At 39.5% G+C, this 230,686-nt stretch carries 231 protein-coding genes, 1 other RNA gene, 1 pseudogene and 3 riboswitches (1 of these 236 cut by a window edge); of the genes and pseudogenes, 56 read left to right on the forward strand and 177 right to left on the reverse strand.

Annotated elements, in window-relative coordinates; genetic code table 11:
* Window positions 1-275: 275 nt before the first annotated feature.
* From J2X07_RS09120 to J2X07_RS09135, 4 genes are all read right to left on the reverse strand, one after another.
* Window positions 276-425, reverse strand: coding sequence for a hypothetical protein (locus J2X07_RS09120; RefSeq protein WP_310258207.1), 150 nt, complete (start codon window positions 423-425; stop codon window positions 276-278).
* 565 nt (window positions 426-990) lie between these two features.
* Window positions 991-2,310, reverse strand: a complete 1,320-nt coding sequence (locus J2X07_RS09125; protein ID WP_310258208.1) for a Na+/H+ antiporter family protein — start codon at window positions 2,308-2,310, stop codon at window positions 991-993.
* Between the two features lie 281 nt (window positions 2,311-2,591).
* On the reverse strand, window positions 2,592-4,082 hold the full coding sequence (locus J2X07_RS09130; protein WP_310258210.1) for a leucyl aminopeptidase: 1,491 nt from the start codon (window positions 4,080-4,082) through the stop codon (window positions 2,592-2,594).
* 71 nt (window positions 4,083-4,153) lie between these two features.
* Window positions 4,154-4,531, reverse strand: a complete 378-nt coding sequence (locus J2X07_RS09135) for a DUF309 domain-containing protein (protein WP_310258212.1) — start codon at window positions 4,529-4,531, stop codon at window positions 4,154-4,156.
* Between the two features lie 114 nt (window positions 4,532-4,645).
* On the opposite strand from J2X07_RS09135, the gene J2X07_RS09140 reads away from it, so the two are divergent.
* Together J2X07_RS09140 and J2X07_RS09145 are read left to right on the forward strand one after the other, a co-directional pair.
* Window positions 4,646-5,128, forward strand: coding sequence for a divergent PAP2 family protein (locus tag J2X07_RS09140; RefSeq protein ID WP_310258214.1), 483 nt, complete (start codon window positions 4,646-4,648; stop codon window positions 5,126-5,128).
* A 12-nt stretch (window positions 5,129-5,140) separates the two neighbouring features.
* Window positions 5,141-5,971, forward strand: coding sequence for a cobalamin-binding protein (locus J2X07_RS09145; RefSeq protein WP_310258215.1), 831 nt, complete (start codon window positions 5,141-5,143; stop codon window positions 5,969-5,971).
* Window positions 5,972-6,009: 38 nt separating this feature from the next.
* Here the strand turns inward: J2X07_RS09145 and J2X07_RS09150 are convergent, their stop codons facing one another.
* The 5 genes from J2X07_RS09150 to J2X07_RS09170 form a co-directional block, all read right to left on the reverse strand.
* A complete protein-coding gene (locus J2X07_RS09150; protein WP_396194117.1) occupies window positions 6,010-6,672 on the reverse strand; it encodes a 3D domain-containing protein in 663 nt (220 codons plus the stop codon).
* Window positions 6,673-6,920: 248 nt separating this feature from the next.
* A complete protein-coding gene (locus tag J2X07_RS09155) occupies window positions 6,921-7,244 on the reverse strand; it encodes a YuiB family protein (RefSeq protein WP_310258217.1) in 324 nt (107 codons plus the stop codon).
* 84 nt (window positions 7,245-7,328) lie between these two features.
* Entirely contained in the window at window positions 7,329-7,460 is a 132-nt protein-coding gene (locus J2X07_RS09160) for a YuiA family protein (RefSeq protein WP_310258219.1), read from the reverse strand.
* A gap of 149 nt (window positions 7,461-7,609) precedes the next feature.
* The gene (locus J2X07_RS09165; protein ID WP_310258221.1) at window positions 7,610-8,092 is read right to left on the reverse strand and encodes an NUDIX hydrolase; all 483 of its coding nucleotides are present in this window, start codon (window positions 8,090-8,092) and stop codon (window positions 7,610-7,612) included.
* Window positions 8,093-8,387: 295 nt separating this feature from the next.
* Window positions 8,388-9,587 (reverse strand): NAD(P)/FAD-dependent oxidoreductase, encoded by a 1,200-nt coding sequence (locus tag J2X07_RS09170; protein ID WP_310258224.1) that lies wholly within the window; start codon window positions 9,585-9,587, stop codon window positions 8,388-8,390.
* 416 nt (window positions 9,588-10,003) lie between these two features.
* Here J2X07_RS09170 and J2X07_RS09175 point away from each other — a divergent pair, with 416 nt between their 5' ends.
* The 3 genes from J2X07_RS09175 to J2X07_RS09185 all read left to right on the forward strand — a co-directional run bounded on the left by J2X07_RS09175 (window position 10,004) and on the right by J2X07_RS09185 (window position 11,502).
* Window positions 10,004-10,981 (forward strand): NAD(P)/FAD-dependent oxidoreductase, encoded by a 978-nt coding sequence (locus J2X07_RS09175; RefSeq protein WP_310258225.1) that lies wholly within the window; start codon window positions 10,004-10,006, stop codon window positions 10,979-10,981.
* Window positions 10,982-11,038: 57 nt separating this feature from the next.
* Window positions 11,039-11,212: a hypothetical protein gene (locus J2X07_RS09180; protein ID WP_310258226.1), complete on the forward strand. Its 174-nt coding sequence runs from the start codon at window positions 11,039-11,041 to the stop codon at window positions 11,210-11,212.
* A 137-nt stretch (window positions 11,213-11,349) separates the two neighbouring features.
* Entirely contained in the window at window positions 11,350-11,502 is a 153-nt protein-coding gene (locus tag J2X07_RS09185; RefSeq protein ID WP_310258227.1) for a hypothetical protein, read from the forward strand.
* Window positions 11,503-11,733: 231 nt separating this feature from the next.
* Here the strand turns inward: J2X07_RS09185 and J2X07_RS09190 are convergent, their stop codons facing one another.
* Both J2X07_RS09190 and J2X07_RS09195 read right to left on the reverse strand, forming a co-directional pair.
* Window positions 11,734-12,090 carry a HesB/IscA family protein gene (locus J2X07_RS09190; protein ID WP_310258229.1) on the reverse strand — a complete coding sequence of 119 codons (357 nt, stop codon included), beginning with the start codon at window positions 12,088-12,090 and terminating at the stop codon, window positions 11,734-11,736.
* 82 nt (window positions 12,091-12,172) lie between these two features.
* Complete coding sequence (locus J2X07_RS09195) at window positions 12,173-12,352, reverse strand: aspartyl-phosphate phosphatase Spo0E family protein (RefSeq protein ID WP_310258230.1); 180 nt, start codon at window positions 12,350-12,352, stop codon at window positions 12,173-12,175.
* Between the two features lie 296 nt (window positions 12,353-12,648).
* On the opposite strand from J2X07_RS09195, the gene mqnE reads away from it, so the two are divergent.
* Window positions 12,649-13,746: an aminofutalosine synthase MqnE gene (mqnE, locus tag J2X07_RS09200; RefSeq protein WP_310258231.1), complete on the forward strand. Its 1,098-nt coding sequence runs from the start codon at window positions 12,649-12,651 to the stop codon at window positions 13,744-13,746.
* Between the two features lie 204 nt (window positions 13,747-13,950).
* Here mqnE and dapF read toward each other — a convergent pair whose 3' ends face one another.
* Both dapF and J2X07_RS09210 read right to left on the reverse strand, forming a co-directional pair.
* On the reverse strand, window positions 13,951-14,814 hold the full coding sequence (gene dapF / locus J2X07_RS09205) for a diaminopimelate epimerase (RefSeq protein ID WP_310258233.1): 864 nt from the start codon (window positions 14,812-14,814) through the stop codon (window positions 13,951-13,953).
* A gap of 16 nt (window positions 14,815-14,830) precedes the next feature.
* Window positions 14,831-15,073, reverse strand: a complete 243-nt coding sequence (locus J2X07_RS09210; protein WP_310258234.1) for a hypothetical protein — start codon at window positions 15,071-15,073, stop codon at window positions 14,831-14,833.
* A 98-nt stretch (window positions 15,074-15,171) separates the two neighbouring features.
* A riboswitch (FMN riboswitch) is annotated at window positions 15,172-15,357 on the forward strand.
* A gap of 190 nt (window positions 15,358-15,547) precedes the next feature.
* On the opposite strand from J2X07_RS09210, the gene J2X07_RS09215 reads away from it, so the two are divergent.
* Window positions 15,548-16,129, forward strand: a complete 582-nt coding sequence (locus J2X07_RS09215) for an ECF transporter S component (RefSeq protein WP_310258235.1) — start codon at window positions 15,548-15,550, stop codon at window positions 16,127-16,129.
* A gap of 64 nt (window positions 16,130-16,193) precedes the next feature.
* Here J2X07_RS09215 and J2X07_RS09220 read toward each other — a convergent pair whose 3' ends face one another.
* From J2X07_RS09220 to J2X07_RS09230, 3 genes are all read right to left on the reverse strand, one after another.
* The gene (locus J2X07_RS09220; RefSeq protein WP_310258236.1) at window positions 16,194-16,403 is read right to left on the reverse strand and encodes a hypothetical protein; all 210 of its coding nucleotides are present in this window, start codon (window positions 16,401-16,403) and stop codon (window positions 16,194-16,196) included.
* Between the two features lie 155 nt (window positions 16,404-16,558).
* Complete coding sequence (locus J2X07_RS09225) at window positions 16,559-17,734, reverse strand: NupC/NupG family nucleoside CNT transporter (protein ID WP_310258237.1); 1,176 nt, start codon at window positions 17,732-17,734, stop codon at window positions 16,559-16,561.
* A gap of 298 nt (window positions 17,735-18,032) precedes the next feature.
* Entirely contained in the window at window positions 18,033-18,269 is a 237-nt protein-coding gene (locus J2X07_RS09230; RefSeq protein ID WP_310258238.1) for a YuzB family protein, read from the reverse strand.
* 217 nt (window positions 18,270-18,486) lie between these two features.
* Here J2X07_RS09230 and J2X07_RS09235 point away from each other — a divergent pair, with 217 nt between their 5' ends.
* Window positions 18,487-19,551 (forward strand): NAD(P)/FAD-dependent oxidoreductase, encoded by a 1,065-nt coding sequence (locus tag J2X07_RS09235; protein ID WP_310258239.1) that lies wholly within the window; start codon window positions 18,487-18,489, stop codon window positions 19,549-19,551.
* Window positions 19,552-19,878: 327 nt separating this feature from the next.
* On the opposite strand, the gene J2X07_RS09240 is transcribed toward J2X07_RS09235, so the two are convergent.
* A complete protein-coding gene (locus tag J2X07_RS09240) occupies window positions 19,879-20,193 on the reverse strand; it encodes an LSM domain-containing protein (RefSeq protein WP_310258241.1) in 315 nt (104 codons plus the stop codon).
* An 89-nt stretch (window positions 20,194-20,282) separates the two neighbouring features.
* The gene (locus J2X07_RS09245; protein ID WP_310258242.1) at window positions 20,283-20,606 is read right to left on the reverse strand and encodes a YuzD family protein; all 324 of its coding nucleotides are present in this window, start codon (window positions 20,604-20,606) and stop codon (window positions 20,283-20,285) included.
* A gap of 157 nt (window positions 20,607-20,763) precedes the next feature.
* Between J2X07_RS09245 and J2X07_RS09250 the strand changes: the two genes are divergently transcribed.
* Window positions 20,764-21,009, forward strand: a complete 246-nt coding sequence (locus tag J2X07_RS09250) for a NifU family protein (protein ID WP_066238880.1) — start codon at window positions 20,764-20,766, stop codon at window positions 21,007-21,009.
* Between the two features lie 328 nt (window positions 21,010-21,337).
* Here J2X07_RS09250 and argF read toward each other — a convergent pair whose 3' ends face one another.
* From argF to yutH, 10 genes are all read right to left on the reverse strand, one after another.
* Window positions 21,338-22,285: an ornithine carbamoyltransferase gene (argF, locus tag J2X07_RS09255; protein ID WP_310258244.1), complete on the reverse strand. Its 948-nt coding sequence runs from the start codon at window positions 22,283-22,285 to the stop codon at window positions 21,338-21,340.
* Window positions 22,285-25,377 (reverse strand): carbamoyl phosphate synthase large subunit, encoded by a 3,093-nt coding sequence (locus J2X07_RS09260; protein WP_310258246.1) that lies wholly within the window; start codon window positions 25,375-25,377, stop codon window positions 22,285-22,287. The genes argF and J2X07_RS09260 overlap by 1 nt, the downstream gene beginning before the upstream one ends.
* Complete coding sequence (locus tag J2X07_RS09265) at window positions 25,370-26,422, reverse strand: carbamoyl phosphate synthase small subunit (RefSeq protein ID WP_310258248.1); 1,053 nt, start codon at window positions 26,420-26,422, stop codon at window positions 25,370-25,372. The genes J2X07_RS09260 and J2X07_RS09265 overlap by 8 nt, the downstream gene beginning before the upstream one ends.
* A 90-nt stretch (window positions 26,423-26,512) precedes the next feature.
* On the reverse strand, window positions 26,513-27,667 hold the full coding sequence (locus J2X07_RS09270) for an acetylornithine transaminase (RefSeq protein WP_310258250.1): 1,155 nt from the start codon (window positions 27,665-27,667) through the stop codon (window positions 26,513-26,515).
* Window positions 27,664-28,398, reverse strand: a complete 735-nt coding sequence (gene argB / locus J2X07_RS09275; protein WP_310259021.1) for an acetylglutamate kinase — start codon at window positions 28,396-28,398, stop codon at window positions 27,664-27,666. Before argB ends, J2X07_RS09270 begins: the two co-directional genes overlap by 4 nt.
* Before the next feature lie 24 nt (window positions 28,399-28,422).
* Window positions 28,423-29,649 carry a bifunctional ornithine acetyltransferase/N-acetylglutamate synthase gene (gene argJ, locus J2X07_RS09280; RefSeq protein WP_310258252.1) on the reverse strand — a complete coding sequence of 409 codons (1,227 nt, stop codon included), beginning with the start codon at window positions 29,647-29,649 and terminating at the stop codon, window positions 28,423-28,425.
* Window positions 29,650-29,668: 19 nt separating this feature from the next.
* A complete protein-coding gene (gene argC / locus J2X07_RS09285; protein WP_310258254.1) occupies window positions 29,669-30,700 on the reverse strand; it encodes an N-acetyl-gamma-glutamyl-phosphate reductase in 1,032 nt (343 codons plus the stop codon).
* Between the two features lie 394 nt (window positions 30,701-31,094).
* Window positions 31,095-31,874: an SDR family oxidoreductase gene (locus J2X07_RS09290; RefSeq protein ID WP_310258255.1), complete on the reverse strand. Its 780-nt coding sequence runs from the start codon at window positions 31,872-31,874 to the stop codon at window positions 31,095-31,097.
* 131 nt (window positions 31,875-32,005) lie between these two features.
* Window positions 32,006-32,971, reverse strand: coding sequence for a 2-hydroxyacid dehydrogenase (locus J2X07_RS09295; protein ID WP_310258256.1), 966 nt, complete (start codon window positions 32,969-32,971; stop codon window positions 32,006-32,008).
* 284 nt (window positions 32,972-33,255) lie between these two features.
* On the reverse strand, window positions 33,256-34,278 hold the full coding sequence (yutH, locus tag J2X07_RS09300) for a spore coat putative kinase YutH (RefSeq protein ID WP_310258257.1): 1,023 nt from the start codon (window positions 34,276-34,278) through the stop codon (window positions 33,256-33,258).
* Between the two features lie 193 nt (window positions 34,279-34,471).
* Here yutH and J2X07_RS09305 point away from each other — a divergent pair, with 193 nt between their 5' ends.
* Window positions 34,472-34,969, forward strand: coding sequence for a phosphatidylglycerophosphatase A family protein (locus tag J2X07_RS09305; RefSeq protein ID WP_310258258.1), 498 nt, complete (start codon window positions 34,472-34,474; stop codon window positions 34,967-34,969).
* Between the two features lie 299 nt (window positions 34,970-35,268).
* On the opposite strand, the gene J2X07_RS09310 is transcribed toward J2X07_RS09305, so the two are convergent.
* The 3 genes from J2X07_RS09310 to J2X07_RS09320 form a co-directional block, all read right to left on the reverse strand.
* On the reverse strand, window positions 35,269-36,036 hold the full coding sequence (locus J2X07_RS09310; RefSeq protein ID WP_310258259.1) for a TIGR01457 family HAD-type hydrolase: 768 nt from the start codon (window positions 36,034-36,036) through the stop codon (window positions 35,269-35,271).
* Between the two features lie 66 nt (window positions 36,037-36,102).
* On the reverse strand, window positions 36,103-36,759 hold the full coding sequence (locus J2X07_RS09315; protein ID WP_310258260.1) for a helix-turn-helix transcriptional regulator: 657 nt from the start codon (window positions 36,757-36,759) through the stop codon (window positions 36,103-36,105).
* Between the two features lie 75 nt (window positions 36,760-36,834).
* The gene (locus J2X07_RS09320; protein ID WP_310258262.1) at window positions 36,835-37,275 is read right to left on the reverse strand and encodes a DUF86 domain-containing protein; all 441 of its coding nucleotides are present in this window, start codon (window positions 37,273-37,275) and stop codon (window positions 36,835-36,837) included.
* Window positions 37,276-37,382: 107 nt separating this feature from the next.
* Here J2X07_RS09320 and J2X07_RS09325 point away from each other — a divergent pair, with 107 nt between their 5' ends.
* A complete protein-coding gene (locus J2X07_RS09325) occupies window positions 37,383-37,652 on the forward strand; it encodes a DUF3055 domain-containing protein (protein ID WP_310258263.1) in 270 nt (89 codons plus the stop codon).
* A gap of 102 nt (window positions 37,653-37,754) precedes the next feature.
* Window positions 37,755-38,042 (forward strand): hypothetical protein, encoded by a 288-nt coding sequence (locus J2X07_RS09330; protein WP_310258265.1) that lies wholly within the window; start codon window positions 37,755-37,757, stop codon window positions 38,040-38,042.
* A gap of 20 nt (window positions 38,043-38,062) precedes the next feature.
* On the opposite strand, the gene J2X07_RS09335 is transcribed toward J2X07_RS09330, so the two are convergent.
* Window positions 38,063-38,338 carry a YutD family protein gene (locus J2X07_RS09335; protein ID WP_310258267.1) on the reverse strand — a complete coding sequence of 92 codons (276 nt, stop codon included), beginning with the start codon at window positions 38,336-38,338 and terminating at the stop codon, window positions 38,063-38,065.
* 123 nt (window positions 38,339-38,461) lie between these two features.
* Here J2X07_RS09335 and J2X07_RS09340 point away from each other — a divergent pair, with 123 nt between their 5' ends.
* Window positions 38,462-39,073: a YhcN/YlaJ family sporulation lipoprotein gene (locus J2X07_RS09340; RefSeq protein ID WP_310258269.1), complete on the forward strand. Its 612-nt coding sequence runs from the start codon at window positions 38,462-38,464 to the stop codon at window positions 39,071-39,073.
* A 53-nt stretch (window positions 39,074-39,126) separates the two neighbouring features.
* Here J2X07_RS09340 and lipA read toward each other — a convergent pair whose 3' ends face one another.
* Window positions 39,127-40,011, reverse strand: coding sequence for a lipoyl synthase (gene lipA / locus J2X07_RS09345; RefSeq protein WP_310258271.1), 885 nt, complete (start codon window positions 40,009-40,011; stop codon window positions 39,127-39,129).
* A 202-nt stretch (window positions 40,012-40,213) separates the two neighbouring features.
* Between lipA and J2X07_RS09350 the strand changes: the two genes are divergently transcribed.
* Complete coding sequence (locus J2X07_RS09350; RefSeq protein ID WP_310258273.1) at window positions 40,214-41,215, forward strand: M23 family metallopeptidase; 1,002 nt, start codon at window positions 40,214-40,216, stop codon at window positions 41,213-41,215.
* Window positions 41,216-41,464: 249 nt separating this feature from the next.
* On the opposite strand, the gene J2X07_RS09355 is transcribed toward J2X07_RS09350, so the two are convergent.
* From J2X07_RS09355 to J2X07_RS09375, 5 genes are all read right to left on the reverse strand, one after another.
* Window positions 41,465-41,569, reverse strand: coding sequence for a methionine/alanine import family NSS transporter small subunit (locus J2X07_RS09355; RefSeq protein ID WP_310258275.1), 105 nt, complete (start codon window positions 41,567-41,569; stop codon window positions 41,465-41,467).
* 1 nt (window position 41,570) lies between these two features.
* Complete coding sequence (locus J2X07_RS09360; protein WP_310258277.1) at window positions 41,571-43,076, reverse strand: sodium-dependent transporter; 1,506 nt, start codon at window positions 43,074-43,076, stop codon at window positions 41,571-41,573.
* Between the two features lie 223 nt (window positions 43,077-43,299).
* Window positions 43,300-44,151, reverse strand: coding sequence for a sporulation protein YunB (gene yunB / locus J2X07_RS09365; RefSeq protein WP_310258279.1), 852 nt, complete (start codon window positions 44,149-44,151; stop codon window positions 43,300-43,302).
* A gap of 57 nt (window positions 44,152-44,208) precedes the next feature.
* On the reverse strand, window positions 44,209-44,691 hold the full coding sequence (locus J2X07_RS09370; RefSeq protein WP_310258281.1) for a dihydrofolate reductase: 483 nt from the start codon (window positions 44,689-44,691) through the stop codon (window positions 44,209-44,211).
* A complete protein-coding gene (locus J2X07_RS09375) occupies window positions 44,688-45,482 on the reverse strand; it encodes a thymidylate synthase (protein ID WP_310258282.1) in 795 nt (264 codons plus the stop codon). Before J2X07_RS09375 ends, J2X07_RS09370 begins: the two co-directional genes overlap by 4 nt.
* Before the next feature lie 346 nt (window positions 45,483-45,828).
* On the opposite strand from J2X07_RS09375, the gene J2X07_RS09380 reads away from it, so the two are divergent.
* On the forward strand, window positions 45,829-46,131 hold the full coding sequence (locus J2X07_RS09380) for a YunC family protein (protein ID WP_310258283.1): 303 nt from the start codon (window positions 45,829-45,831) through the stop codon (window positions 46,129-46,131).
* 586 nt (window positions 46,132-46,717) lie between these two features.
* Here the strand turns inward: J2X07_RS09380 and J2X07_RS09385 are convergent.
* From J2X07_RS09385 to J2X07_RS09480, 20 genes are all read right to left on the reverse strand, one after another.
* Window positions 46,718-47,560 carry a DUF72 domain-containing protein gene (locus J2X07_RS09385; RefSeq protein WP_310258284.1) on the reverse strand — a complete coding sequence of 281 codons (843 nt, stop codon included), beginning with the start codon at window positions 47,558-47,560 and terminating at the stop codon, window positions 46,718-46,720.
* Between the two features lie 25 nt (window positions 47,561-47,585).
* Window positions 47,586-48,332: an oxygen-insensitive NADPH nitroreductase gene (nfsA, locus tag J2X07_RS09390; RefSeq protein ID WP_310258286.1), complete on the reverse strand. Its 747-nt coding sequence runs from the start codon at window positions 48,330-48,332 to the stop codon at window positions 47,586-47,588.
* Between the two features lie 121 nt (window positions 48,333-48,453).
* Complete coding sequence (locus tag J2X07_RS09395) at window positions 48,454-49,269, reverse strand: alpha/beta hydrolase (protein WP_310258288.1); 816 nt, start codon at window positions 49,267-49,269, stop codon at window positions 48,454-48,456.
* A gap of 84 nt (window positions 49,270-49,353) precedes the next feature.
* A riboswitch (SAM riboswitch) is annotated at window positions 49,354-49,468 on the reverse strand.
* A gap of 278 nt (window positions 49,469-49,746) precedes the next feature.
* Window positions 49,747-51,201 carry a phospholipase D-like domain-containing protein gene (locus tag J2X07_RS09400; protein ID WP_310258290.1) on the reverse strand — a complete coding sequence of 485 codons (1,455 nt, stop codon included), beginning with the start codon at window positions 51,199-51,201 and terminating at the stop codon, window positions 49,747-49,749.
* A 315-nt stretch (window positions 51,202-51,516) separates the two neighbouring features.
* Window positions 51,517-52,503, reverse strand: a complete 987-nt coding sequence (locus J2X07_RS09405) for an aldo/keto reductase (RefSeq protein ID WP_310258292.1) — start codon at window positions 52,501-52,503, stop codon at window positions 51,517-51,519.
* 736 nt (window positions 52,504-53,239) lie between these two features.
* Window positions 53,240-54,637: a Fe-S cluster assembly protein SufB gene (sufB, locus tag J2X07_RS09410; protein ID WP_310258294.1), complete on the reverse strand. Its 1,398-nt coding sequence runs from the start codon at window positions 54,635-54,637 to the stop codon at window positions 53,240-53,242.
* 53 nt (window positions 54,638-54,690) lie between these two features.
* Window positions 54,691-55,131 (reverse strand): Fe-S cluster assembly sulfur transfer protein SufU, encoded by a 441-nt coding sequence (gene sufU / locus J2X07_RS09415; RefSeq protein ID WP_310258295.1) that lies wholly within the window; start codon window positions 55,129-55,131, stop codon window positions 54,691-54,693.
* Entirely contained in the window at window positions 55,121-56,341 is a 1,221-nt protein-coding gene (locus tag J2X07_RS09420) for a cysteine desulfurase (protein WP_310258297.1), read from the reverse strand. The genes sufU and J2X07_RS09420 overlap by 11 nt, the downstream gene beginning before the upstream one ends.
* A 1-nt stretch (window position 56,342) precedes the next feature.
* Window positions 56,343-57,641 (reverse strand): Fe-S cluster assembly protein SufD, encoded by a 1,299-nt coding sequence (gene sufD / locus J2X07_RS09425; protein WP_310258299.1) that lies wholly within the window; start codon window positions 57,639-57,641, stop codon window positions 56,343-56,345.
* 19 nt (window positions 57,642-57,660) lie between these two features.
* Window positions 57,661-58,446 (reverse strand): Fe-S cluster assembly ATPase SufC, encoded by a 786-nt coding sequence (sufC, locus tag J2X07_RS09430; protein WP_310258301.1) that lies wholly within the window; start codon window positions 58,444-58,446, stop codon window positions 57,661-57,663.
* A gap of 563 nt (window positions 58,447-59,009) precedes the next feature.
* Window positions 59,010-59,141 carry a hypothetical protein gene (locus J2X07_RS09435; RefSeq protein ID WP_310258303.1) on the reverse strand — a complete coding sequence of 44 codons (132 nt, stop codon included), beginning with the start codon at window positions 59,139-59,141 and terminating at the stop codon, window positions 59,010-59,012.
* 228 nt (window positions 59,142-59,369) lie between these two features.
* Window positions 59,370-59,750 (reverse strand): carboxymuconolactone decarboxylase family protein, encoded by a 381-nt coding sequence (locus J2X07_RS09440; protein WP_310258305.1) that lies wholly within the window; start codon window positions 59,748-59,750, stop codon window positions 59,370-59,372.
* A 358-nt stretch (window positions 59,751-60,108) separates the two neighbouring features.
* The gene (locus J2X07_RS09445; RefSeq protein WP_310258307.1) at window positions 60,109-60,927 is read right to left on the reverse strand and encodes a MetQ/NlpA family ABC transporter substrate-binding protein; all 819 of its coding nucleotides are present in this window, start codon (window positions 60,925-60,927) and stop codon (window positions 60,109-60,111) included.
* Between the two features lie 24 nt (window positions 60,928-60,951).
* Window positions 60,952-61,620, reverse strand: coding sequence for a methionine ABC transporter permease (locus J2X07_RS09450; protein ID WP_310258309.1), 669 nt, complete (start codon window positions 61,618-61,620; stop codon window positions 60,952-60,954).
* The gene (locus tag J2X07_RS09455) at window positions 61,613-62,638 is read right to left on the reverse strand and encodes a methionine ABC transporter ATP-binding protein (protein ID WP_310258310.1); all 1,026 of its coding nucleotides are present in this window, start codon (window positions 62,636-62,638) and stop codon (window positions 61,613-61,615) included. Before J2X07_RS09455 ends, J2X07_RS09450 begins: the two co-directional genes overlap by 8 nt.
* A gap of 312 nt (window positions 62,639-62,950) precedes the next feature.
* Window positions 62,951-63,070: riboswitch (SAM riboswitch) on the reverse strand.
* A gap of 77 nt (window positions 63,071-63,147) precedes the next feature.
* Window positions 63,148-63,492, reverse strand: coding sequence for a hypothetical protein (locus tag J2X07_RS09460; RefSeq protein WP_310258312.1), 345 nt, complete (start codon window positions 63,490-63,492; stop codon window positions 63,148-63,150).
* A gap of 120 nt (window positions 63,493-63,612) precedes the next feature.
* Window positions 63,613-64,785 (reverse strand): anti-sigma-I factor RsgI family protein, encoded by a 1,173-nt coding sequence (locus tag J2X07_RS09465; protein WP_310258313.1) that lies wholly within the window; start codon window positions 64,783-64,785, stop codon window positions 63,613-63,615.
* 84 nt (window positions 64,786-64,869) lie between these two features.
* Window positions 64,870-65,625 (reverse strand): RNA polymerase sigma-I factor, encoded by a 756-nt coding sequence (sigI, locus tag J2X07_RS09470; RefSeq protein WP_310258314.1) that lies wholly within the window; start codon window positions 65,623-65,625, stop codon window positions 64,870-64,872.
* A 462-nt stretch (window positions 65,626-66,087) separates the two neighbouring features.
* The gene (locus J2X07_RS09475; protein ID WP_310258316.1) at window positions 66,088-66,429 is read right to left on the reverse strand and encodes a thioredoxin family protein; all 342 of its coding nucleotides are present in this window, start codon (window positions 66,427-66,429) and stop codon (window positions 66,088-66,090) included.
* A gap of 218 nt (window positions 66,430-66,647) precedes the next feature.
* Complete coding sequence (locus J2X07_RS09480) at window positions 66,648-66,995, reverse strand: toprim domain-containing protein (RefSeq protein ID WP_310258318.1); 348 nt, start codon at window positions 66,993-66,995, stop codon at window positions 66,648-66,650.
* 378 nt (window positions 66,996-67,373) lie between these two features.
* Between J2X07_RS09480 and J2X07_RS09485 the strand changes: the two genes are divergently transcribed.
* A complete protein-coding gene (locus J2X07_RS09485) occupies window positions 67,374-67,631 on the forward strand; it encodes a general stress protein (protein WP_310258319.1) in 258 nt (85 codons plus the stop codon).
* A gap of 225 nt (window positions 67,632-67,856) precedes the next feature.
* Here the strand turns inward: J2X07_RS09485 and J2X07_RS09490 are convergent, their stop codons facing one another.
* The 13 genes from J2X07_RS09490 to pyrH form a co-directional block, all read right to left on the reverse strand.
* Complete coding sequence (locus J2X07_RS09490) at window positions 67,857-68,096, reverse strand: YusG family protein (RefSeq protein ID WP_310258321.1); 240 nt, start codon at window positions 68,094-68,096, stop codon at window positions 67,857-67,859.
* 66 nt (window positions 68,097-68,162) lie between these two features.
* Complete coding sequence (gene gcvH / locus J2X07_RS09495) at window positions 68,163-68,549, reverse strand: glycine cleavage system protein GcvH (protein WP_310258323.1); 387 nt, start codon at window positions 68,547-68,549, stop codon at window positions 68,163-68,165.
* 71 nt (window positions 68,550-68,620) lie between these two features.
* Entirely contained in the window at window positions 68,621-68,980 is a 360-nt protein-coding gene (locus tag J2X07_RS09500) for an arsenate reductase family protein (protein WP_310258325.1), read from the reverse strand.
* Window positions 68,981-69,414: 434 nt separating this feature from the next.
* Window positions 69,415-71,199: an acyl-CoA dehydrogenase family protein gene (locus J2X07_RS09505; RefSeq protein ID WP_310258330.1), complete on the reverse strand. Its 1,785-nt coding sequence runs from the start codon at window positions 71,197-71,199 to the stop codon at window positions 69,415-69,417.
* A gap of 19 nt (window positions 71,200-71,218) precedes the next feature.
* Window positions 71,219-72,397, reverse strand: coding sequence for an acetyl-CoA C-acetyltransferase (locus tag J2X07_RS09510; protein ID WP_310259022.1), 1,179 nt, complete (start codon window positions 72,395-72,397; stop codon window positions 71,219-71,221).
* Between the two features lie 19 nt (window positions 72,398-72,416).
* The gene (locus J2X07_RS09515) at window positions 72,417-74,813 is read right to left on the reverse strand and encodes a 3-hydroxyacyl-CoA dehydrogenase/enoyl-CoA hydratase family protein (protein WP_310258331.1); all 2,397 of its coding nucleotides are present in this window, start codon (window positions 74,811-74,813) and stop codon (window positions 72,417-72,419) included.
* Window positions 74,814-75,248: 435 nt separating this feature from the next.
* Window positions 75,249-76,166, reverse strand: coding sequence for a proline dehydrogenase (locus J2X07_RS09520; protein WP_310258332.1), 918 nt, complete (start codon window positions 76,164-76,166; stop codon window positions 75,249-75,251).
* A gap of 180 nt (window positions 76,167-76,346) precedes the next feature.
* Window positions 76,347-76,598, reverse strand: coding sequence for a DUF2573 family protein (locus J2X07_RS09525; protein ID WP_310258333.1), 252 nt, complete (start codon window positions 76,596-76,598; stop codon window positions 76,347-76,349).
* Window positions 76,599-76,856: 258 nt separating this feature from the next.
* Entirely contained in the window at window positions 76,857-77,942 is a 1,086-nt protein-coding gene (locus tag J2X07_RS09530) for a copper resistance D family protein (RefSeq protein WP_310258334.1), read from the reverse strand.
* Window positions 77,943-78,145: 203 nt separating this feature from the next.
* Window positions 78,146-79,024, reverse strand: a complete 879-nt coding sequence (locus tag J2X07_RS09535) for a hypothetical protein (protein WP_310258335.1) — start codon at window positions 79,022-79,024, stop codon at window positions 78,146-78,148.
* 150 nt (window positions 79,025-79,174) lie between these two features.
* Window positions 79,175-80,275, reverse strand: a complete 1,101-nt coding sequence (locus J2X07_RS09540) for a Ger(x)C family spore germination protein (RefSeq protein ID WP_310258337.1) — start codon at window positions 80,273-80,275, stop codon at window positions 79,175-79,177.
* Window positions 80,272-81,795, reverse strand: coding sequence for a spore germination protein (locus tag J2X07_RS09545; protein ID WP_310258339.1), 1,524 nt, complete (start codon window positions 81,793-81,795; stop codon window positions 80,272-80,274). The genes J2X07_RS09540 and J2X07_RS09545 overlap by 4 nt, the downstream gene beginning before the upstream one ends.
* A 93-nt stretch (window positions 81,796-81,888) precedes the next feature.
* On the reverse strand, window positions 81,889-82,626 hold the full coding sequence (gene pyrH, locus J2X07_RS09550) for a UMP kinase (protein WP_310258341.1): 738 nt from the start codon (window positions 82,624-82,626) through the stop codon (window positions 81,889-81,891).
* A 366-nt stretch (window positions 82,627-82,992) separates the two neighbouring features.
* Here pyrH and J2X07_RS09555 point away from each other — a divergent pair, with 366 nt between their 5' ends.
* The 4 genes from J2X07_RS09555 to J2X07_RS09570 all read left to right on the forward strand — a co-directional run bounded on the left by J2X07_RS09555 (window position 82,993) and on the right by J2X07_RS09570 (window position 85,979).
* Entirely contained in the window at window positions 82,993-83,616 is a 624-nt protein-coding gene (locus J2X07_RS09555; protein ID WP_310258342.1) for a DUF6897 domain-containing protein, read from the forward strand.
* Window positions 83,617-83,782: 166 nt separating this feature from the next.
* Window positions 83,783-83,941, forward strand: a complete 159-nt coding sequence (locus J2X07_RS09560; protein WP_310258344.1) for a hypothetical protein — start codon at window positions 83,783-83,785, stop codon at window positions 83,939-83,941.
* On the forward strand, window positions 83,934-85,292 hold the full coding sequence (locus J2X07_RS09565) for an arsenic transporter (protein ID WP_310258346.1): 1,359 nt from the start codon (window positions 83,934-83,936) through the stop codon (window positions 85,290-85,292). The genes J2X07_RS09560 and J2X07_RS09565 overlap by 8 nt, the downstream gene beginning before the upstream one ends.
* Window positions 85,293-85,304: 12 nt before the next feature.
* Window positions 85,305-85,979, forward strand: a complete 675-nt coding sequence (locus tag J2X07_RS09570; RefSeq protein WP_310258349.1) for a DUF2642 domain-containing protein — start codon at window positions 85,305-85,307, stop codon at window positions 85,977-85,979.
* Between the two features lie 188 nt (window positions 85,980-86,167).
* Here the strand turns inward: J2X07_RS09570 and J2X07_RS09575 are convergent, their stop codons facing one another.
* The gene (locus tag J2X07_RS09575) at window positions 86,168-86,896 is read right to left on the reverse strand and encodes a ZIP family metal transporter (RefSeq protein ID WP_310258350.1); all 729 of its coding nucleotides are present in this window, start codon (window positions 86,894-86,896) and stop codon (window positions 86,168-86,170) included.
* A 321-nt stretch (window positions 86,897-87,217) separates the two neighbouring features.
* Complete coding sequence (locus J2X07_RS09580) at window positions 87,218-88,972, reverse strand: mechanosensitive ion channel (protein WP_310258351.1); 1,755 nt, start codon at window positions 88,970-88,972, stop codon at window positions 87,218-87,220.
* 321 nt (window positions 88,973-89,293) lie between these two features.
* Here J2X07_RS09580 and J2X07_RS09585 point away from each other — a divergent pair, with 321 nt between their 5' ends.
* Genes J2X07_RS09585 through J2X07_RS09595 form a run of 3 tightly spaced genes read left to right on the forward strand, consistent with a single transcriptional unit; the run spans window position 89,294 to window position 91,894 of the window.
* A complete protein-coding gene (locus J2X07_RS09585; RefSeq protein WP_310258352.1) occupies window positions 89,294-90,319 on the forward strand; it encodes an ABC transporter ATP-binding protein in 1,026 nt (341 codons plus the stop codon).
* Entirely contained in the window at window positions 90,303-91,091 is a 789-nt protein-coding gene (locus J2X07_RS09590) for an ABC transporter permease (RefSeq protein ID WP_310258354.1), read from the forward strand. The genes J2X07_RS09585 and J2X07_RS09590 overlap by 17 nt, the downstream gene beginning before the upstream one ends.
* A gap of 11 nt (window positions 91,092-91,102) precedes the next feature.
* Window positions 91,103-91,894 carry an ABC transporter permease gene (locus J2X07_RS09595; RefSeq protein WP_310258355.1) on the forward strand — a complete coding sequence of 264 codons (792 nt, stop codon included), beginning with the start codon at window positions 91,103-91,105 and terminating at the stop codon, window positions 91,892-91,894.
* Window positions 91,895-91,946: 52 nt separating this feature from the next.
* On the opposite strand, the gene J2X07_RS09600 is transcribed toward J2X07_RS09595, so the two are convergent.
* The 4 genes from J2X07_RS09600 to J2X07_RS09615 all read right to left on the reverse strand — a co-directional run bounded on the left by J2X07_RS09600 (window position 91,947) and on the right by J2X07_RS09615 (window position 95,577).
* On the reverse strand, window positions 91,947-92,525 hold the full coding sequence (locus J2X07_RS09600) for a superoxide dismutase family protein (protein WP_310258356.1): 579 nt from the start codon (window positions 92,523-92,525) through the stop codon (window positions 91,947-91,949).
* Window positions 92,526-92,642: 117 nt separating this feature from the next.
* Window positions 92,643-93,338, reverse strand: a complete 696-nt coding sequence (locus J2X07_RS09605) for a peptidase E (RefSeq protein WP_310258357.1) — start codon at window positions 93,336-93,338, stop codon at window positions 92,643-92,645.
* Window positions 93,339-93,569: 231 nt separating this feature from the next.
* Window positions 93,570-94,889: an ABC transporter permease gene (locus tag J2X07_RS09610; protein WP_310258358.1), complete on the reverse strand. Its 1,320-nt coding sequence runs from the start codon at window positions 94,887-94,889 to the stop codon at window positions 93,570-93,572.
* A complete protein-coding gene (locus tag J2X07_RS09615; RefSeq protein ID WP_310258359.1) occupies window positions 94,873-95,577 on the reverse strand; it encodes an ABC transporter ATP-binding protein in 705 nt (234 codons plus the stop codon). Before J2X07_RS09615 ends, J2X07_RS09610 begins: the two co-directional genes overlap by 17 nt.
* A gap of 282 nt (window positions 95,578-95,859) precedes the next feature.
* Between J2X07_RS09615 and J2X07_RS09620 the strand changes: the two genes are divergently transcribed.
* Window positions 95,860-97,503: a M20/M25/M40 family metallo-hydrolase gene (locus tag J2X07_RS09620; RefSeq protein WP_310258360.1), complete on the forward strand. Its 1,644-nt coding sequence runs from the start codon at window positions 95,860-95,862 to the stop codon at window positions 97,501-97,503.
* 17 nt (window positions 97,504-97,520) lie between these two features.
* Here the strand turns inward: J2X07_RS09620 and J2X07_RS09625 are convergent, their stop codons facing one another.
* From J2X07_RS09625 to J2X07_RS09635, 3 genes are read right to left on the reverse strand one after another with little or no spacing between them, the layout of a single operon-like run.
* Window positions 97,521-98,282 (reverse strand): DUF4931 domain-containing protein, encoded by a 762-nt coding sequence (locus tag J2X07_RS09625; protein ID WP_310258361.1) that lies wholly within the window; start codon window positions 98,280-98,282, stop codon window positions 97,521-97,523.
* A gap of 51 nt (window positions 98,283-98,333) precedes the next feature.
* Window positions 98,334-99,020, reverse strand: a complete 687-nt coding sequence (locus tag J2X07_RS09630; RefSeq protein WP_310258362.1) for a hypothetical protein — start codon at window positions 99,018-99,020, stop codon at window positions 98,334-98,336.
* Between the two features lie 6 nt (window positions 99,021-99,026).
* Window positions 99,027-99,578 (reverse strand): sigma-70 family RNA polymerase sigma factor, encoded by a 552-nt coding sequence (locus J2X07_RS09635; RefSeq protein WP_310258363.1) that lies wholly within the window; start codon window positions 99,576-99,578, stop codon window positions 99,027-99,029.
* Between the two features lie 315 nt (window positions 99,579-99,893).
* Here J2X07_RS09635 and J2X07_RS09640 point away from each other — a divergent pair, with 315 nt between their 5' ends.
* Window positions 99,894-101,207 carry a murein hydrolase activator EnvC family protein gene (locus J2X07_RS09640; RefSeq protein ID WP_310258364.1) on the forward strand — a complete coding sequence of 438 codons (1,314 nt, stop codon included), beginning with the start codon at window positions 99,894-99,896 and terminating at the stop codon, window positions 101,205-101,207.
* Between the two features lie 40 nt (window positions 101,208-101,247).
* Here J2X07_RS09640 and J2X07_RS09645 read toward each other — a convergent pair whose 3' ends face one another.
* From J2X07_RS09645 to J2X07_RS09655, 3 genes are all read right to left on the reverse strand, one after another.
* Window positions 101,248-102,024, reverse strand: coding sequence for a protein-glutamine gamma-glutamyltransferase (locus tag J2X07_RS09645; protein WP_310258365.1), 777 nt, complete (start codon window positions 102,022-102,024; stop codon window positions 101,248-101,250).
* Window positions 102,025-102,087: 63 nt separating this feature from the next.
* Window positions 102,088-103,122, reverse strand: a complete 1,035-nt coding sequence (locus tag J2X07_RS09650) for an ABC transporter permease (RefSeq protein ID WP_310258366.1) — start codon at window positions 103,120-103,122, stop codon at window positions 102,088-102,090.
* A complete protein-coding gene (locus J2X07_RS09655; protein ID WP_310258368.1) occupies window positions 103,119-103,973 on the reverse strand; it encodes an ABC transporter permease subunit in 855 nt (284 codons plus the stop codon). Before J2X07_RS09655 ends, J2X07_RS09650 begins: the two co-directional genes overlap by 4 nt.
* Window positions 103,974-104,109: 136 nt before the next feature.
* Between J2X07_RS09655 and J2X07_RS09660 the strand changes: the two genes are divergently transcribed.
* Window positions 104,110-104,937, forward strand: a complete 828-nt coding sequence (locus tag J2X07_RS09660) for a hypothetical protein (RefSeq protein ID WP_310258370.1) — start codon at window positions 104,110-104,112, stop codon at window positions 104,935-104,937.
* Window positions 104,938-105,117: 180 nt separating this feature from the next.
* Window positions 105,118-106,575 carry an NAD(P)/FAD-dependent oxidoreductase gene (locus tag J2X07_RS09665; RefSeq protein WP_310258371.1) on the forward strand — a complete coding sequence of 486 codons (1,458 nt, stop codon included), beginning with the start codon at window positions 105,118-105,120 and terminating at the stop codon, window positions 106,573-106,575.
* 535 nt (window positions 106,576-107,110) lie between these two features.
* Here J2X07_RS09665 and brnQ read toward each other — a convergent pair.
* The 6 genes from brnQ to J2X07_RS09695 all read right to left on the reverse strand — a co-directional run bounded on the left by brnQ (window position 107,111) and on the right by J2X07_RS09695 (window position 112,006).
* Window positions 107,111-108,421 (reverse strand): branched-chain amino acid transport system II carrier protein, encoded by a 1,311-nt coding sequence (brnQ, locus tag J2X07_RS09670; protein WP_310258373.1) that lies wholly within the window; start codon window positions 108,419-108,421, stop codon window positions 107,111-107,113.
* Window positions 108,422-108,616: 195 nt separating this feature from the next.
* On the reverse strand, window positions 108,617-109,144 hold the full coding sequence (locus J2X07_RS09675) for a YhcN/YlaJ family sporulation lipoprotein (protein ID WP_310258375.1): 528 nt from the start codon (window positions 109,142-109,144) through the stop codon (window positions 108,617-108,619).
* Between the two features lie 140 nt (window positions 109,145-109,284).
* Window positions 109,285-109,899: a DedA family protein gene (locus J2X07_RS09680; protein WP_310258377.1), complete on the reverse strand. Its 615-nt coding sequence runs from the start codon at window positions 109,897-109,899 to the stop codon at window positions 109,285-109,287.
* Between the two features lie 138 nt (window positions 109,900-110,037).
* Window positions 110,038-110,544: a GNAT family N-acetyltransferase gene (locus J2X07_RS09685; RefSeq protein ID WP_310258379.1), complete on the reverse strand. Its 507-nt coding sequence runs from the start codon at window positions 110,542-110,544 to the stop codon at window positions 110,038-110,040.
* Between the two features lie 118 nt (window positions 110,545-110,662).
* The gene (locus tag J2X07_RS09690; protein WP_310258381.1) at window positions 110,663-111,577 is read right to left on the reverse strand and encodes a Nif3-like dinuclear metal center hexameric protein; all 915 of its coding nucleotides are present in this window, start codon (window positions 111,575-111,577) and stop codon (window positions 110,663-110,665) included.
* Between the two features lie 12 nt (window positions 111,578-111,589).
* Window positions 111,590-112,006, reverse strand: a complete 417-nt coding sequence (locus tag J2X07_RS09695; RefSeq protein ID WP_310258383.1) for a GNAT family N-acetyltransferase — start codon at window positions 112,004-112,006, stop codon at window positions 111,590-111,592.
* Window positions 112,007-112,081: 75 nt separating this feature from the next.
* Between J2X07_RS09695 and J2X07_RS09700 the strand changes: the two genes are divergently transcribed.
* Complete coding sequence (locus J2X07_RS09700) at window positions 112,082-112,393, forward strand: MTH1187 family thiamine-binding protein (RefSeq protein ID WP_310258385.1); 312 nt, start codon at window positions 112,082-112,084, stop codon at window positions 112,391-112,393.
* Between the two features lie 304 nt (window positions 112,394-112,697).
* On the opposite strand, the gene J2X07_RS09705 is transcribed toward J2X07_RS09700, so the two are convergent.
* Both J2X07_RS09705 and J2X07_RS09710 read right to left on the reverse strand, forming a co-directional pair.
* On the reverse strand, window positions 112,698-114,266 hold the full coding sequence (locus J2X07_RS09705; protein WP_310258387.1) for a flotillin family protein: 1,569 nt from the start codon (window positions 114,264-114,266) through the stop codon (window positions 112,698-112,700).
* Window positions 114,267-114,281: 15 nt separating this feature from the next.
* Window positions 114,282-114,818: an NfeD family protein gene (locus J2X07_RS09710; protein ID WP_310258389.1), complete on the reverse strand. Its 537-nt coding sequence runs from the start codon at window positions 114,816-114,818 to the stop codon at window positions 114,282-114,284.
* 236 nt (window positions 114,819-115,054) lie between these two features.
* Here J2X07_RS09710 and J2X07_RS09715 point away from each other — a divergent pair, with 236 nt between their 5' ends.
* Window positions 115,055-115,735, forward strand: a complete 681-nt coding sequence (locus J2X07_RS09715) for a DNA alkylation repair protein (protein ID WP_310258391.1) — start codon at window positions 115,055-115,057, stop codon at window positions 115,733-115,735.
* Window positions 115,736-115,751: 16 nt separating this feature from the next.
* Here the strand turns inward: J2X07_RS09715 and J2X07_RS09720 are convergent, their stop codons facing one another.
* The gene (locus tag J2X07_RS09720; protein WP_310258393.1) at window positions 115,752-116,525 is read right to left on the reverse strand and encodes an STAS domain-containing protein; all 774 of its coding nucleotides are present in this window, start codon (window positions 116,523-116,525) and stop codon (window positions 115,752-115,754) included.
* A gap of 232 nt (window positions 116,526-116,757) precedes the next feature.
* On the opposite strand from J2X07_RS09720, the gene J2X07_RS09725 reads away from it, so the two are divergent.
* Genes J2X07_RS09725 through thrB form a run of 3 tightly spaced genes read left to right on the forward strand, consistent with a single transcriptional unit; the run spans window position 116,758 to window position 120,027 of the window.
* The gene (locus J2X07_RS09725) at window positions 116,758-118,050 is read left to right on the forward strand and encodes a homoserine dehydrogenase (protein WP_310258395.1); all 1,293 of its coding nucleotides are present in this window, start codon (window positions 116,758-116,760) and stop codon (window positions 118,048-118,050) included.
* A gap of 1 nt (window position 118,051) precedes the next feature.
* On the forward strand, window positions 118,052-119,110 hold the full coding sequence (gene thrC / locus J2X07_RS09730; RefSeq protein ID WP_310258397.1) for a threonine synthase: 1,059 nt from the start codon (window positions 118,052-118,054) through the stop codon (window positions 119,108-119,110).
* Window positions 119,110-120,027: a homoserine kinase gene (gene thrB, locus J2X07_RS09735; RefSeq protein WP_310258399.1), complete on the forward strand. Its 918-nt coding sequence runs from the start codon at window positions 119,110-119,112 to the stop codon at window positions 120,025-120,027. The genes thrC and thrB overlap by 1 nt, the downstream gene beginning before the upstream one ends.
* 513 nt (window positions 120,028-120,540) lie before the next feature.
* Here the strand turns inward: thrB and J2X07_RS09740 are convergent.
* From J2X07_RS09740 to J2X07_RS09750, 3 genes are all read right to left on the reverse strand, one after another.
* The gene (locus J2X07_RS09740; RefSeq protein WP_310258400.1) at window positions 120,541-121,716 is read right to left on the reverse strand and encodes a glycosyl hydrolase family 18 protein; all 1,176 of its coding nucleotides are present in this window, start codon (window positions 121,714-121,716) and stop codon (window positions 120,541-120,543) included.
* 57 nt (window positions 121,717-121,773) lie between these two features.
* A complete protein-coding gene (locus tag J2X07_RS09745) occupies window positions 121,774-122,544 on the reverse strand; it encodes a 2-phosphosulfolactate phosphatase (protein ID WP_310258402.1) in 771 nt (256 codons plus the stop codon).
* A gap of 215 nt (window positions 122,545-122,759) precedes the next feature.
* Window positions 122,760-123,995 carry an aminopeptidase gene (locus J2X07_RS09750; protein ID WP_310258404.1) on the reverse strand — a complete coding sequence of 412 codons (1,236 nt, stop codon included), beginning with the start codon at window positions 123,993-123,995 and terminating at the stop codon, window positions 122,760-122,762.
* Between the two features lie 404 nt (window positions 123,996-124,399).
* Between J2X07_RS09750 and J2X07_RS09755 the strand changes: the two genes are divergently transcribed.
* The gene (locus tag J2X07_RS09755) at window positions 124,400-126,790 is read left to right on the forward strand and encodes an immune inhibitor A domain-containing protein (protein ID WP_310258406.1); all 2,391 of its coding nucleotides are present in this window, start codon (window positions 124,400-124,402) and stop codon (window positions 126,788-126,790) included.
* Between the two features lie 84 nt (window positions 126,791-126,874).
* Complete coding sequence (locus J2X07_RS09760) at window positions 126,875-127,234, forward strand: hypothetical protein (RefSeq protein ID WP_310258408.1); 360 nt, start codon at window positions 126,875-126,877, stop codon at window positions 127,232-127,234.
* Window positions 127,235-127,291: 57 nt separating this feature from the next.
* Here J2X07_RS09760 and J2X07_RS09765 read toward each other — a convergent pair whose 3' ends face one another.
* Together J2X07_RS09765 and J2X07_RS09770 are read right to left on the reverse strand one after the other, a co-directional pair.
* On the reverse strand, window positions 127,292-128,128 hold the full coding sequence (locus tag J2X07_RS09765; protein ID WP_310258410.1) for an undecaprenyl-diphosphate phosphatase: 837 nt from the start codon (window positions 128,126-128,128) through the stop codon (window positions 127,292-127,294).
* Between the two features lie 230 nt (window positions 128,129-128,358).
* Entirely contained in the window at window positions 128,359-128,868 is a 510-nt protein-coding gene (locus J2X07_RS09770) for a DinB family protein (RefSeq protein ID WP_310258413.1), read from the reverse strand.
* Between the two features lie 364 nt (window positions 128,869-129,232).
* Between J2X07_RS09770 and J2X07_RS09775 the strand changes: the two genes are divergently transcribed.
* Window positions 129,233-129,640: a VOC family protein gene (locus J2X07_RS09775; RefSeq protein WP_310258415.1), complete on the forward strand. Its 408-nt coding sequence runs from the start codon at window positions 129,233-129,235 to the stop codon at window positions 129,638-129,640.
* 56 nt (window positions 129,641-129,696) lie between these two features.
* Here the strand turns inward: J2X07_RS09775 and J2X07_RS09780 are convergent, their stop codons facing one another.
* Window positions 129,697-130,716 (reverse strand): LLM class flavin-dependent oxidoreductase, encoded by a 1,020-nt coding sequence (locus tag J2X07_RS09780; protein ID WP_310258417.1) that lies wholly within the window; start codon window positions 130,714-130,716, stop codon window positions 129,697-129,699.
* 108 nt (window positions 130,717-130,824) lie between these two features.
* Window positions 130,825-131,829, reverse strand: a complete 1,005-nt coding sequence (locus J2X07_RS09785) for an LLM class flavin-dependent oxidoreductase (RefSeq protein ID WP_310258419.1) — start codon at window positions 131,827-131,829, stop codon at window positions 130,825-130,827.
* 225 nt (window positions 131,830-132,054) lie between these two features.
* Here J2X07_RS09785 and J2X07_RS09790 point away from each other — a divergent pair, with 225 nt between their 5' ends.
* A complete protein-coding gene (locus J2X07_RS09790; RefSeq protein ID WP_310258421.1) occupies window positions 132,055-132,924 on the forward strand; it encodes an esterase/lipase family protein in 870 nt (289 codons plus the stop codon).
* Window positions 132,925-132,964: 40 nt separating this feature from the next.
* On the opposite strand, the gene J2X07_RS09795 is transcribed toward J2X07_RS09790, so the two are convergent.
* The gene (locus tag J2X07_RS09795) at window positions 132,965-134,194 is read right to left on the reverse strand and encodes an EAL and HDOD domain-containing protein (RefSeq protein ID WP_310258423.1); all 1,230 of its coding nucleotides are present in this window, start codon (window positions 134,192-134,194) and stop codon (window positions 132,965-132,967) included.
* A gap of 259 nt (window positions 134,195-134,453) precedes the next feature.
* Between J2X07_RS09795 and J2X07_RS09800 the strand changes: the two genes are divergently transcribed.
* Window positions 134,454-134,984, forward strand: coding sequence for a general stress protein (locus J2X07_RS09800; protein WP_310258425.1), 531 nt, complete (start codon window positions 134,454-134,456; stop codon window positions 134,982-134,984).
* 19 nt (window positions 134,985-135,003) lie between these two features.
* The gene (locus J2X07_RS09805; protein ID WP_310258427.1) at window positions 135,004-135,210 is read left to right on the forward strand and encodes a CsbD family protein; all 207 of its coding nucleotides are present in this window, start codon (window positions 135,004-135,006) and stop codon (window positions 135,208-135,210) included.
* A gap of 61 nt (window positions 135,211-135,271) precedes the next feature.
* Here J2X07_RS09805 and J2X07_RS09810 read toward each other — a convergent pair whose 3' ends face one another.
* The 11 genes from J2X07_RS09810 to J2X07_RS09860 form a co-directional block, all read right to left on the reverse strand.
* The gene (locus tag J2X07_RS09810; protein ID WP_310258429.1) at window positions 135,272-136,786 is read right to left on the reverse strand and encodes a glycine betaine uptake BCCT transporter; all 1,515 of its coding nucleotides are present in this window, start codon (window positions 136,784-136,786) and stop codon (window positions 135,272-135,274) included.
* 434 nt (window positions 136,787-137,220) lie between these two features.
* Complete coding sequence (locus J2X07_RS09815) at window positions 137,221-138,123, reverse strand: hypothetical protein (RefSeq protein ID WP_310258431.1); 903 nt, start codon at window positions 138,121-138,123, stop codon at window positions 137,221-137,223.
* A 1,040-nt stretch (window positions 138,124-139,163) separates the two neighbouring features.
* Window positions 139,164-139,501, reverse strand: a transfer-messenger RNA (tmRNA) gene (ssrA, locus tag J2X07_RS09820).
* 146 nt (window positions 139,502-139,647) lie between these two features.
* Window positions 139,648-140,115 (reverse strand): SsrA-binding protein SmpB, encoded by a 468-nt coding sequence (smpB, locus tag J2X07_RS09825; RefSeq protein WP_066292503.1) that lies wholly within the window; start codon window positions 140,113-140,115, stop codon window positions 139,648-139,650.
* Window positions 140,116-140,216: 101 nt separating this feature from the next.
* On the reverse strand, window positions 140,217-142,535 hold the full coding sequence (gene rnr / locus J2X07_RS09830) for a ribonuclease R (RefSeq protein ID WP_310258438.1): 2,319 nt from the start codon (window positions 142,533-142,535) through the stop codon (window positions 140,217-140,219).
* A 30-nt stretch (window positions 142,536-142,565) separates the two neighbouring features.
* Entirely contained in the window at window positions 142,566-143,312 is a 747-nt protein-coding gene (locus tag J2X07_RS09835) for an alpha/beta hydrolase (RefSeq protein WP_310258440.1), read from the reverse strand.
* 13 nt (window positions 143,313-143,325) lie between these two features.
* Window positions 143,326-144,015 carry an alpha/beta hydrolase gene (locus J2X07_RS09840; protein WP_310258442.1) on the reverse strand — a complete coding sequence of 230 codons (690 nt, stop codon included), beginning with the start codon at window positions 144,013-144,015 and terminating at the stop codon, window positions 143,326-143,328.
* A 149-nt stretch (window positions 144,016-144,164) separates the two neighbouring features.
* Window positions 144,165-144,395 (reverse strand): preprotein translocase subunit SecG, encoded by a 231-nt coding sequence (secG, locus tag J2X07_RS09845; protein ID WP_310258445.1) that lies wholly within the window; start codon window positions 144,393-144,395, stop codon window positions 144,165-144,167.
* A gap of 186 nt (window positions 144,396-144,581) precedes the next feature.
* Entirely contained in the window at window positions 144,582-144,914 is a 333-nt protein-coding gene (locus tag J2X07_RS09850) for a hypothetical protein (RefSeq protein WP_310258448.1), read from the reverse strand.
* 48 nt (window positions 144,915-144,962) lie between these two features.
* A complete protein-coding gene (locus tag J2X07_RS09855; RefSeq protein ID WP_310258450.1) occupies window positions 144,963-145,220 on the reverse strand; it encodes a hypothetical protein in 258 nt (85 codons plus the stop codon).
* Between the two features lie 450 nt (window positions 145,221-145,670).
* Window positions 145,671-146,369 carry an FHA domain-containing protein gene (locus J2X07_RS09860; RefSeq protein WP_310258452.1) on the reverse strand — a complete coding sequence of 233 codons (699 nt, stop codon included), beginning with the start codon at window positions 146,367-146,369 and terminating at the stop codon, window positions 145,671-145,673.
* Window positions 146,370-146,559: 190 nt separating this feature from the next.
* Here J2X07_RS09860 and J2X07_RS09865 point away from each other — a divergent pair, with 190 nt between their 5' ends.
* Together J2X07_RS09865 and J2X07_RS19980 are read left to right on the forward strand one after the other, a co-directional pair.
* Window positions 146,560-146,733, forward strand: coding sequence for an asparagine synthase (locus J2X07_RS09865; RefSeq protein WP_310258454.1), 174 nt, complete (start codon window positions 146,560-146,562; stop codon window positions 146,731-146,733).
* Between the two features lie 339 nt (window positions 146,734-147,072).
* Complete coding sequence (locus tag J2X07_RS19980; protein ID WP_396194120.1) at window positions 147,073-147,159, forward strand: putative holin-like toxin; 87 nt, start codon at window positions 147,073-147,075, stop codon at window positions 147,157-147,159.
* 165 nt (window positions 147,160-147,324) lie between these two features.
* On the opposite strand, the gene eno is transcribed toward J2X07_RS19980, so the two are convergent.
* The 9 genes from eno to cspD form a co-directional block, all read right to left on the reverse strand.
* Complete coding sequence (gene eno, locus J2X07_RS09870; RefSeq protein WP_310258456.1) at window positions 147,325-148,617, reverse strand: phosphopyruvate hydratase; 1,293 nt, start codon at window positions 148,615-148,617, stop codon at window positions 147,325-147,327.
* Window positions 148,618-148,901: 284 nt separating this feature from the next.
* Window positions 148,902-150,434 (reverse strand): 2,3-bisphosphoglycerate-independent phosphoglycerate mutase, encoded by a 1,533-nt coding sequence (gpmI, locus tag J2X07_RS09875; RefSeq protein WP_310258458.1) that lies wholly within the window; start codon window positions 150,432-150,434, stop codon window positions 148,902-148,904.
* Entirely contained in the window at window positions 150,431-151,189 is a 759-nt protein-coding gene (tpiA, locus tag J2X07_RS09880; RefSeq protein ID WP_310258460.1) for a triose-phosphate isomerase, read from the reverse strand. The genes gpmI and tpiA overlap by 4 nt, the downstream gene beginning before the upstream one ends.
* A 378-nt stretch (window positions 151,190-151,567) precedes the next feature.
* A complete protein-coding gene (locus tag J2X07_RS09885; protein ID WP_310258462.1) occupies window positions 151,568-152,752 on the reverse strand; it encodes a phosphoglycerate kinase in 1,185 nt (394 codons plus the stop codon).
* Window positions 152,753-152,869: 117 nt separating this feature from the next.
* Window positions 152,870-153,877 (reverse strand): type I glyceraldehyde-3-phosphate dehydrogenase, encoded by a 1,008-nt coding sequence (gene gap, locus J2X07_RS09890; RefSeq protein WP_310258464.1) that lies wholly within the window; start codon window positions 153,875-153,877, stop codon window positions 152,870-152,872.
* A 91-nt stretch (window positions 153,878-153,968) separates the two neighbouring features.
* Window positions 153,969-154,988, reverse strand: a complete 1,020-nt coding sequence (locus J2X07_RS09895; protein WP_310258466.1) for a sugar-binding transcriptional regulator — start codon at window positions 154,986-154,988, stop codon at window positions 153,969-153,971.
* A 262-nt stretch (window positions 154,989-155,250) separates the two neighbouring features.
* Complete coding sequence (locus J2X07_RS09900) at window positions 155,251-155,496, reverse strand: glutaredoxin family protein (protein ID WP_310258468.1); 246 nt, start codon at window positions 155,494-155,496, stop codon at window positions 155,251-155,253.
* Window positions 155,497-155,555: 59 nt separating this feature from the next.
* Window positions 155,556-156,881, reverse strand: a complete 1,326-nt coding sequence (rpoN, locus tag J2X07_RS09905; RefSeq protein WP_310258470.1) for an RNA polymerase factor sigma-54 — start codon at window positions 156,879-156,881, stop codon at window positions 155,556-155,558.
* 170 nt (window positions 156,882-157,051) lie between these two features.
* On the reverse strand, window positions 157,052-157,252 hold the full coding sequence (cspD, locus tag J2X07_RS09910; RefSeq protein WP_310258473.1) for a cold-shock protein CspD: 201 nt from the start codon (window positions 157,250-157,252) through the stop codon (window positions 157,052-157,054).
* 483 nt (window positions 157,253-157,735) lie between these two features.
* On the opposite strand from cspD, the gene yvfG reads away from it, so the two are divergent.
* Together yvfG and clpP are read left to right on the forward strand one after the other, a co-directional pair.
* Window positions 157,736-157,951: a protein YvfG gene (gene yvfG / locus J2X07_RS09915; RefSeq protein WP_310258475.1), complete on the forward strand. Its 216-nt coding sequence runs from the start codon at window positions 157,736-157,738 to the stop codon at window positions 157,949-157,951.
* 221 nt (window positions 157,952-158,172) lie between these two features.
* Window positions 158,173-158,763, forward strand: a complete 591-nt coding sequence (gene clpP, locus J2X07_RS09920; protein WP_310258477.1) for an ATP-dependent Clp endopeptidase proteolytic subunit ClpP — start codon at window positions 158,173-158,175, stop codon at window positions 158,761-158,763.
* Between the two features lie 48 nt (window positions 158,764-158,811).
* Here the strand turns inward: clpP and J2X07_RS09925 are convergent, their stop codons facing one another.
* The 17 genes from J2X07_RS09925 to J2X07_RS10005 form a co-directional block, all read right to left on the reverse strand.
* Window positions 158,812-159,792 carry a zinc-binding dehydrogenase gene (locus tag J2X07_RS09925; protein WP_310258480.1) on the reverse strand — a complete coding sequence of 327 codons (981 nt, stop codon included), beginning with the start codon at window positions 159,790-159,792 and terminating at the stop codon, window positions 158,812-158,814.
* A gap of 113 nt (window positions 159,793-159,905) precedes the next feature.
* Entirely contained in the window at window positions 159,906-161,438 is a 1,533-nt protein-coding gene (gene trpE, locus J2X07_RS09930; protein WP_310258481.1) for an anthranilate synthase component I, read from the reverse strand.
* A 668-nt stretch (window positions 161,439-162,106) separates the two neighbouring features.
* Window positions 162,107-162,364, reverse strand: coding sequence for an HPr family phosphocarrier protein (locus J2X07_RS09935; protein ID WP_310258483.1), 258 nt, complete (start codon window positions 162,362-162,364; stop codon window positions 162,107-162,109).
* A 41-nt stretch (window positions 162,365-162,405) separates the two neighbouring features.
* Window positions 162,406-163,347, reverse strand: a complete 942-nt coding sequence (whiA, locus tag J2X07_RS09940; protein WP_310258485.1) for a DNA-binding protein WhiA — start codon at window positions 163,345-163,347, stop codon at window positions 162,406-162,408.
* Between the two features lie 34 nt (window positions 163,348-163,381).
* Window positions 163,382-164,332, reverse strand: coding sequence for a gluconeogenesis factor YvcK family protein (locus J2X07_RS09945; RefSeq protein ID WP_310258487.1), 951 nt, complete (start codon window positions 164,330-164,332; stop codon window positions 163,382-163,384).
* The gene (rapZ, locus tag J2X07_RS09950) at window positions 164,333-165,208 is read right to left on the reverse strand and encodes an RNase adapter RapZ (RefSeq protein WP_310258489.1); all 876 of its coding nucleotides are present in this window, start codon (window positions 165,206-165,208) and stop codon (window positions 164,333-164,335) included.
* A 49-nt stretch (window positions 165,209-165,257) separates the two neighbouring features.
* The gene (locus tag J2X07_RS09955) at window positions 165,258-165,716 is read right to left on the reverse strand and encodes an NUDIX hydrolase (protein ID WP_310258491.1); all 459 of its coding nucleotides are present in this window, start codon (window positions 165,714-165,716) and stop codon (window positions 165,258-165,260) included.
* 464 nt (window positions 165,717-166,180) lie between these two features.
* Entirely contained in the window at window positions 166,181-167,137 is a 957-nt protein-coding gene (trxB, locus tag J2X07_RS09960; protein WP_310258492.1) for a thioredoxin-disulfide reductase, read from the reverse strand.
* A gap of 89 nt (window positions 167,138-167,226) precedes the next feature.
* Window positions 167,227-168,855: a tetratricopeptide repeat protein gene (locus J2X07_RS09965; protein ID WP_310258494.1), complete on the reverse strand. Its 1,629-nt coding sequence runs from the start codon at window positions 168,853-168,855 to the stop codon at window positions 167,227-167,229.
* Window positions 168,856-169,312: 457 nt separating this feature from the next.
* Entirely contained in the window at window positions 169,313-169,960 is a 648-nt protein-coding gene (gene hisIE / locus J2X07_RS09970; RefSeq protein ID WP_310258495.1) for a bifunctional phosphoribosyl-AMP cyclohydrolase/phosphoribosyl-ATP diphosphatase HisIE, read from the reverse strand.
* The gene (gene hisF / locus J2X07_RS09975; RefSeq protein WP_310258497.1) at window positions 169,957-170,715 is read right to left on the reverse strand and encodes an imidazole glycerol phosphate synthase subunit HisF; all 759 of its coding nucleotides are present in this window, start codon (window positions 170,713-170,715) and stop codon (window positions 169,957-169,959) included. Before hisF ends, hisIE begins: the two co-directional genes overlap by 4 nt.
* Window positions 170,709-171,443, reverse strand: a complete 735-nt coding sequence (gene hisA, locus J2X07_RS09980) for a 1-(5-phosphoribosyl)-5-[(5-phosphoribosylamino)methylideneamino]imidazole-4-carboxamide isomerase (protein ID WP_310258500.1) — start codon at window positions 171,441-171,443, stop codon at window positions 170,709-170,711. Before hisA ends, hisF begins: the two co-directional genes overlap by 7 nt.
* The gene (gene hisH, locus J2X07_RS09985; protein ID WP_310258503.1) at window positions 171,440-172,081 is read right to left on the reverse strand and encodes an imidazole glycerol phosphate synthase subunit HisH; all 642 of its coding nucleotides are present in this window, start codon (window positions 172,079-172,081) and stop codon (window positions 171,440-171,442) included. The genes hisA and hisH overlap by 4 nt, the downstream gene beginning before the upstream one ends.
* Window positions 172,082-172,675 carry an imidazoleglycerol-phosphate dehydratase HisB gene (gene hisB, locus J2X07_RS09990; RefSeq protein WP_310258505.1) on the reverse strand — a complete coding sequence of 198 codons (594 nt, stop codon included), beginning with the start codon at window positions 172,673-172,675 and terminating at the stop codon, window positions 172,082-172,084. It lies immediately after the preceding gene.
* Entirely contained in the window at window positions 172,676-173,947 is a 1,272-nt protein-coding gene (gene hisD / locus J2X07_RS09995) for a histidinol dehydrogenase (protein ID WP_310258507.1), read from the reverse strand.
* Entirely contained in the window at window positions 173,944-174,588 is a 645-nt protein-coding gene (hisG, locus tag J2X07_RS10000) for an ATP phosphoribosyltransferase (protein WP_310258509.1), read from the reverse strand. The genes hisD and hisG overlap by 4 nt, the downstream gene beginning before the upstream one ends.
* Entirely contained in the window at window positions 174,585-175,769 is a 1,185-nt protein-coding gene (locus tag J2X07_RS10005; RefSeq protein WP_310258512.1) for an ATP phosphoribosyltransferase regulatory subunit, read from the reverse strand. Before J2X07_RS10005 ends, hisG begins: the two co-directional genes overlap by 4 nt.
* 568 nt (window positions 175,770-176,337) lie before the next feature.
* Here J2X07_RS10005 and cax point away from each other — a divergent pair.
* Window positions 176,338-177,405: pseudogene (cax, locus tag J2X07_RS10010) on the forward strand (calcium/proton exchanger); the annotation flags it as partial.
* Between the two features lie 141 nt (window positions 177,406-177,546).
* Entirely contained in the window at window positions 177,547-178,554 is a 1,008-nt protein-coding gene (locus J2X07_RS10015) for a TlpA disulfide reductase family protein (protein WP_310258515.1), read from the forward strand.
* 537 nt (window positions 178,555-179,091) lie between these two features.
* Here J2X07_RS10015 and J2X07_RS10020 read toward each other — a convergent pair.
* Window positions 179,092-180,567: a protein adenylyltransferase SelO gene (locus J2X07_RS10020; protein ID WP_310258517.1), complete on the reverse strand. Its 1,476-nt coding sequence runs from the start codon at window positions 180,565-180,567 to the stop codon at window positions 179,092-179,094.
* Between the two features lie 235 nt (window positions 180,568-180,802).
* Here J2X07_RS10020 and J2X07_RS10025 point away from each other — a divergent pair, with 235 nt between their 5' ends.
* The 3 genes from J2X07_RS10025 to J2X07_RS10035 are packed head-to-tail and all read left to right on the forward strand — an operon-like array spanning window position 180,803 to window position 184,485.
* The gene (locus J2X07_RS10025; protein ID WP_310258520.1) at window positions 180,803-181,534 is read left to right on the forward strand and encodes a GntR family transcriptional regulator; all 732 of its coding nucleotides are present in this window, start codon (window positions 180,803-180,805) and stop codon (window positions 181,532-181,534) included.
* Window positions 181,535-181,583: 49 nt separating this feature from the next.
* Window positions 181,584-183,119 carry a gluconokinase gene (gene gntK, locus J2X07_RS10030; protein ID WP_310259023.1) on the forward strand — a complete coding sequence of 512 codons (1,536 nt, stop codon included), beginning with the start codon at window positions 181,584-181,586 and terminating at the stop codon, window positions 183,117-183,119.
* A gap of 19 nt (window positions 183,120-183,138) precedes the next feature.
* Window positions 183,139-184,485, forward strand: coding sequence for a GntP family permease (locus J2X07_RS10035; protein ID WP_310258523.1), 1,347 nt, complete (start codon window positions 183,139-183,141; stop codon window positions 184,483-184,485).
* A 63-nt stretch (window positions 184,486-184,548) separates the two neighbouring features.
* Here the strand turns inward: J2X07_RS10035 and J2X07_RS10040 are convergent, their stop codons facing one another.
* From J2X07_RS10040 to J2X07_RS10125, 18 genes are all read right to left on the reverse strand, one after another.
* Window positions 184,549-184,926: a VOC family protein gene (locus J2X07_RS10040; protein WP_310258525.1), complete on the reverse strand. Its 378-nt coding sequence runs from the start codon at window positions 184,924-184,926 to the stop codon at window positions 184,549-184,551.
* Entirely contained in the window at window positions 184,910-185,476 is a 567-nt protein-coding gene (locus J2X07_RS10045) for a histidine phosphatase family protein (RefSeq protein ID WP_310258527.1), read from the reverse strand. Before J2X07_RS10045 ends, J2X07_RS10040 begins: the two co-directional genes overlap by 17 nt.
* Entirely contained in the window at window positions 185,476-185,967 is a 492-nt protein-coding gene (locus J2X07_RS10050) for an SRPBCC family protein (RefSeq protein ID WP_310258528.1), read from the reverse strand. Before J2X07_RS10050 ends, J2X07_RS10045 begins: the two co-directional genes overlap by 1 nt.
* A gap of 738 nt (window positions 185,968-186,705) precedes the next feature.
* Window positions 186,706-187,005 carry a hypothetical protein gene (locus J2X07_RS10055; protein WP_310258529.1) on the reverse strand — a complete coding sequence of 100 codons (300 nt, stop codon included), beginning with the start codon at window positions 187,003-187,005 and terminating at the stop codon, window positions 186,706-186,708.
* Window positions 187,006-187,050: 45 nt separating this feature from the next.
* On the reverse strand, window positions 187,051-187,485 hold the full coding sequence (locus J2X07_RS10060; protein ID WP_310258531.1) for a GNAT family N-acetyltransferase: 435 nt from the start codon (window positions 187,483-187,485) through the stop codon (window positions 187,051-187,053).
* A gap of 149 nt (window positions 187,486-187,634) precedes the next feature.
* Entirely contained in the window at window positions 187,635-188,222 is a 588-nt protein-coding gene (locus J2X07_RS10065) for a hypothetical protein (protein WP_310258532.1), read from the reverse strand.
* 90 nt (window positions 188,223-188,312) lie between these two features.
* The gene (locus J2X07_RS10070) at window positions 188,313-188,828 is read right to left on the reverse strand and encodes an acyltransferase (RefSeq protein ID WP_310258533.1); all 516 of its coding nucleotides are present in this window, start codon (window positions 188,826-188,828) and stop codon (window positions 188,313-188,315) included.
* Window positions 188,829-189,470 (reverse strand): pyrophosphatase PpaX, encoded by a 642-nt coding sequence (gene ppaX, locus J2X07_RS10075; RefSeq protein ID WP_310258535.1) that lies wholly within the window; start codon window positions 189,468-189,470, stop codon window positions 188,829-188,831.
* Entirely contained in the window at window positions 189,445-190,413 is a 969-nt protein-coding gene (locus J2X07_RS10080) for a nucleoside recognition domain-containing protein (protein WP_310258536.1), read from the reverse strand. Before J2X07_RS10080 ends, ppaX begins: the two co-directional genes overlap by 26 nt.
* 16 nt (window positions 190,414-190,429) lie before the next feature.
* The gene (lgt, locus tag J2X07_RS10085) at window positions 190,430-191,245 is read right to left on the reverse strand and encodes a prolipoprotein diacylglyceryl transferase (RefSeq protein ID WP_310258537.1); all 816 of its coding nucleotides are present in this window, start codon (window positions 191,243-191,245) and stop codon (window positions 190,430-190,432) included.
* 22 nt (window positions 191,246-191,267) lie between these two features.
* On the reverse strand, window positions 191,268-192,203 hold the full coding sequence (gene hprK, locus J2X07_RS10090) for an HPr(Ser) kinase/phosphatase (protein WP_310258538.1): 936 nt from the start codon (window positions 192,201-192,203) through the stop codon (window positions 191,268-191,270).
* Between the two features lie 77 nt (window positions 192,204-192,280).
* Window positions 192,281-192,784 carry a GNAT family N-acetyltransferase gene (locus tag J2X07_RS10095; protein ID WP_310258539.1) on the reverse strand — a complete coding sequence of 168 codons (504 nt, stop codon included), beginning with the start codon at window positions 192,782-192,784 and terminating at the stop codon, window positions 192,281-192,283.
* Window positions 192,785-192,844: 60 nt separating this feature from the next.
* On the reverse strand, window positions 192,845-193,351 hold the full coding sequence (locus J2X07_RS10100; RefSeq protein WP_310258540.1) for a cytoplasmic protein: 507 nt from the start codon (window positions 193,349-193,351) through the stop codon (window positions 192,845-192,847).
* Window positions 193,352-193,912: 561 nt separating this feature from the next.
* Window positions 193,913-196,318, reverse strand: coding sequence for an immune inhibitor A domain-containing protein (locus J2X07_RS10105; RefSeq protein ID WP_310258541.1), 2,406 nt, complete (start codon window positions 196,316-196,318; stop codon window positions 193,913-193,915).
* Between the two features lie 197 nt (window positions 196,319-196,515).
* Window positions 196,516-196,887, reverse strand: coding sequence for a phage holin family protein (locus J2X07_RS10110; RefSeq protein ID WP_310258543.1), 372 nt, complete (start codon window positions 196,885-196,887; stop codon window positions 196,516-196,518).
* On the reverse strand, window positions 196,887-197,078 hold the full coding sequence (locus J2X07_RS10115; protein ID WP_310258544.1) for a PspC domain-containing protein: 192 nt from the start codon (window positions 197,076-197,078) through the stop codon (window positions 196,887-196,889). The genes J2X07_RS10110 and J2X07_RS10115 overlap by 1 nt, the downstream gene beginning before the upstream one ends.
* A gap of 15 nt (window positions 197,079-197,093) precedes the next feature.
* Window positions 197,094-198,164, reverse strand: a complete 1,071-nt coding sequence (locus J2X07_RS10120; protein ID WP_310258545.1) for a DUF4097 domain-containing protein — start codon at window positions 198,162-198,164, stop codon at window positions 197,094-197,096.
* Between the two features lie 90 nt (window positions 198,165-198,254).
* Entirely contained in the window at window positions 198,255-198,557 is a 303-nt protein-coding gene (locus J2X07_RS10125; protein WP_310258546.1) for a hypothetical protein, read from the reverse strand.
* Window positions 198,558-198,722: 165 nt separating this feature from the next.
* Between J2X07_RS10125 and J2X07_RS10130 the strand changes: the two genes are divergently transcribed.
* Window positions 198,723-198,923, forward strand: coding sequence for a hypothetical protein (locus J2X07_RS10130; protein WP_310258547.1), 201 nt, complete (start codon window positions 198,723-198,725; stop codon window positions 198,921-198,923).
* Window positions 198,924-199,031: 108 nt separating this feature from the next.
* Window positions 199,032-199,235 (forward strand): hypothetical protein, encoded by a 204-nt coding sequence (locus J2X07_RS10135; RefSeq protein ID WP_310258548.1) that lies wholly within the window; start codon window positions 199,032-199,034, stop codon window positions 199,233-199,235.
* Window positions 199,236-199,297: 62 nt separating this feature from the next.
* Here the strand turns inward: J2X07_RS10135 and J2X07_RS10140 are convergent, their stop codons facing one another.
* The 3 genes from J2X07_RS10140 to uvrB all read right to left on the reverse strand — a co-directional run bounded on the left by J2X07_RS10140 (window position 199,298) and on the right by uvrB (window position 204,625).
* A complete protein-coding gene (locus J2X07_RS10140) occupies window positions 199,298-199,675 on the reverse strand; it encodes a hypothetical protein (RefSeq protein WP_310258550.1) in 378 nt (125 codons plus the stop codon).
* Window positions 199,676-199,750: 75 nt separating this feature from the next.
* A complete protein-coding gene (uvrA, locus tag J2X07_RS10145) occupies window positions 199,751-202,627 on the reverse strand; it encodes an excinuclease ABC subunit UvrA (protein ID WP_310258551.1) in 2,877 nt (958 codons plus the stop codon).
* Window positions 202,628-202,633: 6 nt separating this feature from the next.
* Complete coding sequence (gene uvrB, locus J2X07_RS10150; RefSeq protein ID WP_310258552.1) at window positions 202,634-204,625, reverse strand: excinuclease ABC subunit UvrB; 1,992 nt, start codon at window positions 204,623-204,625, stop codon at window positions 202,634-202,636.
* A gap of 241 nt (window positions 204,626-204,866) precedes the next feature.
* Here uvrB and J2X07_RS10155 point away from each other — a divergent pair, with 241 nt between their 5' ends.
* Complete coding sequence (locus tag J2X07_RS10155; protein ID WP_310258553.1) at window positions 204,867-205,736, forward strand: sulfite exporter TauE/SafE family protein; 870 nt, start codon at window positions 204,867-204,869, stop codon at window positions 205,734-205,736.
* A gap of 21 nt (window positions 205,737-205,757) precedes the next feature.
* On the opposite strand, the gene J2X07_RS10160 is transcribed toward J2X07_RS10155, so the two are convergent.
* Window positions 205,758-205,988 carry a DUF2198 family protein gene (locus J2X07_RS10160; RefSeq protein WP_310258554.1) on the reverse strand — a complete coding sequence of 77 codons (231 nt, stop codon included), beginning with the start codon at window positions 205,986-205,988 and terminating at the stop codon, window positions 205,758-205,760.
* 239 nt (window positions 205,989-206,227) lie between these two features.
* Between J2X07_RS10160 and J2X07_RS10165 the strand changes: the two genes are divergently transcribed.
* Both J2X07_RS10165 and J2X07_RS10170 read left to right on the forward strand, forming a co-directional pair.
* On the forward strand, window positions 206,228-206,413 hold the full coding sequence (locus J2X07_RS10165; RefSeq protein ID WP_310258555.1) for a hypothetical protein: 186 nt from the start codon (window positions 206,228-206,230) through the stop codon (window positions 206,411-206,413).
* A gap of 19 nt (window positions 206,414-206,432) precedes the next feature.
* Window positions 206,433-207,227, forward strand: a complete 795-nt coding sequence (locus J2X07_RS10170; RefSeq protein WP_310259024.1) for a serine/threonine protein kinase — start codon at window positions 206,433-206,435, stop codon at window positions 207,225-207,227.
* Window positions 207,228-207,257: 30 nt separating this feature from the next.
* Here J2X07_RS10170 and J2X07_RS10175 read toward each other — a convergent pair whose 3' ends face one another.
* From J2X07_RS10175 to J2X07_RS10205, 7 genes are all read right to left on the reverse strand, one after another.
* On the reverse strand, window positions 207,258-208,634 hold the full coding sequence (locus J2X07_RS10175; RefSeq protein ID WP_310258556.1) for a DUF2254 domain-containing protein: 1,377 nt from the start codon (window positions 208,632-208,634) through the stop codon (window positions 207,258-207,260).
* A 176-nt stretch (window positions 208,635-208,810) separates the two neighbouring features.
* The gene (locus J2X07_RS10180) at window positions 208,811-209,305 is read right to left on the reverse strand and encodes a GNAT family N-acetyltransferase (protein ID WP_310258557.1); all 495 of its coding nucleotides are present in this window, start codon (window positions 209,303-209,305) and stop codon (window positions 208,811-208,813) included.
* Between the two features lie 29 nt (window positions 209,306-209,334).
* Window positions 209,335-209,676, reverse strand: coding sequence for an MGMT family protein (locus J2X07_RS10185; protein ID WP_310258558.1), 342 nt, complete (start codon window positions 209,674-209,676; stop codon window positions 209,335-209,337).
* 99 nt (window positions 209,677-209,775) lie between these two features.
* Complete coding sequence (locus J2X07_RS10190) at window positions 209,776-211,395, reverse strand: ABC-F family ATP-binding cassette domain-containing protein (RefSeq protein ID WP_310258559.1); 1,620 nt, start codon at window positions 211,393-211,395, stop codon at window positions 209,776-209,778.
* A gap of 579 nt (window positions 211,396-211,974) precedes the next feature.
* Window positions 211,975-213,900, reverse strand: a complete 1,926-nt coding sequence (locus J2X07_RS10195) for a TRAP transporter permease (protein WP_310259025.1) — start codon at window positions 213,898-213,900, stop codon at window positions 211,975-211,977.
* A 52-nt stretch (window positions 213,901-213,952) separates the two neighbouring features.
* Window positions 213,953-214,465: a DUF1850 domain-containing protein gene (locus tag J2X07_RS10200; protein ID WP_310258560.1), complete on the reverse strand. Its 513-nt coding sequence runs from the start codon at window positions 214,463-214,465 to the stop codon at window positions 213,953-213,955.
* Window positions 214,466-214,513: 48 nt separating this feature from the next.
* Window positions 214,514-215,503, reverse strand: coding sequence for a TAXI family TRAP transporter solute-binding subunit (locus J2X07_RS10205; RefSeq protein WP_310258561.1), 990 nt, complete (start codon window positions 215,501-215,503; stop codon window positions 214,514-214,516).
* A 226-nt stretch (window positions 215,504-215,729) separates the two neighbouring features.
* Here J2X07_RS10205 and crcB (J2X07_RS10210) point away from each other — a divergent pair, with 226 nt between their 5' ends.
* Together crcB (J2X07_RS10210) and crcB (J2X07_RS10215) are read left to right on the forward strand one after the other, a co-directional pair.
* Window positions 215,730-216,137 carry a fluoride efflux transporter CrcB gene (crcB, locus tag J2X07_RS10210; protein ID WP_310258562.1) on the forward strand — a complete coding sequence of 136 codons (408 nt, stop codon included), beginning with the start codon at window positions 215,730-215,732 and terminating at the stop codon, window positions 216,135-216,137.
* Window positions 216,137-216,499 (forward strand): fluoride efflux transporter CrcB, encoded by a 363-nt coding sequence (gene crcB / locus J2X07_RS10215; RefSeq protein ID WP_310259026.1) that lies wholly within the window; start codon window positions 216,137-216,139, stop codon window positions 216,497-216,499. Before crcB (J2X07_RS10210) ends, crcB (J2X07_RS10215) begins: the two co-directional genes overlap by 1 nt.
* Window positions 216,500-216,667: 168 nt before the next feature.
* On the opposite strand, the gene J2X07_RS10220 is transcribed toward crcB (J2X07_RS10215), so the two are convergent.
* From J2X07_RS10220 to moaA, 7 genes are all read right to left on the reverse strand, one after another.
* Entirely contained in the window at window positions 216,668-217,102 is a 435-nt protein-coding gene (locus tag J2X07_RS10220) for a Dps family protein (RefSeq protein ID WP_310258564.1), read from the reverse strand.
* A 3-nt stretch (window positions 217,103-217,105) separates the two neighbouring features.
* Window positions 217,106-217,564 carry a TlpA family protein disulfide reductase gene (locus tag J2X07_RS10225; protein WP_310258565.1) on the reverse strand — a complete coding sequence of 153 codons (459 nt, stop codon included), beginning with the start codon at window positions 217,562-217,564 and terminating at the stop codon, window positions 217,106-217,108.
* Window positions 217,565-217,612: 48 nt separating this feature from the next.
* Window positions 217,613-218,155 (reverse strand): peroxiredoxin, encoded by a 543-nt coding sequence (locus J2X07_RS10230; RefSeq protein ID WP_310258567.1) that lies wholly within the window; start codon window positions 218,153-218,155, stop codon window positions 217,613-217,615.
* Between the two features lie 179 nt (window positions 218,156-218,334).
* Entirely contained in the window at window positions 218,335-219,003 is a 669-nt protein-coding gene (locus tag J2X07_RS10235; protein ID WP_310258569.1) for a TVP38/TMEM64 family protein, read from the reverse strand.
* Window positions 219,004-219,078: 75 nt separating this feature from the next.
* Entirely contained in the window at window positions 219,079-219,939 is an 861-nt protein-coding gene (locus J2X07_RS10240; protein WP_310258570.1) for a VOC family protein, read from the reverse strand.
* Window positions 219,940-220,017: 78 nt separating this feature from the next.
* Complete coding sequence (locus J2X07_RS10245; RefSeq protein WP_310258573.1) at window positions 220,018-220,254, reverse strand: hypothetical protein; 237 nt, start codon at window positions 220,252-220,254, stop codon at window positions 220,018-220,020.
* A 327-nt stretch (window positions 220,255-220,581) separates the two neighbouring features.
* A complete protein-coding gene (moaA, locus tag J2X07_RS10250; protein ID WP_310258575.1) occupies window positions 220,582-221,601 on the reverse strand; it encodes a GTP 3',8-cyclase MoaA in 1,020 nt (339 codons plus the stop codon).
* Window positions 221,602-221,850: 249 nt separating this feature from the next.
* Between moaA and J2X07_RS10255 the strand changes: the two genes are divergently transcribed.
* A complete protein-coding gene (locus J2X07_RS10255) occupies window positions 221,851-222,051 on the forward strand; it encodes a cold-shock protein (protein WP_310258577.1) in 201 nt (66 codons plus the stop codon).
* A 97-nt stretch (window positions 222,052-222,148) separates the two neighbouring features.
* Here J2X07_RS10255 and J2X07_RS10260 read toward each other — a convergent pair whose 3' ends face one another.
* Both J2X07_RS10260 and J2X07_RS10265 read right to left on the reverse strand, forming a co-directional pair.
* Complete coding sequence (locus tag J2X07_RS10260) at window positions 222,149-222,769, reverse strand: methanogen output domain 1-containing protein (RefSeq protein ID WP_310258578.1); 621 nt, start codon at window positions 222,767-222,769, stop codon at window positions 222,149-222,151.
* Between the two features lie 325 nt (window positions 222,770-223,094).
* Window positions 223,095-224,507: an amino acid transporter gene (locus J2X07_RS10265; protein ID WP_310258579.1), complete on the reverse strand. Its 1,413-nt coding sequence runs from the start codon at window positions 224,505-224,507 to the stop codon at window positions 223,095-223,097.
* 330 nt (window positions 224,508-224,837) lie between these two features.
* Between J2X07_RS10265 and J2X07_RS10270 the strand changes: the two genes are divergently transcribed.
* A complete protein-coding gene (locus J2X07_RS10270; protein ID WP_310258580.1) occupies window positions 224,838-227,303 on the forward strand; it encodes a bifunctional YncE family protein/alkaline phosphatase family protein in 2,466 nt (821 codons plus the stop codon).
* Window positions 227,304-228,017: 714 nt separating this feature from the next.
* Here J2X07_RS10270 and J2X07_RS10275 read toward each other — a convergent pair.
* Window positions 228,018-230,686: the 3' portion of an efflux RND transporter permease subunit gene (locus J2X07_RS10275; RefSeq protein WP_310258581.1), read on the reverse strand. 448 nt of this gene lie beyond the right edge of the window; the window shows 2,669 of its 3,117 coding nt (coding positions 449-3,117); the start codon falls outside the window, past its right edge; the stop codon is at window positions 228,018-228,020.

Consider the following 230,686-nt stretch of genomic DNA (forward strand, 5'->3'; position numbering starts at 1 on the left):
TTGTATGGCGCGCGTATTTTTTGTATGGCGCGCGTATTTTTTGTATGGCGCGCGTATTTTTTGTATGGCGCGCGTATTTTTTGTATGGCGCGCGTATTTTTTGTATGGCGCGCGTTCAGCAGGCATAAATGCCGCTGAACGCGCTTCAAAAACGATTCTTGTTTAACTTTAGAGCAAATAATTGGGCTTCTCAGGAATTTTCATCTCTAAAAAGACCAATTTTTAATCTAGCCTTTGTTATACCCAACAACAATCATATACTTTACAAGCTTTTATTACTTCCCTTTAGAACGCGGGCTTTGCGTATCTCTTTTTGGTATTTCATCTGCAAAAGTTTCAGTAGAAAACTCAACGTTTGCCATGCTTTCAGTCGGTGTTTGATTATTTCTTTTTGCTGCATCTACAGCATGTTTTCTTTTAGCCATTACAAATCCCTCCTTACCATTAGGATGTGTAATTTCTAAAAAATTAGGCTCCGTTTTACCGTGTTTATTTTAGTGATAGGAGTTTACCGGTGTTAACAAATTGAACCTTGAGCCCATTTAATTTTGCCACTCTTATCGTCTACGTAGTCTGTGCCGCTCTCACAATTTTCTTTGTTATCCCATTTAATTTTGTACTCATTATATTTGTGATTTACTGATCGTATTTTAATCTTACCTATATTGCCAGAGTGTTGTTTGATTACAACTGATTTTGCCTGTTCTTCGGATATTTTTGGTTTTGAAAATCCACAGCCGCTTATTGCAACAATCAGTATTAAAAAAGGAATATTTTCTTCATCTCATCCCTCCTCAACTACTTTGACGCTAATGAATTAATGAAAGTTTCAAGTCATTCCATTTAAATGAACGGCTCAAAACAAAAAGCCGCTCCATCAGCTTAGCTGTTGAAACGGCTATTTTAATATCTTTATTTACGCTTTTTTCGCAATCCTTGTTGTTTTGAGAGCAGTTGATCTTTGTTTTAGTATGCTTGCTTTCTGTTGCCTTATATAATCATCGCTGCGATAAAGCCAAAAACAATCAAAGGGATGTTGTAATGCAGAAACGTTGGAACACACGTATCCCAAATATGATTGTGCTGGTTGTCCACATTCAGTCCGGATGTTGGACCAAGCGTTGAATCTGACGCTGGTGAACCGGCATCCCCTAGCGCTGCAGCTGTTCCGATTACGGCAATTGTCGCCATGGCACTTAAGCCAAGTTCAGCGGATAAAGGAACAAAGATGGTCGTGATAATTGGAATCGTAGAAAACGAAGATCCGATTCCCATCGTAACAAGCAACCCGATCACTAGCATTAAGAGAACTCCAAGTGCCGGTGAATTCCCGATAAATGCTGCACTGTTTTCTACTAATGATTTTACATCACCTGTTTTGCGCATAACGGCAGCAAAACCTGCTGCAGAAATCATCACAAAACCAATAAACGACATCATCTTCATCCCTTCAGTTAAGATTTGATCAGATGAAGAGAGTTTTAAAGTTCCGCTAAAATAAAGAACGATAATGCCTGAAAGTGCTCCGAAGATCATAGAGTCTGTTTGAAGCTGAACAATAAGTGTTGCGGCGATCCCCAAAATAGCTACGATGATTGACCGCTTCGTATAAGTTGCTTTTGGTGTATTTGTTGTACCAATGGATTGATTTTTATACGTTCTCGGTTTTCGATAAGAAATAAAGATAGCAAACAATAGCCCGACAATCATTCCCATAGACGGGATCGTCATGGCTGATGGAATCTGATCCAATTTTACGGTCATTCCACTATCTTTCATATTGGTTTGTAAAATTTCGTGAAAGATGCTCCCGAATCCAACTGGAAACCACATGTAAGGTGTAATTAATCCGAATGTAATAACCGTAGCAACTAGACGTCTATCTATTTCCAGCTCATTTAAAACGGTTATTAGCGGTGGAATAAAAATAGGAATAATGGCAATGTGAACCGGAATTAAATTTTGTGAGAAACTTGAAATCATTAAAATAACAAATAAGATCAAAACTTTCGATAAGGATTTCTTTCTCGTTTCTCCTTCTTTTCCAACGAGCAGGATGGCTTTACTAACCATTAACTCTGGAAGTCCTGTACGTGATAATGCTACTGCAAAACTTCCTAATAAAGCGTAACTTAACGCAATTACTGCATTTGAACCTAATCCTTCTGTAAATACTTCAATCGTTTCAGTTAATCCCATGCCTGCAACTAAACCACCCGTTACAGATCCTATAAGAAGAGCGATAACGACATGTATACGTAAAAGGCTAAGTACTAGCATTACAGCAACCGCTAATACTACAGCATTCATTCTATTTCCCCCTCAAAATCTCTTTAACACTTCATTTCGGTAAATCACTAATTAGTTAAACCTTTAACAAATTACCATGGAACAAAATGTGTGTCAAGCATGCCATTTGGACAATGATGAGGGGAAAACGCCTTCATAATGGATTTTTGGGGATGTGATATAAATGATAGCCGTGAATGAGGAAGCCTTAATACTGCCGTTTCTTCAATCAACACTTTTGAGGATGAGTTCATAATAAAAAAGGATGATCCAAAACATCGGATCACCCATCATGGTACAATCTATTCTGCTTTAAAGTTTCTGACAAAGTTTGTTAACGTCCGCACCATCACACCAGTTGCTCCTCTTGGTCCTAGTTCAGAGCTTCTGGAGCTATAAGCTGTGCCTGCGATATCTAAGTGGACCCATGGTGTTTTTTCAGCAAATTCACCAACGAATAATCCTCCGGTAATGGCATGACCAAGTCTTCCAGTAGAGTTGTTTAAATCGGCAACATCACTTGACTTGAGCATATCTTTGTACGGTTGAAAACTTGGCAGCAGCCATAACAGTTCTGCTTCTTCTTCAGCAGATTGCTTCATCTTTCCATAAAAAACTTCGTCGTTTGTCAGTGCGCCTGTTGTACAATCTCCAAGTGCAACGAGCACTCCGCCTGTTAATGTTGCAACATCTACGATAAATTCTGCGCCTTGCTCTTTGGCATAAGTTATCGCATCTGCTAAAATCAGACGGCCTTCTGCATCTGTATTTCTTACTTCAATCGTTTTACCGCTTAATGACGTGATCACATCTCCTGGCTTCATCGCAGCCCCGTTAATCAAGTTTTCGGAAGAAGGAATCACAAACAATATATTCACTTCTGGCTTTAGACGGCCAACTGCTTCCATCGCACCTAAAACAGCTGCACTGCCGCCCATATCACTTTTCATTTCATGCATGTTTGCCGCAGGCTTGATTGAATAGCCACCCGCATCAAATGTTAAGCCTTTTCCAACTAAAGCAACAACGGAGTCACACGTTTTTCTCCCTTGGTATTTAACCGTAATCATTTTAGGAGGCTGGTCAGATCCTTGACTTACAGCAAGAATGGCTCCCATGCCGAGTCTTTCCATGTCTTCCTTTTCAAGAATCTCGTATTCCATCCCATACTCAAGCGCAGTATCAATCGCTTCTGCAGCAAGGTCGACAGGTGTTAAAAGATTACCTGGCGTATTTACAAGATCACGCGCAAAATTGATGCCCTTCGCATAAGCATAGCCGCTAGTTAATCCAGCTTCAGCTTCATTTTTTTCAGTATAAACCGTCACTTGCTCTAGCTTTTTATCAGGTTCATTTGATTTCTTTTTATAGTTTTCGAATTGATAGACAGCCGTGCCTGCCGCTTCACTAAAAGCATGTGCTGTCTTTTCAACAGAAAGTTGATCAGTCAGGAATGTATCCAATAAAACAGCGAAATGCGTTTTCTTTTCTTTGGAAATTTCCTGGACGGCTCTGCCGAACGTATTTCGAATTTTTTCGTAAGTTACGTCTTCACGTTTGCCTAAACCCGCAAAATAAATTCGTTTGGTTCCTATTTTGTTTAACGTATTCAGCTTTTTTATGCTTTTAGGTTTGTTTGAAATATCTCCATCTTTAATAAGTTCAAGTAAGTTTCCTTGCAAACCTTGATCTATATCAGTCATTACACCTGAAAATTTAGGTTCTTGAAATAAACCGACCAGTAGGACTTCTTGTTGCTCTTTTGTATCCCAATGTTGTTTAATCGTAAACATGAAAGTTCCCCCTTTTATTTTCCTATAATGATTATACTCTTTCTATTAGAATATTTCGAATTCATATCTATTTATTCCATTAAATTGATAAAGAGTCTAGGTAAGGTGAGTAATTTATGAGCTTCAGAAAAATCTACTTTATCGATATGCAGTGGCATTAAAGATAAGCAGTGCTCAATAAAATGAAGAACGGGTATAAGATCCAGCTGCCAATGACTGGGCTGGTACGGAGTTAAATACTGTTTAGCTACTCTCATCATTTCACGAGCTCCTTTTACATTTCCATACTCGTAGTGATACAAAGCGACTGTCATCTGAAGTAAGCCTTTTATAAACAAGTTGCTGCGATCGGTAAGCCAAACCGCTTCTAACAAGTCGTGACCCGTATAATAATCACCATCATTAAACACCACAAAGAACTCATAATAATCTTGAGGAAAAAATTCCATATCGATAATCCCCCTCCTCTTTTCATGTTACCAAAGATTGAAGCTCTTTCAAATCGGGTAACAACTAGTTAAAACAGCCATACTAAAAACCACCACAATGAGAGGAATTCATTCATGTCTAATCTTATATTCAACTTCCCATTAATCGCTGCATTATTAGGCGTATTCACAGCACAGTTTATAAAAATCCCCATCCATTACATTCAAACTAAAAAAGTAAAATGGGAATTATTTTTCAGTACAGGCGGAATGCCCAGCTCCCACTCTGCTTCCGTTACATCATTAGCTACAGCTGTAGGTGCTGAACACGGAATAAACTCTACTTTATTTGCGATTGCCACGATGTTTGCTATTATCGTTATGTATGATGCGAAAGGGATTCGCTGGCATGCAGGAGAACAAGCTGCTGTATTGAATGACTTAGTAGAAGAATTTAGAGATCACGTTAGAGAGACCGATCAATTTAAGCAAAAAAAGGTTGAAGAGCAAAGAAAAGAATTGAAAGAACTTCTTGGACACCGGCCAAGTGAAGTCTTCTTTGGAGGATTGCTTGGCATACTTCAAACCTTGCTTCTTTCGTGGTTGTTGTTAGCATAGGAGGATCTATTATTGAAACTCATCTCAATCTGTCCGAGCAATACAGAACTTATACATTTTTTAGGTTTAACTCATTCATTAATAGGCGTAGATGATTTTTCTGATTGGCCGCATGAAATTCAGCACCTTACAAGGCTTGGTCCTGATTTATCGATTGATATGGATAAGGTAGAAGCACTGAAGCCGGATTTAGTTATAGCGTCACTAAGTGTTCCTGGCATGGAGAAAAACATTGATGGACTGGAGTCTCGCAACATTCCGCACGTCGTTTACAATCCTCAGTCATTAACAGATATTCAGAAGGATTTACTGGACCTTGGAAAGAGAACAAATGCAATGCCTCAAGCGGAGCATGCTGTTCGGTGGATGAATGATGAAATCAATTACTATCGAACCGTCAGCCAATCCTTACACCGTCAGAAAAAAATTTATTTTGAATGGTGGCCAAAACCTATTTTCACACCTGGCAAAACAAATTGGCTAACTGAAATAGCAGAACTCGCCGGCTGCAGAAACATATTTTGGGATGTTGAACTCGCAAGTGTGCAAACAACATGGGAAGATGTTGTAAGCCGCCAGCCGGATATAATCGGAATGGTTTGGGTTGGTGTGAAAACTGCAAAAATGCAGCCTGAACATATAAGAAAACGGGCTGGTTGGGGCGTACTTGAAAAAGAAATGAATACCGAGATCGTAAAGCTGGAAGAAGCGCTCTTTTGCAGACCTTCCCCTCGGCTGATCTTTGGTTTAAAAAGACTAGCTTCTCTTGTTCATCCAGATCGATACCCTGAATTTAAATCAAGTGATGAAGAGAAATACATAAAAAAGCTTCAGGAATTGTAACCTGAAGCTTTTTCTTATTTATGTAGCTTTTATTTTTATTATAAAAGCTGCTGTCTGAACACTTGCAATGATTTCGTGTCATTGAGCTGTTTAAGCTTAGACTCTGTAAACTTACCATCACCGCGTTCTATTATATAAACCTTTAAGGTTTTCTTGCCCCATTTTTCATAAACTTCTTCTACCGTATTGTAATAAAGATCGATTCGATTTCCCTTGATTGCAGAACCCGTATCAGCTACTACCCCATATCCGTAATCTGGAATAAAAAGAACGGTACCGATTGGAAACACCGTTGTGTCCGCAGCAATTGTAGAATAAATATCCCTCTTTACTTTCACACCTGATTTTGTTATTCCGTAAGCTGGATGCGTTTTTACCTTTCCCGTACTCTCCTTGCCAGCGGTGTAGCCAGTAGCTGTTACCATGATGGAAGGATATCGATTTTTATCAATCGTATCTTCAAGCTTTTTAGGCTGTTCGATTTCGGCTGTTTCCAAATTGATGTTTTCCAGGGATGGCAGTGACTTCAATGTTTCTGAGATCGTCTTTAATGCATGATCTATCAAATTGTTTTGGGGCTGTTTCTGATCAATCCAATTTGCAATATCCTCTGCTTCGACTCCAGATATGGAACGAAATGTTGTAAAGACAGCACAAACAAATAGCAGTGTGAAAACGGCTCTTTTTGCAAAGGTTCTAATTTTTAGCAAAAAATGTGCACTCCTCTCCTCTCTATTCCTTCCCAGAGAGGAAAACAAGTATACATTTTTTATGGAAGTTGAATGGACACACACGATAAAGAAAACTTGACTAACGGAAGCCAAGACATATTCGTCAGTCTTAGTTGCACTTATATTATCGACCTTAACTTGTTACTGCGTCGATAATCCCCCTGCTATCAAGTTATACTTTATCTGATAGTAAAAAAAGCCCTTATTAGAGGGCTTTTCTAGAACATTTGATAACCGCGGACACGAAGCATTTTAATAGCAGCCCCTGCAAGAAGAGCTCCAATAAATCCGCAAGTTAATATTGTGATATCCGATGGTGACAAGTTCATTAAGTCGTGGCCAAGTAATCGAAAGCTTGAACCCGGTTTTGTAAAATACTCAAAAAACCTGATTTTATCCACAATTAATACGACAACTACCGGATATAAAATAGCCATAAACCATGTGGCGCGAAGAAGCATGTTAAACAAGAATCCGATTCCAAAAAACAGAACCATAAAAAGCAACATAGAAATAATTACTTGTGGTAAAAGTAAATCCATGATGTTGACCCCCCCATTTATCTTTCGTTAGTGTACTAAACGGGGGGATTTCCGTCAATTCCTGTGAGAGCGTTATTACATGTTTTAAGCTCTTTTTTTACCGCTTCCTGAGCACTCCACACACGTTTCAGATCCTCCAAGCAAGAGTTGAAAATACCCTTTACCATCACAATATGGACATTGATCATGCTTTTTCTGAATCGCATGTTTTCTCATGTTGTAACACTCCCTTGTTTTTTATTTAAATTTTCAGATAATAATAACAAGGATTACACGTATTGAAAAACCGATTTTGAAGCTAAATAAGCTCATGTAAGCGTAAACATCAGTCACATTCTTAAATTATCAGAATATTTCGTACATTTTCATCTCATATCAAATATTTTATACGAAGTGTATCCAAAAATGTCTCCAGGGTTAATTCCATCATTCATGACTTTGTCTTTTTGATTCATAAAGAAGTGAACCATTAATGAGGTTTCAGGATCTTTCTTTAGCTCTTCAGGAGTTAAGAAAGAAGCATTTTCGATTTCTCCTTCAGCCGGCATTAACGCGCCGCTCTTCTTTTTCAATAAAAATACAATCATATTGTCGCTGGTTGTTTCTTTGATTACGCCTGTCCGAATACCTAAAACAGATACAACTTCACCTAAAATTCCTGTCTCTTCAAAAACTTCCCTGACCGCTGCCTCATCGACGGTTTCGCCTGCCTCAACAAAACCTGCAGGAATCGACCACTTTCCTTTTAACCCGCCGTATTTCTTTTTAACAACAAGCCACTTTCCGTCTTCATCTATTAAAAGACCAGCAGCAGCCAGCCAAACTGTTCCTCTGTCTTTTTTTGTCATGGTTCTGCTCGCTCCTTCTATTTAAATAAAGTTCTGTTTTCACAATCTTTGTAGCTCTTGAAGGTGGTTGATTTACACTACAGGATGCTCGCTTTCCGCGGGGCGGGCGGTGAGCCACCTTGGCACTTTGCGCCTGAAGGGTGTCTCACCTGTCCCGCTAATCCCGCAGGAGTCTCGCACCTTGCGCTCCAATCAACGTGTCAATGAAGAAAATAAATCAATATGAGCAAATGAAACTGTCAAAAAAAATAAGGACAGAAGCTCTACGCCTCTGTCCTTAGTGTATCATTTTTGATTAAAATAGTTTTAATTTACCTTTTTTAATAACCATTGGCACGCCGCCGATTAAGAAAAGGTAACGGTTATCGATTACTTTTTTCATAGCTGATGCCGTTGCACCAAATAGCTTTTTGTTACCAACTTTACCGATTGCTTCACCTTTACCTAGTGATGCAACAGTACCTTTAATGTCCGGCTTGAACTCTTCCATTTTCCCGCCGTTCATTAATGCTTTAATGTTGCGTCCGATTGTGTAAGCTTGTTGGATCGCAATTTGTGCTGTTGGAGGATATGGTCTGTTAGCCGCTTCGTCAATGATCAGTGCACAGTCACCTGCAACAAAAATATAATCATATCCTGGCATACGAAGATCTTTATCCACTTTAACACGTCCACGCATTGTTTCGAATCCAGCTTCTTCCACTAAGTGGTTTCCGCGAACTCCACCAGTCCAAACGATTGTTGATGCTTTAATCTCATCACCATTCGCTAAAACTACTCCGTCAGGATGACACTCTTTAATTGGCGTGTTTACAAGGAACTCGATTCCACGACGCTCAAGGTTGTTAATTGCATATTCCACTAATTCTTCATCAAAACCAGGAAGAACGGTTGGTGCTGCTTCAATATTTACAACACGTACTTTTTCACGAGGAATATCATATTCACGGCAAAGTTCAGGAACACGGTCAGCTAGTTCACCTACGAATTCGATTCCTGTAAATCCTGCTCCACCTACGATAATCGTAATAAGCTCATCTTTTTGACCTTCGTTATTGTAACGAGCGAAAGAATAATCGATGTGCTCACGGATTTTTCGTACAGAGTTAATGCTTCGGATGCTGAACGCATTTTCTTTAAGGCCTTGAATTCCGAAAGTTTCAGGATCAGATCCTAATGCGATAATTAAGTAGTCATAAGTTAATTCAGCATTTTCTAAAATAACACGCTTTTCGTCTTTCTTAATTTCAACAACAGAATCTTGAACAAAATTAACTTTGTTCATATCGATGATGTTATCAATCATGATACGTGTTTTATCATGGTGAAGCGTACCTGCTGCATTTTCATGAAGCCATGTTGTTTGGTAGTGGTAATTATGTTTGTTTACCAATGTAATTTCTGCTTCGTCAGATCCTAGTTCCTTCTGTAAACGAACAGCTGACATGATACCACCGTATCCGCCGCCTAATATAAGAATTTTTGGCTTGCTCATCTAATTTCACTTCCAGTTCTAATTTTTTTTAGTTTGACCTTTTCTTTTATTAAATATGAAGAAAAGGAAAAGATTGTGATGTATTTCACGTAAAAAGACATAAAATGAGAACAAAAATGTTCGAAATATCGACATTTTTTTATCATACACAATCATCTTATTCCTTTTTTCTTGTTTTTTCAACCCTTTTTTCGTTATGATTAGTATTCCTTTTCATAATGAATTCACTGCCTTTTATCAATGCTTTCTATTGATATCTAGCTGCCGTTGCGAAGCCTTTCTTCCTGCCAAATTATACTAATCAAAAGAAGGACTTTTTATCTTTATCAAGAATCTAAAATGAGAGATGCAAGGTGTTCGTAGTCTGAGCATATATATGTTTATCAGCCACAGAAAACAGAAGAGGTGAGAATTTTATGTCAAAAGAAATTTATGATATTACAATTATCGGGGGCGGCCCTTCAGGTTTATTCGCAGCTTTTTACGGCGGAATGCGACAAATGAAAGTAAAGATTATTGAAAGTATGCCGCAGCTTGGCGGTCAGCTCTCTGCTTTATATCCAGAAAAATACATATATGATGTAGCGGGTTTTCCGAAAGTACTTGCTCAAGATCTTGTAAATAATTTAAAAGAACAAGCGATGCAGTTTAATCCTGCCATCGTATTAGAAGAATCCGTTCAAAACGTAGCAAAGGCAGAAGACATTTTTGAATTAACAACCGATAAAACAGTTCATTATAGTAAAGCTGTTTTAATAACTGCTGGAGTTGGTGCATTCCAGCCTCGCCGTTTAGAACTAGATTCCGCCAAACAATATGAAGGAAAAAATCTGCATTATTTTGTAGATGATCTTAATTCTTTTGCCGGGAAAAGAGTATTGGTTTGCGGCGGCGGAGATTCAGCACTCGATTGGTCTCTTATGTTAGAACCGATTGCACCTGAAGTAACGCTAACACACCGCCGAGACAAATTCCGTGCTCATGAGCATAGTGTTGAACAATTAATGAACTCGAAAGTGGCTGTCAAAACTCCTTATCAAATCACTGAACTGATTGGTGACGGGGAAAATATTTCAGCAGTCGTTTTAGAAAACGGAGATTTGAAAGAAACGATTGAAGTAGATGCTGTTATTGTAAATTATGGTTTCGTCTCTTCTCTCGGACCTATTAAAACATGGGGCTTAGATATCGAGAAAAATTCAATCGTTGTCAACTCGAGAATGGAAACGAACATTAAAGGAATCTACGCGGCTGGTGATGTTTGCTCATATGATGGCAAAGTGAAGCTTATCGCATCTGGATTTGGAGAAGCACCAACTGCTGTAAACAACGCCAAAACCTACATTGATCCAAAAGCAAAAACACAGCCTATGCATAGTACGAGTATGTTTTAAAAGTGAAGCCGGATGACTCCGGCTTTTTTAATTGCACAGATGAGAGGAGAATGAACGTTGAACAGACAGTTTACCGAAGAGGAAATGCATGCAGCAGATTGCTTGCATGAAATCAGCCAAATTGTTGGACAGCTGCATATAACAGATGAGTCTTTTTTAGAAGATACAAAAAAGAAGCTGCCGCGACTTAAGGAACTTTTGGCTGAATTGGAAAAAAACACATTGGAATAATTTCCATATGGATTATCATTTCGATGTTTGTTACAATCATTTGTGAGGCGGACAAGTGCCGCTGAAACCTTAAGCATTTACCCGGTGTTGGCGCATCGGGTTTTATTTTTGTCATTTATAAAGGAGAACAAACCATTATGGAATGGAACTTAGTTTTAGGCATCGTGTTCTTTATCTTGGGAACCTTTTTAATGCCAGTAGGATTAAAGCAAACAGGAAAACTAAAATACATACTTATAGGAGCATCCATACTTGCGGATTTAATCGGAGTATATGTGCTGTTTAAATAATAACGTTTACGAAGGGGCTGATCCAATTTTAGATCAGCCTTTCTTTATTAGAAAAGTTGTCGTTTTTTGTCAACTCGGGAGTATGTGAATAAAATTCGGTGGAATAGTGGTAAATTTCGGTGGATTAAAGCGAGGACCCGGTGGATTATGCTCCAAACTCGTTGAATTTAACAAAAGAATGGCCCAAAAAGTCCGCTAGCTAGCGCCTTTCTGGGCCATTCTTTTTTAAAATTAGCACTCTTCCGGCGCGCCGGCGTTTGTTGCTGTTCGGAAAGAAGATCCGCAGCCGCATGATGCGATGGCATTTGGATTCGTAATGGTGAATCCTCCGCCCATCATGTTTTGTTTGAAATCGACTATAGTGCCTTTGAGTACTTTAGCACTTTCTTCATCCACAACTACTTGAATGCCTTCTATTGTAAATTCTTGGTCTTTTTCATTTTTATCACTGTCAAAACCTAGTCCATAAGATAAACCGCTGCAGCCTCCGCCTTTTACAGCGACTCGCAGAAATTGGTTTTGGTCTTCTTCAGCTGCAAGCATCTCTTTGATTTTACTAGCCGCTGATTCTGTAATTTCAACGATCATTTTGTTCACTCCTTTTTATAAGGATTATAATATTAGTATATCTCGTACCAAGTTTCTTCTCAAGAAATCGGCTTTACATCTCTCATTTCTCCGTCTGCTGGAGTTTCATAATCTTATTATGTGTTTCATCAATTTTTCTGCTGTAACTCAGTACCATTGGATGATGAATCCCGAACGTATTGGCTGTTTGTATCATTTTTTTGCGTAATGATTCCAGTTGTTCGATATTTTGAATTTTCTTTGCTTCTGATGTGGCTTTCATATCATGTCACTCCACTCTGCATTATAAAACCCCATATATATCTATTTTACATTTATTTCAATTGGTAAACAATAAACCATTTAGTATTTGGATAATATTATCAAAAAGGCGACTTTCCTTGTCCTTATTATCTAATAGGATTATAATGATATAGGCGCTTAGGTGCTTAACGAAATGTAATACTTTTATGAAAAGCAACTTCCCTATTTTACATAGTATTCGTGTAAAAATGGTAAAAGGAGAGCGTGAACTACGCTTTACATTTAAAATGACCACTTAAGATTAGGGGGATTAGAATGGCAAACATTTTAACTTTAGATACGAGAATGGAAGCAATCGCTGAAAAACTTAAACACGGTGAGCGTTTAACGATTGAAGATGGATTGTTCCTATATGAAACGGACGATTTACTAAGTGTGGCCCGTCTTGCAAATGAAGTAAATAAACAAAAAAACGGCGATCACGTCTATTTTATCGAAAACCTGTACATCAATCCTACAAATGTATGTGAAGCAACTTGCAGCTTCTGCGGATTTAAGCGTAAGCCTGGTGAAGATGGCGCATATACAATGAATGATGAGCAGCTTTTGGATTATGTACAAAAAAGATGGAATGACAACATCCGTGAATTCCATATTGTTGGCGGCCATAATAACGAAGTGCCTTTTGATTATTATTTAAATACGATTAAAACGCTTAAAAAACATTTCCCGCAAGTAACGGTAAAAGCCTATACTGGAGCTGAAATTGAATTCTTTTCTAGAATCGCTGGTATTTCAATGAAAGAGGTTTTACAAGAACTGATCAAAGCTGGATTAGATACACTTCCTGGCGGCGGTGCAGAAATCTTAACAGAGCGTTATCGTGCTAAAATGAGTCCTGATAAAGCTTCAACTGATGAATGGCTTGAAGCACACGAAATCGCTCATGGTCTTGGACTTAAAACGCATGCTACAATGCTTTATGGTTCAATTGATACGAAAGAAGAGCGTCTAATCCATATGGATCGATTGCGTCAGCTTCAAGATTCAACAAATGGATTTATGGTATTTATCCCGCTTGCCATGCAGCCTAAATCTCAGTCGATGGGGATCATGAGAAGAACTTCTGCTTTTGACGACATGAGAACGATTGCGATCAGCCGTCTAATGCTGGATAACTTCGACCATATTAAAGCTTATTGGATCAATATTGGTGTTCAGTTAACACAAATGGCCTTAACTTTCGGTTCAGATGACATTCATGGAACATTGATAGAAGAACGTATTTCTCATGCTGTAGGTGCACTTACATCTGCTGGTATTACAAGAAAAGAACTAGTACATTTAATTAAAACAGCAAATAAAGTACCCGTTGAACGCGATACGTTTTATAATATCATTCAAAAATATTAAAGAAAAAAGTGCAGGCACATCAGCCTGCACTTTTTTATCTTATGCTGTTTTTGTTGCTTTTGAAAGAGATTAATTTCCTCTACAGTGGCTCGCTTTCCAAGGGTGTGCGGTGAGCCAGCAGGAGTCTCGCACCTTGCACTACAATCAACCTAACAATGATGAAAATAATCAATACGAACCAAATGTAACAATCTTTTAAAAACCTTATCTTATGACATATTCTCCTGTACAAATGACTTCGGCTGGTCCTGTCATGTAAACATCCCCACTTGAATGCCAATTGATAATCAAGTCTCCACCTGCTAAATGTACTGTGATATCTGTATCCCGTTCTGCTTTTTTGTTTAAAATGGCTGCGACTGCCGCTGCACATGCTCCCGTTCCACAGGCTTGCGTAATTCCTGAACCTCTTTCCCATACTTGGAAATGCATTTCCTTGTCTGAAACCATCTCAACAAACTCTGCATTAACCCAATCCGGAAACATAGGGTCTTTTTCAATAATGGGTCCTAAAGAGTGTAATGGTGCCTCTTCAATATTATCGACAAAAAAGACCGCATGTGGGTTTCCCATGGAAACAGCTGTCATTTTAAGCTCATTTTCTGCGAATGAAACAGACTCATCAATGATTGTATCTTTATGTGAAAAGCCTTTTACCGGAATTTGATCCGGTACGAGGATGGGATTCCCCATATTTACTGTTACTGAATTTACCTTGTTCTCTTCATCAAGGCTTAGTTTAGCGGTTACTAATCCCCCGAGTGTCTCAATCTTGAATTCAGTTTCATTGACGATGCTGTTTTCGTAAGCATATTTGGCTACACTACGGAGACCGTTTCCGCAATTTTTAGCTTCAGAACCATCATTATTAAAAATCCTCATCTTAACGGGTGCCATTTCAGAAGGACAAATCAAAATTAACCCGTCTGATCCAATACCCGTATATGGATTCGAAACTGCCACAGCCAGACTCGCTAGATCTCCTTCTAGGATCGTTTCTTGAAACATGTTCACGTAAATGTAATTGTTTCCAAGTCCATGCATTTTCGTAAATCTCAAAGTTTTCATATTGGGTCTTTACTCCTTAAGGTCGGGCTCTTAGTTTTTCATCTGTATAAAAATAATCATCATCAGCATTTAAAATCGTCATTTTGCCATGACAGCAAGGCATGATCAACCGTTGTTTCACTCCCTCTTTGGCAAGGGCTAATTGTTCTTCCTTAAAACTAGTCAATACATTTGAAGCCTTGCAAAACGGGCATTCAGAAACATAAAGATCATTCATCATTCTTTCATATGGCCATGTATATTCAAAGGTTAGTTTCATGTGTTTCATCCTCTATTTGGAAGGGTATACTGTTGCTCTTTTATTCACATTCTGTATTTTTTAAAGTATAATAGGTGATGTAATAAAATACAATAGCGATCCATCTTCGGGGCAGGGTGAAATTCCCGACCGGCGGTAATTGAAGATTCCCTCTTCATCAGCCCGTGAGCTTTGAGAAATGCCGAAACAATTTGTTGAGGCTGGACATCACTTCGATGTTATCTCTTTGCTGATCTGGTGTAACTCCAGAGCCGACAGTACAGTCTGGATGGGAGAAGATGTTGGTACAGCGGTTCATGCTTTTTGCAGAGCCTATGTTTAAGTTTGCATTTTTCAATGAAAAAATGCTTCTTTCATATGCTGTTTTTCAACAAACTCCCTTAGTCCTATTCGAGACTAAGGTTTTTTTGTGTGAAATAGCCTGTACCGCATTTGAAATCATAGATGGCGCAAGACAAAAGAGGAGAGATTTCAATGCAAAAGGGAAAAGTAAAACAAATGGTAGCCGTATCGATGCTGAGCACGATTGCTTATGTGCTCATGATGCTCGATTTTCCGTTTCCAGGACTGCCGGCATTTTTAAAAATTGATTTTAGTGAAGTTCCAGCCTTGCTGGCAGCAATCATTTTCGGGCCAGCTGCAGGCATAATGGTCGAAGCGATCAAAAATATGCTTCATTACGGAATCGTAGGAAGCTTTACTGGTGTACCTGTCGGAGAATTAGCTAATTTTATCGCAGGGACCCTATTTATCCTTCCCGTATCTTATATGTTCCGAAACAAAAATACAGTTAAACAGCTTTCTATCGGATTAATAGCTGGAACAGTTCTTATGACATTGATGATGGGACTGTTAAATTACCTCATTATTTTGCCTGCCTACACTTGGTTCCTTGGGGCAGAACAAATGTCCAGCCAGATGATGCTTGATTTTATCTTGAAAGGTATCACCCCGTTTAATTTAATAAAAGGAACGATTATTACTTTGTTGTTCGTATCATTGTTTACCCGTTTACAGCCCTGGGTACTCAAACAAATCAGCAGTCAACAAGCTTAATATAGAAATGAAACCGCCGGGATGCATGTTCATTCCAGCGGTTTTTTATTTGATTGTTTTCTGCTTATAGCTCGTATTCATCTTTCTCATCACCGACAAGTTGATTGAAGTGCAAGGTGCGAGACTCCTCGAAAATAAAAGTTACATTTTCTTCGTGTGCTATATTGCGGCCTTTGCTTTCCTTGTCCTGCGGAATCAGTGTGCCAGCCACCTGAATATTCGGCAGGATTTTTTTGCAGACGCAGGAGCAGGACTTCACATTTTCTTCTTCCAAGCCTCACCCCCGCGGAAAGCGAGCATCCTGAAACGGAAATCTATACTTACACTTACAAAATCTACCTGGAGAGGCTTTCATGATGTGTAAAGCATAAAAAAGCCCTATCTCGTTAGTTTAACGAAACAGGGCTGATCCACAGTATATATCATTTTTTATAAGAATAGTCCTACGATTGTTCCAGTTAATACAGAACCCATTGTTGCTACAAGTAATACTTTTAAGCCCATCTTTGCAAGCAAAGAAGCTTTTTCACCGTTGATTGCTTTTACAGTTCCTAAGATAATCCCGATTGATGAGAAGTTAGCAAATGAAATTAAGAAAGAAGATACAATACCAACTGTCTTATGGTCCATTTTCGGAATCATTTTCATAAAGTCAAGCATCGCTACGAACTCATTAGCCGCAACTTTCGTACCCATTACAGAACCTGCTCGTACGATTTCATTAGAAGGAATACCCATAATGAAAGCGATCGGCGCAAATACATACCCTAATACTCTTTGGAACGTCATACCAAATGCTGCATCAAAAGCAAAGTTAACCATTGAAAGTAATCCGATGTAAGTAATAAGCATAGCACCAACGATTAAGGCAACTTTACCTCCGTCTAGTGCACCATTACCAATTGCTTCGAATAATGATTTTTCCGGGATCATTTCTTTAACATCAATTTCTTCGTCTTCTTCCGTCGTTACTGGAGTTACAATAGATGAAAGAATAAGACCAGAGAATACGTTGATCGGAAGTGCCACTAATACGAACTCAGCAGGTACCATTTGCATGTAAGCACCTAAGATTGAGCAGCTTACTGCTACAAGTGAAGATGTTACAACTACGAACAAACGGTTAGCTGATAGTTTGTGTATTTGAGATTTAACTGAGATAATTGCTGTTGTATCCCCGAATACCATTGAGTTTACTGCTACGAATGATTCAATCTTTGGAAGGCCTGTTACTTTTGCAACAGCTCCACCAATATATTTGATAGCTAAAGGTAAAATTCTTGTATACGTTAAAATGGAGAGCAATGCTGAAACGAAAACAATCATCATTAGAACGTTAATAAAGAAATAGTTTTTGTCACTTAAATCACCGAAAACGAAGGCGATCCCATCATGACCAAAAGATAGAACTTTATTAAATCCGTTTACTATTTTATTTAAAACCGTTTTACCGATAGAAGTATTCAGCATGAAATAAGCTATTCCAATCTGTACTGCCATCATAATTACAACCGCTTTAAAATTAATGTTCTTTTTGTCATTAGACATAATAAAAGCGATTGCAAGAAGCAATAGAATGCCTAAAATTCCAAATAGAATTGTCATGTTACTTTCCCCCTATTATCCTGAAAAAATTTATTTTAAAAATTTCTCCGTAAAGTGAAACTTGATTGCGCTTTCAAGTAAGACGTCAGACATCGAATGACTGACCCTCTAATAATGTAACAAATTTCGACAAAAATGCAATCCTTTTTCAAGATTTTCATTCTAGTTATTTTTTACAATTACTTTCTCTCTATACACTGTAATATAATTTTGCACATCAAATTGCAAGACAATCGCGATTCACCTTTTTATATTAATGCACAAAAAAGCAGCTCCCCTGTTTATAAGGAAAGCCGCTTTAGAACATAAAATTTTCTTCTATATGAGTGTAAATGTTTTTAACGAGTTCGTCTGAAGTATCTCCATGTACGATATCCCCATTAACTAAAGCAAATAAAGATTTGGCACACTGTCCACAATAACCAAGACAGCCATATTCGATTACATCAAGATCATAATCTTTTTCCAGCTCTTCAAGTGCTTTTTGGGCACCGCTCGCCAAGTTGCTTACACAAAATTCAATAATTGGTCTCATCTTTTCACCTCTTGATGAATACATCCTAACTTTTTATAAAACGCTAGTCAATGTAAACGCGCTTTTTCAATTGGTTTTTTCCACAAAAGAGTTGTGAATTTATTGCAAAGTGCTATACTTAAACATGTTAAAAACGTGAAATCGTTTACTTCGTGCCATGAAAAATTTTCAACAATTATAGATAAGAATTGTCTTGAAAGAAAAGGGGAAATGACAAATGAAGCACCTCGTTTTACTTGGCGGAGGATATGGAAATATGCGTGTGTTAAAGAGGCTTCTAAATTCCTCAGACCTCCCAGAAGATATTCAGCTTACACTGATTGACCGTGTACCATATCATTGTTTAAAAACAGAATACTATGCATTAGCTGCAGGTACTATTTCTGACCATCATGTACGTGTATCTTTTCCTGATCACCCACGCTTGTCCATTAAGTATGGTGAAGTTACAGGCATTGATGTAAATGAAAAGAAAGTTCTATTAAAAGATCAAGATTCTGTTCACTATGATGATCTTGTTATCGGCTTAGGCTGTGAAGATAAATATCATAATGTTCCAGGCGCTGATCAATTTACATTGAGTATCCAAACCATTGATAAATCTAGACAGACGTATCAAATTCTGAATAACTTGCATGCAAATGCAGTAGTAGCAGTTGTTGGTGCAGGACTTTCTGGAGTTGAGCTTGCTTCTGAGCTCCGTGAGAGCCGTCCGGATTTATGTATTAAATTATTTGACCGCGGAGATATGATTCTCTCTGCTTACAAGAAAAGATTGAGCAACTATGTCCAAAACTGGTTTGAAGAGCATGGTGTTGAAGTCATCAACAACTCCAACGTAACAAAAGTTGAAGAAGGCGCTCTTTACAACCATGATGAAAAAGTGGCATGCGATGCGATTGTTTGGACTGCCGGCATCCAGCCTAGTCATATTGTTCGAGCTATTGATACTGAAAAAGACAGCCAGGGCCGAGTTGTGCTTAGCGAGCATCATCACCTTCCATCAAATGAACATGTTTATGTTGTTGGAGATTGTGCAAGTCTCCCTTATGCTCCAAGCGCACAGCTTGCTGAGGAGCAGGCAGAGCAGATTTCACAAGTTTTGTTAGCACGCTGGAATGAACAGCCGCTTCCTGAAATGCATGAAATTAAGCTAAAAGGCGTTATGGGATCATTAGGAAAGAAAAGCGGATTCGGTACAATGGGCAGCACTGCACTAATCGGCCGTGTACCAAGATTATTGAAATCAGGAATCTTATGGCTCTATAAATATCAAGTGTAATGTGAAAGGTGATTCGGCTTATAGCTGGGTCACCTTTTACGAGTTTAGTTAGAAGCGAACGGTTCGTGGTTATTTTTACAAAAGTCTTGGAATATTACGAAAAAGTGTGGGATTGTGCTAAGAAATTCTAGGAATTACAAAAAAAGTCTGGCTATCCGTTCAATAATTCTGGAAATAGCATTTTCAACACTGAAATAACGCAGTTCGCATCAACAAAAATACGTTTTCCATAAAAAAGAGCCTTGCGCGCTGCAAGGCTTTCAGATGAAACCGAACCGTCCATTTAAGTTGACCTATATGAAACTGGAGAATCAGATATCGATATGATTACCACCAAGGGCGGTATGGACGAAAACGTCGGATTCGGAAAAATGGAAAACCGAAAACGCCAAAGCCAGGAACAAATGGTGCTACAAAAATAATTCGGCTGCTGCGTTCTTCCATTTCACCGGCCATGATTAAATACATATTGTTGTTATCATAGCTGTGAAGCTGCCCATGATACTCGTTGCCATCATTCAGCTCGATCGTTACGTTCTGTCCCATGTACATTTCGCAAAGATCATGATAATGCTTATGATGACATCCACAATGGGATGAAGATTCCTCTTTAGACATTTTACCTTTCAAAGGGTTGAACAATTTTATTTGCCTCCTTTTAATTCCATACATCATATTCCGGTATGAATATGGAGGCATGTGTACAAACCCAAAACAAAAAAAATAGGCGCTTAACTTACAGCGCCATATCCGTTCTGTTCAATTATGCTATAGATGGTTTTTAAATTCGGGTTACCTTCTGCTGCAATCTCCCCATTAATAACAACTACAGGGTAAAAAAGGTCTTCTTCCATGATTCTTGCTGAAAATAATTGATCTTCTTCATGATCAGGCTTTTCCATATCTATATAAAGTACTTGAAACAGACGATCCGGATACTTTCTGGATATTGCTGCTTCCAGCCATTCAGCTGTTTCTTTGGCAGATGGCAAATGCACACAGCTTGCACACTTTTGCTCTGCTCCGTATACTTTGATAATAAGAGAATTTTGCACAAGAAATCACCTCTATCGATGCGTTTATTTGCTTACATCATACCTTATTTCTCTGAAAAGAAAAAGAAGAAAATATCATGATGCTTGCTCATGGATTTTTTATTCCATATCCCGTATACTAAAGATAAGTTCTTTTTATGAAAGGAGCCTGATAGTTATGGCTGAAACTCAAAACTTAGAGATGCGTGAACAAGTAGAAGAAGTTCTAGATAAATTACGCCCGTTCCTACTACGTGATGGTGGAGACGTGGAATTAGTGGATATTGAAGAAGGCGTTGTAAAAGTACGTCTAATGGGAGCTTGCGGAAGCTGCCCTAGTTCTACAATTACACTAAAAGCTGGTATTGAACGTGCACTTCTTGAAGAAGTACCTGGCGTTGTTGAATTAGAACAAGTATTTTAAAGAAAGAAAAGCTGACTCCTCGGAGCCGGCTTTTTTTTTTGCATTTTTTTACGCTCGATTTTACGGTACGTGGTCTTTTATTTTTACAGTTTTACTCATAGAAAATCGATTTTTGCTCATAGAAATGAGTTTTTACTCTTAGAATTTCACTTTTTGCTCATAGAACCCTTCGTTTTACACATAGCACTAACATTTTTGCTCATAGAGGCAATGACAGCACCTGATTTCATCCATATCTTGTCTCGCAAGTAAGGATTTTTTATAAAATGATTAAAAGCTGCCTCATTATAGTGGATTCCACCTTGAGACAGCTTAACTTTGCATTCTTTTATGACATCAAGTGAACGAGCAAGGCTTTTTGTGCATGCAGTCTGTTTTCTGCCTCTGGGAAAACAACGGAATGAGTCCCATCGATGATTTCTGCAGTAACTTCTTCCCCTCGGTGTGCCGGCAGACAGTGCATGAAGATGAAATCCTTTTTCGCATGAGAAACAAGCTCCTCGTTCACTTGGAACGATTCAAAATGAGACATTCTTTCCTCTGCCTCACTCTCCTGCCCCATGCTCGCCCATACATCGGTGTAGATGACGTCACTTCCTTTAATACCTTCGACTGGATCATTCGTGACAGTAATGACGGCACCTGTCTGTTTCGCAATTTGCTGTGCGTATGAAACAATTGATTCCTTTGGCTCGTACTTCTCTGGAGCAATGATTGTGCAGTCCATTCCAACTTTTGCAGCACCAATCATCAATGAATGAGCCATATTGTTTCCGTCTCCGATATACGTGAGCTTTTTACCTTTAAAAGAGCTTTTATATTCTAAAATCGTTAATAAGTCGGCAAGAATTTGACAAGGGTGATACTCGTCTGTCAGCCCATTAATGACTGGGATGGAACTGTTTGATGCCAGCTCTTCTACGGTTGACTGGTGGAACGTGCGGATCATGATGCCATCCAAATAGCCTGATAAAACTTTTGCCGTATCTGAAATGGATTCCCCTCTGCCCATCTGAATGTCTCGCGTACTTAAATGGATTGCATGACCGCCTAGTTGGAGCATTGCTGCCTCAAATGACACTCGCGTACGGGTTGAAGATTTTTCAAAAATCATCCCTAATATCTTTCCTTTTAATAACGGCGGCGTGGCTGGTCCTTGCTTCTTTAATTCTTTCGCTAAATTTAATAAATCGATAATCTCATTCGTTGAGTAATCCATTAACGTGAGAAGATCTTTTTTAGTTTTCGTTGTGAGTAAGGGGTGTGCAATTGACATCAGATCAACACTTCCTTTCTTTTATTTTTTATGTGCAGAGCGGCTTGTAAAAAGCTTTGTGCCGTTTCTTGTCTGCTCCAAACATGAATTCTTTCAAGGACTACATGTTTAGCCTTTGAACTGTCGGTTTCTGCTTCAAAATTCATATAAGCGATTTTTTCATCTGACTTTAACCATACTTCAAAAGGCATATCTTCTTTCGTTACGATGCTGTATCCTAATTGGCTCCAGTTTTTCGCTTCTGTTTTTGCCGCTTCTCCTTCAGCAAAAATAGTTCCTTTGAATTTCCAAAGATTATTCAGCTGCAATGTTGATCCTTTTAAAGCCTTAACAAGTGCTTCTGTATAATCTATATCTGTACCAATCGCTTCACCCGTTGAAGTCATCATCGGACATAATACAGGCGAGACCCCAGGCAGCTTAATCGTAGAATAAACAGGCGCTTTTACGGTAATGAACGGCTGTCCGTTATGCTCTTGTTCCAGCTTCAATTGGCTTAATGGTGTTCCGAGCAGTAATTCAGTTGCTTTTTGGACAAGATTGACATTCGTGATTTTGCTCATGATCGGAGCTGTACGAGAAGCTCGCGGATTCACTTCGATCACATACACATCTTCATCTTTTATTGCAAATTGGATGTTGAATAACCCTTTGTATTTCATGTTCACGGCGATTTTTTTAGATAGAGCTATTAATTGATCCTGAATACGATTTGAAAGAGTCTGAGGAGGCGTGACGGTTAAGCTGTCTCCTGAATGGACTCCTGTGCCTTCGATATGTTCAAAGATTCCAGGGATGAAGATCTCTTCTCCATCTGTCAGAACATCTACTTCTGCTTCTATGCCTTGTAAAAATGTATCAATTAAAATCGGATAGCTCACTAGCTCGTTTTGTAAAAAGGCAGCTAATTCTCGGTAAGAATTAAATACTTTCATCCCGCTTCCGCCGATTACGTAAGACGGGCGAACGAGTACAGGTAATCCTAGCTTTTCTGCAAACTTTTTTGTTTCCTCTTCATTATGAGCAGTGAAGCCTGCCAGTTTAGGGATGCTGATTTTATCTAAAAATTGATAAAAACGATCTCTGTCCTCCATTTGGTCGACTGTATCGGCAGGGCTTCCTAAAACTTGTATACCTGCCTCTTCTAATTCTTTTGCTAAGTTGATGGAAGTCTGTCCGCCAAACTGAAGAATCACTTCAGAGATGCCTTCGAATTGCAAAACATGATATATGTCCTCAAACGTTAACGGTTCAAAGTATAAGGAATCCGAAACTTCATAATCGGTACTTACTGTTTCTGGGTTGTTGTTGATGAGTATGGCTTCACGGCCCATTTTGTTTAAAGCTAATGCACTATGAACACAGCAGTAATCAAATTCGACTCCCTGCCCAATACGGATTGGTCCTGAGCCAACGACTGCAACTTTTTTCTTTTCTGCTGGTTTCTTATCGCTTTCTCCTGTCCAGCTGGAATAAAAATAGGTTGTTTTTGCTTCAAATTCTGCTGCACACGTGTCGACCATTTTATAGGATGGGACGATATTCAGTTCTTCTCTTTTGCTGCGGACTTGCTGTTTCGAAACCGACCATATTCCTGAAAGATACTGATCGGAAAAGCCGAATTTCTTGGCAAGCTGCAGCTGCGGCTCTTCTATTGTTTCTAAACTTAATTTTGTCAGTGTCTGATCGAGCTGTACCATTTGGTTAAACACAGATAAAAAGTATGGTGTGATTTTGGTAATCTCATGAATTTTATCTGTGGAAACACCGCGTCTCAAAAGTTCGAGCACAACAAAAAAACGGCGGTCATCTGCTTCAGCAGCTAATTCGTATAAAACATCTTCCTCAACGGATGTCAGCTCTTTTAAGTACATTCCGTTCGTTTTCAGTTCGAGTGACCGGATTGCCTTTTGGAACGCAGATGCCATGTTTCGCTCTAGCGCCATGACTTCTCCTGTTGCTTTCATCTGTGTGCCTAGCTTTCGGTCTGCTTGATGAAATTTATCAAACGGCCAGCGCGGCATTTTGACAGCAACATAATCCAAAGCAGGTTCAAAGCTCGCAAATGTAGTTCCAGTCACGGGATTTTTCAGTTCGTGCAGATTGTATCCAAGTGCCAGCTTTGCTGCAATTTTAGCGATTGGATATCCCGTTGCTTTAGAAGCCAGTGCTGATGAACGGCTGACACGCGGATTCACTTCAATCAAATAATATTCGGAATTATGAGGATGAAGAGCAAACTGGATGTTGCATCCTCCTACAATTTCGAGTGCATTAATAATCGTTAGTGATGCTTTTCTTAAAGATTGGTATTCATCATCTGTAAGCGTCTGGCTCGGAGCAACAACGACGGAATCCCCAGTATGGACTCCGACCGGATCCACGTTCTCCATATTACAAACCGTAATACATGTTCCGTTCTCATCACGCATGACTTCATATTCAATTTCCTTATAGCCTGCAATGCTTTTTTCAATTAAGCACTGCTTGATCGGACTAGCTGATAGTCCTTGTTTTACAAGAGTTGAAAGGTCCTGCTTCGTTTTTGCAATACCGCCTCCAAAACCACCGAGCGTAAAGGCTGGACGGACGATTACGGGATAGCCTGTTTCTTCAGCAAAAACAAGTGCATCATGAACAGAGAAAACAATTTCACTCTCTGGAACAGGTTCGTTTAATTCGTGCATCAGTGAACGGAATGCATCACGATCTTCTGCTTTTTGGATGGAATGTATATCTGTTCCGAGCAGTCTCACGTTATATTTTTTCAATATGTCTGCTTCATCCAGGTCCATTGCTAAGTTCAGTCCTGTTTGACCGCCAACCGTTGCTAGAAGTCCGTCTGGCTTTTCTTGTTTGATGATTTGTTCGGCATATTCAACCGTTAATGGTTCAAAGTAAATTTCATCAGCAAACGTTTTGTCTGTCATGATCGTCGCTGGGTTGTTGTTGATTAATACAACTTCCATTCCTTCTTCTTTTAATGCTTTGCATGCCTGGGTTCCTGAATAATCAAACTCAGCTGCCTGCCCGATTACGATAGGACCAGAACCGATTACGAGTACTTTTTTTATATCTTGTTGTTTAGGCATAACTTCTCACCTTCTCTTTATGCTGTACGGTTTTAATGAAATCTTGGAAAATTTGAGCGTGTTCTTGCGGCCCAGGCGCTGCCTCCGGGTGGAATTGCACGCTGGAAATCTCGTATTGGCTGTGTACTAGACCCTCGACACTTTTGTCATTCACGTTTTCAAACCAAATGTTAAAGCCTGTAGATTTTAAACTTTCTTTTTTTACGACATAGCTATGATTTTGCGAGCTCATGGATACTTTGCCTGTTTTCACATTCATGACGGGGTGATTCGCTCCTCGATGACCGAATTTGAGTTTCATCGTTTCACCGCCAAAAGCCAATGCCAATATTTGATGGCCAAGACAAATGCCGAGAACCGGATAGCGTGTCGCAATGTTTTTATAACGATGAAAATAACTCGAGAATCTCATCGGATCACCCGCACCATTTGAAAAAACAAAACCATCTGGATTCAGCTTTTCAATGTCAGACATCTCTGTATCAAATGGAACAACTGTGACTGAACATCCTTCGTTTACAAGTGAATTAACGATTGATTTTTTATAGCCGAAATCGATGAGCACGATATGCATGTCTCCAGTTCCTGCTTTTTTGACAGCAGTTCTTGGCCAGCACTCTTCTAGCTGGAAGGAATCTGCAGTAATGCTTTCTGTATGCATAACGGCAGGTACTGAGCCTTCTTTTCGAATCTGCTGAATAAGTGCTCGTGTATCCACATTCGTTAGAGCAGGAATCTGTTTTTCATTTAAATACGCTACGAGTGAATGTCGATCCCCTTCTAATTGAAAAGGAAAGCACTCTGCCATGATGACGCCAGAAACTTGAATCTTGGCAGATTCCATACTTTCCGGCTGAAAACCATAATTCCCGATAAACGGATATGAAAACACAACGATTTGACCTTGGTAGGAAGGGTCTGTCAATACCTGCTCATACCCAGTCATACCTGTATAAAACACAACTTCTCCTGCACTATATTGATTGTCTCCTAGCCATTCTCCCGCAAAGGAATTTCCGTTCGTTAAGGTAATACAGCCTTTCATATCTGATTCCTCTCCTTGTATAAAACATTAATCCGTTTGTATTTTTATTCATTTATACGTATAAAAAATAAGGATTATTCGTCCTTTGTTTTAAGAACTCGTATGAAATTGTTCAAACATTTGTTTAAGAATTTCTGCTGCCATTTGTAACTCTTCTTCTGAAACCGTTAATGGCGGCAGCAAACGTATGACGTTCTCTCCTGCTGGAACCGTTAGCAACCCATGCTCCTCCAGCCACTCTACGTAACTGACAACAGGCGTTTCGCACTCGATTCCAATCAGTAATCCTTTTCCTCTGATTTCTTTTACGAGGGGATGATTTTGCAGTGAATCAGCTAATGTCTCCATAAATTGTTTTCCTTTTTCTTCGACTTCACTTAAAAATGCATCTTGGAAAATAACATCGAGAACGGACTGGCTTACCGCACATGCTAACGGACTTCCTCCGAATGTAGTGCCATGACTTCCTGGTCCAAAAGCATCTTTGCATTTAGCCTTCCCTAACATAGCCCCGATCGGAAAACCGTTTCCCAACCCTTTAGCAAGTGTAATAATGTCAGGATTCAGATTAAAATGCTCAAAAGCATATCTCTTTCCGGTTCTGCCGATGCCTGTTTGAACTTCATCAATGATGAGTAGAATATCTTGTTCATCACAAATTTTCTTAACGGCTTCATAGAAAGGAGCATCTGCTATTCGCAGACCGCCTTCGCCTTGGAAGACTTCCATCATGATCGCTGCTGTTTGTTCATCGATTGCTTTCATTAGCTCTTCTACGTCATTCCATGGAACATGGACGAATTCTGACACAAGAGGACCGTAGCCTTCTTTGATCTTTTGCTGGCCAGTCGCTGACATTCCGCCAAATGTTCGGCCATGAAAGGAATTCTCAAAGGTGATGATTTTGTTTTTTCCTGTATACTTTTTAGCTAGTTTAATAGCGGCTTCATTCGCTTCAGCACCACTGCTGCAAAAAAACGCAAGGTCTAGCGGACTGTCTTTCACGAGTGTTTCGGCTAGTTTCTCTTGTTGTTCAATTTGAAACAAGTTAGAAGTATGCCATATTTTTTCGCTCTGTTCCTTTATCGCTGAAACCACCTCTGGATGACAATGACCTAGGTTCGTAACTGCGATTCCGCTCGTAAAGTCCAAATAACGTTGGTTGTTTTCATCAAATACAACGGTTCCGTTTCCTTTTACAAGCTGAAACTTCTTTCTTTTATAGGTTGGGAATAACGCACTCATGCTGTTAATACCTCCTTCAACACTCGTGTACCTGTAAGGGTCTGATCTGTAATGACCACTTCCTCAATATTGAGATCAAGGCATTTCATGGCTGCTTCTACTTTCGGCACCATTCCGCCATAAATTTGTCCATCATTCATGCCATCTTTAATTTCAGATATGCTCAATTGATTCGCCCGCTGTCCTTTTATTTGAATCCCGGTTGTGTCAGTAACAAAACAAACAGAAACAGCGGAAAGTGCTGATGCTACTTCAGCTGCAGCTGTATCAGCATTAATGTTTACTTCATCACCATCCACAGTGATCCCTAATGAAGCGATAACAGGTACTTTTCCATTTTCTAAATCGTTCTTGATTATGGCAGTGTCCACTTTTTTAACTTTGCCGACAAAACCGTATTTCTTTTTATCTAAGTATTCACATTGAATCAATTGATTTTCTGATCCGCATAAACCTACTGATTGAATGTCTGATTTTCTAAGCCGTTCTACGAGATTTGCATTTGTTGTCGTTTTAAGAGCTGCCTTTACACATTTCAGCGTCTCTTGTGTCGTAACGCGAATTCCATCTTTCATTTCAACTGGAAGACCTTTTTCCTGAAGTTTCTTATTGATTTCAGGGCCTCCGCCATGAACGATCACCATTTTTTCTCCGTTTTGCAGGCGTGTTTGTAAACTCTTAAAAAAAGTATCTTGCAAGTTTGCTAATGTGCTTCCTCCGATTTTAATCACATGAACCAATTTCCCCACATCCTTTTACGTCCGGTAGCTGGCATTAATCTGAACATAATCATACGTTAAGTCACAGCCCCAAGCTCTTCCGCTTCCAATGCCTTCCGATAATAAAACGGTGATATGAATTTCCTGTCCTTTTAAATAATTCCGAACCTCTTCTTCAGAAAAAGGAACTGGCTCTCCATCAACAACGACTTCACTATCACCAATCAAAATTCTCATTTGATCCGGATCGAATGATACTCCGCTATAACCAGCAGCACATAAAATTCTTCCCCAGTTTGCGTCACAGCCGAACACAGCCGTTTTTACAAGAGGTGATCCGACAACCGTTTTTGCTATCACTCTAGCATCTTTATCTGTCAGTGCTCCTTCAACGTTTACCTCGATAAGCTTGCTTGCTCCTTCACCATCCTTGGCGATGAGTTTGCCTAAATCCTCACAAACCATGACAAGCGCGTCTAAAAAAAGTTCCCATTCGGGATGATTTTTGTTCAGTTCTTCATTTTCAGCCATTCCATTTGCAAGCATGAGCACCATATCATTTGTAGAGGTATCACCATCAACAGTAATGCAGTTGAACGTTCGGTCTACGGCATAGGAAAGTGCTGAGTGGAGGTCGCTTTGATTGATATTTGCGTCTGATGTAATAAATCCGAGCATCGTCGCCATGTTTGGATGAATCATGCCAGACCCTTTTGCAGTACCTGCAATCGTGATGTCTTTATCCTTAATTTTCAGTGTGTATGCTGTATTTTTGGATACCGTATCCGTCGTTAAAATCGATTGTGAAAAATCAATAGAACCTTTTATTTCGTCATCAAGAACAAGGTCTTTGATGCCTGCTGATATTTTTTCAATCGGAAGGTGTTCTCCGATGACACCTGTTGATGCAACGCCAACAAAATGAGAAGGGATGCCAAGTTTTTGAGCCGTTTCGAGCTGCATTTGTTTCGCGTCTTGCAGACCTTTTTTACCCGTACACGCATTGGCATTTCCAGAATTGACGATTATCGCCTGCAGTTTTCCTTCTTGTTTAATGTTTTCTTGTGTAACTTTTAAAGGTGCAGCTTGCACTCTGTTCGTCGTGTAAACACCAGCGGCATCCGCGGGTACTAAACTGTATAACAAACCTAAATCGAGTTTCTTATGCTTAATTCCGCAATGCAGTCCGCTCGCATAATAGCCTTTTGGTGTGGCAATGTTTATTCCTGTTATCTTGTGTATAGATGGTTTTACTGCTTGCATGCATCTTGCCTCCTTGTTTTTAAGGGAACAATGGTGATTGGCTGAGTCCCTCTGTTTCATCAAAATCAAATATGACATTCATATTCTGCACTGCTTGACCTGCAGCTCCTTTTACTAAATTGTCGATCACAGATACGACAGTGATTCGTTTTGTCCGTTCATCAATACCAAATGTAAGATCACAATAGTTTGATCCGTATACTTGTTTGGTGAATAAGTCTGCCTTTTCTTTGAATATACGAATAAATGGCTTGTTCCCGTAACATTCATGAAGGACTTCGCTTACGTCGGACGATTGAATATCTTTTGATAAATCTGCATATATCGTTGCCATAATGCCTCTAGTCATCGGAATAAGGTGTGTATTGAAGGTGATGTTCGTTTCAACATTCGCAAGCGTTTGTATAGTCTGCTCGATTTCTGGAATATGCTGATGTTTGTTCATTTTGTAAATACTCATACTATCGTTTGCTTTTGCGAAATGAGAAGCTTTCTGCGGTGTTGCTCCAGCTCCTGACATTCCGCTTTTTGCATCTATGATCAGTGAATCAGCATGTATAAGACCCTCTTTTAATAACGGCAATACTGCAAGCAAAGTAGCTGTCGGATAACATCCGGGATTCGCTATAAATCCAGCTTGTTGAATCTCGTGTTTGTTCCATTCTGTTAAACCGTACACGGCTTCATTAACGAGTAAAGAATTTGGAGCTTCTTTTCCGTACCATTTTTGATAGGCGTCAGCATTCTTTAATCGGTAATCTCCAGCTAGATCGATCACTTTCATTTTCCGTTCAATATAGGGTGGAAGCAGTTTTGTGGATACTCCGCTTGGAGCTGAGCTAAACAAGATATCCAGTTTATCTGATTCAAGCTGCTCTAAAGAACGAAGCTGATCTGTATAACCGTATATATGCTGTGCGTCTTCAGAAAGTAAAGTTCCTTCTTTGGAGGATGAATAGAGAAACACTTGCTTAATCTCCGGATGCCCAGATAATAACCGGAATAACTCCAATCCACCATATCCGGTTACTCCAATAATTCCTGCTCTCAATTCCTATCACTCCTTTAATAAGTTATGGTTCATTATAGGACTGTATAAAAATTAATTCAATAGTATATTTATAAAATTTTATTATTTTTTGAAAATTGTCTAGAATGAAGGTTATCGTAAATAGAAGGAGAATGCGGGAGTGTCGAATTTTGAAGACCCGTGGTTATGTGAGAGAAAAGTGTGGGATTATGAATGAAATGTGTGGGAATCCCACTAAAAAGTCTGGAGATGTTAAAGAAAACTCTGGGATTTTAGTATGTAAGTGTGGGAATCACTTTTTTACACAAGAAAAAATCCTTGCCGTATTAAGCAGACAAGGATTTCACCGTATGTAGCTGGCTAATTTAAACCAGTCTCTAGTATTTTTTCGTTGTTTATTCAAAATTAATACAAATTACTGCCTTAAAAAACCACCTTCAGAATGAATGACTTGTCCGGTGATCCATTCTGCTTCAGGACTTGCCAAAAAGGCGATTAACTTTGCTGCGTCTTCTGGTTTTCCAATTCTTCCTAAAGGAAATTTAGGCAGCAAGACTCTTTGCAGATCTTCCGTCATCCAGCCAGTATCAGTCGGTCCAGGGTTCACAGCATTTACGGTAATCCCTTTGTTTCCAAGTTCTGCAGCCATCGTCACTGTCAGTGCTTCAATGGCTCCTTTTGTAGCAGCATAAGCAAGCTCCCCTACCATTGGTCCTTTTGACTGGCCGGATGTTAAATGAATGATACTGCCTTTTTTCCCCGCAAAACATTTGGCGAATTCAATGCTCAAAAGCGTTGTAGCACGAAGGTTGATTTCATAATGGCGATCGAGTACATCAGCAGTTAATTCTTCCCATGAATGATTTTGCGAATAACAGGCATTGTTGACTAGAATAGAAGGTTGTCCTGCTTTCTCTATAACCTTAGTAAAAAGTCGAGGAAATTCTGCTGTCTTTGTAAGATCAATCTCTTCATAAGATGCTTTCACACCATATTCGCGCAATTTTGCAAGCAATTTTTCTGCATCACTTTCATGGTTGCCTTCGTGAAATTCTTTATCATACACACCCCATGTTGTAAAAAATACATGTGCACCTTTTTCGGCGAGCTGTATACATGTGGCTGCACCGATCCCGTTTAATCTGCCCGCACCTGTAACGATTGCTGTCTTCCCTATCAATGAACGATCCGTCACTTTTTCCCCTCCTTTATTGTCATGGCTTTTTTCGTAACCAACGTTGCTCTAAGAAGTAGTTGATTACCGTTCCAGGTTACTCGCTTTCCGCGGAGGGCAAGGTGAGCTTACTGGGCTATCTGCACTGTGTTTTATTTCACAGGTGTTTCTGCTTCTTTTCCTTCTAGAATTCTGGCAATATTCCTGCACGCAAGCTCAGACATTTTTAATCTTGTTTCCACACTCGCACTCCCGATATGCGGTAAAGCAACGACTTGTTTCATGGCTAACAACGGATGATTAGGATCGATTGGTTCTTTTACAAAAACATCTAATCCGGCTCCATCGATCTCTCCTGTTTGCAGAGCTTCTACTAATGCATCTTCATCCACAGATGCCCCTCTTCCAGCGTTAATAAAAATAGCGCTTTTTTTCATGAACTGAAACGCTTCTCTATTAAACATTCCTTTTGTTTCAGAAGTTAAGGGTGCTAAACAAACGACAAAATCAGATTCCTTTAATAGATCGTGAAATTCTTTATATGCAGCTCCTAGTTCTTGTTCAGTGCTGGGCTTGCGGTTGCGGTTATGATACAGAATGTTCATATCGAATCCTTTGGCTCGTCTTGCAACGGCTTCTCCTATTCTTCCCATCCCAACAATACCTATTGTTTTATGGTGAACATCTGCTCCAGCTAATAAAAGTGGTCCCCAGCTGTTCCATTTTCCTTCTTGTACATAATTTGCTGATTCAACAATCCGGCGGGCAGCAGCTAATAGTAGCGAGAAAGCTAAGTCTGCTGTGGAGTCTGTTAAAACATCAGGTGTATTGCAAACAGTAATGTTGTTCTTTTTAGCAGCTTCTAGATCAATGTTGTCATAACCGACGGCTAGGTTTGCTATTACTTTTAATGATTTTGCGTGATCAAGCAGCTTCTCATCAATCTTATCGGATAACATCGTTAACAGACCCTCTGCCTTCTCTGCTTCAGCATATAAAACATCATTAGGAACTGCTTTCTCCTCATGTGGCCACATTCCTACTTCAGCAACTTGCTTTAAAGCAGTCAGAGTTTCTTCCGGTAATTTTCTTGTTACAAATACATATGGCTTTTCCATCTGCTTCCACCCCTTTTTCTCTATTTTCTCACTTCATGTATAAGAAAACAAAAAATTAGAGCTGTTGCGAAGGCTAGGTTAGTGCGGCTGCAGGAAATGCAAAAAGAGCTGAACCCTATTTAATGAGTCAGCTCTTATTGGAAATAACCTCTACTAGAACACACTGGAATTTTAAAACACTTCATATCAACCCTCGTTTTCGATCATTTATACAGGACAGCATTCTGAAATAACGATGGGAAATAAATTGTTGGGGGACTGTCCCCAACAATTTATTTATTTCTTTAGAGGGTTGGAACGAGCCAGTCGACGACCGGAATGTTCAATTCATATGCAGGAAGCCCGATCGACCTGAAAAAGCTTTTAAGAAAATATTCATTTTGTCTTTCATACGAGATTAAGTCAGTAAAGCGGCTTGAATAGAGCTCCATTCCAATTTCCCTCTCATTTTGATAATGGCCTTCAACCGTGTCGAAGTATTGAGTAGGAAATAGGAGTCTTCCATATAGCAACCTCCATGCACCTTTAGACAATGGTTTTACTTTTTCGTAATCGTCGATCAGATTCACGATTTCATCATTTCGAAACTGAGGCTGATAGATCTTTTCACGGATACATTCAGCAACATCCCGCATAGGACTGTCGATCAGCCATCCTACAGGCATTTTAATAAACCCGTTATCCGTTTCTATCCAAGACCGTTCACTGAAACGGTCATAACAAATAGAAGCCGATCCAATTCCCCTTGGTCCTCTTTCCAGCTGATAATCCGTGATGTACTGAATCGCATTTTCTGCGAGCCCTTCATAATACGGAAATGTCGTTAAAAACAATATATCGAAGTCATTTTTTTGTTTTCTAGCTGATATCTCATTGTATCGGTTGTGCATTTCATCCACACGCGCAATCCATAGCTGCGGCCATTGACCATAGGCAATCTGCTGAACCGGATAATACTGTTCAACACCTTTGCCCCGCTTGTGAAATTCTGCAAGCTCCATACCTAATGAAGCAACTTTTCTTTCATGTTTCTTATGTTCCATTTTAAAAATAATGACCGACTCGCCATCAACATAGGCACTCGGCATACCCGTGATGGTCGGCTGCAGTACGGGCAGTTCTTTTTCTCCTCTTTGCTGCAGGATGTCACATAGAAATGTCATTTCCTGCAGGAGTTCATATGACATTTGTTGTTGAGGAATTACAATATACCGGTCCCCTCTACAAGTGAACATACGGTAACCTGACTCGGATTTCCTTTCGTCACATACCAATTGATAATAATGAAAAATATCTCTTTCAAACAAAGGCGATCCCCCCACCTGTTCAGCTTTTTCTGCGGCTGTTTTATGACATTTTTCAAACTTCCGCAAATCTGGATACAACATTGTATGCCCAACTAGGCAAAGTGGTTAGCGTTTTTTGATAAATTCATAACTTTAGCATGGAAACATATACTATACAAAGCTATGGAGACTACTTAAGAAAAGGAGTACAGGGATGCCAAACAAAAAAGTGGAAAACGTCGAAGAAACTGCTCGCAAACTGTTGAATGAACGGGGCGTTACGGTAAACGATATAGCGGAACTCGTTTATTTTCTCCAAGTTCCCTATCATCCTGATTTAAAAATGGACGTTTGCAGAGAAAACGTGGACAGAGTCATCGCAAAACGAGAAGTTCAAAATGCCATCCTTACAGGCATTGGACTGGATGTATTAGCTGAAGAGAAAAAATTGAATCAGCCACTTCAAGAAATATTAGCAAGAGATGAAAGCCTTTATGGCATTGACGAAGTAATTGCCCTATCTATTGTAAATATATATGGTTCGATTGGATTTACGAACTACGGTTTCATTGATAAACAAAAGCCGGGTATCCTTGAAAAGTTAAACGACAAATCTACTGGAAAAGTGCACACTTTCTTAGATGATATCGTTGGAGCTATTGCTGCTGCCGCTTCCAGCCGATTAGCTCACCGCGCAGCAAATGAAGAATAATAAAAGGGCTCAAGACAAGAGATTCATTCTTTTGCCTTAAGCCCTTTTTTATTTACTTTGTGTTGTTGATCTCCGTTTCAGGATACTCGTTTTCCGCGGGGTGTGCGGTGAGCCTCCTGGCGCTTTGCATCTTTTGGGTCTCACCTGTCCCGCTGATCCCGCAGGACAAGGAAGGCTTCGGCAGCGTAACATCGCACGAAGAAAATTGATTTTCATTTTCGAGGAGCAATCAACCTTTCGTATGAAGCAGTTACAAAAATTTCCCTGAGCACAATCTTAGAATAAAGAGCTTTTACTTTTTACTTAATTTCCCACTCATCCAATCCATCAACTGCATATGTTGGATGAACTTCAATGTCTTCTAAATGTTTTTTTGTGGTGACTCCTGTGTGAACTAAAAGGGTGTCCAGTCCTGTTCGAATGCCAGCTAATATATCGGTTTGGTAGTTATCCCCAATCATAAGCGTCTCTTCCTTTTTCGTTCCCAATGTTTCTAATGCCATCTCCATAATGATCGGTTCTGGTTTTCCAATAAAAATCGGATCTGTTTGAGTGGAAACTGTAATGACAGACGTTAATGAACCATTACCAGGAAGCAGCCCTCGTTCTGTCGGCAATGCAATGTCTCCGTTTGTTGAAATAAACGTTGCTCCGTTTCTCACAGCTAAACACGCTTTCGCCAGCTTTTCATACGTAATGGATCTGTCAATTCCGATCACGACATAATCTGGATTTTCATCGACGAGCTTCAATCCCTTTTCAGTGAGAGCTTCTCTAATGCCATCTTCTCCAATACAATACACAGTCGCATCTTTTTTCAAACTTGAGATATAGCTGGCAGTTGCCATACTTGTAGTAAATACATGCTCAGAACTTGCTGGAATTTCAAATCCTTTTAATACCTCGGCTACTTGCTGTTTCGTTTTGGATGAGTTATTCGTAACAAAAAGATAGGGCAGTTTAAGTTCGTTTAATTTTTTTACAAACATTACAGCTTCTTCTATTCGTTCCGTTCCTCGGTACATCGTTCCATCTAAATCAATTAAAAATCCTTTATATGATTTCATACAATATCTCTCCTTCTCTCTTACCATTCTTCCCAAGCGCAAAAAAAAAACACACCTGAAGCCTTTTTACACTTCAGATGTTTCTTTACTATCTTTAATGACATAACAGCAATAATCGCCGCCTTTTGCCATACATGTCTTTCGTTCAATATCATCTGTATGAAGCATTCGTTTGAACAGCGACAATTCACAAGAACAAGCTTGCTGATATTCGTTTGCGACCTTAGCAATTGGACAATTATATTCGGTTAACACGTAAGTTCCCGCTTCTTCGTCTTTTTTCCAATCAACCATATAGCCAGCTTCATTTTGAATATTTGCCAATTCATTTACTTTAGCTTCAAAATCATTAAGGCTGTCCATTCGATCTTTGTATTTATCCTGCAAACGATCTTCACGTTTCTGAAATAATCCCTCAACCATATTGGTTCCGCTCATATCTTCCAAGTCTTTTAACAACTCAACGGTTAATCCTGAGTAATTACGAGGAAATTGCTCATCGCCTGTTGCTGATAAATGATAAAAATGAATAGGTCTTCCCATCGCTTGGCGTACTAATGTTGTTTCTACAACGTGATCCCGTTCTAATGTATTCAAATGGCGTCTAACAGCCATTTCTGTAATTCCTAATGATTTAGCCATTTCTGTTACGGTCATCCGTTTATGTCTTTTTAAAAGATAGATGATCTCATCACGGGTAGAGGTGTGATTCTTCATGGTCATCACCATCCTTTTTTACCATTTTACCGTAAATGAAAGAATTCGTACACTTTTTAAACTAAAATGTATAAAATCTATTTATTCAGGTAAAAAGGCTGAGACAGGACCAAGTTCTTCTTCTAAATAGCGAATGACATGAGTAGGAAAAGCCGATAGCTCAGGCAAGTATTTCGTTATCGTTTCAAAGGTTTTTTTCACATCTGCACTCGGATATTCTTGCACGAGCGATTTCCGAAGATTGACCACATTTTTTAATGAGGTGCCTTCTTCATGAGGCAGTACCTTCTCATCGATTAAAATATCTAAAATATCCTCAAAGCTTCCCGGATCACGCATGATAAAACCATCAATAATCATGTTGCCGATATCCATCATGGATTCAATTAGCATATGACCGATCCGTTCGACGGCAAGCTTTTGAATTCGATCTTCTTTATACGTTATGGTTTGAAACGTTTTAATCAATTCATTCATGTACACAGCATGTTCATTTATTTTTTTACGGTCAACAAAATACATAGTCATCACCTTTTGTAAGTTTCTCTACTAAAGTGTAACATAAAAGAAGGAAATGCTTTATGACTTGATATAAAATGAGAGCAGATAATCTTAAGGGGGAAACAAAAGTGTCAGAGGAAACCTTTTTCTTATATGATGATACAGAAAAAACAGAAACGCGCTTCGTAAGTTTTATGGGAAGAAATACACGATTTGATCTAGCGATTGTAAAGTCCAATCGTCACTATGGAAAATCACTCGTCTTAAATATGCTTGGCAGCCATTTTGCCATTATTGGACAAGATGATTTGGAAGAGGAAGGCTATTTGGAGCATGCTTTTAACTTGACGGAAGAAGATGCAATGGAGCTTCGTGAATTTTTAGCGGAAGTTGTATAATCATCACCTCAAAATGTACCAAGCAACGAATCATTCTCTCTAGGACAGAATACCGATTAAGGATAATTCTTATCCTTAATAAGCCTAGAGAGGGTGGTTTTTTTGTTCGAAAAAGAAAAAAAGCAGCAGTACACAGATTTTTCGAATGTAGAGACCGGACGAAATAACGTATTACCAGAGGATTTGCCTGAAGGTCCGTATGGTTCTCCCATTAACCGAGCATTAGGCAAAACAACACCTTGGAGAGAAAGTCAAAGGTATTACAGTGCTTTCAACTACGAAAACAAATCCCTTCATGAAGGATTAGAGAGACAATATCCTGGGGCTCATCCGACACACGATGATCCCGAACGTCATACGGAAGAGCCTTATGATGATTCTCGCGGCTAAAAGAAAAACCCCTGAATAACTCAGGGGTTTACTTTTTTTACAACAAAATAAGGACAGCCGAAATTACAATATTCATATATGTATTCCGGTAAAGTACTGATTTTCGTGTCAAACGTTGCCTTTTCGTGATGATCTTCAAAAAATCCACGCAAACGAAGCTGTTCGTAACCAAGGTCACCTACGATATAATCGTATTTATGTAAGATCTCACTGTATCGCGCTTTAAATTGTTCCTCATTAAAGGCTTCCTTTACATCTTCAATCACTTCATAGGAAAAATTACCAACTGTAATCAAAAATGCTTCACCTCATTTCCTGATACTTATTTTACCATGCTTTCTCCTTTTTCAGCCAACAATTTCTTTGTAAAAAGAATGCGATTTAAGGTCATTCTAATGAATAAGGAGGTGAACACACCAGTGAAAAAATTAGGTATGCTTTTGTTCCTTTCCATCATGCTCACAGGCTGCGGTGGTGATGACCAAAAGAAAATGGGGCAGGAATACAAATTTTCAAAAGTAAATGTAAAAGATGAGAACCGGCTTGGCAGCAACCAAAACACTGGAGATTTCGGATATATGCGCCATGAATCTGGCGATAACGTAAAAAACGGTAATAAAGTACCTTATCTGAATCGGCAAAAGTTAGCAGATATGATTTCAGACATGGTTCTTCAATTGCCTAACATAAAAGACGTAGGAACACTTGTAACAGATGAAGAAGTGTTAATCGGTTATAAGACAACAAGTAAGGATCGAAATGCAGCGGCAGATCAAGTAAAAATGACAGCATTCTCAGTTGTTCCTCGATATTATCATGTTTATGTATCGGATGAAAAAGGCATGATTAATAAAATTGAGCAATATCAGGCAATGAACAAGGATACAGAAAACATCGAAGGCGTCATTGGCCGCTTAATTCAGCAAATGAAAAAAGCACCACAAGGGAAAAAGTGGAACTATGGTGAAAACCCCAATGGTGAAATGAACGGTGAAACAAATCAAATGCGCGATGAAATGACCGGAAAATAATAAAGGCCTGGCTCAAAAGTATGTTCAGCTTTTGGTCCAGACCTTTTTGTATTTTAGCTATTTTGTGCGGCTGCGTTTACTTGTTCATCCGCATGATACGAAGAACGAACGAGCGGACCTGATTCACAATGCTTAAAGCCCTTGCTGAAGGCGATATCGCGTAATTCTTTAAATTCTTCAGGTGTATAGTATTTTTGTACTTTCAAGTGTTTTTTTGTAGGCTGTAAATATTGGCCGATTGTCATGATGTCAACGTTGTTAGCACGGAGGTCATCCATTGTTTCAATAATTTCTTCCCATGTTTCGCCAAGCCCGATCATCAGACTGGATTTTGTAGGGATATTCGCGTTCATTTCTTTTGCACGGCGTAAGAACTCCATTGTTCTGTCATACGTCGCACGAGCACGAACTCTTGGAGATAATCTTTTTACTGTCTCAATATTATGGTTCATGATGTCTGGTTTTGCATCCATCAGCGTTTTCAAAGCATCGAAGTCACCTAACATGTCTGAAGGCAGAACTTCGATGGAGCAGAAAGGATTACGAGCTCTAACTTGTTTTACCGTTTCAGCAAAAACATGAGCTCCCCCGTCTTTAAGATCATCACGTGCAACCGCTGTAATTACAACGTGTTTTAATCCCATTTGTTCAACAGATTCGGCAACACGTTCTGGTTCTTGAAGATCTAGCTCAGTTGGCAATCCCGTTTTAACGGCACAAAAACGGCAGGCACGGGTACAAATATCCCCTAAAATCATAAATGTAGCTGTTTTACGGACAGCCCAGCACTCATGGATGTTTGGACATTTTGCTTCTTCACATACAGTATGTAGCTTCTTTTCGCGCATCATTTTTTTTAATTCTTTATAGTTGTCGTTCGTATTTAATTTTATTTTTAACCATTCCGGTTTACGTAAATATTCTTCCTTCTTAGCCAAAATAATCACCCCAAATTTTATGCTGAATAAATTCGTTGTTTTAATCAAGTTGGTTTAGATATAAACATTCTTCACCACTCAATACTCTACCATACCGCCGCTAAAACTCCAAACAGAGTTTTTTTCCAACATTTTTCCTTCATGTTTTCTGTAAAGTTTAACAAACTAAAGATAAATGATAGAAAGGAGTGGATTGGAACGTATGAGGAAATTTTCAATCCTGTTCCTCACTCTGGCCGCCTTTCTTATTACCTCTTTTCCTGAAAGAAATACTGAGGCAGCCGAGCGATATACAAAAGAAGACGTTGGAAGGCTAAGCCTTTATAAAAAAATGGAGTCTGTAACCCTTATTCCCTGGTATTACTTTGCCGGCGTTGACCAATACGAAAGAAGTGTCAGAAAAGCGCGCAGAGATCTACCAGCCAGAAAAGGCTTAGTCGGTATATATTTTTCTCCGATCCAATGGTCGGGTCCCCTAAACCCAAAGATGGATGATACGAATCCGGAAAGAATATCAATGTTTGGGGGCATCGGTAAAGATGGAAATAATGACGGCATCGCTGATCGTAATAATGATGAAGACATGCTGTTTACTTTTGCTGATATTGTCCAAAAACATGGACACGATATCGAGAATTTTCGAATTGGGTTGTGGAGCTATTACCAAAGAGATAAAGCGGTAGACATCATTATGGAAAATGCGAAAATTTACAAAACATATGGAACCGTTTCACTTGATAAACACAGTTTTGTTGTCCCGCTTCGATCGAATTACAGCTATCGAAACACATGGGGTGACCGCCGCGGATATGGCGGACTGCGCATTCATGAAGGTACTGACATTTTTGCTGATTATGGTGTCCCTGTAAAAGCAGTATCCTTTGGTATTGTGGAAATAAAGGGCTGGAACCGTTTCGGCGGATGGCGAATTGGAGTACGCGATATTAATAACGTTTATCATTATTACGCTCATCTGAGCAGTTTTAATAAGAGCATTGAAAAAGGATCGATCGTTGAACCAGGTATGGTCCTCGGATATGTAGGAAGTTCAGGATATGGTCCTCCTGGCACATCAGGGAAATTCCCGCCTCACCTTCATTTTGGCATGTATCGGGACAATGGGATTACCGAATGGGCATTCGATCCTTACCCTTATTTAAAAGCTTGGGAACGCCAAGACAGAATAAGTGCAAGAAAAAGATAAATGAAGGAAGCAAGCAGCTGGATTGGCTGCTTGTTTTTGATTTGGCGCGCTTAATTTTCGTATAGCGCTCATATTTTTTCGTATGGCGAGCTTATTTTTCGTATAACGCGTATTTTTTCGTATGACGCGCATATTTCTCGTATGGCGCGCTTATTTTCCTTATGGCGCGCTTATTTTCCGCATGCGCCGTAAAATCGTTAAAAAACATAAAAAAGCTGGCTCGTTTTTTGCTGAGCCAGCTTTCAAACTTTATTTTTTTCTAGAAACGACTACGACGTTGGCAATACTTGCGAGCAAACCGCCCCAAAGAATAACCATTCCGATAACCATCATTGTAATTGCACTGGCTGACATATCAGCTGGCCTCCTTTTTAGCTGTTTCTAAATGATTTTTCTTCCCTTTAACAAAACTAAGGGCAAATCCGAGTATAATCACACCAACCGCTACAGCTAATCCATAAGTAATAATCAATTCCGTCGGATAATCACCGTAATTTTTGGCAATGTTTTGCTTAATCGCATCAAACATCATATAACCAAGCAGGAGTGGTGTCACAATACCAAGACACGCTTTCCACCATAGACCTGTTCTTAGATCGGAAATCGCATTTGCATGGTTTTGTAAGCCTCTCAGCTGTTTAAATACCCATGCTACTAATACAACTTCTACAAGTCCTGCAAGTGTAATTCCAAAATTATTAATGAAGTAATCCGTAATATCTAAAATATACAACCCGCCTTCTGTTGCAAACAGTAAGGAGATAACAGAAGCAACTCCTCCGCCAAACAGAACAGCCTTTGTACGAGAAATTCCAAACTTGTCTTGTAATGCAGCCACATACGTTTCAACAATTGAAATAAGTGACGTCATCCCTGCAAATACAAGTGTTAAGAAGAATAAAGTTCCGAAGAATCCATTAAATCCTGGGAATTCATTAATAATAGCTGGGAAGACCTCAAAAGCCAGCCCAATCCCACCCTTAACTACTTTATCTACTGGAACACCTTGTTGAGCAGCCATGAATCCTAATGCTGCAAATACTCCGATTCCTGCTAGCAATTCGAATCCTGAGTTTGCAAAGCCTGTAATGAATGCATTGTTGTTAATGTCAGATTTCTTTGGCAGATAGCTTGAATAGGTAACCATGATTGCAAAGGCGATCGACAGCGAGAAGAAAATCTGGCCATATGCTGCTACCCAAACCTTTCCATCCCCTATTGCATCCCAGTTCGGTTTAAAGAACGTATTCAAACCGTCCGCTGCTCCATCCAGTGTCAAAGCACGAAGAACGATCACTAAAAACATAACGACAAGCGCAGGGATAAAAATTTTGTTAAACTTCTCAATTCCCTTTGATACGCCTTTATAAAGTACTGATAATGTCACAACCCAAACTAATAAAAGAGCAATAACAACTCCATGAACTAAGCCGCCTACATCTCCAGGTTTTGCGCTTAACTTTAAAACTTCGCCATAAAAGAAGTCAGAAGGCTTGTCCCCCCATGTTAAGTTCAAACCATAAATGGAGTATTTGAGTGCCCAAGCGATGATTACGGCATAATAGGTAGAAATGACAAAGGCTACAAACACTTGCCACCAGCCGAGCCATTCTGCATTTTTGTGTAGCCGGAAATAAGATAAAGGAGCTGATCCCCGATACTTATGACCAATTGTGAATTCCAGAATCAATAAAGGAATTCCTGCTGTTAATAAAGCTATAAGGTAAGGAATAAAAAATGCTCCGCCTCCGTTTTCATAAGCGACAGCTGGGAATCTCCAGATGTTGCCCAAACCGATTGCAGAACCTACCGCCGCTAATATAAATCCATAACGGCTTCCCCATTGTTGCCGATCTTCCATAGATGTTTCCCCCCTTATTCTAGTTGTTTGAACTTTTTCAATAATTATTTTTTTCTGATTATTCCGTTTTTATTGTATTACAAAATAACGAAACTCGTCAAAGAAAATTTGGTTATATTGTCGGATAATGTTGAAATACGGTTTTTAATCATAAGAAAAAGTGCCTGCTATACTGCCAGACACTTGAAAATTCAAGAATATTTGGTTTTTATTCTTTGTATATTTATTCATCCGTTGGTTCGGATGATTCGTGGTCTGCACTAGCTTCTTTCTTCACTTCTTTTTTGCCTGAATCCTTATTCTTTTTCTCTGTTTCTTTTTTATCTTTTATGTCTGGATCAATGGGGAGTGCAGGCTGAATCGGGTCTCCCGATTGGTTGTAGTAAATAGGCACTTCGCCTTTAATGAACTGCGCCATAATTTTGATCGGCCTTGTCACGACAGTCGTTTCCGTTGCAAAGGGAATGACCACTTGCGTTTTAACCGTTACAATAACATCGATGTTTATCCATGTGTTATTAATACCAGAGTTCTCGATTTTTTCTTTAATATCGGTATTCACTTCACCAATTACCATAAACTTAATCGGAACTTTTGGGCCTAAATTTGCTAATAATGAGTTTTTCGTTGCTTGCCCTAAAGGAATTTTTTGTATGACACCTGAATCGTGATCATCATTTTCTAATCCGATTTCTTCAGGATTTTTAATCTTTCCTTTTTCAATTTCTTTTAAGTATTTTTGAACAACCGTCTGTGACCGATTCGCAACATTGTTTACGATTCTTTGGTTTACACCTGCAAACACGACATTCCCATCAGTATCTGTTTTATATTCTAAAATATTATCCATCTCAGAGGATTTAATGATTTCATTATTTATCGCTTCACTGATCGCTAAAGCGGCGACTTCCTCTGTTTTCTTTTGTGCAATACTCATTAGTGTCGGTTCTATCCCTTTATCTACAAGCCATAGGCCTTGGAGCGTAATAAATACAAAAAGCGTAAATGAGATCAATATAACAAACCGAAATGGAAGCGGGCCTTTTCGGAGTTTCATTTTCCGTCTTTTCAGCAAAAGGTAACCCCCCTTTATCTACATATATGCAGACAAGAGGGGGGCTCATTCAAACTTTTATGACTTAATTTTTTCTAATACCACAAAATCGTGTGCGTATTTGTTTTTCTCATCGACTGTTCCTGATTCACGGGAAACCTCTTTCCATTCGCTATCATCAATCTGTGGCAAAAATGTATCCGCTTCAAACGTTTCGTGGATTTCCGTAATATATAAACGCCCAGCAAACGGTAAAAACAATTTGAACAATTCTGCTCCACCAATTACACAAATTTCTTCAGCATCCATTTGCAAAACCTCATTCACAGAATGAACAACGGTGATGCCATCTGCGTGATAGTGCTTATCTCGTGTTAACACAATATTCTCGCGTCCCGGAAGCGGTTTTCCAATCGATTCATACGTCTTGCGCCCCATGACGATCGGTTTGCCCATTGTTACTTTTTTAAAATATTTCAAGTCATTCGGCAAATACCAAGGCAGGTCATTGTCTTTTCCGATTGCACGATTTTCGTCCATTGCAAAAACGAAGGATATCATACACTCACAGCCCCTTTTATATGAGGATGGGCGTCATAATCTACGAGTTCAAAATCTTCAAAAGTAAAATCAAAAATGTCTGTTACATTAGGATTCAGCTTCATTTTAGGCAAAGGTTTCGGTTCGCGTGATAACTGCAGTTCTACTTGCTCTATATGGTTGTTATAAATATGTGCATCACCAACCGTATGAACAAAATCACCTGGTTTCAGCCCAGTGACTTGTGCGATCATCATTGTTAATAACGCATAAGATGCGATATTGAACGGAACCCCGAGGAAGCTATCAGCTGACCTTTGATACAGCTGACACGATAACTTGCCATCCGCTACATAAAACTGAAATAAAAGATGACAGGGCGGCAATGCCATTTTTGGGACATCAGCTGGATTCCATGCTGAAACGATCAGTCTTCTTGAATCAGGATTTGTTTTTATATCATGGATTACGTTTGTGATCTGGTCGATCGTTTCCCCTTCAGGATTAGACCAGGAACGCCATTGTTGTCCATAAACTGGACCCAAGTTACCGTTTTCGTCAGCCCACTCGTCCCAAATTCTTACGTTATTTTCTTTTAAATAAGCAATATTCGTGTCCCCTTTTAAAAACCAAAGCAGTTCATGAATGATTGATTTTAAGTGCAGCTTTTTTGTTGTTACAAGCGGGAAACCTTCTTCCAAGTCGAACCTCATTTGCCGGCCAAAAACAGATACCGTTCCAGTGCCTGTCCGATCTTCTTTTTTCGTTCCGTTATGTAAAATATCTTGAAGAAAATCCAAGTATTGTTTCATATGATTTCGCCCCCTGGTCTCTCTTTAGATTGTTTTTGCAAACCTTGCTGCTTTTGAAAGAGGTTAATTTCCACTGCACGATTCGCTTTCCGCAGAGTGTGCGGTGAGCCCACCCATCCTGCAGGGGTCTCGCCTTTCCGCTCCAATTAACTGTTCAATTGAAACTTTTGCTAACTCTCTCTGCAGTAACAATCTTTTAGAAATATGCCTTTCTTTTAATCCTATCACAGACAAATCCAATATTATACCTTGTTTTTGCTTCTGATTTCGTCACAAAAATAACGCCAATACCTAACACTTTTTTCTATTTCACACATAAAAATAGTAAGGAGAAAGGAGTGGAAGCATGTTAGAGATGAACCCGATCTTAATTGAAGGACATCCGTTTACCGCTGTCACCCTTCGTTTACCAAAAACTAATTTCATGGCAGTTTTTAATGAAAATGGATACATTATGTGTGGAGCTTTAGATGTTGCTTTATTAAATGAAAAGTTAGCTGACCGTAAAATTATTGCAGGACGTGCTGTTGGAGTACGTACGATTGAACAGCTTCTTGATGCACCGCTTGAATCCATAACGTACGAAGCGCAAGCAAGAGGTATAGAGGTTGGTATGCAAGGGAGAAAAGCACTTTTAAAGATGCTTTAATGAATGGCGGATGCCGATCATTTGTAAAAAATAAACTGCGCAAAATGCTGCGCAGTTTTCTTATGCTTTAAATCGGTCTCGTGTAACTTTTAAGGAGATGAAGTTAATACATAAAACAAGAGTGAGTATTTGGATCCTCTTTGAGTTATTCGTTACTATGTAGACAAATAGCAAATAAAGACCGCTGACAATAAAGGCAATCTGCAAGTAGTACATCATTTGAACTAACTTTTTTAAATCCAAATGTATCCCCACTTTCTCATCCTGTTCACTTTATCAGTATATCAAGTCATCAGAAAAATTAAATCGGATAAAGACTTTTGAAATTAATTTGTAATATTAGGAAGAAGTGTTCTTTTAAAATGGCCGTTTTCGTAAGCTTTGTTATTGAAAGTAGTTGATTTCCGTTACAGGTTTCTCGCTTTCCGCGGGGCAGGCGGTGAGCCACATTCGGACGTTTCACTTATAAGTGTCTCACCTGCCCGCCTGTCCCGCAGGAGTCTCGCACCTTGCACTCCAATCAACTTGCCATTGAAATCAATTTACAAAAATGCCTCCGAAACAAAACTCTTTTATAATTAAGCCTTTAGAATAAATCTAATTGTCTTGGTGCTAGAAAATCATATTGTATATTCAGCATCTCGATCATCTGCTTTGCGTTATCTGCAGCGTCTCCACCTGAATTGTTGTTGAATAAGATGGTTAATTCCTTCGTCTCTGAAGCCAGCTGCTGGATTTTTTCCTTCCATTCCAATAATTCTGCTTGGTTATATCGATATAAATAACGGACCTCTCTCCAATTCGGCTGTCCTCTATTTTCCCAGCCATAAATGTTGCGGCCATGCATGCGGATGAGTGTCTTTTCTTCAGATGTGTGCATAACGATCGGAATCGATCTTCTTCCTGCTTGGGGTTCATCACATACGGTATGAAACCAGCCTGACTCATCAATAAACTGCAGTGTTTTCTCTGTCATATCATCCGTAAACCATGACTGATTCCGGAATTCAAGTGCCGCGGGAATATCACCCATCATTTCTTTCGTAAAGCGAAGTATTTGCACATTTTCCTTCTTACAGTCAAACCATGGCGGATATTGAAAAAGAACCATCTCTAGTTTTCCTGCTTCGATAACCGGCTGGATGGATTGAATGAATGCTTCAAACATTTGTTTTACAGAATCAAAAGGAATCTTTCCACGAGAATGTCCAGTTATCCCTTGATAAGCTTTTACAACAAAAGAAAAATCTTTTGGTGTAGCTGAAACCCATTTTTCATAGTTTTTCAAAGGTTGTACTGCATAAAAGGACGAATCGACTTCTACGACTGGAAAGTGACCGCTATAAACCGCCAGTTTGTCTTTTGCAGGTGTGCCATCCGGATAAAGCGAATCATGATCTCCCCAGCCTGTTACCCCAATTTTTATCATCTGCTCCTCACCCGCCTGTCCTCTCTTATCTTTTATTCAAACCTTTAGAATGTACAAAATCCTTCATATAAGTTCGCGTCGGTACGGCCATGTTAGCCGCCATCTGGCTTACCCAGCCTTCAACGCGCTTGCCGCCAGTACGTTTCGTGTAATATTCAGCAGACTCTTCGTCATATTGCTTTAAATAGTTTAACGAATCTTCTTTTTTCTGGTACCTATTTTTATGAAACACACCTTCAATAGGCATCCGCGGTTTTTTTCCCGGTTCAGCATCTGGGTAGCCGACAGCCATCCCAAAAAGCGGCAGTACGTAATCAGGGCAGTCCATAAGTTCGGACACTTCTTTTAAATTATTTCGTATCCCCCCAATATAAACAATACCCAAACCTAGAGATTCAGCGGCGATGGCAAGGTTTTGAGCAGCAAGTGCTACATCGACTGTTCCAACGATAAATCCTTCTGTCGATTCGATTGTCTCGCTAACATTCGTCTCCTTCATTTCAGAAGCAAGCAGATGACGATTATAATCTAAGCAAAAAACAAAAAAATAACCGTTATCAGCTACATATGATTGATTCCCAGCGAGCTCTGCAAGCTTTCTTTTTTTCTCTTTGTCTTCTACCCCTATAATTGTATAAACTTGCTGATAGCTCGACGTAGAGGCTGCCTGAGCGCATTCTACAAGTGTCGTCACTGTCTCCTCACTTAATGGTTCTGATTTAAATTTCCGGATGGATTTATGAGCTAAAATGGTTTGGATTACTTCATTCATGTTAGCAGCTCCTTTATGTAAAATAGATTGATTGCATTATATCCTTTTCCTAAGTAAAAAAGCGAACTGAAGAAACTCAGATTCGCTTTTACTATTCCCTATTATTAGGCTTAAGAATCTTCTACATACTTTTTTTCAGCTGATGATGACTCTCTTTAGATACTTGCTTTAAAAGCCATTGAGAGGTCGTTGAAATGAGCACTTCGAAGTGTGGAATCGAAGAAAATGTATGATTTGCTCCATCAATTAACATCATGTCACTTACTCCAAAATGACGTTGTTTAGCATGCTTATAATAAAGCGTGCAATAGTCCGGTGAGATGGTGTCGTCCGTTGTTCCATGGACAAAAAGTACGTTTCCTTTATATTGGTTCCAGATCGTCATTGGTGAAAAACTTCTTAAAGATGAAATGAACGCTCCGGTAATAGCGTATCCTAAGTGATCAATAACTAAATTCCTATGAAAAAGGTGTTTGTCATAGCCGACGATTCCAGTGATGTCCTCGTATGGATTTCCAACTGCAGACCATAAAACAGCATTCTTGATGCGTTTATCTTCAGCTGCGGTACAGGCTGCCACGGCTCCGCCTAAACTATGGCCAATTAATGTAATTAGGTTGGGGTCAATAGCACTCAATCGGCTGCCATATGAAATAACAGACTTTGTCTGATCAATAAAATCTGCAAATTCGTTCTCTCCATAAATCCCCTCACTTTCACCGCAACCTGCATAATCAAATCGAATGACTGCAAAACCAAGGCTTTCAAATTCTTGAGCGGCTTTAACGAATAACCGATCGACACCAATTCGTGTACTTGTAAACCCATGGCAAATAATGAGTAAAGGGAATAAACGATCCTCTCTATTCGATGAAGGGTAATGGATCGTAAGTGCTAGATCCTTTCCTCTCCAACTTATACAATCTTGCTTTTGCATGGACCAAAACTCCTTTCTCCTTTTTTTCAACAAAAAAGCCATGTTCATAAGAGAACACGGCTAATCTTTCATATTCCGTATATTCTCTCATCTCTCAGCTTTTGCTGTTAGATTTAGCACCGTTTCAATATAAACGTATTTATATTGATGGTTGCCGGGCTTCATTGGGCTAATTCCCTCTGCCTGCTCTTAATAAGAGTTACTTTTTTATATTATTGTAAATAATAAGTCAATTAATCCTATATGTCAACTCGGATTTATAATTGTATGAATTAAAATAAAATTTGTATCCTGAATATTTTTATTTTGCTCGTTTGAGATTTGTGTTGATTGATTGTTTCCTAGAAGCTAAACTTTGCTGCAGAATTTTATCGAATAGTTTGACTAGATAGACTTTCTAAATTCTTTTACGCGCGCAAGAAAATAAAGCCGGATAGCAATTCGGCTATCCAGCTTACAGAATAATTTTTGAATATTTTATTGAACAATTAGAGATGCCGCCTGATAGTTTACAGGCAAATAATCATAAAGATCGGCTGCAGAGCTGGCAACTGTTTGGGTATACCAAGTGTAATCTCCAGCTATGGTTGGTGCAGTCCAGTTTGAGAAAGTAAACGTAATACTTTGATTTCCTAACAAGTTAGCTGTATCAATATATACATAATTTCCTGAAAATTTTAATTGACTTGAAACATTCGTCCCATCACTCTTTACAGCAGTTACCGTAGCCGCTGTAGGATCTGGCCATTTAGGAGGAGCCATAATATCTACTTTTTGTATTGGGTATGTTGAAGGTGCCTTCAAAGTTACGTTAACCGTTTGATTGCTCCCAGCTGCTACAGTGCTCTTATCAATGGATACACTTCCGCGTCCATAGGAACCTCTTATTCTCAAAAACTCATTATAGTATTTGTCAGCTGTCGCTTTATCATGAACGACCATTAAATTCTCACTGTTTGAATCATTTGCATTTGCACTTGCGTTAAACGAGCCTGTAACTACCGCAGCACTTGTATATCCTTTATCTGCAATAAGAACTTTGTCGTGCAATTTTCCGTTATACGGATTATCGGCAATACTTACAGGAATTCCCTCTTTTGCTAGATAGGCAAATTCTCCATAAGGTCCGTTACTGCCGTATTGGCTTTGGTCAAAAATCCCCTCAACATTTACTCCACGGTTTTTTGCATTGATTAAAGCCGTACGTACGTTGTCATCTGTAAATGAAAAATAATCGAAATACACGTTATATTTTGCGTTATTAATAACATCGATGATTGCAGTTATCGGATTGTCTTCTGGAGCAAAATAGACTTCAACAGGTATGCTAGCCGTGGAAGTGGTAACTGTCACTTTTTGCTCACTGATTGTAGATGGAGAAGCTGTTTTTGTAAATTGATTGTTTACAAACATTTCTTCAAAATCTGTTTTATAAATGGATGCAAGAGAAGATGAGTTCCATAGAATCGTATTATTAAAGTTATTAGCGTTACAAGTATCTGTTGCGTTTGTCGATCCCATCCAAACTTCTTTTCCGTCAATGATCGCATACTTGTTATGCATTAAAGCTGATCGGTTATCCCCTTTTACAGAGATGCCGGCATCTATAAGCTGTTGTGTAAAACTGTTGGTTATGTAATCTGAATCCGTAACGATCCGGATGGTTACACCGCGATTTTTGGCTCGGATAAGTGCATCAACGAATGGCTGATAGCGGATTTCATAAAATGCTCCATCAATTGTAGTAGTTGCGTTATCAATTTCCGAATCCAGCGCGTCTACAAGATTTACGGTTTGACCTGGTCCAAATGACACCAATTCAGAATCAGTACCAGCTGCGTTTGCCTTTTGTTGAGAATCAGGAGCAAGATTGAACGCTAAAGCTAAAGTGAAAACGAGCATAGAAATTTTTTTGAAGAAATGATTAGACATTAATTTACCGCCTTTCAAGAATATGTAACATAAATATCATAACGATATATGTATGAAACAATCTATGGGGCTAATGTAATCATTAAGTATTATTATTGTAAAATTGTATTTTTCCATAATATGGATACCTAAAATTTCTTCATCCTACTATCAGTGAATGTAATACAGATTTTAATATTAAGTATTTCAAATTAATTTAATTCTACGACATTTAGTTATTCTGCATTTTCTTCTATGGTAGCTCGTTTCTTTCTATTTGTATTAAAAATAAAAAAAGGTCCAAATACCATTAAAATGGCTGGACCTTACTGGATATTATAAATTTAATCCCTTCATTGATGCTTCAGGATAACGCAGACCTGCTGCTGCTCCAATCGGCGCAGCTTCATTTATTCTGGCAAGGTCCTCTTTTGTAAGTTTTATCTCTACAGCTTTTACATTTTCCTCTAAATATTTTCGTTTCTTTGTTCCTGGAATCGGCACAATATCTTCTCCCTGTTCAAGCAGCCATGCCAACGCCAGTTGTGATGCCTGATACCCTTTTTCCTGTGCGATTTCCTTTATTTTTTTAACTAATTCAATGTTTCGTTCAAAGTTCTCTCCCTGGAAACGCGGAGAAAACCTCCGATAATCGTCTTCAGCTAGATCCTCAAATTTTCGAATTTGTCCGGTTAAAAAACCTCTTCCAAGAGGACTGTAAGGAACAAATCCAATTCCAAGCTCTCTAACAGTTGGAAGAATTTCATCCTCAACATCACGGCTCCAGAGTGAGTATTCTGTCTGGAGAGCGGTAATTGGGTGGATCTTATGGGCTGCGCGAATTGTCTCTGGTCCGGCCTCCGACATACCAATGTAGCGGATTTTCCCTTCTTTTATTAGGTCAGCCATTGCACCGATTGTTTCCTCAATTGGTGTATTAGGGTCTACACGGTGCTGGTAATACAAATCAATATATTCAACACCTAATCGGCGAAGACTTGCATCACAGGCACTTTTTACATATTCAGGACGGCCATTAACACCCAAAAAGGCGCCGTCTTCTGCACGGACATTCCCAAATTTTGTAGCTACGATTACGTTTTCCCGACGGCCTCTAATGGCTTGCCCAATCAATTCTTCATTTTTGCCGACTCCATACATATCTGCTGTATCCAGAAAATTTACTCCAAGGTCAAGTGCATGTTGAATCGTTCTAATTGATTCTTCATCATCTCGCCCCGCATAGAAGTCAGACATTCCCATACAACCTAGCCCAATAGCAGATATCTCTAGTCCTGTTGATCCCAGTTTTCTTTTTTCCATAGCTATCTTCTCCTTCCTTCATTCAACTCTCCAAATTTAATGTTCGTATAAGATCTCTTGGTTATCTAAATATTTTGTATATGGATAAATTGTACATATCCCTAACGTTTGCTTGTACACACAATAATAGTTTTAAAAAGATTAGTTGTCAAAGATTATACACTGCTTATTTTTAATAATCGTCGAATTGTTTTTTTAGTACTGTCCAGCAGGACCAATTCTAATACCCTCCCTAGCAGAATAAAAAGGAAAACATGTTTTGCAAACTTTGTTGCTGATTGATTTCAGCTACAGTTTGCTCGCTTTCCTTGGGGCACTCCAATCAATTTTCAATGATGAGTTGAACTATAAGTTCTAGCCTCTTATTTCAACTTAGGTTAAAACGAAGGTTTCGACACCGTTTAGGATAAGAAGCACATAAAAATAACCCCGCTAAACGGGGCTATTCCTACCAAAACAATAGATTACTCCAAAAATCTCGGCATCTGCAATTTCTCTTTCTGCACTTTCTACATCTACTAAATGAAGAAGATTCACATTCACATTTACATTTTCTAGATTTGCAGTTACATCTGGAACTCATAATAAACGTCACCTCACTAAGTGATACCAATACGTTTCTTTTCATATGGTATCTCTATATCATATGAAAAAGTGAGACAAGCTGTGAATACGAATAAAGCTTTAATACAAAAAAAGACCTCGGTACAAGGTAAGTACCAAGGTCTTTTGGAATTTATCCGATTGAACCTTCCATCTCGAACTTGATCAGACGGTTCATTTCTACTGCATATTCCATTGGAAGTTCTTTCGTAAATGGCTCGATGAAGCCCATTACGATCATTTCCGTTGCTTCTTGTTCAGAAACACCACGGCTCATGAGGTAGAACAACTGGTCTTCAGAAACTTTTGAAACCGTTGCTTCGTGCTCAAGCGTAATGTTGTTGTTTAAAATCTCATTGTACGGAATCGTATCTGAAGTAGACTGGTTATCCATGATAAGCGTATCACACTTAACGTTGGACTTTGATCCATCAGATTTGCGTCCGAAGTGAGCAATACCACGGTAGGTTACTTTCCCGCCATGCTTCGAAATGGACTTCGAAACAATTGTAGAAGAACAATCAGGTGCAAGGTGCAATACTTTTGCTCCAGCATCTTGGTGCTGTCCTTTACCAGCGATCGCGATTGAAAGGATCGTACCTTTCGCTCCGCGGCCTTTCATGATAACTGCCGGATACTTCATCGTTAAACGAGATCCGATGTTGCCATCTACCCATTCCATTGTTGCATTTTCTTCTGCAACTGCACGCTTTGTAACAAGGTTATAAATGTTGTTTGCCCAGTTTTGGATCGTAGTATAACGCGCATAAGCGTTTTTCTTAACGATGATTTCTACTACTGCACTATGAAGTGAGTTTGTAGAATAAACCGGTGCTGTACAACCTTCTACGTAGTGTACAGAGCTGTCTTCATCCGCGATAATAAGGGTACGCTCGAATTGACCCATGTTTTCAGAGTTGATTCGGAAATAAGCTTGAAGCGGAGTATCACATTTAATGCCTTTAGGAACATAGATGAACGATCCACCAGACCATACTGCAGAGTTAAGTGCAGCGAATTTGTTATCTGAAGGCGGAATGATTGTTCCAAAATACTCTCTGAAGATTTCTTCGTGTTCTTTTAGAGCAGTATCTGTATCTGTGAAAAGAATCCCTAGATCTGAAAGGTCTTCCTTCATGTTATGGTAAACAACCTCTGATTCATACTGTGCAGATACACCTGCAAGGTACTTTTGTTCCGCTTCAGGAATACCAAGCTTATCAAATGTAGCTTTGATTTCAGCAGGTACTTCATCCCAAGATTTTTCGGATTTTTCAGATGGCTTTACATAATACGTAATATCATCAAAGTTTAAGTCCTTCATATCTCCGCCCCATTGAGGCATTGGCATTTTGTAGAACATCTCTAATGACTTCAAACGGAAATCCAGCATCCATTGAGGCTCGTTTTTCATGCGGGAAATTTCTTCAACGATTTCTTTCGTTAAACCGCGTTTGGATCTGAAAATGGACACGTCTTTATCTCTAAACCCATATTTATATTCGCCGATATCCGGCATTTTCTTAGCCATTGCAGAATCCCTCCTTACAGGATTGGTGCTTCTATTCTTTTATAAAAGGCAACCTATTCTTCTTCTTTCTTTCCTACTCCCTGCTCCATTGCTTTCCACGCAAGTGTGGCGCATTTGATACGGGCAGGAAATTTAGAAACACCTTGAAGAGCTTCAATGTCACCTAAATCAATTGTTTCATCATCATAGTCGTTCCCTAACATCATATCATAAAAAATATTTGCAAGCTTAATTGCTTCTTCCACACTTAAGCCTTTCACAGCTTGAGTCATCATAGAAGCTGATGCAAGACTAATGGAACAGCCTTCTCCGTCAAACTTAGCCGACTCGATTTTGCCATCCTCTACTTTTAAAGTGAGCTGGATACGGTCGCCGCATGTCGGATTATTCATGTTGATTGTTAAGGCACCATCTTCCAAAACCCCTTTGTTGCGAGGATTTTTGTAATGGTCCATGATGACTTGACGGTAAAGCTGATCTAAATTAGAAGACATGACCGAAATACTCCTTTGCTGTTGTTAATCCTTTAAGAAATGCATCGACATCGTCTTTTGTGTTATACAGATAAAAGCTTGCACGGGCAGTAGCCGTAACATCCAGCCACTTCATAAGCGGCTGAGCACAATGGTGACCGGCACGAACAGCGATCCCTTCTGAATCAAGTACTGTTGCCACATCATGCGGATGTACATCATTCAGATTGAAGGTTACAAGACCAGCACGTTCTTTCGGTCCAAAGATTGTAACGCCTTCAAGCTCTGACAAACGTTCTAACGCATAATCAGCGAGTTCATGTTCTAGCTTCAAAATGTTATCGAGTCCGATTTCTTCCAGGAAATCAATGGCTGCACCGAGTCCGATCGCACCTGCAATAATAGGTGTTCCGCCTTCAAACTTCCAAGGCAGCTCTTTCCATGTGGATTCTTGTAAACCGACAAAGTCGATCATTTCGCCGCCGAATTCAACAGGCTCCATTTTATTAAGAAGTGCTTTTTTGCCATAAAGTACACCGATCCCTGTAGGACCACACATTTTATGCGCAGAGAAAGCGAAAAAATCACAATCGAGATCTTGAACATCTACTTTCATATGCGGCGTACTTTGAGCTCCATCAACAACCATTATTGCGCCATTCTTATGAGCAATCGCAGCAATTTCTTTGATTGGGTTAATCGTTCCTAAGACGTTGGAAACCTGCATAACTGAGACAATTTTAGTATGCTCTGTTACCGTATTTTCAACATCCGCCAGATCAATCGTGCCATCAGGCTGTAATGGAATGTATTTTAATGTAGCACCAGTCGTTTTAGCAACTTGCTGCCATGGGATGATGTTACTGTGGTGCTCCATAGGAGTGATCACAATTTCATCGCCCTCAGCAAGGTTCGCATTGCCGTAGCTTCTCGCAACCGTATTAATGGCTGTCGTCGTACCACGAGTAAAGATGATCTCCTGAGTGGATTTCGCACCGATAAATCGGCGTACCTTTTCTCGGGCTCCTTCATAGCCATCAGTTGCGCGAGTTCCGAGCGTATGAACGCCTCGGTGCACATTTGAGTTGTATTCTTTGTAATATTTATCTAATGCTTCAATGACTTGAATCGGTTTTTGGCTAGTGGCAGCACTGTCAAGGTAAACGAGAGGTTTGCCGTTAACTTCCTGATCCAGGATAGGAAACAGCTTTCTCCATTCCTTTGCACTCATGCTAGCGTACTTTCCTTTCAATAACCTCAACTAGACGCTTCTTAACAGATTCTAATGGCATTTGGCTAACTACTGGTGCCAAGAATCCGTGAATGATCAAACGCTCAGCTTCAGCCTTTGCGATTCCGCGGCTCATTAAATAAAACATTTGAAGCGGATCAATACGTCCTACAGATGCTGCGTGTCCTGCAGTTACATCATCTTCATCAATCAATAGGATCGGGTTCGCGTCACCACGTGCTTTTTCGCTTAACATAAGCACACGTTCAGTTTGCTCACCGTGAGATTTTGTAGCACCATGCTCAATTTTAGTAATACCGTTAAAAATAGAGCTGGCGTTATCTTTCATTACCCCATGAGTAAGAATGTAACCTTCAGAATGTTTTCCGTGGTTAAAAATTTGTGCCACGAAGTTTTGTTTTTGATCACCTCGGCCGATTGTTACCGTTTTTGTATCAGTAAATGAACCGTCTCCGATAAGGTGCGTTGTATTATCTGAAACTGTATTTCCGTCATTGAACTGACCAAGTGCCCATTCAATGCGAGCATCACGGTCAGCACGGCCTCGGCGGTTTACATATGAAGTCATTCCTTTTGCAAGGTTATCAACAGCTCCATAAACCACTTTTGAACCACTGCCAGCATATACTTCAGAAACGATGTTTGCTACAGACTCTGTTGTGTCATTTGTAGAAAGGTAGTTCTCTACATACGTTACAGAACTATTATCTTCTACAGCCAGAATCACGTGGTTGAACAATGCCGCTTCATCATCTTGATAGTAAATCGCTTGAATTGGTGAAGTTACTTCTACGTTTTTAGGTACGTATAGAAAAGCACCATTTACAACAAGTGCCGCTTGAAGTGCTGTTAAACGGTTCTCATCAGCCGCAACTGCTTTCATGAAGTACTTCTTCATCAATTCTTCGTTATCTTTAGCTGCCGTAAGCAAGTCTGTGTAAATAACACCTTGTGACTTCACTTCTTCTTCCAATGTGAAATAGACAAGGTTCCCGTTATGAATAACAAGAACGTTCTTTGCTTCTTCTTCTGTTCCGATTAGAGCTTTAACATCTTCAGGCAATTCATTGAAGCTAACTGCTTTTCCAGTTGCTTCATGCTTGAATTCGGTAAAATTCCATTTATCGATTTTTGTTTTGTCTGGTTTTGGCATCGGCAAGTTGTTCGCTAGTTCCAATGCTTGCAAACGAAGTTCCTGCAACCAAGCGGGTTCTTGTCTGCTGTTAGAAAAATCGGTTACGTAGTCCTTATTAAATCTTAGGCTCGTATCAACTGACATGTATAGTCCCCCTTATTGCTTACGCTTCTTGGCCAACAGTTTCGTCTTTAATACCTAGCTCTTCTTTAATCCAGTCATAACCTTCAGCCTCAAGGCGCTGTGCCAGCTCAGGTCCGCCAGATTTCACGATGCGTCCTTGCATCATAACGTGTACTTTATCCGGTGTGATGTAGTTCAATAGACGCTGATAGTGAGTAATGATCAGGCAGCCAAAATTAGGGTTGCGCATTTCATTTACACCTTTAGCTACTACTTTAAGTGCATCGATATCTAATCCTGAGTCGATTTCATCAAGGATTGCGATTTTCGGCTCAAGCATCATCATTTGAAGAATTTCGTTACGCTTCTTTTCACCGCCTGAAAAACCTTCGTTAAGGTAACGGTGAGCAAATGTGTTATCGATTTCAAGGTGATCCATCTTTTTATCCAATTCACGAATAAACTTCATAAGAGAAATTTCTTCGCCTTCTTCACGTTTTGCGTTGATTGCAGAACGAAGGAAGTCAGCATTTGTAATTCCGCTTACTTCAGAAGGATATTGCATAGCTAGGAACAATCCAGCTTGTGCGCGCTCATCTACTTCCATCTCAAGCAGATCTTCACCATTAAACGTTACTTTACCAGAAGTAACTTCGTATTTCGGGTGACCCATTAACGCTGCAGAAAGAGTTGACTTTCCTGTTCCGTTTGGTCCCATGATTGCATGGATTTCTCCACCATTTATTTCGAGATCTAAACCTTTCACAATCTCTTTATCTTCAATTGAAACGCGAAGACCTTCAATCTTTAAATTAGGTGCTGACATAGTACAACCTCCAATGTGAAATCTATCTAAGATTTTTGATAATAGGCATAGAATAGCCATTCTCAATTTATTCTCATTCTAATCTTATAACAAATGAAATGTATCTTCAAGGAACGAGGGCAAAAGAAATGAGGAAATAATAATTTAACTCAAGAAAGCTCCTTATTTATTCGTGCAATCCCTCATTTTATGTATAGATAGCTAACCAATCCTGCAGCATCAAAAAGCGGAGGAGCTTGCATGGAAAAGGATTTTGATGTACGTATTTCTCATGTGGCATGCATCTTTCTCGCATCGCGCTCGTATTTTTCAGATCTCGCTCGTATTTTTTCGAATTCCGCTCGTATTTTTCAGATTTCGCTCGTATTTCTTGAAGCCCGCTCGTAATTCTCTTCCAATTAGTAACATATTAAATTCTTTTTCATTTACTTCATATATTTCTGCCCAATTTTGTTAATAAATAACGAAAGATAACTTAAAAAATGCAAAAGCTGGCTCATTTATGATTAATACCATAATTGAGTCAGCTTATCGTAATTTATTATATTAGATTACTGAAGGTTCTAGTGGTTCGCCGCATCTGCTGCGATTTTCAAACCTTTTTTGTACTCTTTTTCACGTTCTTTCTCAACATCTAATCGTTTTTCCAAATCCCTGTCATACTCTGCGTAACCGCAACCATGTGATTGGTGCATTGCTTTTTCCATTTCAGTAGTATGTTTTGTTTTTATGGGGTGGATAATGAATCAATCCTTTCATGATTAATTGCTCATATCATACCAAGGATCATCATCACACCCAACTTGCATATCACATGCTACATCCGTGTATGAAGTTCTCTCGTAATGCACAGTAGACACATCAGAAACATTCTTAGAATTCCTGCCATATCCTCTCGTTTCCTTCATATAACTCTGGAATCATTAATGTCTTGGTTTGTTTAGTTCCTGGATGCACTCTTGAACGAGTGTTACACCTTGACTCATTGCAGCGCCGCCGCCAAACGCAGCTGAAACGCCTACCGCTTCTAAAATCTCGTTTTCTGAGCAGCCTTGGTCCAAACAGCCTTTTGTATGATAAATGATGCAATATTCATCTTGGGAATAAATACTGATGCCAAGCGCGATCAGCTGCTTGTTTTTCTCAGATATTTCTCCTTCTTTGAAACAATGCTTCGTAAATTCACTATATGCATGAGTCAGTTCAGGCATATGCTCGTTATACTTTCCTAATCCCTCTTTGTAGCGAATTAAATGATGCTGTGTTGAATTAGAACCTTTCATCGGCTGTTCTTCTTGTTTCATGTTAAACACTCCTGTCACTTAAATAGTAAACAAAATTAGTATGAGTTATTAACGAGACTGATATGTAACAAAAGTCTTTTAATAAGGCTCTTTTCTAAAAGATTGTTGCTTCTGAGGCATTTTTATAATTTGACTCCAATGCCAGGTTGATTGGAGTGTAAGGTGTGAGACTCCTGCGGGACAGGCGGGCAGGTGAAACACTTATACTCGAAGTGTACGAATGTGGCTCACCGTCTGCCCCGCGGAAAGCGAGCATCCTGTAACTGAAATCACTACTATCAAAAGCTCCAATGAATACGAAAAGAGCCTTTATTAAAGAAAAAAGGATGACTCAGTTCGAGCCACCCTTTTTCTCACTTTATTTATTTACAGGTACGACTGCACCTTTATATTTCTTCTTGATGAAGTCTTGAATTTCTTTAGAGTGAAGAACATTCACTAACTCTTTTACAGCTTTTTTGTTTTCGTCACCCTTACGAACGGCGATAATATTCACGAATGGTGAGTCATTGCCTTCAATTGCGATGGCATCTTTTTGAGGATTTAACCCTGCATCAATCGCATAGTTTGTGTTGATCATAACAGCGTCGCCTTCACCATTTTTATAGGCTTTTGGAAGCATTCCTGCATCAACGTCTGCTTTGAATTTAATGTTCTTAGGATTTTCTACAATATCTTTAATTTGTGCATCATAGCCTGCACCTTTTTTAACTTTGATTAAGCCTTCTTTTTCTAAGATTGCCAGCATACGGCCATGGTCAGCTACTGAGTTAGACATAATAATTGTAGCACCTTGTGGAAGATCCTTTAATGACTTGTATTTTTTTGAATAAACACCAATCGGTTCAATATGAATTCCACCAGCATTTACGAACTTATAGCCGTGATCCTTCATCTGAGATTCCATGTAAGGAACGTGCTGGAAGTAGTTCGCTCCGATTTCTTTTTCAGCTAAAGATTTGTTTGGAAGTACATAATCCTGGAACGTTTTGATCTCAAGCTCGATGCCTTTTTTCTTTAAAAGCGGCTTTGCCTCTTCTAAAATTTCAGCATGTGGAACATTTGAAGCTCCCACAATAATTTTTTTGTCGCTAATGCCGCCTTCTGTTTTGTTGCCGCAAGCCGCAAGAGCAGCTGCAACGACAGCGATAAGTAATACTGTTACGATCTTTTTCATATGAATTTCCTCCTTGTTGTGGTGTTATCTCTTATCTAAAGCAGTCGTAATTCGATCTCCTATCCATTGGATAATAAATACGATCACTAAGATGAGTGCAGTGGAAACAAGTGTTACATCGGCATTATCGCGCTGATATCCTTCCATATAAGCAAGGTTCCCAAGTCCGCCTGCTCCAACAACTCCTGCCATTGCTGTATAGCTTACAAGGGCAATCGCTGTAACAGTGATCCCAGAGATCAGTGCTGGCATGCTTTCAGGAATTAACACTTTAAAAATGATTTGGGCATTTGTTGCCCCCATTGATCTTGCTGCTTCGATGACCCCTTTATTAATCTCCCTCAAAGCGATTTCTACCATTCGTGCATAAAATGGAGCTGCTCCAATAATTAAAGCGGGTAAGGCAGCTTCTGCTCCAAGCATTGTCCCTACGAGAAAACGTGTAAACGGGATAAGAAGGATGATTAAGATAATAAATGGAATCGAACGGAACACATTGACAACAATGGCAATGATGCTATTAAAGAATTTGTTTTCCCATAGATTTCCTGGCGATGTTAAAAATAAAGCCAGTCCTAGTGCAAGCCCTAAGAAAAATGTAACGATTACTGATATGGCCGACATATACAACGTTTCGTTTGTAGCCTGTAAAACTGTATCCCATTGAACATTCGGAAACCAAGTACTAAGCATTATGAATCACCTCAACCTCTACCTGCACACTGTCCAAAAATACCATCGCTTTTTCCAGCGCAGTGTCACTGCCCTTAATTTGAATAAACAGTGTTCCATATGGACCATTTTGCGTCTGCGAAATTTTCCCTTGCAGGATATTAACATCCACTTCAAAATTCCGGATCAATTCTGTAATCAGTGGCTGACCTGTCCGGCCTCCTACAAAAGTAAGCTGAACGATCTTTCCTTCAGGAAATTCATCGATGAATTGTTTAATCGTATCAACGGTTTCTTCTGGCTCTGTAACTTGTTTTACAAAGTCTTTTGTTATGTTTTGAGCCGGGTTTTTGAATACGCTCAATACATCTCCTTCCTCAACAACTTTACCGGTTTCCATCACAGCTACTCGATGACAAATTTTTCGAATGACATGCATTTCATGAGTAATTAATACGATGGTCAAGCCAAGCTTCTTATTGATTTCCACTAAAAGATCTAAGATACTGTCTGTCGTTTTAGGGTCTAGTGCTGAAGTGGCTTCATCACATAATAAGACTTTAGGCTGATTTGCAAGAGCTCTTGCTATCCCAACACGCTGTTTTTGACCGCCGCTCAACTGTGCAGGATAAGAGCCGCCTCTGCCTTCTAAACCGACCAGATTAATGAGTTCATCTACACGTTTGTTAATCTCCGCTTTTTTTACACCAGCAATTTCTAATGGAAAAGCAATATTTTCACGAACTGTTCTAGACCATAGCAAGTTAAAATGCTGAAAGATCATGCTGATTTCTTGTCTCGCTTCTCTTAACTGTTTTGAAGAAAGCTCAGACATGTTTTTTCCGCCGATCGTAACAGAACCGCTAGTAGGTCTTTCGAGCATGTTCAGTATACGGATGAGTGTGCTTTTCCCGGCACCACTGTACCCGATAATGCCGTATATCTCTCCTTGATTTATTGTTAAATCTACCGTATCAACAGCCTTTACTTCACCATCTTTGGTTTGAAAGACTTTACGGACTGAATGTAAGTTAATCAAAATACCTAACCTCATTTCCTAAATAAAAATAAAAGACTATTTTCGTGATGATTGTTGATCCTTAGAAGTGGTTGATTTCCGTTTCAGGATGCTCGCTTTCCGCGGGGCGTGCGGTGAGCCTCCCTGGCGCTTTGCACCTACAGGGTCTCACCTCTCACGCTGATCCCGCATGAGTCTCGCACCTTGCACTCCAATCAACTTGTCAATGAAGTCTATTTCAAAAATCCCCTAAAAGAAATCTTTTAGAATAGAACCAATAAAAAAATGCCTTCTGCTTCAATATGAGCAGAAAGGCATAATATATGCGCGTTCTCCTCATCTCCCAAGACAAATCATGCCTTGCAGGAATTGGCACCTTTCTAGTTGACGTTTATGCCAACTAGCGGTTGCCGGGTTTCATAGGGCCAGTCCCTCCACCACTCGTGATAAGTTAAAGCGTTGCGTTATTAAGTTAAAGTGATACATTTTAAAGTCGATGTGAAAAATAATAACATCGTTGTCGATAGGTGTCAAACTTTTTTCGCATTTTTGAACATTAGCCCGCTAGATATTTGTTCCCAGTGAGAACTTAAATAAAAGATGGCTTCCCATTTTAGGCGCTGTCTCAGAGTCCCTTGAAATTCAACCATTTCTTGACGCAAAAGGGTAGTCAGTTTCATCTTTCCTTCTAACATCAATATAAGATAGTTTGGATTCCCTTTAAAAATAACAATCCGGTTGCTGTTGCCTTCTTTGTAGCCAATCTTCAGCGTTGTATCGTTATACATTTCAAAGTTCGGCTTAACCGGAATGTTATACAAAAGCAGATAAGGACTTTTGGCAATCTGTTCTTCAAAAAAGTGTACATCCAACATAAAAATCCCCCCGAATTGATTGTTACTTTTCTTTGTTCGTGAGGAATGCTGGTAAACCTTTATAAAGAGTTCGACAGTTCTTATGAATCGTTTTTGGAAATACGACAGGTTTAATCATTTTTAGTGATTATGCCTGTTATTCCCCGATTCGTTGCCATTATGTCCTTTGCCATGCTCGCTATTTTTATCCTTCTCAACTCTGCTATGATCACGGGTATTTGTGTTTCGATTTCTGTTTTCAACGTGATTTTGATGTCGATTCTCTCTTTGTTGGCTGGCTGAATGATTTCTGCTGTGATTGTTATTCACGTTTTCTTTGGTGCTGATTGAATTACGCTTTACTGGTTTTTCATGAACCGGTCGTTTATTCTCGTTCAAACGCTTTGGTTCATGTACGTTAAGATTGTTTTTAGGTTTTTCAATGTATTCTTTTTTATCTTCATTCTTGTTATGTTTAGACCAATCTGCCTTTTTGTGTGTATGCTCATGATTGATATCTTCTGGTATATGCATTTGGCGCGGATGAGGAATCATCTTTAAATCTTTAGATGAAACAGCCGCTTTCTTTTGGAGATCTTGAATATCAGCTTCTTTTATCATCTTTTTTTGTATAGGCTTTACTTGTTTATTCGCTTTTTGATAGGCAGTCAGTTTCCCTGAAGAAACGCCTAGCTGTGCCGCTTTTTTGCGTGTATCACGATTTGTTTCCGTTACCGTAATGGCAACTGGATACTTGACAGCTGCCTGTTTCACTATGGAGTTAACTGCTTGATCCAATTCTGCTTCTGTTTTATCGTTTCCTTTTTCACTAGCTACCGTTGTAATTAGCATGGAATGATCTGATTTCATATATCCTTCCGCTTCATAAGCGTTTATCAGCTGATTAGCAAACGCCTCAAATGATGGATGTTTTTCAATGGATAGCTTATGCTTCTTAATTAATTGCTTTGCTTCTTCATTAAATGCAGAAAGTTCAACAACATGCATTCCATCATCTACACCAACCTCTAAGCTAGGATTAATATCAAAGCTTACATAAGCTGCTGCAGCAGACTCATTTCCAAAGGGGATTATCCCGGATAACAAAACAAAAGCCACTAAGAGTGACACACACAACGAAAGTGAAGGCAACGCAAAAAGACTTCTCTTTTTGTAGGAAAAATAAGAAGTCTGGTATTCATTGCCCACGAGTGGACGTTTCCCTTTTGGAATTCTAACCGTAACAAACGTACCATCTTTCATAAGTAATGTTGCTTTGTTATTGATTATCTCTATCACAATGCCGCTTTTCAATGATATCCCCCCGCACGTAGCAGGATCAGTAGGAAATTGCAGGTAAGAGAGTACTCTCTTACCTCACAATTAGATTACTTCACCTTAAGGCTGAATGTATGATTTCAGCGCTTGGAAATCGCCTAAGTATATTAGTGATACTGCTATTATATACTTTCGATTTCTCTCTATGGTTTTTCGACTACAGGATACCATATTTAATAAATCTTTTATCGGTAATTGTTTCTTTTCCTTCAAAAATGAGGAAAGTTCTTCACTTTCAGCTAAAAGACGTGCGATTTCTTTTGCGTTTTCGCGTGCATCGACGTGTTTTGGACAGTGTTTGCTTAACACTTTAAAATTTAATCCGAACGTTTTTAACAACTTTTGGTATTCTTCAATTTCATAAACTCTATTCTCTACTTGAAGCTGATCTTCAAAATGATCCATAGCTGCCTTTTGTTCAGCATAGCTCTCTTCTAATCGTCCTTCTTCATCCTCTTCATCAGGCTGAAGAAAAATCAAACGGTTTTGACGAACTTCTTTGCGGATATAATCAATGACACGGCGTCTGATTACCATATCAGCAAATGAAAGGAAACGGCTCCCTTGGCCTTCCTGATACTGATCAATTGCTTCATTAAAGGCAAAAAGACCTACACTAAACTCGTCCATTGTACGATCTATATATTGACTGCATACTTTTGACGTTACTTTTTTAATAAATGGTTGATAGTCATCTATAAGTTCATTTCTTAATTTTTCATCTTCTCTTTGCTGGATCGTTAATACCTTATCTTCTAGGCTTGTAAGTTTATTCTTTGCTAAAGGAAATACAGCATTTAAATTTAATGATGTCATGATTATCAATCACCTCTGTTAAAAAATTGCGTTCCGGTTATTTTTTTAGTCAGTTATTTTTTGTATTAAACAAATCATTCTTATTTACCACATTTATGATGGGAGCAAACATGAAACAAGCTCTCCTAATCATTTATACCATGACTTTTGACATTTGTAGGATACAGTTCTATAACAATATTACAGCTATCGTAACATTTGTGACTTTCTTGTTAAATTACTGAATAGACGAAAATAACTGATAATTTTCCTTTACATTCCCAAATCCCTTATTCCAATAGTGTCTATACGCCATTTTCCGACAAAAAAACACACACCTCTTTATTACATAGAAGTGTGTATATGACATTTATTTACCATATTTTGTTTTGAGAAAAACCCCCGAAAAAAGATCTTTTCATTAGAATTAGGTCGTTCCATTTCCGTTATGGGGCTTAAACCACATTTTCTTTCAAAAAAAATTTACTTTTGAATGATTTCTGTCATCGTTTTATATAAATCTCCTGCTGATTGAAGTGCATAAATTCGCTTTATCGCAATTCCCCTCGAGATCACCAGCAGACAAGGCACGCTCGTAACGCCGTATTTTTCCGCTAGTTCAGGCATGCTATTAATATTGCACACACCAGATTGAATAGAATTCATTCTATCAGGCTGCCCTTCAATTGTTGCCACTGCTACTTCAAACATTCGTTTTCCTACCTTGCAAGTTCCGCATAAAGGTGTTTCTAAATAGAGGAAAAAGGGTTCTTTACATGATAATTCGACTATTGCATTCCAATTGCTTCGCGTAATTTCTTTCATATCTATAAGCTCCATTAAAGTTGTAGTAAGATTTTGTGTAATAAGGATAACATGAAAGCTCTTGTAAGTGGTTGATTTCCGTTTCAAGGTACTCGCTTTTCGCAAGGTTTGGTAAGCTGCCTTGGCATCAAAGGATTATTCGATAAAAAATCAAAAACCTCCTTTATCCGCCCACCGGTTAGCCGATGTCTTTTGGGTTAAAAGAGGTCATTTATTGTTTATCCTAAACAATTTTTATGAATATTGAAATGAGCACCGACCAACACTTTTGCCAAATACATGAGTGGGGTTTTTGCTACTTCTCTGTACATTTTATGAATATATAAATGCTCAGCATTCGGCAGCTCTCGTTGAAGCAGCTTTCTTAACTTGTGACCAGCATCATCAGCATCGACTAAGATGTAAACATCTCTATCTTCTATAGCTATTGCAAGTTCCTCTAGTTTGCTAAGACCTAGTGTTCCGTTTGTACATATGATTTCAACAGGTTCATCTAAGATCGTAGCTATCTTATCTTTGTCAGATTTGCCTTCTACAATGATTACTTTATTCATGCTTCCATCCATTACGCATCTCTCCTATACATTGAAGCACTATTAAATGAAGACATCGATTAATATTATATTTGCTTTATTTTATTAAAATCCTGCAAGAGATGTTCTTTATTAATATTCCCCTTTTTAGTTATTTCCTACCCCATTTTTAATGTCGCGGTTTTTTTTGATGACTTTTCTCTCAAAAACAGGTAAAAGCGTTTACAAAAGAAGGATTCAGGTTAAATGTTGAATATTGTGATAATGAATTTGGTTGTAATGAATGTCGCTATAAGCGGCGAGCGGCCATACTGAACGTCTCGTGAAAAGAGGGCAATTGTACGCTGAATCAACTAATTTCAAGGGCAACAATTTTTTAGAAACTGGCTTATTAAAAAAAGGAGCGATTAAATGGCGAGTAAAGCTGAAAAGATGAGTCGTGAAGAAGCTGGGAGAATGGGTGGATTAAAGACTGCCCGTTCAAAAGGCAAATCGTTTTTTAAGGAGATTGGAAAAAAAGGCGGTAAATCAACAGCTGAAACTCATAATTCTAACTTTTATCAGGAAATCGGAAAGAAAGGAGGCAACTCAACTTCAAGATCACAAACGAAAGAATTTTATCAGCAGATCGGTAAAAAAGGCGGGCTTGCATCGTCTTCGAAAGATTAAAGAAGCTGGCGTATTTTGTATGAAAACGTTGGTTCGTGGTTATTTGCAAAATATGTGGAATTATTAAACGTGGATGTATTGAAAATCAATAATGAAAATGAAATTTATAAGTGGATTGGCGTATTTTTTCAGTGAAGGATACCTCAAAATAACTGTATCTTGTAAAAAAACAGAGCAAGAAAGTGCAGCTTTTACACTTTTTTGCCCTGTTTCTATTATTTTAGATCAGCACCAGCCTTTGTCGCATTCATCCACATATTTTGTTGGATTCGGGATTTCTGCCGGCTTTTCACTTTTATAAATTTTATCTTGGTTGAACTCAAATCCTTCAGCCATCTCGTACATATTCCCTTGGTTTGTAAAATGAATTTGTCCGATTTGATCTTTATCAAGATATAGCGACATGGAACCGCCATTCATCTTGCCAAACACTCTTGATGTTACATCTCGCTTGTTCTGGTCCATATAAAAAAATCCCTCCATAAAAGAATTTAGCAATACGCCTATTCTTTCCTGAAGAGATTTATTTCATTAGTCTTCTTTAATTAGTTCTTCATATTGTTCAGCTGTCATTAATTGATCAAGCTCAGAGGAATCTGAAAGTTCAACAACAACCATCCATGCTTTTTCATATGGAGACTCGTTTACTAGCTCTGGGCTATCATCTAGATCAGCGTTTACTTCTACAACTTTTCCAGAAACAGGAGCGTAAAGTTCAGAAACTGTCTTAACAGATTCTACACTTCCAAACGGTTCGTCTGCTTTAAGTTCATCTCCCACTTCAGGAAGTTCAACGAATACGATGTCACCAAGTTCATCTTGCGCAAATGCAGTAATACCGATACGAACTTTGTTGCCTTCTTCCGATTTTGTCCACTCGTGCTCTTCTGAATAGCGTAACTCTTTTGGAAATTCCATGTGTTATCCCTCCAGCTTTTCTTTTTGTTTATAGTAACTACAATAAATAAATATCGTAGCCAGTAACGAATTTACTTTTTCCAAGCCTCTTCATATTGCTCTTCTTTAAAGCCAACTGTAACCCTATTTCCGTCTGTTGCGATTGGTCTTTTGATCAGCATCCCGTCAGATGCTAAAATCTCAAGCAATTCTTCATCTGTTGCTGTTTTCATCTTGTCTTTCATACCTAATTCCCGATACTTTAAACCACTCGTATTAAAGAATTTTTTGATTTCCAACCCGCTGGTTTCCACAAGGTTTTTAAGTTCTTCCTTAGAAGGAGGGTTGTCCACAATATGTACAGGTTCAAAGGCTACTTCATTTTGCTTAAGCCATTTTTTTGCTTTTTGACAAGTTGAGCATTTCGGATATTCATAAACCTTCAGTAGCATTATATCACCCCTTTTCATAGTACCACAAACACGAATTTTTACTAAATAAAATTGGTCAAAAAAAGACTCCTTCATTCATTGCCTTTATTTGAGAATTTTAATCAAGTTTTATTGACAAGAAGCTGTTTTGACATACTTTGCTGTTCTTGTAAGTTGTTGATCTCCGTTTCAGGATGCTCGCTTTACGCGGGGCAGGCGGTGAGCCACATTCGTACGTTTCACTTATAAGTGTCTCACCTGCCGGCCTGTCCCGCAGGAGTCTCACACCTTACACTCCAATCAACTTTCAGTGAAGACAAATAAATAAGATTAAAATGGAACAATCTTTTAGAATATAGCCCTTAGAAAAGAGTTTTACAAAAAAAGGCCCTCCTACATAAGTAAGAGGGAAAGATAGAATTTTGAAGGTTAGCGTAAAATAATAATATGAAAAATTAAACGGTGTAGCGTTCTTCTTCAAGAAGTACAGCAGCGATTTCCCGCTTCTTCTTAATCACATTAACTGGTGTATAACGCGTTAATTTCTTAAGAGCTGAAAGCATCATGCGCAGCATATCGCCTTCTTCCACAGCGATGATTGTTTCCTTCGCATGTGCTTCAATGCGATTAAATGCTTCCTGGCAGTAAACTTCCGTATAAAGAAGTTTTTGTTTTGCCTTTTCCAAGCCTGATTTTCCGATTGCCTTTTCTGTACGCAATAATACAGATTCCATATTGTAAAGCTCACTGATAATATCAGCCATGTTGGATAAAACCTCTTGCTCTGCTTCAAGCTTCGGACCAAACTTTTGAACAGCGAGTCCTGATGTCATCAAGAAGATTTTTTTCGCCATCGAAACGAGGTACTTTTCTTGATCTAAAGGTTCAGTACCTACCTCAACAGGCATAAGCATCATCAATTCTTGCTGAAGTGCAGTCGCTTTTTGGATGAGCGGCAACTCATTTTTCATCGCTTTTTTCACAAGCGTTCCTGGTACTAGCAATCGGTTGATCTCATTTGTTCCTTCAAAAATACGATTGATGCGGGAATCGCGATAAGCCCCTTCAATTTCGTACTCTGACATGAAACCATATCCGCCATGAATTTGAACGCCTTCATCTACTACATAATCTAATGTTTCTGAAGCAAATACTTTATTTAATGAACATTCAATCGCATATTCAGCTATTGCTTTTGCGATTTCTGGACCATCGTTTTGCTTTTCTTCCGATAATGCACCTAGACGGTTTTCGAACAATCCAACTGTTCTATAAACAGAGCTTTCAGAAGCATAAGTTTGAACAGCCATGTTGGCAAGCTTTTCTTGGATTAAGCTGAAAGAACTGATCGGACGCTTGAACTGCTTGCGTTCATTCGCATATTTCACGGAAACTTCCATCGCACGTTTGGAAGCACCTACACATCCTAAAGCAAGCTTATAACGGCCAATATTTAAAATATTGAACGCGATCAAGTGGCCTTTTCCTGCTTCCCAAAGCAGGTTTTCTTTCGGAACAGCAACATCCTCTAAAATGAGGGTACGCGTTGATGAACTCTTGATCCCCATTTTCTTTTCTTCAGGACCCGTTGATACACCTGGGAACTCTCTTTCTACGATAAATGCAGAGAATTGCTCGCCGTCAATTTTGGCATATACGATAAATACATCTGCGAAAGCGGAGTTCGTGATCCACTGTTTTTCTCCGTTCAGCACATAATGAGTGCCTTCTGCATTCAGTCTTGCAGTTGTTTTCGCACCAAGTGCATCAGAACCAGATCCTGGCTCAGTTAACGCATACGCTGCAATTTTTTCTCCTGTTGCGAGAACCGGCAAGTACTTTTTCTTTTGCTCTTCGTTACCAAAAAGAACGATCGGCAATGAACCAATACCCACGTGTGCTCCATAGCTGATTGAAAAACCGCGTCCGCGCGCAAATTTTTCTGTAATTAAGGAAGAAGAGATCTTATCCAGACCTAGTCCGCCGTACACTTCTGGTACATCGGCTCCAAGCAATCCTAGCTCCCCTGCTTTTGTAAGCAGTTTGCGGGATACTTCGAAGTCGTGATCCTCCATCTTTTCAAGCTGAGGGACAACTTCTTTCACCACAAAATCTTCCGTCGTTTTCGCGATCATATTGTGTTCTTCTGAAAAGTCCTCTGGGGTAAAAATATCTTCTGCAGTTAGGTCTTCAATTAGAAAACTTCCGCCTACTACCGCTTTTTCTATCGTATTAGACATTCCTATTTCCTCCTTATTATTAACCTACGAGTTCGAATACGCCCGCAGCACCCATTCCGCCGCCAATACACATTGTGACAATACCGAATTGTTCGTTTCTGCGTTTCATTTCGTGCAGTAATGTTAGAGTCAGCTTCGTTCCTGAACAGCCTAGTGGATGGCCAAGTGCGATGGCACCGCCATTCACGTTCACCTTATCTTCAGGAAGGTTCAATTCACGAATGACTTGAACCGCTTGAGAAGCAAATGCCTCGTTTAATTCGAAAAGACCGATATCAGACAGCTCCAGCCCTGCCATTTTCAATGCTTTTGGAATTGCCGCAACCGGACCAACGCCCATAATGTCAGGCGCCACACCAGCAACTGCAAACGAACGGAACTTCAATAAAGGCTTCAATCCTTCCGATTCTGCTTTTTCTCTGCTCATGAGAAGAACCGATGCTGCTCCATCACTTGTTTGAGAGGAGTTTCCTGCTGTTACTGAGCCTGTTGGCGTAAACGCAGGACGCAGTTTGCCGAGTACATCTACCGTTGTACCAGGGCGTACTCCTTCATCGATCGAGACGGCTACTTCTTTTTCTACCAATTTGGACTGCTCATCCAGCCAGCGCTTCATAACATGCACCGGAACAATTTCATCATTAAACTTTCCGTCTTTAATAGCATTAGCTGCTTTTTGATGACTTCTGACTGCAAATTCATCTTGATCTTGTCTCGAAACGCCGAATCGTCTTGCCACTTCCTCAGCTGTATGCCCCATTCCCATATAATATTGAGGAACCGTTTCAACGAGATAAGGATTCGGTTTCACAACGTGGCCAACAACCGGAACAAGGCTCATGGATTCTGCACCGCCGGCAATAATCGCCTCCGCTTGCCCGAGCATGATCTTTTCAGCGCCGTAAGCGATACTTTGCAATCCAGAAGAACAAAACCGGTTGATCGTAATCGCAGGAACCGTTTCTGGCAGACCTGCGCGTGCTCCAATCAAGCGTGCCATGTTCATCCCTTGCTCTGCTTCCGGTACCGCACATCCGATGATTAAATCATCGATCTCACCGTCGTATCCGCCAGCGCGCTTCAATGTTTCTTGAATCGTCAATGCCGCTAATTCATCCGGTCTCATATGTGCAAAAGATCCTTTTTTCGCTTTTCCGACAGGCGTTCTGGCACCTGCTACTATGACTGCATCTTTTATCATTCTTTTCTTCCCCCCTTTAGTTTCTTAGCGGCTTGCCTTTTACAAGCATATGCTGCATTCTTGCCTGGCTCTTCGGTTCTCCTGCTAGACTTAAGAATGCTTCTCTTTCTAAATCTAATAAGTATTGTTCATCGACAAGTGTTCCTTCTGGGACTCTTCCTCCTGCAAGGACGAATGCTAGTTTTTTAGCAATTTTCAAATCATGCTCTGAAATATACTGGCTGAAATGCATCGACTGTGCACCGAGTGCCAGCGTTGCGTAACCTGCTTCACCGACTACCGGGATTTTCTTTCTTGCCGGTGGTTTATAGCCTAAGTTGGAAAGTGAAAGCACCTGGCTCTTCGCATCATGTATTAAATGATCCAGATTAGCAGATATGTTATCTTCGTTTCGCAAAAACCCTAGTTTAGCAGCTTCTTGTGCAGAAGTTGAAACTTTAGCCATGGCGATCGTTTCAAAAGCTTGATTGGCAACGTCCTGCAGATTTCCTTTTGCGCCTTCAGGCAGCTGATCTAGAAGTCTAATGTATAGCTCTTTGTTTCCTCCGCCTCCAGGAATGAGCCCTACACCCGTTTCAACGAGACCCATGTATGTTTCAGATGCCATTTGCAGCTTTGCAGCTGGTAAAGAAATCTCCACTCCTCCACCTAATGTCATGCCGAAGTTTGCAGCAACAACTGGCTTTGTGCTGTAGCGAACTCTTGCCATTGCCTGCTGGAATTGACGAACCATCATATCCAGTTCGAAAAAGTTATCATCTTGCGCTTCCATTAAGATGAGCATTAAGTTCGCACCGACACAGAAGTTCTTTCCTTGGTTGCCGATTACAAGTCCTTTATAGTTTCTCTCCACTTCATCAATTGCTTTGTGAAGCATCATGATAATGTCAGGACCGATTGCATTGTTTGGTGATGTGAACTCAAATCCTGCTACGTCATCACCTAAATCTAGTATTGTTGCTCCGCCGTTTTTAGCTATCACATTTCCTTTTTCTTTTAAACGGCTCAAATGAATCACTTTCTTGTTTTCTTCGATCGGCAAGTAAGTTCCGTGATGGTAATAGGAACGGTCACCTTCTGCTTTTGTATAGAAAGACGTTTTTTCTGATTGGAGCAGCTCTTCTACCCAAGAAGGAATCGTCTCACCCTCTGTTTTCATTCGTTCAACAGACTCTTGCAGTCCGATTGCATCCCAGATTTCGAAAGGTCCATGCTCCCAGCCGAAGCCCCATTTCATCGCCTGATCGACAGAAACTAAATCATCCGCAATCTCGTAGCATTTTTCTGCTGAATACAAAAGTACGGGTTTAATAATGTCCCATAATAGTTTCCCAGCACGATCTTCACTGTATAAAAGCGCTTTCACTTTTTGCCCAGTTGATTTCATTTGTTTTGCGGCTTCCAAAGTTGCCGTTTTCATTTTGGAACGCGGTTTGTATTCAAGCGTTGATGGATCTAACTCGAGGATCTCGCTTCCCGCTTTACTTCTTTGTTTCAGATAGAAGCCTTGACCCGCTTTGCTTCCGGTCCACCCCTTTTCAACCATTTCGTTCAAGAAATCAGGAATCTCAAAAACTTCTTTTTCTTTTCCTTCAACTTGGTCATATACGTTGCGTGCTACATGAAGGAATGTATCTAATCCAACGACATCTAACGTACGGAATGTTGCAGATTTAGGTCTTCCAATGAGGGGACCTGTTATAGAATCCACTTCTCCGACAGTAACGCCGTGCTTCATCATTTCCTGCATCGTTACCATCAGTCCGTATGTTCCGATTCGGTTCGCAATAAAGTTTGGCGTATCCTTTGCTTCGACAACACCTTTACCTAGAACGTTTTCCCCGAACGTACGAATAAACTGAACAACTTCAGGCTTTGTATCTTTTGTCGGGATGATTTCAAGCAATTTCAAATACCTTGGCGGATTAAAAAAGTGCGTGCCTAAGAAATGAGCTTTGAAATCTTCAGAACGGCCCTCCGCCATTGCATTGATGGATATCCCTGATGTGTTTGAAGTGATGATACTTCCTGGCTTTCTGTATTGATCAACCGTTTCAAAAAGTTTCTGTTTAACATCTAACCGCTCAACAACCACTTCTATAATCCAATCAACTTCTTTAAGTTTTTCTAGATCGTCAGTTAAGTTTCCGATTGTTATAAGATCTAAGTTTTCTTTCACCGCTAATGGAGCAGGTTTTTGTTTTAAAAGCTTTTTCACTGCTTCATTCGTGAATTTATTACGGAATGCGGGATGATCCTCCGTGATTCCTTTCGCTTTTTCTTCTTCACTTAGAGTAGGTGGTACGATATCCAATAACAATGTTGGAATTCCGACATTTGCTAGGTGTGCCGCGATACCAGAGCCCATTACACCAGAACCTAGTACAGCAGCTTTTCGGATTTCACGAGACAAAATAGACTTCCCCCTTCTATTGAATGAATGCTCATTCATTTTTTAACCATAAAAAAATTACCTATAAATAATATAAAATATATTCTGAATTTTAGCAATAGTTGTGTATTATTTCTTGTGATTTGATTTAAAATTCTTTTTGGGGTCTGTCCCGGGTCAGACCCGGGACAGACCTTTGTCGAAAATTCGATATTTCTTTCTTAAGGTGGATATATTTCGATTTTTCGATATTTGGCTCGTTTACGTCGATATATTGGACGTTAACGTGGATAAAATAAAAAATCTCAGCTTCAACTGGCTTGTTCTTCTAGGATTAAACAGCAATTGTGAATCTAAGTCCGTATTTTTTTGTAAACAGCCCACTAAAATACAAAAACTGGCACAGAAGGGATGAAATTCACCACTTTTGTGCCAGTTCTATTTAAAAATTAAATGTTACTTTCCGAATACGCCTTTTAATACGAACATTACGTTTGCCGGGCGCTCTGCAAGTCTTCTCATGAAGTAGCCGTACCAGTCGTTTCCGTATGGCACGTAAATACGCATTTTGTATCCTTCTTGAAGCAATTGTTCTTGTCGTTCCACACGGATTCCGTATAGCATTTGGAATTCAAATTGATCGTAAGGAATGCTGTGCTTATCAACTAGTTCTTTTGTGAAACGAATAATCTCATCGTCATGTGTTGCAACTGCTGTATAGTTCCCGTTTAACAGATGAGTTTCGATTAATCTTTCAAAGTTTTTATCTACATCGCTCTTTTCAGGATACGCAACTTTTGCAGGTTCTTTATAAGCTCCTTTTACAAGGCGAAGAAATGGCTGATATTCATTAAGGGCTTGCACGTCTTCTAATGAACGATACAAGTATGCTTGGATAACCGTTGAAATGTTATCATACTCTTTTTTCAGCTGTTTAAAAATATCGAGTGTCTTTCCGCATCGTGAGTAGTCTTCCATATCAATCGTGATCATTACATTGTGTTTCGTAGCCTCGTCCATGATTTTTCTCATGTTGCGAAGGACAAGTTCATCACTAATATCTAATCCCATAGAAGTCATCTTTAGTGACAGCTGTGAATCTAACTTTTCTTTTGCAATGGCTTTTATGGCCTGAATGCAGTGATCCGTCATTTCAGCTGCTTCTTTTTCGTTATCTACGAATTCACCAAGATGGTCAATCGTAACGGGCATGCCTTTTTCATTTAATTTTTTTATAGCAGCTATTGAGCTTTCAAGAGTAGCTCCAGCCACGAAACGGCCTGCACCGAAACGAAGTCCATACTTCTTTGCAAGGCGTGTTAACGTTTTGTTTTTTGCTAAAAATAAGAAAAAATCTCTCATTAATTGTTCCAACCCAATTTCCCCCTACTGTCGCTTCATACTTAGATAGATTGGTTAATTATCCGCTTACATGTAACCGCTTTAAATATATCATCTTTTTCTCGAACTTTGTCGATTTTTAAAAATTTAAAATATTTACACCTAAAAAAAGCAGCCTCCTAATCAATTAGAAAACTGTCTTTTTCATTTCGATTATTTTTGAGAGGAACGGTGCTTTTCGTTCATCACTTTTATTTCATTGACGAGCTCTTTCATAGCCTCTTTTGCATCCGGGTAGCTTTCATTCCAGTGTTTTACGAGAGGAGGCATGCTTTTTGCAATAGAAGAGTACAGAACATACGCTTTTATTTTTTCAACTTGCTCTGGTTCTGAACTTCCTATTAAAAGCTCAGCATATTTCGTTAACAAACCATCGAGCTGTGATTCTAATTTTTTATCTAGCATTTTTTACTCCCCCTTTTTATTATTTGGCTGTTTCAGTAAAATTTCCAGCTCTTGAATGGGGTTAATTTCCACTGCAGGGCTCGCTTTCCGCGGGGTGTGCGGTGAGCCCATTCGTCGCTTTGCGACATTGAATGGGCTCTCCTGTCCCACTGATCCCGCAGGAGTCTCGCCCTTCCATTCCAATTAACTGTTCAATGAGGAACTTTTCAAAAATATCTCTGTAGCAACAATCTTCAAGAAAAGAGATTATAGAGTAATTTATAAGGAAACGGATGACATGACCGTTAAATAGAGCGTGCATGCAGCTAGGAATGAGATTATGGCTACTAGGATCATATTGGCATTTTTCTTAATCCCGATAAATATTGCGATGAGCAGCAAGATGGCTGAAAGAAACCAGCCTGCACTTTTCATTGTCATATCAAAGAACAGCATGGGATCGTTGCCAGGAACAAGTCCTGTAACGAAACGGAACAGTTTTGATGGATGCTCCATTTTTATGGTTTCTGCAACATCATGCGGAGGGGATTGCTGACTCATGACCGCAGTCGCCACAAATACAGCAAATAGAAGAATCCCTTCCACTCTGATCCATTTTATAGGTTGAAATGTACCGGTATCTTCTTTCAACTTTCTTTTGATCCATATGCCATTTATGACACTATAAAAAACAATAACAACAAGCAATACATGTTTGATTAACAAGGCTTGCCCGTAGTCTAACATATATCCGTTCACATATTCTGGCACAATGTATGACATCAGCCATAGTCCTGCTCCAATTACAGTCAATAAACAAACGAAAGCAAGAGGAGTAAACCATCTGTAAAAAGAAATGCCTGGTGCTTTTCCTTTGCTGAAAAACCCAGTTACGAGCAAAACGCCAGACCAAATTGTTACAGCTAAAAGGTGAAGAGTATGCGGAATAAGACCAATTGGGCTTAATGAAGCCGCATGACTGGAATAACCGATGGATACGGCCATACCTGTTAGTAAAATGAGCGATAAGATGGAAAAAAAGCGTTCGTTTTCAACATCATTAAAGAAAATCATAAAAAAGAGCAGTACCGAAATTCCGGTTAAAAACAGCCAGCCTTTTCCTACTTCAAATGTAGTCACAATATTTTCAAAGGTTATCCAATATCCTATATCGTTTCCCAAATATAGCGTGAGTCTCATAATTTCACCAATCCCAAAAATAGGAATCAATGCAAGAAACACCAAAAGCCATCGTTTAGCCAATTTCATTTCCGGACGCATTTCTTTTGGAACCGTATATAAAATTAAAGCTCCAATCAGTACAGCAAAGCTAAAATATAAAATTGCCTTAGCTATCATAAACATAAAAAAATCTCCTTCACTGTAATCTATGTCCATTGTAACAGGGAAAGAGGGAAGTAAAAAAATTTAAGAATGACAATATAAAGAAATCACTGACAGTATTGGATGAACATTTCGGAAATATGAAGTTACGTATTTCATCAACTTTTCCCGATAAATAAAGAAGGCTGACCCATTTCTTTCAGGTTAGCCTTCTCATCTTTGATTTATCGATTATTTCGTTTAACTACTTTGGATAAAAATTTCACGCCGTCTTCATAGCTGAATTTTTTAGCTGCCCGTCGAAATTCCTTTAAGCCTTTTCGCGTTACATTAAAATAAGGATCAATAAGTCCTTCCTCTTTTAAATGGTTAGCTGTCTCAATTGAAATCGAATGCTGAATTTCTCTCATTTTATGATTAAACTGCTCCAAAGTCGCATTCAGAACAAATTCTTTTCCTAAAAGCTGAACAACATCTTTAGCTGTTGCTGTCTCTACAGAGTGTTCTTCTAGTTCATTTTCGTATCTATCGTCTGTTACAGCATCTTCTTCTTCATTTTGTTCTTCTTCTGGTTCTAACAACATCGAGATGCGCGTAATTTCTTGCTTGGCAAACATTAATTCTTTTTCTTTTTGCAGCAGATAATCAATATAATCACGTTTGTCATCTTCATGAAGATCTTCATTAACTAATCGGCTGATAATTTCGTTCTGTACTTGTTTCATTCGTTTGATTTGCTGTTCTTGAGTTATCATTGAACGCTCTAATTCTTCTCTCTCTTCATCACTCAATGAAACTTCTTCTATTTCTTCAACAAAATTGGCTGGTTCTTCTTCCGTATGGTCTTTTTGTTTTTTAGGAAAAGCTGGTACCAGTGTTTTGCTGGCTGCTCCAAAGGCTTGCATGGCTTCATTAAATTTCATATAAAACATACTGCAAATTCCGATTGTAAATACCGCTAAAATAAATGCAAGCATATCAGAAAAATGGAACGTAAATTTCGTTACAGCAATTTTAAACATGAATACCATTGAAAAAAGACTGATTAAAATGATTTTAAACCATTGATTTCGGAGTTTAATTTTCTCATCTGTTGTTCTCAAAGTAGTTGCCCCCTTTAAACTCGTTATTCAACAAAATCCTCAAAAAAGGAATAACCATATAAGTATTCGCTGTTTTTGTCAGTTTTTGTCCGGTCAATGTAAAAAAAGACAGTTCTTCCAAAATTGTTTGGAAACACTGTCCACTAAAAACTATTCAATAACACCAGATTCAACGATATCGATGTTTGTAGAAATGTTGACCTTAATGTTTCTATAGTTTTTTTCAAAGTCTTTATAGTTCCAGTATTTCTCTCTTCTTCTTACTTGGTCACCTAATCCTAACGGATCTATATGCAATTTTTTAAACTCTTTGATCATGTCTCTTGCTTGCTTATCCACATCTTTTTTGAAAGTATCTTCAATCAATTTTATATTCGCAGGTATTTCGAGATTTAACCATGGTGGATATTCATGGATCTCACCTAGAATTTTCATATCAATCTGAAATTCAGGTACACCATTTACCTTTTTCACATGATATTTAGTTTTTCCTTTTATGTTACGGATGACTGCATAGCCTTTTTTCTTTCCTTTGTGAAGATTCACTTCATATTGCCCAGTCCTCGATCCATCGATTAATACTTTAAAAATAAAAGATTCACGATGGTTGAGCTTTCCTACATATTTATCTCCACGAAATAAGGCAATGCCATCGATCTGAATTGTATCTTTCCCTGCTTTTACTAGTGGTAAAAACGGATCCAAACCTTCCCCATAATAATCATAAAGAAAGAGATGCAAATTGGTTTCAGGCAAGTTTTCAGTCTCTACATTTTGTTCAATCATGTCTTGTAAATATATGGCTGGAAGCGGTGATGCTCCGTATTTTTTTGTCAATATTTCCTTTGAACTGCCTTCAGCTACAACCATATATAGCCTGTTTCCAACGCTTGGATTCCTGTACATGGAGTTAACGATTTCCAAAACTCCATCTTGGGCAAACGTATCATTGAATACAACAACACGCAATTGCCCGCTTTTTAGCTGCTTCGGTGATTTTGTATTTAATTTCGAAAAAATAAAGCGGCTTGTATGAGAAACGCCGGAAAGTGCTTCAAAGTCAATTGTTCCATCAGGATTATAGATGGGGTAAGTCGCCGTCCCTCTAATTTCATTATTTTCATCTTTATCATATCCTACTGCATTAATCAGCTGGATCTCATCAACGATTTCCAACGGAACACATCCTTGCAAAATCATCATAAGCATCGGTATGAACAATAAAATTTTTATAGTTTTCATTTTCATCATTCATCAATATCCTTTTTCAATCTGCTTTCCTTCACCTTTTTCGGGGATGGAAGGCTGGTCTTTAAACTATTGGGACGCTTTAACTCACGATTAAATGGAAACCTAAAAATAGAATCGGTCATATCTAATATTCTAGGCGGAAAAATAGGTGTTAAATAGGGTCTTCCTAATGATTCCAATCGAAGCAAATGGACTAATATAAAAGACATAGCGAGAATAATACCTACACCACCCCATAACGCGGCAAAGAAAATGAATGGGAAGCGTAAAATCCGGATGGTGTTCGCCATTTTATAAACAGGTGTCGTAAAGGAAGCAAGTGCTGATAACGCGACTACGATCAATAAGATGTTACTCGTCAGACCGGCTGCAACCGATGCTTGACCAATGACAATACCGCCTACAATACCGAGTGTTTGACCAACTTTTGTCGGCAAACGCGCCCCCGCTTCACGCAGAAGTTCAATCGTTAGTTCCAAAAACATTACTTCTAATACTGGCGGAAAAGGGATGTTGGCACGGGATGAAATTAATGGTGCAAGCAGATCTTTTGGGATCATCTGATAATGGTAAGTTAACACCGCGACATAGATTGGTGTAGCAAAGGTTGAAAAAATGACAGAGAGAAACCTAATAAAACGAAACAATGATCCTAGTACCCATGATAAGTAATAATCCTCAGGGGAAGAAAAGTATTCCGTTATACTCGTCGGACCCAATAAGGCTTGTGGAGATCCTTCAGATAATATGGCAATCTGGCCAAAGTTCAGCATGTATACTACCCTGTCCGGTCTTTCGGTAGACACAAGCTGAGGAAATACCGATTTTGTGTTGTCTGATATGATTTGTTCTAACAATGAACTATCCGTTATCACATCAAATTCTATGTCTTTAATTCTTTGAGTAACTGTATTGATGTTTTCCTGATCTGCTACATCTTGTAAATAAGCTATGATAATACGGGATTTCGAGTATTTGCCGATAACGATTTCCTTAAATACAAGTTGAGGTACAGGCAGCCTTCTTCTTATTAAATACAAGTTGCTGTCTAAGTTTTCAATAAATGCCTCTTTCGGTCCGATAACCGAGAATTCGATCTCTGAAACCGAGACAGGGCGGTTTGTTGCAAAATTTTCCGCACGGATGATCGCACATTCTGCATCGTATTCATTGAATTGAATGACGATAAACCCTCTTAAAAGTTTATTCTGTATTTCTTGAATATCATTCGTAATCGTTACACTTTCAATCGGTAAAATATCTTTTAAATCTTTTAGTGACTTAAACTCTTTACTATGAATGATGTATGGCAAAATATCACGATGAAGCAATTCTCCATCAATCATGGCTTTGTAATAAGAAATGAACACATTGTGAAAGACTGTTTTTTGAGGATAGTGAATAAAGTCCGCAGAATCCTTCGCATGATCGATAAGTTCAACAATAGTACGGTATGTATTATTTGACAAATCCACTGTCGGGGTTTGCTTTTTAGGTTTCTTTTTTAACCACTTCATCATGACATTCTCCACCTCTATTCTATTTTTAATATGAGATAATAGATGGGGAAATATACAAAAAAAGCATTCCGGAGCTTTTCCGGAATGCTCTTTTTAAACGAGTGCAGTCTCTATATTATGACTAATAAATGTCCCAATATCTTCACCATTGCAGATTTTAAAGAATGCTCCTTCTTGATTAAAATCAAACAGATGGATTGGGAGTCCATGATCCCTCGCTAGAATAAGAGCCGATTGATCCATGACTTTCAAGTTATTACGAATTGCCTCATCATAATGAAGTGTTGCATATTTACGCGCTTCTTTAAAACGATTTGGGTCACTGTCGTAAACCCCATCAACTCCTTGTTTTGCACAAAGAATTGCGTCACAATTCATTTCCAAAGCCCTTTGTACAGCTGGATAGTCAGTTGTTACATATGGCTGGCCATTTCCTCCTGCAAAAATAACGACATATCCTTTGTTCAGATGGTGTACTGCCCGCAATCGAATATACGGTTCAGCAACCGCACTGATCGGCACAGAACTCATGACCCTGACTTCCTTATTTAATTTACTTTTGAGTACGCCTCTTAGCATCAAGCTGTTAATAACCGTGCCAAGTGTACCGATTTGATCCGCTTCTACCCTCTCGATACCCCAATACTCGGCTAAATTTCCTCTGAAAATATTGCCTCCGCCGACTACAATCGCTACTTCTACCCCATGATTAATCACTTTCATTACCTCTTTAGCAATGTGATTTAAAGAAAGATGATCAAATCCTGTGCCTTGATTTCCTGCCATAGCCCCGCCGCTTAACTTAATTAATACTCGTCTATAACGCATCATTTTTCTTTTCCTCCCTATTACTCGTCACATGCCTGGAAAACAGTCCAAAAAAAAGAACAAATGACAATGAATAGCCATCTGTTCTTCATAAATAAAGACGATTATGTATGGATGTACTAAAAAAGCTGTGAGCCAAATGTTTTACCATTATAATCGCCTCCTCATTTTTTTCTTTTCAAACCATTATATACATAGAAAAGCTTTGGGGTGAACTAAAATATTAATTCCATAAAAACTATCAGATTAGAAAAAATACACGTTTGACCATTTTATAAAATTTAGACTCGTTGCCTATGCCTCTTCACTACCATGATACATATAATGCAGGGACAAGAGTAGTCAAAATTATCATCAGGAGGAAATATTTTGAAAGAACATACTTCACATCAAACTCTCACAAGTGGGGAGTTAGTAAATTTACTTGGTCAATTTATCCGAGTTAACACAGGAGGTCATGAATCACGTGTTGGCCGTCTAGTCTGTGTGGGCAAAAACTTCATTGCTATTGAAACAGATAAAAGAGACGGCGACGGCAAAGGCAAAGGGAAAGGGAAAGGCAAAGACGAATCTTCCTCTTCATCTTCATCTTCTTCACATCATAAGAAGATGCGCAGAGGAAGAAGATCGCATAAACAAGTCATTTTTTACCAGCTTGACCACGTTAAAGCCATCATCATCGAAGCAGATGAATTATGCTGCTGGACAAATCCAAAGAAAGTAAGCAACGATACTTTCCGAGATGTTATTAAACATTTCATCAACCACAAGGTAAAAATCAATCGTGGAGGTCCAGATAGCATCGAGGGCGTTCTTGTTGCGGTTAGAGGCAACACGCTTCAAATCATTGATGGCGATAATGTAATTTTCGTAACAATCTTCCACATCAAGAGCTTCAGCGAAATTGGCGGTTGCAGAGAAGAAATGCCAGGCGTGCCGCGCAGATCTGAATCTTCATCCTCATCCTCATCTCATGGGAAAAAAAGAAAATAAGCTGGTTCAGACTGTAATTTAAAAGCTTTGTCCTGTTTTATTAAGTCAACTAGGCTGACAACTGTCAGCCTTTGTTGTACTTATGCTAACGAAACAACATGTTGGTGTTTAATCGTCAGTAAAAACACGGCAATATAGGCTTTGTTACAGGCAAGGAGGTAAAAAGTTGTTTTTTACGTTATTCATGATTTCACAAGGATTTCTACTTTATCTGATCATTAAACCAGAAAAGCCTCAAAGCGAGCCGAACATACAAATTCCAGATCAATATATTTATATCCCATCTGTCCCTGTACTGCAAAAAGAGGCAAATCCTCATGCATGATCTTCAAATTCTACTGACAATAACGATTTTCGCATTGACGATTTTCTTTATTGTATGGAATCCTTGGCGCCTAAACGAAACTATTCCAACTAGTATAGGTGCTTTTTTATTAATATCTTTAGGTATTGTACAAGTTTCTGACTTGTTCAATATTTTCCACATGGTAAGTGGTGCTTCCATTACCATTCTATCCACGATTGTTATGTCCATTGTGTTAGAAAGTATCGGATTTTTCAATTGGACAGCTTATAACCTTGTTAAGCGGGCAAAGAATTCAGGGGTAAAGCTTTTTCTATACATCAATTTATTATGCTATTTAATGACACTATTCTTTAACAATGATGGCAGTATCCTTATCACCACACCCATTATCATCAAAACTCTGAATATGCTCCGATTAAAACCGCATCAAAAAATTGCATTCTTACTTCCGGGTGCTATTACAGCCACAGCTTCAAGTGCACCGATCGCCATTAGTAATATTGCTAATTTAATCGCACTAAAAATTGTCGGACTCGATATTAACAGTTATGTCACACTCATGTTCGTTCCAGCGATGATTGGAATCATCGTAATCGTTGCATTGCTTTTCCTGCATTTCAAAAAAGCCATTCCAAAGAAACTGCCGCCAGCTTATTTCACCGAAGTGAACTATCAAAAATCCTCTCGTGTTATTCCCCACCCATTATCCGTTCAAAAACGTGTAAAAGTAGATTGGTGGATGTTTAAAGTTTGTATTAGCATTGTGATCGTTACAAGATTGACATTCTTTATCTTGACACCTTTTGGTATTCCGATGGAATGGGTCGCAATCGTTGGTGCAATATTGTTAATCCTTGTTCGCTGGTATAGAAAAAAGGTCGGTTTTCTAGATGTGATTAAGAAAACACCTTGGCATATTCTGCTTTTTGCTTTTAGTATGTATGTCCTCATTTTTGGATTGCAAAGAATCGGACTCACCTCATTGATTGTGACCTATATAACGGAATTGATTCATTTAGGAAATATGGCTGCCATTGTTACGATGGGTTCCTTGCTGACGGTCATGTCAAATATCTTTAATAATCTTCCTGCAATTATGGTTGGAACACTAACCCTAACTGAGATGAATCTGGATCCTCACCTTTTGCAAGTTTCGTATTTAGCCACAATATTAGGCAGTGATATCGGTGCACTTATCACACCAATCGGGACATTGGCGACCATGTTATGGATCTACATTCTAAGAGAAAATGGAATACCAATCAGCTGGAAAACTTATTTTAAAGCAACCATTTTCGTAATTCCAATTGGATTAATCATCAGTTTAATTAGTTTATATTTTTGGACACAATGGATATTCCAATCTTAAGGAGGATAGTTTTTGAGTATTTTTAATCAATTATTAGGAAAAACAGTTAGGCTTACTATCAGCGGTAATAAAGGAAGCAAGGGAATTACTGGCATGCTTATTGATTATGGATCTGATATTGTTGTGCTATTTAATGGAGAAAGATATATCTATTTGCCTAAAATACACATTCAATCTATCAATCATTTTAATGATTTCGAGATAGAGATAAAAAAACCGGACAGTATACCGATAGCTCCCGATGAAGAAACCCTTTCGCTAAGAAAAGTTTTAATGAATGCAAAGGGTTTGTTTTCAGAGATTTTTATCACAAGCAATCTATCTATTCATGGATACATTACAAATGTGTTGAATGATTATTTTATCTTCTACTCACCTGTTTATAAGATGATGCTGATTCCACTGCATCACTTGAAATGGCTCACTCCTTATGACGATAACGAGCGACCATATGATCTCTCAAATGAGGAACTGCCTTTGCTCCCCTATCATATTCCAATGGCTAGATCGTTTACAGAACAATGCAAAAAGTATGAAGGGAAACTTGTCATTTTTGATCTTGGCATAGATTCAAATAGAATAGGTAAGTTAGTTAAAATTGTAAACAATCAAATTCAACTAACAGTCGGCAGGAATGAAACTGTTTTTATTAATGTTCAACATATTAAAACCGTTCATCTGCCTTAAAATAAAAAGGGGGGTCTGTCCCGGGACAGACCCCTTATTTATTTTAGGTTCTTTTCTAAAAAATGCTGCTTTTGAACTTGTTTCCCAAGACATCCCTGAAATATTGATTTGAAGTGTAAGGTGCGAGACTCCTGAAATGGAAATCAATCACTTGCCAGAGCAACAATATATACAAAAACAGCCTTATTTTATGAAAAATGAGTGAGTACTAAAGAGCTCAATAAACCTAATGACGTAATCAAGCCAATTTCGGCACCTGCATCATCATGTGCTTCTGGCAGCATCGTTGAGGATACCATGGCCATGATTCCTCCACCCGCAAAGGCACCGATCATGGAAAGAAAAGAGTCAGAAACATGTTCTAGAAATAGAAAGCCGAGCGAAGACGCAGTGATTGACAATAAAAGAACCGCTACCCACATTCCTATCACTTTCTTTTTTGAAAAACCTTCTTTTAATAAACCTATTGAGCTTGAGAGACCTTCCGGAAAGTTGCTTAAGAATATGGCAATAACAAGCAGCCAGCTTACCTGGCTTTGATCGATAAGACTCGCACCAATCAAAATGGATTCTGGTATTGCGTCCAAAAGTGTACCAAAAAATATGGCGACTCCGGCACTTTTGGTTTTTTTTGATGTGGACTTTTTCCTTTCGTGTCCGCCTTTTTTGGCTAGAATTGTGTTAATTATCGTGAACACAGCAGCACCAAGGATAAACCCTGTTGAAGTTACTTTTAAGTCACTTTGTTTAACCGCTTCTAATAAAAGTTCAAAAGATACGGCACCGATAAGGATCCCTGTACCAAAAGCCATGATCCAAGCAGTCCATTTTCTTGGAATACGGAAAGCAATCCCTGTAAATGAACCGAGCAGTACAGCGGATCCCGCTATTCCTCCCCATAAAGCGGCTTGCAGCATGATACATAACCCTCTCCTGTTTTTTTATCAATTTTTCCTTGATTAATTCTTTCTATACATCTCGAAAAGTAAACAAAAAAAGAATAATGGGCTTATTTAAGCCCATTATTCTTTTTTAACTTTTTGGTTGATTTCCGCTACAGGATACTCGCTTTCCGGGGGGTGTGCGGTGAGCCTCCTAAGCGCTTCGCACTTTCAGGAGTCTCACCTGTCCCACTAATCCCCCAGGAGTCTCGCTTCCTTATACTTCAATCAACTTTTCAATGATTAAAAAGAACTTTAGAATTCAAAGCATCAATCTTTTAGAAAAGAAATAATATTTTAAAAATCGTTTCGTTTAGGATCATTTTGATCATTTATCCCAAACTCTTCACTTGGTTTATTCAGATGATTAAATTGTCGGTCACGAGCAATTGTATGTGGTCTGTCTAAATCCAGATCAGATGAATGTCCTTCTGTAGCTTGTTCCTTTGAACGTCCTGTACTGAAATCTGCGAGCTTTGTTTTATCCTTCCATTCAGCAGGGTCCGGACTTTGAATCGTTGTCTGTTCCATTCTTCTGCTCAATTTATTCAGTGTACGCGCAGCTGTTTCTCTTCCGCCCAATCCAAATGCGAGACCGAAAGCAATTGTAAATCCGCCTAGAACGAGGATAAATGCAGCATTTACAATTGTTTTTGCTACACCAAGCTGGTCAAGTGCCATGAAGAAAGCCAGTGTAATAATCGTATATTTAGCAATATTACCTAATAGTTTACTCTCTGTTTCCTGCTTCACCATGCTCATTACAACACGTTTTACTAGGTGACCGGCGTAAAATCCAATTCCTAGAATCAGAACGGCTGTTAACACCATTGGGATATAAGCAAGAACGACCGTTAAAATACCAACTAAACTTTCAAGGTTAACGAGATGCAGGGCTTCGATCGTAAACAATAGCACGACTACGATTTGCGCTGCATAACCTATTATTTCTGAAATGGTTAATGTTTGGCTGCTTTTATGAAGAGACCCAAGTCCCATTTTATAAAAAATACCGTTAAATCCTACTCGTTCTAACAATGAAGTAACAGCATGCTTCACCCATTTCCCGACCCATAAACCTGCTGCAACAAGAATAATCGCAACAATAATGTTCGGAATCATATCCATGATGCGGCCAAGCATTCCTACAGCCGGACCTGAAATTCCTTTGATGTCTAATGTTTCAAGAGCTGAAATGACAACCGGTATTAAGATGAACACATAAACAATCGTACCGATTAATTGAGAAAGTGAAGTTTTATCAAGTGCTCGTTCCGCACCTAATTTTGAAGCAAGTCGATCGGTACCGATACTTTGCAAGAAGTTAACGAGAATCTCCTTAACAATCTTCGCCACAAGCCAACCGACAAATAGAATGATAGCCGCGCCTATAAGCTTTGGTATAAAGGCAAAGAATCCATTAAGCATACCTTCTAGCGGCTTGGAGATAGCGTCGATGCCTAGTGCAGAAAGTACAGCAGGCAAGAAAAGTAATAAAGTCAGATAAAATACAGCTTTTGAAGCGGATTGAACTGCCTTATCAGCATGAATCTGGTTACTCGTCAATCTAAAACGGTACAACAAGCTTTGAAATCCTTTATTACGCCCTACTTTTCTAATTAACATGGCTAATACTGAAGCGATCAACCAAGCCACAGCTGCAATAAGGACAGCTTTTAAAATATTTGGAATGGCGGCAGCGATAACACCTAAAGCATTTGAAATAGGCTGTGCCACATATGGAAGGCTTAGCATGTTCAAGAACATTACAATAGCTACTGCCATCAAGATCCAGAATACAACTTTACTGACGATCTCTTCTGGTGAATATTTAGCAGACCTTTGTTCGACCCGGTCTCCGTTTGTATCCGGTCTCATCCAGCGTGCCATTTTATTATCAAAATCTGTTTTGTGAAGTGCACCTTTTACTGCTTTTGCTACTAATGAGGCGATTAGCCATCCGATTAAGAGGACAAGAATTGCGAGCAATAAATCTGGTAATCTGCCGAGGTATGCCATCCAAGAATCTGTTACTGTGTTGTAATCGTACATTTTCTTCCTCCTTTATATTAAAAGTAAAATAAATGATGTCTCATTTGCTGTACTTTCCCAATGGAAGTTTTATTTAAACAACCAAATGGGCTTTTGTTTCAGGATATATTTTACAATTTTGATAGAATCATATATAATCGAATTGTTATGCAAACGTTTTCAACAAGGAGTAGAAGCCAATGTGGACACACCATACAAAATAGTTTAATTACATATCCCTGCATTACTGACATTCTATAGTGAGCAAATAAATTTCATATGCACACTTGCCGCAGGAGAAGTCTGTGGTTTTTTTGTGTTCATTTTTAAGGAGTGGTCAATTTGATAAACGTCCAAAATCTATCAAAACATTATAAAATAGCAAAACGCGACCCAGGTTTAAGAGGTGCAATTAAGTCTTTGCTCTATCGAAAATACGAAATTAAAGAAGCAGTTAAAGGAATCGATTTTCAAATTGAAGCGGGTGAAATGGTAGGTTATATCGGTGCAAATGGTGCAGGTAAATCAACCACCATTAAGATGCTGACCGGCATATTGACTCCCACATCGGGTGAGGTAAAAGTCAATGGCATTATCCCTTACGAAAACAGGCAAAAGAATGCCTCTCACATCGGTGCTGTTTTTGGTCAGCGAACTCAATTATTTTGGGATATTCCTGTTCGTGAAAGCTATGAACTTCTCAAACACATTTACGAGATTCCCCAAAAGCAATACGAAGAGACACTTGCAGAATTTGTGGAGGTTCTTCACCTTGAACCATTGCTTGGAATCCCGGTTAGACAGCTCTCATTAGGTCAAAAAATGAGATGTGAGCTTGCCGCTGCGTTTCTGCATCGTCCAAAAGTGGTTTATTTGGATGAACCGACAATTGGATTGGATGTGGCTGTTAAAGTTAGAATCCGTAACTTTATTAAACAAATGAACGCAAGATATGGAACGACGGTAATTTTAACGACTCACGATATGCAGGATATTGAAGAAATCTGTCAGCGAATTATCATTATCGACGATGGAACTGTCATTTACGATGGTTCGATCGATCGTATTAAATCTCAATTCGGAGATAAACGCGTTATTCATTTTGAATTAGAAAACGCCTCTCACTTTACCCTGCCTGGGAGACTTGTTCACGATGCAGAAATCCTTCCAAAAGAGGAAGAAGACCCGCATAAAGTATCCATTACTTTCAGCAGCAAAGATATAACTGGAGCAGAAGTAATCAGCATCATTATGAACCACTATCCTGTCGTTGATCTGACGATTGCTGATCCGAAAATCGAAACAATCGTTGAAGAAATTTATGGCAAGGGAATGAAAAAGGAGGTGCGACATGAGGAAGTATTTTGAGTTTGCACGTGTACAAATGCAAGTGCACGCTGCTTATTCAGCATGGTTTTGGGCAAATACGCTATCCGTTCTTTTAAGAATGCTCGTTATTTACTTCTTTTGGAGCGCCGTTTACAGTAATCGCGCCAACATAGAAGGACTGCCTTTTAAAGGAATGATTACGTATATTATCATCGCCATGTTTTTACAGATGTTTGTATCTGGTGTGGGTAAAGAACTTGCTCATACGATAAAGGATGGCAATGTGGCGATTGAACTCATGCGTCCTTACCATTTAATCACAAGACTTATCGCCATGGATATGGGAGATAAAGTGATTTATTTCATTCGCGGTGCCCTTCCTTTAGGAATACTTGCCTATTTTTTTTTGGATGTCACCTTCCCTCAAACATGGTTATCCGGTATTTTATTTCTTTTAAGTGCCCTTTTGGGAATCTGGATCGGAACATTTTTTGATCTTCTCATTGCTATTCTCGCTTTTTGGACGATTAATTTATGGGGTCTCGAAGTTATGAAAGAGGCGGTTGTATCGTTTTTTTCAGGAGCTCTTGTACCGCTCATCTTATTTCCGGAATGGTTTCAAACCGTGAGCTTATTTTTGCCGTTTCAAGCGATGGTTTATGTACCTGTTGCGATTTATACAGGCATCTTAACAGGAACGGACGTGTGGATGGCTTTAGGTTCACAGTTCATTTGGGCGTGTCTCCTTTTTGTTTCTTTACGTGTTTTATGGTCGGTTGCCATTAAGAAAGTTACCATTTTCGGAGGATAGGAGGGGTTTGAATGAAGCGATATGTAAAATTGTATTACTTGTTCTGCAAACAAAATCTCAAAGTCATGATGGAGTATCGATTAGATTTTCTGCTTGGCGTACTTTCTGTTATGCTGCAGCAATTCGCAGGCATCTTCTTTGTAAAAATTGTATTCGATCATATTGAACAATTAAACGGATGGACATTTTATGAAATTCTCTTTATCTATGGAATTGCTGCAACAGGACGATCTATCCATCATATTTTCTTTGATAATCTTTGGACATTAGGATGGCAATATATTCGGCCAGGAAAGTTTGATCGCCTGCTCATTCGCCCAATTAATCCTTTGTTCCACTTTATCGCGGATCGTCTTCAGCAGGATGGTTTTGGCCAGTTGTTTATAGGCATCATTGTATTAGGAACAGCTATGCCTCACCTCAATATCACTTGGGGCTTCATGGCTTATTTCATTCTTGTTGTGATGATTTTGGCGTCCGGCTTCATATTTGTCGCCGTAAATTTATTTTTTGCTGCTTTGTCTTTTTGGATGGTCGACAGTCTGCCGATCGTTTGGACCGTTTTCAATTTAAGCGATTTTGCCAGATACCCTTTAACGATTTATCATAAAGGAATCCGTCAATTGCTGACATGGATTATTCCATATGGATTTACTGCTTTTTATCCTGCTGCCTATTTTATAAAGGGCTCCGGATTTAAAAACCTGGCATTATTGACTCCATTTGTGGCTGTTGTATCTTGCATCGCTGCCTATTGGTTTTGGAAAAAAGGACTTCGGGCTTTTACAAGTACGGGAAGTTAACACAAAAAAGCTGGCTATTTGTCATAGGTTTGACATTTAACCAGCTTTCTTTTTATTTCTTAATGACCCCGCAAAGAACCCTGTCACCGGAATTCCCTGATGGATCTGTTTTGTAATCATCCTCTTGATCGTGAACGACAAGCGCAGTACCGCCATTTGTGTATAACGAATTTGGTTTTCCTTCTTCGAGTGTTACCATCGCCGATAATACCTCACCATGAATGACACCGCTTTTGTTGGCTGTCACATTTTCGATATCACCGACATGCGGCCCTTTCGGATTCAAAAACCCATGCTGTTTGTTCGTAACATTAAAATGACTTCCGGCAGATTTAAAATCTGGAGGCGTGCATATCGCTTTTTCATGAAAATGAATACCATGCGGGCCAGGTTTTATACCAGCAGCATTCACCCCTATTTTAACTCCTTCTGCAGTTTGGGTTAATGTGGCTTCCCCCGCTTTATCGCCTTTTGTGTTTATTAGATTAACAACAATAGATCCTGCTCTTAATTTACTCGATGTTTCTTGTGTTTCTTTTATCTGGTGATCTTTATGCTTGTTTTTATTTCCACAAGCGGAAAGTGCAGCGACAAGCAATATGATGAAAAGAATGGATAAACTTTTTTTCAAAAAAATAACCTCCTGATGATTTGATGGTATATTCTCCGCCCAATCATCCAGGATTTAAACCTCTTACTTAAAGAAAACTTGACTAGTTCTAAAGTTAATTTGTGGGCAAATGTTCTACTATTCCATTAAAAATTGAGTTTCCAGCATGCTTTCAACACAATTTCCCTCGGCTAAGTGAACATAGTAGGCTTTTGATTGCTCTCTGGAACTTACAACATGCGATAATTTACCATCTATAAAATGCAGTGCTGCCCCATCATCTGCTGCATAACCTGCTTTTAACCCTTCTTTAATCAGTTTTTGAAAAGCGGGCCGTCTTTCTGCTTCTCCATCATAATGAGGACAATGACTTCCTTGCAGCCAACCTAAGCATTCAATGCCCTGAAGTGGGCCGAATGAATCTGTTACGCCTTCCTCAAACCAGCAGAGAGATCCTGCGCTTAATCCGGCTAAAATTTTCCCTTCTTCATATGCTTCTTTTAATAACGAGTCCAGTCCCCATTCCCTCCACAATGCGAGAAGGTTCTTTGTATTTCCTCCGCCAACGTAAAAGATATCCTGTTTCTGAATGAATTGTTTTAAATGAAGAGGCGGTGAAAACAAAGAGAGATGATTTGGAACACAGTTTTCATTTTCAAAAGCATTGTAAAAGCGGTCAATGTAGTCCTTTGAATCTCCGCTTGCTGTCGGGATAAAGCAAATGTGCGGTTTTTCGGCATGACTTTGTGAAAGGATGTACCGGTCGAGTTTTTTATTTTCCGGTTCCATCGAAAACCCGCCTCCACCCAAGGCAATGATTTGTTTCTGTTTCATTGTTGAAACACCCCTTTTACAAAACAATTCAATTTGTTATGGCGCTTTCCTGTTGGAGAACTAAAGAAAAAGAGACGTGGAACAAAAGTAAATATACTTTTGGACCAGCCTCATATGCTCTTAGTCTTTTCGAAATGTAGTTTTTTTTTCGATATGCTCTTATTTTTGTTCGTTAATTGCTTATTTTTGTCCGATAAAAAAAGTCATTACCGAGGGACTGATTAATAAACGTTAAACGTCGCGTCGAAGTGCTTTAAGAACATCCACAGTCGTCGCTTTTGCAGCTGGTCTCCAGCCTGATAATAGGGTTACTCCCATACAGATGGTCACGGCAATAACCGTTAAACTCCATGGAATGTAGGAAAGCATGAATCCTTCTGGTGCTTTCTCATGCATGAACTGTTCGACAATAATGGGAAAGGCAAAGTTTACGCTGTAGCTTACGATATAAGCGAGAAGCGTTCCAAGACCTACTCCCCACAAACCGATATAACCGCTTTCTAAAAGGAAAATTCGTTTTATCGTTTTTGGAGTAGCCCCTATCGCCTTCATGATCCCGATGTCTTGTGAACGTTCGGTTACAGCCATCGTCATCGTGTTAAAAATACCAATCGAAGCAATTAAGACAGCAATCGCACCAATTAAAATAAGTCCTGCCTTAAAAAGCGTAAAGTAGACGTTCATCTCTTTTAGTTCTTTTATGATAGAATACGTTTGATAATCCATCTTCTCAATTTTGTCCGTTACTGCTTTCACGTCTTCTGCTGTAGCCGTATAAACTTTTACTTCATCATACGTTTTCACTTCTTTAGCTGGATTTGTTCCAGAACCGTCTTCCCCTACAAGAGAAATTACTTCATTATATAAATCATCTGTAATAAAAACCGAATTATCGCTTATCCATTCTTTTACAGGCTTCTTTCCGATTCCCACTACTTTTACTTCAAGTGTCTTTTCAGGGGTATTTGACTGTGTTTCACTGTCTTTACCTTTCAAATGGTACGTGAGTGTTTTGTTTAAAATATCTCCTTTATAGGATAATTCTTTTAGCTTTTTCTGAGCTTCTTCCTCGCTAAGACCATTCGCAAAGTCTTTCGGTGGCGTCTTGCTTAATTCTTGCGCAAACTGATATCCGACAACGACTTCATTTTTACTCGCCGGCATTCTTCCTTTTGCTAATTCAAAACCCGCTTTCTTTTCTGAAGGCATATGTGCACTCATGACATTTGTCATGATTTGATAATCCCCAATTGTAACACGGTCCACTGGGGCGGATTTTTTGCGTGTAACGGCTTTGACTTTACCTATTTTTTCGAGCTTCTTAACATCCTTCTCATTCATTTCGCCATTTTCTTTATTAACGGTGATTTCGTTTACCATCCTAAATTCCATAACATTATCAATTGCCGACTTATGTACAGCAAAACCGACCGATGCAAGCATAATTAAAAACGCACAGCCGATCGTGGATGCAAGGATCGTCATCCACACACGCGTCTTGTTTTTTTTCATGTTGCTTCTTACAAATCGATGTTTATCTTTGAACCTCATGAAGTTTTCTCCCTTCCTGTAAATATCCATCAATGATTTCTACTTTTCGATGAGCAATGGAAGCCACTTCATGATCGTGAGTAATCATTAAAAAGGTGATTCCGAATTTTCTATTAAGCTCTTTAATAAAAGTTAAAAGCTCTTTCTCATTTTCTGAATCCAAGCTGCCCGTTGGTTCATCCGCTAATATTAACGGAGGGTTCAAAATAAGTGCTCTAGCGATACTGACACGCTGCTGCTGTCCACCAGAAAGTTCTCCTGGATAATGCGCTTGATACGGATCAAGTCCAACGCGCTTTAGCATCTCTGACGTTCTTTCTTTTCGCTCTTTCTCTCCTATTCCTTGCAAAACAAGCGGAAACTCCACATTTTCATACGCTGTCATGGAAGGGATCAGCTGAAAACTCTGAAAGATAAACCCTAGGTTATTTAAGCGAAATTCTGCCCATTTAGATTCGGAAAGACCGCTGACTTGCGTGCCATTGAGCTGAATCGAACCAACTTCCGGCTGAATAAATCCAGAAATCAAGTTTAATAGTGTTGATTTTCCAGAACCGCTTCTACCTACTACAGCGACAATCTCACCTTGTGCTACGTGCAGGTTAATATCGTGAAGAACGGGAACAATGTTTTCTTTTCCTTTTTTCCCTATCTTAAAAGCATAAGATAGATTTTCTACAGAAATCATAAAGCCACCCCTTATGTATTAAGTGTACTATTTATTATAATACACTTATACCACTCGTTACCCTTAAATGTCAATACATTCCAATTAAATTTTTTCTGTAAGGTAGGAGAGACACACCAGGTGCAATTAGCTAGCTCACCTTACCCCCTCGCAGAAAGCGAGCATCCTGTAACGGAAATCGACCACTTACAAAAGTTATAATAAAACAGCCCATTTTAAAAAGAGGAATTAAAGGGAACAGAATCGTATAGTAACAAAAGCGGACATCTAGGAGGGATACATATGTTAAAATGGCAAACCCAAGAGGGGTATACGAATCTAGTAAAAGACCTCGTAGCCATACCAAGCATCACAAACCAAAACGGAGAAATGCTGATGGCAGAGCATCTTTACCACATCCTCTCTTCCCTTGATTATTTCACGGAGCACCCTGAACATGTACGGCATCATCCAACTCCTGACGGCAGAAAACTAGTAACAGCTTTTGTTCAGAACGATCCTTCCATCAAAGAAACGATCATACTGTTAAGTCATTTTGACGTTGTTCCTGTAGACGATTTTGGAGAGTGGAAACACTTAGCTTTCCGCCCAGATGAACTAACGGAAAAAATGAATGCCCATATAGATATGCTTCACCCTTTCGTTCAAGAGGATATTAAAAGCGGAGAATGGCTGTTCGGCCGAGGGACGATGGATATGAAAGCCGGTGTTGCTCTTCATCTATCAATGATTGAGAAAGCAGCGACCGGACACTTTAAAGGCAACGTTCTTATGATTTCTGTTCCAGATGAAGAGGTTCATTCAGCAGGAATGCTGGCAGGCGTAAGTGTTCTCAGACAGCTGCAGGAGGAGTATGGTATTCATTACATTACGTGTTTAAACGGAGAACCTAGCTTTACGAAATATCCTGGGGACACTTCTCACTATATGTATACCGGTTCTTCAGGAAAGATTTTACCTGGCTTTTTATGCTATGGAAAAGAGACTCATGTTGGCGAGCCTTTTGCAGGCTTGAACGGAAATGCGATGGTAGCCGAAATTACACGAGAATTAGAATGGAACATCGATTATTGTGAGAAGTTCGGTGATGAAGCAACACCAGTCCCAACGAATCTCATTCAAAAAGATTTAAAAGATCATTACTCTGTACAAATACCGCATGCAGCAGTAACTCTCTTTAACATTATGATGTTCAACAGACCACTCGCAGACATTACAGCCATGTTATTAAAAAGCGCTCAAGAGGCTGCAGCACACCTAGAAGACCGTCTTTATAAAAGAAGTCAGACATTCTCTAAAATTGTCCCGTTCACACCGAAAAAAGAGAAAATCAATGTGATTACTTTTCATGATCTGTATGAGCATGCAGTAGAAAAATACGGACAGGAAGAACTTGATCGACGTGAAAACTTGCTGCAGTCCAACAATCCGAATGCAGATGAAAGAGAGCTGACGATCCAATATGTCTATGAGCTCGCAAGCATCTGTAAAGATTTGGCACCCATGACAGTCCTTTTTTACACGCCGCCTTTTTACCCGGCTGTTTGTTCGAGTGATCATCCTTTAATTCAAATGACAACCAAGCAAGTCATCGATCATGCCAGGAATCATTTTAAAAACGAACTAAATCAGGTTCATTATTTTAGCGGTCTATCTGATTTGAGCTATGTGAATTTTAAAGGGAATGCTCGTGACCTTTCCACTTTTACAGCCAATTTTCCCTTGCTGGGATCACGTTATCATGTCCCATTCGATGATATGAGGGAGCTTGATGTTCCTGTGTTGAACATTGGTCCGATGGGAAAAGATGCACATCAATGGACCGAGCGGCTGGAGATTAAACGGACGATAGAAGAAACTCATCCGCTGATCATTTTTGCAATGGAATCCTTATTTGAAAACGTTAAAAAGCTGGCTCAAAAATAATTGAGCCAGCTTTTTCATTATGAATAATAGATGTCCCTTATCTTTTGGGCAATCGTATCAACGTTATTTGCTACTTGCTGTACACCGAATCCCATATAAAGCGGTGAAGTAATGTAACGCGGCATGATCTTGCAATATGTTGTCTCATGTTTTTTATAAAAGAACAAGTTATAGCTAGTGCTGTTCTTGCTAAAATGATGAAGGATAAAGTGTGCCGCATTTTGAATACATTCCGCATACAAGGAAAGTTCGGCATCTTTTTCCCATACGACGTTCAGTTCATAAAAACCGACTCGCGGCTCAGTGGATACGGTGAATTTCACACCCGCTTCTTCCAAGATTGGAATTCCTTCAAATTGGCTTTCCGAAAAATTATGCAGACAATCCACATCATCCAATCCGATAATCTGCATGTGCGGATGACGTATCGTACCGCCTGACAATGGTCCATGATTTTTAAAAAACATGACCGACCGGTATTTACCGCTATTCATCATTTGATTCCAATGCTGTAATCCAAAATGGATAACTTTGTACAAATGTTCTTTTGGATATGTCGATAACTCCCCTTCACATTCATCCGTTTCTATTAAAACGGTTTGGAAGGCATTGTCGAGCACCGTGTATTTGTTCTTCACGAGAATGATTGATCCGTCCTGATCCAGCACCTCTTCTAACAGATCGATGCGGCAAAATGGACATGGTGTCTCTTTGTTCCTGATACTATTTGGTTTTTGTGCTCCTACATCTGTAAAAAAGGTAAGTTGTGTATGTTTCATATGTCTCTCTCCGCTTGTTTGTTTCCTGCCTATTTATTATGCGTACAAAGTTTAATTCAAAATTCCTTTTTCATTGGATTGATCATCTTCTGAAATTCTTTCCCATGTGAGTTTGCCGTTCTTCGAGTCAATCGTGCCCAGCCAGTCATAATTCAAAGGAATATTTAACCTGGCTGCTAGACTCTGTACGTTTGATGTTGTGGTATAGACTTTTACATTAACATAATTCCAGAGTTCGCCCAAATAACTTTGTGCTCCATAAGGTTCATTTAAAGTAAGATGAGAGACTTCCCTTAAATAGGTTTTCGTTAAAGTGAGCTGCTCATTTGAAGGCAAATCATCCGGATAAACGATATAGACAGTTAAAGTATCCCCGGTCTGGACCGCTATCGTACTCTGGATATCATGCTGATGCCTCATATCATGTTTGACTTTTGTTAAAATCGCCTGATTAGCATAAGGAACTTTTAGAGTCTGTTCTTCCGCTTTCTTAATATCATCACTTGAATGCTTTGGGATATCTTGAATGAATTGAACAAATATAATAATGCATGCAACCCCGAGAGCTAAACTCAAACTTTGATGAAACCAATGGTAAAACCAGCTTTTAGGAGCAGGCGGTTTATGGAGGTCCCGTGCTTTTTGGAGAACATTTTGTCTGTGATCATCTTTAAAAGTGATGGACTTAAGACGTCCATGATTCAAAATTTCTGGCAGTTGCTTTAGTGGATCTTCCATGTTTCATCACCTCTTTTCCAGTTTTCGTTTTAGCATCTCTCTTCCCCGTTGTAGGAGAGTCCGGATTGTCGGTTCTTTTTTATAGAGTACTTCACTAATTTCCTGGACGGACAGTTCTTTGAAATAATACAAAAGTATAACCTCTCTATACTTCAATGGAAGCTTCAACACTTCGTCAGCTAAAGCTTCATGTTCACTTTTTTGTACGATTGTGAGCTCTGGAGTTAAGTTTGAGGACTGTTTCGACTTTCCAAAACGATCAATAACATGAATGTATTTTTTCCATCCACTTCTTAAATAGTCCTTACAAAGATTAACGGTTATGGCATATACCCACGTTTTCACAGATGATTCATTTCGAAATCCTTCTTTATGTATGAAACACTTTACAAACACTTCTTGCGCTAAGTCTTCTGCCAGTTTACGGTCTTTTACATATGTATAAGCCAGCCTTATAACCTGGTCCTGATAAAGGTCCATAATTTGAATGAGCCATTCTTCTTGTGATAGATATTTCCATTCTTTGTCATGGTCATTTATTTTTGGAATTTGTTTCATGTCCTCTCCCCTCCTTCTTTTAACAATTCATGTTTTAGACGGTTGAAGTTATAAAATTTATTCACTATTTTTCAATGTAATGTTGCAACTGCATATACCTCTTCTATTTATTGTAAATCTATTAATATAAATCTACTATACGAATTCCATTAAAATACATTTTTATCCTTCCTGCCGTCGAATTCTGTTTCTTATTGTAATAATTTGAAACATAAATGTAATATTATTTCGCGATAATTGACGTATAAACAATGTTATAATCTTTTTTATAACGAGAAATTGGTAACATTTGCACTTTTAAGGAGGAGTACCATTTTGAAACGTAAGCTTGTAATGGCTACATTATCTCTTAGCCTAGCATTTCAAACATATACTACATACTCTGCTTCGGCGGAATCATTGTCAGAAATAAAACAAAAGCAAGAACAAAATAAATCAAATCAAAGCAAGAAGGAAAATGAACTGAACCACAACCATGGTCAGCAAGATACGACACTTCAACAGATCGAAACGCTGCAAAGTTCAATAGAGAAAACAGCACAGGATATAAAAGGCAAACAACAATCGATTGATCTAACAAAAGCGAATATCGAACAACTAAAAAAAGAAATCGGCGTACTTGAAAAAAGAATTGCAGAACGCGATAAACTGCTAAAAGAACGTGTCACTTCGATGTATGAGAGCGGCGGAGCCGTTTCATATTTAGACGTTTTACTAGGCTCTAAAGATTTCGGTGATTTCATCGACCGTGTTTTTGCGCTTAACGTGATCGCTGAACAAGATAAAACGATTCTCGAAGAACATAAGAAAGATAAAATGGCAGTGGAAGACAAAAAAGGAAAAGTGGAAAGCGAACTTACTTCCCTTAACCAAGAATTAAAGGAATTAGAAGGCCTAAATCAGCAGCTGAGCAGCCAAAAGAAACAAAAAGATACATTGCTTGCTAGTTTAAAAGAAGAAGAAGGCCATATTGAAAAGGATATGATGGACCTTCAAGAACAAAATGAACTATTAGCGGCACAAGAAGCAACAATCAAGGCGGAAATAGCGCGTGCCAAACGTGAAGAAGAAGAGCGCAAAAAACGTGAAGCTGCTCAGGCAGCTGCAGCAGCGGCTGCCGCGGCAAAAGCAAAGGCTGAAGCAGCAGCAAGAGCAAAAAGCAGCAATTCTGGTTCATCTCCAGCACCAACACCAACACCAGAACCAGCGCCGGCACCATCTTATAGCGGACACAGTGATTTCATAACACCAACTCAAGGAATCGTAACATCTGAATTTGGTGTGAGAAGCTCAGGTATGCACGAGGGTATGGATATTTCAAAACACGGCGGCAACGTCCCAATTGTTGCTGCAGCATCTGGTACAGTATCCAGATCTTACAAATCATCTAGTTACGGAAATGTTGTATTCCTTAGTTCTTATATCAATGGACAATTATATACAACAGTCTATGCACATATGACGATGAGAGCGGTAAGTTCTGGCCAGACTGTTTCTCAAGGTCAGCTTTTAGGCTATCAAGGTAACACTGGACATTCCTTTGGGCAGCATTTGCACTTCGAACTGCACAGAGGTGAATGGAATCAGGCCAAATCGAACGCAATAAACCCTAGACCGTATATTTATTAAACATAAAAGGACGCAGAGAATACTTCTCTCTGCGTCTTTTTTACATAGCTCCTCCAAGTAATCGGCGTATAGGGTGACGTGTGTATTCTGACATAAGCCGATAATGCGGACGTATAATTTCCGGAACAACATAAGCAGAAACAGTCGCTCCCGGAAATCTCTTCGTGTTCAATACTTCGATGATTTCTCCGTATGTTCCCGTCCCGATTCCATGCCCGAATACAGAACCGTTTCCAAGATCGATTACATTTTCCCCTTGCCATTGCGGAGTTCTAGGATCGTGCTCCGGATTTTTAACATATCTTACATCTCCAGGTATTGAAGAACCGGATGGAACTGCCGTAATCTGCATATCTTCGTCGTGTTCTGTACTGTAGAGAAGCAATCCATTAAACAATTGATTAAACATCCTCGCACCAATACTTTCTAGAACCGCCTTGTATAACATGATCATGATCGCCGTCGTACATTCGAATCCATATTTTTTGCCATTGATAAAAATGTCCGTAATAGCATCAGATGGACGAACATCCGGCCGAAGTGAAAAACCGCCATAGGCAGTACGTCTCCAATAATCCGGATTACAGCGTGCGTTTACAAACGTAGCAAAACCAGCCCCGCTGTCGCGTAAAGCATTTGCGGCAGATACTGTATTTGCCCGCATGACTGCTTCAAACAAAAACTGATGTGGACTTGAATAATAGAACGATTCTCTTGATTCACTTAACTTTCGCCCAATTTGTTTTTGTGCGGAGGTAAGCTGGTTAAACCCCGTTATTTGATCTAATTCGACTGAGTACCCATTAATATAAATCAATTCTCTCCCCCCTGTCTGCACAGGATATTACATACTATGGCAAGGCGGGAGAAGTGGTGTTTTTTAAGCGCCTTTATTTTGGAGGAAACTGAATTTCATTTTAATGTTTCTTGCTTTCTTTTTGCTTTCCACTGCTGCATTTTTCTTTCTAACTTGTTTTATATGCAAATATCTTGTTTGCAAATGCTGACCGAATCCTTCACCCATCAGCTGAAAAGCGTAAATTCCTATGGCAAACATCATGATAGGACCTAATGCAATAAAAGGTTTCGCCATAATGAGGTTATAATAATCTCCTACAAGTCCAGACCATTCATTCGATATAGAAGTCGGGGGATCCGCCATCATTGGATTATAGTCAATATCAGTCCCGCCAAAAAAGAGTTTAAAGTAGCCAAGATGCGCAAAGATAATCAACACTTGTACGCATTGCTGGCACCAGACGATTACGAGCTTTGGCAATAGGTGGGGCATCACATGTTTTCGAAAAACCCTCCAGCGGCTCGCACCTAATACTTTCGCTCCTTCGATAAAGTCTTCTTGTAGCGTAGATATAAGCAAGTTTCCGATCAGCGAGCTTAATAACGGGACAACCAATATCGTTAAAATAAAGATCTCGATTCCTACTCTTTCTGTAAAGGAATAAAGAAAATACTCTTTCTTCTCAGGTAATTTTAGCTGTTCTATCAATACCGGGGACAGAATAAAGACCGAGATAATGGTAAGAGGAATAAAATAAAAGGAATTTAATAACTGCTCTAGTCCATTCCTCACCTTTTCTGGCAAATAAAAAGCAATCGGTATTGCAACGATTAAACCTGCTATAACTCTCAAAAAACCAATGATTATGACGCTAAGAAGTGTATATTTAGCCCCTTGCAAAACTTTCAGAGAAATATCGTACCCTGCCATATCCGTTCCAAGCGGAAACTTGAATGACGGCTCAACAGGTGCTGAATCAACCAATGTACCCGAATCATCATACAAATTAGTAATTTGCCTAATTTGGCTATCGAAAAAAATTTCATGAACAAAACTAGCGATAATCAATCCGGCAATGATGGAAAATCCCAGCCAAAATTTAAAATTACGAATCATACCACCTCACCTCTTTTCGCAAATCTTAAACCAATCCATTCCAGCATTGAATAAAAAAGAAAGAATGGAATGACGAGTAAAATAAGACAAGCTGCGAGCATCACTGGTCTGAAATCATGGTACATATAATGCGTAATTCCATGGATATTAAATATAATCTCAACTAGCAATAAGTTAGAGATCATAAACCATAAAACAGATTTCGAGAAATGGAACACACCTTCGCTCGTATTTCGAGTTACGTGTACAATTAAAACATATAGACGCTTCATTCCTTTTGCGATGCTCATTTCCACATAAGGTTTTGCCAGTTCATCCTCTGTCAAAAGCACCATCATTTTATAAAAATAAACAAAAGGCAAAATCATAAGACAGATGATTGGAACAGCATAAATACGTTCGTCGCCAAGTGAAGATACATTGGAGATCAGAACACCTGTATGTTTGTAAACCGCTACAATAAACAGCTGGGCAAGAGCAAAAACTAATAAATCCGGCAGGGATTCAAGCATGGTAAGCACGTTTTTAATTCCTGCTCTAATAAAATGAGGCATTATTGAGGTACACCATGTTAACAGCTGTGCCAGACAAAACGCGATGATTAATGCTGCGAACAGAATCGTTAACGAATACAAATAAGGTTCGATAATATCCGGGAAAAACATCCTCTCCTGACCTTGGTTAAAATAAATCATCTTGTTAAAATGCATGATTTGAACAAAAACACCCTTTACCTTTTGTAAATAAGATGAAAAATCTTTTTTTATGATTAATTCCGGTAATCCACTGATTAAAATAATTGAAATAATGGTTAGTGTAAGCTGTATGATAAGTCTTTTCAGTATTTTCATCTTCTCCGTCCCCTTTCTCTATAAATGTTTTGACGAATATATCCTTTCTTTTCATTCATTCTTTTTCCAAAACAAGGATAAAACTTCGTATTCAAAACCATATTAAGGATGAGAAAACACGGAATCGAGGATTCATATGTTAAAGAAATCAGCTATTGGGGCAGTAATCATGATTTGTTTTCTTTTCTTGTCCCATCAACCATCACTTGCAAAAGAACCTTTAACTTATTTTCCCATCGCTAAAAAAGGAGAAGTTCTCAGCTGGAAAGAAGTAAATGAACTCCTTCCGAAAGGTTCTACTTTTAAAGTCATTGATCTTGAGACAGGTTTTTACTTTAATGTGCAAAGAAGAGCAGGTAATCGGCATGCGGACGTACAGCCATTAACAAAGGATGATACGGCCGTTTTGAAGCATCTGTATAACGGAAAATGGAGCTGGAACCGCCGTGCCATACTGATACCTGTAAACGGCAGAATGCTCGCTGCAAGTATGCATGGGATGCCCCATGGAAGCGGTGCTTTGCCAAATGGTTTTCCAGGTCATTTTTGCATCCATTTCTTAGGCAGTTCAACTCACCGTTCCCGGAATGTCGATCCCTCTCACCAGCTCATGATATTAAAAGCCGGTGATCAGCTTGATCGATATGCATCAGGAGCAAGTGCTAAAGATGTGGTTTCCATGTTCCTTGTCGGCATGAAGCAGCAGGATTATAAAATTGCGAAGCCATCACTAAGTGCTCAGCTCCAGCAGGATGAAGAGATTCATGACCAGTTCAAAGGAATAACAAGCATGCAATATGAAATAAAAGAAAAAAGTCATAGGTACCCGCCGATTGTCAGAACAGAATTGACAGCAAAAATCAAAAGCTTTGATGAGGACGGCAAACATAACATCACCTACTCCTTTTTCTTAGAAAGAAAATCAATAACAGATGGATGGAAGATTATCAAAATAAAACGCTGACGCCCTTAAGCTCGTAAACCAATGAGCTTAAGGTTTTTTTGTAACCAAAAACCAAAATACGAATTATATTAGATTTTTTTATGAGATTGTTCGTATTTATCTTGAATTACCCCCGGTTTCTTGTTATATTTACCAATGGAAAAAGAATTTAAAGTTGAGAACGCTTTCGAGGGGGATATGATGAATACCCATTATGACATCATTATAGTTGGCGCTGGACCTGCAGGAATATTTACAAGCTACGAACTTACAAGACAGCTTCCTGAAGCAAAAGTTTTATTACTAGATAAAGGCCATGATATTTACGCGCGGTCTTGTCCGATATTAGAGAAAAAGATTCAAAAATGTCCTCCTGCAGCAGGAAGAAAAGAGTTTGCTGGCTGTTTGCCCGCTTGTTCCATTACAAATGGATTTGGTGGTGCTGGCGCTTATTCTGACGGAAAATTTAACATTACGAGTGAATTTGGCGGCTGGATGACAGATTATCTTTCTGAAGACAAAGTCGTGGAATTGATTAAATACGTGGATGAGATCAACTTAGAGCATGGGGCTACCGATTCGATTACTGATCCATTAACTCCTGAAGTAAAAGATATTGAAAAACGCGGATATGCTGCAGGGCTTAAGCTTTTGCGTGCACAAGTGCGTCATCTTGGTACAGAGCAAAATCTTCAAATCCTAAAAAGCATCTATGAACATTTAAAAACAAAAATTGAAATGAAATACAAAGCTGAAGTTGAGGACATTGTGACCGAGCGGACTGAACAAGGTCATGTCGCAAAAGGAATACTGTTAAAAGACGGCACTTCGATTACAGCAGAAAAAATAGTAATTGTTCCCGGACGTGATGGCTCTTCATGGTTGACAAAGATCCTAAAGAAACGCCGTATTAAGATGACTGCCAACCAAGTAGATATTGGTGTGCGTGTGGAAACATCCAACATCGTAATGGAAGAAATCAATAAACATCTGTACGAAGGAAAATTTGTATTCAACACTTCTGTCGGGACTAAAGTCAGAACCTTCTGCAGCAATCCGGCTGGCCATGTTGTCGTAGAAAACCATTCAGGAATCATGCTTGCGAATGGTCATGCCTACAAAGATCCTATGCTTGGCAGTGAAAACACAAATTTTGCTCTGCTTGTGTCACATCAATTTGCAGAACCCTTTGACCAGCCTACTGAATATGCACATGAAGTTTCCAAGCTTGCCAACCAGCTTTCAATGGGAGGACTCGTCGTTCAAAAATATGGTGACATTTTAAAAGGCAGACGGTCTACTGATAAGCGTATTAAAGAGGGGTTCCTGCGCCCAACTTTAAAAGAAGCAGTTCCTGGAGATCTTGGGCTCGTACTTCCTTATAACACGATGAAAAGTTTGATCGAAATGACGGAAGCACTAGATAAAGTTACACCAGGTATCGCTTCGGAGCACACATTGTTTTACGGAGTGGAAGCGAAGTTCTATTCTGCCCGTCCGAAGCTGGACGATCAGTTCGAATCCGAAATAAACGGTCTTTACGTTGGCGGAGATGGTGCAGGAATAACGAGAGGTCTTGCTCAAGCAAGTGCTTGCGGCGTTTGGATTGCGAGAAATGTTGCTGCCAAATTAAAAGAAAAAATGCCTGTATTGGTTTAACGAAAAAAAAAGGAAAAAAGACTGACTCCCGCAGAATGTGATTGATGCATTTGAGAAGGAGCCAGTCTTTTTGTTTGACGGTTTTCGCAATCATTGTTGCTCTTGATAGTAGTTGATTTCCGTTACAAGATGCTCGCTTTCCACAGGGTGTGCGGTGAGCCTCGGTGTAAAATATATTAAGTACTGCTCCTGCGTCTGTAAGAAAACCCTGCCGTAGTAAGCTTCCTCGTCGCATGCCTTTCCTGAAGAATACTCAAGTGGCAGGCACGCTGATCCCGCTGGACAAGCAAGGCTTCGGTAGCTTTACCTCGCACGAAGAAAATGTGATTTTCATTTTCGAGAAGTCACGCATCTACACTCCAATCAACTTGTCTTTGGAGTCAAATTAGAAGTAATCCCGAACAATCTTTATAAATCAGCTTTAAATTAGGTCTTTCTGCAAATTTTGTCACACAACCTCTATCGACCGCAAAAAAATAACCCAGAAGGCTGCAGACAAATATGCGGCCTTTTGAGTCATTCGTTTTTCTTGTTATTATGTTGAAAAAATCACGATTCGTCCTTTAATGAGCGCTATGATAAATCCAACAGCTGCGCCAACTAATGCAGGAATCAGCCACCCGATTCCTTCTGCATACAATGGGATGTGAGCATACATCTGTTCGAGAGCGCCAAGGTTCAATCCAAATGCTTTTAAACCATCAGCAATGGAAATAAGCGCTGTAGCTACTATAGAACAGATATACACTTCTTTTCTTCCTGAGAATAAATGATGAAAAAACGATAGCAAAATCAGCACAATCGCGATCGGATAAATGGTTGTGAGTACGGGAACCGAAACTTTAATCAATTGGCTTAAACCAAGATTAGCAACACCTGTACTAAAGATTGATAAAAATAGGATTACACGCTTGTAAGGCAGCTTTGGAAACATTTTAGAAGCGAATTCCCCGCTTGCTGTTACCAGCCCAACAGAAGTGGTTAAACAAGCTAAAGCAACGGCTATTCCAAGCAATATATTTCCTGGCTGTCCAAACAATTGATAAACAATGTTTGTTAAAATCTGTCCGCCATTTTCGGTTTTTCCGAGACCTTGGCTTGTTGATCCAAGATAGGCAAGAATGCCATAGACACTTGCCAAACAAACCGCAGCGATGATTCCTGCCTTAATAACCATTTTCGTGACTTGTTCTTTTTTCATACCCGGTTGTTTTACAGCTGTTATCACTACGATACCAAATGCTAGTGCGCCTAATGTATCCATTGTTAAATAGCCGTCCATGAATCCTTTAACAAGCGGGTTGCTTGCATACTCAGGTGCTGCGCTGCCCACTTTGCCGATCGGTGTGAAAATAGCTTTTACTAATATTGAAACGATAATGGCCAATAAAAGCGGTGTTAAAACATTCCCTATTCGGTCAACGAGCTTTGATGGGTTTAATGCAAGCCAGTAGGTAACCGAAAAAAAGAGGATCGTAAATAACAAAAGCGGTAATCCCCCGTCAAATCCTTTCGGTAAAAAAGGCAAAGCAGCCATTTCATAGGCAACCGTTCCTGTTCTAGGAATCCCGAAGAAAGGACCGATCGCTAAGTATAAAACGACTGCAAATCCTGCTCCGAAAAGCGGATTGACTCGTTCAGTCAGTTTCTCAAGCCCCCCGCCTGCACGTGCTAATGCGATAACACCTAATAACGGGAGCCCGACTCCCGTTATAAAAAAGCCAGCCATCGATTCCCAAACCAAATCACCTGCTGCCTGTCCGAGTGCAGGTGGAAAAATTAAATTTCCTGCTCCAAAAAATAAGGCAAACAACATCAATCCCACTGAGAGTGTTCGTTTATCCATAGTTGTTTAATCCTCCTCCGTGGTAATACAAGCTACATTTCGTTATATTAGAATAATCGAATTTTGTCGAATTGATTAAATTACTTATGTATTTGTAACACGATTAGGGAGTGGAGTCAATATTCAGACATAAAGAATTTTCTAACAAATCTTAACAATGAAATAGGACTGAGATACTTCTCAGTCCTGCATTCATTAACGATTCGAAGGGAAAACTCTTCTAATCGTTTCGCTGAATTCTTTAGCAAAGCCAGATACCGGATTCCCTTTATTGATCTGATCAGCATAGCCTCTCATACGGTCTCCAAAATCAGGGTTTGTTGATACATACACATGGTTTATACTACTGTCAGTACTTTTAACGGCATCTGCAATTTTCTTTTCTATTTCTCTTGTCAGCTTCATGCTTTCTCCGCCTTCAAGCGTAGCTGCAACATACGCGTTGTTATCTGTAGTGATAACCGTTGCACTTTTCACTTCTTTTAGGTCCGTTACCTTCCTAGCCGCTGCATCTGCTACATCCATCCGTGTATTTTCATTGATCGTTGGGTTATTGATATTGTTGTAACCCAAATCATTTGTACGGTTGTTGTAATTCACATTCGTCATGTTTTTACGTGATTCTTGACCAAGGTTGTTTTTACCTTTATTGTTCATGCCGCAAGCTCCAAGAACAGAAGTAAGCATTAGAGCTGTAGCTGTTACCATAATTATCTTTTTCATTAAGACGACACTCCTTTAATTATTTGTTGACTGTCATCTTATAAAATTTGTACTTTAGAGAGAAAATATACATGAGAGAATAAGTAAAAACAAAACAAAAAAACGTTCCCCTATAGTGAATGGAAAACGTCATTTTATATTTATTTATACCAATTATTTGAATAAGAACTTTTATTTTTCGGCCTGAAAATCATCCACGCAATTCCGCCGACAGCAAGTAAAAGGAAGGCGTAAATTCCTATTTTGTGTATGAGATCCATTAAATAATACCAGCGGCCAGCAAGCTGGTGACCGATTAACATAAAACTGGAACACCAAAAGATTGCACCCAAATAGGCGTAGATCGCGAATTGCTTGAATGATAAAGAATACATGCCAGCAAAATAAGCAGTTAAATGTCTGACACCTGGGATAAAATATCCAAAAAATAACGCACCCTTGCCATACTTGTTAAAAAAGCTTTGTGTTTTATTTATTTTTTCTTCCGATATGCCGATTTTAGGTCCCAATTTATACAATAAAGGTCTTCCGCATAGTGTACCGAAATAATAACTTCCCGTAATTCCTGTTAGCGCTCCCAAAAAGGCACTCAAAACAGCCGGCACAACCGGCAAATCTCCAGCATAAATAAAATAACCTATGGTAGCCAATAAAATTTCATCAGGAACAGGAAGCCCAATAATTCCAAGAGCGAGTAGAAGGAATATCCCCAAATAGCTATATTGATAAATAATATTTATTAAGTCAACATGCATACCGTCACCAACTTCTATTTTTACACCTTCTACCATTGTAACGATAATATAGGGTATTTGGGAAGGGAATTTTAAAAAATGTTTAAGATGTGAGTTTATTTCAATATATGCATAATAGGACGAGATAGATACTTGTTCTTAAAATAAGGGTAAGTTTTCCCACGCATAGCACTCTTCGAACAGCTCTTGCTTCCCGATTGTAATGCGTTCTTTATCGATTTTTTTCGCACCAAGAGAAAGATAGGCTTGTTTTGAAGGATTGTCTTTCAGCACCCATACAATCATGCTCTTCTTTCCTTGCTTGTGCATTGCTTCAGCAAACTTTTTCATCAATAAAGTGCCATAGCCTTTTCGCTGAACTTCTTTTAATAAGTATATTGCATAAATTTCACTATCATAAGGATGCGCAGAGCGAATATTGCCTCCTGAAACAAATCCAGCAACTTCATTATCTTCTCCCAGCACATACATAATGTGAGAAGGTCCTGCAGCAAGCCATTCTTTCCACCTTACCGCACGTTCTGAAATGGACATGCTTTGTAAATAATTCTCATCCACTAATCCTTTATACGAACTTTGCCAGCTTTTCACCTGTACTTCAGCAATGCTTACTGCATCACTAGCAGCAGCTCGACGTATGTTCATTGAAGTTCCCCCTCAGCAATTATGACACCCCTTCTCTTTATATGGAAATATTTTCTATACATTTCTGCTAAACAGAGAAAAATCCTCCTAACGAAAAGTTCAGGAGGATTTAAATGTTTTACACCCACCATTTTTCTTGCGGGATTAACGTAACGGGAATCTCAAATTGTTCTGTAAACCACTTCTTTAATTGTGTTGCATGAACCAAATATTCAGATGCTGCGTGTGAGACACCGATCAAACTCATGGATGTTTGCTTCGTATACGCTTTCATTTCATTGTATTTTTTCCGGCCATAGTCGTTATCAATGTGACAATGAACTTCACCTGTAAGGTAAGCTTGTGCACCCAACTCTTCCGCTTCCTTCATGGCGTACACTTTGTCACCGCATCCTGCCGCAATCGCTATTTTTGTAATATCTGAATGACGTGGACCTTCCACGTCTGCATAAGGAATACTAAAGATTTCTTTCGATTTTTCAATGAGCGCTTCTGTTGAAATGGGAGATATTTCACAAAGGACCCCGCATGCTCCTTTTTCTTCAATAAAAAACTCGGAAATTACTTTAGCTCCTATTGCCTCTGCCACCGCATCACTCGTACTGATTGTTCGCGAATAATCGAGCGGAACGTGGAGTGTGAAGACAGACAGCTTTTTTTCTTTCATTTGCTTAATAAAGTGCTCCGAAATCGGAACAAACCCTCTTCCCCACTCCCCTTTCGGATCACCGCATTCCATCACAAGTGGATGGTGCATGAATAGTAAATCACCCGATTTACCTTCGGATATAAAGCGGGTTAAAACATCATCTGTCGGGAACACCGCTAAAAAGACACGCCCAACCTCTTCGTCACCTTTTATCATCAGTCCGTTAAACAGTTGATTAAATGCTGGCTCGAAATTTTCCCGCCAAGCATAGTGAATCGGGTCATATACCATTGGAATAAAGCGGCTGAACGCCGGATCCACTCCAATTTCTCGATAACGAAAAAGATTGTCGATCGCTTGGTCAATTTTTAGTAGATTTGCCATTTTGGTTTCTCCTTATCTCTTTTTAAAATAAATGATTTCCGGGTCATCCTCGTCCAGGTTTTCAATGATACCGCTCTTTATGTAGCCGCATCCTTCAAAAACGTTATGCATCGCTTCGTTTGATTGATTCGTAGATGAAAAGATTTTATTCGTGGGTGAAAATTTGTCCATGGTCATTAAGAGTTCTTTTGCTAGACCTTTCCTTTGAAATGAAGGCTTAATCATTAACAGTGAAATAAAACAGCACTCGAAGAATTCTGTGTTGTAAAGCAGGAATCCCGCTAGTTCTGTTTGTTCATAAATGACTAGGCATCTTTCGTGCTGAATCGCTGTTTCGATTTGTTTTTTTCGCTGGTTATGGCCTATCATTTCTCCATCTAATGTGATTACTTGCTGAACATCATTTTGATCTGCTAATCTAATTTTCATTTGTCTGCCCTTCTTCATACTTTTGATATTGGTTTTACCTTTGCTACAATAGAAAAAAGAATAGGAGATGAGACTATGCCAATCGTAGATATTACAATTATCCCAATTGGAACAGAGACCCCAAGTGTCAGTACTTATGTAGCGGAAATTCAAAAAGTGCTTCTGCAAAACAAAGATAAAGTGAACTATCAGCTAACTCCTATGAGTACTTTGATCGAAGGTGAACTGCCAGATCTTTTTGATGTAATTCAGCAGCTTCATGAAGTCCCATTTTCAAATGGCATTCAGCGTGTAGCTACAAACATCCGCATTGACGACCGCCGAGATAAAAAGTCATCAATGGCAGGCAAGCTGCAAGCGGTTGAAGCGAAGATGGACCAAGAGTAATGTAACTTGTTGTTCGGTATGAGCGCTCGTATTTTTCGAATTGCGCTCGTATTTTCCTGATTTCGCTCGTATTTTTCGGATTACGCCCGTATTTTCCTGATTTCGTTCGTATTTTTTGAATTACGCCCGTATTTTCCTGATTTCGCTCGTATTTTTTGAATTGCGCTCGTATTTCACGGAATGCGCTCGTATTTTTCATATGGCGCGCTTATTTTCCATAGTGGCACCTGTAAATCCTTGAATTTTAGAAAAAAGCTTACTCCTTCCGGCTCTTTAACAGCCTTTGGAGTAAGCTTTTCCTATTTTATTCTCCTTTTGAAACGATTACTTCACTTTTTTCTTTCGTGTTCTGTGCGTTTGGCTCTTTTTTCGAAAATTCGATTCGCAGGTCATCAATGCTTTGGCGAACGTTTCCTTTTCCAGAGAAATTCTCAAGCAGTTCTTTCATGTCGATGCCCGATGAAGCTTTAAGTGATTCTTGCAGCGTAGACATTAAGTTCGTTGCATACCCTGTAATGCGGTTTGCCCCGCCGTTTTCACCGCCGCCTCCAGTGTCAACGACCGTGATCTTATCGATGTTCGCTAATGGAGCAGCCACTTGCTTCGCGTATTCCGGCAGCATTTTCATCATCATATCCATCATGGCAGCCTGGCCGTATAATTCGAATGCTTCCGCGATCTTTTGTTTCGCTTCTGCTTCTGCAAGACCTTTCAAGCGGATAACTTCTGCTTCCGTTTCCCCTTTGGCACGCTCGGCTTCAGCTTTTGAAAGACCTTCTAGACGAACCTTTTCAGCGTCCGCTTTTGCCATTGCTTCAACACGGTATTTATGTGCATCTGCTTCTGCCAGCTGTTTGCGTTTTTCCGCTTCAGCCGCTTGTTCCACTGAGTATCTGTCTGCGTCCGCTTTTTTCTTTACTTCTGAATCATATTGCTTTTCGCGGCGCAGAATTTCTTTTTCTTCTAGTTCAATTTGCTTTTGACGCTCAATGATTTTAATCTGCATTTGCTGCTCGGTTACTTCTTGTTTTGATTTCGCTTCTTCCAAGTGGTAAGCCTGGTCAGCACGCGCTTTTGCAATATCTTGTTCACGGCGGAATTCAGCAACCTTCAGCTGATTCATCTTTTCAGCTTCTGCCACTTCTGTTGCACGTCCAAGCTCTGATTGCTTTGCTTCTTTATCCGCTTCAGCCCGCTTGATGCGTGTTTCTTTTTCTGCTTCAGCCATCGCCATATCTGCATCACGTTTAATTTGAGCGATACGCGGTTTACCTAGCGCATCCAAGTATCCGTTTTTATCCCGCAGATCTTTAATCGTAAAGGAAACGATGATCAGACCCATTTTCGCTAAATCTTGAGAAGCTACACGCTGCACTTCTTGTGAGAATTTTTCACGATTTTTATAAATTTCTTCAACTGTCATAGAACCTAGAATGGATCTTAAATGACCTTCTAGTACTTCACGCGCTTCGTTTTCACGGTCTTCTTTTAATTTTCCTAAAAATTGTTCAGCGGCTGTCGCGATCTCACCGATTGAACTTCCCACCTTGATGATCGCCGTTCCGTCAGCCATTACAGGAACGCCTTGTTCTGTATAAACTTCTGGTGTTTGAACATCCAGTTTGCTTGTCAGCAAGCTTAGTGGCTTTGCTTGTTGGAATACAGGCAGAACGAACGTACCTCCTCCGCGAACGATCTTGATTTTATTGCCCGATTCGTCGATATTGACGTTACGGTTTCCTAAGAAACTTCCTGTAACAATCAAAGCTTCATCCGGGCTCGCTGTGCGGTACTTCGTAATAAAGACACTGATAAGAGCAACTACTAAAAATACCGCAACACCTACAACAATGAATAACGGTGTAAATGACATTTTATTTCCCCCTGTTTAATGAATATAAGTTTGTTCTGCTTGTTCATATGGCATAACAGTGACTACGCCTTTTTGAATGTCGATAATAAGAATTTTCATTCCTTGTGGTATCGGCTGATTATCCATACTTATTGCTGATTTTGGGATTCGCCCGCTGATGCCATCAATTAAGATCTCTCCGAATCCATCAGACGGAACGGTCGTAATAACGGTTCCGACTCTCCCTTTTAGATCTTCATCGTAATATCCCAGGGATTCTTCAGCTGTTCGGATTGGCATGAGTACAAAAACGTTCAGAAGAGTGACGAGGAGAAGTGAGAGCAAGCTGCTGAAAACAGCAATGAACCCGCTGTTAATTCTCGTCATAATCTCCAATAAATAACCCGATGCTGTAGCTATCGTAAAAAATGATAGAACAAGTGAAGGATGCAAAAAATCCAGAGCAACAGCATGCAGCATGTCACCAAAAAGAATATAAATGAACGTGATGCACCCAAAGGCTATAAAACTAAATAAGTAGATGCTTGCTAACGGATACCCAAACAGTTCCATTTTCATCTCTCCTATTTTGCAGACTGTTTAGAACCAGTAATTTTCTTTCCCCCCTGAACCTCCTTAACGAATTAATTTAACCATAACAAAACAAATTAGAAAATTTTGTAATAATTTGTCGACGTTTGAACAAATTCCAATATTGGTGTTATATGTAAATTTACGATTAAGTTTTGAAAAAGTTTCAGTTTGTTAACAACTTTTTGTATAATTTACGAAAGGGAGGTTGGAATATAATGTATGCAGAGGATTTATGGACATTTTTACATGCGCGGGCAAGCAAAGAAGATGCAGAACCAATGAAAAAATACATGCGAGATCAGTTTGAATTTTTTGGTCTCCGCTCTCCAATCATGAAAGAAAGTTTAAGAGGGTTTCTAAAAGAATATGGACTGCCATCACGCGATGAATTAGGTGCCGTTTTAAAACAAATATGGGATAAGCCTGAACGCGAGATGCAATATGCAGGGATGACGCTTGTAGATAAATTAAAGAAACAGATGACAAAAGAAGATATCACATGGATTGAGCATATGATTGTAACGAAAAGCTGGTGGGATACGATCGATCATATCGCAAAAAACATCGCGGGTTATTATTTTATGAAGTTTCCTGAAGAAATTCATCCCGTGACAGAACGGTGGATTGCTTCAAAAAACATTTGGCTTATGCGCTCTGCCATTTTGTTTCAGTTAGGGTATAAGGACAAAACGGATAAGGAACTGCTGGCACATATCATTAAAGAAACGAAATATGATGGGGATTTCTTCATTCGAAAAGGAATCGGATGGGCATTAAGAGAGTATGCAAAAACAGATCCAGACTGGGTGTGGGATTTTGTTCACCGTGTTGAGCTCAGTCCACTGTCTTATAAGGAAGCTATTAAAAATATCAAAAAAACAAAGCAGCCGTCATAATATACGGCTGCTTTCTTTATGCTTTCTCTAATCGATAACCTAGTTTTGCAACGACATAACGAATGGCGTTATGGAACGAAACGAAGGAAAGCTGATTGGTTTGGATGCCAAGATCAACCATGTCTTTTACCATCTCTGTTGAAAAGCCGCAATAAAGTACGGTCGCTCCCATTAACTCCACCGCACTCGTTAGTTTCTGGACTTCTTGCCCTAAATTTGAATCGGCGAGTGTCGTTACACCTGAGAAGTCCAAAAGTACAAAATCTGCCTGGTTTTTTAAACATTCGTTCAATAACTTGCTTGTCAGGCGTTCCATTCTTTCTATAGACAATTCCCCAACTAATGGGACCAGCAGTGTGTTTTCGGCAATCGTCTGTAAAATGGGAGCTGATAATTCATCGATTAGCGCTTGCGTTTTTTCTTTTTCCTTTTCAATCTCTGTAATATCTCGCCAATTAAGGAGATACCCTTTTTTCTCCCCTGTAACGATGAATTCTTTTACGACTAATCTGGCAACGAAACGGTTGAACAAATTAAGCTGCATATCAATTGGAAAATCTCCCTTTTCCAAAAGATTGATTTGATAGGAAGGGTTTTTATGAAAGCGCGAAATAGATGTTCCGATTAAATCTTCAGCTTTTTCAAGCTTAAGAAAAGTTTTAATATTATCTATAAATGATTGGGCGGATTGATTCATCCAAGAAACTTTATATTCTAAATCAATGATAAAAATATTTTCTTCTAAACAGTCTAATGTATCAGTAATCACTGGATCTATTTGTTGAACCATGACATTCTGTCCCCTTAAACCATAATATATCTCTACCCTTATAATAGCCGAATTCATGTAATTCTTCTATATAATTACTCATCTTCCCTTAAATTGGATGAAACTGGACTCTTTGTGAAAGCGCTCTCTTAATCTTTACAATTTTCCCTGTTGTGGGATTCATGATCGCCATGTACAATGTCTCTATTGAACAAACAAGTGTATTTCTGAAAAAGACAAAGGGGTGGATGAAATGGTAGATCATGTATCAGTCGGACTATTAGGATTAGGAACAGTCGGAAGCGGTGTAGTTAGAATGATTGACAGTAATCGTGAAGAATTGCAGCATCGTGTTGGGTGTCCCGTCTATATTGAAAAGATTTTAGTACAAGACATTCAAAAAGAACGGCTCGTTTCCATAAAAGAAGATTGGCTGACTCAAAAGCCAGAAGACGTTTTGGAGAATACCGGCATCCACGTTGTCATCGAAGTCATGGGAGGCATTGAACTTGCCCGTGAATATATTACACTCGCCTTAAAAAATAAAAAGCATGTAATAACAGCCAACAAAGATCTAATGGCCTTGCACGGCGCAGAACTTCTCCAAGTGGCAAATGAAAATGGCTGTGACCTATTTTATGAGGCAAGTGTTGCAGGCGGAATTCCAATCATCCGCTCTCTTGTAGATGGACTCGCGTCTGACAGAATCACAAAAATCATGGGAATCGTTAACGGAACAACCAATTATATTCTTACAAAAATGGATAAACAAAAACGCAATTATGAAGAAGTATTGAAAGAAGCGCAGTCCCTTGGTTACGCTGAATCAGATCCTACATCAGATGTAGAAGGCATTGATGCAGCCAGAAAAATGGCTATTCTTTCAACACTCGGATTTTCGATGCATATCCATTTAGATGATGTAAATGTCTCAGGGATCTCAAAAGTCACACAAGAAGATATTGAATATGCGAGACAATTCGGCTATACGCTGAAATTAATCGGAAACGCAAAAAAAGATAATGGAAAAGTAGAAATAAGTGTTGAACCGACAATGCTTCCAGATTCACACCCTCTTGCAAGTGTGAACGATGAATATAACGCAGTCTATGTTTACGGTGAGTCTGTCGGTGAAACGATGTTCTTCGGTCCAGGTGCAGGACAGCTCCCTACAGCTACTTCCGTTGTTTCTGATTTAGTCGCCGTAGTAAAAAATATGCGACTCGGGGTAAATGGCAAGAATGCCGTCGGTCCTCAATTTTCAAAACAACTAAAAGAGCAAAGTGAGATTCAGGGAAAATTCTTTTATCGCTTGCATCTTAAAGATGAAGCTGGGGCTTTCTCAGCAATCACATCATTATTTGCGCTGCATGAAATCTCGCTCGAAAAATTAATCCAGAGCCCTGTAAACAGTACTGGTTTTGCAGAAGTTGTCATCGTTACACACGGAACGAATAAGAATCAAAATAACAAAGTATACAATTTACTTAAAGACTCAGATGTCGTTCAAGAAATCAAAAGTCATTATCGCGTGGAAGGAGCTTAATATGTATTGGACTGGACTAATCGATCAATATAAAGATTACTTGCCCGTGAGTGACAATACACCTCCATTATCCTTAAATGAGGGTCTTACTCCGCTCATTCCGCTTGAACACTTATCAAAAGAATGGGGTATTTCCTTATACGCCAAATATGAAGGAGCAAATCCGACAGGTTCTTTTAAGGACAGGGGAATGGTGCTTGCGGTAGCAAAAGCAAAGGAAGCCGGCAGCAAGGCAATCATTTGCGCTTCCACCGGGAACACTTCCGCCGCTGCTGCAGCTTATGGGGCTCGAGCAGGATTGCGCTGTATCGTTGTCATTCCTGATGGAAAGATCGCTCAAGGAAAGCTTGCTCAAGCCAAAATGTATGGAGCTGAGATTTTTTCCATCCAAGGGAATTTTGATGAAGCATTAGAGATGGTCAAACAAATGAGTGAGGAAGCAGGTTACACACTTGTTAACTCTGTAAATCCTTTTCGGTTAGAAGGCCAAAAAACTGCCGCCTTCGAACTAGTTGATGCATTAGATCATGCACCGGACATTCTAGCTATCCCGGTTGGAAACGCCGGAAACATCAGTGCTTATTGGAAAGGTTTTAAAGAATACGATGCGATCAAATCTACAGGTTTGCCAAAAATCCACGGTTTTCAAGCAGCAGGCGCAGCACCGATCGTAAATGGTGCCGTTGTAAAAAATCCAGAAACAATCGCTACTGCCATCCGTATTGGAAACCCTGCCAGCTGGCATTTAGCTGCTGAAGCACTTGAAGAATCCGGTGGTGTAATCGACAGCGTAACAGATGAAGAAATTCTAGAAGCGTATCAAATGCTAGCCTCAAAAGAAGGTGTGTTTGCAGAACCAGCCTCTTGCAGTACGATTGCCGGTCTTTATAAACAATTTAAAAATGGAACTTTGCCACAAAACGCCAAAGTTGTTGCCGTGTTAACAGGCAATGGCTTGAAAGATCCGGATATCGCCTTAAAGACAGTAACTGTTGATCCGATTGTCATTCCGAATGACCTTGAAATATTACGTCAGGAATTAAAAGGAGTTGTCGTTTAATGTTCAATGAGTCGTTTTCCATTCATGTACCCGCTAGTTCAGCCAACCTCGGCCCTGGCTTTGATTCTGTAGGCCTTGCGATTAATCGCTATTTAACGGTTTATGTAGAGCCATCAAAAACGTGGCAGACTCGTTTTTTAGGTACTGAACTTAACATGCTTAATAATGAGGATGAAAATTTGATCACTAAAGCTGCTCATTTTACAGCAGATCAATACGGCAAAACTCTCCCGCCATGCAGACTCGAAGTACAAAGCAACTTCCCTCTTTCAAAAGGTTTAGGAAGTTCTGCAACAGCAATCGTTGCAGGAGTGGAAATAGCGAACATTTTATTAGACCTTCAACTTTCGAAAAAAACAAAAGCACTTTTAGCGAGCCGTTTAGAAAAACATCCTGACAATGTCATTCCTGCAATCTATGGAGGCTTAACAATCAGTTACTTTAACGGTGATGAACTGGAAACAGTACATGTCCCGGATGTCGCTGTTGAATTGATCGTAGCCATTCCAGATCATGAGCTTTATACGAAACAAGCACGTGAATCGCTTCCTAACCTTCTCCCTTTTAATAAAGCGGTAGAAGCAAGTGCGATCAGCAATGTGCTAGTGGCATCACTCATTAAAAACAACTGGAAAAAGGCAGCAGCGATGATGAATCGAGACCTTTTTCACGAACCGTTTCGTTCCAAGTGGGTTCCGTTTTATGATGAATTGAAGACAACAGCTGTTTCTCTTGGTGCATATGGGGCAGCAATCAGCGGTTCTGGACCTTCCATCGTTTGTTTTACCCCGCACCAAAAAGCAGCATCGATTACGGAACAGCTTTCCTTATTATTTCCGCAATATCGATTCGAAACCGTTTTTCCGGATCGAAAAGGAGTTCATGTTGAAAAAACAGTCTCTGTTTCGGCTGTTTAATTTATATAGGCTGTTTTCGCATACTTTGATGACTTTGAAAGCAATTGATTTCCGTATCAGGATGCTCGCTTTCCATGGGGCGGGCGGTGAGCCCATTTTCACCTTGCGATATTGAAAGGTCTCACCTGTCCCACTAGTCCCATAGGAGTCTCGCACCTTGCTCTTCAATCAACTTTTCAAAGTAGAAAATTTTCAAAATCTCTTAATAGCAACAATCTTTCAGAAAAGAGCTTTTAAAAAAGGACTCAAATCGAATTTTGGGTCCTTTTTGCGTTGGTTTTTTAAAATGGCGCTGTCTTAAACTAGGCAGTTTCTTCGGATTCAACGAATAATCTCACAGATTTCTTCTACAATCTCACGGATTTCCCAATAATCTCACGGATTCATGCGATAATCTCACGGCTTTTTTCATATACTCGCAAGATTGCAAAAACAGACAAAATTCAACAATATCTACAATATAAAAAAGAGGCCGAAACCAAAAGTACATTTTGGGATCAGCCTTCTTCATTTCTAACGCTTTAAAATATTAAATTCATCGTGTAAAAGAATCCAGTTCTCAGGGAACGGTTCTCCGAGAACCCAATAGGCAAGTCCACGCAGTTTATATTGTTTGACAAGCTTGTTTTTTGCTTCTGCACTTTGTTCATTTTCAAACCAAACCACATGCTTCTTTCCGTCATCACCTGTGTAATTAAAGAATGGAGCTTGTGCCTGGTTATCATATTTCACTGTGGCTTTTTCTTTTAGTGCCAAGTCATGAGCTTCTAACGGTGCGATACGCTTCGCAAACTTATTGCCTTTTTTATAAGGTAGTGTCCAATCATAGCCATACAGCGGTGCTCCCATAATAATTTTTTCTGGTGGAATAACCGATACTGCGTAATCGACTACTTTCTTTACTTGCGGAACGGGAGCTACTGCCATTGGCGGTCCGCCAGACCAGCCCCACTCATATGTCATTAAGATTACGAAGTCAGCTAGTTCACCATGACGTTTATAGTCATGCGCACCATGCCATGCTCCACCTTGTTTGTCACTTGTTTTAGGAGCAAGTGCTGTGGAAACTTTAAATCCTTCTTTTTGTACTTTTGGAATAATCGTTTCTAAAAATCCATTATAAAGTTCACGGTCTTTTTCTTTAATGTGCTCAAAATCAATATTAAGGGCTTTATAACCCTTATTTTTCATTGTGCTGATCACACTGCCAATCAAAGTTTTTGAGGCATTTTTATCTGTAAAAATGTTATGTGCGATTTCAGGTGAAAAATTGCCATCATGGAAATTTGTTAATACCATCATCGGCATTGCCTTTGTCTTCTTCATTTCTTTAAGAGCAGCCCAGTCCTTTATCGGTTGGAGCGTTCCGTTTTTATTTACTTGATAGCTGAAAAAAGCGATATAAGTCAGATCATTTTCAGCTTCTTTCACATCTTTTACTGACTGTTTTGGATCTATCGGCTCTAAAAATCCAATTGTTTCAACCCTTGATTTCGGATGTACCACTTCTTCTTGTTTCGTATGCTGCAGTTTTTTTATCGGAGAATTGATTTGTTCCAAACGTGGGCTCTGCCTTGTTTTTGTATTCATGTTCTGTGGTGAAGCTTGACTTTCATTCATCTTGTTCGCTCCGCCGCAGCCACTTAAAACAATCGTGAAAGCGCAAAAAAGCGCGGCTAATTTTTTCATATGCTTACCTCCTCGGTTTTCGTTTATTTTTCCTAGAGAAGGCAAGTAATATTCTTTTTAATTTTTAACAAGAAGTTCAAACGGGATGAACTGATTATTGGATAAAATGGGCACGATCGAACTTGTATTGTATTGAGAGCAAAATGATACATCTTCGGAAAAACCTCGTTCTTCAAGCTCTCTCCCGCTGCCGCAATCTTTAATCAAAGCGGCTAAGTCGTTCTTAACAGCTTGAAACGCTTTTTGACAAACAAGTGCTTCAGGAGAAAAAGTACCCGTTAATGCTGAGAGGATTGCACCTGCTCCTAAATAATCTTCAATACCAGGCCGAAGTTCGTTTTCATCTTGGTTGTGATTTTCCCATCTTTCTCCGCAAGCGATTACCGTTATGTTTCTTTTTGTTTTCATTTTTACACTTAAAGCGGCCTGAGCTGCAGCATCTGCATTTATCAATGATCCAATCAATAAAGCTGGAACTTTTTTTGCTGCTTCCACACAAGCTGCTCCATTTAGTGAGCAAAGGACAAATGACTTACCTGCATCTGCTGAAGAGAATGATACTGGTGAAAGTGAGTGCTGCCCAGTTTTTATAGCTTCAGCTCTTCCAACCACAAGTTCCGCACCCATTGATAGAGCATATTTTCGAGCTTCTGTATTAATTGGCGGAGGAAAAGGATATATAACAGCACCTAGCCTAATTGCAGCTGTTACAGTTGATGAAAAACTAAGGACATCAACTATAATGATGATATCCTCCCGTTTTGCAGCCTCTCTTGCCCCTCGAATGCCCCAGTCAAATTTTATTTCATAAGGTGATTGATCAAACATTTTTTTGCCTCCTCAAATTATCCATCTGTCTCAACGATATAAGGAAAACTTAAAAAAATATAGACTGTTTTTCTATAATTTGGTAACATGTTGATTGAGGTCTGCATTGATACCCATTTTTAAAAACCAAGCTTTTAAGAGCTAAAATGTTTGCAAAACATATTCTTTATATAAAAAAAATCCGACTCCTATTAAAGGAATCGGATTTTACTTTTTTAGACCGCCCAGTTTCCATTTTTGAATAATGGAATTCGTTTGCCATCCTCATATTCTGCTTCAATATCCAGGTCAGCAGAACCAATCATAAAATCGGTATGGCCACGGCTATGGTTAATTTCTTTCGCTTCCATTTCTTCAGGGGTTAAATTGCCTGCGTCTTTTACTGACATCGTGATTGCTGTACCGATCGCTAAGTGACATGATGCATTTTCATCATAAAGTGTGTTGTTAAAAATAATACCAGAATTCGAAATCGGTGAGTCATAAGGAACGAGCGCCACTTCCCCTAAAAACTCCATTCCTTCATCGATACTGATAAGCTGCTTTAACGTATCGTATCCTTTTTCAGCCGTGTATTCAACAACTCTTCCATCTTTAAAAGTAAGACTGAAGTTCTCGATTAAGTTCCCCATTGCAGATAATGGTTTTGTACTCGATACAGTGCCGTTAACACCATGTTTTCTCGGTGTAGTGAAAACTTCCTCAGTTGGTAAGTTCGGAATATAGTATGTACCGAATGTTGAGTGATGTCCTCCGCCAATCCATGTATGGTCTGGATGCAGATCAATACTTAGGTTTGTTCCTTCTGACTTATAATGAAGTGTTTTAAATTTCTGTTCATTTAAATAATCCACTTTTTCGGTTAATGTCTTTACATGCTCTTCCCATGCAGCAATCGGGTTATCTTGATCAGCACGAACCGTTTTAAAGATAGCATCCCAAAGTGCCTCAACTGCCTCGTTCTCGGATTTTTCAGGGAATACACTCTTAGCCCAGGCTACTGTTGGAGCTCCTGCAATCGCCCAGTGCATATCACCTCTTAACTGACCTGCTGAGAATGCTTGCAGCTTCTCGCCTCTGTTTTTTTGCACAAACATTATGCGCTCTGATGGTACATCTTTGTAAGCGCTAGGATCATTACCTGTAACCATCAAGAAACAATCGTTATTGTTAATCAGTGATGTATATTTATCGATTTCCCATTCCTTTAAGTCATCTTTCAATTCTTCTTCTGGTGCACTTGTGTAATGAATACGGTTAACTTGTGTATCAATCCAGTCAACCATGACTCTTTTACACCCATTTTCATAGGCGTATTTTGTAACTTTCCGCGTAAATTCTGCCGCTTCAATCGGAGAATTAATCAGTAGTCTTTGCCCCTCTTGGACATTTAGTCCAACTTTAACAACAAGTTCAGCGTAGTGGTCTAATTTTTCTTCAAACGATTTCATAAAATGACCCCCTCATATTTGGTTTTTATTCTCTCAAATAAAATAGACTGATAAGTTTATAATATTACATTATGGATAAAAAAGAAAATTTAGAATACTCCGTGTTAACTAAAAGTTTCTGTTTTATATTCCTATCCCCTTTAAACAAAAGTTTAAAAATCATCCTTAAGACCTATGAAATTATGCTAGAAAATTAAGCTCTTATCTTAAATTTTCATAATTCGACAAATAAAAAATAGTTCTCAAAATAGTAATTATTACCCATTTAATATTTGAAACTTGGTAAAAATCACCTATTCTAGTATTCGACATTCGGTGGTAAGATTTTGAATATGCGGAATTATTCGACAATATATGTCGTCTCTATTTCCTATTATTACATAACTTCTAAAGGGGGATTTTAGGTGAAAAAGGGGAAATTTGTTACAGCAGCCCTTGCAGCCATGTTAAGCTGCAGTTCATTCGCAACAGTCAGTGCGGCACCCATGAACGTTCTTTCAGATGTAAAAGCACCAGCAGTATCTGCTCAAAGTCATAATCACGGTGGTCCATTTGATTTAGCAGTGGCCAACGATGATAAATTAATAGAAATGCTTAAAGAAAACGGTCAAATCAAAAAGAATGCAAGCGCGGCAGAAGCTCAGCAAAAACTTCAGAAGTTTTTGCAAAAGAAGCAAGATGGTGCTGCAAACCTGCCAGCAGGTGAGTTAGCAAAAGAAAATGCTGAAAAGCAAGACAAAAACAACAAAAAACATGACAAGAACGGTCTCAAGCATGGTAAAAAAGGAAAAGACAAAGATGTTAACCCTGCTAAACCTGAAAATTGGACAGGCGGAGAGCGTTTAGACAATGTCCTCGTTCTTTTAGTAGAGTATCCAGACTTCCCTCACAACCAGATTAAATCTGATGAAACGGATATGTACTATAAGGATTATACACATGAACATTATCAAGATATGATTTTTGGTGAAAACGGATATAAAGGACCTAACGGCGAAAAATTAAAATCCGTCAAACAATACTATGAAGCACAATCCGGCGGAAGCTATACGATCACAGGTAAAGTCGGCGGGTGGTATAAGGCACAGCATCCGGCTGCTTATTATGGAGGCAATAATCCGGATACAGGAAGCGATGCTAATGCTCGCGGTCTCGTAAAAGAAGCTTTAGCTGCTGCAGCAAAAGATACTAACCTTAATTTAAGTGAGTTTGATCAAGAAGACCGTTATGATTTAGATGGTGATGGAAATACACGTGAGCCTGATGGATTAGTCGATCATTTGATGATTGTTCATTCAAGTGTCGGTGAAGAGGCAGGCGGCGGTCAATTAGGTGAAGATGCAATCTGGAGTCACCGTTGGAATCTAGGCGGAATCTTCTCCATCCCGGGATCACCAACCCCAAAAGAAGATTACTGGGGAGCAAATACGATGTACGCTTACGATTACACAATCGAGCCTGCTGATGGAGCAGCTGGGGTATTCGCACATGAATACGGGCATGATTTAGGTCTTCCAGATGAATATGACACTCAATATTCAGGTGCTGGCGAGCCTATCGCCTATTGGTCGATTATGTCAGCAGGAAGCTGGGCTGGTAAAATACCTGGCACAGAACCTACTGGATTCAGTGCATGGTCTAAGGAATTCTTACAATCTACAATGGAAGGGTCTAACTGGCTCTCTGGAGAAACTCTGAATCTTCAAAACCTTGATAAAAAAGGAACAGAAGTATTGCTAGACGCAGCAAGCATGAAAGGGACAAACAATGATGCTGTCCGTGTGAACTTGCCGAAAAAAGAAACGATCGTAAACACACCATTCAGTGGTTCAAATAGTTATTTCAGTGGTAAAGGAAATGGTGTGGATAACTCCTTTGCTACTCAAGTAGATTTAACAAATGCAAAATCAGCATCACTAACATTTAAAACGTGGTATGATATCGAACAAGATTTTGATTATGCTTCGATCCAAGTTAGAGAAGCTGGTACAAAAGATTGGACATCCATCCCTGGTAACCTTACAACAACGGACAATCCATACGATCAAAACCCTGGAAACGGAATTACTGGAAGCTCAAACGGAAAATGGGTAGATGGTACGTTCGACCTTTCCGCTTACAAAGGAAAAAATATTGATCTAAAATTCAACTACTGGACTGATGGCGGATTGATCATGCCTGGATTCTTTGTGGATGACATCTCATTAACTGTAGATGGTACTCAAACATTGTTTGATAATGCTGAAGGTACTTCTTCATTTACAGGGGACTTCACAAAATCAAACGGAAAATTCTACACAGATCACTACTACTTATTAGAGTGGAGAAATCATAAAGGCGTTGATGAAGGTTTAGCACACATTGCTCGCGGCAACAGCATTATGAAATATGATTCTGGTCTTGTTGTATGGTATGTCGATGACAAATACACAGATAACTGGACAGGAATTCATCCTGGTGATGGTTTCTTAGGAGTTGTGGATGCAGACCAAAACACATTAAAGTGGAGTGATGGATCCGTAGCTTCATCTCGCTATCAAGTTCATGATGCGGCATTCAATAAAAACCGCGGTGAAAAAATGTTCTTAGATTATAAAGATCTATTAGGACTTACGATGACTGACAATCGTGTAGCTACGAATCATAAATTCAAAGATAATCACGATTACAGCAACAAAGGTCTTGTAGACGCAGGACGCAATGTTCCAAATTACGGACTTGAGTTTGAAGTTGTAGGAGTAAGCAAAGACAACACTGCAGCTAAAATCAAAGTTTCCCGCGACACTCACAAATAAAAAGCCACGCATTCAAAAACCAATTGCGATACTGCAATTGGTTTTTGTGGCATAATGATGGTATTAAGTAAGGAGGTTTAATTTATGAATCGAAGTCTCCTATTAATTCTTTTAGCCCTTACTGTTACATCTGCCGGCTGTTCAGCTGACAAAGCTGAAAAAAAAGAAACCATACATCATGAAAAACAAAAAAGTGACTCAAAAAAAACTCAAGAATCAGAGGCGGTTACCATAATAGCAAACGATGAAAGAATCATTGAAATGCTCAAGAAAAATGGTGAGATACCTGAGGATGCTACACCGGAAGAAATTCAGGCGGCATTAAAAAAATATTTACAGAAAAAAGCTCCTGAACCTGGGACTTTACAAGATGAAAAAGCGAAACAAAAATACATCAATGAATTAAAAGAAAAAATTCAGAAAGAAAAAAACGGAACAAAATAATGGTGCCTATAAAAAAGTCTCTATTCCGTATCGGAACAGAGACTTTCTTTTTGTCTATTAGAAAATAAAGAATAGAAGAACCACTACTAATACAAGTCGGTAGATTGCAAATGGAGTCAGATGAATCTTTTCGATAATCTTTAAGAAGAAACGAATCGACAGCATTGCGAACACGAATGCACTAATAAATCCGACGATAAAGAATGGCATAGCATCTGCCGAAAAGGCATCTAAATTCTTCAATAAGGAAATACCACTCGCACCCGCCATGATTGGAACTGCCATAATAAATGTAAAGTCGGCAGCAGCACGATAGCTCAATCCCATCAATACACCCCCGGAAATCGTTGCACCGGATCTTGAAAACCCCGGCCAGAGTGATAAACATTGAATAAGACCGATTATGAATGCTTGTTTGTACGTTATCTGATCAACCGTTTCAGCGGTTGGCTGCTTATTTTTTTTGTTATAAATGTCGGCAATAATCATGAGTACCGCACCTATTGCAAGGCCTACCATTACTGTTTTCGTTGTAAAAAGATGTTCATCGATAAAATCGCCGAACAAAACTCCTAAAACACCTGCAGGAATAAGCCCAACGATGACTTGAGTTAATTTAAGATGTCCGCCTTTTGGAGCATGAATGGATTTATCTCTTTTGATACCAAACATATCAAGGAAACGTCTCCAGAAAACAACGACAACAGCTAATATCGATCCTAACTGAATAACGACTTTAAACATATTTGCAATGGGAGTTGTTAAAAATTCCTGAGATTTTAACCACATATCGTCGACAATGATCATATGTCCTGTTGAAGAAACAGGAGCAAATTCTGTTAACCCTTCGACCATTCCTAAAATAATGGCCTTTATTAATAAAAGAAATTCCATAAAATTATACTTTCTCCTTTACTGCTATATTTAAATTTACTTTTTCTATTTTTACGAAAAAACAATCTTAGTCCACCTTATCTATAATAAATAAATTTTAGGGTTATGTATAGAATTTCGTAAAATCTCACACATTTTTAATCATCCTCTCATTATTTCATATTCTCCATTTGCTTGCCACTTTAAATGCAAAATGAAAAGGACTCCTGTATAAGAAGTCCCTCATCATCTTATTGATGCTGCAGTGAGAAAAGATAAAATATATAATCGATGGATGCTCCCTTGTGTCCTAATTGATTTAATATTCCAGATAGGTGGCCGCGATGATATGTTCCATGATTGACAATATGCTGCAGAAGGTCTGCATAAGTCGTATGTAACGTTCCTATCGCCGGATGATGGACCGTAGTTGGCGTATTCAGATCTCCCTTATGCTGAACAAAAGTTTCAAATTGCTCGGCCATTTCTTTGAAATGCAAATGCATTTCATTCAAATCGATACCTTGTATTTCCATTGCTCTTTTCTTAACTGATGCAACGATCTCCTCAAAACTTTCCCCTTCCAGTACTTTCAGCCAAACATAATCGGTTTGATACATGTGATGAAGAACAGCTGAAATGGATGGGAATGCGTTTTGAACTTGTTTATTGTAAATTTCATCTGGAAGCTGCTTTAAATGCTCAAATATTTTTTCATTAGCCCAATTATTAAACTGTGAGAACTGAAGTGCATTTTTCATTCTACTTCCTCCTGCCATTTTGATGTCAAATATAAATTCGGCGTTTGCTTTTTTATGTCCTTTAATTCTTATAGGCTGTTTTCGTATCCATTGTTGATTTTTAAAGCCGTTGATTTTTAAAGCCGTTGATTTCCGTTCCAGGTGCTCGCTTTCCGCGGGGCAGGCGTCTCACACCTTGCACACCAATCAACCTGTCATTGAAGTCAATTTACAAAAATGTTCCATAAGCAACAATCAGTTAGAAAAGAACCTTTGTAACAAAACAACTTTGTCGAACGAATGTTCTTGTTTTTACGATTTCAAAAAGCTTACAATAAGGGTGTACCTAAAACTTGTGCTTAAAATACAGAGGAGGATTTTCAAAATGAAACAAGCTATCCCTTATTTAGTGTTTGATGGCAAGGCAAAAGAGGCATTAGCATTCTATAAAGAAATTTTTGATGGTGAAATTACGGACATGCAGACGTTTGGTCAAGCAGATTTCCCCACACCTCCAGAAGCAGATGACAGGGTGATGCACGCAAGGTTCAAAAAAGGCAATCTGCTTTTGATGACATCTGATGGTTTTCCGGGCCAAGAAGTAATTGCTGGGAATAATATCTCCCTTACACTTGAGTTTGATAGCGAACAAGAAATTCAAAACATTTATCATAAATTGAGTGAAAATGGATCTGTTTTGATGGAGCTTCAAGATACTTTCTGGGGTGCAAAATATGCGAAAATGAAGGATCAGTTCGGAATTACGTGGGATTTGAATCATCAAAAAGCCTAGACAACTTAGAAAAAGCGTACTTCTCAAAAGAAGTACGCCTTTCTTATATATGGATATTAGTCATTAACGATTTCTGAAATAATCTCAAATGAGCGCAAACGGGCTTGATGATCATAAATTTGTCCATTGATAATCATTTCATCTGCTTGGGTTTCATCAAGAAATGCCTGCAGTTTTTCTTTTACAGTTTCTGGTTTTCCAATGATTGTTGTTCTTAACTGCTGTTCAATCGCTGATCTTTCATAAGGACTCCAGACGCCTTCCATACTATCAATTGGCGGTTTAAGAGGAGTTGGTGTCCCACGAACGAGATACAGGAATTGCTGCTGAAGAGACGTTGCCAGTCTTGCAGCTTCTTCATCCGTTTCTGCGGCAACGACATTTACACCAACCATCGCATAAGGCTTTTCTAAAACGTTTGATGGCTTAAAGTTCCTTCTGTATAATTCCAAAGCTGGAAGTGTATTATCTGGTGAGAAATGACTGGCAAATGCAAAAGGAAGTCCAAGCTGTCCTGCTAAACGAGCGCTGAAACCGCTAGAACCTAACAGCCAGATTGGAATATTGAGACCTTCCCCCGGAATTGCTCTAACCTTCTTAATTTCTGAACTAAGACTTGGATCTAAATATTCTCGTAGTTCATCCAGCTGGTATGGAAAGTCATCACCTGTATTTCCTAAGTCACGGCGAAGCGCTTGTGCGGTTAATCCATCCGTTCCAGGAGCTCTTCCTAATCCAAGATCGATGCGTCCAGGATACAGAGATTCCAGGGTCCCAAACTGTTCTGCAATGACGAGCGGTGCATGGTTCGGAAGCATGATACCTCCAGAACCTACACGGATTTTACTTGTCCCGCCTGCAACATAACCAATAACAACAGAAGTGGCCGAACTGGCAATGCCAGGCATATTATGATGTTCAGCAAGCCAATAACGGTTAAAGCCCAGCCGTTCTGCATGCTGTGCAAGGTTCAATGTATTTTTAAAAGAATCTGAAGCCGTCCCTCCCTCTACTAAAGGAGCCAGATCTAGAACAGACAGTGGAATCTCACTTAATCTTTTTTTATCATTGGACATACTTACCGTCCTCCTTATATTAAATCAACAAAAAATTAGCTACTATATTTTAATAATCGATAATAGTATAACAAGTATGCCGTATGAATGAAAAAATAATGCTTATCTCTAATCATTTGAAACCATTTCTTTAGCGAGCAGTTCATACGATTTTATCCGATCTCCATAATCATGGGTGAGTGTAACAACCATGATCTCATCTGCACCATATACCTCTTGCAGCTTCAAAAGCTCTCGTTTCACTGTATTCGGATCACCGATTATCATTTTGTTTTTAGCATCATTTAAGATTTGAGCCCGGTCTTCCTTGGAAAAATAAAGCTGTGCTTCTTCTAAAGCAGGAACACCATAATTTCCTTCCCCTTTTGAGTTCTGTCTTCTCCATAAAATTACCGGTAACGCTAGTTCTTCAGCTTTTTCATTCGTTTCTGCGCAAATGACTGAAGCAGCAACAATGACCTCGGGCTGTTTCTGTGAATTACCAGACTTAAACTGTTTTCTATACGTGTTCACAATATCAGGTCCATTTTTATCACTCATAAAATGACCAAATGCATAAGCTGTCCGCTTTTCCGCTGCTAATAAGGCGCTTCTTTCACTCGTTCCAAGAATCCACGGTACAGGAGATGTTTCTGGAACAGGATAGGCGGAGATCTTGGAAAACATATGATCTGCCGGATAGTCGTTATTTAAAAAGTGAAGAAGCTCCGTAACGAAATCAGGCATTTTTCTGACGTTCGCTAAAAAGTTTTCAGATAAGGCCATTGTTGCTTCTGCTGATCCGCCTGGTGCTCGTCCGACTCCTAAATCAATCCGTCCTGGAAAAAGCGTAGCCAGCAGATTATACGTTTCAGCAACCCGGTATGGTTTATAATGCGGAAGCAAAACAGCACCTGCACCTATTCGAATCTTTCTTGTTTGAGCGCCAATATAGCTCAGCATCACTTCTGGTGCAGGACACGTTAATCCCGGAAAGTTATGATGTTCAGCAATCCAATAGCGGATATACCCTAATTGTTCCCCTGCTTGAGCAAGCTTCATGGACGCCTGAAGGGCTTGCTGAGCTGTTTGTCCCACTGAGATCGGTGATTGATCGAGTATACTTAGCTTCATTAAGTCACTTCCTTCTTTGTTTTTATTATGGAGAAAAAACGACTCCAAATACTAGCAATATGCTTCATTCTATTGACAACGCTTTCATTCTTTAGTTTAATAACCTGTAAGTTCATTCTTGTTTTATGTTGGAGATTTGGAGACACGCATAAACCCTAGTTCATAGGTGTTTGTGGTGTCTTTTTTTATTGATGTTCTATAAAAACCAAGAAAAGAGGGATAAAGATGTCAAAGCTATATGCAACACTTTTCTCTGTAATCATCGTGGCAGCCATTTTGTACGGTACACCGGTAACTGCAAATGCTGCTGGTGCTTCATCAAGCGATTTTCTATCTGAAGAAGGCACGCCGCCTCCAGGTGCAAATGATGCGTCATGCCGTCCAAGTGATGAGCATCCTAATCCTGTTGTACTTGTACCAGGAACTTTTGAAACGATGGAAAGGAATTTTATTGACCTCGCTCCCGTATTAAAACAAAAAGGTTATTGTGTGTATTCTTTAAATTATGGTTATACAGGTTCTGTTCCAGCCTCTGGACCGATTGAGGATTCAGCGATGGAGCTTAAGATTTTTATCGACCACGTTTTACAATTAACAGGGGCAGAGAAGGTGTCCATTGTGGGTCACAGTCAAGGTGGTATGATGCCGCGCTATTATACGAAGTTTCTTGGCGGGGATCAAAAGGTAGATGATTTAATCGGTCTTGTACCTTCCAATCATGGAACGAAAGGTGTAGCCGGATTGACGGAGCTCACGACTACTGGCGCAGACCTCGCTTCATGTGAAGCGTGTCACCAGCAATCAGCCGATTCGGATTTTATAGCCAAACTGAATGAAGGGGACGAAACGCCCGGGAATATCTCTTATACCAATGTTTCTACCCGGAATGATGAGATTGTTGTACCTTATACTTCCGCCTTTTTAAGCGGCAATCCTAGTCAGACGACTAACGTAACCATTCAAGATTACTATCCTTATGATCAAATTGAACATCAAAATATAGCGCAGGATCCGCTAGCATTTAAATTCGTGTTTGATGCACTCGATCACGATGGACCTGCGGATGCAAAGCGTGCTTCAGGTATTTTTCAATAAATGAAAAGAAAGGGACCTCCGTATTCGGAAGTCCCCTTTCTTATGCACCTGTTAAACTTTTTTCACCGATTTGAAAATATTTATCTGTTGACAATGTGCTTTTCTGAAATTGTAAAAATAGCTCCGTTTCAGGCAATTGAAGTTCCGTGCACAATTTCGCTGTTTCATTCCATCGGCCGTATTCAATTGTTTCGACTAATAAAAGAGCTTGATTGTATTTATCGTTTTTACCCAAGAGTGCATCAGACAATTCACTTGTAATGGGCAAGTCTTCTACAATATCATTCATATCTTTATTCAAAATCGTGTCAATTAGCGAGAACATCCCAAACATGTATAAAGAGTTTTTATCGATTTGAAGCATCGAAGCAATTTGCTCAAAAAAGTGGGCTCGTGTTAAACTCATCTGTACCAATTGAGTTTGATTATCTGTTCTTTTTAAACTAGTCATTAACAAGATCGTAACGACCTTTTTTATTTCATTAAGTCCTAGAAGTACAACAGCTTGTTTAATGGATGTGACTTTGTTTTTCATAATGAACGCGCCAGAATTCAAGAGCTTCAAAAGTTTAAATGAAATCGACAGATCTTGCTGAATTAAGCTGCTAATATGTTCTATATCTGGTTCTTTTCCATTAAGTACATTCAATAATTGAAAATAATTAGTCGGAACAGGTGCAATATCTTTACCTGTTAATATAACGGGTTTACTAAAGAAGTACCCTTGGAAATAATCAAATCCCATCTCTTTCGCTTCTTCGTATTCTTTTCTATTCTCAATTTTTTCTGCGAGAAAATGAACTTCTCCTTTATACTTTTTGATCATCTCTTTTATATCATTTTTTTCCATTACTAAATAATCAATTTTAATAATGTCTATAAAAGGTATAAGACTGGATAGATCTCGATTCGATATAACATCATCGAGTGCGATAATATATCCCTTACTTTTAAGTTCCTTACACACTGTAATAATTTCTTGTGTGAGATTTACCGTTTCGAGAATCTCCACCACAATATGATCGGGTGAAATATAAGTCGGTACACGGCTCAGTAATAAATTTTCTGTGAAGTTAATGAAGCATTTTTTCTTTTCGCCAACCTCCCGAATCCCAATCCCCGTAAAACTGTTTACCAGCACATCAAGTGTAGCATTGTCATGATCAGAGCCTTCATATCTATTTGTCGAACTGTTTCTATATAAAAGTTCATAAGCAACAACGTTTTCATTTTTGTCTAATATAGGTTGTCTGCCGATAAAAATATCCATTTTTAATCACCATTCGCTATCTATTTCTCTTCATAAAACCTGTATTGCGGCATTTCTTGATTTTTACCTTTATATAGACATGAAACCATAAAATGTAAGTAAATACAATATGTCTTTTCCTGTTAAAAAAACCCAAATATTATTTTAGGAATTCCTTTTCATGGTAATAAGTACTCAAAATTGTTTAAAACGGTTTCAATATTCATTACTTTGGGAATAAAACAAGCGTAGTTAATCATCTCAAATGAGGAGGAAATACATGGATAGGCATAATAAAGTAGTAGGTGTTTTCCGTACAGAAGATGATGCAATTGACGCGATTAAAGATTTAAGAAACCAAGGTTACAACGAAGATGACATCTCAGTTATTGCTAAAGATAAAAAGGAAGTAAAACACATTCATGAAGAAACAGGTTCCAAAGCTCCTGAGGGTGCTGCAGCTGGAATGGCTACTGGCGGAATTCTTGGTGGACTAGGCGGATTGCTGCTCGGTGCAGGAGCGCTCGCCATCCCAGGAATCGGTCCGATTGTAGCTGCAGGTCCTATCGCAGCAGCTCTTGGCGGCGCTGCAGTTGGTGCTGGTGCTGGCGGGCTGGTTGGAGCACTTGTCGGTTTAGGGATTCCTGAAACAGAAGCAAAAGAATATGAGGAAGCCGTTGAAGGTGGTGATATCCTCGTACTTGTTGATGCAAGTGAAGTCGGTCGTCACAGACAAGTAAATGATACATTCCGAACGTATCGTTCTACAAATGCTCATCGTTATGAAGATTCTTATTCCAACAAATATTAGAATGGAGGATGTTTAAAAGATGAAAAACGACACGATGGAAGGCAAATGGAAACAGTTTAAAGGTGAAGCCCAAAAACAATGGGGAAACTTAACGGACGATGATTACGATCAAGCACAAGGTGATCGTGAAAAAATGATAGGTAAGATTCAGGAAAGACACGGAAAAACGAGAGATGTTGCTGAACGCGAATACGATGACTGGTACAGCAGAACTGGCCAGTATTAAAATAAGCCAAAACCCCGTCTGAAATCTGACGGGGTTTTTTGGTGTTAACTATTTTTTATTTTTACATTTTTTCTTTCTGGGTAATTTTTTTGTACTCATTTCTTAGTCCTTTTATTAAAGACCAGCACATAAATACCATGATAATCGCAAACGGAAGTGCTGTAGCAATAGAAACGGTCTGTAATACAGTAAGCCCTCCTGCTGCCAGCAAAACGACCGCCACTAATGATTGAATCACTCCCCACGTTATCTTTATTTTATTGGAAGGATTCAAGTTTCCTGATTCACTTAGCATCCCTAATACGAATGTCGATGTATCAGCAACTGTGATGTAGTACGTAATGACAACGGCGAAACCAATCACACTTAATAATGAACTAAGCGGAAGGTAATCAAACAAATAAAAAATCGAAAGCGAAACGTTATCTACAATTTTTTTTGCCAATTCATGATTCCCTAAGTTATGAACGATATCAAGAGCTGTTCCACCGAAGATAGCTACCCAAAAACAAGTGCCTAGAGTTGGAACAACCAAAACTCCTACGATAAACTCTTTAATCGTTCTGCCTTTCGATACACGTGCGATAAACATTCCGACGAAGGGTGCCCAAGCAATCCACCATGCCCAGTAGAACAGTGTCCAGTTTCCAATCCATTCCCCTTTGCTAAATGGAGCTGATCTCAAACTCATTTGGATAAAATCATTTAAATAATTCCCCATTGAATTAAAGAACAGGTTGAAAATAACAAACGTTGGACCTAGCACCAGCACCAATAGCATGATTAAGAACGATAAAATCATAGCTGTATTTGACAGATATTGAATTCCTTTTTCTAATCCTGTTGTAATAGAGATTAAGAAAAGAATCGTCGCAACCGTAATGACGATTATTTGAATAGTGAGGGTATTCGGAACATCAAGTAAGGCATGCAGTCCGCCAGTTATTTGTAACGCACCAAATCCTAACGACGTAGCAATACCAAAAACAGTTGCAAAAACAGCGAGGATATCAATCGTTTTTCCAATCGGTCCATAAATTTTATCGCCTAGTAAAGGATAGAACGCTGAACTAATCGAAGCAGGAAGCTTCTTATTATATTGAAAAAAGGCAAGAGCTAATCCGATTACAGCATAAATTGCCCAAGGATGAAGCCCCCAGTGAAAAAACGTGTACTTCATCGCTAATTTTGCAGAAGCATCTGTATAGCCTTCTCCATATGGAGGAGTTACATAGTGAGTAACTGGTTCGGCAACACTCCAATAGACAATTCCAATTCCCATTCCCGCACCAAATAACATTGCCAGCCATGATGATGTTTTAAATTCTGGCCGGTCTGTTGGCTCACCTAATCGGATTCGTCCATATTTAGAGAAAAAGATATAGACCGAAAATAAGACGAAAAACAATGCTGAGGCAAGATAAATCCAGCCTAAGGAATCGATGGAATAGTTGTAAATGTGGTTCGTTACATTCGCTAAACTCTTTTTAAAGAAGATTCCCCAAACGATAAATATAATCGTTAGCAATAACGATATATAAAAAACACTTCTTTCTTTAAAATGTGCAAAATTCAAATATAATCCCCCTTATCTTCATAATGGATACACTTAAGATTTACCAATCATCCTATTTATATGTTGTGCTTAAAGCGAGACCGAATTTCTCTATGTATCCAAATTGGATATTTTTGTTTGTATATAACAATAGGACTGGGTTGCGCAATTATAATAAACCTCCAATAATAACTCACTTTAAAAGCAATAAGGTACTAGCATAACATATATGGAGTATGAATAAAGGTATTGTGCTTATGGTAGATGTTAGGGAAACTTTGTATACTTTTACAGCCCAATGACGGAGTGATTATCACATAACAAAACGAGCCACCGAAAATTGGCCAGACAATAAATGGAATTTAGTGTTTCTTTATTAAGGTCCGTACCGTATACCAATGCAGTTACTACATAAAAAAAATGCCCTGTTATCGAAAAACAGGGCATTAACCTTATTACATTTTAAACCAGTCTATACACCAGTTGTTATTAGACGATGATTCTTCTTTGCGGAAACTAGAAGATGAGCTCGAGGATGATGATTCTTTTTTGCAATCGTGTTTCTTCTTCTTGCAAGAATCTTCTTTTTTACAACAATGATCTTTTTTACAGCACTTTGATGAAGATTCTTTTTTGCAACAATGATCTTTTTTACAGCATTTAGACGAAGATTCTTTTTTGCAGCACTTATCTTTTTTGCAGAAACTAGATGAAGATTCTTTTTTGCAATCATGTTTTCTTTTTCCGCATGGATTTTCTTTTTTACAGCATAAAATTTTGCAATTGCTGCTTTCATCTCCATTGTCACCAGTTTGAGCAATAAAGTTAATAGAACCGATTGGGATGGTCACTAAATTTAAATTTTCTTCCTCAACGATTTGAATGGATCGGCGGTTAACAGATGTAAGAAGACCTTCAATTACATCGTCGCCTCCATCGTTAACTTGTACCCTGCAATTAATTAACTTTCTTAAAATACTTTGGAAAGTATCATTGCATACTCTTTTGCGATCATTATCGCAGCAACTCTTATCAGATACTACTGAAAGGTTTCTAACATTGTTTAATGGTAAATAGAATACTTGTCTGTCATCTGTTTTGATGGCAATAAAATCTCTTCCAACGCATACAAGCTTACCCTCAATTTCAATGTTATCAAATCCTTCATTGGCTATGACTCGTTTACATAAAAATCGTGCTACCTCTCGAGCCGAGAGGGTTTTATTACAACAATTCAAAAAATTTCCTCCTGAAAAAATAATATTTCTTGTCCATGTATTATATGTACGGAGGTTAAAAGTGGCATAGGTTACTTGTCTAAATTTCTTAATTTCAGGGAAAATTTCTTCATTCTTCATTGAATCGAAAAGACTTCCTTTAGTTTAAAGGTAATTTCCACTCTCTGCGGCTCGCTTTCCGCTTGGCGTGCGGTGTGCCCATTAAGTACTGCGAGCCTTTTACGGTACATGTTATTTTATCTATTACAAAATTGCTCATAAAAATGGGGTTTTTGATCATAGAATTTGATTTTCGCTCATAGAATTCTGCTTTTGCTCATAGAATTCAGTTTTTGCTCATAGAGACTTACTTTACGCTCATAACTGTTCAAAAAAACAAAAAGAGCAGGTTTCCAATCCAAGAAACTTGCTCTTTAAGCGATATTTTTTAAAATAATCTTATGTTTTGCCATTTTGATTAATAAAATGACCTGAATCGGCGCTGAAGTTGGACATTTCTTCTATCAGTTTTTAAAAAAGGTGTTTTCGTATTCTTTGTTGCTTTTGTTAGTAGTTGTTTTCCGTTCCTGGTTGCTCGCTTTCCGCGGGGCAGGCGGTTAGCCACATTCGTACGTTTCACGTATAAGTGCCTCACCTGAGAGCTGTAGCGTTTAGCCCCTCGAGGTCAAAAGTTTAATGGTCCTGAGGGCAAAAAGCACCTTCTAAGACCATTTCCCTTTTGCTTTCGGGATGACCAAACCGCTTCCGGCTTTCGGACTGCCCGCCTGTCCCGCAGTCTACTCCAATCAACTGTCAAAGAAGACAATAAAATAAAACAGCATAAAAAAAGACCAGCGAAAAATCGCTGATCTGTTATCCACCTATGTATTGGTGGAGACGGTGGGACATGTTGTTCCATGCTTTCGTCATGGCACTGACTATATCTTGAACCTGATATTCAGGTCCCCCGGCGTATTATACGAAACATAAATTTACTTGTATCCAAGCAGAATTTCGTATCCTAGTACTACCAAAAACTTGGCAGCCTATAAGTCGATACATGGCTGTTGGATTGCTCCACATACCACTCGGCATTGCCTTACAGCGAAGTTTTCGCTGGTTAGGTTTCACCGATAAAGCCGGATTTTCACTTATGTGTTACCACACAAGGCGACTAATCCTAATCGAACCCACGTCCAAAGATATTGGCACTTAAGCTTCTACGAGTGTAGTCGGTTTATTCGTATTTCGCGAATCCATCTGCCAGCCGACAGGCGTCCGGACCGCTAGCCTGATTATTCTCTTCCATCGTCCTCAGGCGGAGGACAACCGGCGTAGCCCACTAAGAGTGAGTCCCTTACCCTACCACATGGGCGATGGAGGGAGGAACAGCTAAAGTGCTATTACGCAGCTAAAGCTAAGTTGTTGTTTTGTTTGCCAGTTATTGGCTGTGGCGTTTTAACGAGGCCGACCCCCTCGACTCGCAACTTAAGCTCAAACTACCCCTGTCGAATCCGTAACGTCCCCATTATAAAATGGTGTGCAAGAAGTTAATCTTGCCGCTACCGGAGAAATAAAAGCTTATTTGCTCTTATTCAATTGTGTACTTAGTATAACATTTTTGAGTGCAGGTCTCAATTGTAAGTTACTGTAAAAGGAACCAGTTTAGACTTTTTGACGATCACGGAAGGCACGCTCGATTTCACGTTTTGCATCCTTTTTCTTTAAATCATCACGTTTGTCATAATGCTTTTTCCCTTTTGCAAGACCGATCAATAGTTTCGCGAAGCCATTTTTAAGATACATTTTCAATGGAACAATGGAATAGCCCTGTTCTTTTGTTGCACCTAAAAGCTTGTTGATTTCTTTCCGATGCAATAACAGCTTTCGTGTACGCAGCGGATCATGGTTATACCGGTTGCCTTGCTCGTACGTGCTAATATGCATATTGTGCAGAAACAGCTCGCCGTTTTGCACACGGGCGAATGAATCTTTTAAGTTTGCCCTTCCTGCGCGAATGGATTTAATCTCCGTGCCCTGAAGGACAATTCCAGCTTCAAATGTTTCTTCGACGTGGTAATCGTGCCGCGCTTTTTTATTCTGTGCGACAACTTTCCCTTCTCCTTTTGGCATGTAACTCCATCCTCCCCACAGCAAGTGAACCTTCATTATAGCAATTTGGTCAAATAACGTCAAGGTTCACCAAATGAGATGAACCTTGAACATTCTTCAGTTTATTTCTTCTTTTTCTTGGGACCTTTTTTGGCTACCGGCTTATAAAAAGGCTTTTTCTTACCTTTTTTAGAGTCTTGAGGACCGTTCGATCGTTCTGATTCACTCTTTCGGCCTTTGCCTCTTCTTCCACGTCCGCGTTTCGGTGTATCACCAGTGTCAATTACTTGCTGGCGATCTTTATGGCGTCTTCGCGGTGTTCCTTTCATGCCGACGATCTCAAAATCGATTGCTCGTTCATCTACATTTACGTTTACTACTCGAATTGAGATTTCGTCTCCAATCCGGAATACATTCCCTGTTCTTTCACCAATCATCGCCATGAATTTTTCGTCAAAACGATAATAGTCATCTGTTAAGTAGCTGACATGAACAAGTCCTTCAATCGTATTCGGAAGCTCAATGAACAGTCCGAAATTTGTAACGGAGCTGATTACTCCATCGAACTCTTCACCAATTTTATCGACCATAAACTGTGCCTTTTTCAGCTCATCCGTCTCACGTTCGGCATCTACAGCACGGCGTTCCATAGCTGATGAATGCTTCGCGATTCCGGGAAGTTCTGCTTTCCAGTGACTCACTGTCTTAGGTCCTGTGTCTTTTTCGAACAAATACGTACGAATTAAGCGATGTACGATTAAATCCGGATAACGGCGAATCGGCGATGTGAAGTGCGTATAGAACTCTGTAGCCAATCCATAGTGACCAAGAGACATATGATCATATTTCGCCTGTTTCATGGAGCGAAGCATAATCTTGCTGATCACCATTTCTTCAGGCTCACCTTTAATAGTCTCAAGCAGCTGCTGAAGGCTTCGGGGATGAATATCACTCGCAGATCCTTTTAATGCATATCCAAACATTCCAATGAATTCTAGGAATCGTTCCAGCTTGCCTTCATCTGGATCCTCATGGATACGATACATGAACGGCAGCTCAAGTTCGTGGAAATGCTGAGCGATTGTTTCATTTGCACATAGCATAAATTCCTCGATCAGTTTTTCAGCAACAGAACGTTCACGCAGCACGACATCTTTAGGATCGCTGTTTTCATCAACGAGCACTTTGGCTTCTGAGAAATCAAAGTCGATTGCTCCTCGTGCAAAACGCTTTTTACGTAAAACATCAGCTAGTTCACCCATTAACTTAAAAAATGGAATTAGAGGTTCGTATCGTTTTGATACCTCTTCATCTTCGTCTTGAAGAATTTTACGAACATCTGTATATGTCATACGTTCCGTTGTTTTGATCACACTCGGAAAAATTTCGTGTTTGACTACTTCCCCATCATGGTTGATCTCCATCTCACAAGAAATCGTGAGGCGGTCTACTTTTGGGTTAAGTGAGCAAATCCCATTTGAAAGACGGTGCGGGATCATCGGTATAACTCGGTCTACAAGATATACACTTGTTCCGCGTTCTTGAGCTTCTTTATCAATGGCTGAGTCTTCTGTTACATAATGCGTAACATCGGCGATATGAACACCAAGTTTATAATGGCCGTTTGGGAGCTTTATAACATGAACAGCATCATCCAAGTCCTTTGCATCGGCTCCATCGATCGTAACAATGGTTTCATTGCGAAGATCTCTGCGTCCTTCAATATCTTTTGGATCGATTTCGTCAGGTGTATTGTGCGCTTGTTCTAATGCTTCAACAGGAAATTCCCGTGGCAGTCCATGTTTGAAGATTACTGAAATAATATCTACGCCAGGATCATTTTTATGACCGATGATGTGAACAATTTCTCCTTCAGCACTGTTTTTGCCTTCCGGGTATTTCGTTATTTTTACAACAACCTTATGTCCTTCAACCGCGCCATTTACACCTTCTGCCGGAATAAAGATATCATTCGGAATGCGCTTGTCGTCTGCGACAACAAAGCCAAATCGGCGGCTTTCCTGGAACGTTCCGACTACTTCTGTTACACCGCGCTCGAGAATACGGATAATCGTGCCTTCTGGACGTGATCCAGAAGAAGTGTTGTTCAATCGGACAAGGACGGTATCACCGCTCATCGCACCGTTCATATCATGCTGTGAAATATAAACGTCCTTTTGGCCTTCCTCTTCTGGAATTAAGAATGCAAAGCCTTTCGCATGGCCTTGAACCCGGCCTTTTATCAGATTCATCTTATCTGGAAGGCCGTAGCGGTTTGTACGGGTACGAACTAACGCACCTTCATCTTCTAGTTCATTTAATGTTAAAACCAGTTCTTTGAAAGCATCTGCATCAGGCAGTTGAAGAGCTTCTTCAATTTCGGTAACCGTCATCGGCTTATCCGAATCTTTCATAAGCTGGAGTATTTGTAGTTTTTCCAAAAACTGACCTCCTTTTGTGTGGAAAAGGATTTATTCTGACCAATCCAGGTCTTCTAAGAACGTATATACATCTTCATGCAACTGTTCTTTTTCCTTGTCCAATGTAATGACGTGTGTGGAATTTTCATACCATTTCAAATCTTTCTTATCGCTTTCTACTTCTTTATATATAATATTTGCAGAATCGGTATTAATCATTTCATCATGTCTAGCCTGCACAACAAACGTGGGTGCGTATACCATATCGACTGAATTTCTTACACTTTGGATCAGGTCTTGCAAGGCTTTTAAAGTGTTCATTGGTGTTTTTTTAAATTCTTCCATTTCCTGTTCAATCTGCTCTGGAGACTTCTGTTCACGTTTTTTATATTCGCGAGCATACTCACAAACCCCTTTATACATCACTTCTTCGCTTTTGATCGACATAGGGGCGCACATTGGAATAACTGCTTTTACAGGCTGCTGTGTAGCAAGTTTCAATGAAAATACACCGCCGAGTGAAAGTCCGCACACCGCAATTTCTTCATAGCCTTGTTCTTTTAAATGATTGTAGCCGCTGATTACATCTTCCCACCAGTCATCAGGACCTGTGTGAACCAATTCTTCTGGAGGTACGGCATGTCCTTTATACTGCGGAGCATGACATGTGTAGCCCTTCTTTTGCAAAAATCTCCCCATCATGCGGACATCTGCTGAACTGCCTGTAAATCCATGCAGCATTAAAACAGCCCGTTTTCCTCCTTCAAAGAAAAATGGTTTTGGTGCTGTGATTTTCATGTTGTTTTCTCTCCTATTCGTTCTGTAAAAATTGATAAACTTCCTCGATTAATTGTTCTTTTTCTACATCATGACAGATCATGTGCTTTGATTCTTTAAAATAGCAAATCCTCTTATTTGTGGCCGCAATCGCAGCATATAAAAATTCCGCACTTTTTCTTGGTACAAGACCATCACATTCACCTTGGACGATCAGGGTAGGTGCTTTAACTTTCGATAGCGAGGGTTTTAGTGTTTTTACAAGCTTTCGAAACTCTTTTGTGGCACTAAAAGGTGTATCCAGTAATTTTTTTCTGTATCTATGATAAAGCTCATGATCTTTCAAACCGCCGCTTAATCCAGTAATCATCATGTTTGCGATGTCTTTGATCATCTGCCCTGGATTTAAATAATAAGCACTTGCATTCAATAAAATCAATTTGTCGCAGCCATACTTAGATGCCAAATAGCCTGCGATCATTCCGCCCATAGAAAAGCCGACAATATATATTTTATCTGTTTTTTCCCGAAGTTCTAAGTACGCTTTTTCCGCTTCTTCTAACCATTCTATGTGTGTTATCCCTTTTAGAGAAAGTTTGGTCCCATGACCTGGATAGGTCGGGATGGATAAAAGCCAGTCTGTATGTTTGGATAAGTAATCCGTAACAGGTTCAATTTCATAAGGTCCGCCTGTAAAACCGTGTAAACAAAGACAGCCAATCATGCTACCACCTTTTTGACTTTAGATTACCCTTTTATGTACGTATCAAATCATATCACACTCAATATAAGATTGGGTACGAATCGAATTCCAGGCAAAATAAAAAAACAACAAGAGGAATGGATTCCGCTTGTTGCTTTTGATTGCATTTTTTATAAGAAATATGCGACTGCTACAGTCAAAATGAAAAACAGTACTGCAAGAATAACTGTTAATTTACTAAGCAATGCATCAAGACCGCGTGCTTTTTGTTTACCAAAAAGCTGTTCTGCACCACCTGTAATCGCACCTGATAATCCAGCCGAACGACCTGATTGAAGAACAACGACAGTAATCAAAGCGATTGATACTAAAATAAGAAGGATTTTTACTGCTGTTAGCATGAATGTTACACCTCCACCGTTCCATGTTGCGTTACTATAAATGTATCATAGTGGAAAGGACGAGGCAAAGTTTTTTTACAATTTGAAAGGATTACTGACCGCTTAGCTCATAGAGATGCGAAAAACAACTTAAAGTCGGCCAATTAGGTGCAACTTATGCTTCGGTCATGAGTTCTTAGCTAATGGCTAATTTGTTCCAAGATAATTCATATCAAATTCTTTATGAAAAATATAAAGACGCACAGCTTTAATCACATTCAGCCTTTTGTTGAGTAACCCTACTATTTGAACGGTTACCCCTGCCTGGACAGCTTCATCAGGATCAATATCCAATGCCTTATCTCCGTCCAGTAATTCTGTTTTTGCGTCAAGCTGGACTTTCATCGTTGTCTTCTTGTAGTTAATCGTAAATACATTTCCTTTTGATTCTTTCACTTTTCCAATAAAACTGATTGGATTCAGTTTTTCCTGTTTCTTTTCTGCACCATCCGAAGATTCTTGTTTAAGTGGTTGCATCATAAACATCCCCTCTTCGCCATTATGAGGACATCCCCCATATTCATTTTACTAATCATTGGTTGATTTTATGCCTTTTTGTAATGGTGTGTTCTTTTGAGAGGAATAGTACTGGTCATTGAATATGGATTTTTTTACAACAACATCTTCATACGTTTCTGACTTCGCTCGTGCTTCTTTACCATGTGAAACTTGTAGATCGTACGCTCTAATAATAAGAATCGTAAATAATAGAATAATAAATGCCAAATACAGATGATATCGAAACGCTCGGTCTTTACGCTGTTGTATAGTTTCCTCTACCCTCATTTAATCTTCACCACACCTATATGGAAAAAAACGTACATGATAAAGAGTTTTTCCCTTTTACTTAATTTACTCTCTTTTGTCTAGAGGTAAAATGGCTTTTATATGATTTTTAAGTCATAAGAAAATGATAAGTTTCAGAAAATTGGACATTTTGAATGAGTGTTTCTGTTAACTTTGTTGCCCTTGAAAGTAGTTGATTTCCGCTCCAGGATGCTCGCTTTCCTCGGGGCGTGCGGTGAGCCCACTCGCCGCTTTGCGACATTGAGTGGTCTCGCCTGTCCCGCTGATCCCGTAGGAGTCTCGCACCTTGCACTTCAATCAACATACACATGATGCTCTTTATCAAAAAGACAAACGATATACTACAATCTTTTAAAAAAAGCTTTTAGAAAAGAGCAAAAATAAAAAACCTGCTGATCCTTGAATCAACAGGTTAAGACCATTTTAGAATTATAACTGAAGCATATAGCCGTATCTTGGAACAGTAACGATCGAATCCCCATATAGTCCAAGTTTTTTTCTCAATCGGTATACGAGCGCATTGATTTCGTCATTTCCTACATCAGGAATTTGATTGGAACCCGGCAAGATTCTCTCTGGCCAGATGTGGATCTTAATTTCATCCGTACTGACAGCCTGATTTTTTTTTCGATAAAGAAAGACAAGCAGATCGGTATGTTTTCCAGATAAAAATAAAGGTTCACCATCGATATTAATTTGCCGGCGCTCTGGAATGATATGCAGTCCCTTCGTCACTTTCGTATCAGATGACTGTATGGGTGAAGTGAACTCCATTGTTAAATCTGCATCACTCGTATCCGTATTTAAGAAGGTAAACAGTACTACTCCTTTTGCAAGACTAATGATGTCTCCAGATTGAAGCCGATGCGGTACATTTGGTTCTAGAGATTGCTTGTTTAAATCTGTTCCGTGCTTTGAATTCATATCACAAATAAACGGTTCTCCGTCATTGAGGAAAATTTCGACATGACTGCGTGATACATAAGGACTGATGAATGAAATATCCGATTCATTTGTATGTGATGATCGTCCAAATGTTAATCGCTGACCCTCAGGCTTTATCGGAAACAAACTGCCTGAATCATAAGGATCCCCTGCTTCAATTCTTATATATAAGCTTTGATTCATAACCATTCCCCCGAACAAAACAATAACTTGTTACAAGCATTTTATATGATATGCAGAAAAAATAGAAGAAATAAGAAATTTATATAGTGGGTTGCTGTTGATCAACCGTATCTTTTGATAAAACAAGGCAAAAATAACACAGTGTCATTATGACACTTTAACCTACAATGATGTTGGAGGGACAATAACTATGAATATACGTGAAGGCTTAATCCCTGCTACGTTAGGAACTGCCGTGACCGCTACGGGCTACGCATTAAAACAAACACGCGGGACCAATAAGATGTTGGCTAACACTCTTTTTGGTTTTGGTCTGGCTCATGTTGTATTAGGTGTCATTGATCTTGTAGAACATCGACGTTAGGTTCTAACAGGTGCTGGCTCTTTTAAGTGTAGATTGAGATACACTTAAAGGGCTGGCATTTTGTCTTCTCATCCGGTCATGTTTTTGGAATTTGGGTTCGTTTTTCTTCTTGCTTCACCCGCATTTTTTAGTTTCGCGCCCACTTTTTTTCTTTTTTCCGCCCGCTTAATTTCCGTAGTGCCCATTTCATATATATCATAGGTTTTCAGACTGCTGAAATCCTGCAATTTCATGTACTTGTTCTTTTACATGCGTTTTTTTCAGTAATTTTTAATAATGGTGTATAGGACAACCCTCTATCTACAAATCTTAATGGAAACAAGATTGGAGGGATAACAGATGACCGTCTTTGAAACCATCTCACTTATGATCAGTTTCTCAATGCTCATTGCTACAATCCTTCATTCTAACGATCGTTCTCGATAAGCTGCAGAATTCTTAAAATGCCATCCTAATTTCTATGTAAGATTAAAAAATGAAGCCCCCGAACAGGTGAGTATGCGCACCTGTTCGGGGGCTGTCTTTTTCACAAAGACAAAATGGCGGGTTTGTCTTTGTGTGGGGTCAGACCCCTTTTTTACTGCATTGCTTTTACTTTTGTAGGTTGTAGAATGCTGTCATACCAGGGTATACAGCTAAGTTGCCTAGCTCGTCTTCGATGCGAAGAAGCTGGTTGTACTTTGCAACACGGTCTGTACGTGAAGGAGCACCTGTTTTGATTTGTCCAGCATTTGTAGCTACTGCGATGTCAGCGATTGTGCTGTCTTCAGATTCACCAGAACGGTGAGAGATTACAGCTGTGTAGCCAGCGCGTTTAGCCATTTCGATCGCATCAAACGTTTCAGTCAATGTACCAATTTGGTTAACTTTAATAAGGATGGAGTTACCGATTCCTTTTTCAATTCCTTCAGAAAGCTTTGTTGTGTTCGTAACGAACAAGTCATCACCAACAAGCTGTACACGGTCACCGATGCGTTCTGTTAATAGCTTAAAGCCATCCCAGTCGTTTTCATCAAGTCCGTCTTCGATAGAAACGATCGGGTACTTGTTAACAAGTTCTTCGTAGAAAGCAACCATCTCTTCAGATGATTTCACAACACCTTCACCAGAAAGGTGATACTTGCCGTCTTCTTTGTTGAACAATTCAGAAGCTGCAACGTCCATTGCAAGGCGAACTTCTTCACCTGGCTTGTAGCCAGCTTTTTCGATTGCTTCCATGATCGTTTGAAGTGCTTCTTCGTTAGATCCTAAGTTAGGAGCAAATCCACCTTCATCACCAACAGCTGTGTTTAAGCCTTTTTCTTTAAGAACAGCTTTTAAGTTATGGAAGATTTCAGCACCCATGCGAAGTGCTTCAGAGAACGTTTCAGCACCAACAGGCATTACCATGAATTCTTGAATATCAACGTTGTTATCAGCGTGCTCTCCGCCGTTAAGGATGTTCATCATTGGAACTGGAAGAGACTTCGCATTGAAGCCGCCAAGGTACATGTATAGAGGTACATTTAAGAAATCTGCAGCAGCGTGTGCAACAGCCATGGAAACACCAAGGATTGCGTTAGCACCTAGTTTGCCTTTGTTTTCAGTACCATCAAGCTCGATTAAAGTTTGGTCGATTCCAACTTGATCAAGTACATCAAAACCGATTAGTTCAGGAGCGATGTTTTCGTTTACGTTGTTTACTGCATTTAGAACACCTTTTCCAAGGTAGCGTTCTTTATCTCCATCACGAAGCTCAACTGCTTCGTATTCACCAGTTGAAGCACCGCTAGGTACGATTGCGCGTCCGAAAGCGCCTGATTCTGTATAAACTTCTACCTCAACTGTTGGGTTACCGCGAGAGTCAAGAACTTCGCGAGCATAAATTTCAATAATTGTTGACATAACATTCTCTCCTTTAAATAAGTATTTTCGTTTTAAACGTAAAGCATTTGACGAAGACGTACAAGGGTCCTTTGTAACGCCTCATCATATGTCTTGTTGATTTAAGGCTATTTTATAATAAAGCTTTGTTGAATTTGAAAGTGTTAATTTCCGTTGCAGGACTCGCTTTCCGCAGGGTGTGCGGTAAACTCCCTCATCGCGCAGGATTTTCGCAACTTTCTCTCCAATCAACTTGTCATTGAAGGACTTACTTCAATATATCTCTTTAGCAATAACTTAAAGCCTTATTTTATTAATGTTTTTCCTGTCATTTCTTTCGGTTGTTCGCCGCCTAAAAGGGATAACAGTGTTGGTGCTAAATCCGCAAGAATACCATCCTGGCGCAGTTCCAAACCTTCTTGGGTCACGATAACCGGCACGGGATTCGTAGTATGAGCTGTCATCGGCTTGTCTTCCATCGTAATTACTTCGTCCGCATTACCATGGTCAGCCGTGATGATCGCAGCTCCTCCTTTTGCAACAATCGCATCTACCACTTTACCTAAACACTCATCTACTGTTTCAACAGCTTTAATCGTTGGCTCAAGCATTCCTGAGTGTCCTACCATATCCGGGTTGGCAAAGTTTAAGATGATTGCATCATGCTTATCCGCTTCGATTTCCTTTAAAAGAGCATCCGTTACTTCATAAGCACTCATCTCAGGCTTTAAGTCATACGTCGCTACTTTTGGAGAATCAATCAGGATACGGGTTTCACCAGGAAACTCAGCTTCACGTCCGCCGCTAAAGAAGAACGTAACATGCGGGTATTTTTCTGTTTCCGCAATGCGAAGCTGTTTGTAGTTTTGCTGTGATAAAACCTCACCAAGAGTGTTATCCAGGTTTGTCGGCTTAAACGCAACATCCCCATCAACGGTTTCACTGAAATGTGTTAAACACACAAAGTGAAGATTTTTTGGGAACGCGTCACCGCGGTCAAATCCACGGAAGTCTTCATTCGTGAACACTTGTGAAATCTGAATCGCACGGTCAGGACGGAAGTTACAGAAAATCACTGCATCATTATCCTGAACGGTCGCAACGGGCTCACCGTTTTCTTGTTTTAAAACAGAAGGAAGTACGAACTCATCATAAACACCATTGCTATAAGAATCCTCTACGACTTCAAAAGGATCTTTGTAATCCGGTCCTTCACCATAAGCAATAGCACGGTACGCTTTTTCCACACGGTCCCAGCGCTTATCGCGGTCCATGGAATAATAGCGGCCTGATAATGTTGCGATTTTTCCTACTCCAAGCTCGTTCATTTTATCGATCGTTGTTTGGATATATCCTTTTGCTGATTGGGGCGGAACATCGCGTCCATCCAAAAAGCCGTGAAGGTATACTTTTTCAACGTTCTGCTTTTTAGCAAGCTCCAGCAATGAAAGGATGTGCTCGATGTGACTGTGAATACCGCCATCAGAAAGCAATCCGAAAATATGAAGAGCTGTGCCTTTTTCTTTTACGTGATTCATAGCGTCAATAAAGGTTTGATTTTCATAAAAATCGCCTTCTTTGATTGACAGATTCACGCGAGTTAAGCTTTGATACACAATACGGCCAGCTCCGATGTTTAAATGACCAACTTCAGAGTTTCCCATCTGACCCTCTGGAAGACCAACAGCCTCTCCAGAAGCAGTCAGCTGCGCATGCGGATACGTTTCCCAGTAGCGGTCAAAGTTGGGCTTTTTCGCTTGTGCAACAGCATTACCTTTTTCTTCATTACGGCAAGCAAAGCCGTCTAAGATGATTAAAGCTACCTGTTTTTTACTCATCGGCTAACGCCCTCCAAAAGCTGAAGGTAAGATTTTGGCTCAAGACTCGCTCCACCGACTAATGCACCGTCGATATCGGACATACCCATAAGTTCTTTAATGTTGTCAGGCTTTACACTTCCGCCGTATTGAATGCGGACAGCATCTGCTACATCCTGAGAAAATTGTTCTGCAACAACGCTTCGGATGTAAGCACAAACTTCATTTGCATCTTCAGAAGATGCCGTTTTGCCTGTACCGATCGCCCATACTGGCTCATACGCGATTACAGTTTGCTTCATTTGCTCATCAGATAAACCTTGAAGGCCTTTTTCTGTTTGCTGTTTTACCACGTATTTTGTTTGATCTGCTTCACGCTGGTCGAGCGTTTCACCTACACAAACAATTGGTGTTAAGCCATGTTTGAATGCAGCATGCGTTTTTTGGTTAACAAGCTCGTCCGTTTCACTGAAAAGCTCACGACGCTCAGAATGTCCTAAAATAACATATTGAACGTTTAAATCTTTCAGCATGACAGGGCTGATTTCACCAGTAAAAGCACCGCTTTCCTCAAAGTGCATGTTTTGAGCACCAATGGCAAGAGGTGTTCCCTCTGCTTCGTCTGCTAAACAATCAAGGAAAAGTGCAGGAGCACAGATTACAGAATCAACAGTTTCTGCTGAAGGAACAAGGCTTTTAACCTCTTCAACAAAACTGCGGGCTTCTGATAATGTTTTGTTCATCTTCCAGTTACCAGCAATAATAGGTTTACGCATACACTTTCACCTCTCAAAAAATTTCATTATAAAACTGTTTTGTCAATGATTGTTGTTCTTGAAAGTCGTTGATCTCCGCTTAAGGATGCTCGCTTTCCGCGGGGCGGGCGGTGAGCCCCCTCGTCGCCTTGCGACAATGAGTGGTCTCTCCTGTCCCACTCGTCCCGCAGGAGTCTCGCACCTTACACTCCGATCAACTTGCCATAGAGGCAATAAAGTAAAGTTCAAAGGACAACTTAGAAACTCGACGTCTTACTTTCACTTGTAGAAAAACAAGAAGCAAGAAGTTCGAGGCACCATCAGTTCCCGGAGTTTATTCTCCATAAAGGAGGATCGGAGGAACCAGGCAACGAAGAAATTTGCCGTTTTACTGTTGTTCTACTTGTCGTTTAGAGCAACAACGCCTGGCAATTCCTTACCTTCCATGAACTCCAATGAAGCTCCGCCGCCTGTTGAGATATGGCTCATCTTATCAGCGAGACCAAATTTTTCAACGGCTGCAGCTGAGTCTCCGCCACCGATTACACTGTACGTGTCTGGTGATTCTGCAAGTGCGTTTGCAACTGCACGTGTTCCATTTGCGAACGCGTCAATTTCGAACACACCCATTGGTCCGTTCCATATTACAAGTTTCGATTCCTTGATAACCTTTACGTACTTTTCGATTGTTTTCGTTCCGATATCAAGACCTTCCCAATCAGACGGGATCGAATCGATGCCAACCACTTTAGTGTTTGCATCATTCGAAAAGTCATCCGCAACTAAAACATCTTCAGCGATAAGGAAGTTAACGCCTTTTTCTTTCGCCTTTTGCATAAAGGCTTTCGCAGTTTCCACTTTATCTTCTTCTAAAAGCGACTTGCCAACGTCATAACCTAAGGCTTTGATAAATGTATATCCAAGTCCTCCGCCAATGATCAGGTTGTCCACTTTGTCGAGCAGATTATCGATAACGTCAATCTTGTCCTTTACTTTTGCACCGCCGATAATAGCTGTGAAAGGACGGTCAGGATTAGATAGAGCTTTTCCTAGTACTTCAAGTTCTTTTTCCATCAATAAACCTGAAACGGCTGGAAGATGCTTCGCGATTCCTTCTGTAGAAGCATGTGCACGGTGTGCTGCTCCGAAGGCATCGTTCACATAAACATCAGCTAAAGCTGCAAATTTTTCTGCTAGTTCTGGATCGTTCTTTTCTTCACCTGGGTAAAAACGAACGTTTTCCAGCAGTACAATGCCGCCTTCTTCAAGGTTGGCAACAGCTTTTTCTACTTCAGGTCCATATGCTTCATCCGTTTTAATAACTTCTTTTCCAAGAAGATCACTTAAACGCTGAGCAACTGGGTCTAAACGAAGCTCATCTACGACTTGTCCTTTTGGACGTCCTAAGTGGCTCGCTAAAAGAACCTTAGCACCTTGCTCTGTTAAGTATTTGATGGTTGGAAGGGCCGCATTAATACGCGTTTCATCCGTAATTTCTCCATCTTTCATCGGTACGTTAAAATCAACCCGGCAAAATACCACCTTGCCTTTTAAATCGATGTCACGAACGCTTTTTTTGTTCATAAGTACAGTAACCTCCTGACAGTCACAAATATAGAAGAATGATTATACATGGGAAAGAGGAGTAGAAGTCAAATGTACAAATGACTTCTCCCCCTCCTTAATGTTCTTCTCTATCTATTAAAGTCCTTTTTTAGCGATGTAGTCAATTAAATCTACAACACGGTTTGAATATCCAGTTTCGTTATCGTACCAAGAAACTACTTTTACCATGTTGCCTTCCATTACCATTGTAGAAAGGGCATCGATTGTAGAAGAATGAGTGTCGCCATTGTAGTCAGTAGATACAAGCGGCTCTTCAGAGTAGCCAAGAATTCCTTTAAGGTTGCCTTCTGCTGCTTCTTTAAGCGCATTGTTGATTTCGTCTACTGTTACGTCTTTATCAAGTTCAGCAACTAAGTCAACGAGTGATACGTTTGGAGTTGGAACACGCATAGCCATACCATTTAGCTTACCTTTTAATTCAGGAAGCACTAGAGATACTGCTTTTGCAGCTCCAGTTGATGTTGGAATGATGTTCTCAGCAGCCGCACGAGCACGACGAAGATCTTTGTGTGGAAGATCAAGAATTTGCTGATCATTTGTGTATGAGTGAACAGTTGTCATCATACCGCGTTTCACACCGAACTTCTCATGAAGAACTTTTGCGAATGGTGCAAGACAGTTAGTCGTACAAGATGCGTTAGAGATAACATCGTGGTTAGCTGCATCATACTTGTCTTCGTTAACACCAAGAACAACAGTAATGTCTTCATCAGATGCAGGAGCTGAGATGATCACTTTTTTAGCGCCAGCTTCTAAGTGTTTTGCAGCGTCAGCACGCTTAGTGAAACGTCCTGTTGATTCAACAACAACTTCAATTCCTAGGTCTCCCCATCCAAGTTGAGCTGGATCACGTTCTGCTAAAACTTTGATTTCTTTACCATCTACGATAAGTGCGTTTTCTTTCACTTCTACAGTTGCATCTAATTTACCGTGAACTGTGTCATGCTTTAAAAGGAAAGCAAGAGTGTCTGCGTCTGTTAAGTCGTTTACAGCTACAACTTCTACCGCAGGATTGTTTAATGCTGCACGGAATACATTACGGCCAATACGACCGAAACCATTAATACCAATTTTTGTTGCCATTTAAAATGACCTCCTTGTGTAAGAGAGAAATATTTTTTATAAAAAGGGATAATCCCTTATTAACAAATTGAAGCAGACTTGCAAATTAGCTTTAGCTTCCCAAAAGCTTACGGGCAGCTCCTTCGTCAGTAACCAAAACCTTCTTAGGACCATGTTTCATAAAAGCTGCAATTGCATCTGCTTTAGATGAACCGCCTGCAACAGCCATGATAAAATCGCTGTTTTGCAAATCATCAAGCTGAAGTCCGATTGTCCGGACACGATGAACGACTTCCCCATGCTGGTTGAAATAGTAGCCAAATGCTTCCGCAACAGCCTTTTCTTTATCCAGCTTTTCTAAAAGAGAAGTGTTTGAATTCCTGCGTTCTGCCATTGTTTTAGCATCACCAATCCCGTGAAGCACTATACTGGCAGAGCGGATGAGCTCCATTACTTCTTTGACGCCAGGTTCATCCATGAGAGATAGATAGGTTTCTTTGCTGAGTGAGTCAGGAAGATGAAGCAGTCTGTATTCTCCGTTAGCCTTTTGCGCCATCGTTGAACAAATCGAGTTTGCTTGGTTTTCTACCTTTTCACCAAGACCGCCGCGGGCGGGTACAAGTAACAATTGCTGTACCTTTTGTACGGGAGTCATCATTTCAGCAACAGAAGCAAGCGTTGTACCACCAGTAACTGCTATAATGTTTCTGGTCGTCAGCTGACGTTTTAATCGATCCGCCGCCGCTTTACCCATGTCGTTTTTCACCCATAACTCTTCATCACTATCACCTGGTACGACGATGACTTCTGACAGGTTTAACATTTCCTTTAGATCAGATTCTAAAACATGCAGCCCTGACAATTCCTTCATCATTTCAGAAAGTTCTACTAAAATATCATGCCCCTCTGTTGTAAGAGACATTCCGGATGTTTGGATCGTCAACAAGCCTTGATCTTTTAAAAAGGAAACTTCAGAGCGTAAAACCCGTTCCGTCATATGAAGCGCAGATGCTAAACTTCTTCTGCCAATCGGTTCATGAATTCTAACCACATTCAAAACGTTGTATCGTTTCCGCATTGTTTCCAGAAGATCCGGCAGCAACTTCTTTTGAACTTCTAATAGATTCTTCATTGCAAATTCTCCTGATCATTCGGATTAAACGTCACTTAAAGCTTGTTTTGTTGGACTAAAACTGTCCCGGTTAGTCATTTTATGTCCCATTAACGTAAGAAAATAACTTGGTTTTACCCAAGTATCCTTTTAACATCTGTAATGTACCCATTTTAGAAAATCTTAAAACATGCCAGTCTCAATTGTTAGAAAACGTTCAATTTTGTCTCTGGCACATTTATAGTACCAAATTGAAGTATACCATTTCAACATTTTTTACTTATTAAAAATTAGTAAGCGCTTTCTTGACTATATCGGCTGAAATTCTTCCATAATCGATTTCTTTTCCGTCTATTTCAACGACAGGAATCATGAGACCGTATTTTTCGATTAGGCTGTCATCTTTGTAAATATCGACAGCTTCGATCTGAAAAGCATGTTGTGATTGCATGCTCTCTAATAGTTTATGCGCATCATCGCAAAGCGGACAATGTACTTTTGTGTATAAAACAACTTTTTTTTGGTGCATTTTTTCTCCTTTACATTAAAAAAAGGCTCTTCAAACCTGCTGGAAGAGCATCTAGTTTTTTATGAGGTATAACGTTTTCTTTTTGATGAAGAAGGGATCTTCAACTCTTCCCGATATTTTGCGACCGTTCGGCGCGAGATGCTTAATCCGCTCTTTTGCTCAAGCAGCGCAGCTAAAACCTGATCGGAAAGAGGCTTAAGTTTATCTTCATTTTCAACGAGCTTCTGAATTGCCGTTTTCGCAGAGGCTGAAGAAGCACTACCTCCGTCTTGTGTAAAAATTTTGGCTGTGAAAAAGGTTTTCAGCTCGACAGCCCCTTTTGATGTCTGCATTACTTTATTTTTCACCGCACGGCTGACGGTCGATTCATGAACCCCAATCTCGTCAGCAACTTTTTTTAAGGTTAAGGGTGTAAGATCTTCTTTATTAAACGAGAAAAAGTATTTTTCTTGTGCGTGCACAATGGCATGCGTAATTTTTAGCAACGTCTCTTTTCTTTGTTCTAACGCTTTTTTTAACCAATTAAACTTTTGAAAAGAGTCTTCTAAAAACTTATTTTGCGTATGATTTCCTTGCAGCAATGGCTCATAATTTTTGTTCAGTTTCATAATAGGCGTGTATTGTTCGTTTATCGCGATATGCAACTGTCCATTTTCCAAGCTAACAGAGACATCTGGGTACAAATATGCTTGGTCTTCTGCAGCAGAAAAAGCGGCTCCCGGTCTCGGATCGAGGGTCTGCAAAAAATCTGCCGCTTCTTCCACCTGTTGAGGTGAAGCATCCAGTTTTTCTGAGAGTGCTTTAATCTTTCTTTCTGCAAGCAAGTTTAAATAATTGTCAGCTATCTGATAACTTAATGTATTTTCTTGGTTTTGTGCGCGCAGCTGTATTAAGAGACATTCTCTTAAACTGCGGGCACCAATTCCGACAGGCTCCAGCCTTTGAAGCATAGAGATCAGTTCTTCACATTTTTCTGCTGTTATCGAAAAACGCGCTGCAGCCTCTTCAGCTGTAATCGTCAGATAGCCGTTTTCGTCTACACTTAACAAAAGGAATTGAAAAACTTTTTGATTTTCCTTTTCGATTGGAAGGAGTATCGATTGTTTATTTAGATAGTCATATAATGTTTCTTTATCGATAATAAAATTTTCAAAGCTGCGTTTCTCAGTAAAATCCTTTCCTGAACCCTTTTTATTGGTGCCCTTTTTAAACGTGGTAAACATGCCTATTGGTTCAGAAATTTCAATCAAAGGATTTTCAAGTGCTTGTTCTTGAAGATAGGAAGCAAGTTCGTAGCCTGGAACTTGTAAAATGGCAATGGCCTGGCGCAATTCTGTTGTCATAACGAGATTTAAACTCTGCTGCTGAAACAATCCCATTTCCATTTTAATCACTCCCTTCCTTCAATGATACTACATATGTAAGCGCTATACATCTGTTAATAATTAGAAGAGAAACAGAATAGGGGTCTGTCCCGGGACAGACCCCTAACTTAAAAAACGGTACAAAAAAATGCCAGATCCGCTAATAAGCAGTCTGGCATTCTAAACTTTTATTAAAGTTTTGTTACGTTAGCAGCTTGTGGTCCACGCTCGCCATCGACGATTTCGAAAGATACTTCTTGACCTTCGTCAAGAGACTTGAATCCATCAGTTTGAATTGCAGAGAAATGTACGAATACATCGTTTCCGCCTTCAACTTCGATGAAACCAAAGCCTTTCTCAGCGTTAAACCATTTTACTTTACCATTTTGCATGGGTGTTTCCTCCTTACAAACGCAATTGTTTGCGTTTTGACTCGTGTTTAACCTTTTACTATGTAAATAATAGAACATAAAAAATGCGCACTTTTTTGAATAGTCTGAAGCGGATTCAAAAGTGTTCCACTTCTTATTCAAAAAGTACGACCGCTTTAAAATCCAAACATATTCACACCGTAATTGGTTAAGTAGACTATAACATGCTCCCAGACAATTGTCAAAAGCAGGGATGCGTTTTTTCTTGTTCTTTTGATTGCTCAGCGGATAAGCTATGATAGATAAAGGGCTTTTTCCAGTTCATCATTATGAAATGCTGTTTTCTAAATGTTTGTGGTTTTTGAGTTTTTTTCAAAGACAACACTGATAAGTTGATTGGAGTATAAGGTGCGGGACTCCTGAAACGGAAATCAACTACACCCAAGAGCAACAATGTATACGAAAATAGCCTTATGAAAAAACGAAACAATAGGAGGATTAAAAATGAGCGAAGCATTTTCTGTACCCTACTTTAAGGAAAACTTTCGTCAATTCATAGAAAAAAACAAAGATGTTTTTACGAAAACTCATGCCATGAATGCCTATTACCGTTCAATTGTCGGTACCTTGATTAACGATAACCTCAATAAAAATAGTGAGACCGTTCGCCGCATACGAAATTTAGAAACAGCTTATATTGAAGTTAAAAACGAGAAGTAAGCTTAATATGAAATAAAAAAGGGTATTGTTTTTAAAGGAATACGTTTAAAATGGCACACGTCTCGGGCATCATGAGGATAGCCCATACATAAGGTTTTAAGAAGGATTTTATTGCGCTCTTGGCGAATGAAGTTAAGAACAGCATATTGTTTGACCTTGTTTGACCTTTTTTGTATGATGACAGTACAGTTATAAGTGAAAAAGGAGAAGGAGGAATTTTCATGAATTTAATTCCAACAGTAATCGAACAAACGAACCGTGGGGAACGCGCATATGATATCTATTCCCGCTTATTAAAAGACCGCATCATCATGCTTGGCAGCGCAATTGACGACAATGTTTCAAATTCAATCGTAGCACAGCTTTTATTCTTAGCTGCAGAAGATCCAGAAAAAGACATCTCATTGTACATAAACAGTCCAGGGGGATCCATCACAGCAGGTATGGCGATCTACGATACAATGAACTACATTAAGCCAAACGTATCTACAATTTGTATTGGTATGGCAGCAAGTATGGGTGCCTTCCTTTTAGCAGCAGGTGAAAAAGGAAAACGTTATGTTCTTCCAAACTCAGAAGTTATGATTCACCAGCCACTAGGCGGTACTCGCGGTCAAGCGAGTGATATCGAAATTCACGCACGCCGTATCATCCAAATGCGTGAACAGCTAAACAAAATCTTGTCAGAAAAAACGGGTCAGCCGCTTGAAGTTATCGAGCGCGACACGGATCGTGATAATTTCTTGCTTGCAGAAGATGCAGTTAAATACGGATTGGTTGATAAATTGATCACATCTGTTGATGCAAAATAAGAATATAAGAGAAAAGGAGCGTCTCTCTATGAGCGCTCCTTTTTTTGTTTATTCAATTGTTGCTACGATTTTTCCGCGAACATGTCTTTCAGATAATTTCTTCAAGCCTTCAGGTATTTCTTCCAGCGTGATTTTTTCCGAAATCATCGAAGAAATTTTCCCGTCCAATACGAGGTGTGCTAACTCTTCATTCATAATTGCCAAATCTTTTTGCTGATTGATATGATTTGAGAAATGAACAGCACCTAAAGCGATCTCATGAAACGACAATGCTTGGCTAAACGGTTTTACAGCCGAATAATCAGGGTTGCCTGCGATAAAACCAATGCGTCCGTTAAACGCAATGCTCTTTAAGGAATCTGTAGCATTTTGGCGGCTAACTGTATCCAAAACTGCATCGACCCCATTTTGATCTGTCAGGTCCATTACTCGTTCGTGAACATCTTCATTTTTGTAAAAAATCACGTGATGAGCTCCAAGCTGCTTAACATATTCCTCGTTTTCAGGTGAGCAAGTCGTAATGATTGTTGCCCCAATCGTTGCCGCCAGCTGAATTGCAAATCCGCCAACACCGCCGGCTCCGCCATGGATCAAAATCGTCTCGCCTTGCTGCAGATTCATTTTTCGAACAAGTGCCTGATAAGCTGTCATACCAGCACAAGGAAGAGCTGCTGCGTCTTCAAAAGACAATCCATCAGGAATTTTAGCAGTAGTGTGTGCTGTAGTTACGGCGTATTCTGCAAACCCGCCCTTTTTCGTAAAATCACCATGATAGAAAACACGGTCACCTTTTTTCAGATTTGTGACACCTTCACCAATTTCTTCAACGATTCCAGCTGCGTCCACACCAAGAATATGAGGATATTCCCAGTTTGGATTTCCGTTAGTTGCCACTTTATAATCAACGGGGTTCAGACCAGCCGCTTTAATCTTGATTAAAACTTCTCCGCGCTTTGGAGTTGGTTTAGCTGTTTCTTTAACCTTCATTTCACTCCACATGTTTTTGTCTTCTAACAACAAAGCTTTCATCTATACAATCCCCTTTTTTGAAGTTTGATTAAAATATACAAATGACAGTATACCCATATCACCCTCACAAGAAAAGGATATTGCTTTGTGGGGAAATCCTAAGTTTGTCCACTCTATATGGACAAACTTGGGATTTGTATTTGTCTGGGGTCTGTCCCCCCCTCGATTGCTTTGAGCATGGCTTTGGCTTTGTTGATGGTTTCTTCATATTCCCGCTCTGGCACTGAATCAGCTACTACACCCGCTCCAGCCTGTACATACGCTTTTCCGTCCTGGAAAACGATTGTTCGAATGGCGATACATGAATCCATTTGACCGTTGAATCCTAAATAGCCGATCGATCCGCCATATACGCCGCGTGCCTCCTTTTCGAGCTCTGAAATAATCTGCATGGCTCTTACTTTCGGTGCACCTGAGACCGTCCCTGCTGGCATGCATGATCGCAACGCATCAAAGAAGTCTTTGTCTTTCGCAATTTTACCTTTTACATGTGACACCATGTGCATAACATGTGAATAACGTTCGATCTCCATATAAGATTCCAGTTCAACTGAACCAAACTCACTTACCCGGCCGACATCATTTCTGCCTAAATCCACAAGCATCACATGTTCAGCACACTCTTTTTCATCAGCTAAAAGGTCTTCTTCATATGCAAGATCTTCTTCAGGCGTATTCCCTCTTGGTCTTGTCCCTGCAATCGGGCGGTTTTCTACCCAGCCATTGTCCACTTTTACAAGAAGCTCTGGTGATGCCCCTACGATATACGTATCTTCTGACTTGTAGTAATACATATATGGCGACGGGTTCATCGAACGAAGAAGTCTGTATACATTGAAGGGATCAGCGTCTGTTTCCTGTTCAAAGCGCTGTGATAAAACGACTTGAAATATATCACCTGAGTTAATGTATTCTTTCGCTTTTTTTACCATAGAACAAAATTCTTCCTTCGTATGGGAAGACGTTACTTCAGAAGAAGCGTTTTCGAACGCGTTTTGATTCATTTTCGTGTTTTTGTTTTCTCTATGCTGCTGCAATTCATTATACGATTTGCGGATCGTCTCACACACTTGCTCATATTTGGAACGAATGGTTTCTTTGTCATCATCAGGAGAGATATGCAGGTTACAAATGATCGTGGTTTTTTGTTTCAAATGATCAAAGACTATCATTTCATCTGTGAATAAAAATTCCATTTCATTTTTTTGCTTAGATGGAGTGGGGGGAGTTGGCACATTTTCAAAGGTATGAATCAGGTCATACCCGAAAAAACCAACAGCACCTCCAGTAAAAGGAGGCAGTTCAGGGAGTTTAGGTGACTTATATTGTGAAATATGATTTTTCACGACTTCCAGCGGAGAACCGTGTTCATGAATCACTCGTTGTTCTTTTAAGTATGTTAGTTTAACCTCATTTCCCTTACTCGCAATTACGAGAAAAGGGTTTCTTCCAATATAAGAATACCTCGCCCAGCGTTCTCCGCCTTCAACACTTTCTAGCAAAAACGAATACGTTTCACGGCGCACTTTTTCAAATTGGGAAATACACGTTTCATGATCGGACAAATACGTAAATCCAATTGGTATGACATTAAAATTTTGATTCGTTAGAGCGATTGTTTCCTCTAAACTTGGGATAAACATCATTCTTTCACCTCTCTCAAAAAATAAAGCCCCGCTATATTTATAGCGGAGGCTGATTCATTGCAACATTAATAAACTAAGAAAGAGGTTTAATCCAGGATCAAATCTCAGGCTCAGCTCATCTATACTCACTTTTCTCCACTCAACTCATCTAAAACTATTCTCCTGATTAAAAATCAATATAAAGGCTATAGCCGCTTATGTCAACTCTTGAAGGTATTAATCTGCGAATACCTACCTGGAAAAAGACCGGCGGATGACCCATACCCAGCAAACACTAAAAAAAAGAATCATACTGAATGTTACAGTGATCATGAAGGCAAGACCTAACATGAGTCCTGAACTCCGAGGGATCTGCACTTGGTACCCTACTAAAGAAATCGGATAAATACTGATAAAAAAAAGCATGCATACCCAGTAGATCAGACGAAACGTGCTTTTCTTCGGTTTCAAAATGTATAGAGTTAAAAGGATATTCAACATTGTTAAACACGCTGCAAACAACCCGTCATGCATAAGACTATAATGCTGCAATACCACCGCCTCCTTTACCCTCTTTATCAGTATATAAAGGAAACGGAATAGAACAACCCTGCCAATTAAAGAAAACCGCCAAATGTCCTCGTGAAACGGACAATTTGACGGTTTGTATTTTTGTGGGGTCAGACCCCTTATTCTGTTTTGGAAACAAACGCTGCTAATGCTTCGATCGCTTCGTCTTCATCTGTGCCGTCCACAGATAATACTAGCTCTGAACCAGAACCCACTGCTAAGCTCATGATTCCCATGATGCTCTTTGCATTCACTTTCTTACCTTCTTTTTCAACGAAAACATTAGAGCTGTAACGGTTTGCTTCTTGTACAAAAAGTGCTGCAGGACGTGCTTGGAGACCACTTTTCAATTGGACAGTTACCTTTTTTTCTACCATTTTACTTTTACCTCCTCTAACTCTTTCTCTCTATTCATACATCATTTGATGGGTTGACCGGCTCTGATTTTGTTTGCAATTTCATCAATTTTTCGCAATCGGTGGTTAACACCTGATTTACTTACTGGGCCAGAAGAAACCATTTCGCCCAGCTCTTTTAAGGTAATCTCCTGATGGGTTACACGGAGCTGCGCGATCTCACGGAGTTTATCAGGAAGTATTTCAAGTCCGATTTGATCTTGAATGAATTTAATATTCTCAACCTGTCTCATTGCCGCACCAACCGTTTTGTTTAAGTTAGCGGTTTCACAGTTTACAAGACGATTAACGGAATTTCTCATATCTTTTAAAATCCGGATATCTTCAAAAAACAGAACAGCATGGTGAGCACCAATGAGTGTCAAAAACTCAGAGATTTTTTCACCATCTTTTAAATAAATGATATACCCTTTTTTTCGCTCGAGTACTTTTGCCTTCAAGTTAAACTTGTTCATCAGTTCGGCGAGTGCAACCGTATGCTCTTCATACATTGAAAAAATTTCGAGATGATAGCTTGTCTCTGGATGATTCACGGAACCGCCTGCTAAGAAAGCACCTCTCATATAAGCTCGTCTGCAGCAGCTTTTTTTATTAAATTCATCAGCAATATTACGGGTAAACGTAAACGACCCGTCAATGATTTTCAGGTCTTCCAGCAAAGCTCTTGATTCCTCAGAAACACGTACGATATAAACGTTATTTTTCTTTAAACGCATCTTTTTTCGTACTAAAAGTTCAACGTGATAAAGATACACATTTTTAATCAGTGTATAAATTCTGCGGGCAATCGCAGCATTTTCAGTTGGTATATCTAGAATCAGCTTTCTATTGCTGAAAGAGATGGAACCATTCATACGAATCAATGCAGCCAACTCGGCTTTTTTACAGCAATCCTTAAGCTCGAGCTGCGTTAATTCTTTTTTTGTATCCGCAGCAAATGACATCTGCTTCAACACCCCTCTCTAGTTCCATAGAAACTTACTTTTCAATCAAACCTAGCAATAAATCGGATACGCGTTTGGCGTCATGGCGCACGAGTGTCCCGTATTGTATGATATTATCGCAAACAAGACCGATTCCGAATGACTTTAAGCGTTCTTCATCAAATTGGACCTGCTGAGAGCCCTCTTCCAAGTATAAGTCCAAAAACTCGGAAGGAATAATCTCATTATTTACAATCACAACATCAATAAAATTATGCCCAACATGATCGATTAAAGCTTGTATATGATCACCTGCTGTATAGCCTGTTGTCTCACCAGGCTGTGTCATCACATTGCACACATACACTCTAGGTGCCGTTGCCTCACGAATGGCATTAGAAATTCCTCTTACAAGAAGATTAGGAAGAATACTCGTATAAAGACTGCCCGGACCAATGACGATGAGGTCCGCTTCTTGAATGGCTTTTACACTTTCACGCAGGGGCTCTATTTGCTCGTCCGTTAAGAAAACCTTCTTAATCTTTTTATTCGACAGCGGGATCTTAGATTCCCCCTGAACAATTGATCCATCTTCCATTTCAGCACATAAAATAATGCTGTTTTTGGCAGCAGGAAGCACTTGTCCCCTTACATTTAATACCCGGCTCAATTCACGGATTCCAGTTAAAAAGTCTCCCGTAATATCATGCATAGCAGCAAGGAGCAGGTTCCCTAAAGAATGGCCGACAATGCCGTCCCCTACCGTAAAACGGTGCTGAAACATTTTTTCTACAAGCGGTTCTACTTCAGATAGTGCCGCAATTACGTTTCTAACGTCGCCAGGCGGCGGCATATCATAATCCTTCCTTAAACGTCCGGAACTGCCGCCATCATCTGCTACTGTTACGATAGCAGTTATATCCACTGGGTAGCGCTTCAAACCGCGGAGCAAGACTGATAGTCCTGTTCCGCCGCCGAGCACAACCATTTTTGGCTGCTTTTCCATCTATACTTTATCCTTTCCCATATCCCTGTGGCTGCTGAAGGTCACATATTCTTTAGAAAGTGCGTTCCCGATATACTCAGCAAGGGCTACTGAACGATGCTTCCCGCCTGTGCAGCCGATTCCGATAATCAGCTGGCTCTTCCCTTCACGTTTATATTGAGGAACCATGAAATGCAAAAGATCCAATAGCTTCTCTAAGAATTTATTCGTTTCTGGCCATTTCAGTACATACTCTGAAATATCAGGTTCAAGTCCTGTTCTCGGTCTCATATGCTCAATATAGTGCGGATTCGGTAAAAAACGTACATCGAACACAAGATCTGCATCGATTGGCATGCCGTATTTAAAACCAAATGACATCACATTAATCGTAAATGGATGGGCTGCGTTCGTAGAGAACCTCTGTATGATACGTTCACGCAGCTGTAAAGGTTTCAAATCGGTTGTATCGAGGATCTGCTGTGCTCTTCCTTTTAATTCTTCGAGCATTTGTCTTTCTTGATGAATCCCCTGCAGCGGATTACCGCTTTTCGCCAGAGGATGTGATCGGCGTGTTTCTTTATAGCGCCGAACGAGCGTAGGATCTTTACAGTCCAAATATAAAATTTGGGGCTGCACATCTGAATTCAATGCAAGCTGATCAAGCGTTGCGAATAATTGATCAAAAAATTCCCGGCCGCGAAGATCCATTACAAGTGCAACCTTATTGAGCTTGCCAGAGGATTCTTGCATTAATTCTACAAATTTAGGGAGTAATGCTGGAGGCAAATTATCTACACAGAAAAAGCCTAAATCCTCAAAGCTCTGCATGGCTACCGTTTTACCGGCGCCTGACATTCCTGTAATAATCACCATCTGTACGTCTTGTCTATCCATGCCGATTCCCCCTATTTCTATGTTCAAAGCTTATGCATTGATTTCATTCTTATGCCGGATCTAATCGATAGGAAAGGAGTTCAAATTCCGGTGTATACGTAAATGTGCCAAAAATCATGTTACTTCCTTTTGTCACATAATCCAAAATATGATGATCTCCCGGAGCCATTGGCAAATCTCTAACTTCTTCAATCGGCTTCCAAGATAAAATACCTTCTTCACACTCATCAAGTGCATCACCTTCAGAGTCAGTTGCTAAAAACGTAAACATCATCCACTCTGAAACGATCTTGTCGCCTTCTTTTATAATAAAATTAAAAACACCTTTTAATTGTGGATTTTTCAAATAAATACCGGTTTCTTCCCGATACTCACGAATGACTGAATCCCGAATGGATTCTTCGGACTCCATTTTCCCGCCAGGAGCTACCCACCAGCCCCGTCTAGGTTTTTGAAGCAATAAAACTTCATTTTCTCTTATTAATACACAGTTTGTTACTCTTTGCACTTCGCTTCACCTCAGGGCTTAGTCCTTTTCCTAAGTATACTAAATAATGTAACCCCTAACAACAGAGACACCTCAAGGGTTTGAGCTCCGTTATACAGCAGGTCACAAATACATTTAAACCCATAATTTTATGACAAAGGCTCTTTTCTAAAGGGTTGTTGCTACAGAGATAATTTGAAAAGTTCTTCGTTGAACAGTAAGTGGAGCGGAAGGGCGAGACTCCTGCAGGATGATTGGGGCAGGTGAGACCAATTAATGTCGCAAAGCGACGATTGGGCTCACCGCACACCCTGCGGAAAGCGAGTCCTGCAGTGGAAGTTAACCCCATTTTAAAAGCAATACAGCCATGACAAAAAAAAGGACACGGAACTAAGCTCCGTGTCAAAGTCTTGCCTTTATAAAAAGGGGGTCAATTTCTTATTCTTATAATACCCCACAATTATTTCACCACTGTTACAAGATGATTAATTAGAAGTTACGTTTTTTAACTTTTCAGTCAAATTTTCCACATAGTGCTGTGCTGCTTGTGCCGCGATACTTCCATCACCTGTTGCTGTAACGATTTGACGCAACGTTTTTTCACGAATATCACCTGCTGCAAAAATACCAGGGATTTTCGTTTCCATCTGTTCGTTCGTTTCAACATAGCCATTTTCATTCGTGATGCCAAGATCTTTGAATGCAGCATTCAATGGAAGCATACCGATGTAAATGAATACACCATCTGTAGGAAAGTCTTGCTCTTCACCAGTTTCAGAGTGAACGAGCGTTACTTTACTTACTTTGTTGTTTTCACCGTGAATTTCTTTAACAGAATGATTCCAGATGAAATCAATTTTATCATTGTCAAAAGCACGCTGTTGAAGAATCTTTTGCGCACGAAGCTTATCGCGTCTATGAACGATCGTTACTTTTGTCGCAAAACGAGTCAAGTATACGCCTTCTTCAACGGCCGAATCACCGCCGCCAATAACGACGAGCTCACGATTTTTAAAGAATGCTCCATCACAGACTGCACAATAAGATACACCGCGCCCAGAAAATTCTTTTTCGCCTGGAACACCAATCTTCTTATATTCTGCACCTGTTGAAATAATGATCGAGCGAGCTTTATATGTTTTGCTTCCCGCTTTGATCGTTTTATACTCTTCTCCATCGACGATTTCTTTCACATCGCCATAAGCGTATTCTGCTCCAAACTTTTTTGCATGCTCGAACATTTTGTTTGAAAGCTCAGGTCCTAGAATATGATCAAAACCAGGATAGTTTTCTACATCTTCCGTGTTCGCCATTTGTCCGCCAGGTATTCCGCGTTCGATCATAATTGTATCCAAATTGGCTCGTGATGTGTACACAGCAGCTGTCATGCCTGCTGGGCCAGCGCCGAGGATGGCTACATCATAAATTTTCTCTTCCGTCATTCAAAAACACTCCTTATATAAGGAAATTCTTATTTACTCTATTACATTTTCATCCTAACGAGTCATAGGATAAAAGTCCATCATTCTGCTCAAACGCCGCGGTTAACCCAGCCGATCAGTTTTTTAATCCTTAATGAAATAACCGAAACAGAAATTCCATAAAGTTCTGCAGCCGATCTTTGAGTGGTTTTTACTTTTTGCTTTCGTGAAAGATAATCAATTGCACCAGCGATTGCTTGCACGTTTTCAAAGATTTTCTCACCTGTCTGTTCAGAAAACTTGATTGCTTCTGACCAGTAGAAAAGGACTTGTTCATCAATGATCGCACCATGATCTTTAATCACTTGAAGAACATCCAGAGCTTTTGTCAAAATTGCAGATGTACTGCCCACTTCAACAACAGACTCTTCATGTACTAACTTTACAGGCTGTTCTGGCCGATGCTCCAGCATGATGTTAGCAGCGATTTCTTTGATGAAAAGAGTTTCTTCTGTCCGCAGACAAAACTCACTCAGCGTTGCATAAGCCTCTTCATTTTTATTCCCTCTAAGTAAAAATAAATGCGTAATTTTATTTTTTTCCAGCCCTTTACGAACATGCTGAATATGCTTCATCGCTTTGATCTGTCTATCTTTTTTTGGTTTATTATGTTTATTCAGCGGGATACGATATTGATAATCTCCACCCGCAACTGTTAATACGTCTTTAAGCGCTTTTTCCATATAATAGGGCGCAATGCTGCCCTCCGGATCAAGATCAAGCACTTTTTTCCACGTCTTTACTGCCAGCTCTTTGTTTCCAAGTGCATAGTAAGAAACGGCAAGCATGTGCGTTGTTACCGGATCAAATACAAAGGAAGATTTCTTTAACGATTGAAGCCATTTATTTGCATGAACATGCTCTTCTAGAAGTCCGAATGTGTTTCCGAGCTTATATCGATGTTCTGCATGAATCGGGTGTACAGACTTAAGCCGATCAACAAGCTTCCCTCCTTGTTCATCCATTCCGAGGTGATACAGAAATATAGCTAAATTACACAAAGCATTCAAGTTTCCGGGATTTTTAACTAATACATCCTCTAAAACAGATATGGCTTCGTCAAATTCACTTTTATAAAAATGAGTTAACGCTAAATTGTTATAAGCAGCCCAAAACTTAGGATGATTGACGATGATCTCCCTCAGCTGATCCTGTGCAGCCGGCAAATCACCGCGCTCGATCAATTGTCTCGCTTCGTCATGTGCTTTAATCAATTCTTCTTCTTCAGTCATTGGCATATCTTGTGATTTACTGCCTGTTTCAAGATTGATCAAATCGAGCAGTTCCTGCGTATCATCAAGGAATTCGCCCTCCGGATCATTGTGCATGTAAAGTAAAGCATGCTCTTCCGCATCAGAATACATTCCTAAATGTGCAAAGTTATTGGCAAGGAAGAAGTGGCATTCAGACATCATATCGGATCCTGACTGCTCCAACGCACTCAATAAATGACGGTTGGATTCTTCATATTCACCAATTTCAGCTAAAGTAGAAGCTAACTGGCACAAAAAAGAAGGTTCTTCTGGCTGAAAAGTCACTGCCCGCTCAAACATTTTTTTCGCTTTATATAAATCACGCCGATTATAGGCTTTAATTCCTTTTTCAAAAAAATAATCCCCATCCTGAATAAAGGGAAGAACGCGTCCACTCAACTGACTGGCGCTTTGTCGTTTTTGCATATTTTAAGTTCCTCCATTTTACTATGTAAACCCGCTTACTTCTTTATCGTTCAGTTTACAAAGTTTTCAACCCAAAAAATTATAACATAGGTGAAAAATTCAAACACCCCTACAACTGTAATTATGGGTTGGAAGTTTTCGACAAAAAATTCAAAGGGGTCTGACCCCACTTGTGGACAAATCGCGGATTTGTCCAATTGGAGAGGACGAATCTGAACTAAATAGCGGCAGCGCCCATGTGTTTTTATTTAGTAACCGCTTTTCTTGGTTATCCGCACGTATTTTTTTATTTCTCGCCCACTTCATTTCATTATACGCCCACTTCCATATCATTAAGGAGATTTCCGGTAATCGAAAATCCACATTTTAAGGTATTTTTCTTATTTTCGAGTTTTAACACCTACAGTTGGGAATTTTTTGTAATGGTTCACACAAAAAAACAACTAAGAATGAACTCTTAGTTGTCCCCTTTTGTATGTCGTTCTGCTAATGTCTTTAAAATGTCATCCAGCGGTACGTTTTGTTCTTGTAAAAGGACCAAAACGTGATAAAACAGATCAGAAACTTCCCATCTTAGTTCTTCTGGGTCACGATTTTTTGCAGCGATGATGACTTCTCCCGCTTCTTCCCCAACCTTCTTGAGAATTTTATCGACACCTTTTTCAAATAAGTAGGTTGTGTAAGCACCTTCTGGCATTTCGTGCTGACGCTGTGCGATGATCTCCTGCAATTCATTTAATATCGCATAACGGTCTGAGGATGGACCAGAATCGCTGTTCGTTTCATCTTCATACAAAGTCTCGGAAAAACAGCTGTATGCTCCAGTATGGCAAGCAGGACCTTTTGGCTGTACTAAAATAACCAAGGCATCTTGATCACAATCGTAACGGATGCTCTTTACTTTCTGCGTGTTTCCGGATGTTTCACCTTTGTGCCATAATTCTTTTCGCGATCTTGAAAAAAATACAGTTTCTCCGATTTCGACCGTTTTTTCGAGCGAAGTTTTATTCATGTATGCGACCGTTAAAATCTCTTTTGACTGATAATCCTGGACTACAGCAGGAATCAGGCCGTTTTCATCAAATTTCAAAGTTTCAAATTTCAACGTACAGACACCCCCAAAGTTTGCAATTCTGACTTTAGCTCACCAATTGATGTTTCTTTATAATGAAAGATGCTAGCCGCAAGCCCAGCATCAGCTTTACCAATCGTGAACGCCTCGTAAAAATGGGCTGCCGATCCGGCACCTCCTGATGCGATTACAGGGACTGTTACTGCCTCACTCACTTTTTTCGTCAATTCTAAATTAAATCCTGATTTCTCACCGTCTTTATCCATGCTGGTTAGCAAGATTTCGCCAGCCCCCCGCTTTACCGCCTCTCTTGCCCAATCAGTCACTTCCCATTGGGTGGGTTTGCGGCCGCCATGTGTAAATACACGCCACGATCCAAGCTCCTCGTCATACTTTGCGTCAATCGCAACCACGATACATTGTGCTCCGAAGAAATCCGATCCTTCAGTGATCAATTCGGGTCTTAAGAGAGCTGCTGTATTGACAGAAACCTTGTCAGCACCGGCTCTTAAGACTCTTTTCATATCTTCCAGTTTATTGATTCCTCCGCCGACTGTAAAAGGGATAGCTAGCTCTGCAGCTACTTGTTCCACCACTTCTACCATCGTTTCACGGCCTTCATGACTTGCAGAAATATCAAGAAAAACGAGTTCGTCTGCACCTTCTGCATCATAATAGCGAGCAAGCTCCACAGGGTCCCCTGCATCGATTAAATTTAAAAATTGAATCCCTTTTACAACTCGTCCTTCTTTTACATCCAAGCAAGGAATGATTCTTTTTGTCAGCATGATTCCACACTTCCTATCGCATCAGACAGTGTGAATCTTCCTGTATATAAAGCTTTGCCGATTATAGCACCAGCAATTTTCCGTTCATCTTTTTTTACATTGATCAAATCTTGAATTGAGCTGACTCCGCCAGATGCGATTACTTCTTTTCCTGTAACACGTGCAAGTTCACCGATTGCTTCAATATTCGGTCCCTGCAGCATGCCGTCCTTTGAAATATCCGTAAAAATAAACGTTTCAGCGCCTTCTTCAACAAGTCGTTTCGCAAGATCAACAGCTAAAATATGTGACGTTTCAAGCCATCCCTCAGTCGCTACAAAACCATCGCGAGCATCAAGGCCAATTGCGATTTTACTAGCATATTTCTTTAAAGCTTCCCTAACAAATTCCGGATTCGATACTGCTGCGCTCCCTAGAATCACTCGGTCTACGCCTTGATCTAAGTAATACGAAACGTCTTCCATGGAACGGATGCCGCCGCCGATTTGCACGTTTACAGATAGTTCTTTCGCAACCCGCAGTACGTGTTCATGATTTACTTTCTGGCCATCTTTTGCTCCGTCAAGATCCACCATATGAATCCATTCTGCCCCTTGCTCTGCAAATTGTTTTGCCATATCAAACGGTGAATCGCCGTACACCGTTTCTTGATCGTAATCGCCTTGCAATAGTCTTACACATTTCCCATCACGCATATCGATCGCTGGATAAAGTGTGAATGAACTCATATTTGTTGTCCCTCCTCAACGAAACGGCAAAAGTTTTTCAGCATTCCCATGCCTGTTTCAGAACTTTTTTCAGGGTGAAATTGCGTTCCCATAATGTGATTGAGTCCTACTACCGCAGGAACTTCAACACCTTCATAGTAAGCCGCAGCCACAAGTACTTGCGGGTTATCTGTTGTTACCACATACGAATGAACAAAATAGACATAGCCCTCATCCAGTCCTTGAAGCAAAGGCTGATCTTTTTGCTGAAAATGCAGATTGTTCCATCCCATATGCGGAACTTTGTACGTTTTACCTTCTGCATTTCTTCCATTAAAACGTGTTACTTTTCCAGGCAAAAGACCAAGTCCTGTCGTTATGCCGTTCTCAGCGCTTTCGTCAAAAAGAAGCTGCATTCCCAAGCAAATCCCCATTAAAGGCTTTCCGTTTTCAGCTTCCTTTTTTATAAAATCAGCAAGACCCGTTTCCTCCAGCTGATGCATCGCATCTTTAAAAGATCCAACCCCAGGAAGCAGCAGTCCATCCGTTTCATGAAGTTCTTCAGGATTTCCTGAGAGGATGTAAGGCTGTTCAATTCTTTTTAAGGCAGAACAGACGGAATGAAGATTACCCATTCCATAATCAATAATTCCGATCATCTATAACATTCCTTTCGTAGAAGGCACTCCCTTTACACGAGGATCGATTTGAGTTGCTTCATCCAGTGCTTTTGTAAAAGCTTTAAAAACGGCTTCAATCATATGATGTGTGTTTGTCCCATAATGAACGATGACATGAAGGTTCATACGAGCTTCTAATGCCAATTTCCAAAAGAATTCGTGTACGAGTTCTGTATCAAATGTTCCTACTTTTTGTGTTGGAAATTCAGCTCTGAATTCTAAATGCGGGCGATTAGAAAGATCGATTACAACTTGAGCAAGTGTTTCATCCATCGGTACAAAAGCGTTTCCGTAACGCTTAATCCCATGTTTGTCTCCAAGAGCTCCTTGAATGGCTTGTCCGAGGCAGATTCCGATATCTTCTGTTGTATGATGATCATCAATCTCCACATCACCATCCGCATTTACAGTTAAGTCAAAATGACCGTGGCGTGCAATGGCGTCAAGCATATGATTCATAAAAGGAACTGGTGTTTGAATATCTGCCTTACCTTCTCCATCAATCGCGAAAGATAAGCTTATCTGTGTTTCTTTAGTATTTCTTTCTATTGTGTGCTGACGTTTGTTTTCCATTTATTTTTCCTCCAGTCGAACATCAATCGCTCTGGCATGTGCTTCAAGACCTTCTAAACGAGCAAACGCAGAAATCTTATGACCGTTCTCTTTTATGGCCTGCTCACTATAGCGGATCACACTCGATTTCTTCATATAATCATCCACATTCAGCGGACTTGAGAACCGCGCTGTTCCGCTGGTCGGCAATACGTGGTTGCTTCCGGCAAAATAATCGCCAACAGGTTCCGAGCTGTATTCTCCAAGAAAAATAGCACCTGCATGCTTTATTTTTCCGAGCAGACCCATCGGATCTTTTGTCATGATTTCTAAATGTTCAGGAGCGATTTTATTAATGACTTCTGCTCCCTCATCAAGCGATCCAACCACATAAATCGCACCAAAATCTTTTATAGCTTGGGAGGCGATAACTTTTCTCGGAAGACTCGCAAGCTGCTTTTCAACTTCTTTCGAAACTTGTTCAGCCAATTCATTTGAGGTTGTCACTAAAAACGCCGCAGAACGGGAGTCGTGTTCTGCTTGTGATAATAGATCTGCCGCAATGTATTTTACGTTGGCTGTTTCATCTGCTAAGACAGCAATTTCGCTAGGGCCTGCGATCATATCAATATCGCATACGCCAAAAACTTCTCGTTTTGCAAGTGCTACATAGATGTTCCCTGGCCCTACGATCTTATCGGTTTTAGGCACAGTTTCTGTTCCGTACGCTAAAGCACCAATCGCTTGAGCGCCTCCTATTTTAAACATCCGTTTAACACCAGCAACATGAGCTGCAGCCAAGACAGCCGACGGCAGCTTTCCATCTTTTCCTGGCGGTGAAACTAACACGATCTCCTCAACACCTGCAACAACTGCTGGTATAACACCCATCAAAACTGAGGATGGATAGGCAGCAGTACCGCCTGGGACATAAACACCAACTGAATCAAGCGGCGTTAATTTCTGTCCTAAAAGAGTTCCGTCTTCTCTCGTAAAAAACCACGACTCTTTTTTTTGCTTTTCGTGATATTCACGAATGTTCGCCGCTGCTTCTCTAATGATGTTAACCATTTCTTGGTCGAGTGATGAAAGAGCCTCATCAACTTCTTCTTTCGTGACTTCAAGCGCGTCTAATGTTACACCGTCAAATTGATTTGTGTATGCGAAGAGCGCTGAATCGCCTTCATTTTTTACAGTCCGCAAAATCTCGATTACGTCTATTCGCTGCTGTTCTGTATTTTGTTCAACGCTTCTTTCAAGGCTTTTTAATTCTGATACAGATTGAATTCTCATGCCTTCTCCCCCTTGCTTTCGACAAGTGTACGGAGCCGCTCGACCATCTCGTTGATCCTGACAGCATGCAGTCTGTAACTAGCCGGATTCACAATAAGACGGGATGTGATGTCTGCAATTCTTTCAAGTTCAACAAGTCCGTTCTCTTTTAACGTTCTGCCTGTAGATACGATATCTACAATGTGATCGGCAAGCCCGATTAACGGTGCAAGCTCAATCGAACCGTTTAGTTTGATGACTTCTACCTGCTGACCTTGCTCTCTAAAATAATGAGCTGCAACATTTGGATATTTGGAGGCGATTTTAGGTGCAATTCTTTCATGATTGCCGCCCGGTAATCCAGCTACAGCCAAATAACACGCTGAAATATTTAAATCGAGCACTTCATACACATCGCGCTCTTCTTCGAGCATAACGTCTTTTCCAGCAATTCCGATATCGGCAACTCCATGTTCAACATACGTTGGTACATCCATCGGTTTTGCTAAAATAAAACGAAGTTCGGCTTCAGGAACATCGATAATCAGTTTTCGCGACTCATCAAATTCAGGAGGCAGCGGGTATCCAGCTTGTTTTAGAAGATCAACCGCTTCTTCAAATATTCTCCCTTTTGGCATCGCCATCGTTAAAGTTGTATTCATGAAAAGTCCTCTCCTTGCTGACTTCCTATTAAATAGTGAACTTCATCAAACCGTTTGCTGAAGTCATCGACGTTCGTAACCCCTGAAAGATCCTGCATCACAATCTTGATGCCTTTTTCTCTCTTCTCTTTTGCCCACTGCAGCGCTTCTTTTCTGCGCTCTGGTGTAAACAAAATGCATTGAGGTCTCAAAAATTCATTTTTATTATCTAAAGCTTCTATTAAATAATCCATTCGAATGGCAAATCCGATGGCTGGTGCATGCCGGTCAAATCGGCTCAATAGTTCATCATACCGGCCGCCGCTTGAAATCGGAGCACCAATTCCTGCTGCATAGCCTTCAAATACAATCCCCGTGTAATAGCTCATATGACTGAACAATGTAAAATCAAATACGATATTTTGTGCAGCGTCATAATCTTCCAGCAAGGTGTACAATGTTTTTAATTCTGTAAGAGCTCTTTGTCCTTTCACATTTGGAGATAATTTTGCAGCCTCTTCTAAAACGTCTGCTCCTCCTCTTAAATTCAAGAGTTTTAACAAGCGCTGTGTATCAATCGACGATAAAGGGAGCTCTTTCACGTGTGAAGCATATCCTACATAATTTTTTTCATTTAAGTAACGCAGAAGTTCTCCTGTCCGATTATCATTTCCTAAAATCTCTGCTAACAGTTCTTGAACGAAGCCGATATGACCAACCGCTACTGTAAAAGAAGAAATCCCGCTCTTTTTAATTACTTCTGTCATTAATGCAAGTGCTTCTGCTTCAGCACTTGCCGTACCATCACCGATTAATTCGATGCCAACTTGTTCGAACTCTGCAGGTCTTCCGCCTTCTCTCTGCTGTGCACGGAAAACTGGTGAGCTATAAGCGAGCCGAATTGGATAGGCAACATTCTTCATGCTTGATGATACAACTCTGGCGATTGGAGCAGTCATATCCGGACGAAGCACGAGTGTTTTTCCTTCCATATCTAAAAGCTTAAAAAGCTGCTGATCTAAAATAGCAGAAGCTTCACCCACTGTATCGTGGTACTCCAATGTTGGTGTTTGGATAAATTGGTATCCCCAAGACTCCATTTCATTTTTAATGGCGCTTTTTATTTTTTCATTTTTTTGATAAAAAGCAGGCAGTGTGTCTCTCATTCCTGCTGGCTTTTCGAATACAAATGGTTTAGACATATACCTTCATCCTTTATAAGAAAAGTAATTCTTTTTTTGATTGTTTTCGCAATCGTTGTTGTTTTTGAGTGCAGTTGGTCTGCGTTTCAGGATGCTCGCTTTCCGCGAGGGGTAAGGTGAGTCCACTCGTCGCGGTGTGACATTGAATGGTCTCACCTGTCTAGCTGCAGCGGTTAACCCCTCGAGGTCAAATGTTTAATGGTCCTGAAGGCAAAGAACACCTTCTTAGCCCATTCCCCTTTTGCTTGTCGGGGCTGAACGAACCACTTCCGCTTTTCGTACTGTCACCCTGATCCCGCAGGAGTCTCGCACCTTACACTCCAACCAACCTTTCATTGGAGTCAGTTACAAAAAACACCTAGGAAAAACAATTCTCTAAAAAAGATTTTTCATAAACACTTTAGTTCGCTAATATACTACCATGATAAAGATTTATCTGTTAGTCTACACGTCCTTATTTATAAAGTCAACACATAATGCTAAACTAAATGACGTTAAGAAAGAGGATTTTAGGGAATAGTATGTAAATAAAAATCTAAGGTAGAAATTACATACTGTTTTAGAAAGGACGGAGTCATCATTGTTTAATCGCATCTTTATGTTTGCCATCATTATCGGTGTACCACTCTCTGTTATTGGAAGCATTATGCACTGGCCGGCAGTTTCGCTATTTGTAATCTATTGTGCCACCATCGTTGCGCTCGCCGGTTTTATGGGACGTGCTACAGAAAGCCTGGCAATCGTTGCAGGACCAAGAATCGGCGGATTGCTGAATGCCACTTTTGGAAACGCTGTTGAACTTATTATTTCTATTTTTGCTTTAAAAGCTGGACTCATAAGTGTAGTTTTAGCTTCTTTAACGGGTTCTGTACTAGGAAACCTTTTACTAGTTGGAGGTTTATCCTTTTTTATAGGAGGACTGAAGTATAAGCAGCAAAAATTCAACATTCATGATGCTCGCCATAATGCTGGTCTTCTTATTTTTGCAGTTGTCGTTGCTCTTGTTTTCCCTGAGGTGTTCTCTTATAAACTGAATGATGCGGAATCATTGACACTCAGCGTATGGGTTTCAGTTATCATGATCATCCTTTACTTGGCTGCCTTGTTATTTAAACTTGTTACACATCGAGGCGTTTATGTTTCTGAACACGATGAAGAACACGGTGAAGAAACAGCGGAATGGAGCAAGGGAAAAGCGCTTTTAATCCTGGCACTTGCTACTGTCGCAGTTGCTTATATTTCTGAAAAACTCGTACATACATTTACAGAGGTCGGACACACTTTGGGCTGGAGTGAAGTGTTCATCGGGGTCATCATTGTTGCGATTGTTGGTAACGCAGCTGAACACGCTTCTGCCATAATCATGGCTTACAAAAATAAAATGAACGTTGCCGTTGAGATTGCGATTGGCTCAACACTTCAGATCGCCATGTTTGTAGCACCCGTGCTCGTCTTAGTCTCACTCTTTTTCACACATTCGATGTCACTCGTCTTCTCATTGCCTGAGCTCATCGCAATGGTTCTTGCTGTTTTCCTTACTATAACGTTAACGAGCGATGGTGATACAAACTGGTTTGAGGGGCTTACGCTATTAGCTGCGTATGTCATCATGGGCGTTGGATTTTATCTTCTATAAAATAGTATAAATAAGCGGTGAAGGATGAACATTTCCTTCACCGTTTTTCTTTGAGCAATTTTGGAATAAATAAAGGGATTCTTTGATAAAGTGATTAGTAGGACAAGTTAAGGACGGTGTGGAAATTTGGAGAACTATATCATGATCGGATCATTTCCTCTAAAAGCAGTTTGGCTTGCGATTCTCGGATCTGCTCTAGTGGGTTACGGCATAATCGCTTTTAAGCTTAAAAATCAGGATGATAAAAAACAGCTTCTTGAAGTAATGAGCAATGCCATTGTACTTTTCTGGTTAGTTTGGAAATTCAGCTACGCCTTTCTGCATCCGCTTCTCCTTATTAAACACCCGGTTAATTTGCTTTATTTTAATGGCGGGGAAACAGGGATTGCCATCGGAATAATCAGTGCTGTTCTTTATCTTTTGCGTTCAGCCCGAAAAAGAGATCTTGATCGAAGCCGTATTTTTTATTGTGTTGTTTTAGGATTAACTTTATTTTTCACCCTTTACTATGGTGCACAGTATTTCAATGACACCCTTTTAACAGATGGATTGATTTCACTATTTTTTGCTGTTCTATCTCTTTACTTATATACAAACGGTGCTTTTCAGCCTAAAAAAACGGTCGTTTCAATCTTAGTCACTGCCCTTTTCTTTGCGGTACTGACAAATGGACCTTTCAGCAATAAAAGAATGGATTCTGCCGTAATAGAAACGTCCGCTTCAGGATTAAGCCCAGGCAATCGTGCACCTGATTTTAAACTTCAAACGCTCGATGGAAAAACAGTAAACCTTTCCGACTTTAAAGGCAAAGTGGTGCTATTGAACTTTTGGGCGACATGGTGTCCCCCTTGCCGGGCAGAGATGCCTGAAATGGTGCGGTTTTATAATGAACATTCCTCCGAGAAAATAGAGATCCTGGCTGTCAATCTGACGGATAGTGATACGGTGAGTAGTGTAAAAAAATTCGTGAAAGATTACAAGCTGCCGTTTCCTATACTTTTAGATTCAGCAGGCAGTTTAGGTGACACGTATAAAACTGTGACAATCCCGACTACTTTTATTATTGATGCAAAAGGTAACATTAAACAAAAACATATCGGACCGATGAGTTATGACATGATGTCTGATTTTGTGAAAGCTGCTAGATAATTTAAAGCTTGTAATCTGATCAAATTTCATGACGATTTCCGGGGAAATATGTCGGTTCGCGGTTATTTGAAAAGAACTATTTACTACTCATCATTTCTTAGGGCAAGATAAAGCTCTAAAATTAAAAAAAAGACTCAGAAAGTGGTTTTCGAAATCACCTTTGAGTCTTTTTTTAGGCTGTTTTCGTATTCATTGATGCTTTTGAATGCCGTTAATTTCCGTTCCAGGCTGCTCGCTTTCCGCGGGGCAGACGGTGAGCCACATTCGTACGTTCACTTATAAGTGTCTCACCTGTCTAGCTGCAGTGGTTAGCCCCTCGAGGTCAAAAGTTTAACGGTCATGAAGGTGAAAAGCGCCTTCTTAGCCCATTTCCCTATTGCTTGTCGGGGCTGATCAAACCGCTGCAGCTTTTCGGACTGCCCGCCTGTCCCGCAGGAGTCTAGAGCCTTGCACTCCAACCAACTTGCCACTGGAGTCAAATTACAAAAATGCCTCACAAGAAACAACCTTTTAGAAAACAGCCTTTTTTTAAAAGCATCAGGTACCGCAAAACGTTCGGTATGGACGATCTGATTCTGGCGGCAGATCAGTATACTTATCTTGTTCAGGTGTGTGTGCATAAGGATCTGATAGAACGTTAAGCAGCTTTTCCATCACGCTGTAATCATCATTTTCCACTGCCGCTTTAAGAGCATCCTCTACACGATGGTTCCTTGGAATCACAGCTGGATTGTTTTTCTTCATCAGTTCTTTAGAATCTGCCTTCGACTCAGCCTGCCTGCTTAATCTCGTTTGCCATTTCTCATGCCACTTCATAAACTCCGGCACAGAGAAAAGCTTCAACTCTTCCGTCTTATCGAATGTTAACGCACGGAATGTGTTCGTATAGTCAGCCCGATGTTTGTTCATCAACTGAAGGAGGTCTTCAATAAGAGATTCATCTTCATCCTCTCCATTAAAGAAGCCCAGCTTTGCCCTCATTCCAGAAAACCAATTTATATAAAAGAGCTTGCCAAAATCAGAAATCGCCTCTTGAGCTATTTCGACCGCCTTTTCTTGATCTTCATGGAGCAGCGGCAATATGGATTCAGCGAACCGTGCCAGGTTCCACCCGCCGATACTCGGCTGATTGCCAAAAGCATAGCGTCCTTGAACATCGATTGAACTGAAAACTGTTGCTGTATCATACGTATCCATGAAAGCACACGGACCATAATCAATGGTTTCACCGCTGATTGTCATGTTGTCGGTATTCATAACACCATGGATAAAGCCGACCAATTGCCATTTAGCAATAAGCGACGCCTGCCGTTTTATCAATTCTTTAAAAAGATTAAGATAGCGATCCTCATTTTCTTCCACTTCCGGATAGTGCCTCTTAATCGCATAATCAGCGAGAGCTTTTAAATCGTCAAATGTTCCAAATTGTGCAGCATACTCAAAAGTGCCTACACGCAGATGACTAGCAGCCACGCGAGTCACGATTGCCCCTGAAAGTTCTGTTTCCCGGATGACTGACTCTCCTGTTGTCACTACAGCTAAGCTGCGTGTAGTCGGAATGCCAAGTGCATGCATCGCTTCACTGATAATGTATTCACGCAGCATCGGTCCAAGTGCTGCCCGGCCATCACCGCCTCTGGAGTATGGTGTTCTGCCTGAACCTTTTAACTGGATATCGACACGATTTCCTTGAGGGGTGATCTGCTCCCCAATTAGTAAAGCACGTCCGTCTCCTAACCTTGCAAAATGGCCAAATTGATGACCCGCATAGGCTTGTGCAAGAGAAGCCGCACCTTCTGGAAACTGATTGCCTGCAAATGCAGCGATTCCCTCTTCACTTTTCAGACCGCTCGGATTTAAACCCAATGATTCAGCCAAAGACTCATTGAGAATTATTAATTTTGGTGATTGTACCGGGTTTGGTTGAATAGGTGCGAAAAACGTTTTCGGTAATGTAGAATAGCTATTTTCTAAGTTCCAGCCTATCTTATTTATTTCTTCTTTATTAGACATCGAATCAACCTTTTTATTTTTGTCATTTAAAATCTACCTTAAAAAAATTCTAGTCACCATTTAATATGTCCTTCTATTTAATGATAGCATTCTTACCATACTTCTCAACAAAAGTGATTCTCTTCTCAAAGTATCTTTCTTCATTTTTCCATTTTATAAAAGCGCTTGCATTTTTCAATGTGTAGCTTATAATAACTTGTATACAAGTATACTCGTATTTAACAGGAGGTTAATTTTGAGCGAATCTAAGGAATTCTTATATCCCGTAAAATGGCTCTCCAAAGCTTCTGCTGGTGACCGCGTTGCATGCGAGCTTAGAATGCGTATTATTTCAGGCTTAATTGAAAGCGGTACCATTTTATCTGAAAATAAATTAGCTGCCGAGTACAATGTGAGCCGTTCACCTATCCGTGACGCATTAAAGATACTGGCAAGCGAAAACCTTATTCGATTAGAAAGAATGGGTGCTGTCGTTATTGGAATCACAGAGAAAGAAGTAGAAGAAATTTATGATGTACGCCTTCTGATTGAAACGTTTGTTTTTGAGCGGCTTGTAAAGATTGATACCTTCGGAGTGGTGAAAGAGCTTAATAAAATACTAGAGATGATGCTAATTGCGATCAAATACAAAGATGCTGATGAATTTGCTCAACAGGATGTCTTATTTCATGAAACAATAATCCGTGCCATTGACCATTCATACATTACGATGATCTGGAATAATACAAAGCCTGTAATGGAGAGTTTTATCCTGCTATCGATGCGAATGCATTTTAGCCAAAAATATGATGACCTCTCCCGCATAGTAAAAAACCATGAACTCTATATTGAAGCCATCAAAACTAAAAATAGAGACATTATGATCCAATCACTTCATCAAAATTTTGATGATGTTCAAGGAAAAGTAGATGACCTATGGATGTCACAACAAATGCTATCTAAAGCAAGGGAGCAGGAAAAGGAGTAACAAAATGACTGATATCGACGGAATACACAAAAGAACCAATACGAGCTATATGATAGGTGTCGACATCGGGACGACAAGTACAAAAGCTGTTTTATTTGATGAAAGCGGAAATGTCATCTCACAAGAAAATATTGGCTACCCGCTTCACACACCTGATATTTCAACAGCTGTACAGGATCCGGAAGAAATTTTTCAGGCTGTTTTGCAAGCCCTTACAAATGTGATTAAGAAGTCAGGCTGTTCTCAAAATGAGATCGCGTTTATTTCGTTCAGCAGTGCTATGCACAGTGTTATTGCGATGGACGATAACGATCATCCTCTAACTCCTTGCATCACTTGGGCAGATAATCGCAGCGAGGCATGGGCTCGCAAAATAAAGGATGAACGAAATGGACATGAGGTTTATAGAAGAACGGGAACACCTATACATCCAATGTCCCCATTAAGCAAAATCACGTGGCTTGTAAATGAACAAACTGAAATTGCAGATAAAACAAAAAAATATATTGGGATTAAAGAATATATCTTCAAAAAGCTTTTTAACGAATATGTTGTCGATCATTCCTTAGCTTCTGCGATGGGTATGATGAATCTCAAAACATTGGATTGGGATGAGGAAGCATTAACCATCGCAGGTATATCACAGGATCAATTATCTACGCTCGTACCAACGACTTCAGTTTTTAAAAACTGTCAGCTGGAATACGCTAATCAGATTGGTATTAGCCCGAAAACTTCATTTGTCATTGGAGCAAGTGATGGCGTGTTATCTAACTTGGGTGTCAATGCGATTCAAAAAGGTGAAATCGCCGTTACGATTGGTACAAGCGGTGCGATTCGAACGATTATCGATAAGCCGCAAACGGACAAAAAAGGCAGAATCTTTTGCTACGCCTTAACCGAAGATCATTGGGTGATTGGCGGTCCTGTCAATAACGGTGGTGTCGTACTGCGCTGGATCCGGGATGAATTTGCGGCTTCGGAACTTGAAACTGCTAAACGACTAGGCATTGATCCGTATGAGATCTTGACAAAAATTGCTGAGCGCGTCAGACCAGGTTCTGATGGATTGCTCTTCCACCCTTTCCTCGCTGGAGAACGTGCTCCACTATGGAACTCGGATGTCAGAGGTTCATTTTTCGGATTAACGCTTTCCCATAAGAAAGAGCATATGATCAGGGCAGCACTGGAAGGGGTGATTTATAATCTATACACCGTGTTTTTGGCTTTAGTAGAATGCATGGATGAACCTGTCACACGCATACAAGCAACTGGAGGCTTCGCAAGATCAGAAATTTGGCGTCAGATGATGTCTGATATTTTCGATGCTGATGTAGTTGTTCCTGAGGTTTACGAAAGTTCATGTCTAGGTGCTTGTATTCTCGGCCTGTATGCGATTGGAAAAATCGAGTCATTTGATGCTGCTTCTCAAATGATCGGCAACACCTATACACACACTCCAAATGAAGACGCGGTAAAAGAATATAGAGAATTATTGCCGATTTTCATTAGCCTATCAAGAAAATTAGAAGAAGATTATTCACGAATTGCTGCTTATCAAAGAAACATAAGCAAAAAAATATAACATCAGGGGGATTATTATCATGCCATTATTTATAGTTGCTTGCGGAATTTTAGCGTTACTTCTATTAATCATGTATTTCAAATTAAATACATTTATTTCTTTAATCATCGTTTCATTTGGTGTTGCTTTAGCACTTGGAATGCCGCTCGATAACATTGTAAAATCGATTGAAGCTGGATTAGGTGCAACACTTGGTCATTTAGCTCTCATTTTTGGTCTTGGCGCCATGTTAGGTAAACTGATTGCTGATGCAGGCGGTGCGCAGCGCATTGCCATTACGTTAATCGAAAAATTTGGAGAAAAGAAGATTCAGTGGGCAATCGTCGCTGCTTCATTCATTATCGGTATTGCGCTATTCTTTGAAGTAGGTCTCGTGTTATTGATTCCAATTGTATTTGCGATTTCCAAACAATTAAGAGTATCGATTCTTTACCTTGGAATTCCAATGGTAGCTGCTCTATCCGTAACACATGGTTTCTTGCCTCCTCACCCTGGACCAACCGTAATTGCTGGAGAATTTGGAGCAAACATTGGTGAAGTGCTGCTATATGGATTTATTATTGCGATTCCAACGGTTATTTTAGCTGGACCCGTCTTTACAAAGATTGCGAAAAAAATTGTTCCTGATTCATTTAATAAAACGGGTAATATCGCTTCATTAGGCGAACAAAAAGTATTTGACCTGAAAGATACACCTTCATTTGGGATCTCTGTATTTACAGCAATGCTGCCTGTTATCTTAATGTCGATCGCAACTGTTATCACTCTGATTCAAGAAACGATGAAAATTGATGATAGTAAAGGCTTTGAAATTATTCGTTTTATAGGTAATGCTTCGACTGCTATGTTAATCTCATTACTTGTTGCAGTCTACACAATGGGATTAGCTAGAAAGATTCCGATGAAAAACGTAATGGACTCTTGTACAACAGCTATTACTCAAATCGGAATGATGCTTCTCATCATCGGCGGAGGCGGTGCTTTCAAGCAGGTCCTGATCGACGGCGGCGTTGGTAACTTCGTTGCTGAATTGTTCAAAGGATCTTCATTTTCACCGATTTTACTTGCTTGGATCATTGCAGCGATTTTAAGGATTTCGCTCGGGTCTGCTACGGTTGCAGCTTTAACAACGTCCGGCTTAGTCATTCCGATGTTGGGTCAAACTGACGCTAACTTAGCTTTAGTTGTTCTTGCAACTGGAGCTGGTAGTTTAATAGCTTCACATGTTAATGATGCAGGGTTCTGGATGTTTAAAGAATACTTCGGTTTAAGCATGAAAGAAACATTTGCAACATGGACATTGCTTGAAACGATAATTTCTGTTTCTGGATTAGGATTTATCTTGTTATTAAGCTTATTTGTATAAAAGCTGAGCCCTGTAAGAAACTTCTTACGGGGCTTTATTTATGTATTTCATCATTTCATTTCCCTACTCCGCTTTTTTTCCAAGTGGTTTACCAATCTCCCAATGGTGGCCAAATGGATCCATAATGCGGCCAATCCTCCACCCATGCTCTTCATAGACAGGTGTGATCTTTTCTGCCCCGGCGGCAAGAGCTTTTTCGAATACCGAATCTGGATCGTTGACCGTCATTATCATACGAACGGACTCTTTCGTGCTGGAACCAGGATTTTCTTGAATCCAGAAATCCGCTCCATCGACTGATAATTGGGCAATAATCACATTCCCCTCACCTTCTTCAAGACGATATATTTCAACTGAATCAAACGCATTACAATAAAAATCAACAGCCTCCACCCCGCTGCTTACAGGTAGCCATGGAGCAATACTAGTTTTTATCGACATTAGGATAATCTCCTCGTTCATATAAATAGAGTTTGGCATTCTCAGGACGGCGCAGCTTAGGGCCCTTGAAGCCTCTTTTTATCAGTTCTTTCCTCATAAAGATCATCAATCCCCCATGGCTGACGATCAATGCATTTTCATCATTTTCCTCTATGATCCTGTCCAGAATTTTGGATATTCTCTTTTCTACATCCGTTCTGCGCTCGAGTTGTGATTTGTGGTTAAAAAACCAAGCGGCTCTAACGAACAAGGGATAAAAAAGTACTGGCAGTTTTATATTGCGTTTGAAGAACGGATAAACAGGAATCTCTCGAAGGTCATCTGTTTTAATGAGTTGTCCAGTATATATTTTTTCAGCCGTATATTCCGCTCGGCGAATCGTGCTCACATAACACCTTTGCCATTCAATACCTCCAAAATCTACTTCTGATTCTTCTACGTCTGATTCTTCATATTCTTTTAACCATTGATCAAATTCAGAGGGTGTAATCCATTTTTGAGTAGGGTACCCTCTCGTCACTTTAAAATGACGCACTAATCCTATTTTCATTATGAATCCACTGTCCTTTTCGCTATAAATCTTCTATAATCTCCGCTCTCTGCTATATCCTTCAAAGCTTTAGCTCGTGTAACAAGGAAGTTGGTCATGTATTTTTCTAAAAACAAAAAGTCTGCCAGCTTACCAATGATGCCAAAAGGAGACTTGTATTCGAAATGATCAACCATTACCGTTCCTTCATTTGTATCTTCAAAGGTATGCGTATGTGTAAAAGAATGAAAAGCACCCTTCACCATTACGTCAACAAAACGATATGGTCTTTCCATCTCTATGATTTTTGCTGTGAGCCGCTGTTTCACTCCAAGATGAACAGCTTCCCATGTGACAGACTCGCCTTCTTCAATCAGTCCCGAAGTAACACCGCCGATCGCTTTTTCTTTCGTATGGGAAGTCGTTTGTGTATGTACGTTTATATTTCTAGCAAGATCAAAGCAAATTTCAATTGGTGCTGCAATATATTCTTTATGCTGAATCACTGGCATGAGATTTACCTCTGGCTTTCTTTATATATGGCTGTTTTCGCATACTTTTTTACTCTTGAAAGTGGATGATTTCCGGGCACAAGTGCTCGCTTTCCGTTCTAATCCATTTTATATCAACCGGGTAACATTCATTGAAATGATTTAATAAATCTTAATTTCTTCGTAAGTTTTTCTATATTTACTAAGTCAAAAGTTATCTCAAATCCCCCTGGTGCAACTGGTATCAAACACATCTTTTCCCCATTTTCCAGGGCTATCATTATTCCACCAATAAATATGATCTCTTTTGTTTCCATTTTAACAGTTTGCTTAAATAGAGAGACTTTTGTTATTTTCGAAAAGATCGCCATGCTTGAAACCGGTTCAGTAAATATGATTGTCCCATACTCCGTTTTACTGTAAGGAAGAGATTCCGGAATTGTGACTTTTTTATAGATACTGTGTGGTAGTAATCATAATAGCCGTTTTCCTCACAATCTAATTCCATACTCTCAAACATAATAAAACTATCATCAGTTCGGAGTATAACTGTCCCATGTATGCTGAAGGTGTTGTCATTTAAACGGTAATGAAGGGTATGACTATAAATTAGGCTTAGTTTTTTACCTACCAAATCCTTTAAAATATGCTTTTCATTATCCAATAGAAGGAATTCCATACAACACCACTTCTCTATATGTTCAAAAATAAAAACACCCCACAAATGTTGAGGTGTCTTCTCATTCTCTATTAATTATTCTACGTATAAAACGAATTCCCTTCACGTAAGCGGTCTTCGAAAAAGGAATGGAGATCAGGTAGCGACATGTATTGACGCACTTCCTCACTCGCGTTAAAAACATCCTTCACCTGAACAACACCAAGCTGCTCCTTCTCCTCAAACAGGATAAGACCGTAGCCAATCGTTTTTGTAAAAATGATCGGTGTACCAGATCTCAATATAGCTGAAAACTGTTCCTGATCCACAATCGACTTAAAAGACTCTTCTTTACGTACAGGTCCTATAAACCACTGTTTCACTTTATCTTTGATACTCATATTATCCACCCCGCATATTGCATACTATGCGGGCAGCCTAAAATGTTACAGGTTTTTCTCCAGAATGATTTTCGGCTCACCTTTGCTGTCTGTATAGGTACCTATAATATCAAAGCCATGCTTCAAGTTTAAGATCAGCATACTTTTCCATTTGTTCTTTGTCTTGGTTTGAATGGTTTGGTAGCCATTCGTACTGCACCATCCATGCTGCAGCTCCATCAAACTCCCTGCTAAGCCTTTCTTTCTATACTCAGGATGAACACCGCCAAGCCAGCTGTAATACTTTCCAGGTTTTAGTTCGTATCCTGCTTTAAAACCGATTGCTTGATCATCTGAAAGAACGAGCCAAGCCCGAAAGTTTTTCGAAACTGGCGGCTCAATCATGCGAGCAGGACTTTCAAATAAAATACCGTACAACGCCTGAAGTCCCTCATGCTCCAAGACGTCTTTTCCTTCAAGCTGTTCAAAGGTCAACTGCATTCCCTTTCACTTTCCTTTCAAAAAATATAAAATCTGTTTTCGTAAATATTTCCGCTACTCTATTGAAGTCATATTAGAAATACCTCCAGCCAAGCAAAAAAACTGACACCCAGTTTACGAAAGACGATTGGGCGCCAGTTTTATAAAGTTTATCGTTTTTTTCTTCTTAACCGTTTTACTTTAACGAATTGATTCGTGAACTGATCAAGCTCTTCGTCCCGATAGATATAGAAAAAGCGATGATGGTGCCCGTCTTTCTTGTTAGAAAGGTCACAGTTCATATGCTCGTCAAGTTCACTGCGTGTGAGCTCAACGGTATAAAGTTTGCCGTGATTAGGTATATCTAGCTGGATTTCGTTTAAAAAATGGAGTTCTTTAAATAAATAAATAGAAGTATCTAGGAGAAATTCACAAATTAAATCTTCTGAGCCAAAATAATGCTGAAAATGTTCGCGTGTAAACGCTTGATGGGGTACATGACGCTTGTAGGTAGAATAATCGCCGTAAAAAACCAGCTTTGCACGAGTGCTTTGAAGTTCATAATGCTTAACGAGGCCGCTGCCTTTCATTTTTGAAACGGCTGTCCGGAAACGGTAGGTATCCCGGGCGGCAAGCTGTTCGGCCTTGTTCTGTGGATGTGTGGTCGGTGCATGCTGAGACTGGCAGTTGTCTTCTACTAGGTGTCCAATTCTAAATGTATTCTTCATAAAAACAATCGAGAATGATTTCCTTCTCATAGTATGCGCCTCCAGCTTTCGCTTTTTTGCCTAATTTAAGTATACGACGAAACAATGGAAAAATCCAAGAGGGGAACATCCGACAAATTTCTAGCTGTTTGTCGTTTCCCTCTTCGACCGTTCTTCTTTTGTATAAATCACTTGCATCGGATTTCCGCCAACGAACGAACCCTCAGGTACATTTTTATGAACAAGTGTACCGGCCGAGACAATGGCTCCATCACCAATGGTTACCCCTGGCAGAATCGTAGAATTGGCGCCGATCATAACTTCATTACCAACAATTACATCGCCTAAGCGGTATTCTTTGATCAAATACTCATGAGCAAGAATGGTAGTGTTGTAGCCGATCACACAGTTCTTGCCTACAGAAATCCGCTCGGGGTACATGATATCAGGCATTACCATAAGCGCGAATGCCGTTCCTTCTCCTACCTTCATATTTAAAAAAGTGCGGTAAAGCCAGTTTTTCATCGGCAAAAAAGGGGTGTAGCGAGCTACTTGGATCGTGATAAAATTTTTCACGACTTTCCAGAAAGGAACCGTATCGTAAACTTGGTATAACGAGTTCCTGCCTTTTACAGGATAACGCTCTGTATCACGCACTTATCTCTCTCCTAAAACATCCAGTAAATCCGTCATTTTGTTTAACATATAATCCGGATTAAACTGCTGCAGATAATCATTTCCGCGAATCGTCCAAGATACGCCAGCCGTTTGTGTGCCGGCATTCTGGCCGCCCAGAATATCATATTTACTGTCACCGACCATGATCGCTTGCTCTGGGGTTGATTGCAATAAAGCTAAAGCTTTAAGAATCGGTTCTGGATCTGGTTTTGCTTTTTTGACATCATCGAGCGTCACAATCGTCTTGAAAAACTTGTCCAGTCCAACGAGCTTTAATCCCATTTCAACGGTATTTCTCATTTTCGTTGTTACGATGCCCAATTTATAGCCTTTTTTATACAATTCCTCTACCGTTTCAAAAACACCTTCAAACTCAGTAACAAGGCTGTCATGGTTTGAGATATTATGTTCGCGGTAAGTCTCGATAAGTTCAGGTACCTGGTTGATGTCGATCTGTTCCATCGTTTCAACAAGCGGCATTCCCATAAATGGCAGGATATGCTCCCGATTGTACTGCTCAGGAAAGTATTTATCTAATGTGTATAAAAAGGACGCAATTATGAGTTCGTTCGTGTTGATCAGTGTTCCATCTAAATCAAAGAGTATGGTGTCCCGTTTCATGTTGTGCTTCCTCTCTTCGTAAACTATTTTTTCGTTCTATCTGGTTCCAAATAAAAGCTACAAGCATCGTCAGCAAAACTGCGGTTACGAGTCTGATAATCAATAAAGGCAATACCGGTATGCCAAGCGGAACGAAGATGAGTGTATCTTCAACAACCGCATGACAGCTGACGAGAAAAATAAATGCGAGGTACAAATCTTTTTTCGACACGCCATCTTCCTTTGCTGCCTGATGCATAACACCTGCACCGTAAGCGAGTCCAATCGTTAAACCTGCAACCATTGTCATAGATGTGTTTGGTTTCATTCCCAATAACCTCATCGCCGGTGCCATCCATCTTGAAAAACGATGCAGCCAGCCTCTATCTTTTAAAAACTGCATGATGATCATAAAAGGAATAACGATTAATGCAATCTGTAAAATTCCAAGTGCCGCTTTTTCGAGTGCTGCGAGTGTAATTTCACCCCAGCCGTTCGGTAATGCGTCGGGCTTTGATATAAATCCATATTGCGCTTTTTCCGTTCCGCCATGCCACAGCACATTAATTAAAAACGCAGCGATAAGCGCCAGTCCAACTCGGACGATCATAATCACCCACAATTTAATCCCAACACTTGCGGCAACACTCGATTCAATAAAAAGATTGTGAGAGAACGAAAGCATTACTGCTAGAATAAAAACGTCTTGAACCGAAAGTGAATCAAGGGTTAAAATGCCCCCAATTCCCGCATACAGATTAAGAAAATTACCGAGAACAAGCGGGATCGCTGCCTCCCCGGGCAAGCCGATCCACTTCATTGCGGGCGAAATCGCAGTAATGATCCAATCCATAACAGGTGTATGACTCAAAATCGTAATGATCAGCGTAATTGGAAAGATGATTTTTCCGAGCGTCCAAGTGGTTTTCAGTCCAGCTAGTGTTCCATTTTTTAACGTTTCCACTTTTCATGCGCCCCCTTTAGCTTTCCAAATATCGTTTTTCAGCCAATCCCGTTTTTCTTCTGTAGATCCAAATGATAATGGCGCCTGCAATCCATACTAAGCTCATGATTTGAGCGATTCGAAGAGATGTATCCCAGACGATCAAACTGTCCGTCCGCATACCTTCCACAAAGAAACGGCCGATCGAGTACCAGATAATATATGTTAAAAACAGCTCTCCTCTGTGCAGGTTTACTCTTCTTAAATACAATAGTATACAAACGCCAAGCAAGCTCCAAAGAGATTCATACAAAAATGTAGGATGATAGTATGTACCGTCTATGTACATTTGATTAATAATAAAGTCCGGGAGATGCAGCGATTCTAAAAATCCACGCGATACAGCTCTGCCATGTGCTTCCTGGTTCATAAAATTGCCCCAGCGTCCGATCGCCTGGCCAAGCAATATACTTGGTGCCGCAATATCAACGAGTTTCCAAAATGAGATGCCTTTCTTTTTAGAAAAAATAAGGGCCGTTAAAAACGAGCCGATCAAAGCTCCGTGAATTGCGATTCCACCTTCCCAAACCGCTAGGATCTTACTTGGATGATCTTTGTAAAAATCCCATTCAAAGCTTACATAATAAAGTCTTGCGCAAAGAATAGCGACAGGAATGGCAATCATGACAACATCAACAAACGTGTCTTTTTCTAAACCGCGGCGTTCTGATTCTCTAATCGCAAGAAATAACCCCAATAAGGCGCCTAAACCAATAATAACTCCATACCAATAAATCGTTAGCGGTCCTAATTCTAAAGCGACCCGATTTAACGGCTGTATTGTTTGATCCATCTTCTCCACTTCCTTTTATCTCTTAAAAGTCGTCTTCATCCCCAGCTTCAATCACATTTGTCAGTCTTTCCGAGAAATCCTGTGCAGCATTCATACCCATTCGTTTCAAACGGAAATTCATAGCAGCCACTTCAATAATGACAGCTAAGTTTCGTCCGGGACGCACCGGAATGGTAAGAATCGGGATCTCGGTATCAATGATCTTTGTTGTCTCTTCTTCCAAACCAAGTCTGTCGTACACTTTTTTAGAATCCCAAATTTCCAAATTCATTACGATCGAGATTTTCTTGTAATTGCGGATGGCGCCAGCACCAAACAAGGTCATCACGTTAATGATACCTAACCCTCTAATTTCAAGAAGATGCTGAATAAGTTCTGGTGCGCTTCCGATCAATGTTTCTTCATCTTCCTGACGGATTTCTACAGAATCATCGGCTACAAGTCTATGGCCGCGCTTCACGAGTTCTAGTGCTGTTTCACTTTTACCAACGCCAGAGTTCCCTGTGATTAGTACGCCGATTCCATAAATATCTACAAGCACACCATGCTTTGCTGTTGTAGGTGCGAGCTTGCTTTCCAAAAAGTTTGTAATGCGGCTTGATAGACGTGTTGTCGTTACTTTTGAACGCATGATTGGAACGCCTGATTTATGAGAAGCTTTTAACAGCTCTTTTGGCACTTCAATATCGCGCGAAATTATAATTCCGGGCGTTTCATCCGTGCATAGCTGCTCAAATCTCTCCATTCGCGTTTTCTCGTCCATTTCTGATGTAAAGGTTAATTCTGTTTTTCCCAGTAACTGAAGACGTTCAGCGGGATAGTAAGTGAAATAGCCTGCCATTTCTAAACCTGGCCGTGAGATATCACTCGTACGGATCGTGCGGTGAATCCCTTCTTCGCCGCTGACGAGCTCTAGCTGAAATTTATCGATTAATTCATAAATATGTACCTTCGCCATAGGGTCCTCCTTGCCATTTTCCAATGCTTCTATTGTATCACTTCAGCATGTTTTTCACCAAAAGTGTGAAATAATTTTTAACAATTAAAACCCCATGCGTACACATGAACTGGAATCGCATTAAAATTCGTTATTTTTTCAAATTTCATCCCTAGCTTTTCTGCTACGTTAATCGATCTCTTATTCCGTTCTTGAATGAGGCAGATCAGTCTATGAAAACCTAGCGTATTTATCGCATATTGATGAAAAAAAGCTGCCGCTTCTGTCGCATAGCCATGCCCCCAGTGATCCTTGGCGAGCCAATATCCTAACTCATACTCTTTTTTTCCGTCAATCGTCTGAGCCACAATCCCTGCATGACCAATCGGCTGGCCAGTTTCTTTTAATGTGACAACATAAAGCCCGCGTCCATCCTTATAGCCTGGCAAAAGCCAATCTTGAAAGCTTTTTTGAGCTTCTCCATTTGTACGAGTCGTTCCTTTTCCAATAAATTGAACGACATCTTTGTCTGCCCATAATGAAGAAAAGAAAGGAAAATCATCATTCGTATACGGTCTAAACATTAATCTAGTCGTTTCCAAATTTTTTACCCCTTCTATCAAAAATGACCATTCGTAGATTAACGAACGGTCATTTTTAAATCAGTTTACTTTTATTGTAATTTTATCATGAAGCGAGAGTCTTTGGCTTGGTTTCGTTAAACAATTGTTTAATAGAATGGTACCTGCTTTAATTTTTTGTGAGATGGCTGAACGGCTTATACCTTCTATTTGATCGGAAAGTGTACGGTCTAAACGAAAATGGCCATCCACTTCTGATATGGTGATTTCTATCCATTCGTAAATATTGTCGTCTAAGGATATCGATATCTTTTTATTTTCCGGTACTGTCTCAAATTCAGTTGGGACAATCGACTCTGGGTCGACGTGTTCTGAAAATGATTTATAAATACCCAGTTTTTTATTCCAGGAATGGTTCTTCGGACATTTATAGATCGCAAATTGGTAAATATATTTCCCGTTCGCATTATGTCTTCTGATTGTTGTATCTGTAAAAGTGACCACTTTCCCGCACATTTTACATTGTTTATTTACCGTATCTGCTTCTTGTTTACGACAAAGTACTAAAGAATGTTGTTGAGTTTGCATCGTTTCTTCACCTCGAAATTTTATAAGTGAAGAAATACAACTTCTATTTGAATGTCTTGCAGCCCCCATAATTTGTTTATTTAAAAGCGAGAAGGTCGAGGAAGCAAAGTTTAGAGGAACGACGAGCACAGCTTACTCGAGACTGCGAGTTGCGACGAGTAACCGCAGGAGCAAGTATATTTCGATCAGTAACACAAAAACAAAGCTAACGGCGAGATTCGACGCTTATCAATAAACAAAACAAAAAAGCTCTCCCTGATTATAAGGAGAGCTTTGAACGCGTATCGTTAAAAAACTAACGGACTGCAGTTCGCTGTATTTCCTCTGTAATGGGATGTAGACAGACTTCTCCCGTGGTCAAAAACATTGTGTTTTTTAACGGTTAAGAAGCGATCCAGTTGTTTTCCATTACAGGTTAGAAGTTGGCATACAGGTCACCGAAGTTCCTTTCTTTCAAACAGATGCTTTTATTTTATCACACATTTTATAAAATTTTCCACAATTATCTAAAAAACCTAAAAATAGGATGACTCTTTTTGAGCCATCCTACTTTTTAAAGGCTTATTTGTAGATAACGATTGCTCCAACAGAATTGTCTTTCGCTTGTCCGTTAACTCGAACTTTTAAACCATAGTTGTCGATTTTACGTCCGGCTTGAGGCATAAACTCGTTAATGAAAGAGTTGCTGTCATTAAATAGAGAGACTGCTGGTTGGCTTGCAAGATTTAATGTTTGTAATCCTGGATAATCAAGGTTTAGACCAGAAGTTGGGTTAAGACCAAATGCAGCATCTGCAATTTGGTAGCGTGCACTTGCTTGTACGCCAGTACTCCATTTTAGGTCAGTGTTAGCATGCGCATCCACAACTCCTAAGAATCCTTCACCAGGGTGAATACCCGTCCAGTTGTCTGTATATGTTGGATCAACATACCAAACTACTAATCCACTATCATAGCTCATTAATGAAGCACCACGACGGATATTCTTTAGACCCATATCCACACCAGCATGGTTTCTCCATTCAAGAAGGTAGTAGTGGTCACTGTATTTGTTTCCATCAGATTTTGTAAACCCTTTCAATGCAAATGGACTAGTAGCTGCTTCTGCGCCATCTTCAACTACTGTTTGTCCATCTGCAACTACTTTGATGTTATCTGCAAAGAATCCTGGATTGCTAGTACCCCAGTCAGTTGCAGAACGAAGACGAAGCTGAATTTTCTTTCCTTTATAGTCAGATAGATTAAATGATTGTGGTTGCCAGCCATTTGATTTACCTGAGAACCCTGGCATTGAATTCAGGATAGTAGGATACCCTTCAGGAACTACATCAGAACGAGTATTTCCATTTCCAAGTGATTTCCATGTCGCACCATTATCTTCTGAAACTTGTACAAAAGCAAAATCCCACTGTTCTTCCATGTCGTACCATGCATCAAATGTTAATGTCGCAGAATTTTTACCTGTTAAATCAACATTTGCTACCATACTATTATCCATTTCGTCCGCTTGTCCACCCCAGTACTCGAACGTGCCTGCAGCAGGAGTATTAACAGCTGTCTTCTTTTGCGGAAGATTTACTTGAATGGCTTGGTTGTTTTGACCATTTGGTGAATTAGCTTGGTCTAGCAAGAATTGTGTTCCTTTTGTAGACACATCTTTCCAGTCTACAACGGTTGGCGTTGTCCAGTTTCCACCTAATGTTGATTGATAAAACGCTTTAGCTAAAGGAGAGAATCCTGTCGGTTCCGTTCCAGGAATTTTTCCAGCCCATGAACCAGCTGACATAATAGACCAATATCCTACTGGCTCACCGCTCCCAGAGTAAATCGTGTCATACTCATCCGGATATCCAAGGTCATGTCCATATTCGTGAGCAAAAACTCCTGTTGCTCCATCTTCTGGCATCATCGTGTAATCATAGAATCCAGGAAGGCCTTTACCAAGTCCATCTGGATCATAGAAAGATGCTGAACGGTGAGACCAGATGGCATTATCCCCTAGAGATCCTCCGCCAGCTTCTTGACCCATACCAGCATGGATAATCTGAAGGTGATCAACTAAGCCGTCCGATTCCCATAAATTACCATCTCCATCAAGATCATGCGGATCTTCCAAATCGTAATTTTCAAGAGGTATACCTGCAGCTTTAGCAGCAACATAAACATCTCTAACTAGTTGCTTCGAACCACCAGGTGCTACATTATCATGTCCGCCAGTTGCTCTGTCTGCACCATAAAAAGCTGCTGTTCCAGGAACTTGTAGCCATCCATAAGCTTTACCTTCTATCGTGTATGTCCCTCCAGATTGCTGCTCATAGAATTGCTTTTGAGAAATGAAATTTTCACCGTTTGGTCCCTTTACCCCGTTATCACCAAAAATCATATCTTCATAATGCTGTAGATCGTAGTCTTTGTAATAGTTATCGGTTTCATTTGGTTTAATCGTGTTATGCTTTATATCTGAATATTCAACAGTCAACGTAAGAAGCTTCCCCTTTTTACCCTGAGTGCCGGTATATGGCGTCTCTTTTACCGGATCTGGTTGACCTTTTAAGTGACCGTTCTTTTTGCCATTCCCATTTAGTAATCCGTTATTAAACTCCTTAAAATCACGCTGTTTTTCAGCACCTGATGCTTTAACTTTTGCAGCTAGTGGATCGCTTCCCTTTACTCCGCTATCTTTCCCTTTTAACTCAAGGTATTGATTTAGAGCAGCTTCCTTTTGTTTTGCAGAAGCATCTTTAGAAATTTCACCACGTTTAATGAGGGCTTCTAGTAATCTATCTTCATTAACAATTGACAAATCTAATGTTGAATGAGAATGGCTAGAATGTCCTTCCAGTACTTCATCCATCGCATTTTGTGCCTTAACATTCATTGTTCCTGCGAATAAAGATGATGAGGCTAGTCCAATCGTCAAACCTGTAGCAAGCAAACTTTTTCCCCAAACCTTTTTCTTCTTCCCCAAAAAAAATCCCTCCTAGTTGTAAAACTATGAATATTCAGAATTTATTGCTTTTAAAATGTACCATATTAGGAAAAAACTGAAACTAGCCTTAAGTACTATAAGAGAATAGTTTTTTGTAGGTATTTATGCTTATTTTTAATATAAAAGCGGTTCTTTTCACACAAAAAACACCCCAACATATTGAGGTGCTGCAAAAATTATTTTCTTTTTCTTCTTTTCTTTAAAGGTTCATATATAAAGTTCGTAAGGAACATATTCAATAATGAAATAATGATGGAGGCTAATAATGCCATGCCGAAACTGTCTATATTGAACGAGTCTCCCATCAATTCGGCTGTTAAAGATAAAAGGGCTGCGTTAATGACGATTAGAAAAAGCCCTAAAGAAACAATGGTGACAGGCAGCGTAAGAATGATCAGCAGCGGTTTTAGAAACAAATTAAAAAGGGACAATAGTACACTCGCTAACAATGCAGCTCCGATGTTTTCAATATGAAAACCGTCAAAATACCCAGCTACAACCATCAGCGCTATTGTGTTGATGAGTAAAGATATAAGCCAATTTCTCATTAAGCTTCGCTTTCCTCAGGCATAACTGCCATGGCGATAAAATAGACAAGTACTACCGGGAAAACAACTGTGAAAATGGCAATCGCTACCGTTGCCAGTCGGATTAATGTAGGATCAACATTGACATATTCTGCGATACCGCCGCAGACCCCAGCTATTTTTGCGTCACTTGATCTTTTTAGTTTTTTCATGATGATCCATCACCTCTATTTCGCTTTTAACACCGCGACAGAACCTGTTTTTGCTTCAGCTTCAAGCTTAAATATTGGCCAATTTGAACCTTTATTCGTTGAAAAAGAAAGAAACTTTCTCGTGACTTCCTTCTTTTCTTCTTTTACTTCCACTTTGTCTAAATCACAAACAAACCCACCTACGATTGTTTTTAATACAGCTTCCATCTCAAGTGCTTCAGGAAATTCTGTTTCTATTTTCCCCGTCACTGTCTTAAATGATGCATACCCTTCAACAGCTGAAGCAAAACGGCAATAGATCGAGCCATTTATCGTTTCAGACCTGACTTGAGCAGCATCTACTGTTAAACGAACAGGTCCGTTCATCGTTTCGGCTTCTACGTCTTTAAAATGACAGTCCTGAAGGGTCAATGAACCATTTGCTGCACTTGCCTTTATCGTCTCACCTGAGCAGTGATTCGCAGCTATTGCACCTACTGTTGTCTTCAGTGCCAGATTTTTCGCATGGCAATGGCTGATCTTTACGGGACCATTAAACGTGGTGACTTTTATATCCTCATACGTTTCTTTTGGAATCGAGATGACAGCGTTCACCTTTTGATGCTTGTTTCTTGAGTAAAATCGCATTTTTGTGGCATCACAATCATAAAACGTCTCATTCCTGAATTTCGTTTTCGCAGATGAACCTTCTGCCACCTTATAAACGAGCGCATCACATTCCACTTGAACATCTTTTCGATCCCATGGGACGATTGTAACCGAGCCGTTATAGACCTCAATGTCCATTTCCTGAAACATAACATGGCTATCTTGAAATACATAGTGAACCGGTTCAGACGGACCAAAATTTAAATCAAAATCCACCGTTTTTATCCGCTTAACGACACGATCAAAAAACTTCGCAACTTTATAGCCTGATGACGGCAGCTTAACGGCTGTTGCACCTTGTACCGCTTTCTTTTTCAAGCTTAACGAATTCATCATAAGTTTTTTCTTGTCGTTTAGGGCATAAAGCAGTTTTTCGGCTTCTTCCGCAGAAATTTTCCCTTCATTCAGCATGTTTAAAATCATCTTTCGTTCTTCCATGCATTGACGCCTCCTTTTGGATTCCCTAACCGGCGCCGGCTGATTCTAAGATGACTGAGTTTCTTCTCCGGTATTACTTGTACAAAATTTTCATGCAAGGATTACCTTTATTCCTTTAACAATATTCCAGACCGTCACAATTAATGTCAATAACCCAAAAGTCAGTCCGCAAATAATAATCGCCATCAAATTGTATTGTGATTCAAAAACAATAATAATTCCAAGCGGTACAGCTATTACGGGCATTAAATGGGATAAAAATGATTTTTGTGCGTGTTCCGTTACCTCATTTTCATTGACAACAAAATAAATGATGATTGGAAAGAGAAACGGAGCAAAGAATAAACTAAAATAACAAAGAGCGGACAAAGCTTTTTTTGTACTTTGGTTCATAAAACAAACCTCCTGCTGATGCTGACACCAATAATTTATAGCAAAAGGCATGTGCCTTTTTACTTCGACTTTTTATACAAACTTCCTTTTTACTCTATATCGATTCGACATAACTTCTAAAATTCCGTATGATAATGACAAAATCACCCTAAGGAGCTTACCATTTTGAAAAACGCTAAGACATTAAAAATATTGTTCATATTCATCACTGTACTCATGATTGCTAGTATTATATTTGGCGTCATAACGGAAAATGCCCAAGATTATCATTTAACTGACCGTTTATTGGCCGGTGTATTTGGAACGGCCATCGTGATTTTGTTCAATTACTTGATCTACAAAATCCTTTCTAAGATATGGAAATAAAATCCCCTATTTATTTTATACGAAATCTGTGAATTTGAGGAGAAATTGTTTGAATATCATACATTAAAGGAAAGGGTATATACAACAAATACACAGAGGTGATTCAAAATGGCCGATAAAAACAAAAACCAAAAAGGGAAATTGGACAATCCTGAACAGTATGACACAGACAAAGAAAGCCTTTTTGATAAATTTGAAAGCGAACGGAATGTAGATCCAATACCTATGGAAGATCTAAAACAAGAAAAGCGGGAAGAAAAAGATAAAAAAGGAACGAAGGACTCTTCATCAAGTGAGAAAAAATATAAATGATAAACGTAAAAACAGTGCTCCGTTTAGAGGCACTGTTTTTATTGTATGTAATAGTAGATTATCTATTTAAATTCTTTATTAATTTCATGAATAACAGTCATCGGTGAAAAGTAAAAATCGGTCACTAGCAGATACAATCCCAGCACTCCAATTAACAACAGCATTATTAAAAAGAAACAATATATAACTGTCAGGGTCTTTTTGGACCATGAATGAGGCAAAAAGATATTCAATATTTTATAAATGCCAATTCCAACAAGTCCATAAACAAAGAAAAAACTCCTTTTATCTTCTTTCAATAAATCATAAAAAAACTCAAATAACTTGTTATTCCATATTTTTTTCAGCGTATGAATGCCTAAATAAATGAAAACCATTAACATGATCGTTAAAATAAGCAGCCCAAAATAATAGCCTATATAATTCCATACTGACAGCATAATATCCCTCTATTTTAAGATAGTAAAAAAAGAGATCAATTCCATTTTAGAATTGACCTCTTCTATCTTATCATGTTATTTTGCGAGTTTTTCTTTTTCTTTCACTTTGCCAGTCATCCGTTTTTTGTCACGTTTTAAAATAGGTGCCAAGTAACGGCCCGTGTGAGATTCTTCGATTTCCGCAAGTGCTTCTGGCGTTCCAGCTCCAACGATCATACCACCTTTGTCTCCGCCTTCTGGACCCAGATCAATGAGATGGTCGCACTGTTTAATAACATCCAAGTTATGTTCAATAACAAGTACAGAATCTCCGTTGTCTACAAGACGCTGAAGTACGACAAGCAATCGTGAAATATCATCTACATGAAGACCGGTTGTAGGCTCGTCCAAAATGTAGATCGTCTTTCCTGTTGAGCGCTTATGAAGCTGTGAAGCTAATTTTACACGCTGTGCTTCACCGCCTGATAAGGTTGTAGCAGATTGTCCAAGTTTAATGTAGCCAAGACCTACGTCTAAAATCGTTTGAAGCTTGCGTTTGATTTTAGGGATATTCGCAAAAAATTCTACAGAATCTTCTACTGTCATATCTAAAATATCCGCAATGTTTTTCCCTTTGTACTTTACTTCAAGCGTTTCACGGTTGTAGCGTTTCCCATGACAAACTTCACAAGGAACATATACATCTGGTAAAAAGTGCATTTCAATCTTGATGATTCCATCACCACGGCAGGCTTCACAGCGTCCGCCTTTTACGTTGAAAGAAAAACGTCCTTTTTTATAACCCCGAACCTTTGCCTCGTTCGTTGCTGCAAAAACATCACGTATATCATCAAAGACACCCGTATACGTGGCTGGATTGGATCTCGGCGTACGCCCGATCGGTGATTGATCGATATCAATGACTTTGTCGATATGTTCAAGTCCCTTTATTTCTTTGTGAGCTCCTGGCTTATCCTTTGCACGATGCAGTTTTTGAGCAAGTGCTTTATGCAGGATTTCATTTACGAACGTACTTTTACCTGATCCTGAAACACCTGTTACACCAGTAAAAAGGCCGAGTGGAATTTTCGCTGATACATTCTTCAAGTTGTTTTCTGTGGCACCTTTTACTTCAATAAAACGGCCATCAGGTTTACGGCGCTTTTTAGGAAGCGGAATGAATTTCTTTCCTGATAAATATTGACCTGTTAGTGATTCAGGGTCTTCCATAATTTCCTGAGGTGTACCTTTTGAAGTGATCACTCCGCCATGTGCGCCTGCTCCAGGTCCAATATCAATAATATAATCTGCTGCAAGCATCGTGTCTTCGTCATGCTCAACAACAATCAGTGTGTTGCCTAACGAGCGCATTTCTTCAAGCGTTCGGATTAACCGGTCATTATCACGCTGATGAAGTCCAATAGAAGGTTCATCCAATATATAAAGAACACCCATTAGTCTCGAACCGACCTGCGTAGCTAACCGAATACGCTGAGCTTCTCCGCCGGATAATGTACCAGCGGCACGGCTCAAGGCAAGGTAATCGAGCCCAACGTTGATTAAGAATCCAGAACGGTCCACAATTTCTCGTAGAATCAGCTTTGCGATTGCACGTTCTTTGTTCGTTAAATCAAGATTCTCGAAGAATTCTTTTGCCTCAGTTATCGACATTGCGGTTGTATGCCCGATATGTTTACCGTTGATAAGTACAGCGAGTGCTTCTTTCTTTAGACGGTGTCCTTTACATGCAGGACAAGGCTTTTGTGCCATGTAGCCTTCCATTTGTTCACGGATGTAATCAGAACTTGTCTCTCGGTAACGCCGCTCTATGTTTCCAAGGACTCCTTCAAACTGGATTTCATTTTTACGTACTTGTCCAAAATCATTTTTATAACGGAATGTAATGTATTCTTTTCCGCTGCCATTTAAAATTTTGTCCATCTGATCTTTTGGCAAATCTTTTACAGGTGTGTCCATATCGATGCCAAAGTGATTACAAATGCTTTTAAGAAGTTGAGGATAATACTGAGAACTGATCGGTTCCCACGGTGCAATTGCGTTCTGATTGAGAGTAAGACTCCAGTCAGGAATAACAAGTTCTGGGTCGACTTCAAGTTTCACCCCTAAACCATCACACGACTGACAGGCACCAAATGGGCTGTTAAACGAAAATAAGCGCGGTTCAAGTTCACCAATCGAAAATCCGCAATATGGACATGCGTGATTTTGAGAGAATAAAAGTTCTTCCTCACCCATTACATCAACGATAACACTGCCGCCGCCAAGATTAAGAGCAGCTTCCAAGGAATCTGCCAAACGAGTGGCAATGCCTTCTTTTACAACAATTCGGTCGATGACGATTTCAATAGAATGCTTTTTATTTTTTTCAAGCTTAATTTCTTCGGATATTTCACGCATTTCACCATTGATCCGAACACGAACATAACCCTGCTTTTTAATATCCTCAAGGGTTTTAACATGTTCTCCTTTACGGCCAGAAACAACTGGGGCTAAGATTTGTAGCTTTGTTCGTTCCGGATATTCCAAAATACGGTCTACCATTTGTTCAATTGTTTGAGAAGTAATCTCTACGTTATGAACCGGACATACTGGGCGTCCGACACGGGCAAATAAAAGACGAAGATAATCATAGATTTCCGTAACCGTTCCAACAGTGGAACGAGGATTTCGGCTTGTCGTCTTTTGGTCGATTGAAATCGCCGGTGATAGTCCTTCTATTGAATCAACATCTGGCTTGTCCATCTGCCCTAAGAACTGGCGCGCATAAGCAGAAAGTGATTCTACATAACGTCGCTGTCCTTCTGCGTAAATCGTATCAAATGCTAATGATGATTTTCCAGAACCAGATAAGCCGGTCAAAACAACCAGCTTATCTCGTGGAATCGTAATATCTATATTTTTTAAATTATGGGCTCTTGCGCCCTTAACAATTATGTTTTGATTGGTTGCCAACTACAATCATCCTTCCGCTTTTAACTCAAGTATGAGGTCACGAAGCTCAGCTGCACGCTCGAACTGAAGGTTCTTTGCGGCATCTTTCATTTCTTTTTCCATTCTTTCGATAAAGGCTTCGCGATCCTTCTTGCTCATCTTTTGCTTAGGAGCTTTTGTGCCGGTGTATGATATAGTATCTTCTGCTGCTTGTGTGGCACGAATAACATCACGAACCTCTTTCTTAATCGTTTGAGGTGTTATGCCATGCTCTTCATTGTGCTTCATCTGTCTTTCTCTGCGTCTCTGTGTTTCATCAATCGCAATCTGCATGGATTTCGTAATTTTATCTCCATACATAATAACGTGGCCGTTTGAGTTACGGGCTGCCCGGCCGATCGTCTGAATCAATGATCGCTCTGAGCGTAGAAATCCTTCTTTATCCGCATCTAAAATCGCCACAAGAGATACTTCCGGAATATCCAACCCTTCTCTGAGCAGATTGATCCCTACAAGAACATCAAAAACTCCAAGCCGCAGATCCCTGATAATCTGGATCCGCTCCAGTGTTTTAATCTCTGAGTGCAAGTAACGGACTTTAATGCCGAGTTCTACAAAATAATCGGTCAGATCTTCTGACATCTTTTTCGTTAAAGTTGTAACAAGCACTCTTTCATTCTTAGCAATTCTTTCGTTGATCTCGCCAAGGAGGTCATCGATCTGCCCTTTAATTGGCCGTACCTCTAGTGTAGGGTCAAGCAATCCTGTTGGACGAATAATCTGCTCAACCGGGTCAGGTGCATGCTCCAGCTCATAAGGACCAGGGGTTGCAGAAACATAGATGTGCTGAAACTTTGAGTAGCCTTCAAATTCTTCAAACGTTAATGGACGATTATCCTTTGCTGAAGGCAGACGGAACCCGTGATCCACAAGTACACTTTTTCTCGCCTGGTCACCGTTAAACATGCCTCTGATCTGCGGCAATGTTACGTGTGATTCATCGATTACAATCAGTGAATCATCAGGAAAATAATCGAGAAGCGTGTAAGGGGTTGAACCTGGCGGTCTTAGTGTCAAATGAACAGAATAGTTTTCAATGCCTGAACAAAATCCCATTTCAGCCATCATTTCCAGATCATATCGTGTTCGCTGTTCAAGTCTTTGTGCTTCTAACAGCTTGCCTGCTTCGTTCAATTCTTTTAGGCGTTCTTCGAGTTCTGCTTCGATTCGTTTGATGGCGAGCTTTAATTTCTCTTCACGCGTAACGAAGTGGGATGCCGGGAATATGGCAACGTGGCTGCGCTCGCCGATAATTTCACCAGTCAATGCATCCACTTCTGTAATCCGGTCAATTTCATCACCAAAAAACTCTACTCTTAAACAGCGTTCATCACGGGAGGCTGGAAAAATTTCCACTACATCACCACGAACTCGAAACGTACCGCGTGTGAAATTAATATCATTTCGGTTGTACTGAATGTCTACTAAATCACGAAGAAGCTGATCACGGTCTTTTTCCATTCCTTCTCGCAAAGAAATAACCATATCACGATATTCTTCTGGAGAACCTAGACCATAAATGCAGGACACACTGGCAACGATGATAACGTCTTTTCGTTCAAAGAGCGACGATGTCGCAGAGTGACGAAGCTTATCGATTTCATCATTGATGCTGGCGTCTTTCTCGATGTACGTATCCGAATGCGCAATGTATGCTTCTGGCTGGTAGTAATCATAATAAGATACAAAATACTCAACAGCATTGTTTGGGAAAAATTCTTTCAGTTCACTATAAAGCTGTCCGGCTAGTGTCTTGTTATGTGCAATAACGAGCGTGGGTTTATTTACTTCCTGTATAACGTTAGATACGGTAAACGTCTTCCCTGTTCCTGTTGCTCCAAGCAAGGTCATGCTTCGTTTACCTTCATTAATATTCTTGACTAGATGAGTTATCGCCGCAGGCTGATCACCCTGCGGCTGATAATCCGATTTGATTTGAAACGAATGACTTTCACTCACAAAACCGAACCTCCGTTCCTAATTTCTGGTTACTCAAATTATAGCACAGCACCTAACGAAAACCTAATAATTACGAACAAATATTCGCAGAAGTTTCTGGAAAGAATTTAAAGTGCTATAATTGAAGTTAGGCGCTTTCGGGAAATAAATTGTTTGGGGTCTGACCCCATTTCCCGCTTGCTGTACCAACGGTTGCGGGAAAATTGTAGCAGGTGTGTCCCCAAAAGGAGAAAATTTTTAAATGGATTTTATTTATATATTGTTAGGATTGTGCATTGGTATTTTTTCTGGTTTTTTTGGTATCGGGGGAGGTTTTATATTAACTCCTGTACTTATTTTATTTGGAATTCCTCCACTGTCAGCGATCGGAACGAGCTTAATGTATTCGATTGGTACGAGTATATCTGGTGTAGCTGCTCACTTACGATTTAAAAATATTATTTGGAAAGTTGCACTTGTCTTAGGTGCTGCAGGGATAATTGCTACACAAGTGGCTCACCCTCTAGTTGTATGGCTCGACAAAAACGGATATGACGATACAGTCATTCCAGGATTTTATATATTGCTTCTTGGATACTTTGCTCTTTCCCTGCTTTATAAGCAATCAAAACAAAAAACGAATACTAAAAGCGATGTTTATTCATTTTCTTGGCCAAAAGCGATTTTTATCGGTTTCACAGGAGGATTTATTTCAACTACACTTGGTGTGGGCGGAGGCTTTGTTATGGTCCCGCTGTTAATTTCGATCATGAACTTCCATTCTCGAAAAGCGGTTGGAACGAGTCTCGTGAGCGTGTTTTTAATTGTAACAGCAGGATTCATCACCTATGCTTCTTCTACACAGCTAGAATATAAACTTGGAATTCTTTTAATTTTAGGAGCATTAGTTGGAACACAGATTGGCGCAAAGCTGACGACTATTTATTCAAACGACCAAATACAAAAATATTTAGGCGCTCTTTACATCACTATTTTGACCTCAGTCATATTAAAGCTTTTCAACTTCGATAAAGCAGGACTGGCCGTAATTAGTGTTTATGTGCTTACAATGTTAATTCTCTTTTTAAAAGAAATGATTACACGCACAAAAAGAAAGACGTCGACCTCATGAGGCCGGCGTCTTTCTTTTTATTTATTTCACTTTCCTTTTTTGCTTGTTGTGGATTTTCAAACCGATTAAAAAGCCTGCCAAAGTAGAAACACCTGCAATAATTTGAATTGGCAATGGCTGATGTAATCCATCAAAACCTATTAATAATATGATAATCGTTATCGCTAACGGCAAATACTTTGTAAATAAAACTCTATTAAAAAATAACATAAAAAAAAGAGGCAAAAGCGCCGCGAACAAATACTCTAACATGAAACAAAAGACCCCTCTCATCTGCACATCCCAAAACACAAAAACAAAACCCATGATTATACTCATTTAAATTTAACAATATTCCCTATATAAAAACAAGGAAATTGTGACGGGAAATAAATTGTTTGGGGTCAGACCCCATTTCCCGCTGAAACTTTATGTTTGGGAGAACGTACAGTAGGATATTGGGTACTAACTGCGAATATCCTATCCATGAATGTATAAAGGAGATGGTTTTTATGTTGAAGAAAATACTTAAGGCTTTGTTTAGGCATAGCAGCCACAGAAAATACAGCAGCTCAGGCTACAAATATAAAAAGAGCTATCACAAATACAGCAGCAGTGATTATGGAAAGAAACACTATGGCGGTTACGGTCATAAGCACTATAAGAAAAAACACAAAAGCAGCTTTTTCAGCAGCTGAATATCAGTAAACTCCATTGATGTTTTCAGAATTTCAAAAGACTCTTCAGCGTTTATGGTTTGACAGGCCAATAAAGACCGGCCGGCTAATCCAACAGCGTTATTCCATTATCGAAGTACTCGGTATGGGGAGTTACGGTATCACGTATTTAGCACTTGATCGGAAAACAAACACAAAGATTGTTTTAAAACAGCTCCGTACAACGAAAGCCAGAACAACTAGCGGTCTGCGCTCTTTCCAACGTGAGTCCAATATTCTGCAAACTTTACAGCACAAACGGATTCCACATTTATTGGATGTTTTTGAAAATAAGAACGGTCACTTTATCGTGATGGAGTGGATACAAGGCGAAACATTTGAGGATCTTATTTTTCGAAATGGATATACGTACACGGAATTAGACACTATACGAATCTTGCTGGACCTATTAGCAATCGTAGAAACTTTTCATGAAAAAGGGATCATCCATCGCGATCTGCGGATTCCCAACATAATCGAGCGAAATGGTGAACTCCACATCATCGACTTCGGTCTTGCTTGTTTTTTAACGGACCCAGAAGACCTCGGACCAGATGAACATCCTGAAAAAATCCGTATGCGTGCAGTCACAATGAAAAGTGACCTTTTTGCACTTGGCCATTTCGCATTATTCCTGCTTTATTCATCCTATGAACCTCAATCTAAGAAAGAAAGAGGCTGGGAAGAAGAGTTGGACATCACACCGTCACTTAAAACGATACTTCGCAAAATGCTGCAGCTGGACAAGCCGTTCGAGTCTGTAAATGAAACAAGGACAGCCTTAGAAAACATATAAAAAGCCCGAAAAGCCGGGCTTTTTTTTATATTAGTTTGCTTTGTTTTTTTCCAAAAACGCTTCATACTCTTTTTCATGCTTAGTTGTAACTGAAAGATTGTGCAGGGCGTGATGAAACTGCTGATAATCTAAGGTGAAGAGAAATAAGTCTTCAAACCCACTGGCCGTGAAAACGCCAAATTCCCAAACCGCATTATAATCCCGTTCATTAAGAGATTTTGCCATTAAATCAAGCACCTTCAATATTTCGGTGCACACAATCACGTTATCTTTAGCATAGTGACGGATATAACCAAAAGAATGGTATAAATAATGACTGAAATCTCTTTCTTGTAATACCACCCGCAGGTTATTGCTTTTATCTACGAGATACTTCGAAAAAATTGAATTGCGTGAAATGGAAGAAAGAACCTCTCCAATTTGATAAATAGCATTTGTTGCGGTTTTCGGATCATAATTGCCTAATGAGCGGATTGACACTTCTACTAACTTGTTGATACTGAACTCGATATCCTGAACTTCCGTTTGTTTTCTCCCGATACTAATAAAAGCCAGATATTTTTGTACATCCACTTCATGATCTTCATTTTTCCAGTACGTAATGATTGGTGTTGAAGCAAACACATAGCTTCCAATCGTATATTCTAACTGGATGACAATATCGTCTTTTTCAGCTTCTTCAATAATAGAATGAAAATCAATCAGTTTAATATAGCCAGATTTCCCGGCATAAATTGAATCACCTCTCTCCTCACAAATATCGATGTTAACTGTGCTCAGATCATTTACTTTAAAAGGATCTACTTCGTTTTCTAACGTATTTTTCACGATAGATAAGGATTCCTTTTTCATGTCGTATGTCATCTGGTTAACCTGCAACCAGGCAACAGCGTGGTTTATAAAAAAGATAAACGTTCCCATGGAGAAAGCTGCAATGAGTGCTGCAAATACAGGCACAGCAAAATAATATTCCGCAAGTCTTTTATTCAAAAACAAAAAGGATAGTAACATGTAAATAAAACTGGACGTAAATATTCCAAGGACGCGCTGTGTTGATTTACTAGCAATAAAATTTTTCAGCATGCGCGGTGAAAATTGTCCGGAGAATGTGGTAAAAACAACTAGAATTAAGTTAAATGTAAAGGTAGTCAGAGTCAAAATAGCAGCGGTAAGTGTTCCGACCAAATTAAGTGTCAGACTATAGTCCACTGCAAAAAATGGATGCATTTGATATCCAAGATTATATTTAAGATCAGACGTCATTGTAGCAGTGACTAATAATAAAGATACTAAAACATAAAGAACAGGCGTAAACCACATATTTGAATGAACCGAATGAGATAATTCTCTCTCAGACATTCTTCTATATTTCTTTAAATGATCATCCATAAATTTTATTTTAAACATATATACATCCCCTTGTAGGTAAAAACACGATTTAGTAAGATAAGACTTACTTACTTTGCCCTAAATAAAAAAACTAAAACTTAAGTTTACTTTTATAGCAAAAATAAAAAGCGATTCTATATAAAGAATCGCTCCGAACAAAAGCCCATTTAACCATTACTATACTATTACCAATCCTATCTGCTCACGAACTCCTGTATGACCTTCCCTTCTGCTTCTCGTTCAAAAAACTTACCATCACAATAATCATGGATAACTTTTCGCCAAAACGTTTGTGCTGGTTTATTTTTTTCAATTTGTAACACTTCCCAGTTTCCTTTATGTAAATCAAACATTCTATGAGCAACCGCTCTTCCTAGCCCAGTCCTTCTAAACTTTTTTAATATGAAAAACTCAGCCATAGAACAATACGATTTCTCTGGTGTATGGATCAGTCTAATTAAAGCAAATCCAGCAAGCTTTCCTTGCAGTTCAACTAAGTAAGGATATCTTCCCTCTTCTTCCCAATAATTGTCGAGGTAAGGATAATCACTAAACAATCCATTACTCGTGGGGTGTACATCAATAAACTCCGTAAAATCGTAAAAATAAAATTGCATCAAATTTTTTAAAATCTCTTTATCCTTCAACTCTGCTTTTCTAATATCGATATGTTTCATTTCCACTTTCATTATGCTTCCCCCAACCTAAATTAAGCCTTTTAAAAAGACTGCAGCTCTTTTTCTAAGAAATCTGCATCAGGCTTGTATCTATATTTTTCTAGGTTCAACACTTTATTTCCTCTAAAACAAATTCCTTCACTTTCCAGCAATGCTTTTTGTGTATAGGCTCCTTCATCATCTTGAATCACGATCTCGCCTTTTATATTAATCACCCTATGCCAAGGAAGTTCGTATTTTCCGCTCATCGAATGAAGAATCCGGACAACTTGTCTGGCCCCTCTTGGCTTTCCTGCCACTTTTGCAATCTGTCCATATGTCATCACGTATCCAGAAGGAATATGCTGAATGATTTTTATCACATTTTTCGTAAATGCTTCCACTTCTTCATCTCCCGTACATTATCATTACGAAAACAACCTAAAAAAAAGAGTGCCAAATCGCTATGATTCAACACTCTCTTAATTCAATCTATTTTCACCCTATTGATACATCAATTGACGCTGCTTTTTCAACTCATCGTTTTCCAAGTATTCGTCATATGACATTTGCTTATCGATAATTCCTTTAGGCGTAATTTCGATAATACGGTTCGCAATTGTATGAACAAACTGATGGTCATGCGAAGTGAAGAGCAATGAACCTTTGTAATTGATTAAACCGTTGTTTAACGCTGTGATCGATTCTAGATCCAAGTGGTTTGTCGGATCATCCATCAACAATACATTACTTCCGCTAAGCATCATCTTAGAAAGCAAACAGCGCACTTTCTCTCCTCCAGATAGTACGGAAGGTTTCTTGTTAACTTCTTCACCAGAGAACAGCATACGGCCAAGGAATCCGCGAAGGAAGCTTTCCGTCTGATCTTCTGGAGAATATTGACGAAGCCATTCAACAAGAGTCGGCTCACTTCCATCAAAGTACTTCGTGTTATCACGAGGGAAGTACGCTTGTGAAGTCGTAACACCCCACTTATAAGTTCCGCTGTCCGCTTCCATTTCACCCATCAAAATCTTGAACAACGTCGTGATCGCGATTTCTTCTTTACCAACAAAAGCGATTTTATCTTCTTTATTGACTACAAAGCTCACGTTATCTAAAACTTTTACACCATCAACTGTTTTTGTTAAGCCTTCTACACGAAGAAGATCATTTCCGATTTCACGGTTAATTCCAAATTGTACATATGGGTATTTACGTGAAGATGGTCTGATGTCATCTAATGAGATTTTATCTAAAAGCTTTTTACGAGAAGTTGCTTGCTTTGATTTAGAAGCATTGGCACTAAATCGAGCAACGAACGCTTGAAGCTCTTTAATCTTCTCTTCTTTTTTCTTGTTTTGGTCTTGTGCCATTCTTAAAGCTAACTGAGAAGATTCATACCAAAAATCGTAGTTCCCCACATAAATTTGAATTTTACCGAAATCAAGGTCAGCCATGTGAGTACACACTTTGTTTAAGAAGTGACGGTCATGGGATACGACGATTACGGTATTCTCAAAATTAATCAAGAAGTCTTCTAACCATTGAATCGCTTGAAGATCCAAGCCGTTCGTAGGCTCATCCAGCAATAGTACATCTGGTTTCCCGAAAAGAGTTTGTGCAAGCAAAACTTTTACTTTTTCAGAACCCGTTAGTTCAGCCATCTTTTTCGTATGAAGGCTTTCACTAATGCCTAGTCCTTTTAGAAGGATCGCAGCTTCAGATTCAGCTTCCCAACCGTTAAGCTCAGCAAATTCTCCTTCAAGCTCAGCAGCACGCATACCGTCTTCATCCGAGAAATCAGCTTTCATATAAATCGCATCTTTTTCTTTCATTACTTCATAAAGACGGGCATGACCCATAATAACTGTCTGCATAACTTCTTGCTCTTCATATTCAAAGTGGTTTTGTTTTAAAACCGCTAAACGCTCGCCTGGCGTCATATGAACGTCACCCGTCTGAGCTTCGATCTCACCAGATAAAATTTTCAAAAATGTAGATTTCCCCGCGCCATTCGCACCGATCAAACCATAGCAGTTTCCTGGTGTGAACTTTATATTAACGTCTTCAAACAGCTTGCGGTCGCCGTAGCGAAGACCAACATTCGTTACCGTAATCATGTAGGCTTCTCTCCTTTTATATAAAACATAGCCGGAACAGTCTTTCTGTCGGGCATTGTAAAAACTATAAGCTCAAATCAGCATCATACAAAAAATGCATACTTATTGATTGTAACATAAATAATTTAACTCAACTTTACAATCTTGCACACTTAATCAATTATTTAATCAAAACGTTGTTTTCGTAAGCTTTGTTGCTTTTGTAAGTGGGCGATTTCCGCTCCAGACTGCCCAGACATCCATGGAGGTTGTACATAAAAGACGATAAAAAAGATAAATTTATCTTTTCATTATATTTTTGATCAGATTCGATTCAGGACTCCGTTAAAGCGGGAGTCAACTAGTCCGATCAGCATGAATTTCCCCCGTGAAGCTGATAATCTCACGGACTTTAACAATAATCTCCCGGGAATGGGCCATAATCTCCCGGGAATTGGCCATAATCTCACGGGTTTTTATGATATACTCCCGAGTTTACAAAAATCGACAAAACCCCTCACTTCCGACTGCAGATTTCATCCTGACGAAAATAATAAAAAAAGCCCAAAAGGTCAATTCCTTTTGAGCTTTTATAGAGTTTTATAAAGCTGGTGTTGATGGAGCTTGCGTTTTGTCTTTTTTCAATAACATATATTGACTGCCAAGCATCAGTACGAATGCAACAACACCGATCACACTGGCAATTCCCTCCGGATAGATAAGCAAAAAGCCGACGATAACGGCTGCAGCTCTTTCCAGCCAGTTCAGCGCCCTCATCCAATATCCGATCATGCCAGCACCGATCGCAATCATTCCTACAAATGCTGTTGAGACTACCCAAACCGCTTCCGTCCATGTTGTATCAATCAGCATAAGCTGAGGCGATATGACAAAGATGTACGGAATGATAAAAGCGGCAATGGCAAGCTTCGAGGATTGAATACCGGTTCGTATCGGTTCCCCTCCTGAAATCCCAGCTGCAGCAAAGGCTGCAAGAGCAACGGGCGGTGTGATATCCGCAATAATACCAAAATAGAAAACAAACATATGAGCAGATAATGCTGGAACACCGAATAACAAAATCGCAGGAGCTGCGATGGTTGATGTAATAACATAGTTTGCCGTTGTCGGGGATCCCATTCCTAAAATGAGTGACGCGATCATCGTCAAAATCAACGTAGGAATTAAGTATCCTCCTGAAAGATCGAGCAATCCGTTTGCAAGCTTAAGACCAACACCAGTAACGGTAACCACACCGACAATCATACCAGCTGCCGCAGTTGCCGCAGCGACACCAAGGGCGGTTCTTGCACCATCTGCTAATGCTTCTATAAATAGCTTCGGCCCCATTCTCGTTTGTTTGTTAAACATACCAACTGCGATCGCACTCACAATCGACCAAAGAGCTGCTCTCGTAACACTCATCCCGCTCATAAGCAAGAAAACAACAACAAAAATCGGAATCAAAAGGTAAAGCTGTTTTAATACTTTCTTGGTTTCTGGCATTTCTTCTTTCGTTAATCCTCTTAATCCGATTCGTTTTGCTTCAAAATGGGTCATAATCCAAATGCCTGCAAAATAGAGAATGGCAGGAATAGCCGCTGCTTTCGCGATATCCCAGTAAGTAATGCCGCCACCAATAAATTCAACCATTAGGAAGGCTGCTGCACCCATTACCGGCGGCATGATCTGTCCGCCTGTGGAAGAGGCTGCCTCAACAGCGCCTGCAAATTCCTTTTTATAGCCTAGCCTTTTCATCATCGGAATCGTAAATGCACCAGATGTTACAACGTTTGCAACCGAACTTCCGCTGATTGTTCCTTGCAAAGCACTTGAGAAAATTGCAACTTTTGCGGGTCCACCGATTCGGCGGCCGGCAATCACAATTGACAGGTCATTAAAATATTCACCAACCCCCGTTTTGACGAGGAACGCTCCAAACAATAAAAATAAGAAAATATATGTAGACGAGACCGCTAACGGTGTACCAAGGATACCTTCCGTTGTAAAAAACATCGTTCGGACGATACGCTCGATTGTCAGCCCTTTATGCTCCAAAAATCCTGGCATGTAAGGTCCGAAATAAGCGTACATCAAGAAAAGTCCGGCAATAATCGTAATCGGCAGTCCGACAACACGTCTTGTAGCTTCTAATACTAAAATAATGGCCAGTAAACCAATCATAAAATCCGGTGTCGTGAGCCTTCCAACTCGCATGACTAAATCATCCATAAAGATATACCAATAAGAGCCTACTGCAATGGATAATAGAGCGAGCAGCATGTCATACCAAGCAACTTGAAAACGAGCTTGCTTTTGGCGTTTCTTTTTTGTTGCTGGAAATAATAAAAAGATGAGCGTTAAGGCAAATCCTAAATGAATCGTTCGTTGAAGCTGTGCTGCCAGCACGCCAAATATGGCAGTGTATAGCTGAAACAAAGAAAAAGCAACGAGTCCGATCAAAGTAATCCAATAAAGAGCTCCTTTTAGCTTCCGAAAACCGGCTTCAGGATCGTATTTCTCCATTAATTCCTGAACTTCTTCATCTGAAATTGTTTGCTCTGCTCCAAGTTGATGTTTATCGTTTTCCAAGAACTTTACCTCCCATCAGCCATTCCCATACGTTCAAATGATCTGTTTTAATTCTCACCCAAGATCCTGGCTTACTAAAATGCGAGAATGGGTATTTTTTGCCTTTGATAATAAACGTATGATTCGAAATCACTTGTCCAACCCGTACATTTAGTTCAGAAAAATGGCGGTTCATATGTGTCAAAATATACTTTCCGTCTTTTTCAACGAACTTTTCATTCCCGGATGCACCTGAAGGCATTCCTATACCGAATTCCTCAAACTGCATCTCGGTTTGGATAATTTCACCTTTTTTGTTTGTATGATACGTTTCGAGTACAGGTGTCTTATGGATAGAATGAATATATTTCACACTAAAATTTTGATTCGGATTATTTTTAAAGAAAGCTAGAATTTCTCCTGAATTACCATCTTCCACTACAACAGCAGTAAGAAATGGATAAGTAAGAGCAGCGGTAATACTCACGATGAGGAGAAGAATGAAAATGAGTCTTTTCATAAGAAGACATGGACTAAAGAAAATTCTTCAGTCCATGGTTACACTTTCTTATTTAAGATTCCCTTTTTCTTTAAAGTACTTCTTAGCTCCTGGGTGGAAATCGATGCCCATACCATCTACCGCTTTTTCAGCATTGATCAGCTTGCCTTTTGCGTGGCTGATTTTATCTGTATTTTCAAAGATTGCCTTCGTAATTTGATACACATCATCTTCCTTCATGTCTTTACGAACAGCTAACATCGAAAGGACAGCCACTGTTTTCACATCTTGTTCCAGTTTGTACGTGCCGCTTTTGACAACATCCTCAATATAATAGGGATGTTCTTTCATCAATTCTTTAATCTTGTCTTCAGCGATCGGAACAATCGTTACTGGATTAGTAGCGGATAGTGCTTCCACTGCTCCAGTTGGTGTTCCTGCTGTAATGAATGCCGCTTGGATATTTCCATCTTGAATACCTTCAGCTGATTCATCGAAAGATAAATGCTGTGCTTTAAGATCATCCATTTTCATTCCATGGACTTTAAGAATCTGTTCAGCGTTAGCAAATGTACCGCTTCCAGGTGCACCAACGGAAACTTTTTTCCCTTTCAAATCCTCTACACTTTTAATGCCGCTGTCTTTGAGCGTTACAATTTGAATCGTTTCCGGATACAATGTTCCGATACCTGCAATTTGATCCACTTTCTCTTTAAACATTTCTTTGCCTTCTGCTGCATAACTAGCAATATCAGTCTGTGTAAATGCGATATCTGCATCCCCATCTTGCAGAAGCTGCATATTTTCAACAGACGCTCCAGATGCTTGAGAGTTTGCCTCAACACCTAATTCCTTGCCGATAATTTTTGCCATTTCACCGCCGAGCGGATAATATGTACCACCTGTACCGCCAGTAACAATACTGAGTCTGTCAACACTGAGACCCTTACTGTCACCAGACTTTTCTTTTTCAGAGCTCGTCTCAATTTTTTGATTACAAGCTGCCAATGATATCACTACCAACAACGCCAGTAAAAATGAAATCCCCTTTTTCATCATTAGCGAAAATTTCCTCCTTTTGGAATTTTTGTTTTTTCTAGTGTAACATATATCGTCAAAAAATGCAGAATAATCTAACTTTTTAAACTACTTTTTTGATTTCTTTACTTTCTAGGATAATATCGTTCTTTATCATCGTACTGATTGAATTATTCATTTTACATTTAGTAATGAAGAGAATAAAATTAGAGCTAACTTAAATAAAACAAACAACTGAGGTGAATGAATGCAAGGTTTATTAGTAGGTTTTGGAGGAGTTATTGGGGCATTGCTTCGTTACTATATAGGGTTATGGTCTTCGGAATGGACACACACCATCTTTCCCATCGGAACTTTCACTGCCAATATGATTGGTTCGTTCATCTTAGGCTGGTTAACAACACGTATTATTCAACATCAAGTCGTTCATCCGTATCTTGCAGCTGCCTTTGGCACAGGCATCATCGGTTCTTTTACGACCTTTTCCACCTTTAGCGTAGAAACCGTCCAGCTCATCCAAACCGGACATTGGCAAATGGCACTTCTCTATGTTCTATTAAGCTTATTAGCTGGATTATTGTTCTCATGGTCAGGTTTTAAAATGGGTAAAACCTTTTCCGAAAGTAAAAATGGCGGGAGTAAACAAGTATTATGATACTAGCAAGCGCACTTGTTGCAGCTGGAGGATTTTTAGGAGCGATTTGCCGTTTTTTAACTACAAAGTGGATTTCTCAAAGATGGCCAACAGAGTTTCCAATTGCAACTTTATTGATTAATATACTGGGTTCTTTTTTGTTGGGAATGATTATAGGCTCAGCACTCAATCATTCTGTTGTACTCTTGTTAGGAACTGGTTTCATGGGAGCTTTTACGACATTTTCAACTTTCAAGCTAGAAAATATTCAACTTCACGAAAAACGTAAAGAGAAAGTGATGATTCAATACCTTGGTTTTAGTTACATCGGAGGAATTCTCTTTGCCTTTATAGGATTAACTCTCGGAAATCTATTTTTCTAATTCGCTTTTTAAAGGGTTTGCATTTTGGCTTGAAATGTTCATTCTCATCATAGACAAGTTGGTTGAAGTGCAAGGTATGGACTTCCCTGCACCTCCTCTCATCCTGTAGAAAAAAGGGAACGAAACCTGCCAATATAAAAAAGGGCGACCGAAGTCACCCTGAATGCACTAGCTTATGAATGCACGCAGCATCCAGCTATGTTTTGCCAGACTCTCACGAACGGAGAGCAGCATGTCATGTGTGACCTCATCGCCTTCACGATCTGTCACTTCCATACCTTCTTTTATTTCTGCAATAAGGAGTTCAAAATCTTTAATCAAGTTTTGAACCATCTCTTCAGCAGACTCTCCGCCAATCGCTTCTTCTATAGTAGCTAAATCCAAATACTCTTTCATCGTTGCAACAGGTGTTCCTTTTAAAACGAGTAAACGTTCCGCGAGTTCATCAATATTTGTAGCTGCCTCGTTATAAAGCTCTTCAAACTTTACATGCAGTGTGAAAAAATGCGGTCCTTTTACATACCAATGGTAGTTATGCAGTTTAACAAAAAGGACATTCCAGTTAGCAACTTGTTTGTTTAATACGTCTTGAGTGTTAGTCATATGTTAGACCTCCTGTTTATTTCCTTCGTTCAGTACACGGTTCAAACGCTTACGTAGCATGTCCATTCCGCTTCCTCCTGCTTGGAAGTGGCGCAGCTTTCCTTCCTTATCAAAAACGTAGTATGCCGGTACATATTTGTTCTCAAAAGCGTCTGTCAGTTTGTGTTCACTATCTACATAAATAGGCTGCGTAATATCGTGGCCGATTGCCATCTGCTCAATAACACTCATATCCAAGTCATTTTCTGATCGAGGCATATGAACCGCAACGACGTTTAAATCGTCTTCGTATTCATCACGAAGTTCATTTACATCTGGCATCGCTTCTTTACAAAGACCGCAGCTCACCGACCAAAAATGTATCAAAGTCGCTTTCTCACCTACAAGATCTTCTTTCTTTACTTCTCCATTTAACCAAGCAGCTGCTCCATCAAGCTCTGGCATTTGTTCACGTAATTTCAAAGTGAGTACCTCCTATATGTTAAACAGTTGTTTAATTTTTACTTGTTTTTATAGTGTTTTTTGTCCTGGTTTCCAGTTCGCCGGGCATAGACCGCCTGTTTGCAGAGCTTGTAAAACTCGTAAAGTTTCGTCAGCATCCCGGCCAATGTTGTTATGGAAAACAACTTGGTACATCATTTCGCCTTCTGGACTGATAATGAACAAACCTCTTAAAGCGACTCCTTCTTCTTCTATTAATACACCGTAATCACGCGCTACTTTATGATTGGTATCAGCAGCTAGCGGGTAATTCAATTCACCGAGTCCGTTATCTTCTCTCTTCGTATTAATCCAAGCTAGATGAGTGTGGACCGTATCAGTGGATACACCGATCACTTCTGTATCCAAGTCATTAAATTCTTCATAACGATCAGAAAGCGCGATAATTTCTGTTGGACATACAAACGTAAAGTCCATTGGATAAAAGAAAAGAACGGTCCATTTATCATTCTTCATGTTTTCTTCTAAGCTTATTTTCTTCGTTTCTTTATTCGGCATGACCGCTTCCATTTCAAAGCGCGGCGCCTGTTTACCTACCATACGTTCAGCCATGTGATTTCCACTCCTTTTAAATCTACAAATGATAATGAAATTCATTATCATGTTCTCTCAACAGTTTTAATTATACTTGTTTCTTTTTTGAAGTCAATACTAATTTATAATAATTATAATTAAAGAACAAGTATTGTGCTTACACAACAAAAAAACCTCACTCTAATTAGAGCGAGGTTTTACGCGTTGTCTTCTTTTTGATAGGGTTCAGGTGCTATTGTTTTATTTTTCAGGTATATAGCAAGTATGACGGCTGCTATTAACAAAACTGCTGCAGCTGCGATCATCATTCCGTTTCCACTTATGAGACTATTTCCTAGTACGTTTGCGGCTAATGTTCCTGGCAATACGCCTAATAAAGTAGCAAAAATATACGGCTTTAGCTTTAACCTCGAAATTCCTGATACATAGCTAACGAGGTCAAAATTTATGATGGGTATTATTCTAAGGATAAAAACATAATAAAATCCTTTTTCTCTTATTTCATTTTGCCATTTTTCGATTCGGTCAGTTGAACTGATTTTCTTTTTTAACCAGTGAGCTCCATGGTTTTTTGAAAGATAAAAGGAAATTATGGCACCTGCTGTGGAACTAAAAACCGTATAAACGGTTCCCCAAAGCGTTCCAAATGCCAGCCCGCCAGCAAGCGATAATACCGAGATCGGAAAAAGTGTGAGCGGTCTAATGATGTTTAATAAAAGATAGACAATAGGAGCTAATATGCCAAACGAAAGCATCCAATCACGTAAAGTCATCGGGGTCAGTTTGAAAATAAAATGGTTTACCGCTAACAAAGCAAAAACGATGCCAAATCCCATCGTTAGCTTCAAACACGTTTTTTTCTTCATAAAAGACCCCTCCTTTACTACAAATTTTAAAGAGAATGTTCATCTTTCTATTCCCTTTAATTCGTTTGTCGTAAACTAGCTCTTTATATGTTTAATAATGATTCCGTTACCGGCAGGATCTGTTACTGAGATTTGTTCATCCTGATAAGAAAACGATATATCGTTTTTCAGCAACTTTTGTTTCATTTTCTCTACTTCGTCTGCATCCGGAAGTATGATTTCATAGCTAAGCAGTCCCGTCGCTTCTTTTGGTGCTGGAATCGCATTTGGACCATTCCAGATGTTCATGGCGATGTGGTGGTGATAACCGCCTGCTGAAATAAATAAGGCATGATGAGCCATTCTTGTTTGTTCTTCAAAACCTAGTACATTTACATAAAAATGCTCAGCTTCAGGGATGTTTACAACGTTCAAATGAACATGACCCATTATCGTCTTTTCCGGCAATCCATCCCATGGTTTCGTTTCTGCTTCGGCTAAAAGACCGTGTACGTCTAATGGTTCGCTTGCAGCTGGCAGTTTTCCTTCTGCATCTCGCACCCAATCTTCCCGGTTAACATCTCTATAAATTTCTATGCCATTGTTCTCCGGATCTTGTAAATAAAGAGCTTCACTAAACAAATGGTTAGAAGCTCCAGCCATTCTCGTCTCTGAAGTAATAAAGTGCTGCAGCACATTTGCTAGATCCTTTCTTGTCGGTACAAGCAAGGCTAAATGGTACAGACCAGCACTTCTTACAGGTCTTTGTTCCAAATCAGCGTTGCCTTCTAACAGTAAGAGCGGTGTGCTGCCATCTGCTGTTAAAACAGCTTTGCTGCTTGTTCTTGATAATATTTTCAAACCAATCGTTTCCGTATAATAAAGAACGAGCTTTTCCAAGTCTCTTACTTTTAAGGTAACGCTTCCTATATGAGTATCTTTATGAATGGTTGTCATTTTAGTAACCCTCTTTCATTATTTGTAATTAAATTACTTTATGTAAGTGATTATAAAATAGTTATTAACAAACTTCAATTAAAAAATTTGAAATTCGAATCCATTTACTGGATGAAGCACTTCGTTTGTCGGACTGAGCAATTCGTTTGTTGGACTGTAGTCTTCGTTTGTTGGATTAGTCAAATCGGTTGTTGGATTGTCCACTCCGTTTGTCGGACTAAGCACCTCGTTTGTTGGATTGTCCACTTCGTTTGTTAAAATGTCTACTCCGTTAGTTTTAGTTGGACTGTGTACTTTGAGCCTGAAAATTTTCATTTTGCTAAGAGAATAACTCTCCTAATTCACAAAAAGACCCAAAAGTGATGGTTCGCACACACTTTTAGGTCTTTTACTTAAGTTCTTTTCGCAATCTTTGCTGCAATTTAAGTTGGTTGATTTCCGTTCCAGGATGCTCGCTTTCCGGGGGGTGTGCGGTGAGCCTCTTAAGCGCTTTGCACTTTTCAGAGTCTCACCTGTCCCACTGATCCCCCAGGAGTCTCGCACCTTGCACTCCTATCAAATTATCAATGTAGAGAATGAACATATTGGACCAAAAGCAACCATCTTTTAGCAAACAGCCTATACTAATGATCGGACTTAAATTTAGCCCCCAATATACGACATTTCTATTTTTTTGCGCTTCGAATCAGTATTCTCTCTTCTTTCGTCTGAATATCTGTCTGTCCGCTTGTTCCACACGTCAACGATGCGATTATACACATCGTCTTCCGTTGCACCTTCTCGGATAAAGTGCTTAAAATCTGTCCCTTTTGAGGCGAAAAGACACGTATAAACTTTACCATCCGCAGATAATCGAGCTCTTGTGCATGTCGAGCAAAAAGTATCTGTTATGGAAGAAATGATGCCAATCTCACCTTTTCCATCTTTATATTGATATCTTTTTGCAACTTCGCCGTAATAATGACCGGGAACAGGTTCAAGTGGAAGTTCACGATCAATCATGTCTATAATTTGTTTTTTCGTGACGACATCATCCCAATTCCAGCCGTTAGAAGTTCCCACATCCATGTACTCGATAAAGCGGAGTACGTAAGGAGTATTTTTAAAATAACGAGCCATGGGAAGAACCTCTTGCTCGTTTATCCCTTTTTTTACCATCATGTTAATTTTTACTTTTAATCCAGCACGGTGAGCAGCTGCTAACCCTTTAAGAACTGGCTGAACTCCGACCCCGCGTCCATTAATTTTTCCAAAAAGCTTATCATCTAACGTATCAAGACTGACTGTTATACGATCCATGCCTGCTTCTTTTAGATTTTTAGCAAGCTTTGTCAATAAAATTCCGTTTGTCGTTAGAGCAATATCGTGAATTCCATCAATCTTCCGCAGTCTTTTTAAAAGCTCAGGCAAACCTTTACGCAATAAAGGCTCACCACCCGTAATCCGGATTTTCTCAACACCGGCTCGGGCAAATTGGGAGGCTATCGTTTCAATTTCATCGAACGATAATAACTCAAGATCTGATAAGAAAGGATAATCCGGACCGAATATTTCTTTTGGCATACAATAGGTACACCGAAAATTACATTGATCGGTAACAGATATCCTTAAATCACGCAGTGGACGGCTCCACTTATCAACGACTCGATTCTTTGTACTCATCACATCACGCCATTACAATAGTATTTTTTTAAATGTACCACGAATAAAGAAAGGTTAAAACTAGAAAGCCCTGTAAACTGTTTGTAACAAAACATTTCTTCCAATTCCACTTGTTTATTGATCGTTAAAATGTTACGATGAAATAGAATTATTTTTGTTCGATTGTTCAGGTAAACCTTTTTATCTTGATCATTTTTGAGCAAGGATAGTAAAATTTTGTGTGTTAAAGCACGACAGGAGGCAACAAAAATGGAACAAGGTAAAGTTAAATGGTTTAACTCAGAAAAAGGTTTTGGATTTATCGAACGCGAAGGTGGAGACGATGTATTCGTACATTTCTCAGCTATCCAAAGCGAAGGTTTCAAAACTCTTGACGAAGGTCAAGAAGTAACTTTCGAAGTAGAACAAGGACAACGCGGACCTCAAGCTACTAACGTACGTAAGGCGTAATAGCCAACATATATAAACAGGGCTCTTTCACTAGAGGCCTGTTTTTTTTGTTTTAAAAAAGCTGCTTTCCACCCTATTGAGTGAAATAAGCAGCTTATTATTTATTTTTTTTTAATTCCTCTAGCTCTTGTAGAAGACTTTCCACCATATCATCACTTTTTTTCAATTCTTGATTAAGCATCGTAATGGTTTCTTCTTCCCACAAGAATGGATTTCCATGTTCAGGAGTAACGGGAAGATCTTGATAGACAATCCCCTCTTCTCTTTCATCTGGCTGAAAGTAAATAGCAACTTCACAAACGGGTTCACCAAGTGCTATTCTTTTGCGCAAAACGACTTTACCATAACCAAATTTCCGAGCTGCAATACCACCAAGCACACTGGAAGTCATTCCGCATAAATGCGGAGCATCTTTAACAAACTCTCCGAATGGACACTCTTTTGCCCGAACTACTACGCAATCAGGATCCACACTAACCATTTCAAAATGTCCACCGATTGAATTCTTTATATCAATGATTAAATGGACATATTGATCAACTGTCCAATGAGGAAGATCTTCATAAAAACGCTCGATCCACTCTCCTGTTCGAAGCCCTAATTGTTGAATATACGCTTCTGCAGCTGAGCCAATTGTTTTTTTATGAATATAGGCGTATTGAGTAATAAGCTTTGCCAAAAAAGTGTGTCCATTTAATTCACTCTTTGAAAGATGCATAATACATCTACCCTTTCTTAGAAATAACATAGGTATTAAAAATTTGAGCAAGATATGGACAACACTTAATGGATACCCGTTTTTTGGATATCCAAACGTATTTCAAAGATAAAAACCATTTATTTACTAAATATTTTCTGAGAGAATCATTCCTTCAGCTGATTTAACTCTTTTAAACCCTGACTTCCATAAACTTTTAGTAAAGTGTTGCTGGTTTGCAAACACCCACCGGGGCAATTTCATAAAACCGGCTAGACTGAAAAATGACTTTCATATTAAAAAAGCTCAAAAAAAAAAGAGACCTGCTACAGTCTCTTTTTCGTCATTAACTAATCTTTTCTTTATTAAGCTGAGAATGTCGCTTTGAATAGCCGAAGTAGATGACTACACCAATCAGCAGCCAGATAATGAATCGAATCCAGGTTGCTCCGTCTAGCTGGGACATTAAAAAGCCACAGAACACGATAGCGAGAATCGGAATCAATGGAACAGCAGGACATTTGAACGCTCTTGGCAGATCTGGCTGTGTTTTACGAAGGACAATTACAGCAACAGATACTAAAACAAATGCAGATAATGTACCGATATTAACCAATTTCGCAAGTTCGTTTAACGGGATTAATGCTCCCATCAATCCTGCTACAAGACCAAAGAACCAAGTAGCACCATAAGGCGTGCGATATTTTTCATGAACGTTTTTAAAGAAGTTTGGCAATAGTCCGTCACGAGCCATTGCATAAGATACACGAGTTTGACCGTAGAGCATAACGAGCATTACTGTTGTCATACCAAGAATGGCCCCTACATCGACGATTCCGGCTACCCAGTCTTGTCCAGCCATTTGAAGAACCAGTGAAATGGGATGATCTTCATTTCCTTTAAACTGAGCAAAAGGTACAACGCCTGTCATGATCCCTGTAACGATAACATAAAGGAACGTACAGACAAACAGAGAGATCATAATTCCCTTAGGCAAGTCACGGTTTGGATTCTTTGTCTCTTCAGCAGCTGATGCAATCGCATCAAATCCGATGAAAGCAAAAAATACAAGAGCAGCAGCAGCAAAGACTCCATTATAGCCAAATGGTGTAAATGGTGTCCAGTTTGCAGGCTTTACATAGCCAATCGCAACAACGATAAATAATACGACAACAATAACTTTTGTTACTACCATAATATTGTTAACTCTCTTTGATTGTTTAACACCTACCGAAAGCAAGAATGTAATCAGCATAACAATCAAAAAGGCTGGAAGATTAAAATAAGTAGTTGTTCCTGGTACAGCATTTGGTGCATTTGTCAGCACTGTTGGTATATGGATTCCCATTCCTTTTAATAGAGACTGAAAATAACCTGACCAACCAACAGATACAGCGCTTACAGCAAGTAAATATTCAAGGATTAAATCCCATCCTATAATCCATGCAACAAATTCCCCCATCGTCGCATAGGTGTACGTGTACACAGAACCTGATACAGGTACGGTGGACGCAAATTCCGCATAAGAAAGTGCAGCAAAAAGACAAGCTAATCCCGCAATAATAAATGAAATGATAAGTGCAGGTCCTGCAGTTAAGGCACCCGTTCCTGTAAGGACAAAAATCCCAGTCCCGATAATTGCACCAATACCCAGCAGTGTTAAATCCCATGTGCCTAACTCTTTGTTAAGCGTAGTACCGGATTTTGAAGCCGCCACTAAATCAGGAATACTTTTTTTCCTAAAGATATTCTTCTTCATAAAAAACCTCCACTTTTGCAACGTTTAATTTTTTGAGTTTTTTGACATTACCCTGTTTTTTAATTATATTCTATAATTCGTAATTTTTCGACACTTTTCGGGGTTCTGTTAAAAACTACTTTGTATTCATGATTTTTACATATATTACCCATTTATCATTCTAATGAATCAACCTAAATAGTTTGTTCTTTTTTCCATTAAATTACACTGTAATAAAGTCTTTTTGATTTTCTATCATTTACATATTCTTTATGAACTTAGACTATTAAATTAATATTTTAAAACTATGCTTTTATATAGTTGCAAAATATTGTATTAGGAGCAAAAAAAATGAATTTGAAAGACAAGCATAAAAAAATCATTGCAGGTGCTGCAATAGCATCTATTTTTATTGGCTCAAGCGTATCAGCGGCTTATACATTAATAGCTGGCCCTAAAGGTGATGGTACAGGAGTAGCAACCAATGGATGGGAATTGACACCCGCTGGAAAACAAGTGAAATTAGGAAGTTTTCCTATTGGAGGTGCCTTGTCTCCTGACGGGAAATATCTTGTAGTATCGAATGCTGGTGTAGGACCTCAAACCTTGCAAGTAATCGATACGGAGAATCAGGTCATTACGCAGACAATTTCATATGAATGGCCAGAAGCTGTGTACTTAGGGGCAGCTTTTAGTCCAGATGGAAAGACATTTTACGTTTCCGCAGGCGGCAACAACAAAATTCGAGTGTTTGATTTTTCTAATGGAAAACTTACTGAGCGAGAATCGATCGCCATGAAGAAAGATAAAAAAACTGAATTTTATCCGGCTGGCATCTCTATTTCACCGAATGGAGACTATTTGTATGCAGCTAATAATGTTGATCATTCAGTTTCCAAAATCAATCTTTCAACAAAACAAATCACAGCCATTTCTTCTGTAGGTAAAAGTCCGTATGCTGCTGTTCTAAGTACGGATGGAAGTGAATTATATGTCAGCAACTGGGGAGAGAGCAGCTTAACGGTTCTGAATACGAAAGATTTAACTGTGAAAAAGACCATTCCTGTAGGACTGCACCCTAATGCAATCGCCGTAAATCCCATAGACGGTTCTATATATGCAGCTAATTCTGACAGTGATGAAATATCTATTATTGATGCAAAAAAGTTGAAGGTGAAGGATACAGTCTCTCTTTCACCCTATCGCGGTGCACCTACTGGCAGCCAGCCAGATGCATTAACAGTAAGTACTGACGGAAAAACACTCTATGCTGCTAACGCAGGAAATAATGATGTGGCCGTTATTCAACTAGGTCATAAACCCAAAGTGAAAGGTCTTATTCCAACAGGCTGGTATCCAACAGGAATTTATTTAAGCAAAGATAATAAGGGTATGTTTGTACTTAATGCTAAAGGTCTTGGTGCAGGTCCAAATAACAAGTCACACGAATGGCTTGGTAACATGATCAAAGGCTCAATGTCTTTTATTAATGTTCCTGATCCGACACAGTTAAAAAAATATACAAAACAAACAGAGAAAAACAACAAAGTGAAAGAAGCTGAAAATAACACCTGGTGGCAAAGTCAGAAAGAAGACGAACATAGCTTTCCAATTCCCCGATTTGCTGGAAAAGGAAAATCACCGATTAAGCATGTGATTTATGTGATAAAAGAAAATCAAACATATGATCAAATTTTTGGAGATTTAGAACAAGGAAATGGTGATTCTAGCCTAGCGATCTATGGTAAAGATATTACACCTAATCATCATAAGCTCGCAAAACAGTTTGTAACTCTAGATAACTTTTACGCTGATGCAGAAGTTAGTGCCGATGGACACAACTGGACTACAGCAGGTAAAGCAAATGATTATGTGCAAAAGAACTGGCTCGCTAACTACGCTGGTCTAAACCGGGATTATGATTTTGATGGCGGAGGCGGAGGAAGTAAGTTGGATGAAGCTCCATATACCCGTTCTAAAGAGGGATATATTTGGGATGTTGCGATGAAAGCGGGTCTGTCATTCCGAAATTATGGTGAGTTCGCTTATAAATACGATCCTGAAAGCAAAACTTATTTTCCAAATAACCCGGGTACAACAGATTTTGGGGGTAACTATGATCCGAAGTACCCTAGTTGGGACCTAGATATTTCTGACATCGACCGATACAAAGAATGGGAGAAAGAATTCAAGCAATACGAGAAGAACGAAAACCTGCCAAGCTTTGAAGTGGTCTACTTGCCAAATGATCATACTGGCGGTTCGAAATGGGGTCCAGAAGAGATTGTAGCACAGAACGATCATGCATTAGGTAAGCTTGTTGATACGGTCAGTCATTCTAAATACTGGAAAGATACAGCAATCTTCGTTGTGGAAGATGATGCACAAGGCGGTGTTGATCATGTTGATGCACATAGAAGTGTAGCCTTAGCAATTAGCCCGTATACTCAAATAAGTAAAGTCGATAGCACGTTTTATGACACTCCTTCAGTGCTTCGGACAATGGAACTGATTCTTGGCTTAAAACCAATGACTCAATACGAATCTGCTGCAATACCTTTGTTCAATTCGTTTACAGCCGATCCTAAGTTTACGCCTTATAATTTTGAGCGGACAAAATATTGGACTGAAGATGGTAATGAACAGAATCCGACTGCTGAAACAAAGGCTGCTGCCATTTCGGGGGCATCCATTTATCCGAATGATATGGATTTCTCGCGTCCTGACTCCGTGGACCGGAAAAAGTTAAACAGAGAGAACTGGAAGATGATCAAGGGGTACTACCCGAGGATAAAACAGGAGAATAACCAAAAGTAATCACTTGCCTATTATTCTAAAATATTTATCTACTACATGCTCAAACTAACGCAATTCAAAGAAAAAGAGCCGTTCTTCTAACCTTAGAACGGCTCTTTTTTAATAACTGTTTTCGTATTTATTTTTGCCTCGAAAGTAGTTGATCTCCGTTCCAGGTTGCTCGCTTGCAATGAAGCTTTTATACAAAAATAACAACCAAGTCTATAAACTTGTAGAAAGGTTCTATTCTAAAGGATGTTTTCGTATTCACGGTTGCCTTGAAAGTAGTTGATCTCCGTTCCAGGTTGCTCGCTTTCCGCGGGGCAGGAGTCTCACACCTTCTACTCCAATCAACTATCAAAGAGGACAATAAAAAAGAGTAGATAGTAACAATCTTTTAGAAAAGAGATTTTCTAAAAAAATGTTTGCTAAAAAGAGATTTGAAAACTCTTCGTTGCATTGTTAATTAAAGCCAAAGGTCGTGACTCGTGAAGGAGCGTGGGACAGCGGAAAACGCTTGTACAGTCCCGACAAGCAAAAGGCAAATGGGATAAGAAGGCTTTTTTTGCCTTCAGGACCCTTAAACTTTTAATCTCGAGGGGCTAGTTTTTTCTAGACAGGTGAGACCACCCACTGCATACAGTGCAGGGGGATCTCACCGCCATGCAGAAAGCGAGTACAAAGTGCGGAATACCTCATCATGAGCAAAAAGTTTACAAACAGCCTTTTAAAATATCATGCGGATTTTCTTTCAATTTTCTTTTTGTCGATACTGTTATAAAGCCATTGATACATTATGGGGATTACCAAAAGGCAAATCAATGTAGAGCTGATCATGCCCCCTACAACAACCACACCTAGAGTCTGCGAAATGATCACATTCCCAGTCCCAGAAAGTGCCAGCGGAAGCAATGTAAGAATAGTAGCTCCTGCTGTCATTAACACAGGTCGTACTCTCGTAGCTGTTCCTTGAAGAATGGCTTTATTTATTTCCATATCATCCTTCAAGTTGCGTTCAATTTTATCAACAAGTACAATCCCGTTGGTTACAACGATACCGATTAGCATTAACATACCGATCAATGCTGCAAGATTCCATTCAATCCGGAAAAAAAGCATGCTCCAAACCGAGCCGATCAATGCTAAAGGTATGCACATCAATACAGCAACCGGTGCTCTCCATCCCTGGAATACTGCACTTATGATCATTAATACGAGCAGAACAGATAGAGTAAGAGCAAGCCCCATCTCCATAATCATCTGTTTCACTTGTTGGGAAATTCCTCCGATAGAATAATCAATTCCTGCAGGAAGATCCAAATCTTTCATTGTTTCATTTACTTGTTTCGTTACTTTTCCGATGTCTCTAGTTACAATATTTCCAGTCACAGCTGCAAAAGGTCTGCCGTCCTGCTCACTAATAACGGTTTGATTGTTCATAGTTAATTTCGTTATTTCTGCTAAAGAAACTTTAGTACCATCTTTCGCAGTAAACATTTCATGACCAATCTTTGAAAGAATCATTTTTGTCGGGTCTTGCTCTCCAGCAGGTATAATAATCTCTTTATTGTTAGAGTGAATGACAATTGGAATTTCCGTTTGTCCTTGCCGCACATTCATTCTAATATCTTGTGGCAGATAACCATTAATCCGATTTAGAACATCATCTGGATGAATACCTAATTTTTGAATTTTATCCTGATTCAAAGATAAATGATATTTCATTGAACCGTCTGCATCTTTAGCCGTTCCTTCCATACTTAAACCAGGAATCATCTGCAGTTTACTTCTAACCAAGATCGCCGCTTTATTGAGTTCACTATGATCTGCACCCTTCAAAATAACCTTCAGACGGGAATCATCTCCTGAAATATTTTGATTGGAAACCGTGTAGACTGCAGATGTTGATAATGAAGCAAGACGTTGCTGCAGTAGTTTTACGAATGAATCTGTATCCGTCTGCGGCTTGATGCCTACAGAAACACTTGCTATGTTTTGCTTTTGCACCCAGCCCCCGCCTTCATCAAAGACGTCATCAAACATGGGAGTGAACGTCGAACCAAGTGTAGAAGAATAGGTATCTACATTTTTATCATTCTTTAAGATCGTTTCAATGTTATTTACTTCCGCGTCAACATCCGAAAGCTGAGAGTCCTCGGGAAGTTCAATCTGAATCGCTACATCTCTCGTATTTCCTCTTGGAAAAAAGTTGATAGGCAGGAAAGCAGCCATTGCAATTGTGATACTTAATAACATGAGTGCTGACGACATAATCCATTTTTTCTTCAAAAATGCCCATTGCAGAATTTTTTGTGCTGGTCCCTCTATATTTGCAGTCCTATTAACACCTTGTTTTCTCCATAATAAATAGGCGAGTGCAGGAACGACAATGATGGATACAGCTAGTGATGTTACGAGGGCAATAACAACAGACCATGCAAATCCAGAAAATGCAGAACTGATCATTCCACCTATAATCGAGATTGGAATGAACACCGCTACAGTTGTTGCAGTAGATGAAACAATTGCGGGAATCATTTCCACTACCCCATTTGCCATCTGACTAAGCCTTACCTTCTCGTTGGTTCTTTCCATCTGCTTTCTGTACATATTATCGATGACGACGATCGAATCATCGACCACACGGCCCATGGCAACGATTAATCCTGAAATGGTTAAGATATTCAAACTGACATCCATTGCCTTTAAAATCGCTGTAGTGGTAAGGAGACATATTGGCAATGACAATGCAATGATTAATGTTGAACGGACATTCCGGAAAAAAAACAACACACATAAAACAGTAAATACAATCCCAAGCAATCCTTCTTTCATCAAGCTTTTTAATGCAGAGTCTATTTCTTTGCCTTGATCTGATAAGATGGAGAGCTTCACCATTTTAGACTTTATTTCTGGAATAGCTTTCATTCGATTGTTTATTCGTTCGGTCACATCTGTAATGTTGGAAGACGGAGTTTTTAAAACATCCAGCAGAACACTAGGTTCTCCCTTCGTTCTTGAAATTGTTTGTAGATCAATCGTGCTTTTTTCAATTTTAGCTACTTCCTGTAATTCAACCATTTTTCCCCCTTTAATAGGGAGCTTTATGTTTTTCAGGTCTTTACTGTTTATCGTCCAATCCGTAACACGAATCGGCATTGTTACTTGTCCATTTTTTCCATTATTTTGTTTAATGGTTCCTTGTGGCCATAAAGGATGCAAGGAAGTAAGAGCTTGTTTAATATCTGTTACTGTCAAACCATATTTGTTTAACGCATTCTCTTTTAGGGTTATCATATAACCCGCTTTTCCGGCACCAGTAACACGCACTTCTCGAACACCCGGAATTCGCTTTATTTCATTTGCTACTTTTTCTTGTATGGATGTGCGTAAAAGATCCTCAT

It is taken from the genome of Fictibacillus barbaricus (genome assembly GCF_031457135.1).
Lineage (GTDB): Bacteria > Bacillota > Bacilli > Bacillales > Fictibacillaceae > Fictibacillus > Fictibacillus barbaricus_A.

What these genes read in the sequence shown, in the direction of transcription:
- J2X07_RS09120 (WP_310258207.1), bottom strand. Translation starts at nt 425, where the DNA reads ATGGCTAAAAGAAAACATGCTGTAGATGCAGCAAAAAGAAATAATCAA.
- J2X07_RS09125 (WP_310258208.1), bottom strand. Translation starts at nt 2,310, where the DNA reads ATGAATGCTGTAGTATTAGCGGTTGCTGTAATGCTAGTACTTAGCCTT.
- J2X07_RS09130 (WP_310258210.1), bottom strand. Translation starts at nt 4,082, where the DNA reads ATGTTTACGATTAAACAACATTGGGATACAAAAGAGCAACAAGAAGTC.
- J2X07_RS09135 (WP_310258212.1), bottom strand. Translation starts at nt 4,531, where the DNA reads ATGGAATTTTTTCCTCAAGATTATTATGAGTTCTTTGTGGTGTTTAAT.
- J2X07_RS09140 (WP_310258214.1), top strand. Translation starts at nt 4,646, where the DNA reads ATGTCTAATCTTATATTCAACTTCCCATTAATCGCTGCATTATTAGGC.
- J2X07_RS09155 (WP_310258217.1), bottom strand. Translation starts at nt 7,244, where the DNA reads ATGGATTTACTTTTACCACAAGTAATTATTTCTATGTTGCTTTTTATG.
- J2X07_RS09160 (WP_310258219.1), bottom strand. Translation starts at nt 7,460, where the DNA reads ATGAGAAAACATGCGATTCAGAAAAAGCATGATCAATGTCCATATTGT.
- J2X07_RS09165 (WP_310258221.1), bottom strand. Translation starts at nt 8,092, where the DNA reads ATGACAAAAAAAGACAGAGGAACAGTTTGGCTGGCTGCTGCTGGTCTT.
- J2X07_RS09170 (WP_310258224.1), bottom strand. Translation starts at nt 9,587, where the DNA reads ATGAGCAAGCCAAAAATTCTTATATTAGGCGGCGGATACGGTGGTATC.
- J2X07_RS09175 (WP_310258225.1), top strand. Translation starts at nt 10,004, where the DNA reads ATGTCAAAAGAAATTTATGATATTACAATTATCGGGGGCGGCCCTTCA.
- J2X07_RS09185 (WP_310258227.1), top strand. Translation starts at nt 11,350, where the DNA reads ATGGAATGGAACTTAGTTTTAGGCATCGTGTTCTTTATCTTGGGAACC.
- J2X07_RS09190 (WP_310258229.1), bottom strand. Translation starts at nt 12,090, where the DNA reads ATGATCGTTGAAATTACAGAATCAGCGGCTAGTAAAATCAAAGAGATG.
- J2X07_RS09195 (WP_310258230.1), bottom strand. Translation starts at nt 12,352, where the DNA reads ATGAAAGCCACATCAGAAGCAAAGAAAATTCAAAATATCGAACAACTG.
- mqnE (WP_310258231.1), top strand. Translation starts at nt 12,649, where the DNA reads ATGGCAAACATTTTAACTTTAGATACGAGAATGGAAGCAATCGCTGAA.
- dapF (WP_310258233.1), bottom strand. Translation starts at nt 14,814, where the DNA reads ATGAAAACTTTGAGATTTACGAAAATGCATGGACTTGGAAACAATTAC.
- J2X07_RS09210 (WP_310258234.1), bottom strand. Translation starts at nt 15,073, where the DNA reads ATGAAACTAACCTTTGAATATACATGGCCATATGAAAGAATGATGAAT.
- J2X07_RS09215 (WP_310258235.1), top strand. Translation starts at nt 15,548, where the DNA reads ATGCAAAAGGGAAAAGTAAAACAAATGGTAGCCGTATCGATGCTGAGC.
- J2X07_RS09225 (WP_310258237.1), bottom strand. Translation starts at nt 17,734, where the DNA reads ATGACAATTCTATTTGGAATTTTAGGCATTCTATTGCTTCTTGCAATC.
- J2X07_RS09230 (WP_310258238.1), bottom strand. Translation starts at nt 18,269, where the DNA reads ATGAGACCAATTATTGAATTTTGTGTAAGCAACTTGGCGAGCGGTGCC.
- J2X07_RS09235 (WP_310258239.1), top strand. Translation starts at nt 18,487, where the DNA reads ATGAAGCACCTCGTTTTACTTGGCGGAGGATATGGAAATATGCGTGTG.
- J2X07_RS09250 (WP_066238880.1), top strand. Translation starts at nt 20,764, where the DNA reads ATGGCTGAAACTCAAAACTTAGAGATGCGTGAACAAGTAGAAGAAGTT.
- argF (WP_310258244.1), bottom strand. Translation starts at nt 22,285, where the DNA reads ATGTCAATTGCACACCCCTTACTCACAACGAAAACTAAAAAAGATCTT.
- J2X07_RS09260 (WP_310258246.1), bottom strand. Translation starts at nt 25,377, where the DNA reads ATGCCTAAACAACAAGATATAAAAAAAGTACTCGTAATCGGTTCTGGT.
- J2X07_RS09265 (WP_310258248.1), bottom strand. Translation starts at nt 26,422, where the DNA reads ATGAAAGGCTGTATTACCTTAACGAACGGAAATTCCTTTGCGGGAGAA.
- J2X07_RS09270 (WP_310258250.1), bottom strand. Translation starts at nt 27,667, where the DNA reads ATGAGTGCGTTATTCCCAACCTATAAAAGAAAGAAGTTTCAGCTTGTA.
- argJ (WP_310258252.1), bottom strand. Translation starts at nt 29,649, where the DNA reads ATGCAAGCAGTAAAACCATCTATACACAAGATAACAGGAATAAACATT.
- J2X07_RS09295 (WP_310258256.1), bottom strand. Translation starts at nt 32,971, where the DNA reads ATGGAAAAGCCATATGTATTTGTAACAAGAAAATTACCGGAAGAAACT.
- J2X07_RS09305 (WP_310258258.1), top strand. Translation starts at nt 34,472, where the DNA reads ATGCCAAACAAAAAAGTGGAAAACGTCGAAGAAACTGCTCGCAAACTG.
- J2X07_RS09310 (WP_310258259.1), bottom strand. Translation starts at nt 36,036, where the DNA reads ATGAAATCATATAAAGGATTTTTAATTGATTTAGATGGAACGATGTAC.
- J2X07_RS09315 (WP_310258260.1), bottom strand. Translation starts at nt 36,759, where the DNA reads ATGACCATGAAGAATCACACCTCTACCCGTGATGAGATCATCTATCTT.
- J2X07_RS09320 (WP_310258262.1), bottom strand. Translation starts at nt 37,275, where the DNA reads ATGTATTTTGTTGACCGTAAAAAAATAAATGAACATGCTGTGTACATG.
- J2X07_RS09350 (WP_310258273.1), top strand. Translation starts at nt 40,214, where the DNA reads ATGAGGAAATTTTCAATCCTGTTCCTCACTCTGGCCGCCTTTCTTATT.
- J2X07_RS09355 (WP_310258275.1), bottom strand. Translation starts at nt 41,569, where the DNA reads ATGTCAGCCAGTGCAATTACAATGATGGTTATCGGAATGGTTATTCTT.
- J2X07_RS09360 (WP_310258277.1), bottom strand. Translation starts at nt 43,076, where the DNA reads ATGGAAGATCGGCAACAATGGGGAAGCCGTTATGGATTTATATTAGCG.
- J2X07_RS09370 (WP_310258281.1), bottom strand. Translation starts at nt 44,691, where the DNA reads ATGATATCCTTCGTTTTTGCAATGGACGAAAATCGTGCAATCGGAAAA.
- J2X07_RS09375 (WP_310258282.1), bottom strand. Translation starts at nt 45,482, where the DNA reads ATGAAACAATACTTGGATTTTCTTCAAGATATTTTACATAACGGAACG.
- J2X07_RS09380 (WP_310258283.1), top strand. Translation starts at nt 45,829, where the DNA reads ATGTTAGAGATGAACCCGATCTTAATTGAAGGACATCCGTTTACCGCT.
- J2X07_RS09385 (WP_310258284.1), bottom strand. Translation starts at nt 47,560, where the DNA reads ATGATAAAAATTGGGGTAACAGGCTGGGGAGATCATGATTCGCTTTAT.
- nfsA (WP_310258286.1), bottom strand. Translation starts at nt 48,332, where the DNA reads ATGAATGAAGTAATCCAAACCATTTTAGCTCATAAATCCATCCGGAAA.
- J2X07_RS09395 (WP_310258288.1), bottom strand. Translation starts at nt 49,269, where the DNA reads ATGCAAAAGCAAGATTGTATAAGTTGGAGAGGAAAGGATCTAGCACTT.
- J2X07_RS09400 (WP_310258290.1), bottom strand. Translation starts at nt 51,201, where the DNA reads ATGTCTAATCATTTCTTCAAAAAAATTTCTATGCTCGTTTTCACTTTA.
- J2X07_RS09405 (WP_310258292.1), bottom strand. Translation starts at nt 52,503, where the DNA reads ATGGAAAAAAGAAAACTGGGATCAACAGGACTAGAGATATCTGCTATT.
- sufB (WP_310258294.1), bottom strand. Translation starts at nt 54,637, where the DNA reads ATGGCTAAGAAAATGCCGGATATCGGCGAATATAAATATGGGTTTAGA.
- sufU (WP_310258295.1), bottom strand. Translation starts at nt 55,131, where the DNA reads ATGTCTTCTAATTTAGATCAGCTTTACCGTCAAGTCATCATGGACCAT.
- J2X07_RS09420 (WP_310258297.1), bottom strand. Translation starts at nt 56,341, where the DNA reads ATGAGTGCAAAGGAATGGAGAAAGCTGTTTCCTATCCTGGATCAGGAA.
- sufD (WP_310258299.1), bottom strand. Translation starts at nt 57,641, where the DNA reads ATGTCAGTTGATACGAGCCTAAGATTTAATAAGGACTACGTAACCGAT.
- sufC (WP_310258301.1), bottom strand. Translation starts at nt 58,446, where the DNA reads ATGTCAGCACCTAATTTAAAGATTGAAGGTCTTCGCGTTTCAATTGAA.
- J2X07_RS09435 (WP_310258303.1), bottom strand. Translation starts at nt 59,141, where the DNA reads ATGCACCAATCACATGGTTGCGGTTACGCAGAGTATGACAGGGATTTG.
- J2X07_RS09440 (WP_310258305.1), bottom strand. Translation starts at nt 59,750, where the DNA reads ATGAAACAAGAAGAACAGCCGATGAAAGGTTCTAATTCAACACAGCAT.
- J2X07_RS09445 (WP_310258307.1), bottom strand. Translation starts at nt 60,927, where the DNA reads ATGAAAAAGATCGTAACAGTATTACTTATCGCTGTCGTTGCAGCTGCT.
- J2X07_RS09450 (WP_310258309.1), bottom strand. Translation starts at nt 61,620, where the DNA reads ATGCTTAGTACTTGGTTTCCGAATGTTCAATGGGATACAGTTTTACAG.
- J2X07_RS09460 (WP_310258312.1), bottom strand. Translation starts at nt 63,492, where the DNA reads ATGTTGGATGTACACTTTTTTGAAGAACAGATTGCCAAAAGTCCTTAT.
- sigI (WP_310258314.1), bottom strand. Translation starts at nt 65,625, where the DNA reads ATGACATCATTAAATTTAAATGCTGTATTTCCTTTAGCAAAGAATAAA.
- J2X07_RS09475 (WP_310258316.1), bottom strand. Translation starts at nt 66,429, where the DNA reads ATGAAAGAAATTACGCGAAGCAATTGGAATGCAATAGTCGAATTATCA.
- J2X07_RS09480 (WP_310258318.1), bottom strand. Translation starts at nt 66,995, where the DNA reads ATGGATGGAAGCATGAATAAAGTAATCATTGTAGAAGGCAAATCTGAC.
- J2X07_RS09485 (WP_310258319.1), top strand. Translation starts at nt 67,374, where the DNA reads ATGGCGAGTAAAGCTGAAAAGATGAGTCGTGAAGAAGCTGGGAGAATG.
- J2X07_RS09490 (WP_310258321.1), bottom strand. Translation starts at nt 68,096, where the DNA reads ATGGACCAGAACAAGCGAGATGTAACATCAAGAGTGTTTGGCAAGATG.
- gcvH (WP_310258323.1), bottom strand. Translation starts at nt 68,549, where the DNA reads ATGGAATTTCCAAAAGAGTTACGCTATTCAGAAGAGCACGAGTGGACA.
- J2X07_RS09500 (WP_310258325.1), bottom strand. Translation starts at nt 68,980, where the DNA reads ATGCTACTGAAGGTTTATGAATATCCGAAATGCTCAACTTGTCAAAAA.
- J2X07_RS09505 (WP_310258330.1), bottom strand. Translation starts at nt 71,199, where the DNA reads ATGTCTAATACGATAGAAAAAGCGGTAGTAGGCGGAAGTTTTCTAATT.
- J2X07_RS09525 (WP_310258333.1), bottom strand. Translation starts at nt 76,598, where the DNA reads ATGCTAGATAAAAAATTAGAATCACAGCTCGATGGTTTGTTAACGAAA.
- J2X07_RS09530 (WP_310258334.1), bottom strand. Translation starts at nt 77,942, where the DNA reads ATGTTTATGATAGCTAAGGCAATTTTATATTTTAGCTTTGCTGTACTG.
- J2X07_RS09540 (WP_310258337.1), bottom strand. Translation starts at nt 80,275, where the DNA reads ATGATGAAAATGAAAACTATAAAAATTTTATTGTTCATACCGATGCTT.
- J2X07_RS09545 (WP_310258339.1), bottom strand. Translation starts at nt 81,795, where the DNA reads ATGATGAAGTGGTTAAAAAAGAAACCTAAAAAGCAAACCCCGACAGTG.
- pyrH (WP_310258341.1), bottom strand. Translation starts at nt 82,626, where the DNA reads ATGATGCGTTATAGACGAGTATTAATTAAGTTAAGCGGCGGGGCTATG.
- J2X07_RS09565 (WP_310258346.1), top strand. Translation starts at nt 83,934, where the DNA reads ATGCATGATCTTCAAATTCTACTGACAATAACGATTTTCGCATTGACG.
- J2X07_RS09575 (WP_310258350.1), bottom strand. Translation starts at nt 86,896, where the DNA reads ATGCTGCAAGCCGCTTTATGGGGAGGAATAGCGGGATCCGCTGTACTG.
- J2X07_RS09580 (WP_310258351.1), bottom strand. Translation starts at nt 88,972, where the DNA reads ATGTACGATTACAACACAGTAACAGATTCTTGGATGGCATACCTCGGC.
- J2X07_RS09590 (WP_310258354.1), top strand. Translation starts at nt 90,303, where the DNA reads ATGAGGAAGTATTTTGAGTTTGCACGTGTACAAATGCAAGTGCACGCT.
- J2X07_RS09595 (WP_310258355.1), top strand. Translation starts at nt 91,103, where the DNA reads ATGAAGCGATATGTAAAATTGTATTACTTGTTCTGCAAACAAAATCTC.
- J2X07_RS09605 (WP_310258357.1), bottom strand. Translation starts at nt 93,338, where the DNA reads ATGAAACAGAAACAAATCATTGCCTTGGGTGGAGGCGGGTTTTCGATG.
- J2X07_RS09610 (WP_310258358.1), bottom strand. Translation starts at nt 94,889, where the DNA reads ATGAGGTTCAAAGATAAACATCGATTTGTAAGAAGCAACATGAAAAAA.
- J2X07_RS09615 (WP_310258359.1), bottom strand. Translation starts at nt 95,577, where the DNA reads ATGATTTCTGTAGAAAATCTATCTTATGCTTTTAAGATAGGGAAAAAA.
- J2X07_RS09620 (WP_310258360.1), top strand. Translation starts at nt 95,860, where the DNA reads ATGTTAAAATGGCAAACCCAAGAGGGGTATACGAATCTAGTAAAAGAC.
- J2X07_RS09625 (WP_310258361.1), bottom strand. Translation starts at nt 98,282, where the DNA reads ATGAAACATACACAACTTACCTTTTTTACAGATGTAGGAGCACAAAAA.
- J2X07_RS09630 (WP_310258362.1), bottom strand. Translation starts at nt 99,020, where the DNA reads ATGGAAGATCCACTAAAGCAACTGCCAGAAATTTTGAATCATGGACGT.
- J2X07_RS09635 (WP_310258363.1), bottom strand. Translation starts at nt 99,578, where the DNA reads ATGAAACAAATTCCAAAAATAAATGACCATGACAAAGAATGGAAATAT.
- J2X07_RS09650 (WP_310258366.1), bottom strand. Translation starts at nt 103,122, where the DNA reads ATGATTCGTAATTTTAAATTTTGGCTGGGATTTTCCATCATTGCCGGA.
- J2X07_RS09655 (WP_310258368.1), bottom strand. Translation starts at nt 103,973, where the DNA reads ATGAAAATACTGAAAAGACTTATCATACAGCTTACACTAACCATTATT.
- J2X07_RS09660 (WP_310258370.1), top strand. Translation starts at nt 104,110, where the DNA reads ATGTTAAAGAAATCAGCTATTGGGGCAGTAATCATGATTTGTTTTCTT.
- J2X07_RS09665 (WP_310258371.1), top strand. Translation starts at nt 105,118, where the DNA reads ATGAATACCCATTATGACATCATTATAGTTGGCGCTGGACCTGCAGGA.
- brnQ (WP_310258373.1), bottom strand. Translation starts at nt 108,421, where the DNA reads ATGGATAAACGAACACTCTCAGTGGGATTGATGTTGTTTGCCTTATTT.
- J2X07_RS09675 (WP_310258375.1), bottom strand. Translation starts at nt 109,144, where the DNA reads ATGAAAAAGATAATTATGGTAACAGCTACAGCTCTAATGCTTACTTCT.
- J2X07_RS09680 (WP_310258377.1), bottom strand. Translation starts at nt 109,899, where the DNA reads ATGCATGTTGACTTAATAAATATTATTTATCAATATAGCTATTTGGGG.
- J2X07_RS09685 (WP_310258379.1), bottom strand. Translation starts at nt 110,544, where the DNA reads ATGAACATACGTCGAGCTGCTGCTAGTGATGCAGTAAGCATTGCTGAA.
- J2X07_RS09690 (WP_310258381.1), bottom strand. Translation starts at nt 111,577, where the DNA reads ATGGCAAATCTACTAAAAATTGACCAAGCGATCGACAATCTTTTTCGT.
- J2X07_RS09695 (WP_310258383.1), bottom strand. Translation starts at nt 112,006, where the DNA reads ATGAAAATTAGATTAGCAGATCAAAATGATGTTCAGCAAGTAATCACA.
- J2X07_RS09700 (WP_310258385.1), top strand. Translation starts at nt 112,082, where the DNA reads ATGCCAATCGTAGATATTACAATTATCCCAATTGGAACAGAGACCCCA.
- J2X07_RS09705 (WP_310258387.1), bottom strand. Translation starts at nt 114,266, where the DNA reads ATGTCATTTACACCGTTATTCATTGTTGTAGGTGTTGCGGTATTTTTA.
- J2X07_RS09710 (WP_310258389.1), bottom strand. Translation starts at nt 114,818, where the DNA reads ATGGAACTGTTTGGGTATCCGTTAGCAAGCATCTACTTATTTAGTTTT.
- J2X07_RS09715 (WP_310258391.1), top strand. Translation starts at nt 115,055, where the DNA reads ATGTATGCAGAGGATTTATGGACATTTTTACATGCGCGGGCAAGCAAA.
- J2X07_RS09720 (WP_310258393.1), bottom strand. Translation starts at nt 116,525, where the DNA reads ATGGTTCAACAAATAGATCCAGTGATTACTGATACATTAGACTGTTTA.
- J2X07_RS09725 (WP_310258395.1), top strand. Translation starts at nt 116,758, where the DNA reads ATGGTAGATCATGTATCAGTCGGACTATTAGGATTAGGAACAGTCGGA.
- thrC (WP_310258397.1), top strand. Translation starts at nt 118,052, where the DNA reads ATGTATTGGACTGGACTAATCGATCAATATAAAGATTACTTGCCCGTG.
- thrB (WP_310258399.1), top strand. Translation starts at nt 119,110, where the DNA reads ATGTTCAATGAGTCGTTTTCCATTCATGTACCCGCTAGTTCAGCCAAC.
- J2X07_RS09740 (WP_310258400.1), bottom strand. Translation starts at nt 121,716, where the DNA reads ATGAAAAAATTAGCCGCGCTTTTTTGCGCTTTCACGATTGTTTTAAGT.
- J2X07_RS09745 (WP_310258402.1), bottom strand. Translation starts at nt 122,544, where the DNA reads ATGTTTGATCAATCACCTTATGAAATAAAATTTGACTGGGGCATTCGA.
- J2X07_RS09750 (WP_310258404.1), bottom strand. Translation starts at nt 123,995, where the DNA reads ATGAAATCGTTTGAAGAAAAATTAGACCACTACGCTGAACTTGTTGTT.
- J2X07_RS09760 (WP_310258408.1), top strand. Translation starts at nt 126,875, where the DNA reads ATGAATCGAAGTCTCCTATTAATTCTTTTAGCCCTTACTGTTACATCT.
- J2X07_RS09765 (WP_310258410.1), bottom strand. Translation starts at nt 128,128, where the DNA reads ATGGAATTTCTTTTATTAATAAAGGCCATTATTTTAGGAATGGTCGAA.
- J2X07_RS09770 (WP_310258413.1), bottom strand. Translation starts at nt 128,868, where the DNA reads ATGAAAAATGCACTTCAGTTCTCACAGTTTAATAATTGGGCTAATGAA.
- J2X07_RS09775 (WP_310258415.1), top strand. Translation starts at nt 129,233, where the DNA reads ATGAAACAAGCTATCCCTTATTTAGTGTTTGATGGCAAGGCAAAAGAG.
- J2X07_RS09780 (WP_310258417.1), bottom strand. Translation starts at nt 130,716, where the DNA reads ATGTCCAATGATAAAAAAAGATTAAGTGAGATTCCACTGTCTGTTCTA.
- J2X07_RS09785 (WP_310258419.1), bottom strand. Translation starts at nt 131,829, where the DNA reads ATGAAGCTAAGTATACTCGATCAATCACCGATCTCAGTGGGACAAACA.
- J2X07_RS09790 (WP_310258421.1), top strand. Translation starts at nt 132,055, where the DNA reads ATGTCAAAGCTATATGCAACACTTTTCTCTGTAATCATCGTGGCAGCC.
- J2X07_RS09795 (WP_310258423.1), bottom strand. Translation starts at nt 134,194, where the DNA reads ATGGATATTTTTATCGGCAGACAACCTATATTAGACAAAAATGAAAAC.
- J2X07_RS09800 (WP_310258425.1), top strand. Translation starts at nt 134,454, where the DNA reads ATGGATAGGCATAATAAAGTAGTAGGTGTTTTCCGTACAGAAGATGAT.
- J2X07_RS09805 (WP_310258427.1), top strand. Translation starts at nt 135,004, where the DNA reads ATGAAAAACGACACGATGGAAGGCAAATGGAAACAGTTTAAAGGTGAA.
- J2X07_RS09815 (WP_310258431.1), bottom strand. Translation starts at nt 138,123, where the DNA reads ATGAAGAATGAAGAAATTTTCCCTGAAATTAAGAAATTTAGACAAGTA.
- smpB (WP_066292503.1), bottom strand. Translation starts at nt 140,115, where the DNA reads ATGCCAAAAGGAGAAGGGAAAGTTGTCGCACAGAATAAAAAAGCGCGG.
- J2X07_RS09835 (WP_310258440.1), bottom strand. Translation starts at nt 143,312, where the DNA reads ATGAAAATCACAGCACCAAAACCATTTTTCTTTGAAGGAGGAAAACGG.
- J2X07_RS09840 (WP_310258442.1), bottom strand. Translation starts at nt 144,015, where the DNA reads ATGATTGGCTGTCTTTGTTTACACGGTTTTACAGGCGGACCTTATGAA.
- secG (WP_310258445.1), bottom strand. Translation starts at nt 144,395, where the DNA reads ATGCTAACAGCAGTAAAAATCCTTCTTATTTTAGTATCAATCGCTTTG.
- J2X07_RS09850 (WP_310258448.1), bottom strand. Translation starts at nt 144,914, where the DNA reads ATGATGCAACCACTTAAACAAGAATCTTCGGATGGTGCAGAAAAGAAA.
- J2X07_RS09855 (WP_310258450.1), bottom strand. Translation starts at nt 145,220, where the DNA reads ATGAGGGTAGAGGAAACTATACAACAGCGTAAAGACCGAGCGTTTCGA.
- J2X07_RS09860 (WP_310258452.1), bottom strand. Translation starts at nt 146,369, where the DNA reads ATGAATCAAAGCTTATATATAAGAATTGAAGCAGGGGATCCTTATGAT.
- J2X07_RS09865 (WP_310258454.1), top strand. Translation starts at nt 146,560, where the DNA reads ATGAATATACGTGAAGGCTTAATCCCTGCTACGTTAGGAACTGCCGTG.
- J2X07_RS19980 (WP_396194120.1), top strand. Translation starts at nt 147,073, where the DNA reads ATGACCGTCTTTGAAACCATCTCACTTATGATCAGTTTCTCAATGCTC.
- eno (WP_310258456.1), bottom strand. Translation starts at nt 148,617, where the DNA reads ATGTCAACAATTATTGAAATTTATGCTCGCGAAGTTCTTGACTCTCGC.
- gpmI (WP_310258458.1), bottom strand. Translation starts at nt 150,434, where the DNA reads ATGAGTAAAAAACAGGTAGCTTTAATCATCTTAGACGGCTTTGCTTGC.
- tpiA (WP_310258460.1), bottom strand. Translation starts at nt 151,189, where the DNA reads ATGCGTAAACCTATTATTGCTGGTAACTGGAAGATGAACAAAACATTA.
- J2X07_RS09885 (WP_310258462.1), bottom strand. Translation starts at nt 152,752, where the DNA reads ATGAACAAAAAAAGCGTTCGTGACATCGATTTAAAAGGCAAGGTGGTA.
- gap (WP_310258464.1), bottom strand. Translation starts at nt 153,877, where the DNA reads ATGGCAACAAAAATTGGTATTAATGGTTTCGGTCGTATTGGCCGTAAT.
- J2X07_RS09895 (WP_310258466.1), bottom strand. Translation starts at nt 154,988, where the DNA reads ATGAAGAATCTATTAGAAGTTCAAAAGAAGTTGCTGCCGGATCTTCTG.
- J2X07_RS09900 (WP_310258468.1), bottom strand. Translation starts at nt 155,496, where the DNA reads ATGCACCAAAAAAAAGTTGTTTTATACACAAAAGTACATTGTCCGCTT.
- rpoN (WP_310258470.1), bottom strand. Translation starts at nt 156,881, where the DNA reads ATGGAAATGGGATTGTTTCAGCAGCAGAGTTTAAATCTCGTTATGACA.
- cspD (WP_310258473.1), bottom strand. Translation starts at nt 157,252, where the DNA reads ATGCAAAATGGTAAAGTAAAATGGTTTAACGCTGAGAAAGGCTTTGGT.
- yvfG (WP_310258475.1), top strand. Translation starts at nt 157,736, where the DNA reads ATGAGCGAAGCATTTTCTGTACCCTACTTTAAGGAAAACTTTCGTCAA.
- clpP (WP_310258477.1), top strand. Translation starts at nt 158,173, where the DNA reads ATGAATTTAATTCCAACAGTAATCGAACAAACGAACCGTGGGGAACGC.
- J2X07_RS09925 (WP_310258480.1), bottom strand. Translation starts at nt 159,792, where the DNA reads ATGAAAGCTTTGTTGTTAGAAGACAAAAACATGTGGAGTGAAATGAAG.
- trpE (WP_310258481.1), bottom strand. Translation starts at nt 161,438, where the DNA reads ATGATGTTTATCCCAAGTTTAGAGGAAACAATCGCTCTAACGAATCAA.
- J2X07_RS09935 (WP_310258483.1), bottom strand. Translation starts at nt 162,364, where the DNA reads ATGGTAGAAAAAAAGGTAACTGTCCAATTGAAAAGTGGTCTCCAAGCA.
- whiA (WP_310258485.1), bottom strand. Translation starts at nt 163,347, where the DNA reads ATGTCATTTGCTGCGGATACAAAAAAAGAATTAACGCAGCTCGAGCTT.
- J2X07_RS09945 (WP_310258487.1), bottom strand. Translation starts at nt 164,332, where the DNA reads ATGGAAAAGCAGCCAAAAATGGTTGTGCTCGGCGGCGGAACAGGACTA.
- rapZ (WP_310258489.1), bottom strand. Translation starts at nt 165,208, where the DNA reads ATGGATAGACAAGACGTACAGATGGTGATTATTACAGGAATGTCAGGC.
- trxB (WP_310258492.1), bottom strand. Translation starts at nt 167,137, where the DNA reads ATGACGGAAGAGAAAATTTATGATGTAGCCATCCTCGGCGCTGGCCCA.
- J2X07_RS09965 (WP_310258494.1), bottom strand. Translation starts at nt 168,855, where the DNA reads ATGCAAAAACGACAAAGCGCCAGTCAGTTGAGTGGACGCGTTCTTCCC.
- hisF (WP_310258497.1), bottom strand. Translation starts at nt 170,715, where the DNA reads ATGCTGACAAAAAGAATCATTCCTTGCTTGGATGTAAAAGAAGGACGA.
- hisA (WP_310258500.1), bottom strand. Translation starts at nt 171,443, where the DNA reads ATGAGTTCATTCACACTTTATCCAGCGATCGATATGCGTGATGGGAAA.
- hisH (WP_310258503.1), bottom strand. Translation starts at nt 172,081, where the DNA reads ATGATCGGAATTATTGATTATGGAATGGGTAATCTTCATTCCGTCTGT.
- hisB (WP_310258505.1), bottom strand. Translation starts at nt 172,675, where the DNA reads ATGGAAAACAAACGTCAGCACACAATAGAAAGAAATACTAAAGAAACA.
- hisD (WP_310258507.1), bottom strand. Translation starts at nt 173,947, where the DNA reads ATGAGAATTCAATCTGTATCAGAATTAAAAAGCCTTGAAAGAAGCGTT.
- hisG (WP_310258509.1), bottom strand. Translation starts at nt 174,588, where the DNA reads ATGAATACAACTTTAACGATGGCGATGCCAAAAGGGAGAATATTTGAA.
- J2X07_RS10005 (WP_310258512.1), bottom strand. Translation starts at nt 175,769, where the DNA reads ATGTCTAAACCATTTGTATTCGAAAAGCCAGCAGGAATGAGAGACACA.
- J2X07_RS10015 (WP_310258515.1), top strand. Translation starts at nt 177,547, where the DNA reads ATGATCGGATCATTTCCTCTAAAAGCAGTTTGGCTTGCGATTCTCGGA.
- J2X07_RS10020 (WP_310258517.1), bottom strand. Translation starts at nt 180,567, where the DNA reads ATGTCTAATAAAGAAGAAATAAATAAGATAGGCTGGAACTTAGAAAAT.
- gntK (WP_310259023.1), top strand. Translation starts at nt 181,584, where the DNA reads ATGATAGGTGTCGACATCGGGACGACAAGTACAAAAGCTGTTTTATTT.
- J2X07_RS10035 (WP_310258523.1), top strand. Translation starts at nt 183,139, where the DNA reads ATGCCATTATTTATAGTTGCTTGCGGAATTTTAGCGTTACTTCTATTA.
- J2X07_RS10040 (WP_310258525.1), bottom strand. Translation starts at nt 184,926, where the DNA reads ATGTCGATAAAAACTAGTATTGCTCCATGGCTACCTGTAAGCAGCGGG.
- J2X07_RS10045 (WP_310258527.1), bottom strand. Translation starts at nt 185,476, where the DNA reads ATGAAAATAGGATTAGTGCGTCATTTTAAAGTGACGAGAGGGTACCCT.
- J2X07_RS10050 (WP_310258528.1), bottom strand. Translation starts at nt 185,967, where the DNA reads ATGCCAGTGATTCAGCATAAAGAATATATTGCAGCACCAATTGAAATT.
- J2X07_RS10055 (WP_310258529.1), bottom strand. Translation starts at nt 187,005, where the DNA reads ATGAGTATCAAAGATAAAGTGAAACAGTGGTTTATAGGACCTGTACGT.
- J2X07_RS10060 (WP_310258531.1), bottom strand. Translation starts at nt 187,485, where the DNA reads ATGCAGTTGACCTTTGAACAGCTTGAAGGAAAAGACGTCTTGGAGCAT.
- J2X07_RS10065 (WP_310258532.1), bottom strand. Translation starts at nt 188,222, where the DNA reads ATGAGAAGGAAATCATTCTCGATTGTTTTTATGAAGAATACATTTAGA.
- ppaX (WP_310258535.1), bottom strand. Translation starts at nt 189,470, where the DNA reads ATGAAACGGGACACCATACTCTTTGATTTAGATGGAACACTGATCAAC.
- lgt (WP_310258537.1), bottom strand. Translation starts at nt 191,245, where the DNA reads ATGGATCAAACAATACAGCCGTTAAATCGGGTCGCTTTAGAATTAGGA.
- hprK (WP_310258538.1), bottom strand. Translation starts at nt 192,203, where the DNA reads ATGGCGAAGGTACATATTTATGAATTAATCGATAAATTTCAGCTAGAG.
- J2X07_RS10100 (WP_310258540.1), bottom strand. Translation starts at nt 193,351, where the DNA reads ATGCAAACTCAACAACATTCTTTAGTACTTTGTCGTAAACAAGAAGCA.
- J2X07_RS10110 (WP_310258543.1), bottom strand. Translation starts at nt 196,887, where the DNA reads ATGAGAAATTGGCTTATATCTTTACTCATCAACACAATAGCGCTGATG.
- J2X07_RS10115 (WP_310258544.1), bottom strand. Translation starts at nt 197,078, where the DNA reads ATGAAAAAACTAAAAAGATCAAGTGACGCAAAAATAGCTGGGGTCTGC.
- J2X07_RS10120 (WP_310258545.1), bottom strand. Translation starts at nt 198,164, where the DNA reads ATGGAAGAACGAAAGATGATTTTAAACATGCTGAATGAAGGGAAAATT.
- J2X07_RS10125 (WP_310258546.1), bottom strand. Translation starts at nt 198,557, where the DNA reads ATGAACCAAAGTACAAAAAAAGCTTTGTCCGCTCTTTGTTATTTTAGT.
- J2X07_RS10135 (WP_310258548.1), top strand. Translation starts at nt 199,032, where the DNA reads ATGGCCGATAAAAACAAAAACCAAAAAGGGAAATTGGACAATCCTGAA.
- J2X07_RS10140 (WP_310258550.1), bottom strand. Translation starts at nt 199,675, where the DNA reads ATGCTGTCAGTATGGAATTATATAGGCTATTATTTTGGGCTGCTTATT.
- J2X07_RS10155 (WP_310258553.1), top strand. Translation starts at nt 204,867, where the DNA reads ATGGATTTTATTTATATATTGTTAGGATTGTGCATTGGTATTTTTTCT.
- J2X07_RS10160 (WP_310258554.1), bottom strand. Translation starts at nt 205,988, where the DNA reads ATGTTAGAGTATTTGTTCGCGGCGCTTTTGCCTCTTTTTTTTATGTTA.
- J2X07_RS10165 (WP_310258555.1), top strand. Translation starts at nt 206,228, where the DNA reads ATGTTGAAGAAAATACTTAAGGCTTTGTTTAGGCATAGCAGCCACAGA.
- J2X07_RS10170 (WP_310259024.1), top strand. Translation starts at nt 206,433, where the DNA reads ATGTTTTCAGAATTTCAAAAGACTCTTCAGCGTTTATGGTTTGACAGG.
- J2X07_RS10175 (WP_310258556.1), bottom strand. Translation starts at nt 208,634, where the DNA reads ATGTTTAAAATAAAATTTATGGATGATCATTTAAAGAAATATAGAAGA.
- J2X07_RS10180 (WP_310258557.1), bottom strand. Translation starts at nt 209,305, where the DNA reads ATGAAAGTGGAAATGAAACATATCGATATTAGAAAAGCAGAGTTGAAG.
- J2X07_RS10190 (WP_310258559.1), bottom strand. Translation starts at nt 211,395, where the DNA reads ATGATTACGGTAACGAATGTTGGTCTTCGCTACGGCGACCGCAAGCTG.
- J2X07_RS10195 (WP_310259025.1), bottom strand. Translation starts at nt 213,900, where the DNA reads ATGGAGAAATACGATCCTGAAGCCGGTTTTCGGAAGCTAAAAGGAGCT.
- J2X07_RS10200 (WP_310258560.1), bottom strand. Translation starts at nt 214,465, where the DNA reads ATGAAAAGACTCATTTTCATTCTTCTCCTCATCGTGAGTATTACCGCT.
- J2X07_RS10205 (WP_310258561.1), bottom strand. Translation starts at nt 215,503, where the DNA reads ATGATGAAAAAGGGGATTTCATTTTTACTGGCGTTGTTGGTAGTGATA.
- crcB (WP_310258562.1), top strand. Translation starts at nt 215,730, where the DNA reads ATGCAAGGTTTATTAGTAGGTTTTGGAGGAGTTATTGGGGCATTGCTT.
- J2X07_RS10220 (WP_310258564.1), bottom strand. Translation starts at nt 217,102, where the DNA reads ATGACTAACACTCAAGACGTATTAAACAAACAAGTTGCTAACTGGAAT.
- J2X07_RS10230 (WP_310258567.1), bottom strand. Translation starts at nt 218,155, where the DNA reads ATGGCTGAACGTATGGTAGGTAAACAGGCGCCGCGCTTTGAAATGGAA.
- J2X07_RS10235 (WP_310258569.1), bottom strand. Translation starts at nt 219,003, where the DNA reads ATGAAGAAAAAAACGTGTTTGAAGCTAACGATGGGATTTGGCATCGTT.
- J2X07_RS10240 (WP_310258570.1), bottom strand. Translation starts at nt 219,939, where the DNA reads ATGACAACCATTCATAAAGATACTCATATAGGAAGCGTTACCTTAAAA.
- J2X07_RS10245 (WP_310258573.1), bottom strand. Translation starts at nt 220,254, where the DNA reads ATGAAAATTTTCAGGCTCAAAGTACACAGTCCAACTAAAACTAACGGA.
- moaA (WP_310258575.1), bottom strand. Translation starts at nt 221,601, where the DNA reads ATGAGTACAAAGAATCGAGTCGTTGATAAGTGGAGCCGTCCACTGCGT.
- J2X07_RS10255 (WP_310258577.1), top strand. Translation starts at nt 221,851, where the DNA reads ATGGAACAAGGTAAAGTTAAATGGTTTAACTCAGAAAAAGGTTTTGGA.
- J2X07_RS10260 (WP_310258578.1), bottom strand. Translation starts at nt 222,769, where the DNA reads ATGCATCTTTCAAAGAGTGAATTAAATGGACACACTTTTTTGGCAAAG.
- J2X07_RS10265 (WP_310258579.1), bottom strand. Translation starts at nt 224,507, where the DNA reads ATGAAGAAGAATATCTTTAGGAAAAAAAGTATTCCTGATTTAGTGGCG.
- J2X07_RS10270 (WP_310258580.1), top strand. Translation starts at nt 224,838, where the DNA reads ATGAATTTGAAAGACAAGCATAAAAAAATCATTGCAGGTGCTGCAATA.